Consider the following 230686-nt stretch of genomic DNA (forward strand, 5'->3'; position numbering starts at 1 on the left):
GCTGAAAGCATATAAGCGCGAAACCCGCCACAAGATGAGATCTCTTTAAAGGGCCGTGGGAGATGACCACGTCGATAGGCCGTAGGTGGAAGTGCAGCGATGCATGCAGCCGAGCGGTACTAATTGCCCGTAAGCTTGCGCGACCGCCCTCTCGGCGGTTCCTTAAAACTACAAACTTCGTTGGCTCTTTTTTGACGACCGCAAGGTCCGTCCCATAATATGTCATATCATGAACATTCAAGATATTTAAGATCTAGGTGGCCATGGCGACGGGGCCCACCCCTTTCCATTCCGAACAGGGAAGTTAAGCCCGTTTGCGCCGATGGTACTGCCACACCAGGTGGGAGAGTAGGTCGCCGCCTTCTTTGAAGCCCCTCACATTTGTGAGGGGCTTTTTTTGTTTTTACTTGGGATTGTTAACATTAAACACATCAACAACAATAAAAAAACTCCCCTAAGCAAAAGCCTAGAGGAGTCACGTAAGTTTAGTTGAGATTTACGTGCTTTTTTATACTCTGGGTAAATCTCCCTCGCCTTTTAAGGGCAAATCCGATTTTCCCATTAGATATGTATCCACATAATGTGCGGCTTCCCTTCCTTCAGAAATGGCCCAAACAATAAGTGATTGTCCTCTTCTTTGGTCGCCGGCCACAAAAACTCCGGGAACATTGGTTTTATAATCGGCTGCAGAAGCCTTAATGTTGGTTCTTGGGTCCATTTCAAGATGTAGTTGATCAGCAACCGTGGTCTCCGAACCCGTAAAGCCCAGAGCCAATAGGACCAAATCACAATCCCATTCTTTCTCTGTACCTTCTACTTCTTTGAGCATAGGGCGTTGGCCAGGTTGCTTGACCCATTCAACTTCTACAGTTACCAAGCTTGTTAAATTGCCTTTGTCGTCGGTATTGAATTTTTTTGTGGAAATGCTGAATACACGGTCGGCACCTTCTTTATGTGAAGAACTGGTGCGCAATCGCATGGGCCAAAATGGCCATGGTTGTCCTTCGGGACGGTCCGGTGTTCCTTTCGGCATTATTTCAAAATTGGTAACGGATGTAGCTCCCTGCCTGATAGAAGTACCGATACAATCGGAGCCCGTATCTCCACCACCAATAACGATTACTTTTTTACCTTTTGCCGAAATTTCTTCTCCTTCAAATGGAATTCCATCTACTTTTCTGTTGTTCTGGGGTAAAAAGTCCATGGCTTGAACTACTCCTTTGGCATCTGCACCAGGAACGGGAAGAGTACGCCTAACCGTTGCTCCTCCACAAAGTACAATGGAATCAAATTCTTTTTGAAGTTCCGTTGCAGTAATATCCACTCCAACATGAACCCCATTTTTAAATTCAATGCCCTCTTGTTCCATTACCTCAAGTCTTCTGTCGATGACGTTTTTCTCCATCTTAAAATCTGGGATGCCATATCGTAAAAGGCCCCCAGGTTTTTCATCTCTTTCGAAAACAGTAACGGCATGGCCTGCACGATTCAATTGTTGAGCGGCAGCTAAACCTGCTGGTCCAGAGCCTATCACGGCCACTTTTTTACCGGTTCGGGTCAATGGTGCTTCAGGCTTTACCCATCCGTTCTTAAAGGCTGTTTCTACGATGTTTTTTTCGATGTTTTCAATGGAAACGGCTGGCTCGTTGATTCCCAGTACGCATGCTTCTTCGCATGGTGCGGGGCATAATCTTCCTGTAAATTCTGGAAAATTATTGGTTGAATGAAGTATCTCGGCAGCCTTTTCCCACTTTCCTTTGTAAACTGCATCGTTAAAATCGGGAATTAAATTGCCCAAAGGACATCCGCTATGGCAAAATGGAATTCCACAATCCATACAACGGGCTCCTTGGTTCTTTAATTCACTTTCCTTTAAAGGTTTTGTAAACTCCTTATAGTTTTTGATACGTTCTTTGACAGGGGCGTATGCTTCGTCCTTTCTGTCATATTCCAAAAATCCTGTAATCTTTCCCATGTCTCAAATTATAAGGTTTGCATTTTTTCTTCTTCTAATCTAATAAGTGCTTGACGGTATTCTTCTGGGAATACCTTAATGAACTTAGGAAGACATTTTTCCCAATTTTCAAGAATACTTTGCGCCAAAGGACTTAAGGTGGCATTGTAATGGTTCTCTATCAAATCTTTCAATTCTTTGATGTCTTTGTCCTCATCAACAGGAAGAAGATTTAAGTGGTCCCCGTTACAGTTTTGTCTGAATGTATTGTCTTTGTCATAAACAAAGGCGATACCACCGCTCATACCAGCACCGAAATTTCTTCCAACGGAGCCAAGGATAACGGCAACGCCACCGGTCATATATTCACATCCGTGGTCGCCAATTCCTTCAACGACTGCTTTGGCCCCTGAGTTTCTTACGCAGAACCGCTCTCCTGCTTTACCGTTGATGTAGGCTTCACCCGAAGTGGCACCATATAAGGTAACATTTCCTGTGATAATGTTATCCTCTGGTTTTATGGTTGACTTAAATGGCACTTTGATGACCAATTTGGCACCTGACAAACCTTTTCCAAGATAATCGTTGGTGTTTCCGTTGACCACCATGGTAAGTCCTTTAGTGGCGAAAGCACCAAAACTTTGCCCAGCGGAACCTGTAAAGTTCAATCTCAAGGTGTTTTCAGGTAAGCCGTCCGCTCCATAAATTTTTGAAATCTCATTACTAATAATGGCTCCCACAGCTCTATCTGTATTGTAGATAGGGAAATCCAAAGTGGTTTTTTCCTTTCTAAATAGGGCAGGGTGGGCTTTGCCTATGATCTCAAATTCTATGGACTTGTCTATTTCGTGATATTGTTTTTCCGTATTGTGGAACTTGGTTCCTTCAGGTACATCAACTTGGTAAAGAATTGGTGTCAAGTCGATACCTGCTGCTTTGTAATGTTCAATGGCCTTTTTTCTGTCCAATTTCTGAACCTGACCCACCATTTCGTTCAATGTTCTAAAACCAAGTTTGGCCATAATTTCACGAAGCTCTTGGGCCACAAAATACATGTAATTGACTACGTGCTCAGGTTTTCCTTCAAACTTTTTGCGAAGTTCAGGGTTCTGCGTGGCAATGCCCACGGGGCATGTGTTCAAATGGCAAACACGCATCATTACACAGCCAGAAGCTACAAGCGGAGCCGTGGCAAATCCGAATTCCTCTGCTCCCAAAAGGCATGCGATTGCAACATCGCGACCAGTTTTTAACTGTCCGTCACATTCCAAGGTTACCCTGTTGCGTAGGTCGTTCAACACCAAAGTTTGTTGGGCTTCGGCAATTCCAAGTTCCCAAGGAAGTCCTGCATGTTTCAAAGAGGTTAAAGGTGATGCCCCAGTTCCTCCATCGAATCCTGAGATTAAAATAACATCTGCCTTGGCTTTTGCGACACCGGCCGCCACGGTTCCCACACCAACTTCGGAAACTAATTTTACATTGATCCTTGCCTCTCTGTTGGCAGATTTTAAGTCGTAGATCAACTGTGATAAATCCTCAATGGAGTAAATATCGTGGTGGGGAGGTGGAGAAATCAACCCAACATAAGGGGTCGAGTTCCTTGTTTTGGCAATGGCGGGGTTTACTTTTGGACCTGGCAACTGACCACCTTCACCTGGTTTTGCCCCCTGAGCCATTTTAATCTGTATTTCTTGTGCACTGGTTAGGTAGTTGGATGTTACCCCAAATCTACCTGAGGCCACCTGCTTTATGGCACTATTTTTCCAGTCACCGGTCTGACTTTTATAGAAACGAGCCGAATCCTCTCCTCCTTCACCTGAATTACTCTTGCCTCCAATTCGGTTCATGGCAATCGCAAGATTTTCGTGGGCTTCCTTGCTGATACTTCCGTAGGACATGGCCCCAGTTTTAAACCTTTTTACAATTTCTGTCCAAGGCTCAACTTCCTCAATGGGAATAGGGTCGTAGTTCGAGAATTCGAACAGTCCGCGGATGGTCATTAGGTGTTTGGATTGCTCATTGACCAGTTTGGAATACTCTTTATAAGTATCCGGCTCGTTATTGCGTACCGATTTTTGAAGCATGGCGACACTTAATGGATTGAACATGTGCTTCTCGCCATTTCTTCTCCATCGATACTCTCCACCGACCTCAATATCGAGATTGGCTGCTATTTCCTGTGATAGGAACGCCTTTTTGTGGCGTTTGGTTACTTCTTTCTCTATTTCGTACAACCCGATTCCCTGAATACGGGTCGGGGTGTTTGGGAAATATTTGTCCACAACCGTGGTATTTATTCCGATACATTCGAAAAGTTGTGATCCCCGGTATGAGTTAAGTGTGGATATCCCTATTTTGTTCATTACCTTGAGTATCCCCTTACCGATGGCCTTGTTGTAATTTTTGACTGCTTCTTCGAAAGTATAATCGGTAATGTTGTTCTCTTCGATTTGCTCCCCAATGATTTCGTTTACCAAATAGGGGTTGATGGCACTTGCACCGAAACCGAACAACAAAGCAAAATGATGCACTTCACGTGGTTCGGCAGATTCGATGATGATGCTTAATTTGGAGCGTTTGCCCAATTTTCTTAAGCCGCTGTTTACATAGGAGCATGCCAAGAGCGCGGGTATCGGAGCCATTTCGGCACTCACCATTCTATCCGATAAGATGATGATGTTTGCATCATCATCAATGGCATCGGATGCTTGTTGTAAGATGGAGTCCAAAGCTTCTTCCAGTCCGTTGTGACCTTTGTTGATTTCATATAACATTGAAATGGATACCACCTTATAATCCGGACTGGCATCGTAATTTTTGATTTTGTCCAAATCCTCTTTGGAAATAACAGGGTTTTGGATTTTTAGCTTACGGCAGTGCAATTCCGAAAAATCAAAAATGTTATGGTCGCTTCCAAGTGTGAGACTAATATCTGTAATCAATTCTTCCCGAATGCCATCCAAAGGTGGGTTGGTTACCTGGGCAAAAAGTTGCTTAAAGTAATTGTAGATCAATTGCGGACGTTCGGAAAGCACGGCAATGGGGGTATCCGAGCCCATGGAACCAATGGGTTCCTTACCATTTTCCGCCATAGGCATTATAATGGTGTTGATGTCTTCTTGGGTATATCCAAAGGCTGTTCTTCGGGTTTGCAAAGGGAATTCGCCAAAGAAAACAGGACAATCATTATATGGTATTTCTTTTAGGTGTACCAAGTTGTCCTTTAACCATTTTTTGTATGGATGCTTTTTGGCAATATGTTCTTTTATTTCTTCATCATTTACAATTCTTCCCTCTTCCATGTTTACCAAGAACATTTTTCCGGGCTCCAGCCTGCCATGGAATTCAATATCTTCAGGCTGTAAATCAACGACCCCCGTCTCAGAGGACATGATTACATATCCTTGTTTGGTAACTGAATATCTTGATGGACGTAGTCCGTTCCTGTCGAGTACTGCACCTATATAATTTCCGTCCGTAAAGGGTATGGATGCCGGTCCGTCCCATGGTTCCATGAGGCAGGAGTTGTATTCGTAAAATGCCCTTTTTGCTTCGGACATATCTGGGTTTTTTTCCCAGGCTTCGGGAACCAGCATCATCATTACTTCGGGCAAGGAGCGACCTGTCATCAGCAATAGCTCGACCACCATATCCATACTGGCGGAGTCGGACTTGGCTGGCAATACAATGGGAAGTATCTTTTTAATGTCTTCACCAAACCAGTCACTTTCCATCAATTCTTCGCGTGAGCGCATGCGGGAAACATTTCCTCGTAAAGTGTTGATCTCTCCATTGTGGCACATGTACCTAAAAGGTTGGGCCAAATCCCACATTGGGAATGTGTTGGTGGAGAATCTTTGGTGTACCAATGCCAAGCGGGTAACAACGCGTGGATCTAAAAGATCTTCGTAATACCTGCTTATATCCTTTGGCACCAAAAGTCCTTTAAATATGATGATTTTAGTGGATAGGCTGGGCAGGTAGAAAAAATCCCTTTCCGATAGTTTGCTTTCAATTACAGTGTGCTCTGTAATTTTACGGGCAATAAAAAGTTTAAGGTTGAACTGAAAATCGTCCAAGTCTTTCCCTTTGGCTACAAAAACCTGCATTACATAGGGTTCGGTTTCGGCAGCAATCCGCCCTGGAACGGAACGGTTAACGGGTACATCTCTCCAACCTAATAATTGGAGCCCTTGCTTTGCTATATTTTCTTCAAGAACCTTTATGCAAAAATCACGCTGGTTTTGCTTTTGAGGTAGAAATACATTTCCTACGGCATATTCTCCTGCTTCTGGTAGATCAAAAGTGCAGGTGTCCACGAAAAAATCATGGGGTATATCAATCAAAATTCCTGCTCCGTCCCCAGTTTTCCCATCGGCACTCACGGCACCTCTGTGTTCCAATTTATCTAGAATTTCGAGGGCTTTGTGTATTATGTCGTTGGACTTAATTCCTTTTAGGCTACAGATGAAACCTGCACCACAGTTATCATGCTCAAATTCTGGTAAGTATAAACCTTGTTTCTCCAATCTCATCATTAACGTATTTCCTCAAAAATATCAAAATTGATATATAAATTATAAGGTTTTTGTTGATTATCAGATAAATAATCAACGTAATGTTTCGAAGGTTAAAAAAAACTCAATTTAAAAATATATGGAATGTTAAATTATCATTATCTCAAATTGAATAAATAAAGCATGTCTTCCCCTTTACAGAGAAGAGTGCTTTGTGTAATTGAAGTGTGTTCAAGGGTGATTGCTCCTTAAAAATAGGGAGTGTTAAATATAAAAAGCACTTTAAGGAATAAGACCCCCTAATCTTGAGAGGGGCACTGCTTTAATCGCTAAGAATGCTTCTTGAGATAACGATTTTCTGAATTTCGGAAGTGCCTTCATAAATCTGGGTGATTTTGGCATCCCGCATTAAGCGTTCTACGTGATAATCTTTTACGTATCCGTTTCCGCCATGAATCTGCACGGCCTCAACAGTGGTTTCCATTGCAACTTCGGAAGCATATAGTTTGGCCATGGCGCCGGAAAGGGTGTAATCATTTCCTGCATCCTTATCGCATGCGGCTTGATAGACCAAATGGCGTGCTGCTTGTATTTTAGTGTGCATATCGGCCAATTTAAATGCAATGGCCTGGTGATTCGAAATCTCTGTGCCAAAGGCTTTTCTTTGTTTGGAATATTGCAGTGCCAGTTCGTATGCCCCAGCTGCAATGCCCAGGGCCTGTGCTGCAATGCCTATTCTTCCGCCTGCCAAGGTCTTCATGGCAAACTTAAACCCAAAGCCATCTTCGCCTATACGGTTTTCTTTTGGCACTTTTACATCGTTGAACATTAAGGAGTGTGTATCGCTCCCTCGAATACCCAGTTTATTTTCTTTGGGGCCTATGTCAAAACCTTCCATGCCTTTCTCTACAATCAAGACATTTATGCCACGATGACCCTTTTCTCTGTCCGTTTGTGCAATTACCAAGTAAACCTCGGCCTGGTTCCCATTGGTGATCCAGTTTTTAGTTCCATTTAATAGGTAATGGTCGCCTTTGTCTATGGCTGTTGTTTTTTGGGAAGTTGCATCACTTCCTGCTTCAGGCTCGGAGAGGCAAAAGGCACCGATAATTTCTCCCGAGGCCAATGGGGTCAGGTATTTTTCTTTTTGTTCCTCTGTTCCGTAGGTTTCCAGTCCCCAACAAACCAAAGAATTGTTTACTGACACCATCACCGAAGCGGAGGCATCAATTTTCGATAACTCTTCCATGGCCAATACGTAAGATAGGGTGTCAAGGCCGCTTCCACCATATTTTTCACTGACCATCATTCCTAAAAAACCTAGTTCCCCCATTTTTTTAACAAGGTCACTAGGAAATTTTTGGCTTTCGTCACGCTCAATTACTCCGGGTAAAAGCTCATTTTGGGCAAAATCTTTTGCCGCTTGTTGTATCATTAATTGTTCTTCGGAAAGTGTGAAATCCATAAAAATGAATAATATTTAAAAACTACCTACAAATATAGCTTTACAATATTAATATTATACAAATAAGTGTAAATAAATGAGAATGTATGAATTTTTAAATATTTTTTTGAAAACCGGTATTCCTCTTTCACATTTTTTTATACCAATAAGATTATGCGGAAATATTCATTTTGAATATCTTTAGCCGCACAGATAACTACTCATAAAATATTATTCCTTAATTAAACCAAACTTAACATGGAGACCCTTTTAGTTGTCATTTTTGTAATTGGATATTTGGCAATTACCCTAGAACATAATTTAAAAATAGATAAACTTATTCCGGCCTTGGCCATGATGGCCATTTTGTGGGCCTTGATGGCTTTTGGAATAGATGGCTTTACCACATGGTTCGATTCTGGCAATCATGCATTGTTGGAAAACTTCGGGGCTTTTGGGCACGAGGAAAAGATGGAACTCATGGAGGAGACCCTTTTGCACCATTTAGGTAAAACTGCAGAGATTTTGGTTTTTCTTCTTGGAGCGATGACCATCGTTGAGATTATAGACTATTTTGATGGATTTGCCACCATAAAGTCATTTGTAAAAACAAGGAGCAAAAAGAAGATTCTTTGGATTTTCTCATTTTTGGCCTTTATACTATCCGCGATCATTGATAACCTTACGGCCACTATTGTACTTATTTCCATCCTTCAAAAAATTGTGAAGGACAGAGAAGTAAGGTTGTGGTACGCAGGTTTGATCATTGTTGCGGCAAACGCTGGGGGAGCTTGGTCACCGATTGGAGATGTTACCACCACAATGTTGTGGATCGGCGATAAGGTGTCCACAGCCATGCTCATAGAGCACTTATTGATACCGTCTTTGGTTTGTATGCTTGTGCCTTCTTTTATTGCATCCTATCTCCCGGCTTTCAAAGGAGAAATTGATGTGGATGAAGAAGATGGTGGAACAAACTCAAAATATGGGCCCAGAATGCTTTATTTGGGCTTGGCGGCCATTGTTTTTGTGCCGATTTTTAAAACGGTAACCCATTTGCCACCTTATGTAGGGATGATGTTGTCCTTGGCAGTAGTGGCTACTTTTGCTGAAATTTACAGTAACAAGAAAATCGCTATATCGTCCATAAACCAAGAAAGCGATGAGCATTCACATCACAGTCCGGTGCATAGTGCCCTTACCAAGATAGAATTGCCCAGTATTTTGTTCTTCTTGGGTATTTTAATGGCCGTGGCGGCTTTGGAATCTCTCGGCCTCTTGTTCAACTTTGCCGAAGGATTGAAGCAAGGAATGCCATTGATAGGAACAGAAATGGCTGGTACACAAGTTTCCGACCTGGTTGTTGTACTATTGGGTATTGGTTCTGCAATTATAGATAATGTGCCCTTGGTGGCCGCTAGTTTGGGAATGTTCTCCGAGCCAATGGATGACCAATTGTGGCATTTTATCGCCTATTCGGCAGGAACGGGTGGAAGTATGCTCATAATTGGTTCGGCAGCAGGTGTTGTAGCCATGGGTATGGAGAAAATCGACTTCTTCTGGTATCTTAAAAAGATATCATGGTTGGCCTTTTTAGGGTTCATTGCCGGAGCAATTTGCTTTATGGTGATGCGATATTTGTTCTAAAAAATACTTTAGTTCAAAAATCTCCGTTATAATTGCAACTTAAAATTGGGGATTTTATATGAATATTTTTCAAGAAGTAACGGAAGGTGCTGAGGCAACAGCTTCTATTTCCGAGGAAAAGACCTTATCCGTAATAGACCTTATTGTAAATGGAGGGGCAGGGAGCGTTATAATCATTGTGGTGCTCTTTGTGCTCCTTTTTGTAGCCATGTACATTTATTTTGAGCGCATTTTTGCCATCAAGGCGGCGTCCAAGATAGATAAGAACTTCATGAACCAGATTCGTGATCATATAAGCAATGGCAAACTGGAGGCAGCAAAATTGTTGTGTGCCCAAACGGATTCTCCCGTAGCGCGACTTATCGAAAAAGGGGTGGCCAGAATAGGCAAGCCTTTGGACGATATTAACACTTCCATTGAAAACGCAGGTACACTTGAGGTGTACAAGCTCGAGAAGAATGTAAGTGTTTTGGCCACTGTTGCCGGCGCTGCACCAATGATCGGTTTCTTGGGAACCGTAATTGGTATGATTTTGGCATTCCACGAAATGGCAAGTAGTGGAGGGCAGGCAGAAATGGGTTCATTGGCATCTGGTATCTATACGGCAATGACCACTACGGTTGCCGGTTTGGTGGTTGGTATTATCGCGTACATTGGTTACAACCACTTGGTGAACAGGACCGATAAGGTAGTGCATCAAATGGAAGCCAATGCGGTAGAGTTTTTGGATCTTTTGAACGAACCTATATAAACCTTTGGCTATGAAACTGAAGGGAAGAAACAAAATAAGCCCGGAATTCAGCATGTCATCAATGACGGACATTGTGTTCTTGTTGTTGGTGTTTTTCATGTTGACGTCCAATGCACCGAACGCGTTGGATTTGCTTTTGCCAAAGGCAAAGGGTAAATCGACGAACACACAGAATGTTTCGGTTACCATTGACAAGGATCTGAAATATTTTGTGAACAACGAGCAGATCAACAAGGAATACATTGAAATTGAATTAAAAAAGGCACTTGAAGGTCAAGAAAAGCCGACAATCATCCTCAGAGCAGAAGAAAACGTGGCCATTAAAGAAGCGGTCAACGTAATGGACATTGCCAACAGGAACAGTTACAAGGTTATCTTGGCAGTGCGGCCAAAATAATGTCCTTTTTAGATACGAGACACAAGAAAAAATCCTTCACGCTTACAACACTTTTGTTAAGCGCACTGCTCCTATTGCTTTTTTATATTGGATTGACCTATCTGGACCCACCTATTGAAAATGGTATCGCTGTCAATTTCGGAACCATGGATTATGGTAGTGGAGAGGTACAGCCTACGGAGCGAGTAAGATCGGAACCAAGAGAGGTTCAAAACCAGCCAGAGCCCGAAGAACAGGTAGAGCCCGCCCAACCCGAAGAAACTGTGGTTGAGGAAGCCCCTGTTGAAGAGGTATTGACAAGTAATGACGAGGAAACCATTAAACTGCGACAACAGGAAGAAGCCAAACGTAAAGCGGAGGAGGAAGCAGAAAAAGCCAAAGCTGAAGCTGAGCGGATTGCCCGTGAAAAACGGGAGGCCGAAGAGCGTAAAAGACAAGAGCAGGAAGCTAAGAAAAAGAGCGTAGATGCCCTAATCGGTGGTATCGGAAAATCGGACGGAACCACCACAGGCAGCGAAGGTGATGATGATCGTGCCGGTGACAAAGGCCAGCCCGATGGCGACCCATACGCTAACTCTTATTATGGTGCGCCCGGCAGTGGCGGCGGAACGGGAGGTTATGGACTTAGTGGTAGGTCGTTGGCCAACCAAGGAAAGGTACAACAGGAGTGCAATGAAGAAGGCCGCGTTGTGGTAAGGATAACTGTTGACAGATCAGGTAAGGTAATCAAGGCTGAACCCGGTGTAAAGGGCACTACCAACAATGCTCAATGTCTGTTGGAACCAGCCAGGAAAACAGCACTTCTCCATAGGTGGAACCCGGATTCCAATGCGCCTGCTCAGCAAATCGGTTTTGTGGTCGTCAACTTTAAATTGGGGCAGTAGTGACCTATAAAGAAACGTTGGACTGGATGTTCGGACAGCTTCCGATGTACCAGCAAAAAGGTGCCGTGGCATTGAATGCCAAGTTGGACAACATCATCCACTTTTCCAATGTATTGGGCAATCCAGAGAAAAAATTCAAAAGTATCCACGTTGCCGGAACCAACGGAAAAGGTTCCAGTAGCCATATGTTGGCTTCCATTCTTCAGGAGGCTGGCTATAAGGTTGGGCTCTATACTTCACCACACCTAAAGGATTTTAGGGAGCGCATCAAAATAAATGGTAAGGTTGTCAGTAAGAAATTTGTAACGGATTTTATTGAGGAGAACAGACCCTTTTTTGAGTACCATGAGCTTTCTTTTTTTGAAATGACCGTTGGTATGGCTTTTAGCTATTTCGAGGAAGAAAAAGTGGATATAGCCATAATCGAAGTAGGATTGGGAGGACGTTTGGATTCTACCAACATCATAACGCCCGAAGTGTCGCTAATCACTAATATTGGAATGGACCACACCCAGTTTTTGGGAGATACTTTGGAAAAAATTGCCTTGGAAAAGGCGGGAATCATTAAACCAAAGGTTCCTGTGGTGATTAGCGAGACGCAACCAGAGACAAAAATGATTTTTGACCTGATCGCTCATCAGCGAAGATCCAACATTGTCTTTGCGGATGCAGCATCGTCCGTGGAATACAAAACGGATTTGTTGGGTGAATATCAGCAGAAAAATATCAACGGAGTGGTGGCATGTATTGGTCAGTTAAAGAATTTTGAAGTTCCCGAAAGAGCTATTTGCAACGGACTCACAAAAGTTGTGGAAAATACAGGACTTCTCGGTAGATGGCAAGTGTTGCAAAACAATCCTTTAGTGGTATGCGACACGGCACATAATAAGGAAGGTCTTCAGTTGGTTTTGGAGCAAGTTAAAAAACAATCGTATGATCAACTCCATATCGTCCTTGGATTTGTTAAAGATAAAGATGTAAAGTCCGTTTTGCCGTTATTCCCCAAAGATGCCAAGTATTACTTTGTAAGGCCAAGTATTCCAAGGGGCATGGATGCTGTTCAGCTAGAGGAACTTGCTCAAGAAGAAGGGCTTAAGGGGAAGGTGTGCAAGTCTGTAAAAAAAGGATTGAACAAAGCGTTGAAAAATGCAACAAGCGACGATATGATCTATGTCGGTGGCAGTACTTTTGTTGTTGCTGAAGTTGTGTAATTTTTTTCATTTTTTTGTTTTATAAATCAAAAACAGTCTTATATTTGCACTCCCATTACGGAAAATAATGGGCGCTTAGCTCAGTTGGTTCAGAGCACCTCGTTTACACCGAGGGGGTCGGGGGTTCGAATCCCTCAGCGCCCACTTTTAGAGTTTAAATAAAAACAAAACCTTGCATATCTTATTGATTTGCAAGGTTTTGATGTTTTATGGCCTTCATTTGAATTGGTTTGATTTAGTATGTTTTGGTTTGCAATTCGGTTAGTAAAATTTTTTCAACAAAGTGTTAACCGAATAAGATTGTAAATAACTATATTACAGACACTTAGTATTTGACTTTCGTAGGTGATTTTCGTTCAATTTAATACAAAACCTATGAGAACCCGGTCTACATTTTCAATCAGTTTTTGGATAAGCACTTCAAGGAGGAGCGATGGTACCGCAAAGATTTATGCCCGTATCACCGTTGATTCACAACGAGTTAACATGAGCCTCAAATATACCATTCCTGCCGAAAGTTGGGACCGAAAGGGATCGAGGGTTCTGGGGCGCACAGCGGAAGCGCAGGAAATCAACGCCTATTTAATGGAGGTTGAAACCGAACTTTTCCAATGTTATCGTGAATTAAGGTCCAAAGGAACCCACATTACACCGCAAATGGTCAAGGCGAAATATTTTGGGGAGGATGAGAACCAAATGACGTTAACGGCCCTATTTGAATACCATAACCTCCATGGCGCACATAATCTGGGTAAAGCGACCCTGAGCCATTATAAAACCACCCAGAAGTATTTATTGGGCTATCTGAAGAAGCACTATAAATGTAATGATTACAGATTGTCACAGCTCAACCATCAGTTTGTTGTGGGTTTCGAGACCTACTTGCGAAAGCTACACCCTATCCACCATCATGGTAGACTTTCTAACAACGGGGCAATGAAACATATCCAGCGTTTGAGAAAGATGGTAAGAATGGCCGTTCACAATGAATGGATAGAAAAATATCCCTTTCAAAAATTTAAGATTAGGATGGAAAAAAAAGAAAGGGATTTTTTGGTCTTGGAAGAATTACGAAAAATTCAGGATTTCCAAACCAAGATTGAACGGTTACGAATTGTAAAAGACTTATTTGTTTTTAGTTGCTACACGGGCATTGCCTATTGTGATATAATGAACCTTAATGAGGACAATCTAGTATTGGGTATCGATGGAAAGCATTGGATAAGTACAAAAAGACAAAAGACCAAGAACAGCTTCAAGTTGCCTTTAATGGGACCGGCATTGTCGATTGTTAAGAGATATCACTATCATCCGAAAAGGCGTACAAATAAATTATTTCCCAGAATTTCCAATCAAAAATTAAATAGCTATCTGAAGGAGATTGCGGATTCATGCCATATCAATAAACACATAACTTTCCATATGGCGAGACACACCTTTGCCACCACCATTACATTAAGCAATGGAGTACCTATCGAGACGGTTTCCAAAATATTAGGACATTCAGAATTGGCCACGACCCAAATTTATGCGCGGGTCTTGGATAAAAAAATCAGTGAGGATATGAGTGGTTTGGAATCAATTCTGGAATCTAATTTCTCAGATTCAATTGATGATAACGAGAAGTTTGGTAACTCTGTCTTTTAACCTTGAGAATTCATTGCAATGATTAGGGTGCCGAAACTATCGAAGATTTTTAGTCCCAATCTTACCCAGACTTTTGCGCTTGGTTCCTATCGGGTTTTTGTAGTGTTCGGGAAGATAAGCGTTGAGCAAAAAACTGATAGGGCGCAATCTACAACCTGCTTTGGCAAAAGTTTTCTATTTAGCGTCGCCTTGGCGACACTAAGTTGAAAAGCAAGAGGATAGCGCGCTAAAGCGGCGCTATTGATTCATTTTCCTTCGGAAAAGCCCTGTTTGTAAGGGTTTTTGGAAATGTTTGAATTCAGAGATTACGGTTTTTATTGTTGCAAAAACGTTGAAAGTACATGTAATTACTGAACAAAATTGTAACAATTGAGCCCTTTAAAACATGTATTATGGACGATTTTAGAGCAGTACGAATAAAGAAAAGGACACTATTAAGATTCAAGGTCTTTTCAAGAAAAGTGGGCAAGAGTTATTCCCATACCTTGGATATGGTAATGGACTTTTTTGAGTGGCACGGTTTTATGCCATCTGAAAGATTTGAAAAGAGCATAGGTCAAGAGATCATTAAAAACAGGAAACGGACAGATGCGGTCATTGCCATAATCAGGGACATTGAAAAGAACCAAACCTTGCCCACCATTGGTATGATGCAGGCCCTGTTCAATCAGGAATTGGACAATGATGAAGATGGGGATGATTTTCTTGAGGACATGATCGAAAAGAATCCACCAAAGCCAGACCCAGTGTTCGAGGGTGAAGTAACTGTTCCGAAAATCAAGTATGATCGGTTGGAGGAAAAGGCGGCCTCGCTCCAATCGGATTTAAATAGTATACTTGATAATGTCAAGGTGGTCAAGAGCAGTTTTGGGAAAAGCTATCTGAAGCTTGAAATAACGGAAGGGCGGTTGGAACGATATAGACGTGAAGCAAACAGACCATTGGATTACCTCAAATGATGAGGAGACTATATCGTTAATAGATAAAATTGCCTCGCTCAGTAAGGTTAGTTTGGCAAGATTTGGGGCTTGCAGCACTCCACTTCGTTGCGTTCGCCCTTATATCGATTTCTATTTCATACCAAGGTTTTGAGAGCATTTTGTTTAAAACGAACATAGATTCCACTGAAAAACGTCTTCACGGATTCTATATAGTTTCCTATCTTTGAATCAGATGCGAAAATACCGAAACATAAAGGCACTTTTCTTTCTGGGGATACTCAGTATGCTTTTGATGCACAAAGTAGTACCACACTGGCATCATCAACATGTAGAGGAGCATCGTCATGATGTGGCACATAACCATCACGACCATCATTCCGATGAAACGGAAAAAGAAAATCCAACAAAAGGATTCCTGGATTGGTTTTTTGAAATGCATGCCCATACCAATACCACGACCGATATATTGGTATTGAAGCAAAGAACAGTCGAAAAAGTTTCCGTAGAAAAATTAATAGCAAAAACGCGATTTCCTAAGCTGGTCATTTATACTTTTTATAAATCAGATACCATAGTTAAGAAATGGTATCATCCACCAGACAAGCTTCGAAAAGCGTATTTATTCAATTATTCACTCCGGGGACCCCCTTCATTAGGTTAATCAAGAAGGCAAACTGATTCCACTAGTAATTGGATCAGTTTGTTTGTTTCTCAATTTTTGATAAACCTAAACAAAATCATTATGAAATTTAAATTCGTATGCGCTCTTTGCGTATACCTGTTTTTTGGTAAAGTGTTTTCACAATCCACTGAGATGGAGAAAGTACTAAGCCAAATAGAACAGAACAATAAAGAGTTGAAGGCCTACCAGTCATATATCAATGGGCAGCAACTGTTAAATGAAAGTGGCAACAATTTACCGAATCCAGAAGTTCTTGGGTATTATTTACCGTTTGGTGAACACCAATCGGACGATTATTCAGAATTTGAAGTATCACAATCCTTTGAGTTTCCCACAGTGTATTTGGCACGCAATAAATGGAACAAGCTTCAAGAGGATCAATTGGAAGCGATGTATACCAAAAAGCGTCAAGAAATATTGTTGAATGCGAAGAAGGGTTTGATCAATCTGAACATGCTTCGAAAAAGGCTGGAGATTGAAGAGGTCCGGAAAACCCAAAGTTTGGAGGTCTTCCAACAAATCCAGGAAATGTACAATAAGGAACAGGTTGGAATTTTGGATCTCAACAAGGCTAAAGTAGCTTGGATACAGGAACAGTTTGTTGTGGAACAGATACAAGCAGATATACAAAACCAACTGACCGAATTGCAAACGCTAAATGGTGGCCAATCCATTGAAATGAATGATTTGCAGTTGGACAGTCCTGTCCAATTACAAAGCATTGAGACAATTTGGAGTGAAAAACTGGCCAATGACCCAAGATTGACTGAACTTCAAGCTAATGAAGCTTCTGCTTTCCAGAACGTCAAACTGGAAAAGAACAAAGTCCTTCCTAATATCTCATTGGGATATAACTACCAAGGTGTGAATGGCAATGATTATTCTGGGGTATTTGGCGGTTTGTCCATTCCCTTATGGAACAGTAAAAACAAAGTCAAGGCGGCGAAGGCCGACTTTGAGTATCAGCAAACCAATTCAGAAGTAACAAGGGCATTGATGTATTCACAATTTCAACAAGAATACAACCAGTACCTTTTGTTGTTCAACAAATACACCGAATATCAAGAAACCCTATCCAACCTAGATAGCGAAGCACTTTTATTTAAAGCCTATAGTCTGGGGGAATATTCCTTTTTGGAATATTATATGGAAGTTCAGTTTTATCGGGATGCAACCGATAGGATGTTGGAAATGGAAAAACAATTACAGCAATTACAAGCACAATTATTAATACATCAATTGTAACACCTTAAAAAACAAAAAGATGAAAACAGTATCAAAAATTTTAATGGCATCAATGGTAATCATTGCAATAGGAATTACAGGATGTCGCGACACCAAAAAAGAAGAACCCAAAGACGACCATGGACATACCCATGGGGAAGGTGCAGACCATAAGCACGAACAGGAAGAAGTTAAACAAGAGGAATTTACCATGGATAAGGACTCCGTAAAAACTGAAGAGGGCACCCATACCCACGAGGACGGAGAAACACACCACGATCACTAAAAAACAATTCAATGAAAAAGTATTTAATAATTGTGCTTGCCTTAATGGCAACAGCTTGTAAACAAAATAACGAAGAAGATCATGCCCATAACCCAGATGGCAGCCATGTAGGGGATGAAACGCCTCGTTTGGATTATACCATTTGGACAGATGACACCGAACTGTTTGTAGAGTTCCCAGCATTGATTGTTGGACAACCGAGCAAGTTCGCCGCACATTTTACTGTATTGGACAAACATCAGCCAGTACGGGAAGGTTCGGTTACGGTAAGTCTGGTCAAAGGAGAAAAAGGAATACGGTCAACTGCGGACGCTCCCTCGTCACCAGGTATATTTTCTCCACTGCTTCAGCCCACAGGATCTGGGGAACATCAATTGATTTTTGATCTTACCACCCCGCAATACACTGATAAAATCGTAATCGAGGATATTATGGTCTATGCCAGTTTGGACGAAGCCAAAGAAGCTTTGGGTGAAGCGGGAGAGGATGGATCCATTTCATTTTTGAAAGAACAGGCTTGGAAAACAGCTTTCCAAACTGAACCTGTAACAAAAGGTGAAATATATGATGTTATCAAAACCTCTGGGGTTTGGCAGCCAGCCCAAGGGGCATTAAAAACAATGGTGGCAACGGCCAATGGAACCATCAACTTCTCAACTTTAAACCTTACCGAGGGTATGGAGGTAACAAGAGGACAATTGCTATTAAACGTGAGCAGCCAAGGCTTGGCATCCAATAATTTAAGTGCCGAGGTGGCCAAAGCAAAGGCTAATTATGATCAGGCAGCATCGGAATACAACAGAAAAAAGGAACTCTACGAGAGTAAAATAATTCCAAAGGCTGCATTTGAAAAAGTGGAAAGTAATTATGCCATAGCAAAGGCAGAATATCAATCCATTGCTTCGGGAGTTTCGGGAGACAGCAAACAGATTCGAGCACCTTTTAATGGTTTTATAAGATCTGTAAATGTGGCCAATGGTGATTATGTAGAGCAGGGAGCTGTATTGATCAGTGTGGCAACAGAGGATTCAAAAGTATTGAAATCTCAGATTGCACCCACCTATGGTTTGACCATGGAAAATATCAAAGGTTTATGGTATCAAACGGAAACTGGTGATTGGAAAAACATTTCAGATTCAGATGGTGAAATCCTATCCATTTCAAAAGATGTGGAAATGGAGAGTCCATTGATTTCAGTATTTGCCAGAGTGAACGACATTATTGCAGTTCCAGACGGTAGTTTAACCCAAGTACAGATTGCAATGGGTGATGGTAAACAAACCACACTTGTTCCCGAATCGGCCTTACTGGAAGATTACGGTAACTATTCGGTTATGGTGCAACTTTCGGGAGAAAGCTTTGAACGGAGATCAATTACCATAGGTAAACGCAATGGTGAAAATGTAGAGGTCTTAAAAGGTTTGGAAGCTGGTGATGTTGTGGTAACCACAGGTGCGTATCAGGTAAAAATGGCTTCCATGTCAGGAACAACCCCTGCACATGGCCATGAACACTAAAAAGCAAAAATTATGTTGACTAAAATATTAAATAGTTCCCTACATAATCGTTTGCTGATTTTGTTGGGAGCCGTAGTGTTGAGTGTATTGGGAGTGTACTATGCAAAAACAATGAATGTTGATGTATTCCCAGACCTCACAGCACCTACGGTAACCATTCTTACCGAAGCCCATGGAATGGAATCGGAAGAAGTGGAAAAACTGGTAACCTATCAATTGGAAACCGCCCTGAACGGTTCGCCCAATGTAAGACGTATTCGCTCGTCATCGGCAGCGGGTATTTCCATTGTCTGGGTTGAATTTGAATGGGGAACGGATATATACAGGGCACGGCAAATTGTAAGTGAACGTATCCCGATGGTGCGTGAAAATCTGCCTGAAGGTATCGGTGCACCAACCATGGCCCCCATTTCATCCATTATGGGAGAGATTATGCTATTGGGAGTAACATCTGATAGTTTGTCGCCCATGGAATTACGTACCCTATCCGATTGGACGATTCGTCCACGCATCAAAGCAATAGGCGGTATCGCCAATGTGGTGGTTATTGGTGGTGAGTACAAACAATACCAAGTATTTGCCAATCCCGAAAAGCTGAAGCACTACAACGTGAGCTTGTCAGAACTGGTAGAGCACGTTAAGGAAGCCAATGTAAATGCTCCTGGTGGTATTGTGAATCAGTACGGCAATCAATACATCATCAAAGGTAGTGGTAGGGCCTATGCATTGGAAGATTTACAGGAAGCTGTTGTAAAACAGATCAACGGTCAGACCATCAAAATCAAAGATGTCGCCACCGTACAGATCGGGGCATCGGACAAGATTGGAGATGGTTCATTGAATGGGAAGGAATCAGTGATTTTGACCATTTCTAAACAACCCGATGTCAATACGTTAAAATTGACCGAACAATTGGATGAGGCTATTGCAGATTTGCAGAAAACCCTACCAAAAGGCGTGGAAATCAGAAGTCAGATTTTCAGACAATCCGATTTTATTGAGGCTTCCATAAGCAATCTAAATTCGACCTTATTGGAAGGTGCATTTTTCGTGGTTATTGTATTGTTCATTTTTTTGATGAACTGGCGTACCACGGTAATTTCGTTGTTGGCCATTCCTATTTCATTATTGGTATCAATCATCATCTTAAAACTAATGGGATATACCATAAACACCATGAGTTTAGGCGGTATGGCCATTGCCATTGGTGCTTTGGTGGATGATGCGATTATAGATGTGGAAAATGTGTATAAACGTTTGCGTGAAAACAGCCGTTTACCAAAAGAAGTACAGCAATCGGTAATTACTGTGGTACGGGATGCTTCTGTGGAAATTCGTAGTTCCATCATCATAGCGACCTTAATCATTATTGTTTCGTTCGTGCCTCTGTTCTTTTTGAGTGGAATGGAAGGTAGATTATTACAACCGCTCGGGATTGCTTTTGTAACATCCGTATTAACGTCTTTGATTGTTGCGGTTACAGTAACCCCGGTATTATGTTCGTATTTGCTGAACAACGAAAAGCTGTTGAACAAGCAAGCCGAGGGCACAAAAGTGGAACAATGGCTTCAAAAACGTTATGCAAACACACTCGACAAGGTGATCAAGTTCCCAAAGACGGTGATAGGTGTAACTGTGATTGCTTTTGTTTTGAGTTTGGGATTGGCAACCCAATTGGGAAGGAGTTTTTTACCCGAGTTCAATGAAGGTTCATTGGTGATCAGTGCGGTTGGTCCTCCCGGGATGTCTCTGGAAGAAAGTAACAAGGCAGGGAAACAAATAGAAAACTTGTTGTTGGAAATGCCCGAAGTTGAAGTGGTGACCCGCAGAACTGGCCGAGCGGAACTGGACGAACACGCACAAGGGGTCAATGCTGCCGAAATTGATGTGCCATTTATATTGGATGGTAAAACCAAAGAAACGTTTTTCGAGGAAGTCCGTACCAAATTGAGTGTGGTGCCCGGGGTTAACATTACCCTTGGGCAGCCTATTGCACACCGTATAGACCATATGCTATCGGGAACGCGTGCCAATATTGCGATCAAAATTTTTGGCTCTGACTTACAACGTTTGTTTGAATTGGGAAAACAGGTGGAGCAAAACATCAAATCCATTGATGGATTGGCAGACGTGGCGGTTGACCAGCAAATAGAAGTTCCCCAAATTCGGATCAAACCCAAACGCCAAATATTGGCAGCATACGGAATGACAGTTGGCAATTTGATGGAACAAGTGGACATTGCGTTTGCTGGTGAGGAAGTAGGCGAAATCTATGAGGGCCAACAATATTTCGATTTGGTGGTACGCTACGAAAAACCCTTTCGTGATAATATTGAGAACTTCAAAAATACCTTGGTAAGCCTTCCTAATGGAGGACAGACCGTGTTGGGTGAATTGGCGACCATAGGATCTGTAAGCAGCCCAAATACTATCAGTCGAGAAGATGTCCAGCGTAAGATTGTGATTGCCGCCAATGTACAGGGCAGAGATCTTCGAAGTGCTGTAAACGAGATTGAAGACATGGTCAACAGTACCATTAACTTTCCTGAAGGGTATCGTGTACAATATGGCGGACAGTTTGAAAGTGAATCCAAAGCATCTCAATTGTTATTGGTCACTGCATTTTTGGCCATTGGTATCATTTTCCTGTTGCTGTATTATGAGTTCAAAAATGTAAAATTGGCCTTTGTGGTGCTCATCAATTTGCCTCTGGCATTGATTGGTGGTATTTTAATCGTGTATTTCACATCTGGAATCGTAAGTATTGCAGCAACCATTGGATTTATAAGCTTGTTCGGTATTGCAACCCGAAATGGTATTCTTTTGGTATCTCGATACGAAGATTTGCGACAAGAAGGGAAAACAGGAATAGATCTGATTAAAACCGGGGCATTGGATAGGTTAAACCCTATTCTGATGACGGCCTTTACCACAGGGTTGGCATTGATTCCTTTGGCCTTGAAAGGAGGCCAGCCAGGCAGTGAAATACAAAGCCCGATGGCCGTGGTCATTTTGGGAGGTTTGCTATCTGCGACCCTTTTGAACCTAATTGTAATTCCTTGTGTTTATGAATTGGTGATTAGCAAAAATAAATAAAAAGGAAATTGGGCTACTTCATATTGGAGCAGCCCACTTAATTTTTAAAAGGAAAATGACACGCTAAAAGCCGGTTTAATATTTTATGGTTAATTTTATAGTCTACGAAGGTAGAGTATTATAAATTATCTGTAATTCGGTTAGTAACAAAAACATAGGCAAGGAAAAACGTAATAAACATAAGGGTTGGCGAATTAGGTTCGAATCCCTCAGCGCCCACCAAAAAAAAAGCCTCCGAGAAATCGGAGGCTTTTTTTGTTTTAAACGGTAATGGGTTCCCCAATATCCGGAAGCATCAATTTCTTTCCTTTTTTCTCGAAATATGCAACTGCCTTGGTTTTATCAATTTTAATAGGAGGGAAGGTGTCGTAATGACATCCTATTATTTGGTTGCACTCAATAAAATCGCTGGCAATGGTTGCCTCTTCGTAACCCATGGTAAAATTGTCTCCAATTGGTAAAATTGCAATATCCAATTTTGGGCAGGTTTTAGGAATCAGTTCCATATCCTTGGTCAAGGCAGTGTCCCCGGCAATGTATATGCATTTCGAATCGTCCCAGAGCACAAATCCCCCTGGATTGCCTCCATTGCTTCCATCGGGCAGCATGCTGGAGTGGATGGCATTCACATATTTGGCGGTGCCAAAGTCAAATTTGAACTTACCACCATGGTTCATGCCATGTCCGTTGATGCCTTTGTTGGCAAACCAACTAACCACCTCAAAATTGGATATCAACAATGCTTTAGGATTGTTCTTGGCTATGGCTTCCACATCCAGAACATGGTCTTGGTGCCCGTGGGTCACAAAAATATAATCGACCTTAAGGTCATTAATATTGATATCGGAGGCCATTTCATTTCCAGTAATAAAAGGGTCGAATAAAATATTCTTCCCGTTCATCTCAACTAAAAAGGTCGCATGCCCTAAATAGGTAATTTTCATAGTGTATATTTTATTTGATGTGTAAAGTTGAAGGCTTTTGGCCTATTTTATAAAGTTAACAAGAACACTGGTCAATTTCAATTCGAAATGGAAATCTTGAAGATCCTTTTGCATAATTTTTTGAATCAATAAAATACGATTGAAGAAAAAGAACTTAAATTTGCAGTATGATTGCCACGATTTGTAGAAAAGCCCATTTTAATGCAGCTCACAGGCTCCATAATCCCAAATGGAGCAAGGAAAAGAACATTGAGGTGTTTGGTAAATGCAACAGCCCTAGTTTTCATGGTCATAACTTTGATCTTGAGGTAAGAATAAAGGGCGAGGTTGATCCTGATACTGGTTTTGTAATGGATCTTGCGGAATTGGGTGCATTGATCAAAGATGAGGTGGAGGACAGGTTTGATCATAAGAACCTGAACGAAGATTGTCCGGAGTTTGAAAATTTACTGCCCACAACGGAGTATTTCGTAAAAGTTATATATGATATTCTAAAACCAAAACTTAAAAAGGGGCAAATGTTGCATATTACCTTGCACGAAACATCAAAGAACTCGGCAGAGTATGGAGATTGGGATTAATTTCCGATATTGCAGCCCGTTTTGTAATGGGATATTAGCTCAGTTGGTTTAGAGCGTTGCCTTGACAGGGCAGAGGTCACTGGTTCGAATCCAGTATATCCCACAATTTTTCTTCTTATAAAAGATCCAGAACTCTTTCCAATGCCATTCCGCGTGAACCTTTAATGAGTAAAGCTCCTTTTTTTAAAGGTTTTTTTGAAAGATGCACTTTTAAATCTTCAAAAGACTTGAACTTATTCAGTGTAGTGTTAGTGTCATGGAAATTTTCCCCGACCAGATAGGCATCGTCAAAACCCAATTCTTTTGCAAGTTCGGCAATAGCTTGATGCTCTTCAGAAGCGGTATTGCCAAGCTCAAACATATCACCAAGAATAAGGGTTTTGCGGTCGGCATTCATCAAACTGAAATTTTCCAAGGCAGCTTTCATGCTGGTGGGGTTGGCATTGTACGCATCAAGTACAATATCAAAACCGTTTTTGGAAAGTATCTGTGATCTATTGTTCTGTGGTTGATACCTTTCAATGGCCGATTTAATGTCTTCCAAAGGAACATTAAAATATTTGCCCATTAGGATCGCCGCACAACAATTGGGAAAGTTGTATTTGCCCACCAATTGTGTATGTATTTGTGTTCCTTCTACCTCTAATGAGACATAAGGGTGAACCCCGGAAAATTTGATGTTGTAATATTGATGGTCGCTCGTGCTAAAGCCCATCTTTTTGGTGTAAGTACTTAATTTTTCTTTCTGAACGTCATCATCTGCATTTAAAAAGATGTATTTATCGTTGGCCTTAAGATAATCGTAAAGCTCACTTTTGCCTTGGATCACTCCTTCAATGCTTCCAAAACCTTCCAAATGGGCTTTGCCAAAGTTGGTAATGTATCCAAAATCGGGTTGGGCAATGCCGCAGAGTGATTCAATTTCTTTCTTGTGATTGGCACCCATTTCCACAATCGCCATTTCGGTATCTTCTTCAATGGATAAGAGGGTCAATGGAACTCCAATATGATTGTTGAGGTTGCCCTTGGTGGCAATAGTCTTGTATTTTTTCGAGATTACCGCACTAATGAGTTCCTTGGTCGTGGTTTTCCCGTTACTTCCCGTTAGCGATATTATTTTTGCTTTGGAATAGTTCCTGTGATAGGTAGACAACTGTTGCAGGGTAGCCAAAACATCGTCAACTAGAAGCAGTCTGTCCGAAGTTTTAAATTCTTCCTGATCAATAATGGCATAGGCTGTACCCTTGTCCAAAGCTTCTTGTGCAAAGGCATTTCCATTAAAATTTGGCCCTTTTAAGGCAAAGAACAGACAGTTTTCGGTGATTTTCCGGGTGTCCGTACATATGGTGGGGTGCTCTAAAAATAGAGCATGCAACTCTTTTATTGTCATAAATCGAAGATAAAAAAAAGCCCCGACCTTTTGGCCGGGGTTTTTTAAAATACTCAAGAAGTTTTTTATCTCGCTTTTTTATGGCGTACCGTTTTTTTGGTTCTGGATTTGGACCCAACTCGGGACATGGCACATCTAAAGCCAATATCGTCTGTTGCCATATATTGTGGCAAGTATCTACGCTGGGCAGGATCTAACCAATAAGCTCGATCTCTCCATGATCCGCCTTTGTATACACGGACCTCGTTGTTGATCAATGAGGTTCTAAAGTTTGACTCATCATATTGGCGGACCAATTCACCTTCTTCGTTTCGTTCTACCGAATGTTTGGGCGCATCATACATTTTTTGGTTGTCCTCTTCATCGCTAAAACGGCTAAAGAATCTGGAGGATCCTGGGTCACCATCTCTAAAACCACGGTTGTCACTTTTGTCAAAATTGGTTCTTAGATAAGTTTCCTCTTCTGTAACAGGAACTTCTTTGATTTCTCCTGGAAGATTGATGGCCACGATTTTACCATTGGGCAAAGTATCATAAACTATTTCATCTCTCAATATTTCGACTTTTCCATCTTCGCCAATAGCTTTTTTCATGAAAACGTTTCCGCGGTAGTAATTGAAATCGCTTATTTCATCATCAACAATGGGACGGTACACATCGGCCACCCATTCGTTTACGTTTCCGGCCATGTCGTAAAGTCCAAAATCGTTGGGCTTATAGGATTTGACTTCTCCGGTAATATCGGCACCATCGTCGGACCATCCGGCAATACCGCCGTAATCACCTTTACCTTGCTTAAAGTTGGCCAATTGATCTCCTCGACCTACTCGTTGTCCGTTACGGGTGTAATCACCTTCCCATGGATATTTTTTTCTACCTCGGTAGTTGTTGTATTCTCTGGTTCCAACAAGAGCTTGGGCAGCATATTCCCATTCGGTTTCGGTGGGTAGCCTGTAGGCTGGCATTATTATGCCGCTACTTCTTTTGGCAAATGCATTGATGGAGTCTTTCTTTTGTTTTCCTTGCAGGGAATCTATTTCACCACCATAAACAGATTCTGGATTGTTTAAATAAGCCTCGGTACTAAAAGTGCCCTCAATTTCGCCGTTTAGAACTTTGTATTTGGAATCTTCGGCCAAATACCCTTCTCTTTCCAGCATTACTTCGTTGACCCTATCTGTTCTCCATTCGGCATATTGGGTAGCTTGTACCCAATTAACACCCACAACGGGATATTCTGCATAGGCAGGGTGTCTTAGATAGTTGTTGGTCATTGTTTCGTTAAAGCCCAATCGGTTTCTCCAAACCAAGGTATCTGGTAGTGCGCCTTTGTATATATTGGCGTAATTGGGGTTGTCCGGAGGATAAACTTCTTTGAGGTAATCCAAGTACTCCAAGTACATTACGTTGGTCACTTCGGTTTCATCCATATAGAAGGATTGCACGTGTTGTTGGGTCGGGGTGTTGTTCCAATCGTGCATTATATCGTCTTGGACCTTACCTTTGGTAAACGTTCCACCCTCTACAAATACGGTTCCTGGAGGAGTTTCTTGCTCCTTAAAATCCGAATTGTATTGAAATCCCCCTTCTTTGGCATTAATTTTCCAACCGGTGGCTCTGGAGACGTTCTTGGATGAAGAGGAGTTTTTGCAACTGGAAAAACCTCCCATCACTACGGCGCAAGAAAGTACAACTTTAATTAAGTGTTTTTTCATAATTTGGGCTTGAGTACTTTAAAACTCAGGGCTATACACCCTCAGTAACTTCGACTTGTTTTGATTTTTAAAATCCTTCAATGGCATTAAAACGGTGTTTTTGCCATTATATTTTGTGCTCATCAAATATTTCTAGCAATGTGATAATTGGTACATGCTACACTTCTGTAACGGAGAAGGGGGTAAATTAGTATAAGATGATTGGCTTTTAACGGTTTGGGTAAGATGTTCGACCTTAATTTTACCATTTAACCAAAATAGTAGTGTTTTGGACGATTAACTCTAAAAAATATGTGTTCCTATATAAGAATTTAGGCAAAAGACCGTTTAATTTGTATTGCTTCCAAAACTTTTTATTGGAACCAAGACTACACTAAATGCTAAAATTTTAGAATGAAAAAGTTATTGATAGTGGTTGCCTTCCTGTTCATGGCAGCACAACTTAGCGCTCAGCAAGAAAGGGCGATCACAACGGCTGTACCATTTTTGACGATTGCTGCCGATGCACGGGCTTCCGGTATGGGAGATATGGGCGTTGCCACTTCTTTTGACGTGTATTCCCAACAATGGAACGCTGCAAAATATGCCTTTGCCACTCAAAAAATGGGTATTGGAGTTAGCTATACCCCGTATTTGGAAAGCATTGTAAACGATGTATCCTTATTAAATGCCAACTTTTATAACAAATTAAATGATAGGAGTGCTTTCGCCTTTAGTATCCGTTACTTTGGTCTGGGAGAGATTGAATTGAGGCAAACATTTGATCAGCAGGCCACTTTGGTGAAGCCCAACGAATTTGCCTTGGATGGTTCTTATTCCTTAAAATTGAGCCAAACCTTTTCCATGGCCGTGGCAGGTAGATTTATCAGTTCCAATCTCAGGTTTCAAGATGGTATACAAGATTCTCAGGCGGCCAATGCCTTTGCAGTAGATGTATCGGGTTTTTACCGATCTCCGGAAATAGCTTATAGTAATTTTGATGGACGTTGGAGAGCTGGGTTTAATATTTCCAATTTGGGGGGTTCCATACAATATGATGAAGGCGGACAGGAAAACTTTTTGCCTACCAACCTAAAGTTCGGTGGTGGATTTGATTTTATCTTCGACCAAGACAATGTGCTGGCCATCAATACAGAGTTCAATAAACTTTTGGTGCCCACACCAAGAGATTTTGATGGAGATGGGGATATTGATTCGGATGATAACAATGAATACCAGCAAATAGGATTTTTCAAGGGAGTCTTTGAATCTTTCGGTGATGCGCCGGATGGATTCGGGGAAGAACTTAAAGAAGTAACCTGGGCACTTGGTGCAGAATATAGGTTCAGAGAAGCTTTTATGTTGCGGAGCGGTTATTTTAATGAAAGTGAAGAAAAAGGTTCCCGTAAGTTCTTTACGCTCGGAGCTGGCTTCATGTTTAAATCAGCGCAAATAGATCTTTCCTATTTGTTCTCAACCTCACAGGTTAGAAACCCACTGGAAAACACCTTGCGATTCTCGCTCACTTTTAACTTGGGAGAAGAATTTTACAATGATTAAGAAAGCATAAAATAAATAGGAAAAAACCTGTCCCTTGGGCAGGTTTTTTTATTTTTGAATACACCCAAGTTTAGATGGAAAAAAAGAAAATTGGTTTTGAACTGCTCATTTATGAGAATGAAAACGAGTTGTCACAAAACGACCAAAAATTGTTACAAGACGCTGCCAAGGCCAGGGAGAATGCGTATGCGCCCTATTCTAAGTTTAAAGTGGGTGCGGCGGTATTGTTGGAAAACGGGGAAGTGGTCATTGGCAACAACCAAGAAAATGCATCGTACCCTTCGGGCCTTTGTGCCGAACGTGTGGCCATTTTCCATGCAGGTGCCAAATATCCTGGGGTGGCCGTTAAATCCATTGCCATTAGTGCTTCGTCCTCTAAACATAAGGTAGGGGTTCCAGCAGCTCCTTGTGGCAATTGCAGACAGTCCATTATAGAATACGAACAAAAGCAAAACACTCCAATTACGTTGTTGCTCAGGTCGGAAAAAGGCCCGATTTACAAATGTAGTTCCGTGGCCGATATTTTGCCTTTGGCATTCAATAACTCATTTTTGGGCGATTCTTAATTCAATTCTTTTTCCAAAACAGATATATATGTATTTTTGCTCTTCCCTACTACAAGGGAAAATTCATTTAATACTACTATAGATGAAAAAAATTACCAAAGAAGTTTATCTTAAATGGTACGAGGACATGTTTTTCTGGAGAAAGTTCGAGGATAAACTTGCCGCCGTATATATTCAGCAAAAAGTTAGAGGGTTTCTGCACCTGTACAATGGTCAAGAAGCAGTTCTAGCAGGTGCATTGCATGCAATGGATTTGGAAAAGGATCGTATGATCACCGCTTACCGAAACCATGTTCAGCCAATAGGTATGGGCGTGGATCCAAAAAAGGTGATGGCTGAACTTTATGGAAAAGTAACGGGAACCTCCAAAGGTATGGGCGGTTCCATGCATATTTTCTCCAAAGAGCACCGCTTTTATGGTGGACACGGTATCGTTGGAGGGCAAATTCCTTTGGGAGCCGGTTTGGCATTTGCGGATAAATATTTTAAAAGGGATTCCGTAACCCTTTGTTATATGGGTGATGGTGCCGTAAGGCAAGGATCCCTTCACGAAGCCTTCAACTTGGCCATGCTGTGGCAATTGCCCGTAGTTTTTATTTGTGAGAACAACGGTTATGCCATGGGAACATCCGTAGCCCGTACATCGCACTCCACCGATATCTGGAAGTTGGGACTCGGTTATGAAATGCCATGTGGTCCCGTAGATGGAATGGATCCTGCGATTGTTGCCAAAGAGATGGACAAGGCCATTGAGCGAGCAAGAACAGGAGGCGGACCTACTTTCTTGGAAATGAAGACATATAGGTATCGTGGACATTCCATGTCGGATGCCCAACATTACAGAACAAAAGAAGAAGTAGAAGAGTATAAAAAGATAGATCCGATTACTCAGGTAAAAGATGTTATCCTAGAGAAAGGATATGCATCTGAAGACGACCTTAAGAAAATCGACAAAAAGGTGAAGGACTTGGTAAAAGAGTGCGAGAAATTTGCTGAAGAATCAGATTTCCCACCAATAGAACAAATGTACGACACCGTTTACGAGCAAGAAGACTATCCATTTTTACAACATAAATTATAATTAGATGGCAGAAGTAATCAACATGCCTAGATTGAGCGATACCATGGAAGAAGGAACCGTGGCAAAATGGCTCAAGAACGTAGGGGACAAAGTCGAAGAAGGAGATATATTGGCTGAAATCGAAACGGACAAAGCCACCATGGAATTTGAATCTTTTCATGAAGGGACTTTGCTCCATATCGGAATACAGGAAGGTGAAGGGGCCCCGGTTGATTCACTTTTGGCCATAATAGGAGAGGAAGGAGAAGATATTTCAGGTCTATTGAACGGTTCTGGCAGTTCGTCCGAGGCGGCGGCGAAAGAAGATGCTTCTGAACCCAAAGCCGAAGCCGAAGAAAGTTCAGCTCCGGCGAGTGCGCCAGCCGATATTCCTGAAGGAGTGGAAATCGTGACCATGCCGCGATTGAGCGATACCATGGAAGAAGGAACCGTGGCCAGCTGGTTAAAAAGTGTTGGCGATGAAGTAGAAGAAGGAGATATATTGGCTGAGATCGAGACCGATAAAGCTACGATGGAATTTGAATCGTTCTACTCCGGAACCCTGTTGCATATCGGTATTCAAGAAGGCGAAGGCGCCCCGGTTGATTCCCTATTGGCCATTATTGGCCCAGAAGGAACCGATGTTGATGCTGTGTTGAAAGCACAGGCGGGAGGTGGTTCTTCCAAGAGTGCTTCAAAACCTGAAGCAACCAAAGAAGAAGCCCCAAAAGCTGAAGAGACTTCCAAAAAAGAAGAAACAGCAACGGCTACCCAAGATGGACAGCGCATTTTCGCTTCACCATTGGCTAAAAAGATTGCCGAAGAAAAAGGCATCAACTTGGCAGATGTAAAAGGAACAGGCGATAATGGAAGAATTGTAAAAAAAGACATAGAGAACTTTACGCCAGCTGCAAAATCAGCTCCTTCAGCGGATAAAACAGAGGCAACTCCTGCAGTAGCACCTGTTGCTTTGCCTGTTGGCGAAGAAAGCATAGAGGAGGTTAAAAACTCTACCATGCGTAAGGTGATTGCCAAGCGTTTGGGAGAATCCAAATTCTCCGCACCGCACTATTACCTTACTATAGAGGTAGATATGGACAATGCAAAGGCTTCACGTGCACAAATCAACAATTTGCCCGATACCAAGGTATCTTTTAACGATATGGTATTGAAGGCCTGTGCCATGGCGCTTAAAAAGCATCCGCAGGTCAATACATCTTGGAACGGTGATTCCATGTTGTACAAACATCATGTTCACATGGGTGTGGCAGTAGCTGTAGATGAAGGTCTTGTGGTTCCCGTAATCAAATTTGCCGACCAATTGAGTTTGACCCAACTTGGAACCGCGGTTAAAGATTTGGCAGGAAGAGCTAGAAACAAGAAAATAAAGCCAGATGAAATGGAAGGGAGCACCTTTACCGTATCCAACTTGGGAATGTTCGGTATCTTGGAATTCACTTCCATCATCAATCAGCCTAATTCAGCAATTTTGTCCGTTGGAGCTATTGTAGATAAACCAGTAGTGAAAAATGGCGAGATTGTACCAGGTAGCACCATGAAGATTACTTTGGCTTGCGATCACAGAACAGTTGATGGCGCCACTGGAGCTCAATTCCTTCAAACATTGAGGGCATACTTGGAAAACCCGGTTACCATGTTGGCATAGTTTTAAAATGTAACCCCTGAGTGCAATCGAAGGGGACATTCAATGAACTCGTCTTGAGTTGTCAAATTCAAGCGAAAATTAAAGATTTTGTGCCCAGATGAAGGTTTTTTTGAGCCTCATAGCAGAGCTACGAGGTAAAAAAAAAGACGAAATATGGGTGCAAAAGACCAATTTGCAGCGAATATTGGAAACTCAAGACGAGTTCAATAACATAAATCAAAAAGCATCCTTTTCGGGATGCTTTTTTTATCTTTAAAAAATTCAAAAATCAAAAAAATGAAAATACTGTCCTATACTTTGGTCATGCTTTTAGCAATGAATTGCGGATCTACGCAGCTAACTCAAAATGCAACGGCTGAAACTACTGAATCATCAAAGCACACAACTTCAAACAATACATTTACCGATGCTGAACGAATAGGGGAGATGATGGATTATTTGGCTTCCAACGATCTTAAAGGACGAGAAGCAGGGAGTGAAGGTATTGAAATGGCAGCAAAATATATCGAGAACTATTTCAAGTCCTACGGACTCAAACCCTATTTTGAAACCTATCGCGATACCCTATCAAACTTTAAAAAAGCATCTTATAATATTGTAGGAGTGGTTGAGGGCAGTAACCCTGATTTAAAAGATGAGTTCATCCTGATCGGTGCGCATTACGACCATATTGGTGCCATAGCACCCGAAAATGGGGACTATATTGCAAACGGGGCCAACGACAATGCTTCGGGAACTTCTACGGTTTTGGAATTGGCTCGTTACTTCGGAACCCATAAAACCAACGAACGTAGTCTGATTTTTGCTTTGTTCAGCGCCGAAGAGAAAGGGTTGTTGGGATCCAAACATTTGGCCAAAAAATTAAAGGAGCAGGATTTGAATCTTTATACCATGCTCAATTTTGAAATGACCGGAGTTCCTTTGAAGGGAAAAGATTATTTCATGTACATAACGGGGTATGATATGTCCAATTTAGCTGAGGTCAGCAATACGTATGCAGAGGAGAATTTAGTGGGTTTTTTACCCACGGCAAAAGAGTATAACCTTTATCAACGGTCGGACAATTATCCATTCCACGAAGAGTTCGGTGTGCCCTCCCATACGTTTTGCACTTTTGATTTTACCAACTTTAACCACTATCATAAAGTAGGTGATGAGCCCGACCTTATGGATTTCGGTCACATGGCTACTTTGGTGAACAAAACCATTCCAGTAATTGAAAGTATTGCCAATGCACCGAACCAAGAAATCAAATTAAATGAGTAGAATATCACTTCGAACCCCTTGAACAAGGGTGAGAAATCCAGAATATATACGGATTCCCACTTACGCGGGAATGACAATCAATACAATACATTATGGCAAACATTATAATTACAGGAACAAGTAGGGGAATAGGATTTGAACTGGTCAAGCTTTTTGCCAGGGAAGGGCATCAGGTTTTGGCTTTGTCTAGAAATGACAAGCCTGTGAAAAATCTCAATCTGCCCAATGTACACTCCTTTCCGTTCGACTTGGGCAACTCAACGGACTTTCAAAAACTGAATGAATTTTTGGAGCAATGGCATGTGGTGGATGTGCTCATCAACAATGCTGGACGATTGCTGAACAAACCTTTTTCCGAAACTACATCGGAAGAGTTTGAAAATGTTTACAAAGTAAATGTGTTCGGTGTAGCCGAAATTACCAAGGCCGTACTGCCAATGATGGGTAAGGAAGGACATGTGGTAACCGTAAGTTCCATGGGTGGAGTGCAAGGCAGCATGAAGTTTCCCGGACTTTCCGCTTATAGTTCCAGTAAAGGAGCCGTTATTACCCTTACCGAACTCTTGGCCGAAGAATATAAGGAAACTGGCCCAAGTTTTAATGTGTTGGCCTTGGGTGCGGTACAGACCGAAATGTTGGAAGAGGCATTTCCTGGCTACAAAGCTCCTGTAACCGCCTTGGAAATGGCCACATATATCAAAGATTTTGCCTTGACCGGACAAAAACTCTATAATGGAAAGTTGTTGCAGGTTAGTAATAGTACGCCTTAGTTTAGTCCGTGGCAAAAGATATTAATTGAGGGGTTCTTTATATAGCTTTCGTCCCCACGACTGAATGTCCCGTTCAGGTATTTCTGGGTTTTCCATCAAATCATAAAACTCATCCTTTATCAATTTGATAGCGTTTGGGTCAATTGTTCTTACTCTAGTTTCATAGTTCCATTCGGTTCCGCTTTTAGTGAAATTGAGTGAGCCCAAATATGCAATTTTATCATCTATGAGATAAATTTTTCCGTGAATAAAGGTGCTGTGGGACAAATTTGCTTCGGTAGATATAAAAACCTTGAATGGGAATAACTTGGAGTACCAATATGAGTAAATGCGTTTTGTTTTTATCTCTCCTTTGTATATTAACACGGCCACAGACAAAGCTATGATAGGGATAAGAATCAATATTGCTCTTAAATCATTTAAAAAATAGATAAGGCCTATAAAGAGGAGTATAAACCCTAAGTTTATTAATGACAGTATTTTGGTTATTTGTTTCCATTTTCTTATTGATTCGACAGCGGTTTGGTCAATTTCCCTATGCTGTAGAACCAGTTTGTGAATATTTTTTTCATAATTGCCATGGAAATCTTCAATTATATCTGACGTAATCAGTTCAACTTCCATACCTGAACGATGCAGTTCAATGAGTTTCTTTATTAAGCCTGGAGATAAATATGGAGAAACAATTTTAATTGATTTTTTGGCTTTGTGGATATCGCTCAATAATTTTTTCCCAGCGCCCGTACCTATGTAAATATCACATTTTGCGTTATTGTAAAACATCAAAACCTCATTTTTCTGATTTTTTTCCAATCTTCCCTATCGTCCTTGGCCAATATTTTTTGGTTGACCAAATTGCCTTTTTTCAGCAGCTCTTTTCTTTTTAAATACATCCAAAATATTTTTGCAAATTTTCCGGTTGGCGGTTTTTGCTTTTTAATGTTATCGCAAAACTCTTTTTGTTTTTGGGTCATGGGAGATATTGATCCAGAGTGGAGTGCATTCATCCAGGCACCATATTCAGATAATATGCCATATTCCTCTTTATTGAATACTGGTTTCATAAACGAACATTCTAACTTTTGATTTCTGAATTTTTTATGGTCGTTCAAGGAACTCATTGCTTATCGACTATGACTTATGGTAAATACTAAGATGTTAAATTTGATTGATAGATGAGTGTCCCAATTGACGAATGCCTATTTTCGTTTGACGAATGATGGAAACTACCCTTCAAAAATACCTTCCAGAGCTTGCCGTAGCCCCCTGTTTTGAGCTCATCAAAACCCATGGGGTGCATTTGAAGATTGTAAGCCACAGGGTCACTCGGCATGGCGATTATCGTAGGTTGCCCAACGGATTGCACCAGATTACGGTCAATGCCTCGCTCAATAAATACAGATTCCTGATTACACTTGTTCACGAAATTGCGCATTTGGTGGCCTTTGAAACATACGGGCGTCGAATAAAACCACATGGTCTGGAATGGAAACGTACCTTTCAGCACTTAATGGTTCCCTTTATTAGACCAGAAGTATTTCCTTCGCAATTGCTGCCCATTATTGCAAACCATTTTAAAAACCCAAAGGCAAGTAGTAGCACCGATGCCAGATTGTCTATAGCGCTAAAGGCTTTTGATGTGGAAGAAAGGCAGCACAGTTACGTGTACGAATTGCCCAAAGGCAGCGTTTTTAGGTTGTACAACGGTAGACTGTTCAAAAAAGGAAATAAAAAAGTAAAACGGTACGAATGTGTGGAGTTGTCCACCGGGAGATTATATTTGTTCCAACCCAACGCAGAGGTAGAATTGGTAAAATAGTTGGTCATCTTGAGCGCAGTCGAGAGGTGGCAAGTTGACTTAACCATCATTAGTAAAAAAACAGAATAGATTCCTGCGTTCGCAGGAATGACAGAAAATAAAAAAATGAACAAGAATTATTATGCAGTTTTAATGGCAGGGGGCGTTGGTTCCCGATTTTGGCCAGTGAGTACATCGTCGAACCCCAAACAGTTTCACGATATGTTGGGGACGGGAAAAACCTTGATTCAAAAAACATTTGATCGTTTAAACAAATTTATCCCCACCGAAAACATTTTGATCTTGACCAATGAACGTTACAATGATTTGGTTTTGGAGCAATTACCAAAGGTAAAGCAGAACCAAGTTGTTTTGGAACCTGCCATGCGCAACACGGCACCCTGTATTTTGTATGCCTCCTTAAAGATTCAAAAAATGAACCCCAATGCGGTAATGATCGTGGCACCCAGTGATCACTGGATAGAAGATGAAACCGCTTTTGAAAAGGATGTAATAAGCTGCTTTAATAAATGTGAAAAGGAAAATGCGCTTTGTACCTTGGGCATAAAGCCCACATTTCCAAACACTGGTTTTGGTTATATAGAATTTGAAAAAGGGAGTGACGAGAACCTTAAAAAGGTGTCTCAGTTCAGGGAAAAACCAGATTACGAGACCGCAAAGAAATTTTTGGCACAAGGCAACTTTCTTTGGAACGCGGGTATTTTTATGTGGAGCGTGGAAACCATTGTTGAAGCTTTCAAAAAATATCAGCCAAGTCAATATGAATTGTTTGGCAAAGGTATTTCCAGTTATAATACCGAAGATGAAAGAGCTTTTATCCAAGAAAATTATGCCAAGGCAGAAAACATATCCATTGATTATGCTATCTTGGAACAATCCAAATCCATCTACACCTTGCCCGCAACTTTTGATTGGAACGATTTAGGTACTTGGGGAGCACTGTACGATAAATTGGACAAGGACGGAGAGGAAAACGCCGTGGTCAATGCCAAAGTGCTCTTGGAAAATGCCAAAGGCAATATGATTCGTTCACCAAAAGGAAAAATTGTAGTGGTGGATGGTCTGGAAGATTATATTATTGTGGATAAAGAAGAGGTGCTTTTGATTTATCCCAAGAACAAACAACAGGATATTAAAAAAGTATTGAACCAAGTAAAAGATAAATTTGGGGACCAGTTTGCATAATAGATGAGTGAAGATCAAAATAAAGATAAGGAAACATCTCCACCTCAGGACAGCGGAGATGAAGTAAAAAAGGACTTTAAGGGACTTTTGGGCAGTATGCGGAAGTTTCTTTCGGATTTGTTGGAAATTCGTTCCAATACCGATCCAGCCGCTACCAAAGAATCCATTATTGCCGATATTCCTTTCAAGGGGCACACCTCTTGGATTTTGATATGTTCCATCTTTATTGCTTCCGTTGGATTAAATGCCAACTCAACCGCTGTGGTGATCGGAGCCATGTTAATTTCCCCGTTAATGGGCCCTATTTTGGGAATGGGGATGTCCTTGGCCATAAATGATATTGATACGTTGCGACGATCGCTCAAAAATTTTGCCGTGATGGTGGTTTTAAGTGTCATCACTGCTTTTTTGTTCTTCTATCTTTTTCCGCTTCGTGATGAATCGTCCGAACTTTTGGCACGGACCAAGCCGGATATCCGGGATGTGCTGATTGCATTTTTTGGTGGGCTTGCCCTTGTGATCGCACGGGCCAAAAAAGGCACCATTGCCAGTGTTATATTTGGTGTGGCCATTGCAACAGCTTTGATGCCACCTCTTTGTACGGTAGGTTTTGGTCTGGCCATTGGTAAACCCTGGTATGCGGCTGGGGCGATGTACTTATTTACCATCAATACCATTTTTATTGGTCTGGCCACTTTTTTGGTCATCAAGTTTTTGCGGTTTCCCATGGTGCGCTACGCCAACTCGCAGCGCAGAAGACTAATTGCCCGATTGGCTTCCATTACAGGAATTTTGGTGATGATACCTGCAGGATTTACCTTTTATAAGGTATTCCAAGAATCACTTTTTATGAAACAGGCACAAAGTTTTTTACAAGATACCGTGGAAGTGTACCAGTTTAATGGTGCCGGAAGATATGTGGATAACCTTACCAAATTGGAATATGTGGATGATGGAACCTCAATGATAGAAGTTGTGTTTATGGGCGATGAATCGGTTCCTGAAAATGTGGTGAATACATGGCGAACCCAAAAAAATGAATATAACCGACTTAAAAATGCCGAGCTACATATAATTCAGGGAGGGCAAGATGATTCAGAGGAAAAGTTCAACTACGTAAGTGAGTTGTACGAGAAGAACAAGGCAGAATTGCTGAACAAGGATGAGCAAATCCGAATGCTCGAAGAAGAATTGACCACTTTAACTAAAAATATAGGAAAACAGGTGCCTTTCCAAGAGATTAGTGCAGAGGCCAAAGCTAATTACGAAAATATTGAAGCACTTGGTTTTTCCTATCAGGTACGTACTGATTTTAAAAAAATGGACACAGTTCCGGTTTTTGAGGTGGATTGGAAAAATGGGATAAGTTCCGAACAAAAAGGGAAGGATACCAAAAAAATGCTCGCATGGTTAAAATTGAGGCTTCAGGACACAACCCTTGTAATTAAGGAAGTGGAGTAGTTTTTATTTTAGAAGTTGGATGTCGGATGTCGGATGTCGGATGTCGGATGCTCGAAGCACGAAGGCAGTTGGCAGTAACTCAAGAATTTCGTAACTCCTAACTCGGGTCTTGGTTCTCTTCTCTTTGTTCTATTTTCCTTTTGACACAAATTTCCCGAATCATTACGAATTTTTCTGTTCTTGAACTTGATGCTTGATTTTGAACTTGTTGGAAGTCGGAAGTCGGTGGGCAGTTTGCAGTATGCAGTCAGTAATAACTCCTGTCTTTGATTTTGGAATTTGGGGCTTGGTTTTTGGAATTTAACCCTTGAATTTGAACTTGTCGAAAGTCAGTATGCACATTCCTTATTGAATTATCATCACAAATTCCAATGACCCAATAACTGAATAACCCAATAACTGAATAACCCAATAACTGAATAACCCAATAACTGAATAACCTAAGAACTGAATAACCTAAGAACAAAGCATCAATTCCGTTCTTCAATATACATTTGTCGAACCTTTTTAAAGAGCTCCGAAGAGTAGACAAAATCAGTTACGGCTTCATTGTCGGTTTTAAAGATTTCCCTGTTTGTGCCTTCCCATTCTTTATGCCCGTTTTTTAAGAAGATTATTTTTTCCCCGATTTCCATCACAGAGTTCATATCGTGGGTGTTGATTACCGTAGTAATGTCGTATTCCTGAGTAATCTCATGGATAAGGTTATCAATCAAAATAGCTGTTTTTGGATCAAGTCCGGAGTTGGGTTCGTCGCAGAACAAATATTTGGGATTCATTACAATGGCCCGTGCAATGGCCACTCTTTTTTGCATTCCCCCAGAAATTTCTGCGGGTAGCCTTTTGTGGGCATCTACCAAGTTAACACGCTTTAGAACAAAGTCTACCCTATCCTGTTTTTCGGATAGTGATTGGTTGGTGAACATATCCAAGGGGAACATCACATTGCCTTCCACTGTCATAGAATCAAAAAGGGCACTTCCTTGGAAAACCATGCCCATTTCTTGCCTTAGATTCCTTTTTTCTTTTGCCGAAAGTTCGGAATAGCATTGACCATTGTAATAAATGTTACCTTCATCAGGCTCAAAAAGTCCCAACAGACATTTAAGAAATACTGTTTTTCCCGAACCACTCTGTCCAATGATTAGGTTGGTCTTGCCTTTATCAAAACGTGTGGAAATTCCTTTTAGAACATGGTTGTCCCCAAAAGATTTATGTATGTTCTCTACTTCGATCATTAGCCTAATAACAATTGTGTTAAAATGTAATTCACAATAATAATAACAACACTCGTCCAAACAAAGGATGTGGTGCTGGCCTTTCCTACATCCAAAGCGCCGCCGGTCATGTAAAAACCATGGAAAGAGGGAACAGTGGCAATCACAAAGGCAAAAACTACCGATTTTATTAGCGCATAGGTTACATGGTACGAATCAAAATCCATTTGTAGTCCCTGAATAAAATCGCCACTCGGAGCAAAACCTCCAAATACAGCTGCTACCCATCCTCCCAAAATACCAACGAACATTGAAATTGCAACCGCAAAGGGATACAACATGGTGGCCACAATCTTAGGAAAAACCAGATAGTTCAAAGAGTTTATTCCCATTACTTCGAGGGCATCAATTTGTTCGGTCACCCTCATGGTGCCTATACTCGATGTTATGTATGAGCCTACTTTCCCTGCCATTATAATGGAGGTAAAGGTAGGTGCAAACTCTAATATAACGGATTGCCTTGCTGCAAATCCAATAAGACTTTTCGGTAAAAGAGGATTGGTTAGGTTCAGGGCAGTTTGTATGGTAACAACTCCACCTATAAAAAATGAGATGAATATAATGATGCCCATGGCGCCATAGATAAGCTCATCAATTTCCTTGAAGATCAAGGTTTTCATAATGCGCCACTTGGTAGGTTTTTTAAATACTTCCCAAATCATGATGAAGTATTTCCCGATCGCTTCTAGGTATTTCATGCGTTTTTTTGGACTTGAGTTGATAAAAATAAGAATATTGTGCAGCATTTAACCTTCATTTAAATTTTTAAACGACAGAAATCAATAGTTTTGCTGTTATTTGATTAAATCCATACCATGAAAAAGACCAACCTTATAGTTTCCATCTTAGCATTGTGCATCATCAGTATTTCATACGGACAACGAAGAAAAAAGAACGATGCTGAAGTACAGCCCAAACCCATTGCCCAAACACCAAAATTGGTCGTAGGTATTGTAGTGGATCAAATGCGGTACGATTACCTTACCCGTTTTTGGAACCAATATGGAGAAGGAGGGTTTAAAAGATTGGTGAACGAGGGTTTTAATTGTAAAAACAACCATTTTAACTATGCTCCAACAAGTACTGGGCCCGGTCATGCATCGGTTTATACCGGTACAACACCTTCCATGCATGGTATTATTGGCAATGATTGGTTCGATAAGGAGTCTGGGCAAGACGTGTATTGTGCAGGGGATGATAGTTACACATCCGTAGGAACTACCTCCGATGCAGGGCAAATGTCCCCCCACAGGATGCTTACAACCACCATTACCGATCAGTTGCGCTTGCACACTCAAAAAAGAGGAAAGGTAATTGGCGTGGCACTAAAAGATAGAGGCGCTATTTTACCTGCGGGTCACGCAGCCAATGCAGCCTATTGGTTTGAAGGTGGGGCAACGGGAAACTGGATTACCAGTTCCTACTACATGGAAACCTTACCGCAATGGGTGACCGATTTCAACAATTCAGACGCGGTTGAAGCCTATAAAAAACCTTGGAACACCCTAAAACCCATTGAAACTTATGTGGAAAGTGGTTTGGATGCCAATAATTATGAAGGTTTGCAAAAAGGGGAGACAAGTAACACCTTCCCGCACGATATACCCAACTTGTGGGATGCCAACGGTCAGTTTGGTTTGTTGCGTGCTACGCCGTACGGAAACAGCATCACTGCAGATTTTGCCTTGGCTGCTTTGGAAGGCGAGGATTTAGGGGCCGATACCATTACGGACTTCTTGGCCATTAGTTTTTCCAGTACCGATTATGTGGGGCATTTTTATGGAGTTAATTCCAAAGAGGTGGAAGATACCTACATAAGACTGGATCAAGATTTGGCCCGTATTTTTTCAACTTTGGATGAAAAAGTAGGTAAAGATGAGTATACCGTTTTCTTGACTGCCGACCACGCAGCCATTAATGTGCCTTCATACTTGATGGATTCCAAGATTCCAGCAGGTTATTTGGATATGAAGGGTACGCAAACAAAGTTTGCCGAATTTCTTCAGTATAAATATGGGACAACGGATGTGGTGCGAGACCTTTCCAATTACCAATTGTTTTTGGACCATAAGATTTTGACCAATTTAGACATAGACCTTGATGATGCCCAAGAGGATATTGCCAAAGAACTATTGTCCTACGAAGGGATAGGTCAAGTGTACACGGCCCATCAAATGTGGGCAAACGAATACACGGAAGGCATACCTTACATTTTGCAGAACGGTTATAACCAAAAGCGTTCGGGCGATGTGCTTATTGTGCCAAATGTGGGGTACATTTCGTACAGCAGAACAGGTTCCACTCATGGTTCAGCTCAAATATATGACACTCATGTGCCTTTGTTGCTTTACGGAAAGGGTATTAAACAGGGTAGTACCGTAAACCGTACCGAAATACCCGATATTGCCCCGACTCTTGCAGCTCTGTTGGGTATTGCATTCCCAAGTGGAACTACGGGACAGCCGATTGGGGAGGTGTTGGAGTAAAGGAATATCTAGCTATAAGTTTCCAACTCTGACCAAAAAGTGCTGTAAAAATTATGTGATTGCATCAATTTTTGGTGAGTGCCAAAGTTTGAAATAGTTAGGTTTTCGATAATATAGATTTTATCGGCAATTTTTGGCAAAGAATGGATTCTGTGTGATATAAGGATGATAGTCAGTTTGGGTTTCAGTTGTTTCAATAGTGCTAGGACAAATTTTTCGGTTGTTCTGTCCATTGCGGATGTAGGTTCATCCAAGATTAAAAGTTGAGGTTTATGATACAGGGCCCTCATCAAACCGATGATTTGTTTTTGTCCACCGGACAAGTTAATCCCTTCTTCTCCTAAGATTGTGGAATAGCCTTGGGGAAGTTCATTTATGAAATCGATGAACCCATAATCCTCACAAAATCTTTTTATGTTTTCGAACTTATCTTTCTTTCCCAAAAGGATGTTATCCAGTACATTGCCAGAAAAAATTGTGATTTCTTGTGGAACAACACCTATCACGTTTCGCCAATCGGTAGTGGAAACATTCCGCAAATCTAACCGATGGTTGATGATGACCGCTCCACTTTCATTGAGATAGAATTTCTGAAGTATCTGCGCCAAGGTACTTTTTCCACAACCACTTTCACCTACAATGGCCACACATTCATTTTTGTGAACTGAAAGATTGATATCCTTTAGCAATTTGCTACGGCCAGGAAAACGAAAGGATAGATTTTTAATATCCAACTTTTCAAATGAATCCAGTTTAATTTCTCCCTTGTTTTCTTTTTTCATCGAAGCATACTCGTACATTCTGTTAAATGCAACTTTGGCCTCGTTGATAGGTATTGTGATTAATGCCAAACTTGCTACTGCGGGAAGAAGGTTTCCTGAAATTCCCAATATTGCCATCAATTCACCTAACTTTAAATTATCATGAAAAACTTGGATTGATGTATAAGTAAGGACTCCAATCAGAAAGAGAATACTAAAGATTCCTGATAACATTGATAGACGGATATTGATTTTTCCTAAATGAAAAGTTTTGTCTTGGTAGTTTCCATAAATAATTTTATTGATTTTCTGGAAGAATCTTTGCCTATTATTGTTTTTAATGGCAGAGATTCCTTGCATTGAGGCAATATAGTTACTCTCGCTAAGTGCATAACCTTGCATTACATTTTTTTGGGCTTGGATGATGTGTTTGTTGAATCCATACACCAATAAAAAATAAAAGGGTAGGCTGGATAACGCTATAAATCCTGTTTCCCACGAATAATAAAAAAGAAAAACAGTAGACACCAAAGCTGTTAAAGCATTGATGATTACATTTCCCACGATTATTTTAATAACTCTTTGAACACGTTCGGTGTCGTTTAATCTGCTGACCAGTCCACCTATCTTCCTAGTGTCAAAAAACAATTTTGGGAGATTAAGTAGGGCAGAATAAAAATGGTTGACAATTCTATTGTTGAAATCCTTTGTTTGTTTTATCAAAAAATAATCGCGCAAAGAAGTGAAGGCAATTTTAATGAGTAATAAGAGCGCAACCAAAACAATACCTGTTACTAATTTGTTGAAATCTTTGGATGGTAATATTTCGTCAATTAGTTTTTGGGAAAAAATAGCCATGGCCATTCCCAAAACAGCTATTCCTATCCCAAGTAACACACTAAATTTGATGAGTCTAACATCTTTTTTTAAAAGATTAATAAACCATTTCTTTTTCGCACTACGCTGATCAACTTTTGTCTCAAATTTTATAGTAGGAGCAAGAGTAAGACATGTTTTGGATTTCCAAATTTTTTCTAATTCTTCGGATGTGTAGGTTACAATGCCCCTAGCTGGATCGCCAATTATAAATTTATTTTTATAGTATCCATAGCATATTATGTAATGTTGCAACCTTTTTTCAATAGTGGTATGCAATATTACAGGTTCTGGATGTTCCATTAAGGCTTTTAAATCAGCTTCATTCCCTTCTGCCGAAAACCCTAACTGATTGGCAGCTTGGTAAAGACCGAGTAAAGTAGTGCCCTGCCTTGTGGTTCCACTTAATCTTCGAAGTTTTTCTAAGTCTCCATTCCCACCATAATAATTGATCAGAGATGATAAACAGGCAACTCCGCAATCGCTTTGGTCGTGTTGTAGAACAAATGTTTTCTTAGCTTTCTTTTGACTGAAAGATCGGGATTTGTTGCCCATAGGATGTGCTAGTTGATTATTTTGAGAAGTCCTTGAACGGTTAACTGCCCTTTTTGCGTTTTTAAAAGTTTCTGTTCTTTGTCGTAGATTAAATTAAAGGGAATGGAAGAGGGTTGGAATATTTTTGTGAAACGTTTCGCCTCATCTTGGACAAATATTACACTGGCCTTTTTATCTAGAGCATAAACTTTTGAAAAATTGATGATCTGTTCCATAGGTTCGGTAGATATGAATACCAGTTGGACGTTTTTAATCAAATGATGGTCATCGGCTATGCTTTTAGCTTCGTGTTGGCAGAAATCACATTCCGAATTAAAGTACAGGAATACTGTGGATGTCCCCGATTTTAAATTCTTTTTAGTGAAACTTGTGCCGTTAACTGTTTTGAAATTAAAGTCTGGAATGGTGCTTATACTTTTTTCGAACTTCTGTTTTTGAAGAATTTTGTCTACGACTTTATTGCCTATAAAAATGAAAAGGGCCAATAGAATGGAGAAGACAAGTGTTTTTAATCTCTTCCTGCGCATATTTTAGCTATTGTTTAAAGTGAAGAACATAATACCAATAACCCAAATGGATAATCCAACACCATAACTGCTCGCCACTATTTTAAGACCTGTATTTTGCTTTTTAGGTGTTTTTAGGGCTTTATCCAAAAGATAGGCTAAGACAATCCAATAGGCAATTTCAAAAACATTGATGGTTTGCAGCGGATAAATCCACCAAACATCCAATCCTTTATAACCCACAATGTTCAACGCGGAAAAAGGATAAAAATACTGTAAGTCTTCGAGCGTGTAGTCCTGCTGAAAAAAATAAAACCAAAGTGTTTTGACTACTGCTGGCAATAAAAAAATAAACTCTCCAATTAATACAACACGAAATAGTTTGCTATACTTTACTGTTTTGTCAAACAGAAAGCACCCTGCGTCCAAAATAGCAGCTATGATGGAAATTTTGATCAACAAAACCACGGGAATCAAGATACTCCAAGTGAACTCCCATTTTTTTTGAAAATTGATGATTTCCTCTACTTGCTCAATGGTGTAATGGTTGGATAAGGATTCAATCAAAAGATTATCTCCATTTAATAGAGTTTTGGAGATTAAACCAAGACTAAGTGATAGTATTACTAAAAACAAAAAATATAGAATACTCCTTATTGTCATAATTTATAAATCTATTTGTGGTTAAGCCGTGTTAACCTTAAATAATTATTTCTGCCAAAGATTTGCCAGCCAACAATTATGGCTATTGGAGAAATAAGAGCTAGATATGCAAATGGATTTATCTTATCTAAAATCATTAAAGAATTCCCTGTTATAAAGCATCCGAATATTAGTATAAATAAACCATTATGGATTTGACTAGAGATAATAAAGGAGTGACCTTCATTAACATTTTGATTTTCTCTATGTGAAATTTCCACGGTGTTGGAATAGCACCAATCAACCTTGATTTTCAGTTTAGAGCCTTCTTCGATTTCAAATTTTTTGATCTTTTCATCTGGTTCGAAATAATCTATAAATTCATTATTTATATATATTTTTAAAGCTCTGAAAATGATCATGTAATCTCTCTTTCTTTTTAATATTATGGTAGGCATGTTTTGTATTTTTCAATTGAATAACGGATTTCTGTAGAGAAACCCGTTATTACAGTTTTTACTTGTTAACAACCAGCTAAATCTGCAGCATAAGCTGCGGCACTAATTGCCAATGCAATTCCACCGCCAACGCCGGTCCACCATGCGGATACTCCAATAATAAGAGCTGCTCCACCTAATCCTTCAGATAAACCATTACATTGTACATCGCCACCAAGAACATTTTCCATTTCGTTTAAATTCATTGTTCTCATAATACATAAGTTTTAGTTATTGCCGTTTAGGATAAATTTTGAAACGGAGCCTAAAAAAAGAGTGAGAATTGTTAATGTGATGAAGAGAATAATGTTTTTCATCGTTCTGAGCAAATGATTTTAATAACCAATATTGAGCATATCCTTTACCTTATTAATATTGTGCCTGTTTTTACCATAATCCAATAGTGTTGTAAAGAGAATAGGCTTACTGGTAATCTCAATTAAACTTCTGCGGGGTTCAACTTCTGAAATTTTAATTGTCAAAATTTCTCCCCATGATTTAAAGGATGTTCTAATCCTATATTTCAGTTTTAATTGAGAATTAGATCTTAAAGTTTTTTTCCAACCTTTTGGCTTAAGGTTGTTATCTAACTTTTGAAACAATTCATCTGGGTTTGAGTCAACCCAAAATTTAGACTTTTCATTAAGAGTTGATTTCATGTTTTCTATTGATTTTGGTTATTTATATTTTAACCTTTCATGGCTTTAAAGCTATGAAAGGTTAATGATCACTTTGTCTTATTTAGAAATAACATTCCAAGTTGAGACATAAGCAAAAGAATAATAGGCGGTAGCTGTTTGTAATTTTCTTCTATTAAAGCTTGTATTAATAGTACTATGCATAATAAACTTGTACAACTGAAAACAATCTTCTGAAATTTCATTTTACAGCACAGTCATTAACAGTCCTTAGAAGTATAATATGCTCCAGCTACTGCCAGTGCAGCCATCCCCCAACCAATTGGGCCTGCAGCAAAAAATACAGCAGAATATAAACTCAAAGCTGCAACAAGGTGTTCTCCTCCTGGTTCGCACCCGTCTCCGCTAATTTGTTCCATCTCGTTTAAATTCATTGTTCTCATAATACATAAGTTTTAGTTATTGCCATTCAGGTTAAGTTTGGGCATTAGAATAAGAAATTGCGAACAGCATTAACAATTTCCTTTACTGATATAAACCATAGTTCATTTCTCCTTCTCTGATAGCTTTAAATATTTGTTTCTTCCAAAAGTGATGTAATAAGTAGGGTATAAACCGATAATGAAAGGGAATAAACCAAAAAATGTATACTCAGTAATTACTGCAATAAGAGTTGAAATTAAGACCGAACTTAAAATCAAAATAAAGGCTCCATTGGATAAAAAACTGGTTAAGTAAACCTTCTCGGCTTTTGCGTCAACTTGAAGCTTATTTGATGAACAGAACTGGAATTTGGCCCAAATTGTATCCCCTTCATTCGCTGGTATTTCAACTTCCTTTTGATATTCTTCCAATACGCCTACTTCGTTCTGATTAACGTATATTTTTATTGTGCCGTTTCTTAAATTAAGAGTTGGCTTTCGTACGATTTTTATAGTCTTCATGCTTGAGTTTAAAAAAGGGGGACAATTTGAATTGCCCCCTTTATTTTCTTTGTTTAGTCCATACAAGAAGCTGTTGAGAGCGCCATTGACGTTGCTGCTAAAGCTAACATTCCCCAACCAATTGGGTTTGATACCGCAGCCACAGCAGCCACAGCAAATATTAAGCTGCTACCGCTAACAGCAAAACTAGCTTCTTCCCCAGCACCACTACATTTACCTCCGTTAATTTGCTCCATTTCATTTAAATTCATTGTTCTCATAATACATAAGTTTTAGTTATTGCCGTTCAGGTTAAGTTTGGGTATAAGAAATTGCGAACAGCATTAACAATTTCCTTTACTGATATAAACCGTAGCTTATTTCTCTCAAGAAAAGAATTTTATTAATAAAAAGTGTGTATGAATTGACGAATGCCCGTTTTCAATTGACGGATGAAGAATTACAAGTGGTTTTATAGGATTTTGGACCAAACTCCCTTCCAACGATAGCTCCTGATAAATTTTCCCTCTTGTTTGGAAACATACCGAGGTTGTCTTTGGAAGAATGCTTTGAGGTAACCAAGAACGGCTTGGAAATACAAACCAGGGCTTTTGGCCTGCCACGCCATTTTTAAAGCGGCTATTTTGGTGAGAACAATCCCGTAACGCATTTTGTACATGGCCACGCCTTTGGTTTGATAATTCTTGGAACTGTAACCATGTCCGGTAGGGCGTAGGTGCTTTACCTTTAGTTCGGGTAGGGTCAAGGTGTCAAAGTCGTGGTATTTTGCCAAAAGGGTATCCACGGTGTCCCAGCCTACACCCGGGCGTAATCCGCCAATTTTGTTGAAACAGGCTTTGTGATATAATTTTATAGGGCCTCGAATATGGTTTTTGTCCGCAATGTTTTCATACATCCAATCATCCGCTTTTTTGATGTATAAAAGCCCTGAGCACATACCCAGTTTCCAATTAGCCTGAAAGTGATTGACTATAAGCTCAAAGTAATTGTTTGGCAGGATGATATCGGCATCAAACTTTCCGATGAGGTCGTATTCCAAGGTATGTTCCAAACCAAAATTAAAGGTGTCAATCACTTTTTTCCCGGGAACATGCTTATCGGTTGAGTTGCGTTGCAAAACTTTGATCCAGTTGTGTTTTTGCGCATAGCTTTGGGCAATTTTAAAAGTATCGTCCGAAGAATTGTCGTCCACCACAATAATTTCATTGGGCAAATAGGTTTGAGCCACAAAAGAATCCAGGCAATCCTTTAAAAAAGTAGCCTCATTGTGCGCGGGAATAACGATACTGATTCGCATTTGCTAAAATTCCAAAAAACAAATCACAAATCCCAAATTAGTTTTTATGTTATTGGGTTATTCTGTTATTAGGTTTGATACTTGAGTTTGAGCTTACACTTGGGTTTGATGCCCGATGCTCGATGTCAGAAGTCGGAAATCCGTTTCTGGTTTCAAGTTTCTGGTAGCTGGATGATTCAGTTATTGTGGTATTGATTCTTGGCTCTTTGCCCTTGATTCTCTTCTCTCTTTTGACACGAATTACGCCAATTGCTCGAATCTCTTGTTAAATGTCGTTTTGATTTGTCATGTTGAGCCCTTAGGTTACGCTCAGGATAAACTATAGTCGAAACGTCAGAAGTCAGTTGGCAGTGGCGGTGTGCAGTACTCAATAACCCAATAACTTGGAATTCCTAACTCATGCCTCATAACTCTAAACTTGAGTCTTGGCTCTTGTTTCTCTTCTCTTTGTTTTTGCACTTGAGCTTGAACTTGCACTGCACTTGGGTTTGATGCCCGATGTCAGAAGTCGGGAGTAACTAAATAACTCAGTAACCCAATAACTTAGTTAGATGCACTTGAGTTTGAATTTGGTTCTTGCACTTAAACTTGTCGGAAGTCAGATGTCCGAAGCAGGATGCACGAAGTTTTGTGTCTTGATTCTTTGCTCTTGAACTTGACACTTGAGCTTGAACTTTATTTACCTTTTGCCCCTTTACCCTTCATCTTTCTATCGCACACGTTCAGCATAAACAATATAATACCGGTTTGTAAAATACCGGAGTATGGGCCGCACCCCAATTTTTTTGGTCGGGTTCGTCCATTTGGCGGAGTCTTTTATGGTCCAACCCGCTTTTTCCAAAAGCCAATCAAATTGCCAATCTTCAAATTCGTGATAATGACGGTCCCAAGGATCGGTCTTGCTTCGGTATGCCGGTGAAAACCATAATCGCATGGGAATGCTCGCTACCAACTTTTCGGCTTTTATCGCTTTCAGGACATTAAAAGGAGCCACCAAATGCTCAAATATTTCAAAAGCGGTCACCACATCAGTATCCGATTGCGCAACGTTTTGAAAATCTACATCCAAATCTTCACCCGAGGTGTTTTCTACATTATATCCATTGGATTTCATTATTTCAGCGAAGGGATTCTCTACCCCAAGATCCAAAATGGATTCAGAAGTATCGATGTGCTTTTGCAGAAACGCCAAGGTGTGCTTGTAGCGTTTGTTGGGAAAGTTGTTTTCGTACATGCGCTAAAATTCCAAAAAACAAACCACATATCCCAAATTAGTTTTTATGTTATTGGGTTATTTTCAGTTATTAGGTTTGATACTTGAGTTTGATACCCGATGCTCGATGTCAGAAGTAAGAAATCCGTTTCTGGTTTCAAGTTTCTGGTTGCTGGATGATTCAGTTATTGTGGTATTGATTCTTGGCTCTTTGCCCTTGATTCTCTTCTCTCTTTTGACACGAATTACGCCAATTGCTCGAATCTCTTGTTAAATGTCGTTTTGATTTGTCATGTTGAGCCCTTCGGCTCAGGATAAACTAAAATCGAAACGTCAGAAGTCAGTTGGCGGTGTGCAGTACTCAATAACCCAATAACTTGGAATTCCTAACTCATGACTCATAACTCTGAACTTGAGTCTTGGCTCTTGCTTCTCTTCTCTCTTTTGACACGAATTACACCAATTGCTCGAATCTCTTGTTAAATGTCGTTTTAATTTGTCATGTTGAGCCCTTCGGCTCAGGATAAACTATAGTCGAAACGGCGGAAGTCAGTTGGCAGTGGAGGTGTGCAGTACTCAATAACCCAATAACTTGGAATTCCTAACTCATGACTCATAACTCTGAACTTGAGTCTTGGCTCTTGTTTCTCTTCTCTTTGTTTTTGCACTTGAACTTGATACTTGAGTTTGAACTTGTTTTTCCAAACATTTCAACATCTGTAAACAATGGCATTGATGTTCATTCCAGCACCGACACTGGCAAAAATCACAACATCTCCCTTTTTTACTTCATGTTCGGGTAGTTTGCCTTTAAGTACCATGTCGTATAGGGTAGGGACGGTGGCCACGGAACTATTGCCCAAATCCTGAATGCTCATGGGCATCACATTTTCGGGAACCGTTTTCCCATAGATTTTATAAAATCTTTTGATGATGGCCTGATCCATTTTTTCATTGGCTTGATGAATGAAGACTTTTTTAACATCATCTATGTTCACTCCACTTTCATCCAAACATGAAGCCATGGCCTTGGGTACGTTGATGCAAGCAAACTCATATATTTTACGTCCTTGCATTTTTATGTACCGGGTATCCTTGCATGCTTCGGAGCTGTTGGATTTATCAAAGTATAGATAATAGGCCTCTTCGTTAGCATAGGTTGCCGAGGCATGGGACAATATTTCACCGTTTGACGAATTGGCCTCTAAAATGGCGGCTCCAGCGCCATCGGAAAAAATCATACTATCACGGTCGTGTTGATCCACTACTCTGGAAAGGGTTTCCCCGCCAATGACCAAACATTTTTTGGCCATACCACTTTTGATGAATGCATTTGCTTGAATCATACCCTCAATCCATCCCGGGCAACCAAAAATAAGGTCGTATGCCACACATTTTGGATTTTTGATACGCAACAAATGCTTCACGCGGGTTGCCAGACTGGGTAAAGTGTCCCCTTGGATTTTTCCAGGAGTGAGGTCTCCAAAATTGTGGGCAAATATGATGTAATCCAGTTCCTCTTTATTAATCCCAGCATTGCCAATGGCTTCTTCTGCCGCCAAAAAACCGATATCCGAAGTTTTTAGATCGGGCTTGGCATACCTTCGGTTGGCGATGCCAGTTATGGCCTTAAATTTTTCAATGATAACGTTGTTCTGTTGTTCAAATGGCGATCCATCAGTCTCCATAAACTTATGATGCAAAAAATCTTCGTTTTTGGTTACTATGGATGGAATATAGCTTCCGGTACCTGTAATGCCAATTTTCATCTTATCTGGAGGTTTTAATCATAACAAGTTAAGATATATAGTCAACAATGCTATGCATGCATAATAAATAGTACAATGTTCAAAAGATACCTTATATATTGCAGGATATGAAAAAAGCCTTGGTCTTCTTTTGGAACCAAGGCTTTTTTCTAATGTTTATAATGGTTTTCAGGCTTCTATGTAATCTTCTACAGGTGCACAAGTGCACATCAAATTACGATCCCCAAATGCTTCATCAGTTCTTCTAATGCTGGGCCAAAACTTGTTTTCGGCCACATAAGGCAATGGAAAGGCGGCTTTTTCCCTACTGTACGGATGGCTCCAGGAATCACTTGTTAACATCCCCAAGGTATGCGGAGCATTTTTTAAAACATTGTCCGTCTCGTCGGCAGAAGCTTCATCAATCTCCGTTCTGATGGATAGCAAGGCATCACAAAAACGGTCCAATTCTGCACGACTTTCACTTTCGGTGGGCTCAATCATCATGGTGCCGGCAACGGGGAAAGAAACGGTCGGTGCGTGGAATCCGTAATCAATAAGACGTTTGGCAATATCGGTCACTTCAATTCCATTGGCTTTAAAAGGTCTGCAGTCAATGATCATTTCATGGGCCGCACGTCCTCGCTCGCCGGTATAGAGTACATCAAACTTATCTTTTAAGCGACCTTTAATATAATTGGCATTAAGGATTGCCGCTTCGGTGGCTTTGGTAAGTCCTCCAGTCCCTAACATTTTAATGTATCCGTAAGAAATCAAGCAAACCAACGAACTTCCCCATGGTGCAGCGGAAATAGCGGTTATTGCGTTTTCACCCCCCGTTTCAATGATGGGGTTTGTGGGCAAGAACGGTTTTAAATGCTCGGCAACACAAATGGGTCCTACTCCAGGGCCACCACCACCATGAGGGATGGCAAAGGTCTTGTGCAGGTTAAGATGACAAACATCCGCTCCGATCGTTGCAGGATTGGTCAATCCTACTTGGGCATTCATGTTGGCACCATCCATATACACTTGTCCGCCGTTATCGTGGATAAGTTTTGTGATTTGTTTTATGGATGACTCAAAAACACCGTGGGTGGAAGGGTAGGTGACCATCAATGCAGCAAGGTGCTCCGCATGTTTCTCTGCCTTTTCCTCCAAATCAATCATGTCGATATTACCTTTTTCATCGGTTTTGGTCACTACCACTTTCATGCCGGCCATTACTGCCGAAGCAGGGTTGGTTCCGTGTGCCGAAGCAGGAATTAGACAAATGTTCCGGTGTTCTTCTCCTCTGGATTCATGGTAGGCACGGATGACCATCAAACCAGCGTATTCTCCCTGGGCACCCGAGTTGGGCTGAAGGGAAGTGGCCGAAAACCCGGTAATTACATTTAATTGTTCTTCAAGCGATTTTAGCACCTCTTGGTAGCCTAGCGCTTGGTTTACGGGTACAAAAGGGTGTATGTTACCCCATTCTGGCCAGCTTAAAGGCAGCATTTCCGAAGCAGCGTTCAGTTTCATAGTGCAACTTCCCAAAGAGATCATGGAGTGGTTCAATGCCAAATCCTTCCGTTCCAATTTTTTGATATATCGCATCAACTCCGTTTCAGAATGGTAGGAGTTGAATACTTCGTGCTCCATAAACGGAGCTTGCCTTTGCAAATGGGCAGGAATGATCTCTTCCAATTCAATGTTTGCCGAGGTTTTTTCCTTTAGTTCTTGAGATTCCAAGAAACAAGATACCAATACATTTACATCCGTATCGGAAACAGCTTCGTTCAAAGAAATGGAAACCGTTGCATCATCAATATAATAAAGGTTGATGCTTTTGCTCTCTGCTATTTCCCTAAGTCGCTCTGTGTTTTTAACTTTTACTTGAATGGTATCAAAATAAGCGGTGTTCAATTGCTCAAACCCATAATTTTCCAAGGTACTGGCCAATTTTTTGGTTTGATGGTGAACTTTTCCGGCAATATATTTTAAGCCTTCCGGACCGTGATAAACCGCATACATTCCGGCCATAACTGCCAAAAGTACTTGTGCGGTACATATATTGGATGTTGCTTTGTCCCTTTTTATGTGTTGTTCCCTAGTTTGAAGTGCCATTCGTAGGGCTGGGTTGCCATCGGTATCTTTAGTGATTCCGATAATTCTTCCGGGAATATTTCTTTTATAAGCTTCTTTGGTGGCAAAAAAAGCGGCATGTGGGCCGCCATAACCTAATGGAATCCCAAAACGTTGGGTGGTTCCCACTACGGCATCCACGCCCCATTCACCAGGAGGGGTAAGCATTACCAAACTCAAAATATCGGCTGCAACTGCCACCTTTATTTCGTTTGCCTTGGCTTTTTTCACAAAGGAGGCATAATCGTTTACTTGACCATGTTTCCCCGGGTATTGCAGCAAGGCACCATAGTATTCATCTGAAAAATCAAAACCTTCATGATTTCCCACAACCAATTCTATGCCTAAGGGTATGGCTCGTGTTTCCAATAAGTTCAAGGTTTGTGGCAGTATTTCTTCAGAAACGAAAAACTTTACGGCACCATCCTTTTTTTGTTGTCGACTGCGAAGCTCGAACAACATGCTCATGGCTTCAGCGGCAGCGGTACTTTCATCTAAAAGTGATGCATTGGCGATTTCCATACCAGTAAGGTCGGCAACCATCGTCTGGAAATTCAAAAGTGCTTCTAACCTACCTTGGGCAATCTCGGCTTGGTAGGGTGTATAGGCCGTGTACCATCCTGGATTTTCCAAAATGTTTCTTTTGATGACCGATGGCGTTAGGGATTCATGGTATCCTAATCCGATGTAGGTTTTGAAAACCTTGTTCTTCTTGGCCAGTTCGTTTAGGTGGCTCAGGAACTCGTGCTCGCTGATACCCTTCGGAAGATCCAATGGTTTCTTTAATTTGATGTCATCGGGAATGGTCTCATAAATGAGCTGTTCCATACTTTCCACCCCAATGGTCTCGAGCATGTGGGGTAAGTCTCTCTCTGTGATGCCAATGTGTCTGGCGGCAAAAACCTCTGTGTTCATGTTCAATCCAATAAAGTGCACAAAATTAGGGATTAATTCGATGAAAATGGTCAATTTTGAAGGTCTCTGAACCAAAGTTGTTAACCACAAGTTAACCCTTGGTTAAAGCTATTGGATTTTACCCTATGCAAAGCCTGAAAACTATTTTCGATTTTTACTTGGATGCCAGTATTCATGTGGCCATTGCGGTTATTTCCATGGCGGGGGTCACCTTTCATTTGTTGGGCAGCTCTTCGGATATCAATTTATTGGGCTTTATCTTTTTTAGTGTAATCGTTTGTTACAATTTTATCAAGTATGGTGTTGAGGCATATAAGTATCTCATAGTATCGAATGCTTATCACAAAATCATTCAAATATTCAGCTTTGTTTCGTTTGCTTTCGCCATTTATTTTTTGCTACAATTGGATGAGGAAATATGGGTGGCGACCGTTGTTTTGGGCGTGTTGTCCGCTCTGTATGCAGTTCCTTTGTTGCCACGCGCCAAGAACTTAAGGAATTTGGCTGGTCTTAAAATTTATATTGTGGCTTTTGTTTGGGCCGGATTTACGGTTTTGTTGCCCGTGCTGGATGCAAAAATGACCTTGGATTGGGATTTTGCCGTAACATTTATCCAACGTATGTTGTTGGTGTTGGTGTTGATTCTTCCTTTTGAAATCAGGGATATGCAATGGGATGATAGGGGACTCCGAACTTTGCCACAGGTCTTGGGTGTGAAAAACACTACTAGATTGGGAGTGGGATTGATTTTGATTTTTTTCTTGATGACTTTTCTAAAGGATTCAATACATCAAAATGAAATCGTGTTGCGGCTCATTTTGTCCGCAGCACTTATTTTTGTGCTGATTTCAAAGAAGCGAATGCAATCCAAATATTTTGTGATGTTTTGGGTGGAGGCTATCCCGATTTTTTGGTTTTGTTTATTCTGGTGGACGGAGAATTATTTTTAGAGTTTCTCTTCCAATTCCCTCTTCATTTTCTTTTTGTCGTCTTCTGAGAGCATGGTCAGTCCGGCTCGGTCGCACAACGAGGTCAACTCACCATTCTTTTTGGAATAGCTGCGACAAACCTTGCAATAAAGAAGGTGAAAGCGAAGTTTTATAATGTCCCACAAACTCGCTTCCTTATATTGGGATTTGTCACATATGCACGATGCTTCTTTGCACGAAATCTTCATACCTAAAACCAAATTTCGTTTAAACAACCCATAAGCGATGTCCTTGCCCTATGGATTATTACCCACAAGTTGGACGGATTTATGTCAAGTTCATTACAAATATCTTCGGTACTCATGCCTTGTATGGTTTTCAATTTAAATACCAAAGCCTGTTTTTGGGGTAATTTTTTGATACAGTCCTGAATTGCCGAACCGAGTTCCTCATTTTCGATCAAGTGATCTCCGTCTTTACTGAAAGGGTCTGCTACTTGCTCCTCCAACCAATCTCCTTCTACTTCCGAATCTGAGTTATAATTTATGCGTACCTCTGCTTTTCCCTTTTTCGAATTTATTTTTCGGTAATGGTCGATTACTTTTCGCTTAAGAATGGATACCAACCAAGTACGCTCGGCAGCATCACCTTTGAAGTTTTTGGCCGAGTTGAGACCTGCAAAAAAGGTTTCCTGTACCAAATCCTTGGCAATTTCAGCATCGCTCACGCGCGAGACCGCATAGTTGAAAAGGTAGTCTGCGTACAGGTCGACCCAATTGTCCGGTTGAAGTTTGTGTTTGGCCATTTTCGTATCGAATTACCAAATGTAATGGTTTTTGGACACCTAATCCATGTTTGGCTGGAATTAGACGTATAAAAGTAATCAGTCTAACAGCCAAGTAAAGGTTTTACAAAAGTTTTTGATTTGTCGTTCCAAAAAGTACCTTGAAAAAACGGTCAAGTTTAGCTCTTCTGGCGCTTCGGATTACAGTTTGGCCACGATTTCCTTGATGTCGTTGGAGTTTAAAGGTTTGATCAAATAATCGGATATTTCCTCAATTCTGTCCGCCTTTTTGATATCCTTGGGATCCATCGAAGAGGACACCATATATACTTTGATACTTTTTTTCAATTTAGGAAGTAGTTCGATAAACTCTTCCATAAATTGGAACCCATCCAATACGGGCATGTTAATATCCAAAAAGATGATGTCCGGTAATTCATCAACGTCATTCTGGTGTACTACAATATATTCCAGTGCTTCTGCACCATCGGAAAAGGTACGGGTAGAACGCACTGCTGGAATGTTTTTAAGTGTTACTCCGATTGTAAATTGATAGATGTCATCATCATCGACCACAAAGACATTAACTGGTTTCATAATCATCAACAGTTATAAATTTATAAAAAAAGAAGTGCCTTTGCCTTCTTCGCTCTTGGCCCAAATTTTTCCGCCCATGGCATCAACCTGGGCCTTTGTTATAAATAACCCAACACCTTTTGCGTCATCGTTTCTATGAAAAACTTTGCTGAACCCAAAGAGTTTGTGCCCGTTCTTTTTAAGATTGATTCCCAAACCATTGTCCTTAAATTCCAGCTGTACCGTTCCATCGTTTATCCTTGATTTCACAAAAATTTCGGGAGCCCTGTCTTTCGCCTTGTATTTTAAGGAATTGCTGATCAGATTAATGAAAATACTTTCCAAATAGATTTTGTTGTACATCACGGTGGGAGCTTCGGAAAAATCAGAGGTAATGACCGCATTGGTCTTTAAAATCTCGGCCGCGAGCATCTCTTTTGTTCTTTCCAATGTTTTGTCGAAATGGCTTTTTTCTAAAGATTGTTGAGCACTTTTTTTAATGAGCAAGGATTCCACAAGGGTGTCCAAAGTCCATGTAAGATGTTTTGTAACTGACTCAATTTTACCGATGATCATCTCCTTGGTTTTGGAATTTTTTTCCGTTTTGTAAATATCCAATAAAGCATTGAGATTGCTTACCGGAGATCTCAGATTGTGTGATGTGATTTGGTTGAACTCTTCCAATTGGCGATTTTGGGCCTTCAGTCGCTTGGCCGATTCCTTTAAACTTTTGTTGGTCTCCATAATTCGATGCGCTGCCTGTTTTTGAACCGTAATATCCCTGACGGCAATCGATACCAGAAGGCCTTCGGAGGTTTCCAGTGGACTTAGGGTAACTTGGACGGGTATTTGGAAACCTGATTTGTTTTGTACAAAAAAATCAAGGTCCGCAGGAAGCCCGGTATGTTTTGGGGCTTTAAAAAATGTCTCAGCATAATATTCCATGGTGTCCCAAAGTCGTTTTGGGACAAGAATGGTCACATGTTCGTCAATAAGTTCCGATGATTTATAGCCAAACATTTTCTCTGCCTGCTTATTGATCAATTGGATGATACCTTTTCGATCAACAATGACCATGGTGTCCGGTGCGGAATCCAATAAACCTCTAAACTTGATTTCGGACATTCGGTGTTCGGTAATATCCTGTGTGGTTCCGATCATTTTTACCACATCGCCATGTTGATTCATGATGAGTTCCCCGATCAACTCAACTGTATGGACACTGCCGTCTTTGTGAATTATGCGATGCATAAATTTTCGAAACCGTTTCTCGTCGATAAACTCTTGGGCATTCTCACGAAAAGTTTTTCGGTCATCGGGATGTATTGCTTCGACAACGCGTTCAAAATGGATGGGAGTGCCCACTTCCAGACCAAATATGCGATATAGGTTGTCCGACCAAATAATATTGTCGGCCAAAATATCCCATTCCCAATAGCCAATTTGGGATAATTGTTCTGCAAGATTGAGTTGTTGGATTTTTTTGGTAAGCTCAACTTTTGTCTGTTTCCTTTCGGTAATGTCTTGGAGGAAACCGAATAATTTTACACAAACCCCATTTTCCATTTTTGGATTCCCCACATTACGAACACACTTAATGTTGCCTTTGGCTGTAACAACCTCCATGTCCAAATCATAAGGTTTACCCTTTGAGATGGCATTTTGCATGGCATCACGGGCCATATCCCTGTAGTATCCTTCATTAAAAAAGGAAGCAAGGTTATCCATAGATGGCGCAAAATCATCAGGAACTTCGGTGATTTCGCGGGTAACATCGCTCCAATAAATTTCGTTGGAGGCTACGTTAAGTTCATAGATGCCTATTTTGGCAAGTTTGATGGTTTCCGTAAACAAACTATCTGATCCAAGATCCTTAATGTCCCAATTTTTCATATACTTCGGGGTTGGTTGTAACAAAGTAAGCCTTGATTATTTATGGGAGCTCTCAAGCTTTATGGGGTCAGGTAATGAAAGATAGTAAATTTCCATCACTTTTCTTGTTGCGGTTCCAAATTGGTATAAAAAATCCTTGTTATTTAGTAACCAGTCCTGCCCGCTTCAACAAGGCGTCAATATTAGGTTCTGCTCCCCTAAAACGCTTATATAGTTCCATCGGGTTTTCCGTGCCGCCTTTAGATAGGACATGCTCTTTGAATTTGTCGGCAACCATTCTACTGAAAATCCCATTTTCCTTAAAAAAGGCAAAGGCATCTGCATCCAATACCTCGGCCCATTTATAACTATAGTAGCCAGAAGAATATCCACCTTGGAAAATGTGGGCGAAAGATGTACTCATACAGGTTTCTGGTGTTTCTGGGAATAAGTCGGTGCTTTCAAAGGCTTGCGTTTCATAAGCTTTTACATCTTTAATGCTTGATGGGTCCTTACTATGCCAAGCCATATCCAACAGTCCAAAGCTCAACTGACGAACCGTTGCCATACCCTCTTGAAACGTGGCGGACTCCTTTATTTTTTCTATCAACTCCATCGGAATCAATTCGCCTGTTTCGTAATGATGCGCAAAAAGTTCCAAGGCTTCTTTTTCGTAGCACCAATTTTCCATTACTTGGCTAGGTAGTTCCACAAAGTCCCAGTACACGGAAGTTCCGGATAGGCTAGGGTAGGTGGTATTGGCCAACATGCCGTGCAAGGCATGCCCAAATTCATGAAAAAGTGTGGTCACTTCGTTGAAGGTGAGCAAGGATGGTTTGGAACTTGTAGGTTTGGTGAAATTACAGACATTGGAAATATGCGGCCTACTATTTTTTCCGCCCAAGGTATATTGTGGTTTGTAAGAGGTCATCCAAGCACCGCCACGTTTTCCGGGTCTGGGGTGGAAGTCGGCATAAAACAAGGAAATGAAATTGTCGTTTTCGTAAACCTCAAAAGTTTTTACCTCTTCGTGGTATTTGTCCACATTGTCCACTTCTTTAAACGTAAGCCCGAAAAGTATTTCCGCAACTTGGAACACCCCGTTGATTACATTTTCCAGCTTAAAGTAGGGTTTCAGCTTTTCATCATCCAAATTGAACAGTTTTTGCTTCAATTTTTCGGAATAATAAGCACTGTCCCATTTTTCCAGACGGTCAATGTTGTCCAGCTCCTTGGCGAAAGCTTCCAGTTCGGCAAATTCCCTTTCGGCGGCTGGTTTGGATTTCTCCAAAAGTTCGTTCAAAAAATCCATCACTTTTTCTGGGGTCTCGGCCATACGTTCTTCTAGCACAAAATGTGCATGAGTTTTATAGCCTAATAAATTTGCCCTTTCGTGGCGAAGATTTGCAATGCGCTTTACGTTTTCTTGGTTGTCCAGTTCATCGTTATGGAAACCTTTGCTGCCAAAGGCCATGGACAGTTCCTTGCGCAACTCCCTGTTCTTGGCGTATTTCATAAACGGGATGTAGCTGGGGTAGTCCAAGGTAATCAACCAGCCCTGCTTACCTTTGGATTCAGCTAGTTGGACTGCTGCTTCTTTGGTGCCTTCGGGAAGCCCCTCCACATCTTTTTCATCCGTCAGCAACATTTCATATTTATTGGTCTCGGCCAACACATTCTCGCCAAATGTGAGTTTTAATTTGGAGAGTTCTGTATCTATTTCGCGAAGGCGTTTTTTGTTCTCTTCCTTAAGATTGGCACCATTTCTACTAAAATTCTTATATTTTTTTTCAAGAAGGGTCTGCTGTTCTTTTGTCAAATCCAACGAATCTCGTTGTTCATAAACAGTTTTGATACGCTCAAAAAGCCCTTGGTTCAAAGTGATGTCATTGCTGAACTCCGACAATAGAGGGGACACTTCTTGGGCTATTTTCTGGATTTCTTCGTTGGTTTCCGCAGAATTCAAATTGAAAAAGATACTGGAAATACGGTCCAATTGCTGACCCGAAAAATCCAAGGCTTCCAAGGTATTTTCAAAAGTGGGCGGCTCTGGATTATTCACAATAGTGTCGATTTCCTTTTTGGTATCCTCGATGGCCTGAAGAAAAGCGGGTTTAAAATGTTCGTTTTTTATTTTTGAAAAAGGAGCCTTGTCAAAAGCTTCCAATAATGGATTGTTCATATGTGTTACTTCTGTTCTTTGTTTTTAAAATGGGTTACTGCCCAATCACTCACTAAATAGGCAAAACCGATAATGGAGGAAAATGCAGCCATGGTTAAGGCGGCATAGCTTTTTTCTTTGGCGCCACTGGTCATTTTGTTCATGGCGGCGATGGCCTTTTCGGAATACTCGTTTAAATCCACAAAGCCATTTCCGTTGAGATCGTATTTGCTGGCATAATCCGAAATGAATTGCCAACGTATTTCAACATAGATTAAAAGAGCTGCATATAGGGAGAAGACCAAAAGGCCACTCTTCCAAAGACCTTTTAGGTAAGGGTTGCTTACTTTCTTTAGTGTAAAACCAAAAAAGGCAATAGCGCAAATCCCCAACAATATGCCAATTTGATTATAGTTCATAATCAACCAAGGTTTGCTACTGGAATGTTTTCTTTACCTCTTCGGCACCTTTGATTACTTTTTCCTTAAGTCCCTCTTTATAGGAAATAATGTTGTCCATAATATCACTATTGGAGCTTCCGATAATCTGTGCCGCAAGAATTCCGGCATTTTTTGCTCCGTTTAAAGCTACGGTGGCCACGGGAACCCCACCGGGCATTTGTAAAATGGACAGGACGGAATCCCAACCATCAATGGAATTGCTACTTTTTACGGGAACTCCGATAACAGGAAGGGGCGATAACGATGCTACCATTCCCGGTAAATGTGCTGCTCCACCGGCCCCGGCAATAATTACGGAATAGCCATTGGTGTGGGCACTTTTACTAAAGCTGAAGAGTTTTTCTGGGGTCCTGTGGGCGGACACAATGTCCACGTCCACATCAACGCCCAATTCTTTCAATATATCAATGGCGTCTTGCATAACGGGAAGGTCACTTGTGCTTCCCATAATTACGGCTACTTTTTTCATAAAATTCCAATCTTTAAATTCCAATAACTAAACTTGAACGTGTCACTTGATCTTTGAAATTTGATTATTGCTGTTTGTTCGTTACCACTTTAATGGTTTCCTTCACTTTTTGGGCTACTTCCCGAGCTCTGGCCATATTCTCGTCCACAATGGTTACATGACCCATTTTACGAAACGGACGGGTTTGTTTTTTACCATAAATGTGCGGTGTAACCCCATCCATCCCCAATATTTCTTCGATGTTCTCGTAAACCACATCACCTGTATGGTCTTCGGCCCCTACCAAATTGACCATAATTCCGGCCACTTTGCTGTCCGTTTTTCCGAGTGGCAGGCCTAAAATGGCACGGATATGTTGCTCAAACTGGTTGGTGTATGCTGCTTCAATACTGTAATGTCCGCTATTGTGTGGTCTTGGGGCGGATTCGTTCACCAGAATTTGGTCATCCTTGGTCTGAAACATTTCCACGGCCAACAATCCCACGTGCTTTATATGCTCCGAAACTCTTAAGGCAACTTCTTGAGCCTTTTTGGCCACGGCAGCATCAATTCTTGCAGGGCAGATAACGTATTCCACTTGATTGGCCTCGGGATGAAATTCCATTTCCACCACGGGATAGGTTTTTACCTCGCCCTTGGCGTTCCGTGCTACCACAACGGCCAATTCATTTTTAAAATCGATCATTTTTTCGGCAATGCATTCCACATTGGGCAGGTCCTTAAGATCCTCCATCTTGCGGACCACCTTTACACCCTGTCCGTCGTACCCAAATTGGGCACTTTTCCAAACAAATGGAAGGGAAAGCCCTCCGTTGCTAATGCTGTCTTCAATTTCAGAGGTATAGGCAAACCGTGTAAAAGGAGCTGTTGGAATACCGTGGTCGGTATAAAACAATTTCTGGACCGCTTTATTTTGAATGGTCCTCAAGGTTTTTGTTGGTGGATAGACTTTGATTCCCTCGTGTTCCAACTTTTCAAGGGCGTCCACATTTACGTTTTCAATCTCTATGGTGAGGACATCCACATCCTTCCCAAAATTGTAGACGGTATTAAAATCCATCAAACTACCTTGAACAAAATCGTTGCAGGCTATTTTGCAAGGAGCTTCGGCCGAAGCATCCATCACCTTGGTTTGTATGTCCCATTTTCGGGTTTCGTAGAGCATCATTTTGCCCAATTGTCCACCACCTAAAATCCCTAATTTAAAGTCGGAAGAGAAAAATTGCATTGATTTGTAAATTGAATGTCAGCAAAAATACATGAAATCCACGAGGCTATAAAAGATGTGAGGGCTTAGCAGCTTTAAAAATATTATCTTTGCCAACCTGACCATAACTTGAGAACATTGATTAAGCTCCACGATAAGTTTTTTAAGCCCTATATAAAAGAAGAGGAAATCCTTGCGGCCATAGCTAAAATGGCCAAGGAAATTGCTGCCGATTACAAGGATGAAACACCCTTGTTCGTAGGGGTGCTCAATGGGGCCTTTATGTTTGTAGCAGATTTTCTTAAAGCTTACCAGCATCCCTGCGAGGTTTCTTTTGTAAGGTTGAGTTCTTATCAGGGTTTAACATCAACAGGAATTGTAGAGACCCTTTTGGATGTTCCTGATGAAATTGAAGGAAAGAGCGTTATTATTTTGGAAGATGTTGTGGATACAGGCCGAACCTTGAAAGAGTTGGTCCATCTATTCTCCAATACCAATGTGAAAGAGTTTAAAATCGGCACACTATTTTATAAGTCGGATGTGTACAATGGTGAATATGCCATAGATTATGTGGGTCTGGAGATCCCCGACCATTTTATTGTGGGGTATGGGCTGGATTATAACGAGTTGGGCCGAAATCTAAGAGAAGTTTACCAATTAAATCAAACAGATATGATTAACCTAGTGCTTTTTGGAAAGCCAGGAGCAGGAAAAGGTACCCAAGCAGGGTTCCTAAAGGAAAAGTATAATTTGAAACATATTTCTACTGGAGATGTGTTCCGTTACAACATTAAAAACGGAACCGAGCTTGGCAAGTTGGCCAAGTCTTACATTGATAAAGGTGATTTGGTGCCAGATGAAGTAACCATAGATATGCTAAAAGACGAAGTGGAGAAAAGTCCAGAGGCGGCAGGTTTTATTTTTGATGGATTTCCGCGAACCGCTGCTCAGGCAGAAGCATTGGACAATTTCTTGGAATCCAAGGACATGAAAATAAATGCAACCATCGCCCTTGAAGCAGAGGATGATGTTTTGGTAGCCCGCTTGTTGGAGCGCGGCAAAAGTAGCGGCCGTTCCGATGATCAAGACGAGAGCAAGATCCGTAACCGTTTTGACGAATACAACGAGAAAACGGCTCCCTTAAAAGCATATTACGAAAAGCAGGGGAAATTCCACTCTGTAAACGGAATAGGAGAGATTGATGAGATTACCGAGCGTTTGAGCAAAGTGATCGACTCCTTGTAATTGATTCCCAACAAAGACTTTATATATTAAAATATGACCGAAGGAAATTTTGTCGATTATGTAAAGGTGCACATTTCTTCTGGAAACGGAGGTAAAGGTTCTGCGCATTTACGTCGCGAAAAGTATGTGGCCAAAGGTGGTCCCGATGGTGGTGATGGTGGTCGCGGAGGTCATGTTATAGTCAAAGGGAACAAAAACTTGTGGACGCTGGTCCATTTCAAGTTTAAAAAGCATTTTAAAGCAGGCCACGGCGAGCACGGAAGCAAAAGCCGCAGCACCGGGGCCGATGGCGAGGATGTGTATTTGGAAGTGCCTTTGGGCACCGTGGTAAGGGATACCGAAACCAATGAGATACTTTTTGAGATCACTGAGGACGGCGAAGAAAAAATTGTACTCGAAGGCGGTATGGGCGGTTTGGGGAACTGGCATTTTAAAAGTGCCACCAATCAAACCCCAAGGTATGCCCAGCCCGGCATTAAGGGGCAAGAAGGACATCTTACCCTGGAATTAAAAGTTTTGGCCGATGTCGGTCTTGTAGGCTTTCCCAATGCGGGAAAATCCACCCTACTCTCCGTAATGACTTCGGCAAAGCCTAAAATTGCCAATTACGAGTTTACTACCTTAAAACCCAACTTGGGCATTGTGGAATATCGAGACTTTCAAAGTTTTGTAATGGCCGATATTCCAGGGATTATTGAAGGTGCTGCCGAAGGCAAGGGATTGGGACACTATTTTTTGCGCCATATTGAACGCAATGCCACATTGTTGTTTTTGATTCCAGCGGATAGTAAGGACATCAGTCAGGAGTACAACATACTTTTGGATGAGCTTAGAAGGTACAATCCGGAATTGTTGGACAAGGAAAGATTGGTGGCCATTTCCAAATGCGATATGCTGGACCAGGAACTTATTGATGAAATGGATGAGGACATGAAAGAGGATTTTAAGGATGTTCCGTATATGTTCATATCATCGGTAAGTGGATTGGGAATACAACAGCTTAAGGATAGACTTTGGAAGTTGTTGAACGAATAACACTCTGCTATATGCCATCTAATCAATATATTGATTAAATTTAGGAGAACCCAAAAGTCTCATCATGCGGTATTTGCTTTCCATAATATTGGTTTCGGCACTAATGTCTTGTAGTTCCGTTAAGGTGAATTATGACTACGATAAGGAGGTAGATTTTTCAAATTACTCCACATACAATTATTATTCTGACATGGAATCTGGGCTGAGCCAATTGGATGAAAAACGGCTACTTCGTGCTATGGATTCAACCTTAAAAACAAGGGGTTACCGATTGGCCGAGGAACCGGAACTCTTCATCAACATTATGGGCTATGAATACAGGGGCGCCTCAAATAATAACGTAGGCGTAGGAATTGGTGGCGGTGGCAGAAATGTAGGTGGGGGTATATCCGTAGGATTGCCCTTGGGCGGTTCCAACATGCAGCGCAGCATTCAGTTTGATTTGGTGGACGCGCAAAGGGATGCCCTTGTTTGGCAGGCTGTGGCCGAGAGCGGATTCCGGGAAAATGCTTCTCCCAGTGTTAGGGAAGACAAACTTAGGAACCTGGTAAAAAAGGTATTTTCCAAATTTCCCCCAAAGGTGAAATAGCCTTTAAAACCAGTTTGTTACGGGTTTTTTAGCCAAAATTTAATGATTTTACCGTTCGGTCGGGCAAAATTACCACTTGTCATAAATCACTTCATCAGGCAAGAGAGGTCCTGTATTTTAGCTTCAGAAATAAATTCTAAAACACAAAAGTTATGATAGCACTAGCCAAATTGATTATTTCACTTTTAGTAAGTATTATTTTATAATCTGTCCGAACAGTCACAAAATTCATTAATATGAGAAAGCTGAACACAACACAAAAAGTTGTTTTTGCCATGGGGATCCTTAGCTTACTAATAGGGGTTTTCGGAAGATTCAATGCGTGGGAATACATGGAATACTTTCCATTTTTCTATTCGGGCATAACCATGATGTGGATTGCATTTCTACCTCAGAAAAAGGCGTGTTGCAACCCTTTTAAAAGAAAATCGGTACAAAAACCCTAGTATAGCCAATACTGTATTGGTTTAATGTAAATTTGGGCAAATCTGGCCCAATGGAATGGAATTAAGTTCTCGTAAAAGAAATATAGCATTTTGGACCCTTCAATTATTGGGGTGGGGTTTTATTAACTCCATAGCAGCGTTGATTCCCCAGAATATTAGTATAGAGATGACCATTTTTTCGGTGGTCGTCGGAATTTTTATAGGTATTTTCTCCACTTCGATGCTGCGCTGGTACCTTAAAAGAAATGTACATTTTGATTCTTTCGGAGGCAAAGAAGTCATTAAAATTATTGTGTCCACCTTGGTGGCTTCTACAATTTTTGGGCTTTTAAATGTATTTTTCGGATATATCTACATAAAATTTGGTCCAGAACTGACAGAGACGGAATTGCACATGTTCGAAGGCTATGACAAAATCATGGTGCAAGTACTTAATTCGGTCTTTTTGGTCGGGGCTTGGGCAATTACCTATTTGGTCATCAAACTGCTTTTAAAACTAAATCAGAACAGGATAGAGCGGTTGGAGTTGAACACTAGCTTGAAACAAGCTCAGTTAAACACCTTAAAAGGACAAATCAACCCACACTTTATGTTCAATAGCCTCAACAATATACGTGGTTTAATGCTGGAAGATGTGGAAAAATCTAGGGAAATGCTCACCAAGCTCTCCGAGATTATTCGATACTCCCTTACTAAGAACAACATTAACGATATCCCCGTTCGTGAAGAATTGGAGGTAGTGGATAACTATATCGACCTGTCTAAAATACAGTTCGAGGATCGTTTGGAGTTTGTAAAACAGGTAGAGGAGAATACATTGGACCTTAGGATTCCGCCCATGATCATTCAATTACTGATAGAAAATGCAGTCAAGCACGGTATTTCCAACCTTAAAAATGGAGGCCGGATTCTGTTGGCCATCTTCAAGAAGAACAACGATTTGTTTATTGAGGTGCGGAATACGGGAAAACTGAATATTTCGAAGGATTCCACCAAACTGGGATTGAAAAACATCGAACAGCGCTTAAAGTTGTTGTATGCCGATAGTGCGTCCTTTAAATTGGAAGAAGTATCGGATGAAGTAGTGGCACAAATCATAATTCCCTTGGCATGAAGATCAGAGCGGTAATAGTTGAAGACTCCAGATTGGCTCGTAATGAGCTCAAGGAACTCATTAAATTACACGATGATTTAGAGTTGGTGGGAGAAGCAAGCAACGTAGATGAAGGTGCGGAACTTATCGATTCCGAATCCCCGGATTTATTGTTCCTCGACATCAATATGCCCGAGAAGGATGGTTTTGACCTTTTGGAGATGCTGGACGACGTTCCAATTACCGTTTTTACCACGGCCTACGACGAGTATGCCATAAAATCCTTTGAATACAATGCCTTGGATTATTTGCTAAAGCCCGTTAGCAATAAACGCTTTGATATGGCTCTGGAAAAGGTTCGCGCCAAGATGGCGTCCAAACAGGAAAACACATCCACGGATAAAAAACTGACGGAGAACAGTCAAATTTTTATAAAGGATGGCGAATCTTGTTGGTTGATGAAGATAGGCGATATTTCCTTGTTCGAAATTGTGGGCAATTACACCCGTGTATTCTTTGATGACAAGAAACCCATGTTGTACAAGTCACTTAACCAAGTAGAGGAAAAATTGCCGGAAGATTCTTTTTTTAGGGCGAACCGTCAGCAAATTGTCAATACCAACTATATAGAAAATGTGGTACCATGGTTCAATGGTAAACTAAAGCTTACCCTAAAAAACGGAGAAGAAGTGGAGGTGTCCCGCAGACAATCCTACATTTTTAAAGATCGTATGAGTTTATAATAAGAAAATGGTTTAAAAAGTATTGGAACTTGGGTCTTGTCAGGTTGAGCGCAGTCGAAACCTATTGATTATCAGGGTTCAAAGGATTATCGACTGCGCTCGAATTGACAGAAAGATGTCTTTTTGTTTTAAGCCCTTAAAAGTTCCTTATACCTATCCTTGTATCCATATAGAACAGCAATGTTCAATATCAGTAGGGCAAGAGCGGGGGGGAGGCCATCTGGCGAGAGCGTGATGTGGAACAAAACAGCGTTTACGGCAACGCTCATCAAAATTAACGCCATGAGGGCGCCATACTTGTTAAAGATCAGGGCAAGCCCGGTCAATACCTCGACCACGGCCACTAATTTTAGGGTGTAAGTGGATGACAGGGCACCAAAATAGTTCATGACCGCTTCGGGCATTTCGCCACCCGCAGGTAGAAAGTTTAAAAACTTGTTTAGTCCGAACACTAGGACAAAAAGCCCCAAAAGTATGCGGACCACCAAAAAAACTTTTGAATTCATAGAGTTGAATTTTTATTGGTTACTCAATAAAAGTATTCAAAAAATGAATATCTGATAGTTTTTATAGGGTTTAATTTGTTATAAATCAGTTTTTTAAAGAGATTTTAGCAGTCCTCCATCAATAGGAATATTGGTTCCGGTAATGAAAGCGGCTTGTTCCGAAGCCAAAAATGCCACTAAATAACCATACTCCTTAGGGTCGCCTATCCGTTTTACAGGAACCTGTTCTTCCATGTTGGCACGCACCTCATCTGGGGAAATTCCTAATTTTTCAGCTTTTTTGGCGTTCAATTGGGCAATTCGGTCCGTGTCGAAATAACCAGTTAAGGTACTGTTTACCGTAATACCATCTTTGGCCACATCGTAAGCCAGACTTTTTGCCCATGTAACCACAGCAGCTCGAATGGTATTGGATAATGCCAAATAATTTAACGGCTCTTTGACAGAAATGGAGGCAATGTTGATGATCCTGCCCCATTGGTTTTTTTGCATGTACTTTAAGGCCAGTTCTGTGGTAAAAACAACCGATTTAAATAAAAGATCAAAAGCTTTCTGATAATCCTCAACATTCTTTTCCAATGCCCCACCACCTTCGGGACCTTGGGTGTTGTTCACCAAGATATCGATGGTGTTGTGTTCAAAAAAAGTGGAAATAGTGGATTTGTACGTTTCAAAATCGGAAAAATCGACCACTAAATATTGGTGTTTTTGTCCTTGACTTGTATCCATTTCTTCCACAATGGCCTGCATACGTTCTTCGCTACGGGCCATTAGGGTCACACTGGCCCCGCTTTCGGCCAATTGCCGGGCGATGGCTTCTCCAATGCCTTTGCTGCTTCCGCCCACAAGGGCATTTTTTCCTTTGAGTGAAATGTTCATGCTTATCTATATTCTTCCCGAACGGGGCTAAAAATATCCATTAATTTGCAGGGTGTCAATGCTTTTCCGCTATGCGGGGCGTTGGATGGAATAATCACTACATCGCCCGGTCCATACGTGTTTTTTTCGCCATTCAAGGTAAACTCAAAAGCGCCTTCTACTACGTGCATGATCTGTTCATGATCGTGTTGGTGTTCGGGTACTTCTGCATCTTTTTCCACATCCCAAAATACCCAGCTCATGCGTTCGCCGTGCACCAATTTTCCGTGGTAGCCGGGCATTATTTCCTTAGGTTTGATCTCTGATAGGTTCATTGTGCTATTTTATGGAAAAATAGCAATAACTTAAATAAAATTATAGCCGAAAGGATAATTTGTTCATCCGGTTAATTCCATTCCAAAATAGTGAATTCACATCTCCTATTTTGCTCGTGGTCTTGCTCACTGCAATCATTTTCTGTTTTACATTCAACCAGAGGTTCGGATTCTCCATATCCCTTGGCGACCACTCTATTTTTATCTATACCGTTTTCAATTAAAAAATCTTTTACCGAGTTGGCTCGTTTTTGTGATAGCCCCAGATTGTAACTCTCATTTCCCCTATTATCAGTATGTGTTCCGACTTCAATTTTTATGTTTGGGTATTTTTTCATGGTCCTCACAACTATTCCCAATCTATTTCTTACATCTTTTCTTAAGTACCAAAGGTTGTAATCAAAATGTATTTGTTGGGTTTTTATAAAAATCCTGTCATTTTTCTGCATAAGGGCATCGTCTTCGTTTACGAGCCTTGCTATTTTGTCTTCCTCTGTTTCTTTTGAGGGGCTTTTCTCTTTTTGTGGAATGTTTAATGTCAATTGCAAGGAGCCATCCAAGGTTTTATCACGCTCTTTGGTGCTTTGTATGTTTTTTGAGTTATTCTGATATCCATCTTTGTTGCCAAATAGGGTATAGTTTGATGCACAATCAATTTTAAAATTGAACATAGCTTTTTCATCCGTTTGGATTTCTTTCAAAACATTTCCTTGGCTGTCAATTAATTTGATGGTCCCGTTTGCAATGGGTTGTTTGGTCAATTTATCGGTAAGTGTCCCGGCAATGAATTGTTGGCATTCTTCAATTACAAGCGGTTTGGTCTCGGTGAAGGAATAGATATCATCACTGCCCTTGCCAGATGGTCGATTGGATGAGAAATATCCTTTTTTTGGCGTGTGGAACGAAATGGCAAAATCATCATATCCACTATTTACTGGCAACCCTACGTTATCAGGTTTTTCATGGCTTCCAGATTTGTATTTGGAAATAAAAATATCCAGAAGACCAAATCCTGGATGGCCATTTGAGGCAAAGTAAAGATTGTTTTGTGCATCCAAAAAGGGGAACTGTTCCTTCTTGTCCGTATTGATGGATGATCCGAGATTCGCTGGATTGCTGTAAGATCCATCGGAAATGATATCCACGCTATACAGATCAAATGAACCGTAACCGCCAGGACGGTCGGAGGAAAAGTAAAGTTTGGTCTCATCATGGCTCAATGCTGGATGCTCGGTGGAATGGTCGTCACTATTGAAAGGCAATTCCGTAATATTCGACCATTCTTTGCCAGACCACTCTGCTTTGTACAATTTTAGATTGGAAATCTTCTTGTCGTCCGTTCTTTTCCTTCCTTTAATAAAATTATTTCGGGTAAAATAAATTGTTTTTCGGTCTTTGGTCATGGCAAAAGTCCCCTCGTGCATTTTGGTGTTTACCTTACCGGGAAGGCTTTTGCTAAAACTATCATTTTGGTTGATTTTATCCATGGGGTGGGTATAAATATCCAGATAGTTTTGATTGTTCCATCGATATACTTTTTTTAATGATGCGTTCTTTTTTTTGGCCGCGGTATAAATCAAGTTGGAATCGATTTGCATGGCGGCGAATTCCGAAGCGGCTGTATTCAATGGGAGGTTTTGAATGGTAAATCTATCTCCAATAGCTTCAATATTGTTAAGGTATAGACTGTTTTGCCTCATATTGTTGATTGATACCGAATCTCCCAAACGCTGATAATATTCTTGCAATGCTTTTTCAGCTTCTTGATACTTGCCTATGGCCTTTAAAGATTGGTTAAGCTTGAAATAATAGGAAGCATCAACATTTTTGCCCGACCTTGAGGTTAAGGTCTTGTACCATCTTGCAGCGGAATGCATGTTGTAGGTTCGGTAATAGGCATCTGCCAGGTTTTGTAAAACTTGTTGGCTTTGATTGGTTGATAATAATTGCTCATAAAGTGGTATTGCATCACTATAAAAAGCTCTTTCGAAATAGGTGTTGGCGCGTTCCAGTTCTTGTTGTGCAAAAACGGATTGTAAGCTTGTTAGGATGATAATCAAGAGTATTTTTTTCATGGTCTTAATAGAATCTGGGTGATTTATCATATCCTTTTTTAAGTCCTAGCAGGTCGAGGTCGAAAAGGGCAAAGATTTCGTGTGACCCGGAACTGAAGCTTCCCAAGTTGGAGAGGGTATAGTCGTAAGCGTAGCCAATTCTAATGGCAGGCATTACCGAAACATTGAACATGGCGCTCACGGCATCGCCCCATCTGTAGGAAAGCCCTGTTTCAAACTTATTGTTGAACAACAGATTGATGGAGGTGTCCAAAGAAATGGGCGAACCTTCCACCATTTTGGTCATCACTGAAGGTTTTATCTTCAAGTCCGGGTTTATGGTGTACACATAGCCCGAAGTGAAAAACAGATGTATTTCTTCAGAACCTATTCTTTTTACCCCATCTTGGTTATCAATATGTTTGGATGTGAGTAGGTTTGGAGCTGAAATGCCCGCATAAAAGTTGGGCCTGTTGTAGAAAACGCCTACCCCGACATTGGGGAAAACACTGTTTATGTTTTCATTAAAAGCATCGTCATCTTGATATTCTGGTAGTTTAAGATCATTGAAATTGGTTTCGAAAGTGGTTATGCCCCCTTTTAGCCCCAGCGCCAAATTACTGTGATTGTCCAGTTGTAAGGTGTAAGCAAAATCAGCATTTATATTGTTTTCCGAAAGTACGCCATCCCCAATGTCATCCTTAATAATAGATATTCCCGTTTCCACTTTATTGCTCAAGGTAGCATGGGCAAAAAAGGTCAATGTTTCTGGGGCGCCCTCAACATTTTGCCATTGCGACCTATATAGGGCCCCAAAGTTTATAAGGCCTTTTTCATTGGTGGTGTATGCTGGATTAATGATGCTCAAGTTGTACATATATTGGGTGTACTGGGGGTCTTGTTGCGATTTTGCGCCCAATGAACACAACAAAAACAACAAAAGGGCTTGTATTCTTTTCATGGATTTACTTGCTTATCGGTTTAGGTATAATCTTCCTTGTTTTGGGTCGTATCCTTCTCGGTTGAAGTTTATAATATAGAAGTAGACCCCGTTGGGAACGGTTTTTCCGCCCGGCCCTGTACCGTCCCAGGCAGGCTTGGATACATTGCCCTTAAATAGCGAGTTTCCATATCTGTTAAAGATTTCCAAGGTGAAACCGGGGAAGATAATTTCAATATTGGGAATGTAGTAAGTATCGTTTCTGCCATCGTTGTTGGGAGAAAATGCGTCTGGAATAAAAAAGCCATACTTTTCTGGGTCACAATTGTTCAGGTCGACCGTTACGGGAACCCGATTTGTGTTGATACATCCAGTTTCAATATCGTAACTCTGGGCGTAGTAAACAGTATCGTCCTCCAAAAGTTCGTAACTGGGCAGTGCTATGCCTCCTTCGGCAACATTGAACCATTCCACTTCGGCCTCGATGGCATTTTCAAGATTTTTCAGTTCTGCCACGGTCGGGTTGTCCAGCGCACAGACCAAGAGTTCATCGGAAATTAAATCGGGCAATGGCGGTTGAACCACTATTGGTGTAATTTCCAATCTGGTGTCGCTTTCACAAAATCCATCCAATTGTCCGGCAGCAAAGTAGGATTGTCCATCAACAAGAATTTCGTCAGGAGACAAAGGGGTTCCTCCTGAATCGGTATCGTACCAAACAATACTTTCACCATTTGGTGTGGCTATTTCCAAATCTGCCAAGGTGAAGTTTTCCGATGCACAAAGAATTGGAACTGTTTCGTTTGCAGTTGGGGTATCTGCCATTAACAGTGATACGTGTACCCTAGTTCTCTCCTCACTGGCGCAATTGTTGTTTTCATCGGAGCTAATGATGTAGTAATCTTCTCCATTTTCTAAAGGTGTGGTAATCGGTAAAGCTTCTTGACTATCAACGGTTGGGTAAAATGCGATGGAACCCGTAGTGCTGACATTGATGTCTTCCAATGTTGGAACACCTTCATTAAGGCAAAAGGATTGTTGCTCGTCTGCTTCTACTACAATAGGTTCCCCACCAATGGAAAATCCTTCCTGTAGCTCAAATTCAAATTGTAGTCTACAGGGTGTTGAATCATCTTGGGTGCTTTTCAATACTACGATGTAATCTCCATCAGGAAGATTGGCAATGTCGATACCATAAACAGCGACACCTCCACCAAAGTTGATGGTATTGTCCGTTAAGATTGACTGGGTGTTTTGTTCAATTACTTCGTAATCTATGGTGTAACTCCCGTTGGGAAGTGTTGGGGCATTCACAAGTACATCAATGGATGTTGCATCACAGTTATTGTCCACCGCAATATCCAAATCGATTTCTTCGGGAATAGGCAGTATCTGTACTCCTGTGTTGATGGTACAACCAATCTCATAGCTGTCCTCTACCGTGATTTCCACGGTATATGGACCAGAAAGGTTTAAGTGTTCCGAAGGAATTTCAAATGTGGCGGAACCATCAGAAAACGCAACATTCTGTTCCGATAAGTTCTCAATAGAATTATCGGGAAGGGTTAATGAGTAATTTATGTTGTGCACTTCGTTGGAAGGATTGGCCATTGGGTCCAAAATGTTCTCCAAATGGATGTCCATTGCATTATCTGGACATACATTTTCGCTAGAAGCAATTGGGTTGGATACCAGAAATTCGGTTTGCGGGATATTAATATCGCTACATACTATCTGTTCCGGTAAAGTGCCAATAACACCAATAATGTTCAGTTGTATAGTTTCATTAATCGGCACTAGTGAAGAAGACACGTTGAATGTACCTGTTCCATTCTCCAGGGATATATTGGTGAAGTCGCTTTGTGTGCCTTCAGAACTGTCCACGCTATATTCAATTTCATATTGTCCTGGAGGTAACAATGATGGATTATAATTCAAGGTAACTTCATAGTCCGTTTCCGAACAATAGTTTTGGGAGTCCATGGAACCACTAAGTGTTGGAAGTATTATGATAAAAACCTCGGTAAAGTGTTCTGGACAAACAGGGTGCGAGGGTTGTACCGTGTAAGTAAAGCTGTAACTCCCATATCCGTGGTTGGCATTGATTTCCTCCACATTTACAAAGTGGTCGGTAAAATCATCAATTTGGTCGGTGCCGACTTCCGTCCAAATACCATTTGCATCTTCATTGCTAAGTAAATCGTTTAAATCCAGATTGGTATACCCTGATAGGTCATCAGTAGTGCATACAACCAGATTTATAGGTTCTCCGGAGTTGGGGGCTTCGTGCACTTCCAAATTTACGGTGGATTGCATACCTGGGCACGCATCCACAGCAGGAACTGTGTATGTAAAAACGTATTCACCGGGTCCCGCAGCTTGTGCATCAAAAAGATTGCCGAATAAAAAGCCTGTTTCGGTATTGGGGTCTTCCGCCCAAATACCATTAAAATCGGGAATTACCTCATCTACATCGCTGCCAAGAAATGAAAAGAGATTAACTGCAGGGTTGTCGCTGCATGCATTGGCACTGCCATCAATATTGTCTTCCCCTGCATAACCGCCCAAGTAAAGGGTGATAGTGGCAGACTCATTACAATCCTCATTGGTATACGTAAATTGATGTTCACCGGAATAATTAATTTTCCAAAGATTAACGATTCCCGTGTTTGTATCCAAAGCTCCAGCATTGGCAGAATTTGGAGTGGACCAAGTGCCGCCAGGATCGGGCGTACCGTTAAGGTTTGCGAATAAATCAAAAGTTTTATTATTGATGTCGTCGTACTTGTTGCAAACCGTAAGCATGTTATCCTCTCCAGCGCATTGGGAATATATGGCCCCTGCAAAGGCCAAGAAAAGAACAATGGTTGCCCCAAAAGCACGATAACCCAAACGGGTAAGGTCGTTTTTTGTCATTTTAAGTAGGTCAAAAGAGTTGGTTGTCAATCTGGGATAGGATTGAAAAACAACGTTGTCAAATAAAAATTAAAAACCTGTTGTGGGGTTACAACACGATTATCGTTTGAGGTTAGAAGATGCTAAACTAATAAAAAAATACGCAAGATTGGTTTGTTTGTATCCGTTGTACATTTCTCCGTACAAATTGTTTAGAAAATAGGGTTTATGGAGTTCGGTTGGCGGTACATTTAAATTGATCAGGGATTATAAGCATCTTTGTTTGTAATGGTATCCGCTTTGGCTATTTTTGCCCCATAATTAAAATCAATGCGGGTACATTTTATTGGTTTGGGCGAAGTCAATATGTTCAATTTGGCCTATGTTCTACATAAAAAAGGAGAAGCTGTAACGGGCAGCGATGAGGCGATAGAAGAATCACTTAGGCCCAAGTTGAAGGAGCAAGGACTGTTACCAACGGATATGGGGTGGTTTCCCAGTAAAATCCAAGCACAATTGGACGCCGTTGTACTGGGATCAAATGCAAAAAAAAATAATCCAGAGTTAGAAAAGGCCCAAGAATTGGGTCTAAAAATTTATTCCTATGCCGAGTTTCTGTACGAGCTGACCAAATACAAGACGCGAGTGGTCATTGCTGGAAGTCAGAGAAAAACCGGTGTAGCCTCAATGATCTTACATGTATTGGAGTATAATAATGTTGAAGTGGACTACGCATTGTCGGCCACAAATGAGATTCGTCTAACCGAGGAAAACGACTTTATTGTGATCGAGGGGGGTGATACTCCGTCGTCTGCAATGGATAATGCTCCCCAGTTTCACTTGTACCGACCCAATATTGCTTTGTTAAGTGATATTGAATGGGATGGTAAAGGGCCTTATGGAGATTTTGAAAACTACACCGAACAGTACCGCATTTTTGTGGATAGTATTGTCAAGGGCGGAAGCATTACTTATAATGATGAGGATGTCGTGGTTAAAAAACTCGTAGAAGCATCGGAAAACCCGATCAGAAAACTGCCGTATGTAACCCCGGATTATCAAGAAGAGAATGGGGAAGTCCTTCTGGATACGCCCGACGGTGAACTGCCATTGGAAACCTCAAGTGCAACAAAGTTGAGCAATTTGGCAGGGGCCAAGTGGATATGCCAACAAATGGGTGTTGACGAAGTGGAGTTCTACGAAGCGATAGCTACTTATCAATAATCCTTAAACCCCAAATTGCCTCAAGTGATGGTCCAAATGTTTGTATTGCATCTGGCCCCATTGCCCAGTGGTCAATTTTCCGCAAAAAGGATGGGGAGGCAGTTCGGTTTCGTCCCGAAGGGCATAAAATTCATCAATGAGCATTTTTAAATTGTCTTTTTCCGCAGCAAAATTACGATCGTCGGTAACCTTGTACTCTTTGGAAGTGGGCAAGCCCTGTCTCCACGGCTTGTCGTTGTAGAGCGATTCCTTAAAAAACGAAAACAAAAAACGCATGAGGACATTGGGCTTTTGAAGGGTAAGCTTGCCCAACGGCACTTTCAGGGGCTCACAGCAGTGTGCCAACATCTGCGCCACGCTCATTTTGCCCCATAAACCTTCGGAGGAATCTGAAAGTTTGTCGACCCGTGCCAAGATTTCGGTATGTGCCTCGGTATTGAAAAGGGATTTCATGATGAAGGATTTATATTGAAATTTACATAAAATTATTCTCCTATCTTTAGGCCATGCAAGAAAAACTAGCTTCCTTTTCCATTAAAAATTGGGCAGACGATGACAAGCCAAGGGAAAAACTGGTGCAAAAAGGCAGTTTTGTACTGTCTGATGCCGAGCTAATTGCCATTTTGATCGGTTCAGGTAACAGGAACGAAAGTGCCGTGGAGCTTTCCAAAAGGATTTTGGCCTCCGTGGACCATAATTTGAACGAATTGGGCAAGCTCTCGGTAAACCAATTGATGCGATTCAAAGGGATTGGAGAGGCCAAAGCCGTGAGCATTGCAGCTGCATTGGAAGTGGGTAGGAGAAGACGCTTGGAGAATACTTCCAAAATAATTAAAATACAGAGCAGTCATGACGCTTATGAACTGCTTTACCCTTTAATTGGAGAGCTTCCGCACGAGGAGTTTTGGATCGTGTATTTAAACAACTCCAATAAGGTTGTGCACAAAGCCCAGTTGAGCAAAGGGGGCATCACGGGAACCCTGGTGGATGTTAGATTGGTTTTGAGACAGGCATTGGAACTTGGAGCTGTGGGAATTATTCTCGCCCACAACCATCCATCAGGAACTTTGGAGCCAAGCACGGCCGACAAGCAGATAACCAAAAAACTAAAGACGGCCTCCGAAGCTTTGGATATAAAAATATTGGACCATTTGATTTTGGCCCGAAATCAATATGTAAGTTTTGCGGACAAAGGAATTCTATAGCCCATTTTGCCTATGTTATTGATTTTTACCCATAAGGTAACCAACCGATTAACGTATACCGCCAAGCAAATTTTTGAAAAAATCTTGGGGGTGGAGATGGGATTTACCACAAAGGTCGAGGACTTTATAAAGCATAATGGGCCCAAGATGACTTATTCCAAACAGCCCTTGCAGAACGAGTTTTTTGTGAGGAGCAACGATCTTTTGTTCGAACAGGGCATCAACGATTTGGAGATAAAGGTTTCGGATTGGGATGGTATTCCCTGTTTTTTTTCTTCGGGAGAGAAGAGTACCATTCCCTTTGATATTTTTTCGGCCAGTTTTTTTCTTTTGAGCAGGTATGAGGAATATTTGCCCCATGTTAAGGATAGTGTGGGCCGGTTTCCAGTGAAGGAAAGCATAGCTTATCAAAATAACTTTTTGGAACTACCTGTGGTTGATCTCTGGGCCTACAAACTATTGGAGGCTTTAAAAGAACGTTTCCCGGATTTGGAGACCAAGGAAAAGAGTTACGGCTTCACTTCCATTATTAACGTCACCACATCGCACGCCTATGCCATGCGCGGAATTTCACGTACTCTCGGTGGCTTTTTGTTGGATTTGGGGAATTTTAGGTTCAGGGATGTTTGGGAGCGATTCTCTGTTCTGTTGAGGCTAAAAAAAGACCCTTACGATAATTTCTTTGAGTTGGTGGACATCCATAAAAAGTTCCCGATAAAGACCATGTTCTTTTTTCAGTTCGCCAAGCATTCGGCCCACGATAAAAATGTATCCACCAACAACAATAAGTTTCGTTATTTGATCAAGTCCGTGGCAGATTATAGCATTGTTTCGCTGAGCACATCATTTGTATCCACATCGGACAAAAATGTACTTCGAGAAGAAAAAAAGCAATTGGGAAACCTGATCAACAGGCCCATAAGTTATGCCAGGCTTAGATATAACAAAGTGAATGTTCCAGCTACCTACAGGAACTTGGTAGAGACCGAGTTCACGGATGATTTTTCTATGGGATACACGCACGAAATCGGGTTTAGGGCAGGTACCTGTACGCCTTTTTATTTTTATGATATCAACACTGAGGTAAGGCAGCCGATAAAAATACATCCCTTTGCCATGCACGACTATGCCCTGGTCAAGTATAAAAGCAAAGAAGAGGTTTTTGAGAAAATGGATAAAGTGTACCGATTGGTGAAACAAGTTAGGGGTGACTTTGTTCTGGTTTTTTCCAACGAACTCTTGGGGGGCAAGCAACAATTGGATTGGATGGAGCTCTATCAATCTATTTTAAAACGCTATTATGTTTGATTACGAAGTAACCGATATCTTTTTTGATTTGGACCACACCCTTTGGGACTTTGAGAAAAACTCGGCCCTTACGTTTGCCAAAATATTGGCGGATAATAAAGTGAAGGTGGATTTAGATGGTTTTTTGGAGGTCTATGCGCCTATCAATATGCAAATGTGGGCATTGTACCGAGAGAACGGAATTAGTCAGTCCGAACTGCGTTACCAGCGCTTAAAGCGAACTTTTGATGCGCTCCGCGTGCATGTTTCCGATGAGGTAATCAATGTGTTGGCCAACGATTATATCGCGCACCTATCATCTTTTACCCATTTGTTGCCCAATACTGTGGAGACCTTGGAGTATCTCTTTCCAAGATACAAACTGCACATTATAACAAACGGATTTCAAGAAGTGCAATCAAAAAAACTGAAAGGGAGCGGGATCGACCATTATTTTCAGAAAATCATTGATTCCGAAATGGCGGGGGTCAAGAAACCTAATCGCTATATTTTTGAGCTTGCATTGGATATGGCACAGGTAGATCCACAAAATTCATTGATGGTCGGGGATAACCTCGAAGCGGATATATTGGGAGCAAAAGCCATGGGAATGCAGGTACTCCATTACAATTTCCATAAGGATTCCGACCATGGTGAATGTACAATGATTGACGACCTGATTGAAATAAAAAACATTTTATAGAGTTATATAAAAAGTGGTGTGCCCCATTTTTTTGACACTCGAAAATGTTTTTGGCGATGAAAAGATTATGCTATTCGATCTTCTTGGCAATTGGCTTCATATTTTTTGTTGTTTCGTGTACCGAAGAACAAGATTTTGATCAGATTGATGATTTAACGGTAACCCCAACGTTGGCCTCGGGTCTTTTTTATTTGGAATCAGATGAAGAGACCATAAACTCAGCAGGAGCACTAAGCTCTTTTTATTTTCAAGAGATCAATTTTGAGGCATTCAATGAGCAGTACGTTGCCGAGCGTCTTTTAGAGGGAGTCATTACCTACGAGATGGACAATACCACCAGCAAGGAATTACAGATAATCATTGAATTTTTGGATGAAGCAGGACAATCATTGGATACGGAACCCCTTACCATTGAAGCAAACTCATCGAAAACTTGGAATATTCCATATGGCCCAGAGGGCAAACCGATAGAAATTCTTGCGAACACATCCAGCCTTCGAATATCAGCCAATAATTTGAGTGACGGCACCAGTGTTTCGTCGGCCGAAGACCCTAAAATTATTTTACGCTCTGGAGCGCAATTTGTATTTCAACTACAATGAGAATAGCCCCAAAACTTATATTGATTGCCTTATTTTGCAGTACCACTGTTTTTACCCAAAACAAGGAGTTGTTGTACGATTTTTATGAAATCCCACAATCTTTGATGGTAAATCCAGGGGTCAAGACTTCTCAAAAATGGCATGCCGGCATTCCGGTGATTTCTGGACTATCTGTACAAGGTGCAACCAGTGGTGTTACCGTGAACGATCTCTTTGCCAACGACGGTGTTGATTTTACCACAAAAGTCCAAGAGCGGTTGTTGGATATAATGTCGGACAAAGACGATTTCAGTACCACAAGCCAGATAGAGGGAATTACCGTGGGTTTTAGAGGTAAAAACAGGCCGGATGACTACTATTCCTTTGGAATGTACGGTGAAATGGACATCATCTCGTATTGGCCCAAGGATTTGGCTATTTTGGCATTTGAAGGTAATGGAGGCAACAACATTGGGCGGAGTTTTGATCTAGGTGATTTAAATCTTCGTGGTGAGATGATCAATGTGTTTCATTTTGGAATCAACAGGAAGGTGAGCGAGTCACTTACCTTGGGGGCAAGGGCCAAAATCTATTCCAGTATTTTTCAGTTTCAATCCATAAAAAATTCAGGTTCTTTTGTAACAAGGCAAGGTCAGAATAATGTATACGAGAGTACAATAAATGCCAATATGCATCTCCAAACGGCAGGCATAAGGGAGTTTTACGATATTATTGAAGAAGATACGGGCACCACACAAAAGGATTTGGCAAGTGTTTTCACGGAGCGGGTATTGTTGGGCGGAAACCTTGGACTTGGTTTTGATTTTGGCTTTAGCTATAACCTCAGCCCGCAGACCACAATAACAGGAAGTGTTTTGGATATGGGGTTTATCAATAACTCAAAGGATGTATGGAACTACACCTTTAGCGGAAGTACAACTACCGACGGGATTTCTGTTTTTCTTCCGGAGGACATCAACAATGTGAACAACGATTTATGGCAGGAACTCATAGATGAGATTGATGCGGCACTGCCCCATGGCGAAAACCAATCCAGTTATATTTCATTAAGGCCGATCAAGGTTTATGGTTCTGTTAGATACGATTTTGGTGAAGGAGGGGGAAGACCCTTGTTCGAAAATTGCGGATGTGCCGTTAACGGGGGAGGTGGGAACAATCGCGATTATTACAGGAACAGTGTGGGTGGTCAATTGTTTATGATGAAAAGACCCCGGGGCGTACAGGTCGCATTGACCGGTTTTTACCAAAGAAGGTTTGGAAGGATCGCTTCCTTAAAAGCCACGTATACCGTTGATAAATATTCTTTTACAAATATTGGATTGGGTGCAAATCTTCAATTGGGGCCTGTTAATTTTTATGTTTTGGCAGACAACCTTTTAAGCTATAGCAATGTGGCCGATAGCCATTACGCCTCTTTACAGTTCGGATTTAATATCATATCTTGGAACAGTAATTGATTACTTTTACTATATGAAATATAAAGTATTGTACATATTGCTTTTGACAATGGGATTGAGCGGTGCCGTAAACGCACAATTGAACAACTATAAATATATTATTGTTCCAAAAAAGTTTGATGCTTTCAAGTCTGTAAACGAGTATCAGACCAGCACTTTGGTAAAATATTTTTTTGAACAAAACGGTTTTAATGTTGTTTATGATGATGCCTTGCCTGTAGATTTGGCAGGCAATAGATGTTTGGGACTTACAGCCGACTTGGTTGATGATTCCTCGCTTTTTTCCACAAAAGTGACCATTACCCTCAAGGATTGTAACAATGTTGAAGTATTTAGGTCCGTTGAAGGGAAAACTAAGATTAAGGAATATGATGAAGCCTATAAGGATGCCATTCAGAAAGCATTTGTTTCTTATGCCGGTATGGATTATGCGTATGAGCCCAAAAAAGAGGAAGTTAATAGGGAAGCACCAGTAACCGTTAGTTTTAAGGATGATGTAAAATCGGTTGAAGAAGCGTCCAAAGAGCACGTTGTCGAACAAAAGGCCACTATGGAAGAACAGGTTTATAAAAGTGTAACGCCAAAACCTTCAACAATTATAAGGGAGTCCGATACGGATAAAATGACCACGGTTCCCACAAACCTTTTATATGCCCAACCTACCGAAAATGGATACCAATTGGTGGACAGTACGCCGAAAGTTGTACTAAGGTTGGAAGCTACTTCGATGGAAAATGTTTTTATGACCGATTTCCAGGGTAATAATGCAGTGGTCTTTCAAAAAGACGGCAAATGGCTGTTGGAGTATTCCGAGAACGGTAAAAAAGTACAGAAAGAGCTGAATATCAAGTTCTAAAAATCATACTTGTTTTTCCATCTTTTTTTTAAAAAGTCCCTCATGGAATTTTCCCTTGGGTTGTTCCCTGGTCTGTAAAATGTAGTTCCGGTAATTTCATCGGGAAGAAATTCAAAATCCACAAAATTATTTTCGTGGTTATGGGCATAGTCATATCCTTTTCCATACCCCAAATCCTTCATCAATTTGGTAGGGGCATTCCTGAGTGGGATGGGGACGGAAAGGTCCCCGGTTTGACGTACTTTTTGTTGGGCTTCGTTAATGGCCATGTAACTGGCATTACTTTTTGGTGAACTTGCCAAATAAGTGGCACATTGACTCAAAATTATCCTAGCTTCAGGATACCCGATAGTGGTAACGGACTGGAAAGTGGTGTTGGCCAATACAAGGGCCGTGGGGTTCGCATTTCCAATATCTTCGGATGCCAAGATGATCATTCGCCTTGCAATAAATTTTACATCTTCACCGCCCTCGATCATACGGGCCAACCAATATACAGCGGCATTGGGGTCGCTTCCCCGAATACTTTTTATAAAGGCCGAAATAATATCATAATGCTGTTCCCCGGTTTTGTCGTACAGCACCGTGTTTTTCTGAACCTTGTTGAGCACTAGATCGTTGGTGATGGTAATTTTGTCGTTACCCTCCGAATTGATCAGCAACTCGAAAATGTTGAGTAATTTTCGTCCATCTCCCCCCGATAGGCGTAACAATGCTTCCGTTTCCTTCAGCTCAATTTGTTTTTTGGAAAGATGGGCATCCGTTTTAATGGCCCGTTCCAACAGTGCAATAAGGTCATCCTTTCCAAATGGGTTCAGCGTGTATACTTGACATCTTGATAAAAGTGCAGGTATCACTTCAAAACTGGGATTCTCCGTTGTTGCCCCAATAAGTGTCACCCAACCTTTTTCCACCGCACCGAGCAATGAATCCTGTTGAGATTTACTAAAACGATGAATCTCATCAATAAAAAGAATAGGGTTTTTGGAAGTGAACAATCCCCCACTTTGCTTTGCTTTGTCAATCACCTCTCGAACATCCTTTACACCACTGCTAATGGCACTCAAAGTGTAAAAGGGCCGTTGGCTTTCAGATGCAATAATGTTGGCCAAGGTTGTTTTTCCCGTTCCGGGGGGACCCCAGAATATCAAGGAGGGGATAACACCGTTTTTGATTTGGGTGGTCAAAGCGCCTTGTTTTCCCACCAAATGTTGTTGACTGATGTAATCCTCTAAAGTTTTAGGCCGTATTCGTTCTGCCAAAGGTTCGTTCATGGAGTAAAAATAAAATAAATTTGATGGTCCATTGTTCTTAATTTGGAAAGGATTTTTGTTGGCAACCTGACAATTTGTATACATTTAAGGTTGTGGCGGGATGTTTGATTTTGTGGGTATATGGGTTCAGATACATTTAAATTTTCAAACGCAGTAGTATTGGCGCCATTGGTGGCCGTACTTTCTATTTGGATTGTTTTTTGGGTCGAGGTGCAGTTTGGCGTCAACCTAAACGATTATGGAGTTTACCCAAGAAGGTTATCCGGATTAAAGGGAGTGCTCTTTAGCCCATTTATCCACGGTTCCATAACGCACTTATACAACAATACCATCCCATTGGCCGTGTTAACGGCTTTTCTGTTCTATTTTTACCAAAGTGCGGCGCTTCGGATATTATTGTTCGGAACATTGGCGTCCGGATTGCTTACTTGGGCAATTGCACGACCATCGTACCACATTGGTGCGAGTGGTGTAATTTATTTGTTGGCGAGCTTTATTTTTTTTAAGGGAATTTTTGCCAAACATTATCGGTTGGTAGCATTGTCATTGATTGTGGTTTTTATTTACGGGAGCATGATTTGGTATATTTTTCCTGTAAAGGATGGTATATCATGGGAAGGGCACCTTGCTGGATTTGCTACGGGGCTTGCGCTTGCGCTGGTCACCAAGGTTCGGATTCCCGAGGTTCGTAAGTACGACTGGGAACGGGAAGATTATAAGGAAGAGGACGATCCTTTCCTAAAACATTTTGATGAAGATGGTAATTTTATCGAGACCACTACGGAAGAATCCGAACAGAAAATCGAAATCAAATATCACTATAAAAAGTCCAGTGATGATTAACCTCTCCGTTGCCGAACCACCTCATAAAGAAAAACACCACAGGCCACGGAAACGTTTAATGAACCAATTTTTCCCATTAGTGGCAATTTTGCTTGGTGATCAATAATATTTAGGGTAGAAGGGGAGATGCCTTTTTCTTCAGATCCCATGATGATGGCAGTAGGCCGGTTAAAGTCCACTCCGTAAATCTCATCATCGGCTTTTTCGGTAGCTCCGGTAACCACAATACCTGAAGATTGCAGGTAGAAAATGGCATCTTTTAGATGATCTACTTTGGCAATGGGCACATTAAAGGCTGCTCCCGCCGAGGTTTTAACCGTATCGTCGGTAATTGGTGCAGCTCCGTTTTTTGGAATTATGATTCCGTGCACTCCGCTACATTCCGCAGTTCGGATAATGGCACCAAAATTACGAACATCTGAAACTCCGTCGAGCATCAAAAACAAGGGAAGTTGTTTTTTGGATAGCACTTGTTCCACCAACTCTTCAAATTGATGAAACTGTACTGGGGATATTTGCGCTACTACACCTTGATGATTGTTTCGGGTAAGGCGGTTCAGTTTTTCAACTGGAACATAGGATAGGCTAAGGCCATTTTTACGAACAGAGGATTCCAGTTCTTTGTAAAGTTCGCCTTTGAGACCCTTTTGAATAAATATCTTGTTGATGGGCTGTCCGGCGTTGATGGCTTCCATAACGGCCCGTATCCCATAGATTTGACTGCTCATTTTTATTGCAATTTAAATGCAAAGATGCAATAAAGTAGCCTATCCATTTCCAATGGGGCCATTATTTTTTAAGATGTTTTGAAACAAGATTTATAAGTCCAAAGCAATAATCCCAGGGTGATCCTTAGCATAATGGTATGATCTCCAGAAAAAACCATCTCCAGAAAACTTCCAAACCACTTCTCCTTCGGTCGTAACCTCCCAAATACCATAGTCGCCTTCTGTAATAAGGGTGTTTCCATTGGGCAAACGGACAGCTCCGGAAACTTTTGGGGAATACAGTTCAGTATCTGTGAAACTCCAAAGGATTTCAGGGCTGGTAAGGGTGGGAATGGATTCTTGGGTTAGTGCATTCGGTAAGCCCAATTCGTATACTGTGGATTGGCCAAGGTCACCTCCGTTGGTAAAAATGAGCATTTTTCCGGGCTCAAATAAATTTGGGTAATGGTTGCTTACAAACATTCTTTCGGAATCATCGTCACCATAGGCAGTTGGGTTGCCAAAGCGATACACTAGGTCTCCGCCTCTTCCAAAATTTCCGCCCGAGTGGGATGCCGTCACTTCGGTTGTGGTGCTGTGGTCGAGAATCCATACTTCGCTGTAAAAATTAACGCTCAAAAATATTAGGTCGTTGATGGCATCGTAACCAAGACCGTTAATGTGCATAATATTGCCGTTTTCAGCATTTACATAATTTAGGTCAATCAACTGTGGGTTTGCAGCAACCTCCCCAAAATTTAATTTGGTATCATCAAAATCTTGGATTAAATGGTCTTTGGCATGCCATTCCCAAACAATCTCATCCGTGGTAGGATTAATTTCCAGAATGGATTCCGGGTAAAGGTCGGTATTGTGGTTGGAGCCATTGGCCAAGGCTTCTTCCTGGGTCATTTTTTCCCATGCAATGCCCAACACGTTGCCGTTGGGCAATAATTCTACATCGTGGTGCAAACGGTGGTTGCTATTGGAATAGGTAAAGTCCCACAGCGCATTGCCTTCTTTGTCGATTATCTGGATTTTCCCTCCAAAGCCACCAAACAATATATCGGGTCCTTCAGCTTGTAATGCGGCTAATAGCGTTCCATCTTCAAGCAGCACAACATCGTTTCCAATTTTACGGTCTCCCAATGGCCATTCGTACACCAAACCACCATTTTTGTCCATTAAATAAACACGGTTGCTCATGGCGTCGTTTACCAGGATGTAATGGTCTTCTGCCAAAGCTTTGTTAAAGTAGGTTACCGTGCCCAAATCACCTTCCACAACCTCTTCGTTGTTTTCTTGTGGAGTTTCTTCTGTTGGGGTTTCTCCTTGTTCCGGGGTTTCTTCTCCTGACTCATCGGGAGTGATGGAGTCGTCGTTGTTGGAACAGGATAAAAGGAGTGTGCAACAAATTACTGCCAGAGATGTTTTGATTGATGATTTTAACATGTGCAGGTTAAATAATTAAGGAAAAAGAATATGTTATCTCTCATTCAAGTAGTTGAAGACTTTAATTAAATCCGATTCCTCCTTAACATCTAAATTATTGTCCTTAATGTAGTTTTTCACCTCTGATTTTAATGGCTCTTTGAACAGTTTGGCAACTTTGTTGGTTTTTAAGGGGATCTCGTCTATTCTGTTCACACCTTTTTCTTGGTAGTAGTATTCAATAAAGTGTGTAAACCTGTTTGGAACAGCCTTAACAAAGGAGTTTTGTGCTTTTTGTCCCTCGGTAAACTTCACATTTACCCTTTTGTAGAGGTCGTAGGTTTTGCCATCTAAAACTGTGGTTAGATAGCCGTTCAGGGTATTTCCTTTTTTGTCGATAAAGGTGGCAAAGCCCATAGGTTTACCCTTTACCATCACTTTTATGGATTTATCTTTGGTAAGTGCAGCTATCTTTTCTTCTGATAAATTGGTTTTTTTTATTTCAATCTCTTCGTTGTAAGCGTTGTATCTATAATAGTAGGTGCCCATGCCTTCATCACCATAAAAAAGAGGGGTTTGCACAAATGTATCGTTCGTATACGGGGAACCTGCAAAATCGTCAATTCCTGTTTGTTTTGATAAGCGATCATATTGATCATCCATATCGCCAATGACAGTAGAGACCAGGGCACTGGATGCAGCGTTGTATGAACTGCCCGATGCTACTTGACCGGCATACTGAGCTGACATTAGATTGACCGTTAGAAATAGTAGTAATGGTGTGATGAATTTTTTCATGTAATTGAATGTTAATGTATTGTGTTTGTTTTTGTGATTAAAAAGATAAGAAATTACGTAGGATAATTCTAATTAAGAACAAAAAAAACCTGGATTAATAAATCCAGGCTTTTTTGTGTTTGAATACTAGATGGACTATAAGTTGTTCAAACAGTAGTTCAACAATTCAATATCGGCAGTAGGACTTGGACCTAGATCCAAAATCACATTACCGTTCGCAGAGGTAACTTGAAAGGTTATTTCAGAATCCCAATCTCCAGATACAAATTCAATGGAGATAACCTCAGTTCCATCAGGAACATTGAAAGACTCAGAAGCTGCAGCTCCATCCTCTATTAGATAGTTGGTAGCCTCACCGTCAATGGTTATCAAGACAGAAGCACCGTTCCATCCATCTCCATAGGAATCTTGCATGTCTATCGTCCATTCCCCTGGAGTTGGAGGAGTTGGAGGGCATACAACCGTTGCATTGTATTGGAACGGAGATGCAAAGAAAGATCCTGTAGAGGTATCTGTGTTCTGACCGTTTGAGAACGTCCTACCGTCTACCAAATTGGCTGCAAAACGGATGGAGAACACATCGCCTCCATCTACGTTTGCCTCGGATAGAGAAAGAGCGCTTAACATTTCTGGAAGAGTGATGCTATAGGAGTATCTTGGAAATCCATATTCTCCAATAGTGAACTCAGAACTGGAAACGGTCCCAACTTGAACCTCGGCAGCACTAAAATCTGTTCCTCCTTCTTCAATTGTGTTGTCTTTAAAGGAAACGTATACATCAAGGCTTTCCACCAGTGCACCGTCTTCTTCGTCCTGCATTTCTAATTCGACAGCAAAGTAGGAGTCAGATTGACCAATAGGCAGTTCGTCCGATTCCACATTCACTGTTCTTAGCACAATACCACTTGTGGTATTGGCAAATACTTCGTCAATCACAGCGTCACCATCATCACACGAATTGAATGTGAATCCTACTAGCGCTAGAGCTGCGGCTAAAAGTGATTTATTTATAAATTTCATGATTTTCAATTTTTTTTATGTTATTGAGCTTCTGGGAATGCTGGTGATGCCGGATTTGTATCCCAGAAAACCTGTCCTGTCATATCCGTTTTTTGTGTCAAATTCGGATTTGTGATAACCTCGGTTTGAGGGTAAAGGAAGGTTCTTGGGAAAGGACCTGGATTAGCTTCCCAGTTTGGGGCCAAGTTCGTTGGATATCCTGTTTTTCTATAATAGTTGTAGGCTTCGGCCGAACCACCATACAGAGTAACAAAATATTGATCGGCAAAGATGTTCATTTGATCATCTCCAGTAGCTGCCAAGAAATCGGCAATAATACCATCTATCCAAGTTGTTACGTCTGTTCCTGAAGGCTCAAAACTTAAATCGGCAGTTGGATCCAAAGCAGCAAAAGGTCTTACTTTTGCCATGGATTTGTTCAATGCCGACCTAAACAATTCCGCAACTACAGCATCGGATTCCCCTTTGGCCATGGCGTTATCGGCTTTCCAGAAATCTACATAGGATGAAAGGATGATGGGCTGAATACCGGCTCCGCCACCACCTTTGCCCAAACCTACTGTTGGATCATAGCTGGGATCATCTTCATCTACAGCAAAATCACTGTCGTCAAATTTACCGGCAGCTGGGTAAACACCGATTGCAGTTCTTGTGAAACCGTCTGGTGGTGTACCTTCGTTGTTACCGTGTTGTCTACCCCAGTAACCATTGGGCAAGCTACAGTATGCCCACTCACTTTCTTGATAGTGAATTGGAGGTACGGCCAAGGAGCACGCCAAGGTTTCCTCGTTGGGGTCAACCCCTGGAGCTCCTGGAGTTTCGGCAACTTGACGATAGAAATAGTAACGCAATCTCGGGTCGTCCACATTTTGCATATACTGCATCAACCAAAGGGCGCGGTAATTGTCGGCACCACTTGGCGTGTAATCGTCAGCGTAGTTAGGATGACGGGTATCTGGTTGCAATTCACGGCTTCCGTATTGGAATTGAAAATCTTCCTCAACATCATCAATGTAGTTGTTTTCAGCAATTACAGCATCAAAAGCAGCAGTGTTTCCTGTGGTAACATAAGCCTTTAGTCTTAACGAGTTTACTGCTTTGATCCACAAGGAAGAATCACCACCATAGTAGAAGTCTGTAGCTCCCACTGTTCCAGGATTTTTGGCGAACAAACTTTCAGCTTCGTCCAACAACGCCAATGCACTGGCATAAACTGCTGCTCCATCGTCCAATGCAGGAGCTGGGAACTGGTCTGGGTCTCCAGCTTCTGAGTAAACGGCTGAACCAATATAATCGGTTATTAACATAAGCATGTGGGCCTGAATTGTTTTGCCCACTGCAATATGGAAGGAATAATCCACATCGCTGGTTGCGTCGATTTCTTCTAATCGCTGAACATTGGAAAAGATACCCAAATCATAATCTGTTGAATATACTTCATCATCTCCCCAACCGCTACTGTAGGTTCTCTCCCAGACATCGTCCAGAGTAGAGCCCGGGTAGTTGTTAAAGTAGTTTCTTCCGCTCATGTACTCAATCCTGGTTAATTCACCTCCCAAGATGCTGAAATCAAAAATGTTGCCAGCGTAGGCAAGCTGAATCGAATTCAGAAGCAATGCTGGGTCTGCCTGGTCGGCAGCAAGATCGTTAGGACTCACTCGGAGGTCCAGATCGGTTGTCTCACAAGAATTTAATAATCCTGCTAGTAGAAAGACAACGGTTATATATTTACCTATATTTTTCATAATATTTTAGCTATTTTTTATTTAAAACGATGCTTTGACGCTTAAACCGTATTTTCTAGCACTAGGTCCGTTGATGAAATCGAATCCTTGGGCGTTACCGATTCCCGCACCTTGAACGTTTGGATCAAAGTTGGCACTATCTGGCGTGTTGTAGGCATCATACCAAAGGTTGAATCCTTGGGCGGTAATGGTCAAAGTTCCAAATGGGGTCTTGTCCAAAAACTTTTTTGGGAATGAATAACCTAAAGAAACTTCTTGCAATCTGATTACGGAAGCATCATAAACTTTCAATTCGGCAGGACCGAACAAAACGTTATCGAAGTAGTAAGATGCGTTGTTTGTCTGTTTGTTGTTTACTTCACCTGTACTTTGCAATACACCTGGCAATATGTAGGTGTTCTCTCTGTTCAAAGTTTCGGTAATCAAACCACGACCTAGAAGGGTAGCGATTGTATTTGACATGATGTCACCCCCTTTGGTATGGCTCAATTGGAAACCGAAGTTCCAATTTTTGAAGGACATGGTATTGATGATGTTCATGATGTAATCTGGGTTTGGATCCCCAATTACAGGAACATTTCCATCCAAATCTTGTTCTACAATTACATAATCACCAGCATCGTTCACTAATAGGTTGCCGTCTGCATCTCTACCGACAGCTGTTCCTACCATGGCCCCGAGAGGTTTACCTTTAATTGCTGCGTTACCACCTACAAATAGGGTAGAGCTACCTGCGTAAATAATAATGTCCTGCTCTTGTTCTGTTACTACAGGCTTGTACGTAGAGAAGTTTGCTCTAGTGTTCCAGTTGAACCCATCGGGAGAATCACTTCTGAACCAGTCCACAGAGGCATCTATTTCAATACCATCACCTTCGATTTTACCAACGTTGCTCTGCGTAAAGGTAAACCCTGTAGATGGTGATAATGGTTCACGCACAATCAAGTCGGTAGTTGTACGGTCAAAGTATGTGAAATCCAAAGAAACTCGGCTATTGAAGAATCTAGACTCAAAACCTAATTCGAATTCAGACAGTAGCTCAGGCTTCAAGTCTGGATTTGCTTTAAAACTTGCAACTTGGTTTGTGGTAATCTCACCACCTTCACCAAATACTTGTGTGTTTTGCTCAACAATACCTACAGTGGGGTAAGCCGTTGGAAAAGTAGCGGAAGAACCGATACCTGCTCTCAACTTTAAGAAGTTAAGACCTCCTTGGGACTGCAATTCTGGGAATGCGGCCGTTGGCAAGAAAGAAATACTTCCACTGGGGTATGTTTTACTGTTGTTATCCGTAATCAGGTTAGATACCCAGTCTGTTCTGGTGGAACCTGTTAAGAACAACATGTTGTCATAATCCAAAGTTACCTGACCTAATACACCGGCGATGTTTCTTCTTTCGGTATACTGGATAGGTAATTGGTTGGAATAGTTAAAGTGACGTACCACTCCATAAACCAACTGTCCCGTACTTTGAACCCCTTGTTGGTCAAACGTGGTAGATCTTGTTGTTGCACCAGCGGTGAAAGTCATACCCAATTTTTCAGAAAGGTCATAATTACCATTAAGTGCCAAGTAGTGGTCCCAGATGGTATTGTTGTTATCGTATGTGTTCAAGAAACCGAAAATGGCATTGTTGAATGTAACACCACCTTTATTCGAATATTGAGTGTTTCTTTCAGTATAGAAGTCCATACCTGCCCTGTAGGTTAGGTCCAAGTTGTCGGAAAGTGCGTAGTTGGCAGAAGCATTCCAGAAGAACCTGTTGGTCAACTGAGAGTTTTGCGCATTTTTCACAATCCATCTTGGATTCATGATATCGTTACCATTTCTATAGTACACACTGGAATTATCAATAGGATTCTCGAAAGGCAATCCCATTAAGTCAACGTTTCTTGGTGTAAAGAATACAGCACCAAACGTAGAGAAACCTAAACTACCATTACCTCTACTCGCCGCAATTGGAGGAGTGCGGTAGTCAGTTCTGGAATAGTTCATGGCAGCACTAATGGTGAATTTATTGGTAAGTTGTGTTCTACCACCAACAGAGATATTAAAACGCTGTAAATCGTTACCAGGAACAAAACTTTCATCGTTCAAGTAACCAAGGTTAACGTTGAATGATGTAGAGCCATCTTGAGTGCCACCGTTAATGTTGACGGACGTATTGCTTACACCGCCCGGTCTAAAGAAGTTTTCAACACTATCGTAAGGTCTCCAGTCATATCGTGCATTTTGGAGTTCTGGGAAGGCATCCCTTGTGGCTTGAATAGCAGTTGTCGAATAAGGGTGTGGAAGCGTACCGTTGTCGTCGATAGCAGGTTGGTTCCCCCATCCTGCAACACCACCTCTTTCGAATTTAGGTCCCCAGTTACTGTAGAACCATCCAAAAGATTGGTCAAAACCACCACCATACTCATCCTGATAATCTGGCAAGGAAGCCATGGCATTGACAAAATAAGATTGGTTTACCGTAATCTCTGTTTTTTTGGCACCACCTTCACCAGAACCAGCTTTAGTGGTAATCAGTATTACACCGTTCTTACCTTGTGTACCATATAGAGTGGCAGCGGCCAAACCTTTAAGTACTTCTACACTGGCAATGTTGTTCGGGTCCAAATCCAAAAATCTGGAAGAACCTGTGTTTCCATCCAGGAAGTTACCCTGAGCGTTAGTGTCGCTACTAAAAGGAACGCCGTCCACTACAAAAAGCGCCTGGTTACTTCCGCTAAAGGAGCTTAAACCCCTAATTACAACGTTGGTACCGGAACCAGACATACCACCCGCGGCGGTAATGTTTACACCAGAAGCTTTACCGGAAAGTACCCTGGCAACATCGCCATCGGCACGTTGTTCCAAGTCTTCTTCACCAACAGAAGAAACCGCATAACCCAAGGCCTTCTTTTCACGTTTAATACCTTGTGCGGTAACAACTACCTCTTCAAGGGCTTGGGTGTCTTCCACCATTTGAACATTGATTACGCTGCTAGCGCCGACAACTTTTGTCGAGGGTCTTTGCCCAATGTAAGTGAAAAGCAATGTTTGCCCCTCGCTCGCGCTGATGGCGTAATTTCCATCAAAATCAGTTTGGGTACCTGTTGTGGTCCCTTCAACGACAATGTTGACCCCAGGCAGCGGGAGCCCATCGGCATCCGTAACTGTACCTGTAATCGTCTTGTCTTGCGCATAGGATATATGCACAACAAACGCCAATAATAGCGTTAACAATCCATTAAGTTTTGTTCTCATTGTTAAATTATTTGAATTAGCTAATCGCTAAAATCATAATTTCATGTTAATAATCCAAACTAATTTTATAAAATCTTTAAGAGAGGATCATTAAATGAGATAACTTCAAAATCATTAGAGTTCATTGATAACTCTGTAATTTGATGGGGGTGTAATTGCTCTTAATGTAAATATTCGTTTTAAGACCCCATTTATATGAAAGGTTTAGTTCGTGAAAGTCATTTTTTTTTGGAAAGTTTTAATGGAATCGGTGTGGTGGTTGGTGGATTGTTGGTTGTGTTAAGAAGATGTGAATTTTTACTTTTGGCCCTTACACGTTAATGTCCATTGTAGGTTTTTAACATTAAACTTTAGTTGTAGGTGCCGGCTCAGGTAATTTTGAGGGAAAAAAAGCGTACCTGCCGGCAGGTCGAGAACCTTTTTGGATAAAAATTCTTTTTCTCGATACAAATTTCACTAATGCTCCCTTGTAGTTCGCTCAAAATGACAAATTTCATCAAAATACACAACGGGTACCTTAATATATAGTCTTTTAATATACAGTGCTTCTGTTTTCCCTTTTTTGTCCTTTTTGGTGTGTTGCGCTGTGTTGGTTTTGAATTTTTTTACTTCCGGTTGAAATTTAATTACTGGGGATTTGAATTATTGGGAATAATTACTACATTTGCAGCCCTCAAAATGAGGGTTATTTAGTTTTTAAAAGAAATTTAATGCCAACAATTTCACAATTAGTACGAAAAGGAAGGGCCACAATTACCAAGAAGAGTAAATCGGCTGCTTTGGATTCGTGTCCTCAAAGAAGAGGGGTTTGTACACGTGTTTATACCACTACACCTAAAAAACCAAACTCTGCAATGCGTAAAGTTGCAAGGGTAAGGTTGACCAACGGTAAAGAGGTGAACGCATATATCCCCGGTGAAGGTCACAACCTCCAAGAGCACTCGATAGTATTGGTAAGAGGCGGGAGAGTAAAGGATTTGCCTGGTGTGCGATATCACATCGTTCGTGGAGCATTGGATACCGCAGGTGTTGCGGGAAGAACGCAACGACGATCTAAGTATGGTGCAAAGCGTCCTAAAAATTAATCATTTTTAAGAAGAAGCGATGAGAAAAAAACAGGCAAAAAAGAGACCGTTATTGCCGGATCCAAAATTTAACGATCAACTTGTTACACGTTTCGTGAACATGATGATGTGGGACGGTAAAAAATCAGTTGCATTCAAGATTTTTTATGATGCAATTGAAATTGTTGACGAAAAGAACACTGACGAAGAAAAAACAGGATTGGAGCTATGGAAGGACGCCCTTTCAAATGTTATGCCGCACGTAGAAGTTCGCAGTAGAAGGGTGGGTGGTGCAACATTCCAGATTCCTATGCAGATTCGTCCAGATAGAAAAATTTCCACTGCCATGAAATGGTTGATCAGCTTTTCAAGAAAGCGTAACGAGAAATCAATGGCACAGAAACTGGCTGCTGAGATTTTAGCGGCTGCCAAAGAAGAAGGTGCTGCAGTGAAGAAAAGAGTAGATACACATAAAATGGCCGAGGCCAATAAAGCATTCTCGCACTTTAGATTCTAATCAATACAATGGGAAGAGATTTAAAATATACAAGGAATATAGGTATTGCAGCTCACATTGATGCTGGAAAGACAACTACTACAGAACGTATTCTTTTCTATACAGGTGTGAGTCATAAAATTGGTGAAGTGCACGATGGTGCCGCAACCATGGACTGGATGGAGCAAGAGCAAGAGCGTGGTATTACCATTACCTCTGCAGCTACCACTTGTACATGGAAGTTTCCAATGGAGAATGCACAACCGTTACCTGACACAAAAGATTACCACTTTAATATTATTGACACTCCCGGGCACGTGGACTTTACCGTTGAGGTAAACCGTTCACTTCGTGTGTTGGACGGATTGGTGTTCTTGTTCAGTGCCGTTGATGGTGTTGAGCCACAGTCCGAGACCAACTGGAGATTGGCCGATAACTATAAAGTGCCAAGGATCGGTTTCGTTAACAAAATGGATCGTCAAGGCTCCAACTTCTTGAACGTGTGTAAGCAGGTTCGTGAGATGTTGGGTTCCAATGCGGTGCCAATTGTACTGCCAATTGGTGACGAAGCAGACTTTAGAGGTATTGTTGACTTGGCCAAGAACAGAGCTGTTGTATGGCACGAGGATAACTTTGGTTCTACCTTTGATGTTGTTGACATTCCTGAAGAAATGAAGGCTGAAGTTAAGGAGTACAGAGCTGCCTTGATCGAAGCTGTTGCAGAATATGATGAAGAGTTGATGGAAAAATTCTTCGAAGACGAAGATTCCATCACTGAAGATGAGGTGCACGCCGCTTTGCGTGCTGCTGTTATGGACAGAGCTATTATTCCAATGATTTGTGGTTCTTCCTTTAAAAATAAAGGAGTTCAATTTTTGTTGGATGCAGTTTGCCGTTACCTGCCATCACCTTTGGATAAAGATGATATTGTAGGTATCAATCCAGATACTGAGAAAGAAGAAAGAAGAAAACCCGACCCAAAAGAGCCATTTGCAGCTCTTGCCTTCAAGATTGCAACCGATCCTTTCGTAGGTCGTTTGGCATTCTTTAGAGCATATTCCGGTCGTTTGGACGCAGGTTCTTATATTTTGAACAACCGTTCAGGTAATAAAGAGCGTATTTCTCGTATCTACCAAATGCACTCCAATAAGCAAAATGCAATCGACTTCATCGAAGCAGGAGATATTGGTGCGGCAGTAGGTTTTAAAGATATTAAGACTGGGGATACCCTTTCTGATGAAAAACATCCAATTGTTCTGGAAAGTATGCAGTTCCCAGAGCCGGTAATCGGTATCGCGGTAGAGCCAAAAACTAAAGCTGATGTTGATAAATTGGGTATGGCTTTGGCTAAATTGGCCGAAGAGGATCCAACCTTCCAGGTAAAAACAGACGAAGCATCCGGTCAAACCATTATTTCTGGTATGGGCGAGCTTCACTTGGATATTATTTGTGATCGTTTAAAGCGTGAGTTTAAGGTAGATGTTAACCAGGGTCAACCTCAGGTAGAGTACAAAGAAGCTATTACCGGAACGGCCGATCATAGGGAAACATACAAAAAGCAGACCGGTGGTCGTGGTAAATTTGCGGATATCGTATTTACTATGGAGCCAGCTGAAGAAGGTAAATCCGGACTGGAGTTTGTTAACGTGATCAAAGGTGGTAATATTCCCAAGGAATTTATCCCATCCGTTGAGAAAGGATTCAAAGAGGCTATGAAAAATGGTCCTTTGGCAGGATTCGAAATGGATTCCATGAAAATTACCCTTAAAGATGGTTCTTTCCACCCTGTGGATTCCGATCAACTTTCTTTCGAACTTGCTGCAAAATTGGGTTACAAGGTAGCGGCTAAAAAAGCGAAAGCGGTAATTATGGAGCCAATTATGAAGTTGGAGGTACTTACTCCAGAAGAAAACATGGGTGACATTGTTGGTGACTTGAACCGTAGAAGGGGGCAAGTAAACAGTATGTCGGATAGAGCAGGTGCCAAGGTTATCAAGGCTGAAGTGCCACTATCGGAAATGTTTGGTTATGTTACTTCCTTGAGGACATTGTCTTCAGGTAGGGCAACATCCACAATGGAATTTTCACACTATGCAGATACGCCTTCCAATATCGCGGAAGAAGTAATCAAAGCAGCTAAAGGAGTAACCGCTTAATTTTTCAGCAAGATGAGTCAAAAAATTAGAATAAAATTGAAATCTTACGATCACAATTTGGTGGACAAATCTGCTGAGAAGATCGTTAAGACAGTAAAAACAACAGGTGCTGTGGTGACTGGACCAATTCCATTGCCAACACGCAAAAAGATATTTACGGTTTTGCGTTCACCCCACGTGAACAAAAAATCGAGAGAGCAGTTCCAATTGAGCTCTTACAAGAGATTATTGGATATTTACAGCTCTTCATCAAAAACCATCGATGCCCTTATGAAGCTTGAGCTTCCAAGTGGTGTGGAGGTTGAGATTAAAGTTTGATGAGGACTTGACTTTCTGGTTTACAGAAAGTTTTAGCCGAACAAACACTGAGCGAAGCCGAAGTGTCTCAATGAAGAGGTGCTGAAACAAGTTTAGCATAAACATGTCCTGAACGACGGTTCGGGAAAAACGGAGAAAGAAAAAAATCTGGGTCAGAACAGAATATTTTCTTGACCCAATTTTTTTGCCAAGAAATTGGCAAGAGTTATAAAAAGTAAATAATTGTTAATTAATTAAATATGTCTGGGTTAATAGGTAAGAAAATCGGTATGACCAGCATTTTCGACGAGAATGGAAAGAACGTTCCATGTACCGTATTGGAAGCTGGGCCATGCGTGGTTACCCAAGTCAGAACCGAAGAGGTAGACGGGTACAGAGCCCTTCAACTAGGTTTCGATGACAAGGCAGAAAAACGTGCTAATAAGGCCGAAACAGGTCACTACAAAAAAGCAGGTACTTCTCCTAAAAAGAAAGTCGTTGAGTTCCAAGGGTTTGAAGGTGAATACAAATTGGGGGACACCGTAGGTGTTGATCTATTTGTAGAAGGAGAATTTGTTGATGTAGTAGGCACATCAAAAGGAAAAGGATTCCAAGGTGTTGTAAAACGTCATGGTTTCGGTGGAGTTGGACAAGCGACCCACGGCCAGCATAACAGATTGAGAGCTCCTGGTTCCATCGGTGCTGCATCTTACCCTTCCAAAGTTGTGAAAGGTATGCGAATGGCCGGTAGAATGGGCGGTGACAGAGTTACCGTGCAAAACTTAAAAGTATTGAAAGTGGTTCCTGAGAAAAATCTTTTGGTAGTTAAAGGATGTGTTCCAGGTCATAAAAATGCTTACGTAACAATTCAAAGGTGGAAATGATGAAGGTAGCAGTTTTAGATATCAAGGGAAAAGAGACAGGTAGGAAAGTAGAGCTTTCCGACGATGTTTTCGCTATAGAGCCTAATGAACACGCTATTTATTTGGATGTAAAGCAGTACTTGGCCCATCAGAGACAAGGAACACACAAAGCTAAAGAAAGAGCGGAAATCGCTGGTAGTACCAGAAAGATCAAAAAGCAAAAAGGTACAGGTACCGCAAGGGCCGGTAGCATTAAATCACCAATATTTAGAGGTGGTGGTAGAATCTTTGGTCCAAGACCAAAGGATTATACCCAAAAGTTGAACAAGAACATGAAGCGATTGGCCAGAAAATCGGCCTTGAGCATAAAGTCCAAGGAGCAATCAATAGTGGTTGTGGAAGACTTCAGTTTTGAAGCTCCAAAAACCAAGGACTTCGTTAATTTCTTGTCTTCCTTGGGGATAGAAAATAAAAAGTCCCTTATTGTGTTGGGCGATTCAAATAATAACGTATATTTGTCGTCGCGTAATTTGGAGCGTTCCGAAGTTGTAACAGGCTCAGAATTAAATACTTACAAAATTGTTAACGCAACAAGTTTAGTATTGACGGAAAGTGCTTTGGAAAGAATTGAATCGAACCTAAAGAAATAAAAGTATCATGAGTGTGTTGATAAAACCGATCATTACGGAAAAAATGACCGCTGATAGCGAGCTTTTCAATCGCTATGGATTCTTTGTAAATCCAACCGCTAACAAGTTGGAAATCAAAGAAGCGGTAGAGGCTACTTATGGTGTTTCTGTTGAAAAGGTGAGAACCATGAACTATGGCCCATCGCGTAAGAGTCGTTATACAAAAACCGGAATTCAGCACGGTAAGACGAATGCAATCAAAAAAGCAATCGTTGATGTGGCTGAAGGTGATATTATTGATTTTTACAGTAATCTATAAAGACGAGAAATGTCAGTTAGAAAATTAAAACCGATAACCCCTGGTCAGCGTTTTAGAGTAGTAAACGGATTTGACGCGATTACTACTGATAAGCCGGAGAAAAGCTTGCTTGCTCCGATCAAAAAGACGGGTGGTAGGAACAGTCAAGGAAAGATGACCATGCGCCATAAAGGTGGTGGCCATAAAAGAAGATATCGAATCATCGATTTCAAAAGGGATAAACAAGGAGTAGAGGCAACTGTTGTTTCTATTCAGTATGATCCCAATAGAACTGCATTTATCGCCTTGGTAGAATACAAGGATGGTGAAAAAAGATATGTAGTTGCCCAAAACGGACTGCAGGTAGGTCAGACAATCAAGTCTGGAACTGGATCTGCTCCAGAAATTGGAAATGCACTCCCATTGGGTGAAATTCCATTGGGTACTGTTGTGTCTTGTATAGAATTGAGACCGGGTCAAGGTGCTATTATGGCGCGTAGTGCCGGAACTTTTGCCCAGTTGATGGCGAAAGACGGTAAGTTCGTGACCTTGAAATTGCCTTCTGGTGAAACAAGAATGGTTTTGGCTACATGTTTGGCCACTATCGGGGCGGTTTCCAACTCTGACCACCAATTGTTGGTATCCGGTAAAGCGGGTAGAAGCAGATGGTTGGGCAGAAGACCAAGAACTAGACCAGTAGCTATGAACCCTGTTGATCACCCAATGGGTGGTGGTGAAGGTAGAGCTTCAGGAGGTCATCCAAGATCTAGGAACGGTATTCCTGCAAAAGGATTTAGAACACGTTCTAGAACTAAGGACACCAATAGATATATCATAGAACGTAGAAAGAAATAAAAGAAAAGTAAATGGCACGTTCGTTAAAAAAAGGACCATACGTTCATTTTAGTCTGGAAAAGAAAGTCCAGGCCAATATAGAATCAGGTAAGAAATCAGTTATCAAAACATGGTCAAGAGCCTCAATGATAACGCCGGACTTTGTTGGGCAAACCATCGCGGTTCATAACGGTAGACAATTTGTTCCCGTATTTGTAACTGAAAATATGGTAGGTCACAAATTAGGGGAATTTTCACCTACAAGATCTTTTAGGGGTCATGCGGGAGCTAAAAACAAAGGTAAAAAGTAAGTAAGCTATGGGAGTTCGTAAAAGACAAATGGCCGAAAGGTTAAAAGAAGAGAAAAAGCAACTTGCTATTGCAAAGCTTAACAATTGCCCAACTTCTCCAAGAAAAATGCGTTTAGTCGCTGACTTGGTAAGAGGTAAGCAAATTGAGATGGCATTGGCTACCCTAAGGTTCAACCCAAAAGAAGCATCCAGAAAACTGGAAAAGCTTTTGCTCTCTGCAATCGCTAACTGGGAAGCTAAAAATGAGGGTGCAGATATCGAGGCGGCTGATCTTTACATCAAGGAAATCCGTGTAGATGGAGGAAGTATGTTGAAGAGATTGAGACCAGCTCCTCAAGGTAGAGCACATAGAATCAGAAAGCGTTCCAATCATGTTACTATGATTTTGGAGGCCAATAACAACGTTCAAAGCTAGAAGAATAATATGGGACAGAAGACCAATCCAATAGGAAATCGCTTAGGAATTATCAGAGGATGGGAATCCAACTGGTACGGAGGAAATGATTACGGCGATAAACTGGCTGAAGACGATAAAATCAGAAAGTACCTCTATGCGCGTTTGGCGAAAGCTAGCGTATCTAGAGTTATTATAGAGCGAACCTTGAAATTGATCACCATTACCATTACCACGTCAAGGCCTGGTATCATTATCGGTAAAGGTGGGCAAGAGGTGGACAAGCTTAAGGAGGAGCTTAAGAAAATTACCAACAAAGAGGTTCAGATCAATATTCACGAGATTAAGAGACCTGAGCTTGACGCAAATTTGGTAGCTGCAAGTGTCGCAAGACAGATTGAAAGCAGGATTTCATACAGAAGAGCCATCAAAATGGCCATTGCAGCAGCAATGCGTATGAATGCCGAAGGAATCAAGATTCAGATTTCCGGACGTTTGAACGGTGCTGAGATGGCACGTTCAGAATCTTATAAAGAGGGAAGAATTCCATTGTCTACTTTCCGTGCAGATGTGGACTATGCCTTGCACGAAGCTCACACTACCTATGGTAGATTGGGTATAAAGGTGTGGATCATGAAAGGAGAGGTTTACGGTAAAAGAGAGCTTTCCCCATTGGTAGGATTGAGCAAGAGTCAAGGAAAAGGCGGCAAGGATAACAAGAAATCCCGTCGTAGAAAGTAATAAGATAAAGTAAGGTAAAATGTTACAGCCAAAAAGAACAAAATTTCGTAAGGCCCAGAAAGGGCGTATGAAGGGGAACTCCCAGAGAGGACACCAGCTTTCCAATGGAATGTTCGGTATCAAGTCCATGGATTCGCACTTCATCACTTCCCGTCAAATAGAGGCTGCACGTATCGCTGCGACAAGATACATGAAAAGACAAGGTCAGTTGTGGATCAAAATATTCCCGGACAAGCCTATCACCAAAAAACCTCTTGAGGTTCGTATGGGTAAAGGTAAAGGTGCTCCAGAATATTGGGTAGCCGTGGTAAAACCTGGTAGAATCATGTTCGAGGTCGGTGGTGTACCCATGGATGTTGCTAAGGAAGCTTTAAGGCTAGCAGCGCAAAAACTACCGGTTAAAACCAAGTTTATTGTGGCTAGGGATTATTCCGCCTAATTTTTAATTGAGAAGAAAGATGAGACAATCAGAAATAAAAGAACTTTCAATTGAAGAGCTAAAGGAGCGATTGGCCGAGTTCAAAAAACAACACGCTGATCTTAAAATGGCGCACGCTGTTACTCCTTTGGAAAATCCTTTACAGATCAGAAAGACGAGAAGGACGGTAGCAAGACTTGCAACTGAATTAACTAAAAGGGAATTACAATAATCGGTTCTGCCTTATGGAAAACAGAAATTTAAGAAAAGAAAGAATAGGCGTTGTTACCAGCAACAAAATGGAGAAATCGATAGTGGTTTCTGAGGTAAAACGAGTGAAGCACCCCATGTACGGGAAATTCGTTCTGAAGACCAAGAAGTATGTTGCCCACGACGAGAAGAACGATTGCAACGAAGGTGATACCGTTAAAATAATGGAAACACGACCATTGAGCAAAACAAAGTGCTGGAGGTTGGTAGAAATCCTAGAAAGAGCTAAATAATTATGGTACAGCAAGAATCAAGATTAAGAGTTGCGGACAATACCGGTGCAAAAGAAGTTTTGGCCATCCGCGTACTAGGAGGAACAAAGAGAAGATACGCATCTTTGGGTGACAAAATTGTAGTTACCGTAAAAGAGGCTACTCCAAACGGTACTGTAAAGAAAGGTTCTGTTTCTACAGCGGTTGTTGTTAGGACCAAGAAAGAAGTAAGAAGACCAGATGGTTCTTACATCCGTTTCGACGACAACGCATGTGTGTTGTTGAACCCGACCGGGGAGATGAGGGGAACACGTGTATTTGGTCCTGTTGCCAGAGAGTTGAGGGACAGACAATTCATGAAGATTGTTTCATTGGCGCCTGAAGTGCTATAAAAGAAATATCAGAGAGATGAAGTTGAAAATAAAAACAGGGGACACGGTAAAAGTCATTGCGGGAGACCACAAAGGCAGCGAAGGTAAAGTGCTTAAAGTAGACCGTGAAAAGAACAAAGCTATTGTGGAAGGCGTCAACGAGGTGTCCAAACACGAAAAGCCAAGTGCGAACAACCCTCAAGGAGGCATAACAAAAAAGGAAGCTCCGATACATATTTCCAATCTTTCCTTAATCGATCCAAAGTCTGGCGAGACAACTCGTGTTGGATATGAAGTAAGGGACGGAAAGAAAGTAAGGTTTTCCAAAAAATCCAATGAAGTAATTTAGTCATGAGTTACATTCCAAGATTAAAGCAAGAATATAAGGAGCGCGTGATCAAAGCGCTAACGGAAGAATTTGGTTACAAAAACGTAATGCAAGTTCCTAAGTTGCGAAAAATAGTGGTTAGCCGTGGAGTCGGAGCCGCTGTTTCGGACAAAAAGCTGATTGATCATGCTGTTGACGAACTGACCAACATTACAGGTCAAAAAGCGGTCGCTACCCTTTCCAAGAAAGACGTTGCTACGTTCAAATTGAGAAAAGGAATGCCGATTGGTGCAAAAGTGACTCTTAGAGGAGAGCGCATGTACGAATTTTTGGATAGATTGATTACCAGTGCCCTTCCTAGGGTGCGTGATTTCTCTGGAGTAAAGGCTACAGGATTCGATGGTAGGGGAAACTACAATTTGGGAGTTACCGAACAAATCATCTTTCCAGAAATCAATATAGACAGAATCAACAGAATCAACGGAATGGACATCACGTTTGTTACTTCTGCTGAAACTGATAAAGAAGCAAAATCATTGTTAACCGAACTGGGAGTACCCTTTAAAAAGAACTAGTATGGCCAAGGAATCAATGAAAGCCCGTGAAAGAAAAAGGGCTAAAATGGTAGAAAAATACGCCGAGAAAAGAAAGGCTCTAAAAGAAGCGGGAGATTATGAGGCTTTGCAGAAGTTGCCAAAGAACGCTTCTCCTGTTCGCATGAGAAACCGTTGCAAGTTGACCGGTAGACCTCGCGGGTACATGAGAACTTTTGGAGTATCCAGGGTAATGTTCAGGGAAATGGCCAATAAGGGTTTGATTCCGGGAGTTAAAAAGGCAAGTTGGTAATTTAGATAAAGAAAAGAAATGCTTACAGATCCAATTTCAGATTATTTGACCAGATTGAGAAATGCCAGTAAGGCAGGTCATAGGGTTGTAGATATCCCCGGTTCCAATCTAAAAAGACAGATTACCAAAATATTGTTCGATCAAGGATATATTTTGAGCTATAAATTCGAGGAAGACAAAGTACAAGGGAACATCAAAATCGCCCTTAAGTACGATAAATTTACCAAGGAGCCTATCATTAAAAAATTGCAGCGGGTAAGTAAGCCCGGTCTGCGAAAGTATTCAAACTCTAACGATTTGCCTAGAGTACTGAATGGTTTGGGAATCGCTATCGTTTCTACTTCTCATGGGGTAATGACGAGTAAGCAGGCCCAGCAAGAGAACGTAGGTGGCGAGGTATTGTGCTACGTATATTAATTGAGAAAAGAGAAGAAAAATGTCAAGAATAGGTAACAGTCCAGTTAAAATTCCTGATGGAGTCACTATAGAAGTGAAAGATTCCGTTGTTACTGTAAAAGGTAAATTGGGAGAACTTACCCAAGAGTTTTCAGGGATTGACATTAAAGTCGAGGACGGAAGCGTTGTTTTGGAAAGACCTTCCGATGACAATAAACACAAATCAAAGCATGGGTTATACCGCGCTCTTATCAATAATATGGTAGAAGGTGTGACCAATGGATGGACAAAGGAATTGGAACTTGTAGGTGTTGGTTACAGGGCCAGCAACCAAGGACAAAAATTGGATTTGGCCCTAGGGTTCTCCCACAACATTGTTCTGGACATCGCTCCCGAAGTAAAAATCGAGACCATCTCCGAAAAAGGGAAGAACCCTATCGTAAAACTAACATCTCATGACAAACAATTGGTGGGTCAGGTAGCCGCTAAAATTAGAGGTTTCCGTAAGCCAGAGCCTTACAAAGGAAAAGGTGTGAAGTTTGTAGGTGAGCAATTAAGAAGAAAAGCAGGTAAATCAGCTTAATAATTAAGACTATGGGATTATCTAAGACTGAAAGAAAATTACGCATCCGAAGAAGAATACGAAAAGTATCCTTCGGAACTGAAGCAAGACCAAGGTTGTCTGTATTCAGAAGCAATAAAGAAATATATGCCCAGTTGATTGACGACGATAAAGGTGTAACTTTGGCGGCAGCTTCATCCAGAGATAAGGATGTGGACTCCAAAGGAAGCAAGTCCGAGGTAGCGACCAACGTGGGTAAGGCCATAGCCGAGAAAGCTCTTAAGCTTGGTGTTGAAGCCGTAGCTTTTGATAGGGGAGGAAACCTATATCACGGAAGAATAAAATCATTGGCTGAAGGAGCTAGGGAAGCAGGACTAAAATTCTAATAAACTATGTACCAGAAATACAAAAACGTAGAAATAGTAAAGCCAGGTGGACTGGAGTTGAAAGACCGATTGGTTGGAGTACAACGTGTTACCAAGGTAACAAAAGGGGGTAGAGCCTTTGGTTTTTCGGCCATAGTTGTTGTTGGTGATGAAAACGGAGTTGTTGGACATGGTTTGGGAAAATCCAAAGAGGTTGCCACAGCTATCGCCAAAGCTATCGAGGATGCCAAAAAGAACTTGGTTCGTATTCCATTGAACAAAGGAACACTTCCTCACGAGCAAAAAGGAAAATACGGTGGTGCACGTGTTTATATCAAGCCTGCATCGCACGGTACCGGGGTAATCGCCGGTGGAGCTGTAAGAGCCGTATTGGAAGCTGTTGGGGTACAGGATGTATTGTCTAAATCGCAAGGATCTTCCAACCCGCACAACGTGGTAAAAGCTACTTTTGATGCATTGTTGCAATTGAGAAGTGCTGACACCGTTGCAAAGCAAAGAGGAGTTTCTTTGGAAAAAGTCTTTAAAGGATAAATAGAGGATAACATGTCAAAGATTAAAGTTAAACAAGTAAAGAGCGGCATCAAAAAGCCACAGAACCAAAAAAGAACTTTGGAGGCTCTTGGATTGCATAAGATCGGACAGGTAGTTGAGCACGAAGCAACTCCTAGTATCCTTGGAATGGTAAATAAGGTAAAACACTTGGTTTCCACAGAGGAAGCTTAAAATATAAAGGCACATGGATTTGAATAATCTAAAACCAGCGGATGGCGCTGTGCACAAAGAAGGAAAACGTGTAGGACGAGGAGAAGGCTCCGGTAAAGGAGGTACTTCTACCCGTGGACACAAAGGAGCCAAGTCTAGATCTGGATATTCCAAAAAGATTGGTTTTGAAGGTGGTCAGATGCCATTGCAAAGACGTGTACCCAAGTTCGGTTTCACAAACATGAACAGAAAAGAGTACACAGGAATCAATTTGGGCAGACTTCAGGAATTGGTGGACAAGGGTGCCGTGAAAAAAGAGGTTACCTTGGAAACACTTATTGAAAACGGTTTGGCCCACAAAAACGATTTGGTAAAGATTTTGGGTGATGGCGAATTAAAGGCATCCCTTAAAGTATCGGTACATAAATTTACTGCTTCCGCAAAAGCTGCCATCGAGTCAGCAGGAGGTGAAGCAATAAGTTTATAAGACATATAGCATGAAGAAATTTATTGAGACCATATCAAATATCTGGAAGATTGACGAACTGAGACAGCGTATCATCCTTACATTGGGACTATTATTGGTTTACCGATTTGGAGCTCAAGTTGTTCTTCCTGGTATTGATACTGCCCAATTGGCGGAATTATCCTCGCAGACTGAAAACGGTATCTTGGGAATTCTTAATGCTTTTACGGGTGGTGCTTTTGCGAATGCTTCGGTATTCGCTTTGGGTATTATGCCCTATATCTCCGCCTCCATTGTGGTACAGTTGATGGGAATAGCCATTCCTTATCTTCAAAAACTACAAAAAGAAGGCGAAAGTGGTAGAAAAACCATCAACCAGATAACCCGTTGGTTAACCATTGGTATCTGTATTGTCCAAGCGCCCGCCTACTTGTACGGTCTTGGTGCCTTAGGTGTGCCAGATAGTGCTTTTGTTTTGGGTAAAGGTTTGGATTTTATCGTTCCAGCTGTTATTATATTGGTAACAGGATGTGTGTTTGCCATGTGGTTGGGTGAGAAAATCACCGACAAGGGAATCGGAAACGGTATCTCCCTGTTGATTATGGTGGGAATCATTGCAACTTTGCCACAGGCATTTGCGCAAGAATTTGTTTCAAGAACGACCAACAATACAGGAGGAATCATGTTCATGCTGATTGAGGTTATAGTTTGGTTCTTGGTAATCTTGGCCAGTGTTTACCTAACAATGGCAGTTAGACAAATTCCGGTTCAGTACGCAAGAAGAACAGCTTCTGGCGGATACGAAAAGAATGTTATGGGAGCACGTCAGTACATTCCGCTTAAGTTGAATGCATCTGGTGTAATGCCCATTATTTTTGCACAGGCAATTATGTTCGCACCAAGTTTGATTGGTAGAACATTTAACGATACCGCTGCAGGTCAGTGGATGGAAGTACAGTTCGCCGATATTTTTGGATTGGCCTACAACATCCTATTTGCAGTATTGATCATCATATTTACCTACTTCTACACAGCGATCACCGTGCCCACAAACAAAATGGCCGATGATTTAAAAAGAAGTGGAGGTTTCATCCCGGGCATACGTCCTGGAAAGGAAACCGGAAACTATTTGGACAAAATAATGTCCTTGATTACATTACCTGGTTCCATCTTTTTGGCACTGTTGGCCGTGTTGCCCGCAGTTGTTGTAAAATTGATGGACGTACAGGCCGGATGGGCATTGTTTTATGGGGGTACATCACTATTGATCATGGTTGGTGTAGCAATAGATACTGTACAGCAAGTAAATTCTTATTTGTTGAACAGACATTACGATGGCTTAATGAAAACCGGAAAAAACAGAAAAGTAGCATAATTTATGGCAAAGCAGCCAGCAATAGAACAAGACGGGACTATTATTGAAGCATTGTCCAATGCAATGTTCAGGGTAGAATTGGAAAATGGGCACGTGGTAACGGCGCACATTTCCGGGAAAATGCGCATGCACTACATTAAGCTGCTTCCTGGAGATAAAGTAAAGTTGGAGATGAGTCCATACGATTTAACAAAAGCAAGAATTACGTATAGATACTAGTTACATGAAAGTAAGAGCATCAATAAAGAAGAGAAGTGCCGACTGCAAGATTGTTCGCAGAAAGGGCAGATTGTATGTAATCAACAAAAAGAATCCTAGATTTAAACAAAGACAAGGGTAATTATGGCAAGAATTGCAGGGGTAGATATACCTAAACAAAAGCGTGGCGTTATTTCGCTTACCTACATCTTCGGTATAGGTAAAAGTAGGGCGCAAGAAATTTTGGCAGCAGCCCAAGTAAGTGAAGATACCAAGGTTTCCGATTGGACCGATGATGAAATCGGTAAAATTAGGGAGGCAGTGGGAGCTTACACCATTGAAGGAGAGCTTCGCTCAGAAACCTCAATGAACATCAAGCGTTTGATGGACATTGGTTGTTACCGTGGAATTCGCCACAGATCTGGATTGCCATTGAGAGGTCAACGTACCAAAAACAACTCTAGGACCAGAAAAGGAAAAAGAAAAACAGTTGCCAACAAGAAAAAAGCAACTAAATAATAAGTAGGTAGTATGGCAAAGGCAAGTACTAAAACAGCTAAAAAGCGCAAAGTAGTCGTAGATGCTACCGGAGAGGCGCACGTGGTTGCATCTTTCAACAACATCATTATTTCCCTTACCAATAAGAAAGGTGATGTTATTTCATGGTCTTCCGCTGGAAAAATGGGATTCCGAGGCTCTAAAAAGAACACTCCCTACGCAGCTCAGATTGCAGCAGAGGATTGCGCCAAAGTTGCCCACGAAGCAGGACTGAGAAAAGTAAAGGTGTACGTAAAAGGACCTGGTAACGGTAGGGAATCCGCTATCCGTTCCATCCACAACTCAGGAATCGAAGTAACAGAGATCGTAGATGTTACTCCACTTCCGCACAACGGTTGTAGACCACCGAAAAGAAGAAGAGTTTAATTATCAATTATATTGTTTAACGGCCCCCTAAAAAGGGTCTTCACCCGAAGGTGCAGTTAGATTATCGAAGGATAAGCCTTAATTCATAATCGCACTTTCAAACTAAAAGAAGATGGCAAGATATACAGGACCAAAAACAAAGATCGCTAGAAAGTTTGGAGAAGCGATTTTCGGAGACGATAAGTCATTCGAAAAGAAAAATTACCCTCCAGGACAACACGGTAACAACAGACGCCGTGGTAAAAAGTCTGAATATGCAATCCAGTTGATGGAGAAGCAAAAAGCAAAATACACTTACGGTATTTTGGAGAAACAATTCCGTAATCTTTTTGGTGAAGCCAAAAGAAAAGAGGGTGTAACCGGTGAGATTTTGCTTCAGTTGTGTGAATCCCGATTGGACAATGTGGTTTATAGAATGGGTATCTCCCCATCAAGAAGAGGGGCCCGCCAATTGGTATCGCACCGTCATATTACCGTAAATGGAGAGGTAGTAAACATTCCATCCTATTCACTAAAAGCAGGCGATGTTGTTGGTGTTAGGGAAAAATCCAAATCCGTACAATCCATTGTAGACTCGTTGGCTAACAATAGCGGCGTTTACGAATGGATTACATGGAACTCTGAAAAGAAAGAAGGTACATTTGTTGCCGTCCCAGAAAGACTTCAGATCCCTGAGAACATCAAGGAGCAGCTGATCGTCGAATTATACTCTAAATAAGAATTCAACATTAATCCAATTATGGCATTACTTAATTTTCAGAAGCCCGATAAAGTTATAATGATCGATTCAACAGATTTCGAAGGGAAATTTGAATTTCGCCCTTTGGAACCTGGTTATGGATTAACAGTTGGGAATGCGCTGAGAAGGGTTTTACTTTCCTCTTTGGAAGGTTTCGCCATCACTTCTGTGCGCATAGATGGAGTTGAACATGAATTTTCTGTTATACCAGGCGTTGTTGAAGACGTTACGGAAATTATTCTGAACCTAAAACAAGTTAGGTTCAAAAGACAGATTGATGATGTTGAGAGCGAGACAGTATCAATTTCCGTGAGCGGAAAGGAGCAAATGACCGCTGGTGATTTCCAGAAATTTATTTCGGGATATCAAGTGTTGAACCCAGATTTGGTAATCTGCAACATGGATCCCAAAGTGAGCATCAACATGGAGATTGTTATCGAAAAAGGTCGTGGTTATGTTCCTGCAGAAGAAAACAAAAAATCCAATGCTCCCTTGGGCAGCATTGCGGTTGATTCTGTTTACACTCCTGTAAAGAACGTAAAATACAGCATCGAAAACTATAGGGTAGAGCAAAAGACCGATTATGAAAAATTGGTTTTTGAAATCATCACAGATGGTTCCATCCACCCAAAAGATGCCTTGACCGAAGCTGCTAAGGTTTTGATTCACCACTTTATGTTGTTCTCCGATGAGCGCATCACCCTTGAGGCTGATGAAATTGCCCAGACCGAGACCTACGATGAGGAATCATTGCACATGCGTCAGTTGTTGAAAACCAAATTGGTAGACATGGACTTGTCCGTAAGGGCATTGAACTGTCTTAAAGCTGCCGAAGTGGATACTTTGGGAGATTTGGTTTCCTTCAACAAAAACGATTTGATGAAATTCAGAAACTTCGGTAAAAAATCATTGACCGAATTGGAAGAATTGGTCATCAACAAAGGCCTGCAATTTGGTATGGACCTTTCCAAATACAAATTAGATAAAGATTAATAATCATATTTTGCTCTCCTGATTGTTTGGGATTTGGTAGCAAGATGATAACTTAGAACAATGAGACACGGAAAGAAGTTTAATCACTTAGGTAGAACAGCTGCCCATAGAAAGGCCATGTTGGCCAATATGGGAAGTTCCCTAATAGAGCATAAAAGAATCAACACCACGGTTGCAAAAGCCAAGGCGTTGAAACAGTTTATCGAGCCTTTGATTACAAAAGCAAAGATTGAGAACAACAAGACTACCGAGAAAGGTACGCACAACAGAAGGGTTGTTTTTAGTAACTTGCGCAGTAAAGAGGCCGTAACAGAATTGTTCAGCACAGTTGCCGAAAAAGTAGGTGACAGACCGGGAGGTTACACAAGAATCATTAAATTGGGTAACCGATTGGGAGATAACGCAGACATGGCGATGATCGAGTTGGTAGATTTCAACGAGCTATACAACGCAGGTAAGCCTAAGAAGAAATCGACCCGAAGAAGTAGAAGAGGTGGCGGTGGTGCCAAGAAGGCTGAGACACCAGCTCCAGCAGCTGAAACCAAAACTGACGATTCTGAAGAATAAGAAGAATGATATTAACTATTATATTTTAGGAAAAAGGATAAGTGAAAACTTATCCTTTTTTTATGTTTTTTTATCTTAACTGAAACTAGAGCACAAAATGAAGTATCACACAAAGAAAAAAGCGTTGATTTTGTTAGCGGACGGAACCATTTTTTATGGCAAGGCCGTTGGGGGAAGAGAAGGTACCGCAGTAGGAGAGGTATGTTTCAATACCGGAATGACTGGCTATCAGGAAATTTTCACTGATCCATCTTACTACGGTCAATTGATGGTGACCACCAATGCACACATTGGTAACTATGGTGCCCACGAAGATGAAGTGGAATCCGATTCTGTAAAGATTGCAGGTCTTATCTGTAAAAATTTCAGTTATGAATATTCAAGGCCAGATGCCAAAATGAGTCTTTTGGAATTCTTGGACAAGAACAACCTATTGGCCATTTCCGATGTGGATACCCGTGCTTTGGTAAGCTACATACGAGACAATGGAGCCATGAATGCATTGATTTCCACAAAAGTGGACGACATTGATGAATTGAAAGAAGAGTTAAGCAAAGTACCAAGCATGGAAGGCTTGGAACTTTCATCCAAAGTATCCACAAAAGAGCCCTATTTCTACGGAGATGAAAATTCTGAATTCAAGATTTCTGCTTTGGATATCGGAATCAAAAAGAACATCTTGAGAAACTTGGCAAAAAGAGGAGCGTACATCAAAGTATTCCCATACAATGCTTCTTATAATGAAATGAAGGAATGGAATCCCGATGGCTTTTTTATATCCAATGGACCTGGAGATCCAGAACCTTTAACCGATGCCGTGGCAGCCACCAAAGAAATAATTGCCTCCGACAAGCCCTTGTTCGGGATTTGCTTGGGACATCAAGTATTGGCTTTGGCCAATGGCGTTTCCACCTATAAAATGCACAACGGGCACAGAGGGATTAATCACCCCATCCTTAACTTGGTTACTGGGAAAGGTGAAATCACTTCCCAAAACCACGGATTTGCGGTGAATAGGGAAGAGACGGAAGCAAATGCAGAGTTGGAGATCACCCACACCCATTTGAACGATCAAACGGTGGCTGGAATCAAAATGAAGAACAAGGATGTATTCTCGGTACAATATCACCCAGAGGCAAGTCCAGGTCCACACGATGCAGATTATCTGTTCGACCAATTCTTCGATTTGATCAAGGCCAGTAAAAACTAAAACGATATAGTTTTGTTTTTAAGCTTTTAAGTGCGTTTTGTGAGTAATATCATGGAGCTAAAAACGCTACCTTTTGTATCTTTAGCCAATAATCACAACTAAAAACATTGAATTAAAATGAGCATCATTATCAACATTCATGCAAGACAGATATTGGATTCCAGAGGAAATCCAACAGTAGAAGTAGATGTAGTAACGGAAAATGGAATTTTGGGGAGGGCAGCAGTACCTTCCGGAGCCTCTACTGGAGAGCATGAAGCCGTTGAGTTACGCGATGGTGGCGATTCCTTTATGGGCAAAGGAGTTGGTAAAGCCGTGAACAACGTTAATACCATTATTGCAGAGGAATTGATCGGAACTTCTGTTTTTGAGCAGAATTACATCGATCAAGCCATGATCGAATTGGATGGTACCCCAAACAAATCAAAATTGGGAGCCAACGCCATATTGGGAGTCTCCTTGGCAGCAGCAAAAGCAGCGGCCAACGAGTTGGGCATGCCTTTATACCGTTACGTAGGTGGTGTAAGTGCCAACACCCTTCCAGTTCCCATGATGAACATAATCAATGGAGGTTCGCACTCCGATGCGCCCATTGCATTCCAAGAGTTTATGGTAATGCCAGTTAAAGCAAAAAACTTTAGCCACGCGATGCAAATGGGAACGGAGATTTTCCATAACCTTAAAAAAGTATTGCACGACCGTGGTTTGAGTACCGCTGTAGGCGATGAGGGTGGATTTGCACCAACTTTGGAAGGTGGTACCGAAGATGCTTTGGATACCATTGCAAAAGCCGTTGAAAAAGCAGGTTACAAATTGGGCGACGATATAATGATTGCATTGGATTGTGCCGCCGCTGAGTTTTATGTTGACGGTGCTTACGATTATACAAAATTTGAAGGTAGTAAGGGTGTAGTTAGAACTTCCGAGGAGCAAGCACAGTATCTTGCCGACCTTTGTGATAAATATCCAATCATTTCCATTGAGGATGGAATGGACGAAAACGATTGGGACGGTTGGAAAGTGTTGACCGAAAAAATCGGAGACAAAGTTCAATTGGTTGGGGATGACTTGTTCGTAACAAACGTTGAGCGTTTGTTACGTGGCATTGAAAACGGTATCGCCAATTCTATTTTGATCAAAGTAAACCAAATCGGAACATTAACAGAGACCATAGCAGCTGTAAACATGGCAAAAAATGCTGGTTATACATCTGTAATGTCTCACAGGTCAGGTGAAACCGAGGACAATACCATCGCCGATTTGGCAGTGGCATTGAACACAGGTCAAATCAAAACAGGTTCCGCTTCAAGAAGTGACCGTATGGCCAAGTACAACCAATTATTGAGAATTGAAGAAGAGTTGGGCGATATTGCTTACTACCCTCAAGAAAAAGCTTTTAAGGTAAAATAAGCATAATAATAATTTTTTGCATACAAAAAGCCTTTCTCAAATGGGAAAGGCTTTTTTTTGTTTCAATAACAAAGTTTGGTTAAATTAAGGGTTCAACTAAACACCCATTCAAATTCTCCCATATGAATAACTTTCTTTTTGTTGCCGCCGAAAATGATGCTTTGGAAAATTGTAAAGCGGGCGGTATGGGCGACGTGGTTCGGGATGTGCCCAGGCAAATTTCGGATCGGGGAGACAAGGTGCATGTTGTTGTCCCGGCTTATTCAAGACTGCATCATGGAGGATTGCCCAGAACTACCTTAAACTTCACGCTACGAGACTTAAGCTACACAGCAGAATTATACGAGGTGAAACCTAAAAAAGAGTTTCCAAATATTTTCCATTATGTACTGCATCATCCAGAAATTGAGGCCGGGGATATTGCACACATATACCATAACGATCCAGAGGAACCTTTCTATACCGATGCCATTAAGTATTTTATATTTTGTACAGCAGTGGCAGAAGCTATAAAACAGGGAGCGTTTGGGGACGTGGATTTGGTACACCTGCATGATTGGCACTCTAGCCTATTGTTGTTTCTGCGCGAATATCATCCGGATTATACCAACCTTAAGGATATTAGGATAGTCTATAGCATCCATAACCTGGCCATTCAGGGCATACGTCCATTTGACAATAATTATTCCTCCGTAAAAAATTGGTTCCCCAACGTACCCTTGGATTATCAAAAGTTGATGGATTACAGGTATCAGGATTGTATCAACCTTATGGCCGTGGGGATTCGCTTTGCAGATGCCGTACATACCGTATCACCATCCTATAAAGAAGATGTATTGCTGCCCAGTTCCCCGCCCGAATTCATTGGAGGGGAGGGTTTGGAAAAAGATTTGCAGAAAGCAGATGAGGAAGGGCGCTTGTTTGGTATTTTGAACGGGTGCAATTACAAAAACATCAACAAAGAAAAGAAAGGTAATATTTACCGAAATACGGTCAAGGCATTGTTCGGGTGGCTACAGCAAGAGGATAAAAAATACAAAGCCGATTTTTTGGCACATACAGGAGAGAAAATCATGGATTTTGTGGAGCTGCGACCAAAATTCATTGCATCCAGTGTTGCTCGATTAACCGAGCAAAAGTTTTATTTTTTTATGCGTTCGCCCGAAGCCTTTGTAGAAATATTGAAGAAGTTGGAAAAGGTCGATGGAATTTTTATGCTATTGGGAACCGGAGCACCGGAGTATGAGGAGCTTTTTAGAAAGTTGAGCTACGAGCACAAGAACTTTGTTTTTACCAATGGCCAGTCGGAAAAGCTGATCGACTCCATGTATCTGGAGTCCGACCTATATTTTATGCCCAGTCTTTTTGAACCCTGTGGTATTAGTCAAATGTTGGCCATGCGAAACGGCAATCCTTGTTTGGTCCATCACACGGGAGGGTTAAAGGATACGGTGGAGCACATGAAAACTGGTTTTGCCTTTGATGGGGACAGTTACGACGAGAAAATAAAAAACATGTTGGAAGCTTTGGATATAGCTCTGGATGTGTTTGAAAATGATAAACCAACCTGGAAAAAAATACAGGCCGCGGCAAGAAAAAAGCGTTTCACCTGGGAGAAATCCGTTGATCAATATTACAAACTACTTTACAAGTTGGATTAAGTAAATTTTCTATAACATTTTCGCGTTAATATCAACACAAATAGCAGCTGGAAATTGTTAATGGTTGCGCTTTTTCGTATTTTCCGCTTTCTATTTTTACTAATCTATTAAAAAATAAAATGTCGGATAAAGCTATACTCGAATATGGGGGAAAAAGGTATGAATTCCCCGTTATCAAAGGTACTGAAGATGAATTGGCCATAGATATTAAAACCTTGAGGGCCTCAACAGGAATGGTGACTATAGATCCCGGTTACAAAAATACCGGATCGTGTGAAAGTGCCATCACCTTCCTAAACGGCGAGCAGGGAATCTTGAGGTATCGAGGATATTCAATTGAAGATTTAGCCGAGAAAGCCGACTTTTTGGAAGTAGCCTACCTTTTGATTTTTGGTGAACTGCCAAACAAGGAACAGCTGGAAAAATTCCATAGCGATATTAAAGAAGAGTCGCAGGTGGATGAAGAAATGAAAAAGATTTTGGACGGGTTTCCAAAATCGGCACACCCAATGGGCGTGTTATCTTCGTTGACCAGTGCATTGGTGGCCTTCAACCCATCTTGTGTAGACGTGTCATCCGAATCGGCCATGTACAACTCCATTGTCCGTATATTGGCAAAGTTCCCGGTATTGGTGGCTTGGACCATGCGCAAGAAAAAAGGGCTTCCTTTGGATTATGGCGATGATAGCCTCGGTTATGTCGAGAACATTCATAAAATGATGTTTAAAAGGCCAAACCAAGAGTATAAGAGAGATAGGATTGCCATTGATGCCTTGGACAAATTATTGATTTTGCACGCAGATCACGAACAAAACTGTTCTACATCCACTGTACGTATTGTTGGTTCCTCACATGCAGGACTTTTTGCTTCACTTTCCGCGGGTATTTCCGCGCTTTGGGGACCACTGCACGGAGGTGCCAATCAGGCTGTTTTGGAAATGTTGGAGGCGATTGAAGCCGATGGAGGTGATACCAAAAAATATATGGCCAAGGCCAAGGATAAGAATGATCCATTCAGATTAATGGGCTTTGGACACCGTGTTTACAAAAACTTTGATCCAAGAGCCAAGATCATTAAAAAATCAGCTGACGAAGTATTGGGCAACCTAGGTATTGAAGACCCTATTTTGGACATTGCCAAAGGATTGGAAAAAGAAGCCTTGGAAGACAGCTACTTTGTAGATAGAAAACTATACCCCAATGTGGATTTTTACTCAGGAATTATTTACCGCGCTTTGGGCATACCCACAGAAATGTTTACCGTAATGTTCGCTCTTGGCAGATTGCCAGGATGGATTGCGCAATGGAGAGAAATGAGACTTAGAAAAGAACCCATTGGAAGACCAAGACAAGTTTATATAGGAGAAAACCTCAGAAGCTTTGTTCCGTTGGAAAAAAGATAAGATTTGGGACGAAAAGAATAAAAGGGGCGAATATCGCCCCTTTTTTTGTGGGGGAACTATAGTATGGTTACGCTATTTTGATTTAAATCCTTGTCTTTGTCATAGCATATTCGCATAACGCCTCTAAAGTAATGTTTCTGTATATCAGAGGTATTGTCATTTTCCATGGAACTTTTCGCCTTTTGAAATGTTTGATGAATAAAATCATGTGCATCCACAGTACTTAAATTCTTCAAAGTCGACTCTAAAGATTTACGATATTTGTTAATGGATTGGTCTACCTTCATAATATTCCAATCTACATCTTGATCGGTATCCCGATTTATAGATAGGTAACCTCCAGGAAAATCACTCTCCGTGATACAATCATCATATTTTACAGCGTAAACAGATTCCATCTGTTCTTTGGAATTAAAGTTAAAATCTTCCATTTTTTGAAACGCATTCATCCCGCTCAATGTAATGAACACTGAAGCTAGCAGAACTGATGTAAATAACAATTTTTTCATATGTAAGAAAAATCTTATTTCAAATGTAATAATTAATAAAAACAAAAACCTGATAAAAGTCAGTTTCTTGAATTTTATTTTCATTTTAATCATTTGATATACAAATCATTGATTAAAAATTATATTCCTTCGTTTCCATAATGTAAAACCTTAAATAAAGTAGGTAATTTTATCATTTAACAAGGAGGAAATTGAAGTAAAACACTAGATTTGCCATCGTATTCCAAGGATTATCCTTATCACTTTCTACGGCCGGTTTTTTGGCCATAAATGAATCGTGTATGATAGAATTGAACATTGTTGATGAGACCAGTAAACTAAGAGCCGTTATTTTGGGAACGGCCCAAAGTAGCGGACCTATACCTACTATAGATGAGGCATACGATCCTAAATCCATAGAGCATATTAAGGCCGGAACCTATCCCAAAGAAGCGGATATGGTTAAAGAAATGGAAGGCTTTGCCCGAGTTTTCGATAAATATGGGGTGGATGTTTATAGACCGGAAGTACTTAAGGATTGCAACCAGATATTCGCAAGAGATATTGCCTTTGTTATAGAGGATAAACTGTTTCATGCCAATATTTTGCCCGATAGGGAGCGTGAATTTGTGGCCATTCATAATGTATTGGATAAAATAGATTCCAAAAAGATAATTCGTCCACCAGAAGAAGTACATATAGAAGGGGGTGATGTAATGCCCTGGAACGACCATATTTTTATCGGGACCTATTCAGGCGCAGATTACGCAAGTTATATTACAGCACGGACCAATAGGGAAGCAGTAGAATTTATTCGGGATATGTTTCCCCATAAAACCATAAAATCCTTTGAACTCAGAAAATCCAATACCGACCCCAAGGAGAATGCACTGCATTTGGATTGTTGTTTTCAACCTGTGGGGAAGGATAAGGCTATATTGCACAAGAATGGATTTCTAGTGGAAGAAGAATACCAATATCTGGTGGATTTTTTTGGGCCGGATAATATCTTTGAAATCAATAAGGAAGAAATGTACCAAATGTTCAGCAATGTTTTTTCCATATCACCTGAGGTGGTAGTTTCGGAAAAGAGTTTTACCCGACTTAACAATTGGCTTCGAGACCAAGGATTCACCGTTGAAGAGATTCCCTATGCAGAAATCGCCAAGCAAGAAGGCCTATTGCGTTGTAGCACCATGCCTTTAATAAGAGTATAATTTTTAAACCCTACATCCTGCTGCCACAGGTATAACCAAAACAGTTAAAGCATTGAGAAAGCAGATTACAAACACCATTCTTATGGTGCGTCCCGTAAACTTTAGGATGAACGAGCAAACCGCTGTCAACAATTATTTTCAGGAAAATCCACATCTTAAAAATGTTGAAATCAATAAAAAAGCGCAGCAAGAGTTCGACCAGTTTGTAAAGATTCTTCGGGAACATGGTGTTAACGTGATTACCATAAACGATGATATGGAGCGTGACACACCAGATTCCATTTTTCCGAACAACTGGGTTTCCTTTCACGAGAACGGGATTGTTTGCGTGTACCCCATGTTTGCCGAAAACCGTAAAAAAGAACGCAGAGAAGATGTTTTTGAGTTGTTGGAGGAAAACGGTTTTGCCATCAGCAATATTATGGATTATACAGCCGCTGAGGATGAGGGGGTGTTTTTGGAAGGAACAGGCAGTGTTTTATTGGATAGGGTCAATCAAAAAGCGTATTGTGCCCTTTCCGAACGCGCCCATGAAGATCTTTTTATTGAATTTTGCGAAGATTTTGATTGCTTCCCTGTTATTTTCCATGCTAACCAAACCGTTGAAGGTGAACGATTGCCTATTTATCATACCAACGTAATGATGGCCATGGCGGAGACATTTGTGGTAATCTGTCTCGATTCCATCGATGATAAAAAGGAACGAAAAAATGTGGTCAACCATATTAAAATGGATGGCAAGGAAGTCATTAACATTTCCGAGGAACAAATGTGTCATTTTGCAGGTAACATGCTTCAGGTAATCGGGGCTAACGATCAGCGTTATATGGTGATGAGCACTCAGGCCTACAACAGTCTGACCGATGAACAGATCAAAGCTATTGAAAAACATAGCCCAATCATTCATAGTCCTTTGGATACTATTGAGACTTGCGGAGGCGGTAGTGCCCGTTGTATGATGGCGGAAGTATTCTTGCCAAAGGCTTAAATTATTTCCTTGAGGTGACTTTGGGGTGTTGTCAGATTATATATTTGCACGAATTTTCCGGAAGTGGCCTATTTGTCATTTCGAACCGACATAAAGGAGTGTGATAAATCTAGAAACAGTGGAGGTTTCTCAATCGTTTCACTCATTTAAAATGACACATAAGAGCAACAAAAAAGCCACCTAAAGGTGGCTTTTTTAATTTCTTAACCAATGGTGAAGATTAGATTTTGGCAAAAAGTTTTTCCATTCTATCCTGTTCTTCTTCCGCCAATAAAGGATCTACCAAAATTCTGCCGCTGTGCTCATCGGTGATGATTTTTTTGCGGCTTGCAATCTCTACTTGAACCTGTGGTGGAATAGTAAAGAAGGAACCACCGGAAGCTCCACGTTCTACGGGAACCACAGCTAAACCATTTTTTACGTTTTGGCGTATTCTTTTGTAGGCCTTTATCAAACGCTCTTCAATTTTGTCTTGGTACTCTTCAGATTTTTTCAGAAGAGCCTTTTCTTCTTTCTCAGTTTCTGCAAGAATAGCGTCCAATTCACCTTTCTTGTGCTTTAGGTGACCCTCTCGCTCGGATAATTTTTCCTTGGTTGTGGAAATCACCTCTTTTTTCTGCTCAATTTGAGCTTTGAACTCTTTAATGTTCTTTTCGGCCAATTGAATCTCCAGCTCTTGGAATTCCACTTCCTTGCTCAACGAATTGAACTCGCGGCTATTCCTTACATTTTTCTGTTGTTCGCTGTATTTTTTAATAAGCGCTTTTGACTCATCGATGAGATTCTTTTTGGCAGCAATCTCAAAGTTGATGGTCTCAACATCCGTTTTCAATTTGTCCATTCGGGTTTTAAGACCAAGGACTTCGTCTTCCAAGTCCTCTACTTCCAAAGGCAGTTCGCCTCTAACATTGCGGATTTCATCCACTCTGGAATCAATAAGCTGTAGGTCGTACAGTGCTCTCAACTTTTCTTCCACAGTGCTTTCTTTCTTGTTCGCCATATATTTATAAATACTTGATGGGATTCGTTATACTCTCCGATAAAGAGACTGCAAAATTAGGAATTTTTTTCGTAAGATAATCAACCAATAAATCTTTTGTAAACTGCTCAGTTTCAAAGTGCCCAATATCGGCAATTACCAGTTGGTCTTCGGCTTGGTAAAATTCGTGGTATTTAATGTCGGCGGTCACAAAAATATTGGCCCCGGATTTCTTGGCGGCACCTATTGCAAAGGCCCCGCTACCGCCTAGAACTGCAACCTTTTTTACCTTGTTTCCCAGTAGTTTGGAATGCCTTACAACAGAAGCATTCATTCTATCTTTTACTAAAAGTAAAAACTCTTTTTCATCCATTTCGGCATCGAGAGTGCCTATCATTCCCATTCCCAAATCTTGATTGCTGTTTTCCAGGGTAAGCACTTCGTAGGCCACTTCTTCGTAGGGGTGAGCATCAAAAAGTGCTTTGAGAATGCTTTTTTCCTTTTCAAAAGTATAAATTACGTTGATTTGCGTCTCTTTTTCAAAATGTACTTCGCCAACTTTTCCAACAGCGGGGTTGGCGCCGTTTCCTGCCTTAAAACTTCCAGTGCCTTCCAAACTATAGCTGCAATTGCTGTACTTCCCAATTTCACCGGCACCAGCAGCAAATAGAGCCATTTTTATAGTATCAGCATCTGCCGAGGGAGCATAAGTGGTCAATTTTTTGATGCTTTTTGTTCTTGGAATCAGGATTTCCGGATTTTTTAGTCCCAAAACTTCGCATATTTTGGCATTGACGCCCATTTTGCTGTTGTCCAAGGCCGTATGCATGCTGTATATCGCAATATTGTGGGCAATGGCTTTGATTACAACACGCTCCACGTAGTTACTTCCAGTTAGCCGTTTTAGCCCTTTGAAAATTATAGGGTGAAAGCTCACAATGAGATTACATTTTTTCTCAATGGCCTCGTCCACCACGTTTTCCAGCGTGTCCAGGGTCACAAGAACACCTTTGACTTCCATGTTTGGGTTTCCAACCAATAAACCTACGTTGTCAAACTCCTCGGCATGGGCCAATGGAGCCAATTCTTCAAGCACTTTTGCTATGTCGTTAACGGTCATTTTAAAAATGTTAAGTGGGCTAAAGATAAAATATTATATTTTCGTTCAATGCTTCAGTTGCTTCGGAAAATAGCGTTCCCGATTTCTTTGGTCTACGCCTTGGTGGTTTATGTGCGAAACTTTTTGTTTGATGCGGGTATTTTTTCATCCAAATCGTACAAAACACCCACCATTTGTGTGGGCAACCTGAGTGTTGGGGGAACCGGGAAAACCCCGATGACAGAATATTTGCTAAGGATATTGACCCACCGAAAGACTGCTGTTTTGAGCCGTGGATATAAGCGGAAATCAAAAGGGTTCTATTTGGCTGGCACTGAAAGTACTGTTTTGGAATTGGGGGATGAACCCTATCAGATCCATCGAAAATTTCCCCAAGTTGCTGTTGCTGTTGATACCGATAGGCGTAATGGTATTGAAAAACTGGAAAGTGAGTTTGATCCTGAAGTTATTGTTTTGGATGATGCTTTTCAACATAGAAAGGTGAAACCCACTTTTTCGATTTTGCTTACCACGTATCATAATTTATATGTGGATGACTGGTATTTGCCCACAGGAAGCCTTCGTGATGCAAAAAAGGAGGCCAAACGTGCGGATTTGATTATTGTTACCAAATGCCCGGACACACTACAAGATGTGGAAAAGAAAAAGGTAATTGATAAGCTCAAGCCTAAACCACATCAAAATGTATTGTTCACGATGTTAAAGTACAATGATTTTGTAACTGATGGGGGAAAGCAAAAAATCCAATTATCAGAATTAAAGGGGAAACCGTTGGCTTTGGTAACCGGTATTGCATCGCCGGAACCTTTGGTGAGATTTTTAAAGTCTGTTGGAATGGTGTTTGAACATTTTGAATTTGGGGACCATCACCACTTTACAGACAGGGAGGTTGAACAATTTAAAGGGTACCAAATGGTGCTGACCACCGAAAAAGACTTTGTGCGTTTGGAAGGAAGGTTACGAAATCTGTACTTTTTGGAAATATCCCACAGTTTTTCCCGCGAAGATGAAGCGGTTTTGAAAAGCTCGCTACAGGCATTATTTTAAACCGAACCTTCCATTTTGCTCCTAAAGATGTTTTCTCCAATTTTTTGATAGAAAACCTCTGGCTTAAATGGTTTGGTGATTACATCGTTACAGCCAGCCTCATAGAAACTTTCCAGGCTGTCATCCAAAGAAATGGCGGTCAATGCAATAATCGGGATGTTTTTGTCAAACTTTCGTATTTGCCGCGTGGCTTCCTCGCCGCTTATGCCCGGCATGTGGATATCCATTAAAATGGCGTCGTAGGTATTTTTTTTGGCCAGGTCAATGGCCTCGTTGCCATTATTGGCAATATCGCAACTAATCTCTTTTTTGGTGAGCATTTTTTTGGTAATCACCTGGTTGATCTTATTGTCTTCCACAACCAATACGTGCAACCCTTTGAACTGGAATTCTTCGGGATTGAGCTCAAAAGAGATTTCTTCCCCTTCTTTGGATTCGTAATCTAGATCCATTTCAAAATAGAAGGAGCTTCCATGGCCTAACTCACTTTCAAGGTGAATGGTGCTTCCAAACAATCCCAAAAGACTTTTAACAATGGTGAGCCCAAGTCCTGTGCCACCATATTCCCTGTTGATTTGTATGGAACCTTGTTCAAAGCTTTCAAAAATATTTTTTTGTTGCTCTTCCGAAATTCCGATTCCATTGTCCCTTACTTCAAAATACAACTTTACCTGGTCTTCATCTTTTTTCAACATTTTGGCCAAGACCTCTACTTTGCCATTTTTGGTAAACTTAAGAGCGTTGCCAACAAGGTTCATAAAAATTTGGGATAGCTTTATGGGGTCTCCCAACAATTTTTTGGGGATGGTGGGGTCGTAATCCAGGATCAGTTTTGTTTTTTTCTCGTGAGCATTTTGTTGGAGCGAATCCACAACATCATCCAGCACTTTGTGCAACTTGAATTCTATGTTGAGGGGTTCCAGTTTTTCTGCATCAATTTTATTGATCTGAAGAATATCGTTGATAAAATTTAGCAGGTATTCCCCCGAGAATTTTAATGACTTTAAATGTTCTTTTTGATGCTCAGAGGGGTTCTCTTCCAATAATAGATGGGTGAGTCCCGTAACGGCATACAAGGGTGTCCTTAGCTCGTGGGTTACTGTTGATAGGAAATTTGTTTTGGCCCGCATAGCAGATACCGCTGCATCCCTTGCCAACTCCAGTTCCTTGTTTTTGGTGTAAAGGAGATCGTTTGTTTTAAGCTTGATTTGATTGTTCCTGAACAATGAAACTGCCAAAAGGGAGATAATTGTTAAAAAGGCAGATGTTAATATGGCGGTTATTTCCGAACGGTTTTTGGATTCACTGAGCTCCTCATTTTTAGCTTGGAGCTTGTTGAGTTCGTTCATTTGGTGGTCGAACCGAATCTTGTCCGCAGCATCGGCATCCAACTTGGCCTTTTCCACATTGAATATGGAATCTTTTATTTGGGCCAAACCTTTGGCATATACGAGGGATTCATCGTAATTGCCGCTAGCTTCGTAAATGCCGGACAATTGTTCGTAGGCAATTTTTATCTCTTTGGAAAAGCCATGCTTTTCCGCTAGTTCCAGAGCAGCTTTGGAGTGGATGATCCCGTCTTCAAGGTCATCCAGGGTCACGCTTATTCTTGCTAATTGTAAGTTGGCCCTTGTGGCCAAATAGGCACGCTCTTTATCATCGGAGTTAACGATTAGGGCATGCAGGTTTTTTACAGCGTCATCGTACTTTTCAATATTGGTGTAGATACTGGCCTCAAGTAAAAGTATATTGTTGGTAAGATTTCTGTTATTGCTAAGTTTTCTGGATTCTTCCAGTTGTTTCAATGCCTGAAAATTATTGCCTTCATCAAACCGCAGTGCGGCATCTAAATACAAGTGGAATGCTTCGCCATAGGAGTATGAGGTATCCCTTAAAAGAATACTGGCCCTGTCCCAGTAAAAAATAGCTGTTTCCCTGTCTCCTTCCTCTAAGAACAGTCGTGCATATTGATGATAGGTGTCCAGTAAAAGTTTGGAATCCTCATTCCTCTCAGCAATATTGGCAGCCTCGTTCAAAGTTTCTAAAGCTTTGTCCACTTTGTTTTCGTGGCGATATTGCATAAACTCATTAAAAATGGTCTTAACATCGGAGGTGGAATTGCCATCACTTTGGGCAAAAGTAAACTGGATGCATAACACTATGCACACTAGAAGCAGCGATTTTTCGCCTATCTTTTTGTTTACAAGGTTGAAGATCAAACGTATTTTTTCTTTATGAGCAAATCTATTAAATCAATAATTCTGGAGCAATATCCAGTTTCGTTGTCATACCATCCAATGATTTTTATCATTTTACCAATCACAGAGGTCATCAAAGAATCAAACGTACAAGAGTAACAACTATTGTTTATGTCGATGGAAACAATAGGGTCTTCGGTATAATTGAGTATGCCTTTTAGGGTACTTTCCGCTTGCTCCCTAAAGGTAGCATTTATTTCCTCAATAGAAGTTTCTTGGAGCACATTGAATGTAATGTCCGTAAGTGAGCCGTTGGGAACGGGAACGCGTATACCACATCCGCCTATCACATCGGATAATTCAGGAAAAATACTTGTTAATGCTTTTGCGGCCCCTGTTGTTGTGGGAATTATGGATTGTCCGGCCGCTCTAGACCTGCGAAGGTCGCGGTGGGGGGCATCGTGCAAGCTCTGGTCCGATGTATAGGAGTGGACAGTTGTGATGTATGCCTGTTCTATACCGCACAATTCATTGATCACCTTGATCATTGGGGCGGCATTGTTGGTGGTGCAGGAGGCATTGGAAATTATTTGATCATCGTTGTTGATGATATTCTCATTAACCCCTAAAACCACCATTTTAATGGATTCATCCAACGGGGGAACGGAAAGAATGACTTTTTTGGCCCCATTTTTTATATGGAATTCCAATTCTTCCTTTGTTTTAAACTTTCCAGTGGATTCTACGACAATATCGACCTTATGAGATTTCCAGTCTATTTCCTTGGGATGATTGTGATTGAGAACGGGTATTTCCCTGTCATCAATAAGAATCAGATTGTCTTTGTGCGATACTTCGGTATTCAATACCCCATGAATGCTGTCATATTTTAATAGATGGGCCAAGGTTTCTGCATTGGCCAAATCGTTTATGGCCACTACTTTGATGTTGGGATGGTTAAGTAAAAGCCTAAAAAGGGTTCTACCGATACGGCCAAAACCATTAATGCCAATGGAGATGTTTTTCATGATAATGGGGAAGGGAGCTAGTGTATGTGTTTGTGTGCTTTATACGATGAACGGACCAAGGCTCCACTTTCCACATGTCTAAAGCCCATTTCCAACCCTATTTCCTCATATTTTTTAAACTGTTCGGGCAAAATAAATTGCTTTACGGGCAAGTGTTTTTTGGAGGGTTGAAGGTACTGGCCAATGGTAACCACATCAACGTCGGCCTTTCTAAGGTCTTCCATAGTGGCGATAACTTCGCTTTCCTCTTCGCCAAGACCGAGCATAATGCCGGATTTGGTTCTTTTTGCTCCGTTCTTCTTTAAATAGTCCAGTACTTCGAGGCTTCTATCATATTTAGCCTGAATCCTGACTTCTCTTGTCAGCCTTTTTACGGTTTCCATGTTATGGGAAATCACTTCCGGGGCTACCTCGATTATCCTGTCCAAATGGTTGGATATTCCTTGGAAATCAGGGATAAGGGTTTCCATGGTGGTTTCTGGGTTCATCCGTCTAACGGCTTTAACGGTCTCTGCCCAAATAATGGACCCCATGTCCTTAAGGTCATCGCGGTCCACAGAAGTGAGCACAGCATGCTTAATGTTCATTATTTTTATGGAACGGGCCACTTTTTCGGGTTCTGCCCAGTCCACTGTTTCCGGTCGGCCGGTTTTTACGCCGCAAAATCCACAGGAGCGGGTACAAATGTTGCCCAAGATCATAAATGTTGCGGTGCCCTCTCCCCAGCACTCACCCATGTTCGGGCAGCTTCCGGAGGTACAAATAGTATGTAGGTCGTATTTATCTACAAGCCCTCTGAGCTGGGTGTATTTTTTGCCCGTAGGGAGCTTAACCCTTAGCCATTTAGGTTTTCCTTTGGGTGGAAGAACGTTTTCTGCAACGCTTGTGCTCATACATAATAAATTTGATGTACAAAGATACGAAACTGGGAAGGAAACTTTGTGCCCTGGAGCAGGTCACTTTTTTTTGATAATCTCTGCCAAAAGTTTTTTGGCCCGGAGCAATTTTACCTTCACATTGTTCACGGGTTCGTTGAGTTCTTTGGCAATATCGGCATAGCTCATTTCCTGAAAATAGCGTAGGTTGATGACCTTTTGGTAATGTGGTTTTAATTTTTTGATGTCCTGTAAGAGATGGGCAAGGTTTTGCTCCGTGATCAAACGGTCCTCGACCGTGGGGGTTTCGTCCAATACTTTTTTAACCTCGTCCCCCCGGGAATCCATTTCGTTCATGAGGCTCCGCTTGCGTTTTCGGAGGAGGTCCACATGAAGGTTTTTGGAAATGGTGATGAGCCACGTCTTAAACTCATATGTTTTATCGTAGGTGTCGATTTTATCAAAGGCCCTGGAAAATGTCCTTATGGTTATGTCCTCTGCGTCATTTTCATTTTTGGTGCGAAGTATCTGAAAACCGTAAACATCGTTCCAAAAAGTGTCCAAGAGTGTACTAAAGGCAATTTGGTTTCCTTCTTTTGCCTTTTGTATAATCTCCTCAATGGAATCGTCGGTTTTTTCCAAAAAAATGAATCTTGCCTAAAAATTAAGAATTATTGGGTGTCGGTAACAGTATCTCTTTTACAATCTTGCTCCTCTGGGAGTTTGCCACAAAATCCGCATGCTTCTCCGTCCTTGTTCAAAAAAGGGCTTTGGCTGGCACATGTTCCGGCGAACTCACCGTTCTTTTTCCCCCAGATTTTAATTGCAATACCTGCAAAGGCAAGGGCCAATAACCCGATGGTAACTAATGCTAACTTCATGTTTTGACTTTTGCACAAAGGTACAAAATACCTTACTAAAGGGCGGAAGGTTTAAGGTTTCTTTAAAGTTGAGCCTTAATATTTGATGTTGGCCACGATATTGTCGACCGATGGGGTGTTGTTACCACCTTTTGGTTCAATGGTAATGTAACTTACCGCATTATCGGCATAAGGAAGCGCAAGAAGTTTATCTTTTTCATCAAAATTCTTGATTACGCCCAAGTTTACCAATTCGCCGTTGACTTCGGCCCACATTTGGAAGCATTTGTCCTCTGGAAGCTCCGGGACATTGCTCACATTGATGTAGGAAAGTTTTTTGACTGGGTTGATGTAAGCGATTGCCTTAAGTTCTTTAGCTTCACGTTCCCCTTTTACTTGGTATTTTTTTGTGGCAGGGTTATTTAGCACAATAAATTGGTTTCTCATATCTGCCAATTGGTCTTTCATGTTGTTTTCCAAATACTTGATTTGGTTGGTGACCATGGTATTTTTTTCTTGAAGCGTTTTGTTTTCGTTCCAAAAGAATAGGGAGGAACCGGCAAAAATCATAATGGCGATACTGGCCGCTACGGCATAGCGCATGTACCTTTTGCTTACCATTGTCTCCTTTTTTGCGCTGGCCAATATGATTTCTTTAAGACCTTCCGGGGTCTTTTTGGCGTACAAATTGGCAAAGGTCTCCAGGTTTTTTTGGAGCATATCGTAAGTTTTCCTTACTTCGGGATACATGGCGATATATCTTTCGGCCTTTTGGGATTCTTCTTTAGTGGTATCTCCCAAAAGGTATTTTTCCAAGATATCGGATTCTAAAAATATTTTAACTTTCTCTTTCATGGTAATAGATTTAATAAAAGGAGCAAAGCCATGGTTGTACCGTAAATTTTTCCAAGTTCCCTTAGCCCGATTTTTAATCGGGACTTTATGGTTCCCAAGGGAATGTCCAATTCATCACTTGCCTCCTGCTGCGTCATTCCCTCAAAAAACAGGGCTTCAAGAACAATCCTATACTTATCTTCAATCTTGTCCAAGTTTTCTTGGATGTCCAGATGTTCCGGGTTAATAGCCTTCACTCCAACATTATATACGTCTGAAACGTCGATTTGGATTTCCTTGTCCGATTTATTATTGACGCTACGCAATTTATCTATGGCTGTATTTCGCACAATTCGAAATAGCCAGGTAAAAAGCTTGGCTTTTGAGGCATCGTAACTATCAGCTTTTTTCCAGATTTTGATAAAACTTTCCTGGAGCACATCTTGGGCCAAATCTTCATCTTTTACCACTTTAAAAGCAACACCGAAAAGTGTATCGCCATAATTTTCGTAGAGTAGGGAAATAGCCTTATCGTCTTTTTCCGCAAGGAGTGAAACAATATGTCTCTCGATCAATGTGCTCATTAATGATGCTTTTGGTAAAATTTTTTAAGGGACCAAAATCTAAAATAGGATTTATCTCGTATATAAAACAAAGCTAAGACAGAAAAAGCATTTTGTCTTTGTTCATTTTGAATAGAAATAAAGGGGTGTCATAACCCTGATAACATTCATAAATTTGGTTAGTTTGGTTTGGTATAACCCTCGTTATTGACTTCAATGCGGGGGTTATTTTATTATGTTCACCTCTGGCTGAATTTTTATTTTGAAGGTTTTCTGTACTTCATCTTGAATTTTTTTGGCCAATTGAAGTATTTCCTTGCCTGTTGCTTTGCCGTGATTCACCAAGACCAAGGCTTGTTTATCGTGTACGGCTGCATCACCAAACCGTTTTCCCTTAAACCCGCACTGCTCAATGAGCCAACCGGCTGGAATTTTATATTGATTCTCGTCCATCTCATAAAAAGGTGCATTGGGGTTCTTTTTAATGAATTTATCAATTGCTTTTTTGGAAATAATAGGATTCTTAAAAAAACTACCGCTGTTTCCAATTTCCTTGGGGTCGGGCAGTTTGCTCTTTCGAATGGCGATCACGGCATCGGAAATATCTTGTATGGTCGGATGCACAATTCCTTTGTTCTTCAGTTCGTTCTCAATGGAGCCATACCCCGTGTGCAGCACATGATCTTTCTTGGTAAGTCTTAAAACCACCGAAGTAATAATGAATTTATCCTTTGCTTTGTTTTTAAAGATGGAATCCCGGTAACCAAACTTACATGCTTCCTTGTCAAAACCTTCCAGTTCCCCAGTTTTCACATCCATGGCGGCACAGCTCACAAAAACATCTTTGAGTTCCACACCATAGGCACCAATGTTTTGGATGGGCGCAGTACCCACGTTCCCTGGGATCAACGAAAGGTTTTCGAGTCCACCATAATCCAGTTTCAGGCTCCACATTACCAATTCATGCCAATTTTCACCGGCCATTACCTTCACCTCCACACTGTTTTCGTCTTCCTCGACAATGGTAATGCCCTTGAGGTTAATGTGCATCACAAGGGCATCAATATCCTTGGTGAGCAACATATTGCTTCCGCCACTTATAATAAACTTTTTTGGGTACGCTTTCAGCTCCAATGCTTTCTGGAGTTGAACCAGTCCGGTAATTTTAACAAAAAACCGTGCTTTTACATCAATACCAAAGGTATTGTAATTTTTTAAGGATATGTTTTCCTGTATGTTCACTGGTTGTTGTACTCTGTTAAGGCTTTGCCCAAAATTTGGACAGCCCTTACAAGTTGCTCTTTTTCGAGCACATAGGCAATTCTAATCTGATTTTTTCCCAAACCTGGTGTGGCATAAAAGCCTGCTGCGGGAGCCACCATCACGGTTTTTCCATCAACTTCAAAACTTTCCAACAACCATTGAGCAAAGTGATCGGCATCATCAATAGGAAGTTCTGCCACACAGTAAAAAGCACCTTGCGGAGTGGCCACTTTTACACCTTCCAACTTGTTGAGTTCGGTAATCAATAGATTTCTTCTCGAAACATATTCCTCGATTACATCATCAAAATATTCTTGTGGGGTTTCCAATGCCGCTTCACTTGCAATTTGGGCAAAAGTTGGTGGAGAAAGTCTTGCTTGGGCAAATTTCATTGCAGTTGCTATTACTTTGGTGTTTTTGGATATCAAACAACCAATCCGTGCCCCGCACATACTGTAACGCTTGGAAACGGAGTCTACCACAATGGCGTGTTCTTCCAGCCCATCAACCTGAAGAATGGAGTAATGTTCCCTTCCGTCGTAGGTGAATTCGCGGTACACTTCATCTGCCACCAAAAAAAGGTTGTGTTTTATTACTAATTCCGCCAATTGATGGATTTCTTCTTTGCTATAAAGATATCCAGTAGGATTCCCAGGGTTGCAAATAAGGATGGCCTTTGTTTTTGGGGTGATAAGCTCTTCAAACTTGGAAATGGGAGGGAGGGCAAAATTATTTTCTATAGACGATGCAATAGGTTTTACTTTAACCCCTGCAGCGGTGGCAAAACCGTTATAGTTGGCATAAAATGGCTCAGGTATAATGATTTCGTCATCGTTATCCATAATGGATCCCATGGTAAACGATAATGCTTCCGACCCTCCTGTGGTTACAATAATATCTTCCGCATCAACAAAAATATCGCGTTTTGCATAGTACGCGGCAATTTTTTGACGGTATTCTTCCGAACCCTGCGTCATACTGTACTCAAGAACTTCGATATTGTGGTTCCTCACGGCATCCAAAGCCACTTTTGGTGTTTTAATATCAGGCTGTCCAATGTTGAGGTGGATTACATGGGTTCCTCGTTTTTTGGCAGTCTCTGCGTAGGGTACCAATTTACGGATGGGCGATGCGGGCATTTGTGTCCCTTTCTTCGAGATACTAGGCATGTGCTAAAGTTTTCGCAAAAATGAGAAAACCAACTATCGAAAACAACAACTTTAAGGAATAATTACTTGCTTATTAAAATGTTAAATTAAGATGAGGTTTGAAGGCAAATATGTATATTTAATAAGTATGACTAGTTGAAATTAAGCATGTTGAGGAAGAAAGCCATCTTTTTTACACTTCTTTTATTTGTGCCCTTGTTTATTTGGGCGCAAGGATATCGATTGCCCGAAGGTGAAAAATTTCAAAAGATAAAGTTTGAGCTCATCAACAACCTTATTATAATTCCAGTAGAGGTAAATGGTACAGAGCTCACCTTTATTTTGGATTCTGGGGTGAGTAAGCCCATACTTTTTAATCTTTCCGAGTCAGATTCCATACCGATAAACAATGTTTCCGAAGTCACCATTCGTGGTCTTGGTGGAGGAGAACCGATGAAGGCCCTAAGTTCCAAAAACAATGCGTTTAAACTTGGTGAGGCTAGAAATTACTCCCAAGACCTTTATGTGGTTTTGGATCGGGGGATCAATTTTTCAACATCCCTTGGGATTCCCGTGCATGGAATTATGGGGTACGATCTTTTCAGGGACTTTATTGTTGAAGTAAAATATAATTCCAAAAAGATAAAACTGCACAATCCAGAATTGTACCAATATAAGGATAGAAGAAAAACACAGACCCTACCGCTTACCGTAGAAAAAAGAAAAGCTTATGTGGAAGGCACGGTGCTAATGAAGGATACCGCAAATGTACCGGTTAAATTATTGGTAGATACCGGAAGTAGTGATGCCCTGTGGCTGTTTCCGGCACCCGAAAAAGGACTGGAAATACCAGAGAAGAATTATGAGGACCACCTTGGAAGAGGACTGAGCGGTGATATTTTTGGAAAACGAAGTAAAATCAATGGGGTTCGGATAGGCGACTTTGAGCTTGAAGAAGCCAAAGTAGCATTTCCGTACCTTGAATCTTTTCAGGGATTGGAAAGTATGGGCGATCGTAATGGCAGTTTGGGGGGTGAAGTCCTCAAGCGTTTCAATATCGTTTTCGATTATGCCCGGGGCCTGGTTACTTTAAGGAAAAATGGAAACTTCAAAGACCCCTTCCAATATAATTTAGCAGGAATAGACTTGCAGCACAACGGTTTGCGTTATATAGCAGAAAGTATCGCCGATGTGAATGGAATTGTGAAAGAGGATGATGCGGATACTTTTGGGAATGTCCAAATTTTATTGGAAAACAAGACCCGTTTAAGTCTTGTTCCCGAAATAGTAGTATCAGGTATTCGTGCGGGAAGCCCCGCTGCAGAGGCAGGATTACGTGAGGGTGACGTGATTTTAGCGGTTAACGGAAAAAGAGTCCATAAGTACAAGCTTCAGGAAATCCTTAAAATGATCAACGAAAGAGAAGGAAAGCGGATAAAAGTATTGATCGAACGATACAACAGGGATTTGCTGTTCACCTTTGTCCTTAAAAAGATGTTTGACGACGACGACTAATTAAGAAACAAAAAGCCCCAAAACCAATTGGTTTTGGGGCTTTTAAAATATATTTTCTTTTTCCTTATTTCGCTCCAGGATTTTTAACGGTACCCTTAATTTTCAAAACTTTTGTGGGCGTATCCGCATTGGAGGTCACAGTAATGGCCTTTCTAATGGGGCCAACTCTATTGGTGTCATATTTCACTTCTATTTTACCAGTTTTCCCGGGCATAATAGGTTCTTCTGGCTTTTTTGGGATAGTACATCCACAGCTAGATCTAACGTTGCTGATTACCAAAGGGGCATCACCAGTGTTGGTAAATTCAAAAACACGAACACCATCGCTACCTCTTTCGATTTCTCCGTAATCAATGGTCTCGCTTTTAAATTCGATTTTAGCAGTCTCCTGAGCGTAAATCCCTAAGGATAAAAGCCCTACAAACAGCATGAGTACAGTTTTTTTCATCATTTTTGGTTTTTGGGTGAACTTCAAATGTAGATGTTTTGATACCTGCATCCAAAATTCTTTTGTTATAGAATAACGTTACTTATTTTTGTTTCGTATTTCTGGATTGGCTCTCATCCGAAGAATAGCGTAAAAATTAACATTTAGCTTTCCCTTCAAAAATCCAATCACAGTCCAATTGAACAAAAACTGTACCGAAAAATGGAGATTCCATCAAAATATGACCCAAAAAGGGTTGAAGAGCACTGGTATGCCTACTGGTCCGAGCATAAATATTTCAGCTCCAAACCGGATGAAAGGGAGCCGTATACCATAGTAATCCCGCCACCAAACGTGACTGGGGTACTTCATATGGGACATATGCTCAACAATACCATACAAGATGTTCTTATCCGAAGAGCCAGACTCTTGGGGAAAAATGCCTGTTGGGTACCGGGAATGGACCACGCCTCCATAGCCACTGAGGCCAAGGTGGTTGCCAAACTTAAAGCTGATGGTATTGACAAATCAAAATTGTCCCGCGATGAATTTCTAAAACATGCATGGGATTGGACCAACGAGTACGGAGGGGTAATCCTTCAACAATTAAAAAAATTGGGCTGCTCCTGCGATTGGGACCGTACCAAGTTCACAATGGATGACGATATGTCAGCCTCGGTAATCAAGGTTTTTGTTGATTTATATAATAAAGGCTTGATTTACAGGGGGTATCGAATGGTGAATTGGGATCCTGAAGCGAAGACCACGCTTTCTGATGAGGAGGTAATCTATGAAGAACGACAAGGTAACCTGTATTATTTATCCTATGCCATTGAAGGCTCGGACGAGAAAGTGACCATTGCCACCACCCGTCCAGAGACCATTTTGGGCGATACCGCAATCTGTATCAACCCAAACGATGAAAGATACCGTCATTTAAAGGGCAAAAAGGCCATTGTTCCTATTTGCGATAGGGTAATTCCTATTATTGAAGACGAATATGTGGACGTTGAATTTGGTACAGGATGCCTAAAAGTAACTCCTGCACACGACGAGAACGATAAAAATCTGGGAGATAAACACAATTTGGATGTAGTGGATATCTTCAATGAAGATGCAACCCTGAACTCATTTGGACTTCATTACGAAGGGAAAGACCGTTTTGTGGTGCGAAAAGAAATCGTCAAAGAACTGGATGAAAAGGGATATCTGGTAAAGACCGAGCAGCACACCAACAAAGTGGGTACATCTGAAAGGACTAAGGCCGTAATCGAGCCACGACTTTCGGACCAATGGTTCCTAAAAATGGAAAACATGGCCAAACCTGCTCTCGAAGGCGTTTTGAAGACCAAGGATGTAAAATTGTACCCTTCCAAGTTTGAAAACACCTACCGCCACTGGATGGAAAACATACGCGATTGGAACATATCCCGTCAATTGTGGTGGGGACAGCAAATCCCTGCGTATTATTATGGGGATGGCAAAGAGGATTTCGTGGTGGCCGAAACTCCGGGCGAAGCATTGGAATTGGCAAAAACCAAGAATCCAAAGATTCAAATGTCCGACTTACGCCAAGATCCCGATGTTTTGGATACCTGGTTCTCATCGTGGTTGTGGCCCATAAGTGTGTTTGGCGGTATTTTGGAGCCGGACAATGAAGAGGTGAATTACTATTACCCGACCAGTGACTTGGTTACGGGACCCGATATTTTGTTTTTCTGGGTAGCCCGTATGATCATGGCCGGATACGAATACCGAGGAGAACGGCCTTTTGAAAATGTGTACCTAACCGGATTGGTTCGTGACAAACAGCGCCGAAAAATGTCCAAATCGTTGGGAAACTCGCCAGATGCCTTAAAACTGATTGAAGATTTTGGTGCCGATGGTGTTCGTGTTGGACTTTTGTTGAGTTCCGCAGCGGGTAACGATCTATTGTTTGATGAGGCACTTTGCCAGCAAGGAGCCAACTTTGCTAATAAAATTTGGAACGCTTTCCGATTGGTAAAAGGATGGGAAGTGGCGGATATTCCGCAGCCCGAAGCCGCACAAAAGGGAATTGAATGGTACAAGGCCAAGTTCAATCAGACTTTAGTGGAAATTGAAGACCACTTTTCTAAATACCGCATTTCCGATGCCTTGATGGCCACGTACAAATTGGTCTGGGACGATTTCTGTTCTTGGTTGTTGGAGATTGTTAAACCTGAATATCAAAAGCCGATTGACCAGAAAACGTATAATGAGGTATTGGGTCTTTTTGAGGAAAACCTAAAATTGTTGCATCCGTTTATGCCCTTCTTAACGGAAGAAGTTTGGCAACATATCGCCGAGCGTACTCCAGAAGATGCGTTAATTGTAGCGCAATGGCCAAAAGCTAAAGAAGTGAATTCAGCCCTAATTGCCGAGTTCGAATTCGCTTCCGAGGTAATTTCTGGGATACGGACCATCAGAAAAGAGAAAAACATTCCGCAAAAAGATACTTTGGAGCTCTTTATGTTGAATGGTGAAAAAGTGGGCAATCAAATGGATGCCATCATCCTAAAATTGGGAAATCTGTCAAAAATGGAGGCAGTGGATACCAGTTTGGAGGGTGCTTTGACCTTTAGGGTAAAGAGTAACGAATATTTTATTCCAATTAGTGGAGCCATCGATGTGGAAGCAGAAATTGCCAAGATTACCGAAGAGCTAAATTACACCAAAGGGTTTTTAAAATCTGTGGAAAAGAAGTTGAGCAATGAGCGTTTTGTGAACAATGCCCCTGAAAAAGTGGTGGCCATGGAACGCAAAAAAGCGGCCGATGCCGAAGCCAAGATTGAAACCTTGGAAAAGAGTTTGGCTAGTTTAAAATAACCTTTGGTTATAAATGGGCTTGATTTTGAAAAAGGTCTAAAACGTAACAAAAGTTTAAATTTGTCAGGTTGAGCGCAGTCTAAATCCATTGATTATCAATATGTTTTAGGTTTTCGACTGCGTTCGAACTGACAGATAACAAGCTTTTAGAGTTCCTCTTTTCTCATTATTTTTCATACTTTGGAAAATATTAGAACCAACAATACAATTACCAATGAAAAACCTCAATAGAAGAAGTTTTATCCAAAAAACTTCATTGACCGCGGCAGCAATTTCCATAGCCCCAACGTATTTAAAAGCCAATTCAGAAAGACCGCTTTCATCAACGTACATGGGTGGATTTGTAGCCCCTAAATTGGAAAAAGTGCGCGCTGCATTTATCGGGGTAGGAGCCAGGGGAGGAACCCATGCCAAGTTTTTTGCTGCATTGGAAGGAACCGAAGTCGTCGCCATCTGTGATTTATACGAGGATTTAGTGAAAGAAAAGACCCAATGGGTAAAAGAGGCCGGCGGACCTGGCCGACATGAAAATATAGCCCAATACTGGGGCGAAGAGGACAAGTGGCGTACCATGCTCAAAGAGGTAAAGCCCAATGTGGTGTTCATTGCCACGAACTGGGTAAATCACGCACCTATGGCCATCGGTGCCATGGAAAACGGGGCACACGCCTTTGTTGAGGTGCCAATCGCTACCACCATCCAAGATATGTGGGATATTGTGGATGCCAGCGAACGAACCCAAAAGCATTGCATGATGCTGGAAAACGTAAATTACAGTCGTGATGAGCTGATGTTCCTCAATATGTGCAGGCAAGGTGTGGTTGGTGAAATTTTGCACGGCGAAGCAGCCTACATTCACGAACTGCGCTGGCAGATGGAAGAGCAGGAGCGGGGCACGGGTTCTTGGAGGACGCCCCACTATGCCAAACGGAACGGAAACTTGTACCCGACCCACGGTTTGGGCCCTGTTGCCCAGTATATGAGCTTGGCGAGACAAGAAGATACCTTTGGCAGTTTGGTTTCTTTCTCTACGCCCGCAAGAGGACGCGAGCTGTATGCAGAAAAAAATTATCCAGCCGATCATAAATGGAACAAACTCGATTTTAAAGGAGGAGATTTGAACACATCCATTATCAAAACCCACTTTGGAAAAACCATTATGGTGCAATGGGACGAGACCAGCCCAAGACCCTATTCCCGATTAAATCTGGTGCAGGGAACCAAAGGTGCGTTGGCAGGATTTCCAACCCGGGTGGCTCTTGAAGGCGGAGTGGAAGGACTCACGGAAGACCACCATTCTTGGGTACAAGGGGAACAATTGGAAAAATTATACGAAAAATACGATCATCCACTCTACAAACGATTGAACGAAGCTGCCAAGGGCAGTGGGCATGGAGGGATGGATGGTATTATGGTGTATCGAATCGTGGAATGCCTGCAAAAAGGACTTCCGTTGGACCAAAATGTATACGAAGGATGTTTGTGGAGCGCAGTTGCGCCATTAAGTGAACGCTCCGTAGCAAGTGGTGGTGCACCACAGCCTTTTCCCGACTTTACAAGAGGCAATTGGAAAGAAACAGCACCACTGGAAATAATAAGTTAAGCAGTAAAGATTAATGATCGAAATAAAAGTCCCGGCCCGAATCTGTTTTTACGGGGACCACCAAGATTATTTGGGACTGCCGGTAATAGCAGGAACCATTGACCGCTTCATCAATTTAAAGGCGATTCCGAATTCTGATAGGAAATACCTTTTGAAGTTGTTGGATTTAAAGGACGAATTGTCCATTTCTTTGGATGATGATTTGAAACAAGTACAAGCCGATGATTACTTCAGGTCGGTAATGGCAATTTTAAAAGAGCAAGGTTTCCAACTTGACCAAGGTTATGACATCGAAATTTCAGGAAACATTCCCGTGAATGCAGGGCTCTCCAGTTCTTCAGCCTTGGTGGTGGCCTGGATTCGTTTTTTGGTGGCAACACAGGGGAAATCGGAAGAAATCAGCGATTATCAAATAGGGAGATGGGCCTATGAGGCCGAAGTGCTGTTCTTTGACCAACCCGGAGGTTTAATGGATCAGTACACCATCGCTCAAAAAGGACTTATTTATATCGACACCCAAAGTGGGGAAAGCACACGTTTGAATGCTGATTTGGGCAAACTGTTGGTTGCTGAATCGGGCGTGCCCAAAAAGACCCTGGAAGTGCTCAAAAATGCCCGGGTGTACGCACAAAATGCGGTGGACGCCGTTAAAAAGGTGCATCCTGAATTTGTTTTGGAAGAATCATATTTGGGTGATTATGAAAAATACATCGACTTGGTGCCAGAGGAACTTCAGGGGTATTGGTATTCCACGATTTACAACTATCACATCACTTTGGAAGCAAAAAAGGAATTGTTAAAGCCGACCCCTAATATTCAGGTTCTGGGAGATTTAATGAACCGGCACCAAACCATTCTTCAAAATCAAATCAAGAATACACCATCGGAAATGATTGAGATGATGGATGCCGCCCGTGAGATGGGCGCATTGGGAACAAAAATAATCGGTTCTGGAGGTGGAGGATGTATGGTGGCCATGGTAACTGATGCTGTCGAGGAACAGGTAAAACAGGCGTTTTTGGACAAAGGCGCCAAAGCGGTGTATGCTGTAGAATTAACAAGTTAATGCAAATGGAGAATACGAGTTTGATCATTATGGTGGGAGGGGCGTCTTCCCGAATGAAGCGGAGTTTAAAAACTAAGGAGGGTCAAAAAGGAATCATGGACAATATCCCCCATAAAAGTTTGATTCCCGTAGGAAAAAATGGAAGGCCCTTCTTGTACTACTTGGTACAGAATGCCGTGGAAGCAGGTTACGCCAAACTGTATTTGATCACTAGTCCCGAGAACCAAGCATTCCAAAGTTTGATTGATAATGAAGGTCTTCCTGCTGGGTTGGAAGTGTTTTTGGCGATTCAAAATGTGCCCGAGGGTAGGGAAAAACCCTTGGGAACGGCCGATGCACTTCAGCAATGTTTAGATCAATATCCAGAGTTGAAACAGACCATTTTTACCGTTTGTAATGGGGATAACCTTTACTCTGTTGGCGCTTTGATGGATTTGAGGGCGAAGCGGACAGCACCACACGCCTTGATCAGTTACGGCAGCTCAGGTTTTGATTATACCGAGGAGCGTATTGCCAAATTTGCCGTAATGGACATTTCTTCTGATGGATTTTTGAAGGAAATCATCGAAAAACCAAATGTGGCGGATGTACCCAAATATAAAGATGCTTCAGGCGAACTTCGGGTAAGCATGAACATTTTTAGTTTTTCTGGAGCGGAAATATATCCTTATTTAAAAAAATGCCCCATTGATCCTGTTCGAGATGAAAAGGAATTGCCCAAAGCGGTTGCCGTTTTGGTAAGCGAAGAACCGCGGAGCGTACTTTGTATACCCCGCTCCGAGCACATTCCAGATTTAACGGATGCCAATGATATTCAATTATTTAAAAATTTAGAGTAACTTAAAGGCATGTAATCCCATCCTTGCATCGAGCAAAGTTTAATTTTTGGAAATGGAATCGTATGCAACGGCATTGTTATATGCTACACCATTTTTTATAGGCCTTGTGCTTATTGAAATACTTTATGGTCGATTTGTAAAAGACCAGAAACATAATCTTATGGATACCGTGAGCAGCCTTAGCTCGGGTTTGACCAATGTGGTGAAAGATTCTTTGGGACTTGTGATTATTCTGGTCAGTTATCCCTTTTTATTGGAACATTTGGCTTTGGTGGAAATCAAAGCGACCTGGTTGGTTTGGGTGGTGGCTTTTATTGCGTTGGATTTTGCAGGTTATTGGAACCATAGGTTGAGCCATCACATTAACTTTTTTTGGAACCAGCATGTAATTCATCATAGCAGTGAAGAGTTTAATTTGGCCTGTGCGCTTCGTCAACCTATTTCCAATTTGTTGGGGTATTATGCACTTTTATTGATTCCTGCTGCCCTCTTGGGTGTTCCCGACCAAGTGATTGCTATTTTGGCTCCTATCCATCTTTTTGCCCAATTTTGGTACCACACTCAGCATATTGGGAAGTTGGGTTTTTTGGAATATGTAATTGTTACTCCCTCGCAACACCGGGTGCACCATGCTATCAATAAAGAGTATATTGATAAAAACCTCGGACAGATTTTTTGTGTTTGGGACAGAATGTTCGGGACTTTTCAAGAGGAATTGGTTGAGGTGCCACCACAATATGGCGTGCTGAAACCTGCGAATACGTGGAATCCGATCATTATCAATTTTCAACATTTGTGGCGATTGATCCTGGATGCGTGGCGAACCAAAAACTTTTGGGATAAGTTACGAATCTGGTTTATGCCGACAGGATGGCGTCCATCTGATGTTAAGGAAAAATATCCTGTCACCATCATTGAGAATGTATATAATTTTAAAAAGTATAAACCTCAAGCGTCCTCCTACCTTAAAGGATATTCACTTTTTCAACTGGCCATTACCACTATTTTAATGCTTTTTATGTTCCACAACTATTCGGATATTGGTTTTGATGGTCTCTTGTTGTTCGGTGCTTTTATTTTTGTGGGTATTTATGGCTACACCACCTTAATGGATGGTAAAAATTATGCTGTTTGGATCGAAGTGATCAGAGGAGTAGGGGGATTGGTGTTGATTTACCTGACTAAGGACTGGTTCGGAATCAATGCGTACTTTTCCATGGGAAGCTATCTTGTAGCTTTTTATTTTTTGATCACCATTTTTGGAGGCATCTACTTTACCTACTTTGAGAAGTCGTTTATTGCTACGGATTTGGCTTCTTAGAGTGTTTTTAGCTCTTTCTCCACCAATTCCACATATTTTTCCATGGCCTCCTCCACACTAATTCTTTTGGCTTGGAACAATGCGTTTGCCTTAAAAGCGTTGATCAATGGGGTTCTACTGCCAGGATTGTCAAAGTTTTTGTTTGCTATTTTGAAATAGGCATAGAGTTTTAGTAGAAGGTCCGCGGGCAACGGATCGGTATAGTCGTTAACAAAGTTAACGGCATCGTTAAATCTTTTGTGTAGGTCTTCGTTAATCATCTAACGGTCTTATGGAGGCAATACAGGTGCGTGCCCCGACTACTTTTTGGTTCAATTTAACGGTAATGTCACAGTCCAGTGGCAATAAAAGGTCTACACGGGAGCCAAATTTGATGAAACCGGCATCGTCCCCTTGTGTTACTTGTTCGCCTTCTTCGGCATAGTTTACAATTCTACGTGCCATGGCACCGGCGATCTGCCTGTATCCTATTTCACCAAACTTTGGTGTGTGGAGTATTATGGTGGTACGTTCGTTTTCGGTACTGGACTTTGGGTGCCAGGCCACCAAATATTTTCCGGGGTGGTATTTGGAATAGGTCACCGTGCCACTGGCTGGGTACCGAGTCACATGCACATTGGTGGGCGACATAAATATGGATACCTGTTTTCTTTTTTCTTTAAAGTATTCGGGCTCATCAACTTCTTCGATAACAACGACCTTACCATCAACGGGGGCCAAGATTTCATCAAAATTGGGAGTGACCAGTCTCTTTGGGTTTCTAAAAAACTGCAGAATTGCAATCAAAAAAAACAATGCGGCTATTTGAACGGCAAAACGAATCCATTCCACATCAATATAATACTGTGCGACCAATACGGCAGCTACCACTAGAAAAAAAGTGGTGATAATAATTTTTTGCCCCTCTTTATGAAACATAGGAGAATATAGTTAAAATCAAATAAGCAAAAGGCGCAGCGAACACCAAGCTATCCAGTCGGTCCCAAATTCCGCCATGCCCGGGTAAAATAGCTCCGCTATCCTTTACTCCGGCCATTCGCTTGAATTTTGACTCCAATAAATCGCCCAAACTCCCTGCGACCACTATTAAACAGGCCATTGCCATCCACTCTGTTACAGAAAGCCTTGTTTCGTACCAGGATAAAAAGTAAGCGGCCACCAGTGCAAAAATAAGACCTCCTGCAGAACCTTCAATAGTTTTTTTGGGTGAAACTGCTGGAAATAATTTTGAACGGCCCAAAGTTCTTCCGACCAAATAGGCAAATGTGTCGTTTACCCATATTAAAATAAAGATCCCCATAATCAAAAATTGGGCAAACTCATCATGTTTATATGGTATCATGGTCAAAAAAATACATCCGCCCCCGATGTAAAAAAGGCCGATGATGAATTTTTGAAGGCTATTGAATTTTCTCGGTTTTTTCGAAAACAGGAACATTAAGAGCGCTAGGTCCACTGCTATGGTGCAAAGCATCAACATGTTTACTGCTGTGCTATCGTTGGTCAGGTAGATGAAAACCCACCAAAGTGCCAAATAGGCTGCAAACATATAATACCCCTTAATGCGGACTATACGCTTGTATTCATAAAGGCAGGCCAATCCAAATGCCATAAAAAGAAAGTCGAAAGCGTCCGAACTTAAAAATACCGCGCCTAGCAGAAGTACCACATAAATCACCCCTGTTATGGAGCGTCTTAAAATTTCTTTCATGTATTTAGAAATCTTCTAGGAGTAAAAGATATACATTTTTTGAGGCACTTCCGTAGGAAAGGAAGTCATCTTTGTTTTCCTCGGTAGCTTGAAAGTGCTTTAATGTGGTAATGTTATTGGGGATATTATTTTGATAACGTTCTTTAATTATTTTGAGTGCTTCGCTTATGGAATCCACCAATTGACTGGTAGTGGCGAACACCACCAAATTGGAAGGGAGTTCATTTAATTTTTTTTCCTTGATTTGATTGGAGCATACCAAAATGGAACCGTTGTGTGCCACAAGGTGTTCACAGGTGGTGAAAAAAATCTCGCTTTCGTTACGGTTGTTCGTAAAATCTATATTTTCTGAAGCAAAACGGGTTTCCAATCTTGGATCCATGCAATAGAAAAGATGGTTTTGCCAATCGTTCTCGGAAACAATGTTTTTGAGAGCTTCGGATATTTCTGCAAAGTCTTCACAGTAAATAAACTTTCCGCCATTTTTTTTAAAGTAGATGGTGAATTTCTCATCTACGGGAATTTTTAAATCGGGCATGTGGTCGCCACGGGTCTCCGCAGTTTCCTTGGAAACCTTTTTTCCTCCTCCGAAAAGTTTTTTAAAAACTCCCATTTATGGCATTGTGTTCTTTGCTACTGAATCAATATAATTCTTTTGATTAAACTTTATATATCAACGGTTTATTCTGCAGGTTCAAGTTTTTCTTCCTCTTTTTCAAAAGGTCTCCTACCAAATATTTTTTCCAGATCGTCTTTAAAAATAACTTCTTTGTCCAAAAGTCTTTCAGCAAGTTCGGTGAGCTTGTCCTTGTTGTCTGCCAACAATTTGATGGCCCTTTGATATTGCTCTTCGATCATTTTGGAAATTTCCTGATCAATCTTTTGAGCAGTCTGCTCACTATATGGTTTGGTAAATCCATATTCGTTCTGTCCAGATGAGTCATAATAGGTAATATTCCCCAATTGATCGTTTAGCCCATAAATAGTGACCATGGCGCGGGCTTGTTTGGTTACTTTTTCCAAATCGCTCAACGCACCTGTGGATATTTTATCGAACATTACCTTTTCTGCTGCCCTACCACCCATAGTGGCGCACATTTCGTCCAACATTTGCTCTGGACGTACAATTAAACGTTCTTCGGGTAAATACCATGCGGCTCCCAAGGATTGTCCGCGGGGAACAATGGTAACTTTCACCAACGGTGCAGCGTGTTCCAACATCCAGCTTACCGTTGCGTGTCCAGCTTCGTGGTATGCAATGGTTTTCTTTTCTTCAGGTGTAATGATTTTGTTTTTCTTTTCCAGACCTCCAACAATTCTATCCACAGCATCCAAGAAATCTTGTTTGGTCACTGCTTTTTTCTCTTTACGGGCTGCGATAAGGGCAGCTTCGTTGCAAACGTTGGCAATATCGGCTCCCGAGAAACCAGGGGTTTGTTTGGCTAAAAAGTCCAAATCCAAAGTTTCAGCGGTCTTAATGGGGCGAAGGTGTACTTCAAAAATTTCTTTTCTTTCGTTCAGGTCGGGCAGGTCAACATAAATTTGACGGTCAAAACGTCCTGCACGCATCAATGCCTTGTCCAGTACATCGGCACGGTTGGTGGCGGCAAGCACGATTACGTTGGTGTTGGTGCCAAAACCATCCATTTCGGTCAATAACTGGTTCAGGGTGTTTTCGCGCTCATCGTTGGAACCTGTAAAGTTGTTTTTTCCCCTTGCACGTCCAATGGCATCAATCTCATCAATAAAAATAATGGCTGGAGATTTGTCCTTTGCTTGTTTGAACAAATCGCGCACTCTTGATGCCCCAACGCCTACGAACATTTCAACAAAATCGGAACCTGATAGCGAGAAGAAAGGTACTTTGGCTTCACCTGCCACGGCTTTTGCCAATAATGTTTTACCGGTTCCGGGTGGACCTACCAATAAGGCACCCTTTGGTATTTTACCACCTAATGAAGTGTATTTGTCAGGATTTTTAAGGAATTCTACAATTTCCTGTACTTCTTCTTTGGCTCCTTCGAGACCTGCCACATCTTTAAAAGAGGTGCGGGTGTCTGTTTTTTCATCAAACAATTTGGCCTTGGATTTTCCAATGTTGAAAATTTGTCCGCCTGCGCCTCCACCTGCGCCTCCGGACATTCTGCGCATCAGGTAGATCCAAATACCGATAATAAGGGCAAATGGAAGCAGGGTCAAGAATATTTCGCCAATTACGTTGGATTCCGTATCAAACTCAACAATGGTGTCGAGATTGTTCTCTTTTTTGATTTCCGTGATTTCGTTTTGGAAGATCTGCAGATCTCCATAATCCAACACATATTGGGGTACCAATCCTGTTGAAGGGAACAAGGGCTTTTCGGCCACGCCTTTATGTACATCTTTGTTAAGTGCTTCCTCGGTAAGGAATACCTTGGCTTGACGTGTATTTGTAATGATGACGATTTTGGAAATATCACCATTGCGCAAAAATTCCTGTAATTCGGAGGTTGTGGTTTTTTCTGTGCTTGATAAACTGCTTCCACCAAAAAATTGGAAGCCAATGATCAAGGCGATTACCACACCATATATCCACCACGAGCTAAAACGTGGTTTTTTCGGAGTGTTATTGTTCGGGTTGTTTTCTTTTGCCATTTTTTCTTAAGAATTGTAACTGCTTTCCACCATAGTGACCTTGGCATCTCCCCAAAGTCCCTCAATGTCATAAAATTCCCTAATGTGTTTTTGAAATACATGTACCACAACGTTAACATAGTCCATCAGCACCCATTCCGCGTTTTCAGAGCCTTCAACATGCCATGGCTTGTCGTGTATGGCCTTGCTAACCTTTTTTTGGATGGATGAAACAATTGCGTTTACATGTGTGTTGGAAGTACCGTTACAGATGATAAAGTAGTCGCAAACTGTATTTTCGATTTCCCTAAGGTCCAGTAGATTTATATCAACTCCTTTAACGTCTTCTATTCCTTCTAGGATCAAGGCAATCAATTCATCTGCGCTAGCTTTCGTTTTCTGCATTCAAAAAGTTTAGTTTTTACAAAGTTATGTTTTTTTTGTTTTCTTAGCCCTAGTTTTTAACAAATCATAAAGGCTTATTACATTGGGAAAACAATTTCAAATACTCAAACTTAATGCCACGGACTCCACGAATTCATATTTAAAGGATTTGTTACGTTCGGAAAATCCTATGGATTACACTGTGGTTGTTGCGGAAAAGCAACTTAAGGGAAGGGGGCAAATGGGAACTTTTTGGCAATCTGACGGAGGTAAAAACCTCACTTTTAGCGTGTTAAAAAACTTTTATACGTTTAACGTGCAACACCAATTTGTTTTGAACATTGCAATTTCCTTGGCCGTTTGCGATACCCTGAACGAACTTTTTGTACCCAATGTTAAAGTAAAGTGGCCCAACGACATTATGTCAGGTTCCATAAAAATCTGCGGTATTTTGATCGAAAATGTCTTAAAAGGTGATAAGGTAGCCCATTCCATTATCGGAATTGGCCTGAATGTGAACCAAACGGATTTTTTGGGGTTGGAGAAAGCATCATCTTTAAAATCAATAATGGGACAAACTTTTGACCTAGACGAGCTGCTTCATAAAATTTTGCAACGTATCAGGTCTTATCTTCAGGGGATAGAAACAAAAACGGTCAATCAACTTTTGCCGGCCTACGAGAAATTACTTTTCAAAAAGGATAAACCATCAACTTTTACCAATGCAGATAATGAAATGTTTATGGGGTATATCCGCAGGGTGTCCCCTTCGGGCAAATTGGTGCTCGAATTGGAGGATAGGGTATTTAAAGAATTTGATTTGAAAGAGGTAAGCCTGCTTTACTGACCTATTTTGTCCAGATTGTTGGACAGGGTTCCCATAAAATTAGTAATCGGCGCCTTGATCATCATGGCCATCATGGCATTGAACTCCCCTTCAAAATTTAATGCCACCTCGCTTTCATTTTCTCCTAAAGACTCAATGTCCGCAGTTAATGTAAAAGGTAGTTTGTCGCTTGCCGCGCCCAGCACAACTTTGTCGTGTGGGTTTTGTTCCTTTAGCCTTAGTACAATCTCCGGCATGCCTTTTAACGCGAATTTGAATGTGTTTTCGTCCAACACTTCAAATTTGTCAATATTGTCGGGCATTAGCGTTTCAAAGTTTTTGATGTCCGTCAAGAACTCAAATACTTCTTTGTCGCTTTTCGCTACTTTCTTTTTTGAGGCTTCAATATGCATGGTAAAATATTATTTCCATTCTTGTGGATTGGATTTCCACTCCAATAATGTTTGTAGTTGTGTTTCTTGAATATAATTGGTGTCGGAGGCTTGCTCTATGAGGTTTTCGTAATCCGATAGGGTATGAAGTTCCACGCCTTCCTTTTCAAAATTTTCTGTGGATACCGGAAAACCGTAGGTAAAAATGGCAATCATTCCCTTAATATCCGCCTTTTGTTCCTTGAGGGCTTGTACGGCATTAAGACTACTGTTTCCAGTGCTTATCAAATCTTCGATGACCACAACGCTTTGGCCGGGTTCAAAATATCCTTCGATTTGATTTTGCCTACCGTGCTCTTTGGGTTTTGGCCTTACATAAACAAAAGGAAGTCCCAAAGCTTCTGCGACCAAAATACCGATCCCGATGGCTCCTGTGGCCACACCGGCTATAACATCGGGCTTGCCGTAGAGGGTCTCGACCTGTTTTGCTATTTCTTCCCTTACAAAATTCCGCACCTGGGGGTAAGAGAGCATAATCCTATTATCGCAATAAATAGGCGATTTCCAACCAGAAGCCCATGTAAAAGGATTTTCAGGTTCCAACTTAATTGCATTAATTTGTAATAACAGCTCAGCTGTTTTTTTTGCGATTTGTTTATCTAAAACCATTGCGCAAATGTATGAAGTTTTTGTTAATGAGGCCCCACTGATTTTAACAAACGAGCGCCCCCAGGATTCCAATGGTAATTTGTTCTCGTTGGATGGTGATTCTATTGTTGAGGCGATTCGACTTTTGTCCAAAAAGAAGTTGAAAAAGGCGTATCTGTACCACCCTGATGACAAAAAAATCCTGAAGCTTTTTATGCACAAGATTCCGGTAGTGGTTGCTGGTGGTGGATTTGTGATTAATAAAAAGGGCAAGGTTCTCTTTATTTACAGGAACGGAAAGTGGGATTTGCCCAAGGGAAAAGTGGACAAGGGAGAATCCATAGAAAATGCCGCGATCAGGGAGGTTGAGGAGGAAACCGGTGTTAAAAATCTAGTGATCGAAAGATTTCTTCATACAACGTTCCACATATTTAAAAGAAATGGGGAATACCGATTGAAACAGACGCATTGGTTTATTATGTCGACCGATTACACCGGAAAATTGGTGGCCGAAAAATCCGAAGGCATCAAAAAGGTGAAGTGGAAAGGCCCTAAAAAAACCAAAAAAGCATTAAAGAACTCTTATCATAACATAAAGGTATTGTTCGATGATTGGCCTTTTAATTAGATAACAAGCCTGCAGCTTCGCTGTTTTTCGCTATCCTGAATATAGGGTAGGTGAGGTAGGCTTCTTCAAAATGTTCGGAACGTTCAAAAATCCAATTCAATTGCGCGTACCAATTGTTGGAAAAATTAAGGTCTTTTTCTTTTTTCATTTCAAACTCCCGAAGCAGCAAAGAGTCTTTTTGCAACATTTTCAGGGCTACGTCTTCAAAAACATAAGGGGAGAACCCTTCTTTGCGTTGCAAAACGGTATCAAAGAAGTTCCAGTTAAAGAATGAGTCGGCCCCTTGTGGTTCCAGTGTCTCCAAAAGATACCTGATTCCTGATTGACGGGTGGGTATCAATAAATCTCCTTCCCTAAAATGAACTTTTTTAATGATTTTTTCCACCTGGGTGTCGTAATGCAAATAATGACCTTCGTAAGGTGCGTTTCTGGTGTTGAAATCCACTATTTTGTATACTTCTACGGAAAGGGTGGTATCTTTTGCTATGGATGAATATTGAATTTTGTTGGCATCCAACCGCTCTATGACCCTTTTCCAGCTCTTTTTCACAATATAGGCTTCTGGAACTTTAACTGTGTCCATTGGATAAAAGTAATCTTGGTACACCGTTTTTTTGGTTAACGGCTTATCTCGGTTGTACTTTAATCTTGGAAGTCCGGTTACTTCGCTAGTGATTTGCTCAGCTTCAAACCCTTTAAAATTGAGGGTGCTGGTCTTTGTGGTGTCCACTTGCCAGTTAAAATAATATTCGGCAAGATCCAGGTTTTCTTCCAAAGTTTCTTTTCGGAGGGATCTTATGTTCTCGTGTTCCACTTCTACTACATCAATCAGACTCTGCATTAGGGCATAAGTACCTTCAACACGTTGTTTGTATGGTTTTAGCATGTGGGTCTCGACCATTAATCCTAAGGTGCTCCATAGTGTGGTATATCCTGTAGAGTACCGGGGGTGGTCCATAAATTGGGTAAATCCCATTTCGGGAGGTACATTGAACACATTTACATAAGGGGTAATGTCCCATTCCTTTTCCGCTAAAGAATTTTCAAGACCGGGCATTAAAGTATTGTGAAGGTATTTGCCCATTTCACCGCCCAATTTATTATGTTGGGTAAAAAGGTGTGTCAAGGTGTATTGGTAATCTGCCCCATTGCTTACATGGTTATCTATAAAAACATCGGGTTTTACCCTATGGAATATTTGGGCAAAGGTCTTGGCGTTTTGGGTGTCCATTTTGATGAAATCCCGATTGAGGTCGTAATTACGGGCATTTCCCCGAAACCCATATTCCAAGGGCCCATTTTGATTGGCCCTGGTGGTGGAGTTGCGATTGAGCGAGCCACCTACATTATAGATGGGAATGGTGACCAATACCGTATTTTTGGGTGTAGGCAGTTTGCCGGTGGCCAAGTCCCTGTAAAGCATCATGGTGGCATCTATGCCATCGCTTTCGCCCGGGTGTATTCCATTGTTTATTAGGATGATGGATTTTTCCTTGCGGATATTTTCGTAATTAAAATCTCCATCTGGATTAAATGTTACTGTGTGCAGTGGGTAACCGCTGTCCGTTTTGCCTATGGTGTGAATGTTTATCTCGGGAAATTCACGGGCAAGGGCAATGTAATAGTCAATGGTTTGTTTATAAGTGGCCGTTTCTTTTCCATCAGATGATTCAAAATGAGTAGGATACGAGGATTTCTCATCCTGCGTTTTGGATTCGCAGGAAATCAAAAGAAAAAGAGCCGTTAAAAAAAATATATGCTTCAAAATATTACGGGAACTTTGATTCGCACAAAAACCTGTGTTTGGCAGCTCCAAAAATACATAATATTATAATTTAAGAAGCCACATTGATACAGCCAAGGTCTTCTGGCTCTATTTTAAAAATGGGTTTGTTCTTAAAGTTTAGGATATGTGGACATTTGTCTTTGAAACTGTTCCATTTTTTGTGATCTGCTGGATCTATGGAAGATGTGATCATGTTGATTACGACATGATCATCAATATTTAGATCGATCAATTCATCAAGAAACCCCCAGCCATCCATAATGGGCATATTGATGTCGAGAAAAATGACATCTGGAATATTTTCTCCTTTCTCTTGTCTTTCCTTTATGGCCTCATAGGCTTCGTGCCCGTTTTGAAATATTTGAACATCATCACAATGAGTAACCGACCGCAACATTTTTTTAATACCAAATACGGTAATGGGATCATCGTCCACAATAAAAATACAACTAACTTTCTTCATTAAAATAAACATTGAACGTAGTGCCCTTGTCAACTTCACTTTGCACTGTTATACTTCCGCCCATGGCCTCAATTTGGTTCCTTACAAGGTATAGGCCAAAGCCTTTGGCATCTTTTCTGTTGTGGAATGTTTTGTACATTCCAAAAATTTTGTCGCCGTATTTGTCTAAATTTATTCCCAATCCGTTGTCGGAAACACTCAAGATTATCCCTTCGTTGGACTTTACGGCATTTATGGTAATCAAAGGTTCTCTATTGGGGCTTTTATATTTGATTGCGTTGGATACAAGGTTCAATATAATGCTGTCCAAATAGGCGGGTACACAGTTCACCTCAATGTTCTCCGATATATTGTTTATGACTTGGGACTTGTTTTCCTCCAAAAGGGCTGAAAGATTTTCCAGTACCTTTAGAACATTGTTTTTTAGATTGAGCGGTGTTTTTGTTTCCGATGTTTTGGTATTGATGTCCACCACTTGGTTCAAGTTTTCCAAGGTTTCCAACAAGTTGTCCGATGCCTGAGAAAGCATTTTTAAAATACGTTTACGTTCTTCAGGATCCTTTTCCGAGTTTAAAAAGCCCAGAAGCATGGAGAAATTAGCGGAGTGCGACCTCAAATTATGGGAAACAATATGTGCAAAACTGATAAGCTTTTGGTTTTGCATAGAGGTGATATTTATTAAATTCCGCAACTGTTCCTCTTTCTTTTTTATGTTGGTAATGTCCAAACTCATTCCAATGAGTCCGCAAACCTTACCATCTAGGTCAAAATAAGGAATTTTGGATGTAAGAAAGTAAATGGTTTTTCCGTGTACCGTGCTTGTGGTCTCTTTTCCTATTATTGGAGTTAAGTGCTTCATCACCTGAAGATCTTCTTCCCTAAAAATTTTGGCCGTTTCTTCGCTGTATAGGTCAAAATCGGTTTTGCCAATAACTTGTTCTGGTTTTTTATTGAGAAACTTGCACTCCCCCTTGTTTACCAAAACTTTTCTGGATTCCAAATCTTTTACATATACATTCAATGGAAGGCTATCTACCAATGTGGAGAGCAATTGTTGGTGTTCCTTTACTGTGGTCTCGGCCGTTACCTGATCATGTATGTCCTTTATGGTGCCAAAAACCTTAACTGTTTTTCCGTTTTCTATAATTGGTTTTCCTGTTATACGGACCCATCTTTCTTCACCATGGAATGTAACAATCATTAACTTGACATCATAAGATTGATGCCTTAGGACAATTTTATGGAAAAGCATGGATGCTTTATTCTGGCTATACCCTGGCTTATAAAAGTTTATGGCCTCTATTACGGTTGGCTCGAAGCACTCAGGAACTTGGTGGATTCGTTTTGTTTCCTTGCACCAAGTAAGTTTCTCTTCTTCAATTTCATACTCCCACCAACCGGTTTTGGATACTTCTACCTTTGTTTCCAGAATATTGTTCAACCAATCTATCTGTTGTTCTTTTTCAACTTCGGAGGTAATATCGTCAGTTTGGACAATGGTCCCTATCACATTCTCCTTTTCATCGAACCATGGGACAAAATAGCTTTTCAAATGGCGGGTGCCCTTGCTGTTTTTTATTTTATGTTTAATGGAAAAGGGGGTGTGCTCCTTGAGCTTTTTCTCAAGGTCCAAAATCTCTGGATATAATGGAAAAATTTTTGTTTGGTGGTTCTTGTCTTGTAAGGATTGACCAAAAATTTCGAGCCACGAACAGGAGGCATCCTGTACGATGCCTTTCTTGCAAAGTAGAGCGGTTGCCTTTGGCAACTGTTTTAGTAAATAAAATTGGTCAACTCTTTCAACTGCTTTCAAAACTCGGGGGATGTTTAAAGACGTTCTACCGCTAAGAAATTTCTGACCAAATGTATAATTATTGAATTGTCAGATAGATTTATTGTTGTGAAAGCATGGATAAATGTTGTATTCGATGGGTTAGTTATGGTTTGAAAATTTCACAAAAGAAAGAATTTACCTACAGGCAATTATTGAAAAAGGAAATGATTTTTATTTTTTGACCACAACTGTGTCAGGTACTAAGCCAGTATGGTCGCCGCCATTTCTAATAACATCGCGAACTATGGAAGAACTGATATAAGATTTGCCAGAAGATGTCAATAAAAAAACCGTTTCGATTTCCGACAGTTTACGGTTGGTGTGGGCAATGGCTTTTTCAAACTCAAAATCTGCTGGATTGCGCAATCCTCTCAATATAAAATTGGCCTCTATTTTTTTGCAAAAATCTACCGTCATTCCCTTGTAAGTGGTCACTTTAATTTTTGGTTCGTCTTTAAATGCCTCTTCAATAAATTTAACACGTTCTTCCAGCGAAAACATATATGTTTTATCCGCATTGATCCCAATGGCAATCACCAATTCATCGAACAGGGTGACTCCTCTTTTTATAATGTCGTAATGTCCTAAAGTAAGTGGGTCAAAAGAACCGGGAAACAATGCGCGTCTCATGTTGTGGAATAAAGTTTTTTAAAAATACGGTTTCTATCGCAAAGCTTCAACAATAGCGCTATCAAAAAGTGCCTCCAGGGAAATTCCTGCAGTATTGGCCTGCTGTGGCAGAAGGCTTTCCTCGGTAAGTCCCGGGGTTGTGTTTATTTCAAGCAGATGTGGTACATCACCAATAAAAATAAACTCACTACGGGTGTAGCCTTTCAATCCTAGAGTTTTGTATATAAACTCTGCCATGTGCCTTACCTTGGATTCTTGCTTTTCAGATATTCTTGCCGGCGTTATCTCTTGTGATTTCCCCATATATTTGGCCTCAAAATCAAAAAAATCGTTCTCCGAGATGATTTCGGTCGCAGGGAGTACAGTTACTTTATTCTGATAGGTAATCACACCGACCGATACTTCGGTGCCGTCCAAAAAAGATTCGATAATGATTTGGGTATCTTCCTTAAAAGCATCATCAATGGCATTTGCCAAATCCTCTTTTTTGTGCACTTTGGATACACCGTAGCTGCTGCCCGCCCTGTTGGCCTTTACAAAACACGGAAGCCCTACCTGTTTTACAATGGCATCCTCGTCCACCGATTGCCCTTTGTTCAAATAATAAGAAGTGGCACAAGGCACGCCATAAGGTTTAAGGGTGCTCAACAAATCCCGTTTGTTAAAAGTGAGTGCTGCTTCGTAATGGTTACAGGCGGTTTGTGGAATGCCCAAAAGTTCAAAGTAAGCTTGCATTAGGCCATCTTCACCGGGGGTTCCATGGATTGCGTTGAAAACACAATCAAAATTAATCTTGTCCCTGTTGACCTTGATACTAAAATCAGATTTATCGACCAGCGTCTCATTATCGGATGCATCCAAATAAAACCATTTCTCTTTGGTGATCACGATTCGGTACGCATTGTACTTTTTTTTATCCAGATATTTGTACACCACATTTCCACTTTTAATGGAAATATGGTACTCACTGGAATAGCCGCCCATAATTATTGCAATGTTCTTTTTCATTGACTTGTAAAATATCGCAAAGCCAAAATAAAGAAAAAAGGGTTGGCTTTCCTATATTTGTTCCGTTAAGGTGAACTACATGAAGAATTTTTTCAACTTTTTAAAAAGCAAGACTTTTTTGATCCAGCTTGGATTGGCTGCAGGGGCCGTTCTGGTTTTGGTGTTTCTTACTTTGCAGTGGCTAAAGAGCACTACAAACCACGGTGAATTTGTAGAAGTGCCCGATTTTTCCAAAATGTCGGTTATGGAGATGCGAAAAGCAGTCGAGGAAGCAGGACTCAGATACCAAGTGTTGGATTCTTCCAACTTTAACCCGGAGTATCCTAGATTTTCCATTTTGGATCAAAATCCGCCCGCAGGAAATAAGGTAAAGTCAAACCGAAAAATATATTTTACGGTAAACCCTTCTGGATATAAAAAGGTGACCGTACCGGATATTATCCAAGTTACCCAACGCAATGCCGCTTCCATGCTCAGGGCCGTAGGTTTGGATGTGGAGCGCGTTACCTATATTGATGAGTTGGGCAAGGACATGGTGTACAACATGAAATACAAAGGGAAATACATAAAACCGGGAGATAAACTACCCAAAACCTCCAAATTGGAGCTGATTTGCGGAAATGGTACCATACCAGGTAGTGCTAGGGTACAGGCAGATTCTCAATAAACATGAACACTCCGGACAATCAAGATGAACTGTCTCAAGATGAGCTCTATGAGCATCATGGCTTTGTGGCCTCCAAAGGTCAGGAGCCTCTGCGTGTAGATAAATTCTTAATGAACTTTATTGAGAACGCTACGCGGAACAAGATCCAGCAAGCTGCCAAAAAAGGGCATATTTGGGTGAACGGTTCCATTGTAAAGCAAAATTATAAGGTTAAGGCAGGCGATGAGGTAAAAGTGATGTTCGAGCATCCACCTTATGAATTTTTACTGACGCCCGAGAACATTCCATTGGATATTGTTTATGAGGATGATGTGCTTTTGGTGGTGAACAAACCCGCAGGTATGGTAGTGCACCCGGGCCATGGCAATTACTCGGGCACCTTGATCAATGCACTGGTCTATCATTTTGAAAACTTGCCGAATAACAGTTCGGACAGACCCGGATTGGTCCACCGTATTGATAAAGACACTTCGGGATTACTCGTTATTGCCAAAACAGAATCCTCAATGACCCATTTGGCCCAACAGTTTTTTGATAAGACCAGCGAACGCGAATACGTGGCCCTGGTTTGGGGCAATGTGGAAGAAGACGAAGGTACTGTTGAAGGGCACATTGCCCGAAACCCTAAAAACCGCCTGCAAATGATGGTTTTTCCAGAAGGTGATGAAGGTAAAGATGCCGTAACCCATTACAAAGTATTGGAACGTTTTGGCTACGTTACTCTGATTTCCTGCAAGCTGGAGACAGGTAGAACGCATCAAATTAGGGTGCACATGAAATATATTGGGCATACCCTGTTCAACGACGAACGTTACGGGGGTGACAAAATTTTAAAGGGAACTACCTTTACCAAATATAAACAATTTGTGGAAAATACCTTTAAGGTGCTTCCCAGACAGGCCCTGCACGCCAAAACACTTGGCTTTGAACATCCTGTAACGGGCGAGTTTATGCGCTTTGATTCCGAACTGCCCGAGGACATGGTGAACGGTATTGAAAAGTGGCGTGGCTACTCCAAGCACCACGAATCATAGTTTTCTTCAATCTTTAAATTGAAAACACCATTGGAATACCCTTCCTAATAAGTAAAAACCTCTTTATTTTTACTAAAAATTAAAACCAGATGAAAATTGTGATATCTCCGGCCAAGTCGCTCGATTATGAAACGGCTTTGCCCACATCAAAATATAGCCAGCCCCAATTTTTGGAGCAAGCGGAAAAACTGAATTCCGTCTTAAAAAAGAAAAAGCCCAAGGCTTTGTCAGAACTGATGTCCATTTCCGATAAGCTAGCGGATTTAAACTGGGAGCGCAACCAAAAATTTGAACTTCCTTTTACCGCTGACAATGCGAGACCTGCTGTGTATGCTTTTAATGGCGATGTGTATCAAGGCTTGGATGCTTATACCATCCCAGAAGATAAACTGGACCGTTTGCAGGATACGTTGCGAATTTTGTCCGGTTTGTATGGTGTTTTAAAGCCATTGGATTTGATGCAGCCCTACCGATTGGAAATGGGAACGCAACTGAAAGTGGGTCGTAAAAAGAACCTGTACGAGTTTTGGAAAGATCAGATTACGAAATCCTTGAACAACGAACTAGAGGAGGACGAATTGTTCGTGAATTTAGCGAGCAACGAATACTTTGGTGCCGTGGACGATAAGAACCTTAAGGTTCCCGTGATTGCACCGGTTTTTAAAGATTGGAAAAACGATAAACTGAAAGTCATTAGTTTTTTCGCCAAAAAAGCGCGTGGTTCCATGGTTCGTTATATCTTGGACACAGGGGCCGAAACGCTGGACGATATCAAGAATTTTGACTACGATGGCTATCTTTATAGCGAGGAACATACGGTAAAGAAAAACGAACCCGTGTTCATCCGATAAAAAACTTTGGTAAAATCCGAAGTAATCTTTAAGTTATGGTCGATTAAAGGCGTGTTGTTACGATAGAAGTGCACATGCCTTAAATTGTGATACACTTAAATTTAACCCAGAGGTTACACTTTATTCACGACCTTTGGGTGTTTGTCTATTTTTAACACTAACATAAACCAAATTCATGCAGCAGACTAAACGGTTAGAAGAGTTTAAAAAATCGGTAACCAATAAGTTCAATATTTATAACAGCCTTTTTCTAAGCTTGCCCTATAAGAATGTAGAAAATGTGGGGATTCTTATCCCTCTTTTGCTCGATCAGTGCGAGAAAGGGCTAAAGGCAGGAAAAGAACCCCAAGAGATTCTGGAGGTCTTTTTCTCCAATTTTGTGGATATTCAGGACGAACGGGAACGATTGGATTTTATGTTCAGAATTGTGCAATATGTGGAGCGCCAAGTGGTGTTGTACGATAGTGTGGAAGATTCCGCATTTCCCAAACTTCAGGAGTACAGTAGTTCGTTGACCATCAAGGATTATTTTGAGTTGGTAAACCGTACCAAAAATTGGGACAAGGTTTCCAAAAAACTTTCCACCTTTAGTGCACGCATTGTTTTAACGGCCCACCCTACACAGTTCTACACCCCAGCTGTTTTGGATATTATTGCAGAGCTACGCTCGTTGATTGATGAAGATAGAATCCATGATATTGATGTGACCCTGCAACAATTGGGTTTGACTTCTTTGATCAATGCCAAAAAACCTACGCCCTTGGATGAGGCAAAAAATATCATCTACATTCTTCGTAACACCTATTATGATGCCGTTGGAGAGCTCTATCAATATGTAAAAAGCAACATTAAGGATGAAAAGTTTGAGAACTACAACCTTATGAAGCTTGGATTTTGGCCAGGTGGTGACCGAGATGGAAATCCATTTGTAACGGCCGATATCACCAAACAAGTGGCAGACGAACTCAGGCTCACCTTGATGAAATGCTACTACAACGAATTGAAGGACCTTCGCAAGAAATTGACCTTTAAAGGCATGCAAGGTCACCTTAATGAGTTGAGCGGTAAAATGTACCAAGCCATGTTCGATCCCAATGCACCAATTTCCTACGAAGGCATTATTGAACATTTAGGTGCGGTGAGAGAAGAGTTGATCGAACATTATCATGGCTTATATTTGGATGAGTTGGATCAGTTTATAGATAAGGTCCACATCTTTAAAACACATTTTGCAACCTTGGACATCCGTCAAGATCACAGTAAACATAAATTGGTGGTGGAAACCGTACTTAAAAAGCAAGGAGCCATCAAGGAAAGTTTGGATGAACTCAAGGAAAAGGAGTTAATGGATTTATTGCTCCAAGGCGATTACAAACTTGATCCGAAGGATTTTGATGATGACATCGTAAAAGATACCATCGTCAACATTCAAAATTTAAAAGCAATTCAGGACAAAAACGGTGAAGACGGATGTAACCGCTACATCATCAGTAATTCGGAAGATATTTTTTCCGTGTTGTTCGTATTTGGATTGTTCAGATGGTGCGGTTGGGACGAGAAGGAAATCACTTTTGATATTGTTCCATTGTTCGAGACCATGAACGGTATGGATGCTTCCGAAGAAGTGATGCAAACCCTGTTCGATATACCACAATATAGACAGCACTTGGAGCGAAGAAGAGATATTCATACCATAATGCTCGGCTTTTCCGATGGCACCAAAGATGGAGGGTATTTAAAAGCCAACTGGTCCATTTTAAAGACAAAAGAAACCCTGAGCAAGGTCTGCAAGAAAAACGGAATCAGTGCCATTTTCTTTGATGGTAGGGGAGGACCACCGGCAAGGGGTGGAGGTAAGACCCATAGGTTCTACGCGGCCCAGACCAAGGATGTGGCCAATCACGAGATACAGCTTACCATTCAAGGGCAGACCATTACCAGTACCTACGGGACTAAGGAGCAGTTTATTCACAATTCCGAACAGTTGCTTACCGCGGGGCTCAGCAATAACCTTTTTGGCAAGGAACACACGATTTCTGCAGCGCAACGTAAACTTATTGAAGAACTTTCCGAACTAAGTTTTACAAAGTATGATGCGTTGAAGCAGCACGAGAAATTCATTCCTTATTTGGAAAACAGGAGTACCCTAAAATATTACACCAAGGCGAATATTGGTAGTAGACCGGGTAAACGTGGCAACAAAAAGCAACTCACTTTGTCCGATCTTAGAGCCATTTCCTTTGTAGGTTCTTGGAGCCAGTTAAAACAGAATGTTCCAGGTTACTTCGGTTTGGGTTCTGCCATTATGCAGTTAAAGGAAGAGGGGCGATTGAACGAGGTGAAAAAACTCTACAAAGAAGTTCCATTCTTTAAGGCATTAATGCTGAACAGTATGATGTCCTTGGCCAAATCCAACTTTGATTTGACCAGTTATATGAAGGATGACCCTGAGTTTGGTGATTTCTGGAACATTTTGCACGATGAATTCCAGTTGTCCAAAAAAATGTTATTGCAGATTTCTGGACTTAAGATTTTGATGGAGGATGAAGCCGTTTCGAGGGAATCGGTAAAAATCAGGGAAAAAATTGTATTGCCATTGTTGGTGATTCAGCAAAATGCCCTGTACCATATCACCCAAAATTCAGAATACAAAGAACTGTATGAGAAAATCGTGACCCGTTCCCTCTACGGAAACATCAATGCAAGTAGGAACTCGGCTTAGTTCCTGATTTCTTCTCAAATCTAATAGTGGCAATCAGTATGGTGCAAAATTTAAAAGCATCATACTGATTGTTTATTTTTACCCAAACACGGAATATTTTCAATTTTGAGTTCGCAACTTTTTAAACACATCCATCCCTACGAACCTTTTTTGTTGGACAAGGCTACCAAATTGATTGTGGGCACTTTGCCGCCACCTCGTTTTACCACGGGAGAGCTAAAGCCACAAGACGTGGATTTCTGTTATGGCAGTTGCAACGGACAACTTTGGCCTATTTTGGATAAAATCTTTGATTTGGGATTAAAGTACGAGACCACAAATAAAGCTGTTGAGCAACGCAAGCGTTTTCTGATTGAAAATAAAATTGGGGTCTGCGATATTGTGGAAAGTGCCGAACGGGAAAAAATTGATGCCTCCGATTTGGGTATGCAAAATGTGGTTCTTCGGGATTTGGTAGGTTATTTGCAAGCACATCCCAACATCCAAACCATTTTATTCATGGGCGGAAACAGCAAAAATGGTCCTGAATATTTCTTTCGCAAACAATTGAAGGAATATGGTCTAAAATTAAAAGTTGTCTCCAATGAAGTGCCCCGAATCCATCATTTGGAATTGCCCTTTGATTTAAGTTCAATGGCAGTTCGGGCAGAGTCGAGAACGGTCAAAACCGTTTCTTTGACCGCTCCTTCGGGAGCTGCCAATCGTGCTGTTGGAAGTTTACAGGCTTACAAAGATTTAAAAAACAAAAACCCTGATTTCAATACCCTTGATTTTAGGGTGATGCAGTATCGGGAGTTTTTTTAATTCATTTCAGAAGAAAGAATCCCATAAAACGCCTTAATACCATAGGCCAACTGACCAATTTTGATATTCTCGTTTGGGCTATGTTGGTTGTTATCAGGGTTCACAACAGGCACAATAAAGGCAGGAATTTTCAATTCGTTGATAAAAGGGGAAATCGGTACTGTACCGCCCATAGTTCGTATCTGAATCACTTCTTTACCAAAACTTTGATTCAAGGTGTTCACAATAAATTTACCGTAAGGATTGTCCAAATCGGTTCGGAAGGCATCTGTAACGCTACCTTCTTCCACGGTTACAATTTTATCAAACTGCATACGCTCTTCATTGGAAGGAATATGATCCAATACTTTGTATCCCTGCTTGGTGATATGGTCCTTTACCAAGTTTTTAAGACGGTTTCCATCACTCTCTACCACCAACCTCAAATCCAGTTCAGCGGTAGCACTTTCGGGAACAATGGTCCGTGCTTTGTCACCAACCCAGCCCGAGCCCAATCCACGAATGTTCAAGGATGGGTATTGTAAAGCCTCTTGATAATAACCGCCCACTTTTTCGGCAGTTTTAAACTGAAGCTTCTCCGCAATCGCCTCGTCACTATCAGGAACACTTTTTAGTATGGAATCGGTTTTTCCGTCAATGGAAATACCATCGTAATAGCCGGGAATGGTCACCCTACCTTCGGTATCTTTCATGGTGGCCAGCAACTGTGCCAACTGAAACCCGGGGTTTGGTGCATAATTGCCGTAATGTCCACTGTGTTGAGGTTTTATGGGGCCATAGGTGGTAAGCGTCAAGGTGGTGATGCCTCGACACCCGTAAACCACCGTTGGGTTTTCCGAAGCATGAACAGGTCCGTCCACGATCATCAAAAAATCGGATTCCAATAGTTCGCGGTACTGCTTAACGGCAGCAGGCAAGGGTTTGCTGCTCTTCTCCTCTTCACTGTCCAAAATCACTTTTATGTTAAAAGGAATTTCTTTGCCATCCTTCTTTAATAAATCCACGGCGTTCAAAAGCATCACAATGGGCGATTTATCATCAGAAGTTGACCGTCCGAACAAACGCCAATCATAATTAATGTCATCCCCCAGTTCATCAAAAGAAACCGTTTCAAAACCATCATCACTGGGCTTTTTTAAAACCACTTGATAGGGATTGGGCTGGTCCCACTTGGATGGGTCTACGGATTGCCCATCAAAATGCATGTAAATGAGTATGGTGGGTTTTTCTCCACTCACTGGCGTGGCTGCAAAAAACAGGGGAAGCCCTTCTGTGTCCAAAACGGCAGTATTAAAGCCTCTATCACCAAATTTACGCTTCAACCACATGATGTTGCGATCTATATCAGTGGCATCCAAAGCGTCGTTGGGAATGGCAATAAATTCCCGAATTTCGTTAATGGCATCGGCCACTTGCGATTTTACGGCAACATCATCCTGCGCGAAAAGGGAAAAAGTAAGGGATAGGCAAACTAGGGATAGTGTTTTTTTCATGAGACAGGTCAGCGTTGATTTTAAAAGCTGAAATTTAACGAATTTGCTTCACAAAGTCACTAATACCATCCACTCCATTTGCTGTTACATGTTTGATGAAAGCCGAACCAATGATAGCTCCTTTGGTTTTTTTAGTCGCTTGCTCAAAAGTTTCGGCATTGCTAATGCCAAACCCAACAATTTGAGGGTTTTTCAACTGCATATTGGCAATACGCTCAAAATAGGCTGATTGTTCCGCTCCAAAACCTTGTTTGGCACCGGTGGTGCTCGCAGAACTTACCATATAAATAAAACCTTCGGAGGCATCATCAATAGCTTTGATACGTTCGTCGCTCGTTTGCGGGGTGATTAAAAAGACGTTAATCAGTCCATGTTTTTTGAAAATGGCTTTGTATTCCTCTTGATATTCATCCAAGGGCAGATCGGGCAGAATGAGTCCATCAATACCAATTTCTTCACATTTAGCGCAGAATTCCTCCACGCCATATTGAAGCACGGGGTTGAAATAACCCATTAGGATCAAAGGAATGTTGACCGATTTGCGGATATCTTCCAGTTGTTCAAAGAGTAATACCGTGTTCATTCCATTTTTAAGGGCCGCCGTGGAACTCTCCTGAATCGTGGGGCCATCGGCCAAAGGATCACTGAAAGGGAGTCCTATTTCGATGAGGTCCACCCCGTTTTTTTCCAAATCTTCGATGATTTTTACAGTGTCGTTCAAATTGGGATAACCTGCCGAAAAGTATATGGAGAGGATTTTTTTGTCCTCTTGTAGTTTTTGTTTGATCCTGTTCATTTCTAGTTTGTTTTTGTCATCCCGCACCTTGATGCGGGGGTCCATTTTCAATTCTTTTTTGGATTCCTGCTTCCACAGGAATGACATTCGTTTTTTGTTCGGTTTGTCATCCCGTACCTGATGCGGGATCTATTTTATTATGGATTTCTGCTTTCCCTTCGACTACGCTCAGGGTTCCGCAGGAATGACATTAAATTATAATTTAAAATAATCAATATAGTTCTGTAAATCTTTGTCCCCACGTCCGGATAGGTTCACTACCACCACATCATCTGGATTGAATTTCCTTTCCTCAAAAATGGCCAGGGCATGGGAAGTTTCTATTGCCGGTATGATACCCTCTAGTTTACAAAGCTCCAAACCGGCCTTCATGGCATCATCATCGGTAATGGAAATAAACTCCCCTCGACCTGAAGCATATAAATGCGCATGCATTGGCCCTACACCCGGGTAATCCAGTCCTGCTGATATGGAGTAGGGTTCGGTAATCTGTCCATCCTGTGTCTGCATCAACAGGGTCTTGCTACCGTGAATGATGCCCACTTTTCCTAAAGCAGAGGTGGCTGCACTTTCGCCAGAGTGAATGCCTTTTCCCGCAGCTTCCACTGCAATAATGCCCACTTCGGGAACATCCAAATAATGATAGTATGCTCCTGCAGCATTACTTCCGCCGCCCACACAGGCCACAACATAATCTGGGTTTTCACGGCCTTCTTTTTCTTGAAGCTGATTTTTGATTTCCTCAGAGATTACGGATTGAAAACGGGCCACCATATCCGGGTAGGGGTGGGGGCCAACAACAGAACCAATAATGTAATGTGTGTCCACTGGATTGTTGATCCAGTCTCGAATTGCCTCGTTTGTGGCATCTTTCAATGTTTTACTGCCCGATTTGGCAGGTCTTACCTCTGCACCCAGCATTTTCATGCGAGCTACGTTTGGGGCTTGGCGTGCAATGTCAATTTCGCCCATGTACACGATGCACTCAATTCCCATTAACGCACAAACGGTTGCTGTGGCCACTCCGTGCTGACCTGCTCCTGTTTCTGCAATGATTCGGTTCTTGCCCAATTTTTTGGCCATCAAAATTTGTCCGATGGTATTATTGACCTTATGAGCACCGGTATGGCATAAATCTTCCCGTTTGAGATAGATTTTTGTATTGTATTTTTCTGATAAACGATTGGCGAAATAAAGCGGGGTGGGCCTGCCTACATAATCCTTCAACAATTGATGGAATTCTTCTTTGAACGAAGGTTCTTCCATAATACTGAGATAGTTCTGCCGAAGCTCTTCGCAATTGGGATACAGCATTTCGGGGATAAATGCACCGCCGAACTCACCATAATACCCGCGTTCATCTGCATGATAGCTCTTCATAGATTTCTTTTTTTAGTTGTGACCGCTCTTGAGCGATTCAATAAATATTTTTAAGTCTTCAATATTTTTTAATCCAGGTGCTGTTTCAAATTTACTGTTCACATCTATGGCAAAACAGTTTTTGGAAGCAGGACTGTTTAAAAATTCTTTTAATTTCTCTTCGGAATCCAATCCAATGCCGCCACTTAAAAAGTAGGGCTTGTTGGATGGATACTTTTTCAAAACATCCCAATCAAAAGTATAGCCGTTGCCACCTGGCAATTTTCCTTTCGTGTCAAAAAGAAAATAATCACAGACTTCTTCATAATCTTTCAGGACATCAAAATCAAAATCATCTTTGATGGAGAATACTTTGATGATTTCTAGCGTTGTCAGGTCGAGCGTAGTCGAGACCTCTTTTTGGTTAAAATTTCCCTGATTTCTCGACTGCGCTCGAAATGACAGAAAGCCTTCCTTTAATGCTTTGCAATACTCAGCACTTTCCTTTCCGTGGAGTTGAACCGCGTTTAATTGATATTGCTCGACTTTTTCCAAAACTTCTTCCAAAGGTGCATCCACAAAAACACCCACTTTTTTGATAGAACTGGACAATTTGGGCATATCTCCCAAAAAATATCTGGAAGAAGGCTCCCAAAAAATAAACCCTAGATAATCCGGTTGCAATTGGGCAACTTCGGTAGGGTTATGGTTCATACCGCAGATTTTTAGTTTCATAGTTTGTGGTCGTTGTCATTCCGAAATGAGCTTTGCGATTGAGGAATCTCAAAATGGATTTCTCACTTTGATTTCGACTGCGCTCAATCTGACAGTTCGAAATGACGTTATGCGATTATCTTATTAATAAACTCTTTTGCACTTTCACCAGGTTCGTCCGTCTTCATAAAATTTTCCCCGATCAAAAATCCTTGATAGTCAAATTCCTTTAAATCGCGAATAGCTTCCACGGAACTAATGCCGCTTTCGGATACCTTCACAAAATCATCGGGTATTTTTTTGGACAGCGATTTGCTGATCTCCAAATCAACCTCAAAAGATTTAAGATTACGATTGTTCACCCCTAGCATATCCAAACTGGGCATTAGGGATTTTTCGAGTTCTTCTTCATTATGAACCTCCAACAACACATCCAATCCAAGTCCTTTGGCCAATTCGGACAAGGTTTTTATTTCTTCTTTGGATAAAATAGCAGCAATCAACAAAATTACATCAGCACCATAGGCTTTGGCCTCCACGATTTGATATTCATCTATGATGAACTCCTTTCGCAAAATGGGAATATTGGTGGAAGCCCTTGCGAGCACCAAATCGTCCAAAGAGCCTCCAAAATATTTACCATCGGTAAGGACGGACATGCCACAGGCACCTGCATCGGTATAGCCTTTGGCCACATCCTGCACGCTTAAACTTTGGTTGATAACCGACTTGGATGGCGAACGGCGTTTGTGCTCCGCGATGATGCCCGAATTGCTTTTTCGCAATACCTCTGCCAAGGAGACGGAGGTGCGCTCCATCATCACCGAGGCTTCCAATTGGGGCAGGGTGATAAGCGATTTTTTTAAATCGACTTCTTTACGTTTATCGGCAACGATTTTATCTAGTATATTCATGTTGTTTTTGTCAGTCCACACTTGTTTTCGGAATCTATTTTTTATTTCTGTTGGATTCCTGCTTCCGCAGGAATGACATTTGCTTTTGTTCGATTTGTCATCCCGCACCTGATGCGGGATCTATTTCTTGTTTGCATTGGATTCTTGCTTTCGCAGGAATGACAATTAGTTTGTTTCTACTTTTCACTTAATTCCTTTAATTTTTTCAAAGCTTGTAATCCTTTACCGCCAAACAACGACTCTTTTGCTTTTTCAAAACCTTCCTTGGGGGTGATGCCTTCTACTGTGGCTATGGCGACACCTGCGTTGGCACAGACGACATTGTTTTGCGCATCGGTCCCTTTTCCTTGTAAAATATTCATAAATATTTGGGCTGATGCTGCTACGTCTTCGCCGCCAACGATTTCTTGCTGTAAAACTTTTTCTACGCCAAAGTCGGCAGGCCGTAATATAGTTTCGGTAGTATTGGAAATGGTTTTGGTGTCACCCGTCAACGAAATCTCGTCATAGCCGTCCAAAGCATTTAAAATAGTGAATTTCTTATCGGTATTCTGATACAGATAGCCATACATTCTGGCCAATTCCAAATTGAAAACCCCCACCATTTGGTTCTTCGGAAACGCTGGATTTACCATGGGCCCCAACATATTGAAAAATGTTTTCACCGCCAACTCCCTTCGGATGGGAGCCACATTTTTCATAGCGGGGTGGAAGAGTGGGGCGTGCAATACACAAATACCAGCTTCCTCGATGGTTTTCTTTAGAAAATCAGCCTTATTACTGAATTTAATGCCCAAAAACTCCATTACGTTGCTACTACCACATTTGGAGGAAACCCCGTAATTTCCGTGTTTGGTCACATGAATTCCAGCTCCGGCAGTCACAAAAGAGGCCAAAGTAGAAATATTGAAGGTATCCTTGCCGTCACCGCCCGTTCCGCACAGGTCGATTGGGTCGTATTCAGCAAGGTCAACGGCTAAGCAAAGCTCCAAAAGGGCATCGCGAAAGCCTTCAAGTTCTTCAATGGTCACGCTCCGCATCATGTACACGGTGAGGAAAGCCGCAATTTGTGAGGTGTTGTATTCTCCTTTGGCAATGTTTACCAAAACCTGCTTGGCTTCTTCCTTGGAGAGAATTTCGTGATTGATGAGTTTATTTAATGTCTCTTTCATTGTTCTTCTTTGTAATTCCGTACTTGATACGGGATCTTATTCAATTAGGGTTATTGGGGTTCCTGCCTTTCCATCGACTGCGCTCAGGATGACAGCAGGAATGACATATCCCTAGCTTTCCAACCAATTTTTTAGCATTTGTTTTCCTTCGGGTGTTAAAACCGATTCTGGATGAAACTGTACAGCGGTCACCTTGTATTCTTTGTGTCGAAGGGACATAATTTGTCCGTTCTCGTCCACCGCAGTAGTCTCCAATACCTCCGGCAAATCAGTATCGACTACCCAAGAGTGGTACCTTCCCACTTGAAGCGTTTTTGGCATGTCCTTGTAAATAGGGTCGTCTTTAGTGACGGTTATGGTAGTATCCACTCCGTGATAAACTTGGTCCAAGTTCACCAATGTGCCTCCGAACACTTCGCCTATGGCTTGCAGCCCCAAGCAAACTCCAAAAATACGTTTGGTGGGGGCGTAGGTTTTTATAATTTCCTTTAAAAGCCCTGCTTCATCTGGAATTCCGGGTCCAGGAGACAAAACCACATAGTCAAACGGTTTTACTTCGTCCAAAGTAAGTTGGTCGTTTCGTTTTACGGTAACCTCGCAATCCAAATCCTCCAGATAGTGCACCAAGTTGTAGGTGAAGCTATCGTAATTGTCTATCATTAAAATCTTTCTTCCCATGCTTAGATTGTTTCGGCAATTTCCAGCGCTTTGGTCAATGCGCCCAATTTATTGTAGGTTTCTTGGAGTTCATCGTCCGGGTTGGAGGCAGCTACCAAACCTGCCCCAGCTTGGTAATACAGTTCGTGATCCTTGCTCAAAAAGGTTCGGATCATAATGGCGTGGTTAAAATTGCCTTCAAAATCCATAAACCCGATGGCCCCACCGTAGTACGACCTGCTGGTTTTCTCGTATTTTTCAATGAGCTGCATGGCCATATGTTTTGGCGCTCCACTCAATGTTCCTGCCGGGAAGGTGTCGGCGACTACCTTCATGGTGGTGCTGTCCTTTTTCTTTTGCCCTGTTACTTTGGACACCAAATGGATGACGTGGGAGAAATACTGTACTTCGCGATAAGTTTCCACTTTTACGGTATTTCCGTTGCGGCTGAGGTCGTTTCGAGCCAAATCCACCAACATTACGTGTTCGCTGTTTTCTTTTTCGTCCTCTGCCAATTTTTTTGCCAGTTCGGCGTCTTTTTCATCGTTTCCGGTACGTTTGTAGGTTCCGGCAATGGGATGTATCTCGGCTTTGCCTTCTTTTACGATAAGCTGCGCTTCCGGAGAACTACCGAATATTTTAAAGTCACCGTAATCAAAATAGAATAGATATGGGGATGGATTTATGGAACGCAGTGCTCTATAAACATTGAATTCATCTCCCTTGAATTTTTGTTTGAATCTTCTGGAAAGTACCAACTGGAAAACATCACCTCGCTGACAATGCTTTTTGGCCAACTCCACTTGTTCCTTGTAATCTTCATCTTTAAGGTTGGATTCTGGTGTTCCTTCCTTGTTGAAATTGTATGATGAAAAGGTGCGTACATTAAAAAGCTGCTCCATTTCATCCACATTGCTTTCTGAGTTGTAACAATGCGCGAACAAATAAGCTTCATTCTTAAAATGATTGATGGCAATGATGTTCTGGTACACCGCATAATAAATATCAGGGATATTGGCAGAATCATCCTTTTTGGATATTGCTACATCCTCAAAATAGCGGACGGCATCGTAGGCCATATACCCGAACAGTCCGTTGTAAATAAATTTAAAACCGTTTTGCGATGTTTTAAATTGCTTGCTAAAGTTGTGGATTACTTCTGTTACATCGGTGTCAGGTGTAATTTTGGTAACTTCTTTTGTGCCATCGGGAAACTCTTGGGAAATAATTTCGTTAGCTACTTTAATGGAGGCAATGGGATTGCAGCAGATGTACGAAAAACTGTTGTCGTTGGCATGGTAGTCGCTACTTTCCAAAAGGATGCTGTTGGGGAACTTGTCCCTGATTTTTAGGTAAACGCTCACGGGCGTAATGGTGTCCGCGAGAATTTTTTTGTAGTGTGTTGTTAATGAATAAGTCATTTCGTTTCTATTTCCACGCAGGTGGAAATCTTTTTTTGGTTAATCAAAGAAATAGGTTAAATCCTTCCAATCTGGATTGAAATCGTTTATCAGGTTTATTTTCCAGCTCCTATTCCATTTTTTTAATTGTTTCTCTCTTCGAATGGCTGGCATTGGGAAATTAAATTTTTCATAATAGACTAATGTTTTAAGATTATATCTACTGGCAAATTTGCTGCCCACGCCATGTTTGTGCCTGTACATTCTCTTTTTCAAATCGTTTGTATAGCCTATATAAATGGTTCCCATTTTCTTGTTTGATATGATATAGACATAAAAACTCATTTTTCAACATTTAGGATTTCCGCCTTCGCGGAAATTATAACTAAAGCCGTAAAAAAGAAAAAGGCTTGTCGCGATGACAAGCCTCTTATATGATAATAATGGGGACTTAGCTCACGACATTCGACGTAAGTTTGTCCACCACCAGATATTTACTGTTCCGTTAATCATTGGTTCAAATATAGGGAGGAATTTTTAACGGGACAACAATGTTTTGTTTAAGAACTCACATAAACTTTTTCAATTGGCTAAAAAATTGCCCTTTTGCACCCACTTTTTGTCTTTTTATCCTTCCGTAGCTTTGCTATGCAACTCGAAAAAGCCTTCAACTGGGCACAAATTGACTAATTTTCGCTTCAATCCTAAAAGTTTAAATGAGTTCTAAAATAAAAAATCCCGTCCAAGAATTTCTCGGACGGGATTTTCACACACTAAAATTGGAGTCGATTACATCTGTAGATCAACTACCAAATCAAATTCATCATAGATCAATTTGTCCTTGGCGGTACCAATAATCCCAGATCCGTATTTTACATCGTACTTGGTTCTGTCCACTTTCAATGTAGCAGTTGCTTTGTCCCCATAAACGGAAACATCGAAAGTTATGGGCTCGGTAGTACCTTTAATGGTAAGGTCTCCTTTTACCTCGTATGAATTTTTCCCTGTTGATTTCACTTTAGTGAAAACCAATGAGGCGGTCGGGTGATCGGCAGTACCGAAAAAGTCGTCGGACTTAAGGTGTCCATCCAATTTGTCTTTGTACTCACCTTCCAAATCTTGGGTGTTGATACTGGACATGTCCACTACAAAGTTACCACCAACCAATTTTTCACCGTCAAATTCCAGGGCACCAGATTCAAGGCTGATGGTTCCATTGTGGGAGCCACCTACTTTATAACCTTTCCAGGTTACGGTGCTTTCAGAAGTTTTTACTTCTTTGGTTTCTTTTTCGATTGGGTTGGCAATGGCAGAGGCACTAAATAGGGTGACCAATGTTAAACTTAAAATTGTCTTTTTCATGATTGTGTTAAATTTCTGTTTTAATTGTTAAGGGTTAAAATTTATATAAGCGTAAATAATTCTTCTTTGGATTTTCTCACTTTGGGCAAATGTTGTGTTTCATCTTCTGCGGAACGATAACCCACGGCCAAAACAACTGCTGCGTTGAGTTTTTTATCCTCTAGCCCTAAAATCTCATTGTATTTGTCAGATTCAAAACCTTCCATGGGGCAGGTGTCTATTTTTAACTCTGCCGCGGCCTGCATCAAGTTGCCGAAAGCAATATATGCCTGTCTAGCGGTCCAATTGCTTTTAGTCTCTGTTGGAAGATCTATCAATTTGGATTTCATAAAGTCGGAATATCCTTTTAATCCTTCCTCGGGGATATTTCTGGTTTCACTCACATTGGCCAAATAGTCGTCGACCAATTCCTCCCCGAACTCAGTGGCATTAGCAAATACGATAACGTGAGATGCATCTGTAATCTGTGATTGATTCCACGAAGCAGGCTTCAATTGTTCCTTCACTTTTTTGTCAGATACCACAACAACATGGTAGGGTTGCAATCCATAGGAGGAAGCGCTCAATCGTGTAGCTTCCAAAAGGGTTTCCAGATCTTCGTCCGATACCTTTTTTGTGGCATCGAATTTTTTGGTGGCATAACGCCATGTTCTATGTTCTAAAATGTTGCTCATTATGTCTAAAATTTATCTAATAGTTGATTTAATTGTTCCAAATCTTCTTTGTTGAGGTTTTTTACAATATCATTTTCTGCTTCCGAGACGGCCTTGTCCATTTTAGATAGTGCCTCCAACCCCGATGCTGTTATGGTAATCTCAACTTTTCGTCTGTTTGAAGGGCACACCGATCGGTTCACAAACCCCTTGGTGATCAATTTATCTACCAAACGAGTGGTGTTGCTCATTTTGGTTACCATACGCTCGTTTAAAGTGGACAGGTTGGCTGGTTTGCCCTTCTGCCCCCTCAATATTCTAAGAACATTAAATTGTTGCATGGAAATCTCGAAGGGCTTCAATGCAGAGGCAAAGGCTTCATTACTCTTGTTATGAACCAATGTCATGTGGATAATGGTCTTGGTTTCCAAGGACAATTTTTGGGTTGTCTTAATAATTTCTTCCACATTCATGTATAAACAATATTTGTATATACAAATGTATGTTGATTTTTGGCGATGAACCAAATATTATACCGATAAATTTTTGTTAAAGAATAAAAAAATGCATTTACAGTGTGTATTTTTAAATATGTAAAATTCACATAATGAATAGGTTATTTGCTTTTGGGTTGATGGTTTTTATTTTTTTTGGATGTGCCGAAAAGAAAAAGAAAGATACAGAAGTGGCAGAAAAAGTTGATACAGTAACTGTTGCGCAAGAAGATATTGCCACCGCAGGCGTTAAGTTCCCTGTTTATGACTTTGAAGGGCTTGAGCCTTTGTTGCACAAGAAAGATGATAAAACCTACATAATTAATTTTTGGGCCACATGGTGTAAGCCCTGTATTAAAGAAATGCCCTATTTTGAAAGGGTGCATGCTGAGCAAAAGAACAATAATGTAAAAGTGATATTGGTAAATTTGGATATGCCCAATATGTGGAAGACCCGTTTGGAACCTTATGTGGAAAATAAAGGAATCCAATCTGAAGTAGTGATATTGGATGACCCAAAACAAAATGATTGGATACCCAAGGTGTCCGAAGAGTGGGGCGGAGGTATTCCTGCTACCTTAATATATAATAAGGACAAACGAACTTTTTACGAACGTGGTTTCACGTACGAAGAGCTGAACGAAGAGTTGAATACATTCATAAACTAATCGACTATGAAAAAAACAAAGATTTTAGGATGGTCGGCATTGGCGTTGATTTTTGTAGCAGCCTTTGCCATGGGATTCAAGGCCGCGACCGAGCATAATTTGGACAATGGTTATGAAGTTGGGGATATGGCTGCCGATTTCTCCTTGAAAAACGTGGACGGAACCATGGTGTCCTTGTCAGATTTCGATAAGGCCAAAGGCTTTTTGGTGATCTTTACCTGTAATACCTGCCCGTATGCACAAGCTTACGAGGACAGGATAATCGCACTGGATGCCAAGTACAACCCCCAAGGGGTGCCCGTGATTGCCATCAATCCGAACAACCCAAGTGCCAAACCCGGCGATAGTTTTGCCAAAATGAAAGAGCGCGCAGGCGAAAAAGGCTTCACTTTTCCGTATTTGTTCGATGAAGGGCAAAAAGTATATCCCCAATACGGAGCAACTCGAACCCCACACGTTTTTTTGTTGGAAAAAACAGACTCAGGAAATATGGTAAAATATATTGGAGCCATTGATGATAATTACCAAGATGCCTTGCAAGTAGATGAAAAATTTGTTGAAAATGCAATAGACGCCATGTTGGCTGGTAATGAAATCAATCCTACAACAACAAAAGCCATTGGATGCGGTATAAGATAAGCCACGATAAAAATAAAACAACCAGAAATCCGGAGTAATGCTTCGGATTTTTATTTTTGTACCAATTTAAATTGAAAAAAATGTCAGATCTATCACAAGAAGAATGGGCGGAGCAACTGGAAAATGATGACAACGCCTTTATTTTGGATGTACGTACCCCCGAAGAAGTGGAAGAAGGATACATTCCCGGAGCAACGAACATCGATATTTATTTGGGCCAAGAATTTTTGGACGAGGTGGAAAAACTGGACAAGTCCAAAAACTTTTATGTCTACTGCCGATCAGGAAACCGTAGCGGACAAGCCTGCGCCATAATGAACAGTATCGGGATCGAGAATGCATATAATTTGGAAGGTGGCTTTATGGAGTGGGAAGGCGAAGTAGCAGAGTAAGCCTCCATTTATCCCAAATCAATGCGTGAAGACCTACTTTATTTTATTTGGAAACACAACAAGCTTCCAACAAAACAGCTGTGTACCGGTAACGGCGAAGCCATCGCAATCAAGGCAACGGGGACTCAAAACAGGTTTGCAGGCCCCGATTTTTTCAATGCCAAGGTCGAAATCGGCGGACAGCTCTGGGCCGGTAATGTGGAGATGCACCTTAAATCTTCGGATTGGTATGTGCATCACCATGAAACGGATGAAAACTACAACAATGTCATTCTCCATGTAGTTTGGGAGGATGACATTGCTGTTTTTAGGAAAGATGGCTCCCAAATTCCCACCTTGGAAGTGCAACACTATGTTTCCGGTCAGCTTTTGAACGGCTATCAAAGTTTGATGGATAATTCACGGACAAGTTTTATTAATTGTGAAAAGGATTTAAAGGAGATAGATTCCTTTGTGGTGGAAAACTGGTTGCACAGATTGTACATTGAACGGCTGGAGTACAAGTCCAAATTGATACTGAAATTATTGGAAGCGTCCAAGAATGATTGGGAGGCCGTCCTTTTTATGTTGCTGGCCAAGAATTTTGGTTCCAAGGTAAACGGAACCTACTTTTTGGAGCAGGCAAAACAATTGGATTTTTCCATAGTAAGGAAAACAACCAATGAACCTTTGCAATTGGAAGCTTTGCTTTTTGGTCATTTTGGTCTTTTAAATGTTGACGATTGTTCGGATGCATACTTTCTCCAGCTCAAAAACGAATACAAATATTTGGTTCGCAAATTCGGTTTGGTGGAGAATGAATCAAAACCAGAGTTTTTTGGCTTGCGGCCATTGAATTTTCCCACTATTAGGGTTTCGCAATTGGCAAACCTGTATGCTAGCGGCCACAATATCTTTTCAACATTGATGGATTTGAACAAATTGGAAGATATTTATCAGGCCTTTGATGTTTTTACCGGACCGTATTGGGAAAACCACTACACCTTTGGTAAGATGTCCAAAAAGCGTGTAAAGAAATTGTCCCAAAAGTTTGTGGACCTTATTATTATCAATACCATTTTGCCGCTTAAATTTTGCTATGCAAAGCATGTAGGCAGGGATTGGAACGAAGAATTGATTGCATTGGTATCGCAATTGGACAAGGAAGACAATTCCATCATTAAAAACTTTGATAAAATAGGCCCAAAAACACAAAATGCTTTGGAAAGTCAAGCAAAGTTGGAGCTCTATACTAATTACTGCTCCAAAAATAAATGCATGCAATGCGCCATTGGCACACAATTATTGAATAGAAATACATAATTTTAACCATGTCTTTGTTCTACAATACCCTTTACTACTTTCAAAAAAGAGGCTTTGAGGTCTGTCGGCGCATAGCGGAACGGCTTGGTATTCGTGCCCGGGTGGTACGTACCAGTTTTATCTATTTAACCTTTGTCACCTTGGGTTTTGGGTTTGCGCTGTACCTTTTTATTGCTTTCTGGCTTCGGATTAAGGACCTGATCTATACAAAAAGAACTTCTGTATTTGACCTCTGATCATGATTAGATTGATGCGCTCCAAAATAGTATTGGCACTTTCCTTAATGGTTGTGGTGCTTTTGTTTGGGGTGTTCGGTTATAAAATGCTGTCCGATTTTACTTGGATAGAGGCCATTTACATGACCATTATTACGGTAACTACCGTAGGCTTTTCGGAGGTGAGGCCGTTGGATGCCAATGCAAAGATTTTTACCGTATTTTTAATCGTCACCAGTATTTTTATATTCGGTTTTGCCATTTCTGTGGTTTCGGAATATATCTTGGGAAGAAATTCGCTGGAACTACTAAAAAAGAGAAAAGTGAAGAAACAAGTAGATAGTCTTTCAAACCATGTTGTGGTTTGCGGTTTTGGTAGAAACGGCATGCAGGCCGCCGAAAAATTGATTGCCTACAAAAAGCCTTTTGTTGTTATTGAAAAAGATAAGGAGATTATTGAAAGGCACGAAGATGATGTGTTGTTTGTGGAGGGCGATGCCAATGAGGACGAGGTGTTGCTGCAAGCCGGGATCGATCGTGCACAATACTTGATCACCGCCGTGCCCGACGATGCTGCCAACCTTTTTATAGTACTGTCCGCTAGGCAGCTCAACAAGAATCTGTTCATAATAAGTAGGGCGTCTCAGGTCACTTCTATAAAAAAATTGGAATTTGCTGGGGCGAACAAAGTAATTATGCCCGATAAAATTGGTGGGGACCACATGGCTTCTTTAGTGGTAATGCCCGACTTGATTACATTTTTAGATCAACTTTCCATTGAAGGGGAACATACTACAAATTTAGAAGAGGTTGAAATCGAGGATTTCACCAGTCAAATGGACTGTAGTTCACTTAGGGATTTGGATTTGCGAAGAAAAACGGGCTGCACAATTATAGGTTACATAGACCCGAACGGAAAATATATCATCAATCCAGAGGCAGATATGGCATTACAGCCAAAAAGTAAGGTGATTGTTTTGGGAAGACCGGAGCAAATACGGAAATTAAATCAAATGTTTCAGATAGGTTAGTTAAAAAAACATAAAATTTGATAGCGTTGAATTTTTTTTAGATATTGCTGCCTTTACCGTACCAAAAACTAACTAATTTCAATATATGAAGTATTTTATTACTCTATTGGCATTTTTTGCACTAACCACAGGTTTTTCACAAGAATTGACCGTAGTGGGCAAAACTTATAACGTCTCCGACAACATAAATAATGGGGTCATAGAACTTGAAGTTGATGGTGGGGTTGAACCCTATACCTATAAATGGAGCAACCAGAGTACGCCGCTCACATCAAAAAGAGCGCAAGGGCTGGTGGAAGGAATACCATATAGTGTAGTTGTAACAGATGCTGCAGGCAATTCCGTTACAAAGGAGTTTGAAATTGAGACAGAATCGATCACTGAAGTTTTCAACGGAACCATGACCCCGGCAGTAAGCGCTTTGGGGTCTGTTTTGTTTTGGGACCCCTTTGCCGCCATTGGAATATACGATCCTGTGGCCTACGCCGATGTAAAACTGATCGGTATCCCGGATTGGAGCAATGAAACCCAGGACAAATTTGTATTGAAGGAATGGCTCAAAGATGAAAAGGCAAGTGTTGCCAAAGGCGAAGATATTGCCATTATTGCCAGTGACAAACGAGGTGAGATAACCATACAATCCAACGCCAAAGGAAAACTCTTGCAAAAGGTGAAACAGGGAGGAGTAATCTACAACTCCCAGAACCCGGAGCATGTTATTGAGCAGGGAGCGCATTATTTTGCTGAAATCGAGTATGACGAACCCATCCCAATGTTGCATCCCAATGGCGACCCAATTATCAAAGGGATTCCTTTTATTGTAATCTGGTTGGTGTTCGGGGCATTGTTCTTTACCCTCCGAATGGGATTCATCAACATCCGTGGCTTTAAGCATTCCATTGACCTGGCCAAAGGAAAATATGACGACCCTGATGCACCGGGACAAGTAACCCACTTTCAGGCGTTGGCTACTGCAGTTTCTGGTACCGTAGGCCTTGGAAACATTGCCGGTGTTGCTGTTGCCGTTTCGTTAGGGGGCGCAGGAGCAACTTTTTGGATGATTATCTGTGGTTTGTTGGGGATGTCCTCCAAATTTGTGGAGTGTACCCTTGGCGTAAAATATCGCGATATACTTCCTGACGGGCGTGTTTTCGGTGGCCCTATGAACTACCTGCGATATGGTCTTGAAAAAAGAAACCTGAAAGGATTTGGCAAAGTATTGGCAGGAGTGTTTGCACTACTTGCTGTAGGAGCCTCCTTTGGAGGTGGAAATATGTTCCAGGCCAACCAGTCCTTCGAACAATTGGCAGGTCAGTTTCCTGTTTTGGCAGGCAACGGATTTTGGTTTGGTGTTGTTACCGCTATTTTAGTCGGTGTGGTCATCATTGGAGGAATTAGCAGTATTGCTAGGGTAACAGGTAAGATAGTGCCAATTATGGCCTCTGTTTACATTGTAGCGGCCTTGGCAGTAATTATAATGAACATACAAAATATTGGCCCTGCATTTTCAGCCATTTTTGAAGGGGCATTAAATCCTTCGGCCTTAAAAGGCGGTATAATAGGTGTTTTGGTGGTTGGATTCCAGCGGGCAGCTTTCTCCAATGAGGCCGGTGTGGGTTCCGCAGCGATTGCCCATAGTGCCGCCAAGACCAATCATCCACCATCAGAAGGCTTTGTTGCTTTGTTGGAGCCGTTTATCGACACCGTAGTGGTTTGTACCCTTACGGCCTTGGTATTGATCTTTACCGGAATGCACGAGGTGGAAGGAATGGCCGGTGCGCAGCTGACCTCCGATGCGTTTGGTAGCCAAATATCTTGGTTCCCCTATGTGTTGGCCTTGGCAGTGTTCCTTTTTGCATTTTCTACCATGATTTCTTGGTCCTATTATGGAATGAGAGCATGGACATATCTTTTTGGGAAGAGCAAGCGTGCCGAAATGATCTATAAAATGCTGTTCTTGGTATTTGTGGTTGTGGGGGCTTCCGTAAGCTTGGGGGCCGTGCTGGACTTTTCCGACATGATGATATTGGCCATGTCCTTCCCGAACATTATTGGACTCTACATCATGTCCGGTGAAGTGCGTAAAGATCTGGATGGCTATTTACAGAAATTAAAAGTCGGTCAACTCTTTAAAAAGGCTAAAAGTTAAGTTTTAACTTAAACATATTATGAGAAAACAATCCCACTTCAGATTCAATAAACAAGAACGGAGTGGGATTTTCTTTTTATTGTTGATAACGACTGTGCTTCAAGGTGGATATTACTATGTAAAAGCAAATCCATCTCAACGGGAAAGCAATTTTGCTCTCGATACAGAAGAGCAAAGCAAGATGGATAGTCTTAAAAACCATCAGCTTGAAGCATCCGTAAAAATTTTTCCCTTCAACCCCAATTATATTACAGATTATAAAGGGTATACACTGGGGTTATCCACTTCGCAATTGGACAGATTGTTTGCTTTTCGTGAAGAGGGCAAGTTCGTGAATTCGGCCAAGGAGTTTCAAACCGTTACCCAGGTATCGGATTCATTGTTGAATCAAATTTCATCCTATTTTAAGTTTCCGGATTGGGTTACAAAACATCAATCCATCAAAAAGGCCCCATCAAAACAAACAACAGCAGTAAGGCTCCAAGATTTGAATGCTGCAACGACGGAAGATTTAGAATCAATTTATGGTATTGGGGAAACACTATCGGAAAGAATCATAAAATTTCGGGACAGGTTAGGAGGGTTCTTGGTAAACGAACAGTTGTACGATGTTTATGGTTTAAAACCTGAGGTTGCGGACAAAGCTTTGCTTAGGTTCCAAGTGTTGGAGGTGCCTTCGATACAAAAAATCAATATTAATAAAGCTAGTGCAGCGGAGCTATCGCAATTGGTTTATATCAGTAGGTCATTGGCTTTTGATATTGTTGCATATCGAGATAAGAATGGTGCTTATCAATCATTTCAAGAATTGAGTAAAGTCAATAAATTTCCTACGGGAAAACTAGATAGAATAGCCTTATATTTGTCCTTATAAATAAGGTGGTATGATCGATATGTACTTCACGGAAGAGCATAATTTGTTCCGGGAGAGTTTAAAAGATTTTTTGCAAAAAGAAGTTGTTCCCCACATTGAAGAATGGGAGGACACTGGAAAGATTGATAGGGCTATTTGGAACAAGTTTGGGGAGATGGGCTTTTTTGGGCTTATGACCTCCGAGGCTTATTCGGGTTTGGACCTAGACCTGTTTTATACCACTATTTTTCTGGAAGAACTACAAAAGATCAATTCGGGTGGTTTTGCCGCTGCCATGTGGGCGCATCAATACTTGGCCATGACCTATTTGAACAAACTGGCAGACCATGAGCAAAAGAAAGCTTATCTAGAGCCTAGTGTGCTCGGTGAAAAAATTGGTTGTTTGGGGGTTTCGGAACCTTTTGGGGGGAGCGATGTTGCGGCCATGCGCACCACGGCAGAAAAAAAAGATGGCGTCTACATAGTGAACGGTTCCAAGACTTTTATTACCAACGGGGTTTACGGCGATTACATTATTCTTGCTGCCAAAACAGACAAGAATGCTGGTCATAAGGGTATCAGTATGTTTGTTGTGGACAGGAATGCGAAGGGTGTTACCGCCAGCAAGCTCAACAAGTTGGGGTGGCGTGCTTCGGATACCGCAGAACTGGCCTTTGATAATGTAGAGGTTCCTGCCTCCAATTTGTTGGGCAAGGAGAACGAAGGCTTTGGTTATATTATGGAGGCCTTTTCCTTGGAACGTTTGGTAATGGGCATCAATGCGCATGCACGGGCCGAGTTTGCCTTGGATTATGCATTGCAATATATGTCCGAGCGCGAAGCGTTTGGCAAAACCATAGACCAGTTTCAGGCTTTGCGGCATAGGCTGGTGGACCTGTATTCGGATATGTTGGTGTGCAAACAATTCAATTATGCCACAGTGGCACAAATGGAAAAAGGTGCGTATGTTGTTAAAGAAGCCACTATTTCCAAATTAAAGTCCACCAAAATGGCCGATGAGGTGATTTACAACTGTCTTCAATTTTTGGGCGGCTACGGTTATATTGAAGATTACCCTATGGCACGTTTGAGCCGAGATAGTAGGTTGGGTCCCATTGGTGGTGGTACTTCAGAAATTCTAAAGGAGATTTTGGCTAAAATCATTGTGGATAAAAAGGAATACAAAAAGACAATTGTGTAGATTGCCTTTAAAAAAGCAAAATATTTCTTTACCCATTGAATATCATTTGTATATTTGCAGACCAAAATTTTAAAGAAAGGAGGTTGTAGTCCATGTTAATTATACCAGTAAAAGAAGGAGAAAACATCGATAGAGCTTTAAAGCGTTTTAAGCGAAAGTTCGACAGAACAGGTACCATGCGTCAGTTAAGATCAAGACAACAGTTTACCAAACCATCTGTAGAGCGTAGAGCGCAAATTCAAAAAGCACAGTACATTCAAGGCCTTAGAGACCAAGAAGAAGTATAGGGCTATCGCGTTTGCAAAATATATCAATCCCGTTCCAATATTGGAGCGGGATTTTTCGTTTTAGCTATAGGCCAATCGTAATTGCTACCTTTGATATATGTCCGTATCAGCATTTATATCCTATTTAAGGTTGGAGAAAAACTACTCCGAGCATACCATAAAAGCGTATGAAAAGGATATTGATACCTTCTCCAGCTTCTGCAGGGAGCATCATGGGGAGTCCAATCTGGAAAACATCTCTTATCCATTGATTCGAAATTGGATTGTCCACTTGTCCGACCAGGGGATTTCAAACAGAACCATCAACAGAAAAATATCTTCACTGCAGGCCTACTATAAATTTTTATTGAAGGTGGGAGATATTGTCATTTCCCCATTGGTGAAACATAGGGCGCTTAAAACCAGCAAAAAAGTAGAAGTTCCATTTTCTGAAACGGAGATGGAAACTATTTTATCCAAAATTCCTTTTGATGAAGATTTTGAAGGGGAGCGCGATAAACTCATTATAGAACTTTTGTACACCACCGGCATGCGAAGGGCCGAATTGGTAAATTTAAAGGTGACGGATGTAAACTTGTCCGGCCATACATTAAAAGTTTTGGGCAAACGGAACAAAGAGCGTATTCTTCCCTTGTTGCCATCCACCGTGGATCAGATAAAAAACTATTTGACCAAGCGCTCCAAACTTGAAAATGCATCGGATTCCACACATTTACTATTAACAAAAGAAGGTCTTAAAATTTATGAAACACTTGTTTATCGTACCATAAATAAGTATTTTAGTTTGGTGTCCCCCAAGGTGAAAAAGAGTCCGCATATACTCAGACACACCTTTGCAACACACTTGCTCAATAAGGGGGCGGATTTAAATTCCGTAAAGGAATTATTGGGTCATTCCAGTTTGGCATCTACGCAAGTGTACACGCACAACAGTATTGCCGAGCTAAAAAAAGTACACCAAAAGGCCCATCCAAGAAACAAGAAATAAAATTCTTGTATTGTTTAACTTCACTGTCCTGGACAGTACTAAAAACTTCGTCTTATGAAAGTAAACGCACAATCGGTAAATTTTACAGCTGATGGAAAACTCCTCGACTTTGTCCAAAAACGAATGGACAAGATGGAATTGTTCTATGACAAGGTCATTGAATCGGATGTATATTTAAAAGTTGAAAACACAAGTGCTAAAGAAAATAAGATCGTGGAAATCATGGTGTTTGTCCCTCGGGACAAATTCATGGTAAAAAAACAATGTAAGTCGTTTGAAGAGGCTGTGGATTCGGCCTGTAGTTCCTTGGAAAGGCAGTTAGTGAAAAAGAAGGAAAAACTGAGGGCGAAGGCGTGATGAAAATTTTTCAAAATTTATTTTGAATTAAAATATAAATATATACATTTGCAGTCCGTTAGAAATAGCGGGCTTTTTTAGTGAGTAAAAAGCGGTGAAATGCCGATATAGCTCAGCTGGCTAGAGCAGCTGATTTGTAATCAGCAGGTCGTGGGTTCGAGTCCCTCTATCGGCTCGTAAGTTACTGAAAATTAAGGCGGGGGGATACTCAAGCGGCCAACGAGGACAGACTGTAAATCTGTTGGTTTTTACCTTCGCAGGTTCGAATCCTGCTCCCCCCACAAAAGTTGTTCGTCGGAACAACCGGGAAAGAAGGTTTTTTGAAATAATGGAATCTTTGGATGAAAATCCATAAAAATGCGGGAGTAGCTCAGTTGGTAGAGCGTCAGCCTTCCAAGCTGAATGTCGCCGGTTCGAACCCGGTCTCCCGCTCTAAACTTGAAACTTTGATTTCAAGACGAAGGTTGAAGTTTTGACGAGCTAGACTTGTAACTTTAAACTCTAAACCTGATAACCCATAGGCCGGTGTAGCTCAGGGGTAGAGCGTTTCCTTGGTAAGGAAGAGGTCACGGGTTCAAATCCCGTCATTGGCTCAAAACGATTTGTACACTAATATAAACTAAGATTAAAATTATTTAAAATGGCAAAGGAAACTTTTGATCGTTCCAAACCGCACTTAAATATTGGTACCATTGGACACGTGGATCACGGTAAAACTACATTGACCGCTGCTATTACCACTGTATTGGCCAACGCAGGTTTGTCTGAAACAAGAAGCTTTGATTCTATTGACAACGCTCCTGAAGAAAAAGAAAGAGGTATTACAATCAACACTTCACACGTTGAGTACCAAACAGAAAACCGTCACTACGCACACGTTGACTGTCCTGGTCACGCGGATTACGTAAAGAACATGGTTACTGGTGCTGCTCAGATGGACGGTGCTATCTTGGTTGTGGCCGCTACGGATGGTCCAATGCCACAAACTCGTGAGCACATCCTATTGGGACGTCAGGTTGGTATTCCACGTATCGTTGTTTTCTTGAACAAAGTTGACATGGTGGATGATGAAGAGCTTTTGGAACTTGTTGAAATGGAAGTTAGAGAATTGCTTTCTTTCTACGAGTACGATGGTGACAATGGTCCTGTTATCGCTGGTTCTGCACTTGGTGCTTTGAACGGTGAGCAAAAGTGGGTTGACACAGTTATGGAGTTGATGAAAGCTGTTGATGAGTGGATCGAGGAGCCTGAGCGTGAAGTTGACAAAGACTTCCTTATGCCGATTGAAGATGTATTTACCATTACAGGTAGGGGAACCGTTGCTACTGGTCGTATCGAAACTGGTGTTGCCAATACAGGTGACCCTGTTGATATCATCGGTATGGGTGCTGAGAAATTGACTTCCACTATTACAGGGGTTGAAATGTTCCGTAAGATTTTGGATAGAGGTGAAGCTGGTGATAACGTAGGACTTCTTTTGAGAGGTATCGAGAAATCTGATATCAAAAGAGGTATGGTTATCTGTAAGCCAGGTTCAGTTAAGCCACACGCTAAATTTAAAGCTGAGGTTTATATCCTTAAAAAAGAAGAAGGTGGTCGTCACACACCATTCCACAACAACTACCGTCCTCAGTTCTACTTGAGAACTACCGACGTTACTGGTAACATTAACTTGCCTGACGGTGTTGAGATGGTAATGCCAGGTGATAACTTGACAATTACTGTGGATTTGATCCAGCCTGTAGCTTGTAGCGTAGGTCTACGTTTCGCTATCCGTGAGGGTGGTAGAACAGTAGGTGCCGGTCAGGTTACTGAGATTCTAGATTAAGATTCATTTTATAATAAAATTGCACTCAAGGGTGTTCCGATTTTCTCGGGATACCTTTCAGTGTAATTATAAACGGGTGTAGCTCAGTTGGTAGAGCACTGGTCTCCAAAACCAGGTGTCGGGAGTTCGAGTCTCTCCTCCCGTGCAAAAAGAAAAGACGTTAGCGTGACGGGATGAATATCTCTCTGAAGCCTGTGTTGAGCGCAGTCGAAGCATGCAAGAATAATACATAAAAAATCATGGTCACTTACATAAAGGAATCATTAGAAGAACTTAAGAACAATGTTACGTGGTTGGAAAAAGGAAAAGCTTCCAATCTAATGGTTATTGTAGCTGTTTTCTCCATCTTGTTTGCTTTGGCAACATGGGGGGTGGATTCCTTGTTCAGTAGCTTGATTACGTTGTATTTTGATAAGTTAATAGGATAAAGATCGGTCGATATGTCTGAGGTACTTGAAAAGAAATGGTATGTGGTTAGAGCGGTCAGTGGTCAAGAAAACAAGATCAAAGGCTATATAGAAAGTGAGGTAGAGCGCGCAGGTTTTGGCGATTACCTTGAAGAAGTTCTAGTGCCTACCGAAAAAGTTGTTCAGATCAGAAACGGAAAGAAAATAAATAAAGAACGTGTGTACTTTCCGGGATATATCATGATAAAGGCCAATCTTGGAGGGGAAATGGTTCACATCATTCGTTCAATTACCAATGTAATCGGTTTCTTGGGCGAAGTTAAGGGTGGAGACCCAATTCCTTTAAGAAAATCTGAAGTAAACCGTATGTTGGGGAAAGTGGACGAGTTGGCTGTTAATACAGACAATGTTGCGATTCCATTTGTGTTGGGAGAAACGGTTAAGGTTATTGATGGACCTTTCAACGGATTTAATGGAACTGTTGAAAAAATCAATGAAGAAAAGCGTAAGCTGGAAGTAATGGTAAAGATTTTCGGAAGAAAAACACCATTGGAACTAAGCTATATGCAAGTAGAAAAAGTATAACAAGAGCTGTTACATATATAAAGCTGTGTTGCTTCCAATTGACACACTTTAAATTTAATTAGAAACAATGGCAAAAGAAGTAGATAAGGTAGTTAAATTACAAGTTAGGGGAGGTGCTGCGAACCCATCGCCACCGGTTGGACCCGCCTTAGGTGCTGCTGGTGTTAACATCATGGAGTTCTGTAAGCAGTTTAATGCTCGTACACAGGACAAACCAGGCAAGGTATTGCCGGTCGTTATCACCGTTTACAAGGATAAATCTTTCGATTTTGTTGTAAAAACACCACCTGCGGCAGTTCAATTGATGGAAGCAGCTAAGATTAAAAAAGGATCTGGCGAACCTAACAGGGTTAAAAACGGTTCAGTAACCTGGGATCAAGTAAAAGCAATCGCCGAAGATAAAATGGTGGATTTAAATGCTTTTACCGTAGAATCTGCAATGAGTATGGTTGCGGGTACTGCAAGATCTATGGGCTTGAAAATAGCCGGACAGAGACCTTTTTAAAATCTTAAAGCAATTAAGAAATGGCAAGATTGACTAAAAAGCAAAAAGAAGCCCAATCCAAAATAGATAAGAACAAACTCTATTCTTTGGAAGAGGCATCAGCTTTAGTAAAAGAAATAACCAATGTAAAATTTGACGCTTCCATTGATTTGGCAGTTCGTTTGGGTGTAGATCCAAGAAAAGCAAATCAAATGGTGCGAGGCGTTGTTACCCTTCCTCACGGAACTGGTAAAGACGTAAAAGTTTTGGCATTGGTGACTCCAGACAAAGAAGCAGAAGCTAAAGAAGCTGGCGCTGACTTTGTAGGGTTGGACGAATATTTGGAAAAAATTAAAGGCGGTTGGACCGATGTTGATGTAATCATCACCATGCCAAGCGTTATGGGTAAATTGGGACCATTAGGTAGAATTTTGGGACCTAGAGGTTTAATGCCCAATCCTAAAACTGGAACCGTAACAATGGATGTTGCCAAAGCAGTATCCGATGTTAAGGCCGGTAAAATTGACTTTAAAGTGGACAAAACAGGTATTGTACACGCTGCAATCGGAAAAGCTTCTTTCTCTGCGGACAAAATCGCAGGAAACGCTAGGGAGTTGATTGACACCTTGGTGAAAATGAAGCCATCTGCTGCAAAAGGTGTGTACATGAGAAGTATTTACTTGTCAAGTACCATGAGTCCTAGTATTCAATTAGATCCAAAAGCAGTTCAATAACTGGTAGTTCAATTTTTTTAACTATGACAAGAGAAGAAAAAGCAACAGTAATAAAAGACTTGACTGCACAGTTGACTGATAATCCCAACATTTACTTGGCGGATATATCAGGGTTGAATGCCGTGGACACCTCCAATTTAAGAAGAGCGTGTTTTAAGGCGAACATTAAGCTTGCGGTCGTAAAGAACACCTTGCTTGCAAAAGCAATGGAAGCTTCTGATAAGGAATTTGGTGAACTTCCCGATGTATTGAAAGGTAATACATCATTGATGTTGTCCGAAACAGGGAACGCACCTGCGAAACTTATCAAGAACTTTAGAAAAAAATCAGAAAAGCCCGTATTAAAAGGTGCCTTTATCGAAGAGGCCATTTACATTGGGGATAACTATCTTGATGCACTTGTTAACATCAAGTCCAAAGAGGAAGTTATCGGGGATATCATCGGATTGTTACAATCACCGGCCAAAAACGTTATTTCTGGACTTAAGTCCGGAGGCGGTAAATTGGCAGGTATCCTTAAAACCCTTTCTGAGAAAGAATAATTCGCGCACAATAAACTAAGTATATTTTTAAACATTTTTATTAAACGATAGAAAAATGGCAGATTTAAAAGATTTTGCAGAACAGTTGGTAAACCTTACAGTAAAAGAGGTAAATGAATTGGCCGACATTTTAAAAGAAGAATATGGTATTGAGCCTGCTGCTGCTGCAGTAGCCGTTGCCGGTGGTGCTGCCGCTGGTGGAGGCGAAGGTGAAGCTGCTGAGGAAAAATCAGAATTTGATGTAATCCTTACAGCTGCCGGTGGTTCTAAATTGGCAGTCGTAAAATTGGTTAAGGAATTGACCGGTCTTGGACTAAAAGACGCTAAAGAAATCGTAGACAGCGCACCAAAAGCTGTTAAAGAAGGTGTTGCCAAAGATGAGGCAGAAGGTATCAAAAAATCATTGGAAGAAGCAGGAGCAGAAGTTGAGCTTAAATAATCGCTTTTCCCATAAGAACTTGGTTAAGGTCTTTCCATTTTTTGGTTAGACCTTAGCCTATTTATATAAGGAGTGTATAAAGCCGTACACGAACCCCCACATAGTATTCACGATCAAAATTTGTCCATAGATGTTCACAAACACTATTGAAAGAGTTAATTTCGCATCCGCTAAGAACATACCGGAATATCCGGATTTCTTGGACATTCAGATAAAATCGTTCCAAGACTTTTTCCAGCTTGAAACTAAATCTGACGAAAGAGGAAACGAAGGTCTCTACAACACCTTCATGGAGAATTTTCCAATCACAGATACCAGAAACCAGTTTGTACTTGAGTTTTTGGATTACTTCATTGATCCACCAAGATATTCCATCCAAGAATGTATAGAGCGTGGACTTACCTATAGCGTACCCTTAAAGGCACGTTTAAAATTATACTGTACCGATCCAGAACACGAGGATTTCGAAACTATCGTACAGGATGTGTATTTGGGAACTATCCCCTATATGACTCCTAGTGGAACCTTTGTGATCAACGGAGCAGAACGCGTTGTAGTATCCCAGTTGCACAGATCTCCAGGGGTTTTCTTTGGACAGTCTTTCCACGCAAATGGAACAAAATTGTATTCGGCCAGGGTAATTCCTTTCAAAGGATCTTGGATTGAATTCGCCACCGACATCAACTCGGTGATGTATGCCTACATTGATAGGAAGAAAAAATTACCGGTAACCACTTTGTTCCGTGCCATTGGCTTTGAAAGGGACAAGGATATTTTGGAAATCTTCGACCTTTCGGAAGAAGTAAAAGTTTCCAAGACCGGACTTAAAAAAGTATTGGGCCGTAAATTGGCCGCCAGGGTGTTGAACACATGGCATGAGGATTTCGTGGACGAGGATACGGGAGAAGTGGTTTCCATCGAACGAAACGAAATTGTACTTGATCGTGATACCGTTTTGGAAAAAGAGCATATCGATGAAATCATTGATGCCGATGTGAAGACCATTTTGCTTCACAAGGAGAACAATGCACAATCCGATTACGCCATCATCCACAACACGTTGCAAAAAGATCCTACCAACTCCGAAAAAGAAGCGGTAGAGCACATTTACAGACAATTGCGTAATGCCGAGCCGCCAGATGAGGAAACAGCTCGTGGGATTATCGACAAATTGTTCTTCTCAGACCAACGTTACAACCTAGGTGAGGTAGGGCGTTACAGAATGAACAAGAAATTGGGCTTGGATATCGGAATGGACAAACAAGTGTTGACCAAAGAAGATATCATCACCATTATCAAGTATTTGATTGAGTTGATTAACTCCAAAGCAGAGATTGATGATATCGATCACTTGTCCAACCGTCGTGTAAGAACCGTAGGTGAGCAATTGTCCTCACAATTTGGTGTAGGTTTGGCGCGTATGGCACGTACCATCCGTGAGCGTATGAACGTTCGTGACAACGAGGTGTTTACCCCGATAGATTTGATCAACGCGAAGACATTGTCCTCCGTGATCAACTCCTTCTTCGGAACCAACCAGTTGTCCCAGTTCATGGACCAGACCAACCCGTTGGCAGAGATTACACACAAAAGAAGATTGTCCGCATTGGGGCCAGGTGGTCTTTCCCGTGAAAGAGCAGGTTTCGAGGTGCGTGACGTTCACTATACACACTACGGAAGATTGTGTCCAATCGAGACACCTGAAGGACCGAACATTGGTTTGATTTCTTCCTTGTCCGTATTTGCGAAGGTGAACAATATGGGCTTCTTGGAAACTCCTTACCGTAAAGTAGAGAATGGTAAAGTGGACACTAAAAACCACATGTACCTAAGTGCAGAGGAAGAAGAAGGAATGAAGATTGCCCAGGCCAACATTCCATTGGCAGAAGATGGTACTATTGAAAGAGAAAAGGTAATTGCCCGTGAAGAAGGTGATTTCCCGGTTGTGGATCCAACAGAGGTGAAGTACACAGATGTTGCACCGAACCAAATTGCATCCATTTCCGCATCCTTGATTCCTTTCTTGGAGCACGATGATGCGAACCGTGCCTTGATGGGATCGAACATGATGCGTCAAGCAGTTCCGTTGTTGAGACCGGATTCTCCAATTGTAGGTACAGGTCTGGAAAGACAAGTAGCTACAGATTCTCGAGTATTGATCAATGCCGAGGGAGATGGAGTTGTGGAATATGTGGATTCACAGAAAATCACCATAAAATATACAAGGACCGAAGAAGAGCGCTTGGTAAGCTTTGACGATGATTCGAAGACCTACCAATTGGTGAAGTTTAGAAAAACAAACCAAGGGACCAGCATCAACTTGAAGCCCATCGTAAGAAAAGGCGACAAAGTGAAAAAAGGTCAAGTGCTTTGCGAAGGTTACGCTACCGAAAAAGGTGAATTGGCCTTGGGTAGAAACATGAAGGTCGCCTTTATGCCTTGGAAAGGATACAACTTTGAGGATGCGATCGTGATCTCTGAAAAAGTTGTTCGTGAAGATATCTTTACCTCCATCCACGTTGATGAGTATTCTTTGGAAGTAAGGGATACCAAATTGGGTGCAGAGGAATTGACCAACGATATTCCAAACGTATCCGAAGAAGCTACCAAGGATTTGGACGAGTACGGTATGATCCGCATCGGTGCCGAAGTGAAACCAGGGGATATTTTGATCGGTAAGATTACTCCAAAAGGAGAATCAGACCCAACTCCTGAAGAAAAACTGTTGCGTGCCATCTTTGGTGACAAAGCAGGTGACGTTAAGGATGCTTCATTGAAAGCTTCACCATCGTTGAGAGGTGTGGTTATCGACAAGAAATTGTTCTCGCGTTCCATTAAGGACAAGAGAAAACGTTCCGAAGATAAAGAAGCCATCGCCAGATTGGAGATGGACTACGAAGTGAAGTTCCAACAACTGAAAGACGAATTGATCGAGAAATTGTTCAGTTTGATCAGCGGAAAAACATCACAAGGCGTAATCAACGATTTGGGTGAAGAAGTACTTCCAAAAGGAAAGAAATACACCATCAAAATGTTGAATGCCGTAGACGATTTCGCTCACTTGGTCGGTGGAAGCTGGACAACAGACGACGCTACCAATGCTTTGGTTGCCGACTTGTTGCACAACTATAAAATCAAATTGAACGATATTCAAGGTAACCTAAGAAGGGACAAGTTTACCATCTCAGTAGGGGATGAGCTTCCTGCAGGTATCATGAAGTTGGCCAAAGTCTACATTGCCAAAAAGCGTAAGCTTAAAGTAGGTGATAAGATGGCTGGTCGTCACGGTAACAAAGGTATTGTTGCACGTATCGTTCGTCAAGAGGATATGCCATTCTTGGAAGATGGAACCCCAGTGGACATTGTATTGAACCCACTTGGTGTACCATCAAGGATGAACATTGGTCAGATTTATGAAACCGTATTGGGCTGGGCCGGACAAAAATTGGGTCAAAAATATGCGACCCCGATTTTCGATGGAGCCTCATTGGATGAGATCAACAAACTTACCGATGAAGCAGGCGTGCCAAGATTTGGGCATACCTACCTTTATGACGGTGGAACAGGTCAGCGTTTCGATCAACGAGCAACCGTTGGGGTTATCTACATGTTGAAACTAGGTCACATGGTAGATGATAAGATGCACGCAAGATCTATTGGACCATACTCATTGATCACGCAGCAACCATTGGGTGGTAAGGCACAGTTTGGTGGTCAGCGTTTTGGAGAGATGGAAGTTTGGGCATTGGAAGCTTACGGCGCATCATCTACCCTAAGAGAAATATTGACCGTTAAGTCGGATGATGTTATCGGAAGGGCCAAGACCTATGAGACCATCGTTAAAGGTGAGACCATGCCAGAACCTGGGTTGCCAGAATCTTTCAACGTATTGATGCACGAACTTAAAGGTTTGGGCTTGGATATTAGATTGGAAGAATAGAATACTATATACATTAATTATATCATCACCATATTGTTATGGCTAGAATAAAAGATAATAACGCACAAAAAAGGTTCAACAAAATTTCCATAGGATTGGCCTCTCCGGAGTCTATCTTGGCCGAGTCCCGTGGCGAGGTGTTGAAGCCGGAAACCATAAACTATAGAACGCACAAACCAGAGCGTGATGGATTGTTCTGCGAGCGTATTTTTGGTCCTGTAAAGGATTACGAATGTGCCTGTGGTAAATACAAGAGAATCCGTTACCGTGGAATTGTTTGTGATCGTTGTGGTGTTGAAGTGACGGAGAAAAAAGTACGTAGAGACCGCGTAGGACACATCAACCTTGTGGTTCCTGTGGCACACATCTGGTACTTCCGTTCGCTGCCGAACAAAATAGGATACCTTTTGGGATTGCCTTCCAAAAAGTTGGACATGATCATATACTACGAAAGGTATGTGGTTATTCAACCAGGTATTGCCAAAGGTCCAGAAGGTGAGGAAATCAATAAAATGGATTTCTTGACCGAGGAAGAATACTTGAACATTTTGGAATCCATTCCTACCGAGAACCAATACTTGGAAGATAGCGATCCAAACAAGTTCATCGCCAAAATGGGTGCCGAATGTTTGATCGAGATATTGTCCAGAATCGATTTGGAACAATTGTCTTACGAACTACGTCACAAGGCAAACACAGAGACTTCAAAACAGCGTAAGACCGAAGCCTTGAAGCGTCTTCAGGTAGTTGAGGCTTTACGTGAGTCACAAAACAACAGGGAAAACAACCCGGAGTGGATGATCATGAAGGTAATTCCTGTAATTCCACCTGAGTTGCGTCCGTTGGTGCCATTGGATGGTGGTCGTTTTGCCACTTCCGATTTGAACGACTTGTACCGAAGGGTGATTATCCGTAACAACCGTTTGAAGCGTTTGATGGAAATCAAAGCACCAGAGGTGATTTTGAGGAACGAAAAACGTATGCTTCAAGAAGCGGTGGATTCCCTTTTCGATAACACAAGAAAAGCATCTGCAGTAAAAACAGAATCCAACAGACCATTGAAATCCCTTTCCGATTCATTGAAAGGTAAGCAAGGTCGTTTCCGTCAAAACCTTTTGGGTAAACGTGTGGATTACTCCGCTCGTTCCGTAATTGTTGTTGGGCCGGAACTGAAATTGTACGAATGTGGTCTTCCAAAAGATATGGCGGCCGAGCTTTATAAGCCATTCATCATCCGTAAGTTGATTGAAAGAGGCATTGTAAAGACCGTTAAATCTGCCAAAAAGATTATAGACAAGAAAGAACCCGTAGTTTGGGACATTCTTGAAAACGTCCTAAAAGGACACCCAGTACTATTGAACCGGGCCCCCACATTGCACAGATTGGGTATCCAAGCGTTCCAGCCTAAACTTATTGAAGGTAAGGCGATTCGTTTGCACCCATTGGCATGTACCGCATTTAACGCGGATTTTGATGGGGACCAGATGGCCGTTCACTTGCCATTGGGACCAGAGGCCATTTTGGAAGCACAATTATTGATGTTGGCTTCACAAAACATCCTTAACCCTGCTAATGGTTCTCCGATTACCGTACCATCTCAGGATATGGTTTTGGGATTGTACTACATGACCAAGGAGAAAAAATCTACCCCCGAGGAACCTGTTTTAGGTGAAGGATTGACCTTCTATTCTTCTGAAGAGGTAGAGATTGCCTTTAACGAGAAAAAAGTTTCGCTTAATGCCGGAATCAAGGTAAGAGCCAAAGACTTTAACGAAGAGGGCGAGTTGGTATATCAAATTATTGAAACCACGGTAGGTCGTGTATTGTTCAACACGGAAGTGCCAGAACAAGCAGGATTCATCAACCAAGTATTGAACAAGAAAGCCCTAAGAAATATTATTGGGGACATTCTTGCCGTGACCGATGTACCTACAACCGCTGAGTTCTTGGACAAGATCAAGGCCATGGGATACGATTTCGCCTTTAAAGGTGGTCTATCCTTTAGTTTGGGAGATATCATCATTCCAGCAGAAAAGCAGGATATGATCGGCGAGGCAAACGAGCAGGTCGATGGTATTATGATGAACTACAACATGGGTCTTATTACCAACAACGAGCGATATAACCAGGTTATTGATGTTTGGACATCTACCAATGCCATGTTGACCGAATTGGCCATGAAGCGAATTCGTGAAGACAAACAAGGATTCAACTCCGTATACATGATGTTGGATTCAGGTGCAAGGGGTTCCAAAGAGCAGATTCGTCAGTTGACCGGTATGCGTGGATTGATGGCCAAGCCTAAAAAATCTACCGCAGGTGGTGGTGAGATTATCGAAAACCCGATTCTTTCTAACTTTAAGGAAGGATTGTCGATTTTGGAATACTTTATCTCTACCCACGGTGCGCGTAAAGGTCTTGCGGATACTGCTTTGAAAACGGCGGATGCAGGTTACTTGACCAGACGTTTGGTTGATGTGTCGCAAGATGTTATCGTGAACAGCGAGGATTGTGAAACCCTGAGAGGTATCGAGGTGGAACCATTGAAGAAAAACGAGGAGATTGTTGAAACCCTTGGTGAAAGGATTTTAGGTAGGGTATCGTTGCACGATGTGTACAACCCATTGACTGAAGAGCTTGTGCTGAGAGCAGGCCAAGAAATCAATGAAGCAGATGTAAGAAGGGTAGAAGCCGCTCCAATCGAGAAAATAGAAGTAAGGTCTCCATTGACCTGTGAGGCTCCACAAGGAATCTGCGCCAAATGTTACGGTAGAAACCTAGCGACCAACAAAATGGTACAGCGAGGAGAAGCCGTAGGTGTTGTTGCTGCACAGTCCATCGGTGAGCCCGGTACACAGCTAACGTTGCGTACCTTCCACGTGGGTGGTATTGCAGGTAACATTTCCGAGGACAACAAGTTGGAATCCAAGTTTGACGGTATCGCCGAAATCGAAGATCTAAGGCTTGTTGAAGGAGAAAACAGTGAAGGTGGAAAAACCAACATTGTAATTTCCAGGACCTCAGAAGTTAAAATTATTGATCCAAAAACTGGAATTACCCTAAGTACAAATAACATTCCTTATGGTTCTCAATTGTTCATCAAAAACGGTGAAAAGATTGCCAAAGGAACCGTGATTTGTGAATGGGATCCATATAACGGTGTGATTGTTTCCGAGTTCTCCGGACAGATTGCCTACGAGAACATTGAGCAAGGGGTTACTTACCAAGTTGAAATCGATGAACAGACCGGTTTCCAAGAGAAAGTAATTTCTGAAACTAGAAACAAGAAACTTATCCCAACCTTGTTGATCAAGGATAGCAAAGGCGAAACATTGCGTTCTTACAACTTGCCAGTTGGTTCCCACCTTATGATTGATGATGGCGAGAAGGTGAAAGAAGGTAAGATTTTGGTGAAAATCCCACGTAAATCTGCCAAGGCAGGGGATATTACCGGTGGTCTTCCAAGGGTAACCGAGCTTTTCGAAGCACGTAACCCATCCAACCCAGCAGTTGTTTCTGAGATTGATGGTGTGGTATCCTTCGGTAAGATCAAGCGTGGTAACCGTGAGATTATCATCGAGTCCAAGACAGGAGATATCAAAAAGTACTTGGTTAAGTTGTCCAACCAGATTTTGGTTCAGGAAAATGACTACGTGCGTGCAGGTATGCCATTGTCCGATGGTTCCATTACACCAGAAGACATCTTGGCCATCAAAGGACCATCAGCAGTACAGCAATACTTGGTAAACGAAGTACAAGAAGTTTACCGTTTACAAGGTGTGAAAATTAACGATAAGCACTTTGAAGTTGTTGTAAGACAAATGATGCGTAAAGTGAAGATTCAAGATCCAGGAGATACCATCTTCCTAGAGAATCAATTGGTGCACAAAGACGACTTTATCAACGAAAATGATGAAATTTTCGGTAAAAAAGTTGTTGAGGATGCTGGTGATTCTGAAAGATTGAAACCAGGACAGATTTTGACAGTACGTGAGCTAAGGGACGAGAACTCAATTCTTAGAAGAGAGGACAAAACCTTGGTAACCGCAAGAGATGCTGTCGCAGCAACTGCTACGCCAATCTTGCAGGGTATCACTAGAGCATCGTTGCAGACCAAGTCCTTTATCTCGGCTGCATCGTTCCAAGAAACCACCAAAGTATTGAACGAAGCTGCGGTAAGCGGTAAAGTGGATACCTTGGAAGGATTGAAGGAAAATGTAATTGTAGGACATAAAATTCCAGCCGGTACCGGTATGAGGGATTATGACAGCATCATTGTAGGTTCCAAAGAGGAGTACGATGAAATCATGGCCCGCAAAGAGGAATTCAAATTCTAAATAAAAACAAACCCTGGCCTTTAGGCCGGGGTTTTCTTTTTAATACAAGTAACATGGCTGAAGAAAAGAAAAAGCAGAAGCAGATCAATATAGAGTTGGATGAGAAAACGGCGGAGGGAACCTATTCCAATCTGGCCATCATCAACCACTCCGTATCCGAGTTTGTCGTGGACTTCATTAGTTTGATGCCGGGTGCACCCAAGGCAAAAGTGAAGAGTAGAATCATTTTAACGCCTCAGCATGCCAAGAAGCTGTTAAAGGCACTGAATGATAATGTGAATAGATTTGAGCAGGCGCACGGTACAATCCAGGATTACGAACAACCTGCGATTCCATTAAATTTCGGCCCTACTGGCGAAGCATAAAACTACCTTTGCAAAATTGATGTGTCAGTTCGAGCTGTCATCCTGAGCAGTCGAAGGGGTAGTCGAGAACGTTAAAGGACACCACTTTATCTACAATCTCGACAGTGCCTGATATTGATATAAAAATTTTCTTGTTCAGGTCTTTAACTTTTTTACGTCAACCAGCCTTTCTCGATTCCCTTTTTTGAAAAGAAAACGAGGTAGATGCCTATTATTGTAATGATAGCGGGCATGGCGTATGTGGAAGGTCCAAAAGCTTCAACGGCATTGGAAATAAACAGCCAATGGATAAATTGTGCCACAGCTGCAATGAGTGAAATAACAAAAAGTGGACGAGCCCATTTTTTTCGGAGCAACAGACCAATTGATGCCAAGGCTCCGGAAAAAACAGCAATGGCAAATGCGGCGGTCGCCCATGCAGGGATTCCTTCAAAAACTTCCCGTTGCGCTTGATCCATACTTTCCAAAAGTGTCATTTGGTTAAAAGCTTGGTTAAGATAGTTGCCAACGCCCATCAAATTCCATAGAAGAGCAATAACACTCACCACCCAGAACCAAGTAGGTGGTTTTACTGAAGTCGTCATAATATTTTTATTTAATTGGTTATGCTATCCAATGTACAAAAAAATGGCACATTAAACTTGCAAAGTTCTAATATTCAGAATTCTGTAGGGTTTGTAATGGTGGATTTTCACTCAAACTCCGAAGTGTAGTGCAGTTTTACCGAAGGGTATTTTTGTTGGGTCATTTGAAGTGAAAACGGAGAATCAGCCAAAAATACAAGCTGTCCTTTTTTATCCGTGGCCAGGAACTTTTGCTTTACCCGTTTAAACTCTTGAAACTCCTCGTTTTTTTCATCTTCAGGCTCCACCCAGCAAGCTTTGTGCACAGGAAAGTTTTCGTAGGTACATTTAGCACCGTACTCGTGCTCCAATCTATACTGGATTACTTCATACTGCAATGCTCCCACGGTACCAATCACCTTTCTTCCGTTCATTTCCAAGGTAAAAAGCTGTGCTACCCCTTCGTCCATAAGCTGATCAATGCCCTTGTACAATTGTTTGGCTTTCATGGGGTCGGCATTGTTGATGTACCTAAAGTGCTCCGGTGAAAAGCTTGGAATGCCTTTGTAGTGCAGTTCTTCACCACTGGTCAAAGTATCCCCAATTTTGAAGTTTCCAGTATCGTGAAGCCCTACAATATCACCCGGATAGGAGATGTCCACAATTTCCTTTTTTTCTGCAAAAAAAGCATTTGGGCTGGAGAATTTCAGTTTTTTGCCTTGTCGCACGTGCAAATAGGGAGTGTTTCTTTCAAAGGTACCCGACACAATTTTAACAAAGGCCAAACGATCTCGGTGTTTGGGATCCATATTGGCATGGATTTTAAAAACAAAACCGGAAAAATCCTTTTCATTGGCCTTTACCAGACGCTCCTCAGCTTTTTTTGGTCTAGGGGATGGAGCAATGTTCACAAAACAGTCCAACAATTCCCGCACCCCAAAATTGTTTAGTGCAGAACCAAAAAACACAGGTTGCAACTCACTTTTTAAGTAGGCTTCTTTATCAAAATCTGGGTAAACACCAGCTACAAGTTCCAAATTATCGCGCAGTTCTTCGGCGGTATCTGTACCGATTATTTTTTCAAGTTCTGGATTGTCCAGATTGTCAAAGGCAATGGTTTCTTCGATGTTCTTTTTGCTGTTGCCGCTAAAAAGGTTGATGTTTTTTTCGTAGATGTTGTAAATGCCTTTAAAATCGTATCCCATTCCTATTGGAAAACTCAGTGGGGTTACTGTTAAGCCTAATTTTTGCTCCACTTCGTCCAAAAGGTCAAACGCATCCTTGCCTTCACGGTCCAATTTGTTGATAAATACAATCATGGGGATGTTGCGCATACGGCAAACCTCCACCAACTTTTCGGTCTGTTCCTCCACACCCTTGGCAACGTCGATTACCACAATCACGCTATCAACTGCGGTTAGGGTTCGGAAAGTGTCCTCGGCAAAATCCTTGTGTCCGGGAGTATCCAGAATGTTGATTTTTTTGTCTTTGTAAATAAAGGCCAAAACGGAAGTAGCTACGGAAATCCCCCTTTGGCGCTCAATCTCCATAAAGTCGCTGGTTGCCGATTTTTTGATTTTATTGCTTTTTACCGCGCCAGCTTCTTGGATTGCACCACCGAACAATAGTAATTTTTCGGTCAAGGTTGTTTTTCCGGCATCGGGGTGGGAGATAATGCCAAAAGTTCTTCGTTTCGCTATTTCCTTTTCAAATTCCATCAACAAAAATTTCGGCAAAAATACAGGATTTATATGTTTTGCCACTCATTTTTAGTGTGATTCGGGATTGTTAATATAATTGGAAAAAAAATAAAGGATTTAAACGAGCCAAAACCAAAAAGAAAGGTAATTTTCGTCGGTTTTAAATAAATCCTCCATAATAGGGATTATCCATTTGTAAAAACACATGGAAGAGGTAACTAATGATGAGGAAATCACCTTTTATCGATAAAAATAGGAGGTAAATGTTAAATGGGTTAATTATGTGACCTGATTGTATCGAAGTGTGTCGAAAGGACCGGAGATATTAAAACCAATAAGAAAACCCCAATTTTCTTACAATTACGAGAACCACTTGTTGCCATGGTGATTAGTTGACCAAAACTTAATCATTTATGGAAAAAATTACTTTCTTGAATTTCAAGAAGAGCGCACTACTATTGTTACTTCTATTTTTGGGATTGCCTATATATTCTACCATTGTCCCGGCAATTAGTCCAATGATGCGTATGGCTGACTCCTTTTTAATGAGCGGAAATACCGACTCTGATGGTGATGGCGTACCTGATAGTGTTGATATCGACAGTGATAACGATGGTATATTGGACGTTGTGGAAGATGCAAACTTGGATGGCGATAACAATCCCGCTACCAACCCGACCGATTCCGATGGTGATGGTATCCCGAATTATCTGGACTTGGATTCCGATGGTGACGGATTGTTGGACAATTACGAAGCGCAAAACTTTGCAGACTTTCAGTTACCTTCCGGTGTGGATTCCGATGGGAATGGGTTGGATGATATTTATGAGGATTCCCCAGGTGCAGGAAATGGCCTGACGCCTATAGATACAGACAGTGATGATGTGCCGGATTATCTGGATATGGATTCGGACAATGATGGTATACTCGATCAGAACGAATCCAGTGTGGTAAGTACAGATTTTGATTGCAGTACAGTTCCTAAATTAGATTTTGGAATGGAACCAACCTTGGAGTCGGGCGATGCGCTTTCCGAAGGTGCTGTTTATCGCTATCAGAACGTAACTGAAGATTTAGATGCATTGGTCACCATAGAAAAAGTGGTGAATGGTGAAATTTTATATTTTGACCAGAATGAGACCGACGCAGAATTTTTTAAACCAGAAATTTATTTCACCACAACATCGGAGGAAAGAAGACCTTACGTAGATTTTAGGATTTCCTTTGTGGACCAGGGCACAGATATACCTGTTGTTTTAGAAGAACTAAGCGCAAACTTTATTGATGTTGATGGAAATGATGAATATCAAGAATATAATCGATTCAATACACCGGCAAGCTACACCCTCGATGCCGATAATGAAATAACGGTTCAGAACACCACGGGAGGATTTTTAGTGAATGGAGGTACCCGGGAATATGATGGTATTTCAAATGAGCACCCCTCCGTAAATGTTGCTGTTGAGTTCTTAAACATTGACTCTTTTGTCTTCCGTTTTGGAATTCAGGCCGATGTGGATGACAATTTTAAAACGAACGTGGCTAGACAGGCCGGTATACAATTTACATGTTTAGATAATTTTAATGACCCACAAACGGTCAATTTTAGCGAAGATATTGATAGTGATGATGATGGGTACCCCGATAGACTGGATATTGATAGTGATGACGATGGTATACCGGACAACGTAGAGGCGCAACCAACTTTCGAGTACATTCCTCCATCCGGAGACGACCTTAATGGAAATGGTCTTGACGATGCCTACGAAAGTGGTGATACAATGGGGCTTTCATTAGAAGATACTGATGCTGACGGAACTCCGGATTATTTGGATGACGACAGTGATAATGACTGGGTGCCGGATAATAATGAAGGGAACGACTTCAATTTTGATGGAATACCCGATTGGACCTATACAGGTGTAGATTCGGATGGTGATGGACTTGACGACGGCTATGAAGGCAGTGATGTAAATGACGGCTTTGATGTGAACGATGAAATTGAAAATCCTGCAACTGATCTACCAGATAGAGATGGTACTGAGGATGTTAACTATCGAGATATTGATGATGACGGTGATGGAATAGATACTCCGGACGAAGATGCCAATGGTGATGGCGACCCCACCAATGATGATACCGATGAAGACGGCACGCCAGACTATTTGGATAATGATACAGATACAGATGGTGATGGAGTTACCGATGAGGATGAAGAGGAAGATGGAACCGACCCAACCGACCCTTGCGATTTTATTGAAGAGCATATCACTCAGCCACAAACTGGAGATTATTTAACTGCTGATTGCGATGGAGATGGGGTCACCAACGAAGATGAAAAAGAAGATGGTACTGATCCATTTGATCCCTGCGACTATAACCCAGAAAGTATAACCTTACCACAAACAGGTGACTACCTTGAGGCAGATTGCGATGGTGACGGTGTTACCAATGGTGATGAAAAAGAGGACGGAACGGACCCTCAGGACCCATGTGATTTTGTGCTCGACAGTCAAACAGTTGACCCAGATTCAACTTGGAACAGTTCTGATTGTGACGGGGACGGTGTTACGAACGAAGATGAAAAAGAAGATGGCACGGATCCATTAGATCCCTGCGATTATAACCCAGAAAGTGTGACCTTGCCACAATCTGCAGATTGGGAAGCTTTGGACTGTGATGGTGATGGTAATCCAAATGAAACGGACCCAGATCCATTAACGGCCAATGCTAACGATGACTTTGGTTCAACACCGGCACTTACCGAGGTTGCAATTAATATTTTAGAGAACGATGATTATCTCCCTAACAACGATCCTATCAACGTAGGGGTGACAAATTTGTCAAGAATTGGAGGAGATGCAAGTGGTACGGTCACTTTTGATGATGAGACCGGCTTTGTAAACTATACTCCTGTAGCGTCCGAATCCAATTCAACGGTTACCATAATTTATCAAGTATGTAATATTTTGCCCGACCCAAGTGTTTGCGCTTCAGCAACCATTTATATTGAGGTTGGTGCAAATGTATTGGATGCAGCGGATGATAACTACACAGCAAGTGTAGGGGAAGATGGCGTGATTGCGGATAGCAACGTACTGTCCAATGATACGTATAACGGTGAACCTGTAACCTTGGCCGATGTAATATTGACCTCCACACCAACCGACGAACTTATCATCAACGAAGATGGAAGTGTAGGCGTTGTGCCCGGGACCGAAGCAGGTACCTATACCATCAACTATACTATCTGTGATGCTACTGACCCAGCTAATTGCGATTCGGCTACGGTTACCGTTGAAGTAATGCAAGGAACAGGGAATGTTATCGATGCAGTTGATGATAACTACACAGCAAGTGTGGGAGAAGATGGTGTGATTGCAGATGGCAACGTACTGTCCAATGATACGTATAATGGTGAGCCTGTAACTTTTACCGATGTTATATTGACCTCTACACCGACTAACGAACTTACCATCAACGAAGATGGAAGCGTAAGTGTGGCTCCAGGGACCGAAGCAGGCACATACACGATCAATTATACCATCTGTGATGTTTTGGATGTAAACAATTGTGATTCCGCTACGGTTACTGTTGAAGTAATGCAAGGAACAGGGAATGTTATCGATGCAGTGGATAATAACTACACAGCAAGTGTGGGAGAAGATGGTGTGATTGCAGATAGCAACGTTCTGTCCAACGACACCTATAATGGAGAAGCAGCAACCCTTGCTGATGTTATATTGACCTCCACACCCACCGACCAACTCATCATCAACGAAGATGGAAGCGTAAGTGTGGCTCCAGGAACCGAAGCAGGCACATACACGATCAATTATACCATTTGTGATGTTTTGGATGTGAACAATTGTGATTCTGCTACGGTTACCGTTGAAGTAATGCAAGGTGGGGATAATGTTATAGATGCCATTGATGATACATATAATGCAGGTGCTGGAGGTGGATTGATTGCCAATAGCGATGTACTGTTCAACGATACTTTGAACGGTGAGGCAGTATCCATGATCGATGTAATATTAACTTCTGCCCCAACAAATGGACTTACTGTAAACGAAGATGGGAGTGTATCCGTTGCACCAGGAACACAACCCGGTACTTACACCATTGAATATACGATATGTGAAACGGCCAACCCAAACAATTGTGACACGGCCACGGTTACGGTGGTAGTTGAAGCTATCGAAGTAAACCAAATGTTGACACCGAACGGGGATTTAAAAAATGACTTTCTCTTCATTCGAGGTGTCGAGTATATCAAATCGAGCTCCATCAGAATATTTAATCGTTGGGGAACCCTTGTATTTGAAGGCAACAACTACGATAATGTAAACAATGTTTTCGATGGACGTGTTAGAGGTAAATCAGCTTTGAGCGTAAACGATTACCTTCCGGCAGGGGTGTATTTTTATATTTTTAATTACGAAACCGTGCAGGGAAGCTTCACAGACTCCGAATACATTTATATAAGCAGATAAGATATTGATAGAATGGTAAAAAAACATTTTTTAACTACGTTATTGTTTATTGGAATTGTATCCACGGGTGCAATGGCACAACAGGATGCCCAGTATACACAATACATGTATAATACCTTGAGTGTCAACCCTGCTTACGCTGGGTCCAGGGGGCAGCTTAGTTTTGCCGGACTGTACCGATCACAATGGGTAGGTTTGGACGGCGCTCCGGAAACCTTCACTTTAAACTTGCATTCACCTATACGCAACAGTAGGTTGGGATACGGTATTTCCATTGTTAACGACAATATTGGTGACGGTGTGGTACAGGAAACATATTTGGATGCCGTTGTATCCTACACTATTGATGTTTCCATGGACGCCAAGTTATCTTTTGGATTGAAAGCAGGTGGGAATATGTTGAGTTTGGACTTCAACAGACTTCGGAATTTTGACCAAGAAGTAGTCAACCAAAATAATATAGACAATAGGTTCACTCCTAACTTTGGACTTGGAATCTATTATCACTCAGATAAGTTTTATGCAGGAGTTTCCGCTCCAAATGTTCTGGAATCAGAATATTTTGACAATGATAACTCGGACGATGGAGTAAACTTTCTCTCCGCAGAGCGTATGAATATTTATTTGATCACTGGATATGTTTTTGATTTGGGCGCAGACCTTCAATTTAAACCAGCGTTGCTTACAAAAGCGGTAGGAGGGGCACCTTTGCAGGTAGACCTTTCCGCAAGCTTCCTGTTTGCCAATAAATTCAGTTTTGGTGCAGCTTACCGTTGGGATGCCGCAGTGAGCGGCTTGGTCGGTTTTCAAGTAACGGATCAGATTATGTTGGGATTGGCATATGATCGCGAAACAACGGAATTGGGAGGAACACAGTTCAATGACGGATCTTTTGAAGTATTCCTAAGATTGGAATTGTTAAAATCTTTCCAAAGAACCATATCACCTAGATTCTTTTAATAATGTTTAGAATGCTGAAAAGAATACTCACATTATTTATCATCGTTTGTGGATGTCTGGTCAACGTAAATGCGCAACAGGACAGTATTCCCGATAAGCAGACTGCCAGGGTTATGGAAAAGGCCGATGAACGCTACAGGCAATACTCCTTTAGCCCGGCCATAGATATTTACAAAAAAGTATTGGACAAGGGATATAGCTCCCCAGATTTGTTGAAAAGGTTAGGGAACGCATACTATTTCAACGCTAAGTACAATGAAGCAGCAGATACCTATAAAAAGTTGGAAGAAACCTATCCAGATGAGATGTCAGTCGAAGATGTTTTCCGATATGCACAAAGCTTAAAGTCGGTAGGGAACTATGATAAGGCTGCCCAAGTTATGCAGAGTTTTAAGGAAATGACCTCTTCCATGGTAGATTTTGATGAAGATTACATGGCCAAAATTGAGGAGAACTCTGGCAGGTATACCATAAAGTCATTCCCGTACAACAGCAAGTATTCAGATTTTGCAGCGGCCTATTACGAAAAAGGCCTCATTTTCGCTTCCGATCGCGATACGGGCAATTTTGCGAGGTACAGGCACACATGGAACGCTAGGGATTTTTTAGACCTTTACAAAGTAAATGCCGATAGTGTTTCCAACAATAGGGCAGTAAAACTGGAGGGCGATGTAAACACTCGATTGCATGAATCCACATCGGTGGTCACTAAAGATGGTACCACCATGTACTTTACCCGAAACAATTTCTTCGATGGAAGAAAGAAGAAGGATGAAGAAGGAATCATACGCTTAAAAATCTTTAGTGCAGAATATATTGATGGAAAGTGGACCAATATTGTGGAACTTCCGTTCAATAGTGATTCTTATTCCGTGGCCCACCCAATGTTGAGCCCAGATGGCAAGAAACTCTACTTCGTTTCCGATATGCCCGGGAGTTTAGGGGAGTCGGATATTTTTGTAACAGAGATTATAGGTGATGGTACCTATGGTCCAATCCAAAACTTAGGGGACAATATCAATACCTTGGCCAGGGAAACATTCCCGTACATAACCCAAGAAGGAGTACTATATTTTTCGTCCGATGGACACCAAGGACTGGGCGGATTGGATATTTTTGCCACTAAAATCGCGTATAACGATTATACCCAGCCAGTGGTTAACGTAGGAAAACCAGTCAATACCCCAAAGGATGACTTTTCCTTTATCTACAATACCGAGGACAAAACAGGATATTTTGCTTCAAACAGGGATGGCGGCATGGGAGATGATGATATTTACGAATTTGTGGAAAATGAGCCACTTACATTGGATTGCATACAAGAAGTAACAGGAACCGTTAGGGATCGCATTTCTAATGAGGTTCTTGCCGGAGCAACCGTGAAGATCATTGATGAGGAAAATAATGAGATTTCTTCTACTATTACTGATTCTGATGGTAATTACATACTCCAATTGGATTGTTCCAAAGGTAATTTTGTGAGAGCATCAAGGGATGGTTATGTACCTGCGGAAGAATATTTGCCAATATCCGATGGAAAACCTCGAATTGTGGATTTTTATTTGGAACGCGATTTGGTCACCGGAGGTTTTGGCGACGACCTGGCAAAATTACTACAGTTGAGCACCATATACTTTGATTTGAACAAGTATAATATCCGACCCGATGCTGAAATTGAGATTCAAAAAGTAATTGTGGCCATGGAGAAATACCCAAGTCTAAAAATTAAGGTGAATTCACATACCGATAGCCGGGGTGTTGACGCCTATAACCTTTGGTTATCACAAAAAAGAGCAGAATCCACTGTTGATTATATGATTTCCAAAGGAATTTCCCCTACCAGATTAGAAGGAGAAGGATTTGGCGAAACCCGATTGGTAAATGACTGTGTAAATGGCTCAAAATGCTCCGAAGAGGAACATCAACTCAATAGAAGGTCGGAGTTCATCATTTTTGAATAAAGACTTTGTGCCAAAAGGATATTTGAGCGGCCCCCATATGGGGCCGTTTTTTATGGATTCTACCTCAATTCATTGTTACTATTTTATTGGATAGTTCATTTTTCATAGTAAAGCCAAACACTTTCCAGTTTCAGTAAACTTGTAAGATTCAACCTACTAGATTCACTGTTCTATTTAAATCTTATCGACGAACAGCCTTTAAAAAAGTGTGAAAAAATATTGGGGTAACCTCAAAATTTACAGACTATACAGTTCTATTCCATCTGTTCACAACAATTATTTTCAGCCCGTAAAAGTGGGGGTAAATTTGTATCAGGTTGAAAATTCGGTAAGTAGAACTACATAAGAACGAGTAGACCAAAAATACAAAATCAACAAAACAACAAACACAATCCTCAACTAATAGTAACCTCATGAAAAAGAGCATTCTAGCCCTATTTTTTCTTTTTTTTACAGGAATTGCCTTTTCTCAAACCACAGTAACCCTTCAGGATCAATGCAATTGTGAGGTCCTTAAGGGTACGGATGTTTCCAGTTCTGGTGCAATAACACCAGTTGGTGCAGATTTGGGAGATATTTATGTAAATACCAATACAGGAACCATATACTTCTGGGATGGTGATTCATGGGAGTTGACATTTATCGATACTAATACGGTAAATAGTAGAATGGAAGTGGTCGGAACAGACTTGGTGTTAATAGACTCGGACAATAATATCGTTTCAATTCCTCTTACGGATGTTGCAGCGGGAGGAGCCATTGGTCCGCAAGGCCCACAAGGCTCGATAGGAGAACAAGGCCCCGTCGGTGACAAAGGAGAAACAGGCGATAAGGGAGAGACCGGTGACAAGGGCCCCCAGGGCGACCCCGGCATACAGGGGCCGCAAGGCCCAATGGGAGAGCAAGGCCCTGTCGGCGATAAAGGAGAAACAGGCGATAAGGGAGAGACCGGTGACAAGGGTCCCCAAGGCAATCCCGGCATACAGGGGCCGCAAGGCCCAATGGGAGAGCAAGGCCCTGTCGGCGATAAAGGAGAAACAGGTGATAAGGGAGAGACCGGTGATAAAGGCCCGCAGGGCGACCCCGGCATCCAGGGACCTCAAGGCCCAATGGGAGAACAAGGCCCCGTCGGCGATAAAGGAGAGACAGGTGATAAGGGAGAGACCGGGGACAAGGGCCCACAGGGCGACCCCGGTATCCAAGGTCCACAAGGTCTTCAGGGAGATAAGGGAGAAACAGGTGACAAAGGCCCCCAGGGCGATCCCGGCATACAGGGACCTCAAGGCCCAATGGGAGAACAAGGCCCCGTCGGTGACAAAGGAGAGACAGGCGACAAGGGCCCCCAGGGCGACCCCGGCATACAGGGTCCGCAAGGCCCTGTCGGCGATAAAGGAGAAACAGGCGATAAGGGAGAGACCGGTGACAAAGGCCCACAGGGCGACCCCGGCATCCAAGGTCCGCAAGGTGACCCCGGTATCCAAGGTCCACAAGGTCTTCAGGGAGATAAGGGAGAGACCGGTGACAAGGGTCCACAGGGTGATCCCGGCGTTCAAGGTCCGCAAGGTCCGGTCGGAGAACAAGGTCCCCAAGGAATACAAGGAGAACAGGGTCCGGTAGGATTGCAAGGTCCAACTGGTGAACAAGGTCCACAAGGCCCAATAGGAGAGCAAGGCCCTATAGGTGAACAAGGTCCTGATGGACTTGCTAATTTAGTTGTTACAACTGCAGAACCCGCAGGGCTTAACTGTACAGCTGGAGGAGTAAAAGTCGAAACTGGAATTGACGACAATAATAATGGAACATTAGATGTTAGTGAAGTTGATTACACAGAATATGTGTGTAATGGCGACCCTTCAACAGATGATCAAAAAGCATCAGAAGTGGACTCAGATACTCCGGTAGATGTAGACGGTGATGGAAACACGGAAGCTACGGTAGAGGACGTAATTCAGGATATAGCGCCAATTACATCCAAAGCAGCAAGAATATTTTACCCGCCATCTATTGCTATTGATGCTTCAACCAATGGCACTTTTAGTCTTGATCTTTATCAAGAATATATCAACCAGTATGGTTCGCCTACAGTCGGAAGTACGGGCGCACCTGCCGCAATTCCAACTTATAATCGTACCGATTTGTATTACTACGTAACCTATGCAGACCCTACGGTGTTCGACACTGGAAGTATGACAATCGATGCAAATGGTAATTTGAATTATACCGTTCAGGCACAACCTGCCGACTACAATGCATTGATCAACGTGGTTTTTGTAGTAAAATAATAAGGATTAAAGACGGATAGAATTTGAAATCAAACACCTCATATAAGTCTTTACTCATTGGACTGTTCATTTTCTTTTTGGGAATGGGCCTTGCAAATGCACAATTCTTGCTACAAGCACCCGATACTGGTGATGAATATAACTATCAATGGTTTGAAGCATCGGATACCGGAACTGTTTTGGGAACCAATTCATTTTATGAAGCTACTCAACCCGGTGTCTATTTTGCCACTTATGATGGTACACTCTGCGGGTCCAATGCGACGGGTTATTTTATATTGACCGACTGCGAAGCACCCAACAATGAGGTGGTCTTGGATATTTCGGCTAGTGTTCCTTCGGGAGCTACCGTAAGCTGGAGTCCAGCGCTAAGTGGGGATCAAACCAGACCTACCGTTACAAGTATCCAAACTGTAATGAGGTATGTGGCCACTATTACAAAAATTGGTAATAGTACAGAACTACCACGTTTTACGGTGGTATGCATGAGTCAAGCAGCAAACTTGATGAATGACATGATTGCTGTCAATGAAGACGAATCGGTTGCCATACCCATATTTGACAATGATTCCGATGTACCAACCGAAGGTACTTTGACGGTTACTGACCCATCAAACGGAATAGTGAACATTGATGATAATGGAACCACCAATGACCCGACCGATGATGTCTTGACCTATACACCGAACCCTGATTATAACGGAAATGATGGTTTTGGCTACACCATCTGCAATTCTTTCGGGAATTGTAGTACTGCAACGGTTACTGTGGATGTGCTTCCCATTGTGGATGCCAACGACGATTCGGTATCTACCGATATTGGTATGGAAGCGGTTGTTTCTTGGCGAGCCAATGATAACGATATACCTACTACGGGTTCTATCACAGCTACAGACCCATCCAATGGAACCGTTGTTTTAAATGATAATGGTACGGCTGTTGACCCCTCTGATGATGATATTACCTACGTGCCAAATTCTGGATTTACAGGAACAGATTCTTTCGAATATACAGTATGTGATGCTAATGGAAATTGTAGTACTGCAACGATTACGGTAATCGTTAATCCTTCAGGAATTGATTTGGATAGTGACAATGATGGTATTGTGGACAGTTTTGAGGATTTGAACTCAGATAACGATGGTGACCCATCAACCAACCCTACGGACACCGATAGCGATGGTATACCCGATTATTTGGATATAGATAGTGATAATGATGGTATTCCTGATAATATTGAAGCGCAATCTGTCTTGGGTTACATTGCCCCAAGTTTAGCGGATGAAAACGGTAACGGTTTGGACGATGCGTATGAAAATGATGGAAATGTGGGATTGATTCCTCTTGATTCCGATAATGATGGTATTCCAGATTATGTGGACGAGGATAGCGACAACGACAATGTCCCCGATGCCATTGAAGGGCACGACCATGACCATGATGGTATTGCAGATGTGGAGTTAATCGGTTCCGATAAGGATAACGACGGTTTGGACGATGGTTATGAAGGGGAAACAGTAATCGACATTGATGTAAACGATGAAATGGATGACCCAAGTACAACCTTACCAGATAACGATTCCGACGGTATCCCGGATTTTAGGGATTCCGATGATGACGATGACGGCATCGAAACCATAGATGAAGATTTGGATATGGATGGAAACTATGCCAACGATGATTCCAACGAAAATGGTATTCCAAATTACCTAGATCAAGACTTGGGTGAGTTGACCGATACAGAAGAAGAACCCGACCCAATCAATGTAATTACACCAAATGGTGATACGGTACATGATGTGTTTACCATAAAATATATAGAAAACTACCCGAACAACACCGTGCGAATTTACAATAGATGGGGGGTAATGGTTTTCCAGACCAAGTCCTATAATACCAGCGGTAATGTCTTTGATGGTACTTCCCAAGGAAGGGTTACCGTGGACAAGGATAACAAATTACCAGTTGGCACCTATTTCTACGTAATAGATTATGAGGATCAAAATGGAAACATGAAACAAATTTCAGGTTATCTATACATAAACAGATAAAGAATGGTTACTGTGGAGAAAAAGATGTTTAAAGGAAAAATGCAATGGTTGTTTGCGCTGTTTCTACTTGGTGTGGCGAGCATGCATGCACAACAAGATGCACAGTACACCCAATATATGTACAACACGGTAAGTGTTAACCCGGCCTACGCAGGTTCACGGGGTCACTTGAGCATTGCAGGCCTGTACCGTAACCAATGGTTGGGGCTCGATGGGGCACCAGAGACCCAAACCTTGAATGTTCACACACCAGTTGGTTATCGTGGTGTTGGTTTGGGATTATCTATTGTAAACGATAAGATCGGGCCTACTTCCGAGACCTATTTTGATGTGGATTTCTCCTATACCCTACAAACTTCAGATGAAGGTAAATTGAGTTTTGGTCTTAAGGGAAGTGCCCACATGTTGGACATACGCTATTCCGAACTCGATGAGTTTGAGGTGGACCCACAACTACAATCACAACAAGACATTCAGAATAAATTTTCCCCGAACATTGGGGCTGGTGTATACTACCATACCGATAAATTTTATGCCGGTATTTCGGCTCCAAGAATGTTGGAGACCACCCATTTTGACTCATCCTCGGCTTCTACGGCCAAGGAACAGATGAACCTTTACCTAATTACTGGATATGTTTGGGATCTAAACCCATCTTTAAAGTTTAAGCCCACACTTTTGACCAAAACGGTACAAGGGGCACCATTACAAGTGGATCTCTCCGCCAACTTTATGTTGAACGAAAAATTTATTGGTGGGGTGGCCTACCGCTGGGATGCCGCGTTTAGTGGACTTATGGGCTTCATGTTGTCCGATCAATTTATGATCGGTCTCGCCTATGACCGTGAGATATCGGAACTTGGAGCGGCCACCTTTAACGATGGTTCCTTTGAAATCATTTTAAGGTATGATTTTATCAGAAATATCGGAAACATGAAATCCCCACGTTTCTTTTAGGAAGAATTTAAATACCTATTCCCGTTATTTTATCGCAAAGGTCATATTTTTACCAAATGAGAGAGGAAAATGTGATACTTGTAAATGAAAAGGACGAACCCATAGGTTTAATGCCCAAAATGGAAGCCCATGAAAAGGCATTGCTGCACCGGGCATTCTCGGTTTTTGTGATGAATGCCAAGGGAGAGACCATGCTCCAGCAAAGGGCCAAGGATAAATACCATTCCCCATTGTTGTGGACCAATACATGCTGTAGCCATCAACGGGAAGGAGAAAGCAATATTGATGCCGGCAAGCGCAGGCTCATGGAAGAAATGGGCTTTACCACCGAACTCAAGGAACTTTTCAATTTTGTGTACAAGGCCCCTTTTGACAATGGCCTTACCGAACACGAGTTCGACCATGTGATGGTGGGGTATTTTGAAAACGAGCCCAATATCAACCCAGATGAAGTTGCCGATTGGAAATGGATGCATCCCGAAGACATAAAAAGGGATATGGCAGAAAACCCCGAAGAGTACACTGCATGGTTCAAAATTATTTTTGAACGTTTCTACGACCATCTTATGCAAAACACCCAGGCACAATGAAAGTAAAAGCAAGTAGAAAGGCCAGTTTCAATGCCGCGCATAGATTGTACAGACCAGATTGGGATAACGAAAAAAACAATGCTGTTTTTGGAAAATGCAACAACCCAAAATTTCACGGACATAATTACGACCTTATAGTCAGTGTTACAGGGGAAATTGATCAGGAAACCGGCTTTGTTATGGATTTAAAAGTCCTCAAGGAATTGATCAAGGAACATGTGGAGGAAGCTCTGGACCATAAAAACCTGAACCTGGATGTTCCAGAATTCGAGAATTTAAACCCTACGGCCGAAAACATAGCGGTAGTAATATGGAACAAGTTGAGGCCCCATATAAGTAAAGATAAGGAGTTGGAGGTTGTACTCTATGAGACCCCTCGAAATTTTGTAACCTATACAGGATAAGATGAGCCTATATCCATTAAAATTTAAACCGATACTTAAGGAAAGACTTTGGGGAGGCACCAAATTAAAAGATGTTTTAAACAAACCCATTGAAAGCGATATTACTGGCGAAAGTTGGGAACTCTCCGGAGTCCATGGCGATATTTCCGAAGTATCCAATGGGGACTTGGCGGGAACTTCGCTTCAACATTTGATGAATGAACAAGGAGAAGCACTTTTGGGAAAGGGTGTTGTGGAACGTTTTGGGAACGAATTTCCCATACTCATCAAATTTATTGATGCCAAGCAAGACCTTTCCATACAATTGCACCCCAACGACGAGTTGGCCAAAGAACGACACAATTCCTTTGGAAAAACGGAGATGTGGTACATTATGGATGCCGACCCTGGCGCTAAACTGATTGTGGGTTTCAACAAAGATGTAGAAAAACAAGAGTACATTAAAAGTATTGAAGAGGGCACTTTAACCGATTTGATGAACTATGAAGAAGTAGGGGAAGGGGATACCTTCTTTATCAATACGGGAAAAATCCATGCCATTGGGGCTGGTGTGCTTTTAGCAGAGATTCAGCAAACTTCCGATATTACCTATAGAGTTTTCGATTTCAACAGAAAGGATAAGGATGGAAACCTAAGGGAATTACACACTTGCTTGGCCGTTGATGCCATCGACTATGAAAAAAAGGATGATTTTAAGATAGATTATCCGAAACTGCCAGATGCTGTCAACCCTATGGTGGATTGCCCATACTTTAAAACAAATTTTATGGAGTTGGCCCAACCTTTAAAGCAAAATGTAACGGATAGGGATTCTTTTACAATTTATATGTGCGTTGGTGGAGAAGCAACCATTAACAACGATTGGGGAAGCGCGTCCATTAAAAAAGGGGAAACTGTTCTTGTTGCTGCATCAAGTAATTATGTAGATATTGATACCCAAGGAGCTAAACTTTTAGAAGTTACCATTTAATACTATCTTTAAACAAAACTGCTGCATTATGCCAAGTATTCGTGATTTAAAAAAAGATGTCAATTATGTCTTGGGAGACATTATTGAAGCTGTCTACATTTGGGAAGCCGGTTCAGGTAACAAAGAATCTGAAGAAGGGACCGTAATTATAGACGAAGCCATTGAGGTGTACGACAACCTCATGGATAAAATCAATCAAAAAAAGATAGAGAACACTAAAGCCCACTTTAAGTCCATACGGACCGAATTGGAGGAAAAGGCCACTAAATTGGTCGAACAGCTCAATAGCCTTGAAGCCTAATTCTTTTTATCCAAGAATTCTTTGAATTCCTTTCCGTATTTGGATGCAGCCACCTCAGGGGTCAATCCTTTGTAGATGGAGTCCAAGTACTTTGGATTTGCCTCGCTGGCCTCTGTCATCATAATATAGGGAGTGGCATAAGAATCTCCATTGTTGAGGCCAAAATTTAGGGCATATCGGTATCTGCTGATCGTGTTTTGGTTCATTAATCGATGAATGGAGTCCAAAGCAACGGAATCTTCCTGTAACTCGGGTGTAGAGGCTTGCTGTGCCAGTGTTAGTTCTTTGATGTTGAATTTGGAAGCCATTTCGTAAAACTCCAAGAGCTTTTCATGGGATTTAGATCCCGAAATTTCGACATTGGTATCAAAAGTGTTCCAAGCGGTATTGATAACAATATTGCCAGCCTCTCCAAAAAAGGTAATTCTATCGTTGATGTCGTTATTGTCCTCCTTTTTTAGATAGAGATAAAATATTTGTGGCTCATCCACCTCGGTCGAAAAACTAAATGCCCCGTCTCCATTTATTTCCAAAGAATCCAAAACAGCTAAGGTGGAATCCTTAAATTGTTGCAAATAGAGGGTTCCTTTTTTGAGTCCTTTAATGTTTCCACTAACGGTCATGGTGTTTTCCGTAGGCTGTTCACAGGACAGTACGGTCAATCCAACAAGCAATACAAACAAAATCCGCTTCATCATATAATTTTAGCTCGGCAAATATGCATAATCTTCTGAAAATATTTAAACATTTGAGGCGACTTCCATCAACAAAGCGCATAAATAGGCTCCTGCCGTACCCACAACATAGCCAAAAACAGCCAAAAGAATGCCCACAGAGGTCAAGGAAGGGTGGAACTCAGCGGCAACAACGGGAGCAGAAGCAGCTCCTCCTACATTGGCCTGACTGCCCACGGCCAAGAAAAAGAAAGGCGCTTTTATAATTTTTGCCATCAAAATAAGCAGTCCGGCATGGATGGTGATCCAAATTAGTCCAATGGCAATAAGCCCCGGGTTGTCCAACACTTTGCCCAAATCCATTTTCATTCCGATGGTCGCCACTAAAATATAAATGAACATGCCGCCGATTTTACTGGCCCCGGCACCTTCATAATTTTTGGCCTTGGTAAACGAGAGACCGATTCCGATAGCGGTGGCAAAAACAACCATCCAAAGAAATTCGGACCCAAGGGAGGACAATATTTTTTGCGGATTTCGGATGACCTCAAAATTATCCTGTAAAAAACCGGCAAAATGATGTCCGGTTAAATGGGCTACACCCACTCCCACAAATGCAAAGAACAACAACATAATGAAATCCTTGAGTGTGGTGACCCTTGCAATTTTTTCAGTGTGGGTAGATACTTTTACCTTGAGCGCTTCTATGGACGAGGTGTCGGCCTTGAGCCAACGGTCAATTTTGTCCGTTTTGCCCACTCCCAAAAGGATGATGGCCAACCATAGGTTGGCGACTACAATGTCTATAAGCACCATGCCCCCATAACTTTCTTGATTGTATTTGAACACTTCGAGCATGGCGGCTTGGTTGGCACCTCCCCCGATCCAGCTTCCTGCGATGGTGGCAAGTCCCCTCCAAACAGCATCTGGTCCAACACCACCGACTGTTTCGGGAGAAAATATGGAAACAATCAATATGGCGATTGGCCCGCCGATTACTATGCCCACGGTTCCGGTCAAAAACATAATCAATGCTTTGGAACCTAGATTCATAATGGCTTTTAGGTCAATACTTAATGTCATCAAAATTAAAGCTGCGGGCAGAAGATAGCGACTGGCCACATAATAAGTGTTGGACGATGACTCGTCTATAATGCCCACACTGGCCAAAATAGCAGGCAAGAGGTAGCACATGAGTACCGTAGGGATCACACGATAAAATTTGCCCCAAAACCCTGTTTTAATGGATGAGGTGTAGAAAACAAAACCTAAACAGAGGCAAAGCAGCCCAAATATAACGGTGTCTTGGGTAAAAGGTAGTTGGTCCATAGAATTTGTAAGCTAATTGCCCAAATATAGGAAAATCGTTGGGGTGGTGGTTTAGCTACTTAAGGTTTTGAAATGTTACTGATCCCATCCTTCTTATTCTGATGGCATATAAAGTAAAACCGATGAACAAAACACTATTGGGATTTAATGTTTACTAGATGTTTAACCAATACGTAAACTTTAAATTAATGGAACGGCTTCGAGGCATAAAGGAATTGACAAAATAATTGTCGTTGTACACCAAAAATAGGTCGGACAGGGGAGCAAAGCGCCACTGTAAACGCGAATTGAACCCTAAATTGTCCAGTTGGTTGCTATATTGGATCAGTGTGGACCAAAAAACAGACTTGTTGAAGGTTATATCTATTTTGGGGCTCACCAACCAAAGGTCCTCGCTCTCGTAGGGTTGCGGTAGTTTAATGCTGTTATAGTTTAGACCCAAGGAAAACAGCATTGTTGGTTGGAGTCTAAGGCTCATGTCTCCTTCCAAAACAAACCGCGTACCGTTATAAAAGTCTCCATACCCTGGTTGTACCGAATACGAAAATACCCGTCTCCTGTCGCTTTGAAACCCCATTTCATAGCTGGTATAATAAAATCCTACATTGGCAGGTAGTTCGGTGCCCCCGTCCGTACCTGTTGGATCAAAAGTCTCGGTAAGGTATGTATAACGATTGAATAGCCTGACAGCAAATTCTTCTTGTGATTTAAATTTGGCTTGCCAACTGGAAAAAATCGCATAATCTGTGTTCATATAATCTAGGGTAGGTCTCCAAATTACATTGGGGCTGAACCGGAACCCATGAAAATTTAGTTTTCCTTTTTGTGGCCAAAAATTGAATTCTACAAAAGGTCTTGCAGCCACAATATCTTGCCTGCGTACATACCCCAAATCTGAACGGAAGTCGTTGCCCACAAAATTTCCACGAACCCCAAAGTTTAGGAACCTGGAGTTATATCGTAGATCTAGACCTCCCGAAGCATCGCGGCCCCCTATATCGTGGGCAAAGGATTTATGGTAGAAAAACTTGCCTGTCCAAGTATTGTTTACCGATGCCAGATTATAGTCCATCCCAACCACTCGGTTGTACCTGTCGGTTTGCTCAAGAAAATCGTAATCCCCAAAACTTTGACGGTTTACAAAAATGAAACTAAGGTTGGAACGGGAAAACATTTTTTTCTGAAGTGCAAAAACCGTATTGTTGTTGCTGGGGATTTCGTTTTCCTTATCTTCTTCGGTTTGAAGGTTTAACAGACCAAGCCGCCAATTTTTATTTAACTTTCCACTTAGTCTTATCCCGCCCACGATGCCATTTTCTATGGTTTCATCGTCTGCGTTTTGTGCAATCCCTATTCTTCGAGAGAAAAAGGGGTTGGCATCCCTTTCGTTTCCAAAAGAACCAAAAAGGTCGCTGTTGTCTATAAAGAACTGGCGTTTTTCGGGCAGCGAAACCTCAAAACGGGAAACGTTGGTAATCAAATTGTCTACTTCTACATTCGAAAAATCCGGGTTTAGGGTAACGTCCAAGTTCATGCCGTTGCCTATGGAAATTTTTGCATCCCCACCAAAATCAAATTTGCTCAGATCTTCATTGTTTTCATAGTCCTTTCCGAAAATGCCGTTTACATAAGGAATAAGGGCCATAGGAGTTCTGGATTTTCCTAAAGGCTTTTCAAATACCATATCGCCCATAAACGCCAAGCTGTACACAAGCTGATTTTGGGGTATCTTCATCCAAGTACTGGTTTCGTTGGTCTGCATGTCAAACCTATAGCTGTTAAAACGCCACTTTGTTTCTCCTTGCTTAAACTTGAAAGACGTTAAAGGTATTGCGATTTCGCAGATATAGTATCCATCATATACTTTTGCCTCTCCTTGCCACTTTACGTCCCATGATGTGGTAAAACCGCTTGGGCCGGACCCACCATTGGAGATTAAAGCTTCTCTCCGAACACCATAGGGGTTCATACCAAAAAGAAAAGCATTGGTCCCATCATTAAAGGTATCGAACATTAAACTGATATTGTCATTGCCGCCTGCTCTGTAATCCCTTTTTAAAGACGGAATCACGTAGTTGTCCCCTTCAGTGTCCAATCTAATGCCAACATAGAGTGTAGTGCTGTTGTATACCATCTTAATATCGGTCTGTTGTCCTGCCAGCGTGGTGTCCGAAGGAAAATATTGATGAAAATTGTTGGCACTTTCTGAAGTTTCCCAGACACTTTCATCCAAGATACCATCTACTTTAATGATATCGTTTATGAATTTAACTGTAAAGGTTTTAGGGTTGGATTGGGAAAACAGGGTAATAGGAAGCAAGATTGTAGCGAGTACAAAAAGTTTTCTTAACATTGGTTTAGTTTAGTTGGTTTAACAAAATTACAGGATAGGTAGTTAAAAAAACCCTAAAATTTTGAATTAGATTGCTCTTTGGTGAAACATTCTGAAAATTAGCCGTGATTTGTTTTATAATCACCACCTTCTATTCTAAAAGACGTTAAAAAATGAAAAAAACCTTATTGCTATTGCTTTTATTTCCCTTTATAGTTTTTGGTAATACTATCTGGGGGAAAACTGGACACCGGGTCACTGGACAAATTGCACAAGAATATATAACAGGAAAGGCCAAAAGAGCTTTGAACGACTTGTTGGATGGTCATAGCTTGGCTTTTGTCTCCACGTTTGGGGATGATATAAAAGCGGACAGGGCCTATTCAAAATATTCGGCATGGCATTATGTCAACTACCCATTGGGGACGAGGTATAAGGATTCGGAAAAAAGTGAATATGGTGATATTGTTATGGCAATTGAGGAATGTATGGCTAAGGTAAAGGATAAGAAAAATGCGAGGGAAGATCGTATTTTCCATTTAAAAATGTTGGTTCACCTTATTGGGGACTTGCACCAGCCCATGCACGCGAGTAGGGCGGAGGACAAAGGAGGTAACGACATTCAAGTACAGTGGTTTGGCGAAGGAAGCAATTTACACCGGATATGGGACAAAAACCTTATCGAATCTTATGGGATGACCTATACAGAACTGGCATCTGAACTAGGTGATGTGAACCGCAAGGAACGTAAAAAAATCCAAGAGGGAACCATTTATGATTGGGTCGATGAATCCCACGAAATTTGCGCAGCACTATACGAATCTGTTGAAGTGGGCGATAAATTGGGATACCGTTACTCCTACGAATACAACCATCTATTGTTCCAACAGCTCCAAAAAGGAGGATTGCGGCTGGCCAAGGTCTTGAACGATGTATTCAAGTAAAAGGTTTAGGACTGCAATACCGTTTTCAATTGATTTCTATATTCCGAAGGGTTTTGCCCGGTAAACGCCTTAAAGGACTTATTAAAGTGCGAGAAGTTGTTGAAACCACTATCATAACACACCTGGGTAATGCTCATGGGCTGTTCCGCCAACAGTTTGGAGGCGTGCACCAATCTATACTCGTTAACAAATTGGGTAAACGTTTTGTGGGTGATTTTTTTAAAATATCTGCAAAAAGAAGGTACGGTCATACTCACTATATCGGCAATTTGCTCCAAGCTAATGTCTTCTTTAAAGTTTGCCTTTACATAATTGAACACAATATTGATACGGTCGTTGTCCTTTACCTCGGTCTCAATGGAAAATCCTTCAGCGTTCAAAACATTCATTTCGGTAGAGGTGGCCAAAATGTTCAATATATTAAGGATGGACAGTAATCTTTGGAAATCTGTCTGGTATTCCAAGATTTCCATTTTTTCACCAACCTTCATTTTGGTCTTTCCAGAAAAGGCGATGCCCCCTTTGGCAACCTCGAACAATTTTTGAATATTTTTCATCTCTGGAATATTGAAAAAATCACTTCCCAGAAAATCCACCTTCATCTGTACCAAAGTCTCACTCTTGTTGCCGGTAAGCTTATCGGTAAAGCCACAATGCGGCAAGTTGGAGCCAATAAGGATAAGGTCCCCGTTCCTATAATAAGATACATGACTGCCTATTTGTCTTTTGCCAGACCCACCGTTCACATAAACCAACTCCAATTCTGGGTGATAATGCCAACCATTGTTCTTGTTCTCATTGTTTGCATTGAATTTTTGAAACGCGAACGAGTGACCAAAACTTGGGGCTATTGCTTCAAATGCAGGTTTTTGAATCATTTAGCGCAATTTTTTTCTTTTAATACCATAAAGGTAAAAAACTAATTTGCATGCAAATATCTACAATGTTAACTTAAAGTTATGCTATTTTATCATTAATACTATGTTAAAACATTTACCATGTTAATATAGCATATAAACTGGAAAAGATGGTGGTATTTCTGTGCGCCAATGCAACATACATTTGTACTGTAATCTTAAAAAAACGAAGTGTTATGAACGTAGTAAAGAATTTAACAGTAGTAGCAGTCCTTTTGATATCCTCTTTGGGAATGGCTAACGGAAACACAACCGATTTTGGTAAAAAAGTAGTAGCCAAGTACGAGGTTGAAAAGAATTTGGTAAAAGTAAACCTTGACCCGGTATTTGTAAAGAAAGGTCAAAAAATTATGATGAACCTTTTGAACATTTCTAAAGGTAAGGTGCTTTTAAAAGTATACGATAGCGAAGACAGACTTGTTTTTGATGAAGCTATCGACGGTGACATTGTTGTTGAAAAAGCATTCAACTTTGAAAAAGCCTTTAAAGATGAATATACCATAGTTGTAGTGGACAAATTTGGAACCTACAAGAAAACTATGGAGGTAAGATAGTTTGTTTAGTTAATTTTTATGTGCATTGGGGGCGAGAGCCCCCTTTTTTATACCCATTTTTTAAGTTTTTCTCTTTTGTTCAGTGGGAGTGCTTCATTTTTTAAGGCCAGCTCCAAAACATCCTGGTCTTTTGCTTTGGAAAAAATCAACGTATAGAATTCCTGAACGGTCAAAGGGTTTTTGGACGCTTCTGCCAGTTGCATGGAATCACTAACACGTACTGTGCCCGGTTGCAAAACGCGAACATAGGTTCCGGGAAAACCATGGTCTATAAATTGTTTCAGTATATTTTGGTCTTCAAATCGAATACCCAGTTTATAGCAAGGCTCCCTTGGTTGTGTTATCTGGACCAGCGCAGAACCTAGTTTATAAATGCTGCCTATTCGTATTTGAGATTCATCCAAGTTGTCAATGGTCAAATTTTCTCCGAACATGCCCCAATCCCATTCCAAATGGGGATATTTTGCTTTCCAATAGGGATAGTTGCCCGCAGAAAACAAATAACAGGCTTTATAAATACCACCATGGTACTTTCGGTCTGCAACGGTATCGCCATGCACATCTTCCGTATCCAAAAAGAGCGGCTCTTTAACTGGGAATTTGTAAATACCCGTTGTGGTCTCTTTACCGTTCCAAATAATTTTTGTGGGTTTGCCGAGGTTTGTAGAGATAACTTTCATAATGGCAAGTTATAAAAAACCACCGCTTGTGGCGGTGGTTCTTCATTTAAATTTGATGTAAAAAGGTTTAATCAAAAAGAATTCCGCACATGCATGCATCGGGGTTTCCATAGAAACTGTCATTCCCGTGAAAACGGGAATCTACTAAACTCTTTAATCCTCTTTTTCCAATTTCTTGGTCATGTTAAAACCTACCATAAGTCCAACACCGGCCAATAAGAAGATAGTGCCCGGGTAAGCTACTTCATCATCAACCCCTAAACTGTATACCAAAATAGAGGCTACAAAAATGGCTGCTCCAATACCGATAAGTAGTAGAGAAAGGTTAAGGATGATGATTTTCCAGAAAGGTGCTGCACCTTCCCGTTTTCCCCGGACAAAAATGCTGGCATCCGCTCCTTTTTCTATTAAAGCCAATCGCTCTTTGTTTCTTGTTGAAAAATAGAGGTAGGCAATCGCAAAGATGACTCCAAAAATTATTGGTAAAATGATTACTTCTGATCCCATAACTGTTCGTTTTAATAATTATTCGTATTTTTTTGTTCATAACCTATGACGACAGTTTTCTAACATAGGTTACATAATTTAAAAATATTATTTTTTGTGTAACCTAAACTGCACTTTTGGCGTCCAATGAGCAATGCTGACCAACAAGGAAAAGGAACTGATTTCGGAAATATGCAAGGGAAATACCCGGGCGTTCTCCGATTTTGTGGACAGTTATAAGGATTTGGTCTTTACTTTGTCCTTAAGAATGTTGGGCAACAGGGAGGAGGCAGAAGAGGTTGCGCAAGATGTATTTATTAAGGTATATAAGTCCCTGCCCAGCTTTAAAGGGGATTCCAAAGTTTCAACGTGGGTCTATAGAATCGCCTACAACAGCTGTTTGGACAGGATAAAAAAAATAAAAAGGAAGAGGGTTCATACCGATTTGGACCATATCGAGCAAGTTGCCCATTCGGAAATGGATACTGCTCTGGACAAAATGGTCAGACAGGAAAGAAGCGAAATAATTGATCAATGTCTATCACAATTATCGGCGGAAGATGCAGGAATCCTTACCTTGTTTTATTTTGAGGAAAAGAATTTGCAGGAAATAGGGCAGACAACCAATCTTTCCGTGAATACATTGAAGGTTAGGTTGTTCAGGGCAAGAAAAAAATTGGCCGGGATTATGGAAAAAAATATGAACAAAGAAATATTGGAGAGCAATGGATAAGAACGAGGCCAAAAAATTGGAAACTTTTGTGGACAAGATCATGGAAGATGCTCCATTGGAAACCCCTTCCTTGGATTTTACCCAAAATGTGCTGCAAAAATTAGAAGCTGAAACGAACAACGAGGTTTTTCAATACAAGCCCATATTGTCGGGCAGGGTTTTGTCGCTTGTATTTGCTGCCTTTGTTGCCATGTTGGTTTTAGTAGGGATGCGGTTTGGCCTTGATGATGGCCAAGGGTGGTTCAAGAACCTTCAGATGGAAGCATGGTTTAAAAATAGTTGGGGGTGGATGGAAAATTACACCTCTTCCAAAGTAATGGTGTATGGTTTTCTATTTTTGGGCCTTATGTTTTTTGCCCAAGTAACTTGGTTAAAAAAGTACTTGAACCGAACTGCCTTTTAGATATTGACGTAGTAATACGCCCAATACATCAAAAAGAATTGAAGAGGAATTCGAAGAATCAAAATCCATTTGGGAATACCTGCTGATGCTTTTTCACTGGAAAGCATATAAAAATGTACGGACAGAAACGCTGCCAGCATCAAAATTATTCCAAATACGCTTAGTTTTCGGGTAGCTTCAAAGCATATTCCAATGCCCAACAGGATTTCAGCAATGCCACTTATATATACCAAAAGTTTATGGTTGGGCAGGTACAGCGGCATAATGCGCATGTACATTTTTGGTTTTATAAAATGCATTAAACCTGCAACCGTATACATTCCGGACATTAGGTAAAGGTGCCAAGGAGTTTCCATAAGGCTAAAAATAAGAAAGGCAGACCATAATGGACTGCCTTTACCTAAAATTTATTTTGAATGATCTTACTTGATCATATCATAGCTCCTCGCAATAAAATTGGTAAGCTCTTCGCCTTTTAGCAAACCTTTGGACAGGCGGGCCAAATCCAAGGATTGGTTGATCAACCTTTCCCGTTTCTTTGCGGTCTTGGTGTTCAAGATCTCGCTGACCAATTCGTGATTGGTGTTTACGATAAGGTTGTACATATCCGGCATATTGCCCATACCGAACATACCACCGCCACCGGTTTGTTGCATTTCCTTCATACGGCGCATAAATTCGGGCTCGGTAATTATGAACGGAGAAGCACTGCTCTCCATGGCCTCCATCTGGATAGTGTATCCTTTATCGGAAATCACTTTTTCCAAATCAGCCTTTAGGCTGTCTTTTTCTTCTTCGGATAGTTTTGAAATGGCCGTATCCTCTTTTTTGATGAGGTTGTCCACATGGTCGGCATCCACTCGAACAAACGATAGGTTTTCTTTAGAGGTTTCCAATTTTTGCATCAAGTGCGGTACAATGGGGGAATCCAATAAGAGTACTTCATACCCTTTTTTCTTAGCGGCTTCAATGTAGCTGTGTTGTGCCTCTTTGTCCGAAGCATACAACACCACCAATTTGTCATCCTTATCGGTCTGGTTGTCCTTGATTTTGGCTTCCAGTTCTTCGAACGTGTAGAAGTCTCCATCAACCGATGGGTAAAGTGCGAATTTGTCCGCCTTGTCAAAGAATTTATCTTCGGAAAGCATTCCGTATTCTATCACCACTTTAATGTCGTTCCACTTCTGTTCAAAATCCTCGCGGTTGTTTTTAAAGAGCGAAGTCAATTTGTCGGCCACTTTTCTGGTGATGTAGGAAGAAATTTTCTTCACTGCACCATCAGCTTGCAGATAGGACCTGGATACATTCAAAGGAATGTCGGGTGAATCAATAACCCCTTTCAACATCGTCAAGAATTCGGGAACAATGCCTTCCACATTATCGGTAACGAACACTTGGTTCTGGTACAACTGGATTTTATCCTTTTGTATACTAAGGTCGTTGGTCAACTTTGGGAAATATAGGATGCCCGTTAAGTTGAACGGATAATCCACGTTCAAGTGGATGTGGAACAAGGGTTCCTCAAACTGCATTGGATAAAGCTCACGATAGAAGCTTTTGTATTCCTCTTCGGTTAAATCCGTTGGCTGCTTGGTCCACGCTGGGTTTGGATTGTTGATGATGTCATCCACTTCTTGTGTAGGAGCAGGATCATCTTCCTTGGCACCTTCTGGTTTGGGAAGGGTTTCTGTTTTGGTTCCGAATTTAATCGGAATGGGCATGAACTTGTTGTACTTGGTCAAAAGTTCACGGATTCTCGCATCTTCCAAAAATTCAGTGGAATCCTCGGCTATGTGCAGGATAATTTCCGTTCCCCTTTCCGTTTTGTCGCTCGGTTCTATGGAAAATTCGGGAGAACCGTCGCAGGTCCAATGTACCGCTGGTTCTTCTTTGTGACTTTTTGTGATGATCTCTACTTTTTCCGCTACCATAAAGGCAGAGTAGAAACCAAGGCCAAAATGCCCGATTATACCAGCATCTTTACCAGCATCCTTGTATTTGTCCAAAAATTCCTCGGCACCCGAAAAAGCTACTTCGTTGATGTACTTTTTTACTTCCTCCTCGGTCATACCAATACCTTGGTCTATAATATGGATGCGTTTGTTGTCCCTGTCCACCTTAACCTCGATCATGGGATTGCCGTATTCCACTTTCGCTTCCCCAATGGAAGTAAGGTGCTTTAGTTTCAAGGTTGCATCCGTAGCATTGGAAATAAGCTCCCTCAAGAAAATCTCGTGGTCACTATACAGAAATTTTTTAATCAAGGGAAAAATGTTCTCTACTGAAACATTGATTTTACCTGTAGCCATCGTTTTGTTTTTTTATTCTTCTTTACCCCCTTTTCCAGTCAAAAAAAATACCAGAACGTTAAATATGACAAACTGACATTTAACTATCATAATGTCAACAGCTGAATTTTAACATAACTTTGTTTATTTTTGTTTAAAAAAGATTAAACAAAATATGTATATTTACAGTGTTATAGGATGAAATTGCTATGAACTAGTAACACTATAACAAGTTTGTTTATTTATTGGTTAGGTTGTGAAAATGCACTTTCGCTCGAAAGTGCATTTTCTTTAAAAGTTTGATTGTGCCACCTCGCCACCCTTTAATCTCTCATAAAAAAATACCAAAATGGCAAATACTAGTAAATCCAAGATTACCGAAGATAAAATTATAGGCCTGTTTATGGAGTCTGTATTGGAACATGAAAAGGTGCCAAGCTCGGTATTTAAATTTTGTAAGGAGCATAAAATAAAAGAAGAGGAGTTTTATGGATTATTTGGTTCGTTTGAATCGCTGCAGCAATCCATTTGGAACAAATTCTTCGACAACAGTTATGGGGTAATGCAAAAGAACAAGCAATACGCCTCCATGACCAACGAGGAAAAGATGCTGACTTTCTTCTTCACATTTTTCGAAAATCTTACTTTGAACAGGAGCTATGTGTTGTTCATTATGAATGAGCACAAATATTCTCTGGAGGGTCTGACCCAATTGAAAGGATTGCGAAAAAGTTTCAAGGATTTCGCCTCTACTTTAATAGAAGAGCGAAATGAGGAGAAAAACATGAAAATCTTCAAATATAATGCACCTTTGTTTTCAGAAGGAGCTTGGTTGCAGTTCCTCTTCATCCTAAAATTTTGGATGGAAGATGGTTCTCCAGGTTTTGAGAAAACCGATATCGCCATTGAAAAATCCGTGACCACTATTTTTCAAATTTTTGAAAGCACACCCTTGGAAAAAATTGTGGACTTCGGAAAATTCCTTTACAAAGAGAAATTCGCATAAGGCCAATGAAAAGTTTGGATACCATCCCCACAGGAAAAATAGAGCGAGCTGGAAAGCTTGTAAAAACTGGGGTTAAAATAGGAGGGAACTACGTAAAATACTACGGTAAAAAACTGGTGGACCCGGAGACTTCAAAAGATACCTTGAATCAAGACAATGCCGAGGATATTTACGATGGGCTCAAAAGTTTAAAAGGTAGTGCCCTTAAAGTGGCTCAGATGCTCAGTATGGAGAAGAACCTTTTGCCACGGGCCTACGTGGAAAAGTTTTCCCTTTCCCAATTTTCAGTACCCCCTTTGTCCGCACCTTTGGTGCGCAAGACCTTCAAAAAATATTTGGGCAAATATCCAGAGGACATTTTTGACGAATTTGAAAAGGATTCCGTGAACGCTGCCAGTATTGGTCAGGTGCACCGTGCGGAAAAGGATGGCAAAAAGTTGGCCGTTAAGATTCAATACCCAGGAGTGGCTGAGAGTATTAGCAGTGATTTGGCCCTGGTAAAGCCCGTGGCCATTAAAATGTTCAATTTAAAAGGCAAGGATTCCGAAAAATACTTTAAGGAAGTAGAGCATAAACTGGTCGAAGAGACCAACTATATTTTGGAACTGGAGCAAAGCCATGAAATAACGACTGAATGTTCCGTGATACCGAACATGCAGTTTCCAAAATATTACCGCGAATTATCAAGCGAGCGTATTTTGACCATGGATTGGATGGAGGGAATCCATTTGGGGGAATTTACCCAAACCGATTTCGATGCTGAAGTCGGCAATACGTTGGGTCAGGCACTCTGGGATTTCTACATGTTTCAGATTCATAAATTAAGGCGTGTGCATGCCGACCCGCATCCAGGTAATTTTTTGGTCAGTTCCGAAGGTAAGTTGATTGCGATTGATTTTGGATGTATCAAACAAATACCGGACGATTTTTATGTGCCCTATTTTGAATTGGCCAAAGAAGAGAATATCAATAACGATAAAATCTTCATGGAAAAACTGTACGAATTGGAAATCCTGACACCCACCGATTCCGAAGAAGAACTGCAATTTTTTACGGCCCTGTTCAAGGAAATGCTTACGATTTTCACTTCACCCTTTCACAAGGAAACATTTGACTTTGGCGATAAAGTTTTTTGGGCCAAGATTGCGAATCTCAGCGAGCGCTACTCCAAAGATGAACAAATTCGAAAAATGAACGGAAATCGCGGTTCTAAACACTTTTTGTATATAAACCGCACGTTTTTTGGCCTTTATAACTTATTGCACGATTTAAGAGCCAAGGTCGAGGTCAACCATTTTGAAAAGTATATGGACTAATTTTCTTAATAAATATCCAGTTCTTGGGATATATTTTTTACTTTTCCATTAATTAGCCTAGGACTTTTTAAAGATTCAATATTAAGCACTTTATAATGTATAACTCAAGAATATCAGGATTGGGATTTTACGTCCCTGAAAATGTGGTCACTAACGACGATTTGTCCAAAGTGATGGACACCAATGACGAATGGATACAGGAGCGTACCGGGATTAAAGAAAGGCGCCATGTTGTAAAGGGTACAGATACCACCACATCCATGGGGGTAAAAGCGGCCAAAAAAGCAATTGAACGTGCGGGTATTGATAAAGATGATATTGATTTTATCGTTTTTGCCACATTAAGCCCCGATTATTATTTTCCTGGCCCCGGGGTTTTGGTACAACGCGATTTGGAACTAAAAAGAACGGTAGGGGCACTCGATGTCCGAAACCAATGTTCTGGTTTTGTCTACGGAATCTCCGTCGCTGATCAATACATAAAAAGTGGCATGTACAAAAATGTGCTTGTTATCGGTTCCGAACTTCATTCCCATGGTTTGGACATGACAACAAGGGGTAGGGGCGTATCCGTAATTTTTGGGGATGGTGCGGGAGCTGCCGTACTAACCCGAGAAGAAGATACTTCAAAAGGAATTCTTTCCACCCATTTACATTCCGAAGGGCAACATGCCGAAGAACTTTCATTGATTGCGCCCGGAATGGGCAAAAGATGGGTGAACGACATTATTGAGGATAATGACCCTGAGGATACATCCTATTTTCCTCATATGAACGGCCAGTTTGTATTTAAAAATGCAGTGGTCCGTTTTAGTGAAGTGATTATGGAGGGTTTACAAAAAAACAATCTGACCCCTCAAGATATTGATATGTTGATTCCGCATCAAGCCAACTTGCGGATTTCACAATTCATCCAAAAGAAATTTGGGTTGAAGGATGACCAAGTGTACAACAACATCATGAAATACGGAAATACCACGGCAGCATCCATTCCGATTGCTTTGACAGAGGCCTGGGAAGCAGGGAAAATCAAAGAAGGGGATTTGGTAGTGCTAGCCGCCTTTGGTAGTGGCTTTACTTGGGGCAGCGTGATCATTCGGTGGTAGCCAATATCGTCACAATAAAAAAATAAGTATAAAGCCCATTGTGCATTTTGAACATAAAACTTAGTTCTAGGCGTCGGTTCGAGTGATTTTGAGAAACGAAAAATCGTATCGAGAACTTTTTTTAGATAAAAATTCTTTTTCTCGATACAAATTTCACTCATGCTGTCGTGAAATCCACTCGAAATGACGAATTTTATCAAAAATGCACAACGGGAAGTATAAAATAAAACCCCGATCCTTTAGGATCGGGGTTTTTATTGATGCTCTCACAAGATAACCAACCAACACTCGAATATGAAGCATCAATATATTTTAAAGGATTCCACCGCCACCTTGCTTGGTGTTGTCATCCCTTCTTTTGCGTTGCTTGGCGCGGTTTTTTCCACTTCCAAATCGGTAGGATAGGCCAACGTACACATTATTGCTTTCCCAGTTAAAGGCACCTTCTTGCGCATAAGGGTAATCACCTTCAAAGGCAAAGCGCATGGTGTTAAAAATATCGTTGTAGTTTAAGCTAAGGGTTCCCTTGCCCTCGGCAAAGCTGTAGCGTGCGCCCAAATTCACAAAATACATGGGTTGGGCATCAAACTGTATGCTTTTGTTTCGTCCGCGGTAAAAGCCAAAGGCTTGTAGCGTCAATTTTTTGGTCACGGTGAAGCTATTGTTCATTCTAAGGTTCCAGGCCGTGTTATCGACCTCCACTCTTTCTTCAACAATATCGTCCTCGCTTGGGTTGGGGTCCGTGGAGTTCAACGTTTCCGTAATACCTCTTTGCGTCTGCGAGAAAAGGTCAAAACTGCCGTTAATGTTCCACCATTTAATGGGCTTGTAGTTAGTGGATAACTCTACCCCGTAGGCGGAGGTTTTATCAAAGTTGTCAAAAGTGAGGATGGTCTTGTTCAAATCCAGGCGGTCTATATAAATCGCCCTATTGATTTCGTCGGAAATGCTTCTGTAAAAAACACCGCCCGTAACACTGCCATTTTTGATTCTTTTGGTGTAATTGGCTTCATAAGAGCTTGTAAACTGGGGAACCAAATTTGGGTTACCAAAGGAAGATATCAAAGGGGTGGCAAACTCTCGGATTGGGTTTACTTGTTGCAGCCCCGGTCTATCCACACGTCTGCTATAACTAATTTGTATCTGATCTTTTTCGTTGGGTTTGTAGGTAACGAAAGCGGATGGATATATTTCGGTATACTTGTCGGTGAAGGAACGTACCGCATTGGTATCCGCTTTTACCTGCACATCCTCTACCCGAACACCCATTTGGTAGGACCATTTCTCATAGGACTGTCCAAAAGTGGCGTAGGCGGAATAAATATCCATGTCATATACAAATTTGGTGGATGGCGTTGGTACCAAGTTTCCTTCGGAATTAAAAGTTTGGCCAGTGGACGAATAATCCACCTTGGTCTCAAAATTTCTGGATTGCAATCCCACTTCCAACTTGGAAATACTGTCCAAAGGATTTACATAATCCAAATTGGCCGTTGTTTGAGTACGTTCGGTATCCACAAAATCCATATAATCCGGGTAGGTAGATGCTCCAGTGGAGCTAAAATCGGCATCTTGTTCGCTTTCAAACTGGTTGTGGTCCACTTCCAGCTCTATGTTATGCCCTTCCTTGTTAAAGTCCAGTTTATAGTCAAAATTGTACTGTTCGCTACGGTTGTTGGAATCGTCAAAGAACAATTGGGTCACATTTCTGGATGGATTGTTGAAATACGAGACTTGGGTTTTGCCATCTCCTTCTCCTTCATAAATGTTTTGATTGGTAAAGAAGGATATGGTGTTTTTGTCATTCAGATAGAAATCGACCCCCACTTTATAGAGGTGGGATTTGTTGTTGTTGAAGAAATCAAATTTTTGGCGGGAGTTTTCCCCGATGCGTAGAATGCTTCCGTCGTTGACCCATTTACCGATATTGTTTCCGTAATTTCCATAAAAGTTGAATTTTCCATTGCGGTAGTTTAAATCAATGGAGCTATTGAATTTGGCCTCGATACCTTTGGTAAGGCCCATATTCACGTTTCCGTTGAAGCCAATGTTTGCATTCTTGTGCAAAACAATATTGATGATGCCGCTCATCCCTTCGGGATTGTACTTGGCAGACGGGTTGGTGATCAGTTCTATGGATTTTATGGATGTGGACGGAATTTGCTTGAGCAATTGTGCAACGGGCACGTTGGACAATTTTCCATCGACCATGACCCGTACATTGGAATTTCCACGTAAGGTAATATCGCCTGTTTGGGAATCCACATTAACGGATGGAATGTTGTTCATAATGTCCGATGCCGAAGCGCCTGCGGTCGTAAGGTCTTTCCCTACATTGATTACCTTTCTGTCCACACGTTGTTCTATGGTGGTTCGTTCGGCCACTACCTCAACGCCTTCCAGTTCCTTGGTCTCTTCCTCCAAGGTTAGGGTTCCCAAGTTCAGGTTCCGTTTCCCTTTGGCTATAACCAGTTTTTGGGAGTAGGTCTTGTAGCCAATAAACTGTACTTCAAAAAGAAAGGTGCCATCGGGCAGCTTTTCAATTTCGAAGTTTCCATCTTCGGTAGTAATGCCGCCAGTTATGGTCGTTGACCCATCTTCGGATTTGATGACGACCGCCGCGTATGCAACAGGTTGTTTGCTGGTGTTGTCCACGACCGTTCCGTTAACGGAGCCTAAAGCCGTATCGGGGTCGTTTGCTAAAGAAATTGAAGGAAATACAGTGCACAAGAATAGTGCAAAAAGAATGCTCACATGTCTCATGAGTTGTTCGTTTTTTGATTGATGATTCGATTGATTGATGTTACCTTTAAGACGCCCGATACTGGAGAATGTTACAGAGGAAAATTATTTTAACATTCCTTAACATAAAATATGATGGCTTTGCCCATTTTTGTAAGGTATTCTGGATTGGAGGGGCAATTGCGGCAAGTCTATAAAA

The 230686-nt window shown here is 41.4% G+C and carries 222 protein-coding genes, 7 tRNA genes and 2 rRNA genes; 137 read left to right on the forward strand and 94 right to left on the reverse strand.

Features of this window, described 5'->3' with window-relative positions:
• Both AC13CS_RS03250 and rrf read left to right on the forward strand, forming a co-directional pair.
• Nucleotides 1-144: ribosomal RNA gene (locus tag AC13CS_RS03250) — 23S ribosomal RNA — on the forward strand; the annotation flags it as partial.
• Between the two features lie 109 nt (nucleotides 145-253).
• A 5S ribosomal RNA gene (gene rrf / locus AC13CS_RS03255) occupies nucleotides 254-365 on the forward strand.
• A 143-nt stretch (nucleotides 366-508) separates the two neighbouring features.
• Here rrf and AC13CS_RS03260 read toward each other — a convergent pair.
• The 3 genes from AC13CS_RS03260 to AC13CS_RS03270 form a co-directional block, all read right to left on the reverse strand.
• On the reverse strand, nucleotides 509-1975 hold the full coding sequence (locus AC13CS_RS03260; protein ID WP_293168903.1) for a glutamate synthase subunit beta: 1467 nt from the start codon (nucleotides 1973-1975) through the stop codon (nucleotides 509-511).
• An 8-nt stretch (nucleotides 1976-1983) separates the two neighbouring features.
• Entirely contained in the window at nucleotides 1984-6489 is a 4506-nt protein-coding gene (gltB, locus tag AC13CS_RS03265) for a glutamate synthase large subunit (RefSeq protein WP_293168901.1), read from the reverse strand.
• 304 nt (nucleotides 6490-6793) lie between these two features.
• Complete coding sequence (locus AC13CS_RS03270) at nucleotides 6794-7936, reverse strand: acyl-CoA dehydrogenase (protein WP_293168899.1); 1143 nt, start codon at nucleotides 7934-7936, stop codon at nucleotides 6794-6796.
• A gap of 237 nt (nucleotides 7937-8173) precedes the next feature.
• Here AC13CS_RS03270 and nhaD point away from each other — a divergent pair, with 237 nt between their 5' ends.
• The 13 genes from nhaD to AC13CS_RS03335 all read left to right on the forward strand — a co-directional run bounded on the left by nhaD (nucleotide 8174) and on the right by AC13CS_RS03335 (nucleotide 22198).
• Entirely contained in the window at nucleotides 8174-9562 is a 1389-nt protein-coding gene (gene nhaD / locus AC13CS_RS03275) for a sodium:proton antiporter NhaD (RefSeq protein WP_293168897.1), read from the forward strand.
• 58 nt (nucleotides 9563-9620) lie between these two features.
• Complete coding sequence (locus tag AC13CS_RS03280) at nucleotides 9621-10313, forward strand: MotA/TolQ/ExbB proton channel family protein (protein WP_014032088.1); 693 nt, start codon at nucleotides 9621-9623, stop codon at nucleotides 10311-10313.
• 10 nt (nucleotides 10314-10323) lie between these two features.
• Nucleotides 10324-10710 carry an ExbD/TolR family protein gene (locus AC13CS_RS03285; RefSeq protein WP_014032087.1) on the forward strand — a complete coding sequence of 129 codons (387 nt, stop codon included), beginning with the start codon at nucleotides 10324-10326 and terminating at the stop codon, nucleotides 10708-10710.
• Nucleotides 10710-11594 carry an energy transducer TonB gene (locus AC13CS_RS03290; protein ID WP_293168894.1) on the forward strand — a complete coding sequence of 295 codons (885 nt, stop codon included), beginning with the start codon at nucleotides 10710-10712 and terminating at the stop codon, nucleotides 11592-11594. Before AC13CS_RS03285 ends, AC13CS_RS03290 begins: the two co-directional genes overlap by 1 nt.
• Entirely contained in the window at nucleotides 11594-12805 is a 1212-nt protein-coding gene (locus AC13CS_RS03295; protein ID WP_482888399.1) for a bifunctional folylpolyglutamate synthase/dihydrofolate synthase, read from the forward strand. The genes AC13CS_RS03290 and AC13CS_RS03295 overlap by 1 nt, the downstream gene beginning before the upstream one ends.
• A 69-nt stretch (nucleotides 12806-12874) precedes the next feature.
• Nucleotides 12875-12949 (forward strand) — tRNA-Val (locus AC13CS_RS03300).
• A gap of 231 nt (nucleotides 12950-13180) precedes the next feature.
• A complete protein-coding gene (locus AC13CS_RS03305) occupies nucleotides 13181-14452 on the forward strand; it encodes a site-specific integrase (protein ID WP_482888400.1) in 1272 nt (423 codons plus the stop codon).
• A gap of 392 nt (nucleotides 14453-14844) precedes the next feature.
• A complete protein-coding gene (locus AC13CS_RS03310; RefSeq protein ID WP_163627542.1) occupies nucleotides 14845-15411 on the forward strand; it encodes a BfmA/BtgA family mobilization protein in 567 nt (188 codons plus the stop codon).
• A gap of 214 nt (nucleotides 15412-15625) precedes the next feature.
• Nucleotides 15626-16054, forward strand: coding sequence for a sulfite exporter TauE/SafE family protein (locus AC13CS_RS03315; RefSeq protein ID WP_293168890.1), 429 nt, complete (start codon nucleotides 15626-15628; stop codon nucleotides 16052-16054).
• Between the two features lie 81 nt (nucleotides 16055-16135).
• Nucleotides 16136-17320, forward strand: coding sequence for a TolC family protein (locus AC13CS_RS03320; protein WP_163627546.1), 1185 nt, complete (start codon nucleotides 16136-16138; stop codon nucleotides 17318-17320).
• Between the two features lie 19 nt (nucleotides 17321-17339).
• A complete protein-coding gene (locus tag AC13CS_RS03325; RefSeq protein ID WP_163627548.1) occupies nucleotides 17340-17585 on the forward strand; it encodes a hypothetical protein in 246 nt (81 codons plus the stop codon).
• An 11-nt stretch (nucleotides 17586-17596) separates the two neighbouring features.
• The gene (locus AC13CS_RS03330; protein WP_293168888.1) at nucleotides 17597-19102 is read left to right on the forward strand and encodes an efflux RND transporter periplasmic adaptor subunit; all 1506 of its coding nucleotides are present in this window, start codon (nucleotides 17597-17599) and stop codon (nucleotides 19100-19102) included.
• A 12-nt stretch (nucleotides 19103-19114) separates the two neighbouring features.
• Nucleotides 19115-22198, forward strand: coding sequence for an efflux RND transporter permease subunit (locus AC13CS_RS03335; RefSeq protein ID WP_293168886.1), 3084 nt, complete (start codon nucleotides 19115-19117; stop codon nucleotides 22196-22198).
• A gap of 260 nt (nucleotides 22199-22458) precedes the next feature.
• On the opposite strand, the gene AC13CS_RS03340 is transcribed toward AC13CS_RS03335, so the two are convergent.
• Nucleotides 22459-23142 (reverse strand): metal-dependent hydrolase, encoded by a 684-nt coding sequence (locus AC13CS_RS03340; protein WP_293168884.1) that lies wholly within the window; start codon nucleotides 23140-23142, stop codon nucleotides 22459-22461.
• A 167-nt stretch (nucleotides 23143-23309) separates the two neighbouring features.
• Here AC13CS_RS03340 and AC13CS_RS03345 point away from each other — a divergent pair, with 167 nt between their 5' ends.
• Both AC13CS_RS03345 and AC13CS_RS03350 read left to right on the forward strand, forming a co-directional pair.
• Nucleotides 23310-23723: a 6-carboxytetrahydropterin synthase gene (locus AC13CS_RS03345; RefSeq protein ID WP_293168882.1), complete on the forward strand. Its 414-nt coding sequence runs from the start codon at nucleotides 23310-23312 to the stop codon at nucleotides 23721-23723.
• A 28-nt stretch (nucleotides 23724-23751) separates the two neighbouring features.
• Nucleotides 23752-23826, forward strand: a tRNA-Val gene (locus AC13CS_RS03350).
• A 12-nt stretch (nucleotides 23827-23838) separates the two neighbouring features.
• On the opposite strand, the gene AC13CS_RS03355 is transcribed toward AC13CS_RS03350, so the two are convergent.
• Entirely contained in the window at nucleotides 23839-25113 is a 1275-nt protein-coding gene (locus AC13CS_RS03355) for a UDP-N-acetylmuramoyl-tripeptide--D-alanyl-D-alanine ligase (protein ID WP_293168880.1), read from the reverse strand.
• 65 nt (nucleotides 25114-25178) lie between these two features.
• Nucleotides 25179-26828, reverse strand: a complete 1650-nt coding sequence (gene gldJ, locus AC13CS_RS03360) for a gliding motility lipoprotein GldJ (protein WP_293168878.1) — start codon at nucleotides 26826-26828, stop codon at nucleotides 25179-25181.
• Between the two features lie 393 nt (nucleotides 26829-27221).
• Between gldJ and porV the strand changes: the two genes are divergently transcribed.
• The 6 genes from porV to AC13CS_RS03390 all read left to right on the forward strand — a co-directional run bounded on the left by porV (nucleotide 27222) and on the right by AC13CS_RS03390 (nucleotide 33695).
• Complete coding sequence (porV, locus tag AC13CS_RS03365; RefSeq protein ID WP_163626194.1) at nucleotides 27222-28367, forward strand: type IX secretion system outer membrane channel protein PorV; 1146 nt, start codon at nucleotides 27222-27224, stop codon at nucleotides 28365-28367.
• A gap of 74 nt (nucleotides 28368-28441) precedes the next feature.
• On the forward strand, nucleotides 28442-28933 hold the full coding sequence (gene cdd, locus AC13CS_RS03370; RefSeq protein ID WP_293168875.1) for a cytidine deaminase: 492 nt from the start codon (nucleotides 28442-28444) through the stop codon (nucleotides 28931-28933).
• Nucleotides 28934-29015: 82 nt separating this feature from the next.
• Nucleotides 29016-30014, forward strand: a complete 999-nt coding sequence (pdhA, locus tag AC13CS_RS03375) for a pyruvate dehydrogenase (acetyl-transferring) E1 component subunit alpha (RefSeq protein WP_293168873.1) — start codon at nucleotides 29016-29018, stop codon at nucleotides 30012-30014.
• A 4-nt stretch (nucleotides 30015-30018) separates the two neighbouring features.
• Nucleotides 30019-31659 carry a pyruvate dehydrogenase complex dihydrolipoamide acetyltransferase gene (locus AC13CS_RS03380; protein ID WP_293168871.1) on the forward strand — a complete coding sequence of 547 codons (1641 nt, stop codon included), beginning with the start codon at nucleotides 30019-30021 and terminating at the stop codon, nucleotides 31657-31659.
• A gap of 276 nt (nucleotides 31660-31935) precedes the next feature.
• Nucleotides 31936-32925 (forward strand): M28 family metallopeptidase, encoded by a 990-nt coding sequence (locus tag AC13CS_RS03385; RefSeq protein ID WP_293168869.1) that lies wholly within the window; start codon nucleotides 31936-31938, stop codon nucleotides 32923-32925.
• Nucleotides 32926-33017: 92 nt separating this feature from the next.
• Nucleotides 33018-33695 (forward strand): SDR family oxidoreductase, encoded by a 678-nt coding sequence (locus AC13CS_RS03390; RefSeq protein ID WP_293168867.1) that lies wholly within the window; start codon nucleotides 33018-33020, stop codon nucleotides 33693-33695.
• A 21-nt stretch (nucleotides 33696-33716) separates the two neighbouring features.
• Here the strand turns inward: AC13CS_RS03390 and AC13CS_RS03395 are convergent, their stop codons facing one another.
• Together AC13CS_RS03395 and maoP are read right to left on the reverse strand one after the other, a co-directional pair.
• The gene (locus AC13CS_RS03395; protein ID WP_293168865.1) at nucleotides 33717-34478 is read right to left on the reverse strand and encodes a phospholipase D family protein; all 762 of its coding nucleotides are present in this window, start codon (nucleotides 34476-34478) and stop codon (nucleotides 33717-33719) included.
• Nucleotides 34478-34759: a DUF413 domain-containing protein gene (gene maoP / locus AC13CS_RS03400; RefSeq protein WP_293168863.1), complete on the reverse strand. Its 282-nt coding sequence runs from the start codon at nucleotides 34757-34759 to the stop codon at nucleotides 34478-34480. Before maoP ends, AC13CS_RS03395 begins: the two co-directional genes overlap by 1 nt.
• Before the next feature lie 155 nt (nucleotides 34760-34914).
• On the opposite strand from maoP, the gene AC13CS_RS03405 reads away from it, so the two are divergent.
• From AC13CS_RS03405 to AC13CS_RS03415, 3 genes are all read left to right on the forward strand, one after another.
• Nucleotides 34915-35514 (forward strand): SprT-like domain-containing protein, encoded by a 600-nt coding sequence (locus AC13CS_RS03405; RefSeq protein ID WP_293168919.1) that lies wholly within the window; start codon nucleotides 34915-34917, stop codon nucleotides 35512-35514.
• Between the two features lie 105 nt (nucleotides 35515-35619).
• The gene (locus AC13CS_RS03410) at nucleotides 35620-36699 is read left to right on the forward strand and encodes a mannose-1-phosphate guanylyltransferase (RefSeq protein ID WP_293168861.1); all 1080 of its coding nucleotides are present in this window, start codon (nucleotides 35620-35622) and stop codon (nucleotides 36697-36699) included.
• 3 nt (nucleotides 36700-36702) lie between these two features.
• Nucleotides 36703-38160: a DUF389 domain-containing protein gene (locus AC13CS_RS03415; protein ID WP_293168859.1), complete on the forward strand. Its 1458-nt coding sequence runs from the start codon at nucleotides 36703-36705 to the stop codon at nucleotides 38158-38160.
• Nucleotides 38161-38630: 470 nt separating this feature from the next.
• Here the strand turns inward: AC13CS_RS03415 and AC13CS_RS03420 are convergent, their stop codons facing one another.
• Both AC13CS_RS03420 and AC13CS_RS03425 read right to left on the reverse strand, forming a co-directional pair.
• Entirely contained in the window at nucleotides 38631-39398 is a 768-nt protein-coding gene (locus AC13CS_RS03420) for an ATP-binding cassette domain-containing protein (RefSeq protein WP_293168857.1), read from the reverse strand.
• Complete coding sequence (locus tag AC13CS_RS03425) at nucleotides 39398-40135, reverse strand: MlaE family ABC transporter permease (protein WP_163626185.1); 738 nt, start codon at nucleotides 40133-40135, stop codon at nucleotides 39398-39400. The genes AC13CS_RS03420 and AC13CS_RS03425 overlap by 1 nt, the downstream gene beginning before the upstream one ends.
• A 117-nt stretch (nucleotides 40136-40252) precedes the next feature.
• Between AC13CS_RS03425 and pafA the strand changes: the two genes are divergently transcribed.
• Nucleotides 40253-41923 (forward strand): alkaline phosphatase PafA, encoded by a 1671-nt coding sequence (pafA, locus tag AC13CS_RS03430; RefSeq protein ID WP_293168854.1) that lies wholly within the window; start codon nucleotides 40253-40255, stop codon nucleotides 41921-41923.
• A gap of 8 nt (nucleotides 41924-41931) precedes the next feature.
• On the opposite strand, the gene AC13CS_RS03435 is transcribed toward pafA, so the two are convergent.
• The 13 genes from AC13CS_RS03435 to gcvP form a co-directional block, all read right to left on the reverse strand.
• A complete protein-coding gene (locus tag AC13CS_RS03435) occupies nucleotides 41932-44115 on the reverse strand; it encodes a peptidase domain-containing ABC transporter (protein ID WP_293168852.1) in 2184 nt (727 codons plus the stop codon).
• Nucleotides 44116-44123: 8 nt separating this feature from the next.
• A complete protein-coding gene (locus AC13CS_RS03440; RefSeq protein WP_482888401.1) occupies nucleotides 44124-44642 on the reverse strand; it encodes a peroxiredoxin family protein in 519 nt (172 codons plus the stop codon).
• 3 nt (nucleotides 44643-44645) lie between these two features.
• Entirely contained in the window at nucleotides 44646-45188 is a 543-nt protein-coding gene (locus AC13CS_RS03445; protein ID WP_482888402.1) for a hypothetical protein, read from the reverse strand.
• A gap of 107 nt (nucleotides 45189-45295) precedes the next feature.
• Entirely contained in the window at nucleotides 45296-45721 is a 426-nt protein-coding gene (locus tag AC13CS_RS03450; RefSeq protein WP_293168846.1) for a hypothetical protein, read from the reverse strand.
• A gap of 65 nt (nucleotides 45722-45786) precedes the next feature.
• Nucleotides 45787-45975: a hypothetical protein gene (locus tag AC13CS_RS03455; protein ID WP_293168844.1), complete on the reverse strand. Its 189-nt coding sequence runs from the start codon at nucleotides 45973-45975 to the stop codon at nucleotides 45787-45789.
• A gap of 120 nt (nucleotides 45976-46095) precedes the next feature.
• A complete protein-coding gene (locus AC13CS_RS03460) occupies nucleotides 46096-46419 on the reverse strand; it encodes a hypothetical protein (RefSeq protein WP_482888403.1) in 324 nt (107 codons plus the stop codon).
• Between the two features lie 239 nt (nucleotides 46420-46658).
• Nucleotides 46659-46841: a hypothetical protein gene (locus AC13CS_RS03465; protein ID WP_482888404.1), complete on the reverse strand. Its 183-nt coding sequence runs from the start codon at nucleotides 46839-46841 to the stop codon at nucleotides 46659-46661.
• 102 nt (nucleotides 46842-46943) lie between these two features.
• Nucleotides 46944-47342: a hypothetical protein gene (locus AC13CS_RS03470; protein ID WP_482888405.1), complete on the reverse strand. Its 399-nt coding sequence runs from the start codon at nucleotides 47340-47342 to the stop codon at nucleotides 46944-46946.
• A gap of 53 nt (nucleotides 47343-47395) precedes the next feature.
• Nucleotides 47396-47602: a hypothetical protein gene (locus AC13CS_RS03475; protein WP_482888406.1), complete on the reverse strand. Its 207-nt coding sequence runs from the start codon at nucleotides 47600-47602 to the stop codon at nucleotides 47396-47398.
• A gap of 191 nt (nucleotides 47603-47793) precedes the next feature.
• Nucleotides 47794-48639, reverse strand: coding sequence for a glycosyltransferase family 2 protein (locus tag AC13CS_RS03480; RefSeq protein WP_482888407.1), 846 nt, complete (start codon nucleotides 48637-48639; stop codon nucleotides 47794-47796).
• Nucleotides 48640-49348: 709 nt separating this feature from the next.
• A complete protein-coding gene (locus AC13CS_RS03485; RefSeq protein WP_293168840.1) occupies nucleotides 49349-49873 on the reverse strand; it encodes a class I SAM-dependent methyltransferase in 525 nt (174 codons plus the stop codon).
• 689 nt (nucleotides 49874-50562) lie between these two features.
• The gene (locus tag AC13CS_RS03490) at nucleotides 50563-51621 is read right to left on the reverse strand and encodes a 3-oxoacyl-ACP synthase III family protein (protein ID WP_482888409.1); all 1059 of its coding nucleotides are present in this window, start codon (nucleotides 51619-51621) and stop codon (nucleotides 50563-50565) included.
• A 168-nt stretch (nucleotides 51622-51789) separates the two neighbouring features.
• Nucleotides 51790-54642, reverse strand: coding sequence for an aminomethyl-transferring glycine dehydrogenase (gene gcvP, locus AC13CS_RS03495; protein ID WP_482888547.1), 2853 nt, complete (start codon nucleotides 54640-54642; stop codon nucleotides 51790-51792).
• Nucleotides 54643-54767: 125 nt separating this feature from the next.
• On the opposite strand from gcvP, the gene AC13CS_RS03500 reads away from it, so the two are divergent.
• Nucleotides 54768-55592 (forward strand): UbiA prenyltransferase family protein, encoded by an 825-nt coding sequence (locus AC13CS_RS03500; RefSeq protein ID WP_163626179.1) that lies wholly within the window; start codon nucleotides 54768-54770, stop codon nucleotides 55590-55592.
• On the opposite strand, the gene AC13CS_RS03505 is transcribed toward AC13CS_RS03500, so the two are convergent.
• From AC13CS_RS03505 to AC13CS_RS03540, 8 genes are all read right to left on the reverse strand, one after another.
• Nucleotides 55589-55819, reverse strand: coding sequence for a hypothetical protein (locus AC13CS_RS03505; RefSeq protein ID WP_163626178.1), 231 nt, complete (start codon nucleotides 55817-55819; stop codon nucleotides 55589-55591). The genes AC13CS_RS03500 and AC13CS_RS03505 overlap by 4 nt on opposite strands.
• Before the next feature lie 2 nt (nucleotides 55820-55821).
• Entirely contained in the window at nucleotides 55822-56376 is a 555-nt protein-coding gene (locus tag AC13CS_RS03510) for a sigma-70 family RNA polymerase sigma factor (RefSeq protein WP_482888410.1), read from the reverse strand.
• 180 nt (nucleotides 56377-56556) lie between these two features.
• Complete coding sequence (locus AC13CS_RS03515) at nucleotides 56557-56952, reverse strand: response regulator (protein ID WP_482888411.1); 396 nt, start codon at nucleotides 56950-56952, stop codon at nucleotides 56557-56559.
• A gap of 12 nt (nucleotides 56953-56964) precedes the next feature.
• Entirely contained in the window at nucleotides 56965-58824 is a 1860-nt protein-coding gene (locus AC13CS_RS03520; RefSeq protein WP_482888412.1) for a sensor histidine kinase, read from the reverse strand.
• Nucleotides 58825-58963: 139 nt separating this feature from the next.
• Complete coding sequence (locus AC13CS_RS03525; protein ID WP_482888413.1) at nucleotides 58964-60985, reverse strand: M3 family metallopeptidase; 2022 nt, start codon at nucleotides 60983-60985, stop codon at nucleotides 58964-58966.
• A gap of 5 nt (nucleotides 60986-60990) precedes the next feature.
• The gene (locus AC13CS_RS03530) at nucleotides 60991-61383 is read right to left on the reverse strand and encodes a hypothetical protein (RefSeq protein WP_293168824.1); all 393 of its coding nucleotides are present in this window, start codon (nucleotides 61381-61383) and stop codon (nucleotides 60991-60993) included.
• Nucleotides 61384-61399: 16 nt separating this feature from the next.
• On the reverse strand, nucleotides 61400-61894 hold the full coding sequence (purE, locus tag AC13CS_RS03535; RefSeq protein WP_293168822.1) for a 5-(carboxyamino)imidazole ribonucleotide mutase: 495 nt from the start codon (nucleotides 61892-61894) through the stop codon (nucleotides 61400-61402).
• A gap of 64 nt (nucleotides 61895-61958) precedes the next feature.
• Complete coding sequence (locus AC13CS_RS03540) at nucleotides 61959-63122, reverse strand: 5-(carboxyamino)imidazole ribonucleotide synthase (protein ID WP_293168820.1); 1164 nt, start codon at nucleotides 63120-63122, stop codon at nucleotides 61959-61961.
• A 117-nt stretch (nucleotides 63123-63239) separates the two neighbouring features.
• Between AC13CS_RS03540 and AC13CS_RS03545 the strand changes: the two genes are divergently transcribed.
• The 5 genes from AC13CS_RS03545 to AC13CS_RS03565 all read left to right on the forward strand — a co-directional run bounded on the left by AC13CS_RS03545 (nucleotide 63240) and on the right by AC13CS_RS03565 (nucleotide 68252).
• A complete protein-coding gene (locus tag AC13CS_RS03545) occupies nucleotides 63240-64346 on the forward strand; it encodes an adenylate kinase (RefSeq protein WP_293168915.1) in 1107 nt (368 codons plus the stop codon).
• 33 nt (nucleotides 64347-64379) lie between these two features.
• The gene (gene obgE, locus AC13CS_RS03550) at nucleotides 64380-65381 is read left to right on the forward strand and encodes a GTPase ObgE (RefSeq protein WP_293168818.1); all 1002 of its coding nucleotides are present in this window, start codon (nucleotides 64380-64382) and stop codon (nucleotides 65379-65381) included.
• Nucleotides 65382-65445: 64 nt separating this feature from the next.
• Nucleotides 65446-65970: a DUF4136 domain-containing protein gene (locus tag AC13CS_RS03555; protein ID WP_482888414.1), complete on the forward strand. Its 525-nt coding sequence runs from the start codon at nucleotides 65446-65448 to the stop codon at nucleotides 65968-65970.
• 501 nt (nucleotides 65971-66471) lie between these two features.
• A complete protein-coding gene (locus tag AC13CS_RS03560) occupies nucleotides 66472-67530 on the forward strand; it encodes a histidine kinase (protein WP_293168814.1) in 1059 nt (352 codons plus the stop codon).
• Nucleotides 67527-68252, forward strand: coding sequence for a LytR/AlgR family response regulator transcription factor (locus AC13CS_RS03565; protein ID WP_482888415.1), 726 nt, complete (start codon nucleotides 67527-67529; stop codon nucleotides 68250-68252). Before AC13CS_RS03560 ends, AC13CS_RS03565 begins: the two co-directional genes overlap by 4 nt.
• Before the next feature lie 128 nt (nucleotides 68253-68380).
• Here AC13CS_RS03565 and AC13CS_RS03570 read toward each other — a convergent pair whose 3' ends face one another.
• The 6 genes from AC13CS_RS03570 to AC13CS_RS03595 all read right to left on the reverse strand — a co-directional run bounded on the left by AC13CS_RS03570 (nucleotide 68381) and on the right by AC13CS_RS03595 (nucleotide 75861).
• Nucleotides 68381-68758: a DoxX family membrane protein gene (locus tag AC13CS_RS03570; RefSeq protein ID WP_163626165.1), complete on the reverse strand. Its 378-nt coding sequence runs from the start codon at nucleotides 68756-68758 to the stop codon at nucleotides 68381-68383.
• A gap of 93 nt (nucleotides 68759-68851) precedes the next feature.
• The gene (locus AC13CS_RS03575) at nucleotides 68852-69637 is read right to left on the reverse strand and encodes an SDR family oxidoreductase (protein ID WP_293168809.1); all 786 of its coding nucleotides are present in this window, start codon (nucleotides 69635-69637) and stop codon (nucleotides 68852-68854) included.
• A 2-nt stretch (nucleotides 69638-69639) separates the two neighbouring features.
• The gene (locus AC13CS_RS03580) at nucleotides 69640-69951 is read right to left on the reverse strand and encodes a cupin domain-containing protein (RefSeq protein WP_293168807.1); all 312 of its coding nucleotides are present in this window, start codon (nucleotides 69949-69951) and stop codon (nucleotides 69640-69642) included.
• Nucleotides 69952-70022: 71 nt separating this feature from the next.
• The gene (locus AC13CS_RS03585) at nucleotides 70023-72026 is read right to left on the reverse strand and encodes an OmpA family protein (protein ID WP_482888416.1); all 2004 of its coding nucleotides are present in this window, start codon (nucleotides 72024-72026) and stop codon (nucleotides 70023-70025) included.
• A 4-nt stretch (nucleotides 72027-72030) separates the two neighbouring features.
• A complete protein-coding gene (locus AC13CS_RS03590; RefSeq protein ID WP_482888417.1) occupies nucleotides 72031-72966 on the reverse strand; it encodes a PorP/SprF family type IX secretion system membrane protein in 936 nt (311 codons plus the stop codon).
• Nucleotides 72967-72978: 12 nt separating this feature from the next.
• Nucleotides 72979-75861 carry a T9SS type B sorting domain-containing protein gene (locus AC13CS_RS03595; protein WP_482888418.1) on the reverse strand — a complete coding sequence of 961 codons (2883 nt, stop codon included), beginning with the start codon at nucleotides 75859-75861 and terminating at the stop codon, nucleotides 72979-72981.
• 309 nt (nucleotides 75862-76170) lie between these two features.
• Between AC13CS_RS03595 and AC13CS_RS03600 the strand changes: the two genes are divergently transcribed.
• Entirely contained in the window at nucleotides 76171-77064 is an 894-nt protein-coding gene (locus tag AC13CS_RS03600; protein WP_482888419.1) for a Mur ligase domain-containing protein, read from the forward strand.
• Nucleotides 77065-77067: 3 nt separating this feature from the next.
• Here AC13CS_RS03600 and AC13CS_RS03605 read toward each other — a convergent pair whose 3' ends face one another.
• A complete protein-coding gene (locus AC13CS_RS03605; RefSeq protein ID WP_482888420.1) occupies nucleotides 77068-77517 on the reverse strand; it encodes a DUF1569 domain-containing protein in 450 nt (149 codons plus the stop codon).
• A 53-nt stretch (nucleotides 77518-77570) separates the two neighbouring features.
• Between AC13CS_RS03605 and radC the strand changes: the two genes are divergently transcribed.
• Genes radC through AC13CS_RS03635 form a run of 6 tightly spaced genes read left to right on the forward strand, consistent with a single transcriptional unit; the run spans nucleotide 77571 to nucleotide 83174 of the window.
• On the forward strand, nucleotides 77571-78269 hold the full coding sequence (gene radC, locus AC13CS_RS03610) for a RadC family protein (protein ID WP_293168795.1): 699 nt from the start codon (nucleotides 77571-77573) through the stop codon (nucleotides 78267-78269).
• Between the two features lie 12 nt (nucleotides 78270-78281).
• Nucleotides 78282-79577, forward strand: coding sequence for a polysaccharide deacetylase family protein (locus AC13CS_RS03615; protein WP_482888421.1), 1296 nt, complete (start codon nucleotides 78282-78284; stop codon nucleotides 79575-79577).
• Nucleotides 79570-80259: a YjjG family noncanonical pyrimidine nucleotidase gene (locus AC13CS_RS03620; protein ID WP_482888422.1), complete on the forward strand. Its 690-nt coding sequence runs from the start codon at nucleotides 79570-79572 to the stop codon at nucleotides 80257-80259. The genes AC13CS_RS03615 and AC13CS_RS03620 overlap by 8 nt, the downstream gene beginning before the upstream one ends.
• Before the next feature lie 56 nt (nucleotides 80260-80315).
• On the forward strand, nucleotides 80316-80861 hold the full coding sequence (locus tag AC13CS_RS03625) for a hypothetical protein (RefSeq protein WP_482888423.1): 546 nt from the start codon (nucleotides 80316-80318) through the stop codon (nucleotides 80859-80861).
• Nucleotides 80858-82318, forward strand: coding sequence for a DUF5723 family protein (locus tag AC13CS_RS03630; protein WP_482888424.1), 1461 nt, complete (start codon nucleotides 80858-80860; stop codon nucleotides 82316-82318). The genes AC13CS_RS03625 and AC13CS_RS03630 overlap by 4 nt, the downstream gene beginning before the upstream one ends.
• A gap of 13 nt (nucleotides 82319-82331) precedes the next feature.
• Nucleotides 82332-83174: a hypothetical protein gene (locus tag AC13CS_RS03635; protein ID WP_482888425.1), complete on the forward strand. Its 843-nt coding sequence runs from the start codon at nucleotides 82332-82334 to the stop codon at nucleotides 83172-83174.
• On the opposite strand, the gene AC13CS_RS03640 is transcribed toward AC13CS_RS03635, so the two are convergent.
• Complete coding sequence (locus AC13CS_RS03640; protein ID WP_482888426.1) at nucleotides 83171-84448, reverse strand: replication-associated recombination protein A; 1278 nt, start codon at nucleotides 84446-84448, stop codon at nucleotides 83171-83173. The two genes, AC13CS_RS03635 and AC13CS_RS03640, sit on opposite strands and share 4 nt — an antisense overlap.
• 120 nt (nucleotides 84449-84568) lie before the next feature.
• Between AC13CS_RS03640 and AC13CS_RS03645 the strand changes: the two genes are divergently transcribed.
• Nucleotides 84569-85291, forward strand: a complete 723-nt coding sequence (locus tag AC13CS_RS03645) for a rhomboid family intramembrane serine protease (RefSeq protein ID WP_482888427.1) — start codon at nucleotides 84569-84571, stop codon at nucleotides 85289-85291.
• Here the strand turns inward: AC13CS_RS03645 and rlmB are convergent.
• From rlmB to AC13CS_RS03675, 6 genes are all read right to left on the reverse strand, one after another.
• Nucleotides 85288-86019: a 23S rRNA (guanosine(2251)-2'-O)-methyltransferase RlmB gene (gene rlmB, locus AC13CS_RS03650; RefSeq protein ID WP_482888428.1), complete on the reverse strand. Its 732-nt coding sequence runs from the start codon at nucleotides 86017-86019 to the stop codon at nucleotides 85288-85290. The two genes, AC13CS_RS03645 and rlmB, sit on opposite strands and share 4 nt — an antisense overlap.
• Nucleotides 86020-86109: 90 nt before the next feature.
• On the reverse strand, nucleotides 86110-87450 hold the full coding sequence (locus AC13CS_RS03655) for an aryl-sulfate sulfotransferase (protein WP_482888429.1): 1341 nt from the start codon (nucleotides 87448-87450) through the stop codon (nucleotides 86110-86112).
• A 33-nt stretch (nucleotides 87451-87483) separates the two neighbouring features.
• Nucleotides 87484-88227 carry a hypothetical protein gene (locus AC13CS_RS03660; RefSeq protein ID WP_482888430.1) on the reverse strand — a complete coding sequence of 248 codons (744 nt, stop codon included), beginning with the start codon at nucleotides 88225-88227 and terminating at the stop codon, nucleotides 87484-87486.
• 135 nt (nucleotides 88228-88362) lie between these two features.
• Entirely contained in the window at nucleotides 88363-89247 is an 885-nt protein-coding gene (locus AC13CS_RS03665) for a hypothetical protein (RefSeq protein ID WP_482888431.1), read from the reverse strand.
• Between the two features lie 20 nt (nucleotides 89248-89267).
• Nucleotides 89268-90992 (reverse strand): SusD/RagB family nutrient-binding outer membrane lipoprotein, encoded by a 1725-nt coding sequence (locus tag AC13CS_RS03670; RefSeq protein WP_293168775.1) that lies wholly within the window; start codon nucleotides 90990-90992, stop codon nucleotides 89268-89270.
• 21 nt (nucleotides 90993-91013) lie between these two features.
• A complete protein-coding gene (locus tag AC13CS_RS03675; RefSeq protein ID WP_482888432.1) occupies nucleotides 91014-94238 on the reverse strand; it encodes a SusC/RagA family TonB-linked outer membrane protein in 3225 nt (1074 codons plus the stop codon).
• Nucleotides 94239-94948: 710 nt separating this feature from the next.
• Here AC13CS_RS03675 and rpsL point away from each other — a divergent pair.
• The 36 genes from rpsL (at nucleotide 94949) to AC13CS_RS03855 (ending at nucleotide 117758) form a co-directional block, all read left to right on the forward strand.
• The gene (gene rpsL, locus AC13CS_RS03680) at nucleotides 94949-95323 is read left to right on the forward strand and encodes a 30S ribosomal protein S12 (RefSeq protein WP_014032016.1); all 375 of its coding nucleotides are present in this window, start codon (nucleotides 94949-94951) and stop codon (nucleotides 95321-95323) included.
• 19 nt (nucleotides 95324-95342) lie between these two features.
• Nucleotides 95343-95819 (forward strand): 30S ribosomal protein S7, encoded by a 477-nt coding sequence (gene rpsG, locus AC13CS_RS03685; protein WP_014032015.1) that lies wholly within the window; start codon nucleotides 95343-95345, stop codon nucleotides 95817-95819.
• 8 nt (nucleotides 95820-95827) lie between these two features.
• Nucleotides 95828-97954 carry an elongation factor G gene (gene fusA, locus AC13CS_RS03690; protein WP_293168770.1) on the forward strand — a complete coding sequence of 709 codons (2127 nt, stop codon included), beginning with the start codon at nucleotides 95828-95830 and terminating at the stop codon, nucleotides 97952-97954.
• A 12-nt stretch (nucleotides 97955-97966) separates the two neighbouring features.
• Entirely contained in the window at nucleotides 97967-98272 is a 306-nt protein-coding gene (gene rpsJ, locus AC13CS_RS03695; RefSeq protein ID WP_014032013.1) for a 30S ribosomal protein S10, read from the forward strand.
• A gap of 239 nt (nucleotides 98273-98511) precedes the next feature.
• Complete coding sequence (gene rplC, locus AC13CS_RS03700) at nucleotides 98512-99135, forward strand: 50S ribosomal protein L3 (protein WP_293168769.1); 624 nt, start codon at nucleotides 98512-98514, stop codon at nucleotides 99133-99135.
• Entirely contained in the window at nucleotides 99135-99764 is a 630-nt protein-coding gene (gene rplD, locus AC13CS_RS03705) for a 50S ribosomal protein L4 (protein WP_326279165.1), read from the forward strand. Before rplC ends, rplD begins: the two co-directional genes overlap by 1 nt.
• Before the next feature lie 7 nt (nucleotides 99765-99771).
• Entirely contained in the window at nucleotides 99772-100062 is a 291-nt protein-coding gene (gene rplW, locus AC13CS_RS03710; protein WP_293168768.1) for a 50S ribosomal protein L23, read from the forward strand.
• 9 nt (nucleotides 100063-100071) lie between these two features.
• A complete protein-coding gene (gene rplB, locus AC13CS_RS03715; RefSeq protein WP_326279095.1) occupies nucleotides 100072-100896 on the forward strand; it encodes a 50S ribosomal protein L2 in 825 nt (274 codons plus the stop codon).
• An 11-nt stretch (nucleotides 100897-100907) separates the two neighbouring features.
• Nucleotides 100908-101186, forward strand: coding sequence for a 30S ribosomal protein S19 (rpsS, locus tag AC13CS_RS03720; protein WP_014032008.1), 279 nt, complete (start codon nucleotides 100908-100910; stop codon nucleotides 101184-101186).
• A gap of 7 nt (nucleotides 101187-101193) precedes the next feature.
• Complete coding sequence (gene rplV, locus AC13CS_RS03725; RefSeq protein WP_293168762.1) at nucleotides 101194-101601, forward strand: 50S ribosomal protein L22; 408 nt, start codon at nucleotides 101194-101196, stop codon at nucleotides 101599-101601.
• 9 nt (nucleotides 101602-101610) lie between these two features.
• Nucleotides 101611-102321 carry a 30S ribosomal protein S3 gene (rpsC, locus tag AC13CS_RS03730; RefSeq protein ID WP_293168760.1) on the forward strand — a complete coding sequence of 237 codons (711 nt, stop codon included), beginning with the start codon at nucleotides 101611-101613 and terminating at the stop codon, nucleotides 102319-102321.
• Between the two features lie 19 nt (nucleotides 102322-102340).
• The gene (gene rplP, locus AC13CS_RS03735) at nucleotides 102341-102760 is read left to right on the forward strand and encodes a 50S ribosomal protein L16 (protein WP_014032005.1); all 420 of its coding nucleotides are present in this window, start codon (nucleotides 102341-102343) and stop codon (nucleotides 102758-102760) included.
• A gap of 19 nt (nucleotides 102761-102779) precedes the next feature.
• A complete protein-coding gene (rpmC, locus tag AC13CS_RS03740) occupies nucleotides 102780-102971 on the forward strand; it encodes a 50S ribosomal protein L29 (RefSeq protein ID WP_014032004.1) in 192 nt (63 codons plus the stop codon).
• 13 nt (nucleotides 102972-102984) lie between these two features.
• Nucleotides 102985-103242 carry a 30S ribosomal protein S17 gene (rpsQ, locus tag AC13CS_RS03745; RefSeq protein WP_014032003.1) on the forward strand — a complete coding sequence of 86 codons (258 nt, stop codon included), beginning with the start codon at nucleotides 102985-102987 and terminating at the stop codon, nucleotides 103240-103242.
• Nucleotides 103243-103244: 2 nt separating this feature from the next.
• On the forward strand, nucleotides 103245-103613 hold the full coding sequence (gene rplN / locus AC13CS_RS03750; protein ID WP_482888433.1) for a 50S ribosomal protein L14: 369 nt from the start codon (nucleotides 103245-103247) through the stop codon (nucleotides 103611-103613).
• A 16-nt stretch (nucleotides 103614-103629) separates the two neighbouring features.
• On the forward strand, nucleotides 103630-103941 hold the full coding sequence (gene rplX, locus AC13CS_RS03755; RefSeq protein WP_326279094.1) for a 50S ribosomal protein L24: 312 nt from the start codon (nucleotides 103630-103632) through the stop codon (nucleotides 103939-103941).
• 2 nt (nucleotides 103942-103943) lie between these two features.
• Nucleotides 103944-104495, forward strand: coding sequence for a 50S ribosomal protein L5 (gene rplE, locus AC13CS_RS03760; protein WP_482888434.1), 552 nt, complete (start codon nucleotides 103944-103946; stop codon nucleotides 104493-104495).
• Nucleotide 104496: 1 nt separating this feature from the next.
• Nucleotides 104497-104766 (forward strand): 30S ribosomal protein S14, encoded by a 270-nt coding sequence (gene rpsN / locus AC13CS_RS03765; RefSeq protein ID WP_207096771.1) that lies wholly within the window; start codon nucleotides 104497-104499, stop codon nucleotides 104764-104766.
• An 18-nt stretch (nucleotides 104767-104784) separates the two neighbouring features.
• Nucleotides 104785-105183: a 30S ribosomal protein S8 gene (gene rpsH, locus AC13CS_RS03770; protein WP_163626140.1), complete on the forward strand. Its 399-nt coding sequence runs from the start codon at nucleotides 104785-104787 to the stop codon at nucleotides 105181-105183.
• Between the two features lie 19 nt (nucleotides 105184-105202).
• A complete protein-coding gene (gene rplF, locus AC13CS_RS03775; RefSeq protein ID WP_163626139.1) occupies nucleotides 105203-105745 on the forward strand; it encodes a 50S ribosomal protein L6 in 543 nt (180 codons plus the stop codon).
• 11 nt (nucleotides 105746-105756) lie between these two features.
• A complete protein-coding gene (gene rplR, locus AC13CS_RS03780) occupies nucleotides 105757-106110 on the forward strand; it encodes a 50S ribosomal protein L18 (RefSeq protein ID WP_119606788.1) in 354 nt (117 codons plus the stop codon).
• A gap of 6 nt (nucleotides 106111-106116) precedes the next feature.
• The gene (gene rpsE / locus AC13CS_RS03785) at nucleotides 106117-106641 is read left to right on the forward strand and encodes a 30S ribosomal protein S5 (protein ID WP_163626137.1); all 525 of its coding nucleotides are present in this window, start codon (nucleotides 106117-106119) and stop codon (nucleotides 106639-106641) included.
• 12 nt (nucleotides 106642-106653) lie between these two features.
• Nucleotides 106654-106833: a 50S ribosomal protein L30 gene (rpmD, locus tag AC13CS_RS03790; RefSeq protein ID WP_163626136.1), complete on the forward strand. Its 180-nt coding sequence runs from the start codon at nucleotides 106654-106656 to the stop codon at nucleotides 106831-106833.
• Between the two features lie 13 nt (nucleotides 106834-106846).
• Nucleotides 106847-107299 (forward strand): 50S ribosomal protein L15, encoded by a 453-nt coding sequence (gene rplO, locus AC13CS_RS03795; RefSeq protein ID WP_293168748.1) that lies wholly within the window; start codon nucleotides 106847-106849, stop codon nucleotides 107297-107299.
• Nucleotides 107300-107309: 10 nt separating this feature from the next.
• A complete protein-coding gene (secY, locus tag AC13CS_RS03800) occupies nucleotides 107310-108653 on the forward strand; it encodes a preprotein translocase subunit SecY (protein WP_293168746.1) in 1344 nt (447 codons plus the stop codon).
• A 3-nt stretch (nucleotides 108654-108656) separates the two neighbouring features.
• Nucleotides 108657-108872, forward strand: a complete 216-nt coding sequence (gene infA / locus AC13CS_RS03805) for a translation initiation factor IF-1 (RefSeq protein WP_014031991.1) — start codon at nucleotides 108657-108659, stop codon at nucleotides 108870-108872.
• Nucleotides 108873-108876: 4 nt separating this feature from the next.
• Nucleotides 108877-108993 carry a type B 50S ribosomal protein L36 gene (gene ykgO / locus AC13CS_RS03810; protein WP_010519235.1) on the forward strand — a complete coding sequence of 39 codons (117 nt, stop codon included), beginning with the start codon at nucleotides 108877-108879 and terminating at the stop codon, nucleotides 108991-108993.
• 2 nt (nucleotides 108994-108995) lie between these two features.
• On the forward strand, nucleotides 108996-109370 hold the full coding sequence (gene rpsM / locus AC13CS_RS03815; RefSeq protein WP_014031990.1) for a 30S ribosomal protein S13: 375 nt from the start codon (nucleotides 108996-108998) through the stop codon (nucleotides 109368-109370).
• Between the two features lie 12 nt (nucleotides 109371-109382).
• Nucleotides 109383-109775, forward strand: a complete 393-nt coding sequence (gene rpsK, locus AC13CS_RS03820) for a 30S ribosomal protein S11 (protein WP_127138702.1) — start codon at nucleotides 109383-109385, stop codon at nucleotides 109773-109775.
• A gap of 112 nt (nucleotides 109776-109887) precedes the next feature.
• On the forward strand, nucleotides 109888-110493 hold the full coding sequence (gene rpsD, locus AC13CS_RS03825) for a 30S ribosomal protein S4 (RefSeq protein ID WP_482888436.1): 606 nt from the start codon (nucleotides 109888-109890) through the stop codon (nucleotides 110491-110493).
• A gap of 21 nt (nucleotides 110494-110514) precedes the next feature.
• A complete protein-coding gene (locus AC13CS_RS03830) occupies nucleotides 110515-111507 on the forward strand; it encodes a DNA-directed RNA polymerase subunit alpha (protein ID WP_127023976.1) in 993 nt (330 codons plus the stop codon).
• A gap of 60 nt (nucleotides 111508-111567) precedes the next feature.
• Entirely contained in the window at nucleotides 111568-112074 is a 507-nt protein-coding gene (gene rplQ, locus AC13CS_RS03835) for a 50S ribosomal protein L17 (RefSeq protein WP_163626132.1), read from the forward strand.
• A gap of 97 nt (nucleotides 112075-112171) precedes the next feature.
• Nucleotides 112172-113284: a glutamine-hydrolyzing carbamoyl-phosphate synthase small subunit gene (carA, locus tag AC13CS_RS03840; RefSeq protein WP_482888438.1), complete on the forward strand. Its 1113-nt coding sequence runs from the start codon at nucleotides 112172-112174 to the stop codon at nucleotides 113282-113284.
• Nucleotides 113285-113401: 117 nt separating this feature from the next.
• Nucleotides 113402-114694, forward strand: coding sequence for a phosphopyruvate hydratase (gene eno, locus AC13CS_RS03845; RefSeq protein ID WP_482888439.1), 1293 nt, complete (start codon nucleotides 113402-113404; stop codon nucleotides 114692-114694).
• Between the two features lie 122 nt (nucleotides 114695-114816).
• Complete coding sequence (locus tag AC13CS_RS03850) at nucleotides 114817-116355, forward strand: glycogen synthase (protein ID WP_482888440.1); 1539 nt, start codon at nucleotides 114817-114819, stop codon at nucleotides 116353-116355.
• A 119-nt stretch (nucleotides 116356-116474) separates the two neighbouring features.
• Nucleotides 116475-117758: a citrate synthase gene (locus tag AC13CS_RS03855; RefSeq protein WP_482888441.1), complete on the forward strand. Its 1284-nt coding sequence runs from the start codon at nucleotides 116475-116477 to the stop codon at nucleotides 117756-117758.
• Nucleotides 117759-117814: 56 nt separating this feature from the next.
• Here the strand turns inward: AC13CS_RS03855 and AC13CS_RS03860 are convergent, their stop codons facing one another.
• Nucleotides 117815-118207, reverse strand: coding sequence for a hypothetical protein (locus AC13CS_RS03860; RefSeq protein WP_482888442.1), 393 nt, complete (start codon nucleotides 118205-118207; stop codon nucleotides 117815-117817).
• 341 nt (nucleotides 118208-118548) lie between these two features.
• On the opposite strand from AC13CS_RS03860, the gene AC13CS_RS03865 reads away from it, so the two are divergent.
• Nucleotides 118549-119463 carry a dimethylarginine dimethylaminohydrolase family protein gene (locus AC13CS_RS03865; protein WP_482888443.1) on the forward strand — a complete coding sequence of 305 codons (915 nt, stop codon included), beginning with the start codon at nucleotides 118549-118551 and terminating at the stop codon, nucleotides 119461-119463.
• Nucleotides 119464-119545: 82 nt separating this feature from the next.
• A complete protein-coding gene (gene ctlX, locus AC13CS_RS03870; protein WP_482888549.1) occupies nucleotides 119546-120451 on the forward strand; it encodes a citrulline utilization hydrolase CtlX in 906 nt (301 codons plus the stop codon).
• A gap of 220 nt (nucleotides 120452-120671) precedes the next feature.
• On the opposite strand, the gene AC13CS_RS03875 is transcribed toward ctlX, so the two are convergent.
• Together AC13CS_RS03875 and AC13CS_RS03880 are read right to left on the reverse strand one after the other, a co-directional pair.
• Nucleotides 120672-121451 carry a zinc ribbon domain-containing protein gene (locus AC13CS_RS03875; protein WP_293168727.1) on the reverse strand — a complete coding sequence of 260 codons (780 nt, stop codon included), beginning with the start codon at nucleotides 121449-121451 and terminating at the stop codon, nucleotides 120672-120674.
• Nucleotides 121452-121455: 4 nt separating this feature from the next.
• Nucleotides 121456-122550, reverse strand: coding sequence for a Nif3-like dinuclear metal center hexameric protein (locus AC13CS_RS03880; RefSeq protein ID WP_482888444.1), 1095 nt, complete (start codon nucleotides 122548-122550; stop codon nucleotides 121456-121458).
• A 48-nt stretch (nucleotides 122551-122598) separates the two neighbouring features.
• Here AC13CS_RS03880 and lpxK point away from each other — a divergent pair, with 48 nt between their 5' ends.
• Complete coding sequence (lpxK, locus tag AC13CS_RS03885) at nucleotides 122599-123597, forward strand: tetraacyldisaccharide 4'-kinase (RefSeq protein WP_482888445.1); 999 nt, start codon at nucleotides 122599-122601, stop codon at nucleotides 123595-123597.
• Here lpxK and AC13CS_RS03890 read toward each other — a convergent pair.
• From AC13CS_RS03890 to AC13CS_RS03930, 9 genes are all read right to left on the reverse strand, one after another.
• Complete coding sequence (locus AC13CS_RS03890) at nucleotides 123594-125774, reverse strand: response regulator (protein WP_482888550.1); 2181 nt, start codon at nucleotides 125772-125774, stop codon at nucleotides 123594-123596. The genes lpxK and AC13CS_RS03890 overlap by 4 nt on opposite strands.
• A 38-nt stretch (nucleotides 125775-125812) precedes the next feature.
• Nucleotides 125813-126823, reverse strand: coding sequence for a type I glyceraldehyde-3-phosphate dehydrogenase (gene gap / locus AC13CS_RS03895; RefSeq protein WP_163625120.1), 1011 nt, complete (start codon nucleotides 126821-126823; stop codon nucleotides 125813-125815).
• 17 nt (nucleotides 126824-126840) lie between these two features.
• On the reverse strand, nucleotides 126841-127716 hold the full coding sequence (gene lipA, locus AC13CS_RS03900) for a lipoyl synthase (protein WP_482888446.1): 876 nt from the start codon (nucleotides 127714-127716) through the stop codon (nucleotides 126841-126843).
• A 63-nt stretch (nucleotides 127717-127779) separates the two neighbouring features.
• On the reverse strand, nucleotides 127780-128340 hold the full coding sequence (locus AC13CS_RS03905) for an RNA polymerase sigma factor (RefSeq protein WP_293168715.1): 561 nt from the start codon (nucleotides 128338-128340) through the stop codon (nucleotides 127780-127782).
• A 29-nt stretch (nucleotides 128341-128369) separates the two neighbouring features.
• Nucleotides 128370-128579 (reverse strand): membrane or secreted protein, encoded by a 210-nt coding sequence (locus AC13CS_RS03910; RefSeq protein WP_293168713.1) that lies wholly within the window; start codon nucleotides 128577-128579, stop codon nucleotides 128370-128372.
• A 75-nt stretch (nucleotides 128580-128654) separates the two neighbouring features.
• A complete protein-coding gene (locus AC13CS_RS03915) occupies nucleotides 128655-129413 on the reverse strand; it encodes an anti-sigma factor domain-containing protein (RefSeq protein ID WP_482888448.1) in 759 nt (252 codons plus the stop codon).
• The gene (locus AC13CS_RS03920) at nucleotides 129410-129976 is read right to left on the reverse strand and encodes an RNA polymerase sigma factor (RefSeq protein ID WP_482888449.1); all 567 of its coding nucleotides are present in this window, start codon (nucleotides 129974-129976) and stop codon (nucleotides 129410-129412) included. Before AC13CS_RS03920 ends, AC13CS_RS03915 begins: the two co-directional genes overlap by 4 nt.
• Before the next feature lie 204 nt (nucleotides 129977-130180).
• Complete coding sequence (gene murB, locus AC13CS_RS03925) at nucleotides 130181-131197, reverse strand: UDP-N-acetylmuramate dehydrogenase (protein ID WP_482888450.1); 1017 nt, start codon at nucleotides 131195-131197, stop codon at nucleotides 130181-130183.
• Nucleotides 131194-132387: a pyridoxal phosphate-dependent aminotransferase gene (locus AC13CS_RS03930; protein ID WP_482888451.1), complete on the reverse strand. Its 1194-nt coding sequence runs from the start codon at nucleotides 132385-132387 to the stop codon at nucleotides 131194-131196. Before AC13CS_RS03930 ends, murB begins: the two co-directional genes overlap by 4 nt.
• 147 nt (nucleotides 132388-132534) lie before the next feature.
• On the opposite strand from AC13CS_RS03930, the gene AC13CS_RS03935 reads away from it, so the two are divergent.
• The gene (locus AC13CS_RS03935; RefSeq protein WP_482888452.1) at nucleotides 132535-133881 is read left to right on the forward strand and encodes an aspartyl protease family protein; all 1347 of its coding nucleotides are present in this window, start codon (nucleotides 132535-132537) and stop codon (nucleotides 133879-133881) included.
• A gap of 64 nt (nucleotides 133882-133945) precedes the next feature.
• Here the strand turns inward: AC13CS_RS03935 and AC13CS_RS03940 are convergent, their stop codons facing one another.
• On the reverse strand, nucleotides 133946-134332 hold the full coding sequence (locus AC13CS_RS03940) for a DUF1573 domain-containing protein (RefSeq protein WP_482888453.1): 387 nt from the start codon (nucleotides 134330-134332) through the stop codon (nucleotides 133946-133948).
• A gap of 198 nt (nucleotides 134333-134530) precedes the next feature.
• Here AC13CS_RS03940 and AC13CS_RS03945 point away from each other — a divergent pair, with 198 nt between their 5' ends.
• The 5 genes from AC13CS_RS03945 to AC13CS_RS03965 all read left to right on the forward strand — a co-directional run bounded on the left by AC13CS_RS03945 (nucleotide 134531) and on the right by AC13CS_RS03965 (nucleotide 141984).
• On the forward strand, nucleotides 134531-137155 hold the full coding sequence (locus AC13CS_RS03945) for a valine--tRNA ligase (protein WP_482888454.1): 2625 nt from the start codon (nucleotides 134531-134533) through the stop codon (nucleotides 137153-137155).
• A gap of 214 nt (nucleotides 137156-137369) precedes the next feature.
• Nucleotides 137370-138758: a Gfo/Idh/MocA family oxidoreductase gene (locus AC13CS_RS03950; RefSeq protein WP_293168699.1), complete on the forward strand. Its 1389-nt coding sequence runs from the start codon at nucleotides 137370-137372 to the stop codon at nucleotides 138756-138758.
• Between the two features lie 13 nt (nucleotides 138759-138771).
• A complete protein-coding gene (locus AC13CS_RS03955; RefSeq protein WP_163625109.1) occupies nucleotides 138772-139824 on the forward strand; it encodes a GHMP family kinase ATP-binding protein in 1053 nt (350 codons plus the stop codon).
• A gap of 5 nt (nucleotides 139825-139829) precedes the next feature.
• A complete protein-coding gene (locus tag AC13CS_RS03960) occupies nucleotides 139830-140663 on the forward strand; it encodes a sugar phosphate nucleotidyltransferase (RefSeq protein WP_482888455.1) in 834 nt (277 codons plus the stop codon).
• 52 nt (nucleotides 140664-140715) lie between these two features.
• Complete coding sequence (locus AC13CS_RS03965; RefSeq protein ID WP_482888456.1) at nucleotides 140716-141984, forward strand: sterol desaturase family protein; 1269 nt, start codon at nucleotides 140716-140718, stop codon at nucleotides 141982-141984.
• On the opposite strand, the gene AC13CS_RS03970 is transcribed toward AC13CS_RS03965, so the two are convergent.
• From AC13CS_RS03970 to rsfS, 6 genes are all read right to left on the reverse strand, one after another.
• Nucleotides 141981-142244 carry an acyl-CoA-binding protein gene (locus tag AC13CS_RS03970; RefSeq protein ID WP_482888458.1) on the reverse strand — a complete coding sequence of 88 codons (264 nt, stop codon included), beginning with the start codon at nucleotides 142242-142244 and terminating at the stop codon, nucleotides 141981-141983. The genes AC13CS_RS03965 and AC13CS_RS03970 overlap by 4 nt on opposite strands.
• Nucleotides 142237-142902: a phosphatidylserine decarboxylase family protein gene (locus AC13CS_RS03975; protein ID WP_482888459.1), complete on the reverse strand. Its 666-nt coding sequence runs from the start codon at nucleotides 142900-142902 to the stop codon at nucleotides 142237-142239. Before AC13CS_RS03975 ends, AC13CS_RS03970 begins: the two co-directional genes overlap by 8 nt.
• A complete protein-coding gene (locus AC13CS_RS03980) occupies nucleotides 142892-143695 on the reverse strand; it encodes a phosphatidate cytidylyltransferase (RefSeq protein ID WP_482888460.1) in 804 nt (267 codons plus the stop codon). The genes AC13CS_RS03975 and AC13CS_RS03980 overlap by 11 nt, the downstream gene beginning before the upstream one ends.
• 4 nt (nucleotides 143696-143699) lie before the next feature.
• On the reverse strand, nucleotides 143700-144308 hold the full coding sequence (locus AC13CS_RS03985; protein WP_482888461.1) for an LUD domain-containing protein: 609 nt from the start codon (nucleotides 144306-144308) through the stop codon (nucleotides 143700-143702).
• Nucleotides 144309-144376: 68 nt separating this feature from the next.
• Nucleotides 144377-146329: an ATP-dependent zinc metalloprotease FtsH gene (gene ftsH / locus AC13CS_RS03990; protein WP_293168686.1), complete on the reverse strand. Its 1953-nt coding sequence runs from the start codon at nucleotides 146327-146329 to the stop codon at nucleotides 144377-144379.
• A gap of 6 nt (nucleotides 146330-146335) precedes the next feature.
• Nucleotides 146336-146713: a ribosome silencing factor gene (rsfS, locus tag AC13CS_RS03995; RefSeq protein ID WP_100817468.1), complete on the reverse strand. Its 378-nt coding sequence runs from the start codon at nucleotides 146711-146713 to the stop codon at nucleotides 146336-146338.
• Nucleotides 146714-146882: 169 nt separating this feature from the next.
• Between rsfS and AC13CS_RS04000 the strand changes: the two genes are divergently transcribed.
• Nucleotides 146883-147539 carry a biotin--[acetyl-CoA-carboxylase] ligase gene (locus tag AC13CS_RS04000; protein ID WP_482888462.1) on the forward strand — a complete coding sequence of 219 codons (657 nt, stop codon included), beginning with the start codon at nucleotides 146883-146885 and terminating at the stop codon, nucleotides 147537-147539.
• Here AC13CS_RS04000 and AC13CS_RS04005 read toward each other — a convergent pair.
• Both AC13CS_RS04005 and pyrE read right to left on the reverse strand, forming a co-directional pair.
• Nucleotides 147533-147931 carry an SRPBCC family protein gene (locus AC13CS_RS04005; protein WP_293168680.1) on the reverse strand — a complete coding sequence of 133 codons (399 nt, stop codon included), beginning with the start codon at nucleotides 147929-147931 and terminating at the stop codon, nucleotides 147533-147535. The two genes, AC13CS_RS04000 and AC13CS_RS04005, sit on opposite strands and share 7 nt — an antisense overlap.
• 9 nt (nucleotides 147932-147940) lie before the next feature.
• Nucleotides 147941-148579: an orotate phosphoribosyltransferase gene (gene pyrE / locus AC13CS_RS04010; RefSeq protein ID WP_293168678.1), complete on the reverse strand. Its 639-nt coding sequence runs from the start codon at nucleotides 148577-148579 to the stop codon at nucleotides 147941-147943.
• Between the two features lie 7 nt (nucleotides 148580-148586).
• Here pyrE and AC13CS_RS04015 point away from each other — a divergent pair, with 7 nt between their 5' ends.
• Nucleotides 148587-149186, forward strand: a complete 600-nt coding sequence (locus AC13CS_RS04015; protein ID WP_482876294.1) for an NUDIX hydrolase — start codon at nucleotides 148587-148589, stop codon at nucleotides 149184-149186.
• Here AC13CS_RS04015 and AC13CS_RS04020 read toward each other — a convergent pair.
• The 5 genes from AC13CS_RS04020 to AC13CS_RS04040 all read right to left on the reverse strand — a co-directional run bounded on the left by AC13CS_RS04020 (nucleotide 149179) and on the right by AC13CS_RS04040 (nucleotide 154907).
• On the reverse strand, nucleotides 149179-150951 hold the full coding sequence (locus AC13CS_RS04020) for a M14 family metallopeptidase (protein WP_482888463.1): 1773 nt from the start codon (nucleotides 150949-150951) through the stop codon (nucleotides 149179-149181). The two genes, AC13CS_RS04015 and AC13CS_RS04020, sit on opposite strands and share 8 nt — an antisense overlap.
• Nucleotides 150952-151021: 70 nt before the next feature.
• Nucleotides 151022-151435 (reverse strand): response regulator, encoded by a 414-nt coding sequence (locus tag AC13CS_RS04025; RefSeq protein WP_482888464.1) that lies wholly within the window; start codon nucleotides 151433-151435, stop codon nucleotides 151022-151024.
• Nucleotides 151422-153248 (reverse strand): PAS domain-containing protein, encoded by a 1827-nt coding sequence (locus tag AC13CS_RS04030; protein WP_482888465.1) that lies wholly within the window; start codon nucleotides 153246-153248, stop codon nucleotides 151422-151424. Before AC13CS_RS04030 ends, AC13CS_RS04025 begins: the two co-directional genes overlap by 14 nt.
• 192 nt (nucleotides 153249-153440) lie before the next feature.
• Entirely contained in the window at nucleotides 153441-153899 is a 459-nt protein-coding gene (gene coaD, locus AC13CS_RS04035; RefSeq protein ID WP_326278821.1) for a pantetheine-phosphate adenylyltransferase, read from the reverse strand.
• Between the two features lie 33 nt (nucleotides 153900-153932).
• Complete coding sequence (locus AC13CS_RS04040) at nucleotides 153933-154907, reverse strand: D-alanine--D-alanine ligase (protein WP_482888466.1); 975 nt, start codon at nucleotides 154905-154907, stop codon at nucleotides 153933-153935.
• A gap of 79 nt (nucleotides 154908-154986) precedes the next feature.
• Between AC13CS_RS04040 and AC13CS_RS04045 the strand changes: the two genes are divergently transcribed.
• The 5 genes from AC13CS_RS04045 (at nucleotide 154987) to AC13CS_RS04065 (ending at nucleotide 160985) form a co-directional block, all read left to right on the forward strand.
• Nucleotides 154987-155574 (forward strand): PASTA domain-containing protein, encoded by a 588-nt coding sequence (locus AC13CS_RS04045; RefSeq protein ID WP_482888467.1) that lies wholly within the window; start codon nucleotides 154987-154989, stop codon nucleotides 155572-155574.
• Nucleotides 155575-155576: 2 nt separating this feature from the next.
• On the forward strand, nucleotides 155577-156608 hold the full coding sequence (locus AC13CS_RS04050; protein WP_482888468.1) for an RluA family pseudouridine synthase: 1032 nt from the start codon (nucleotides 155577-155579) through the stop codon (nucleotides 156606-156608).
• 89 nt (nucleotides 156609-156697) lie between these two features.
• On the forward strand, nucleotides 156698-157459 hold the full coding sequence (yaaA, locus tag AC13CS_RS04055; RefSeq protein ID WP_482888469.1) for a peroxide stress protein YaaA: 762 nt from the start codon (nucleotides 156698-156700) through the stop codon (nucleotides 157457-157459).
• A gap of 175 nt (nucleotides 157460-157634) precedes the next feature.
• Nucleotides 157635-160181 carry a phosphoenolpyruvate carboxylase gene (locus AC13CS_RS04060; protein ID WP_482888470.1) on the forward strand — a complete coding sequence of 849 codons (2547 nt, stop codon included), beginning with the start codon at nucleotides 157635-157637 and terminating at the stop codon, nucleotides 160179-160181.
• 105 nt (nucleotides 160182-160286) lie between these two features.
• The gene (locus tag AC13CS_RS04065) at nucleotides 160287-160985 is read left to right on the forward strand and encodes a uracil-DNA glycosylase family protein (protein WP_482888471.1); all 699 of its coding nucleotides are present in this window, start codon (nucleotides 160287-160289) and stop codon (nucleotides 160983-160985) included.
• On the opposite strand, the gene AC13CS_RS04070 is transcribed toward AC13CS_RS04065, so the two are convergent.
• From AC13CS_RS04070 to AC13CS_RS04125, 12 genes are all read right to left on the reverse strand, one after another.
• Complete coding sequence (locus tag AC13CS_RS04070; protein WP_482888472.1) at nucleotides 160982-162478, reverse strand: M20/M25/M40 family metallo-hydrolase; 1497 nt, start codon at nucleotides 162476-162478, stop codon at nucleotides 160982-160984. The genes AC13CS_RS04065 and AC13CS_RS04070 overlap by 4 nt on opposite strands.
• A gap of 34 nt (nucleotides 162479-162512) precedes the next feature.
• Nucleotides 162513-163274: a tryptophan synthase subunit alpha gene (gene trpA / locus AC13CS_RS04075; protein WP_482888551.1), complete on the reverse strand. Its 762-nt coding sequence runs from the start codon at nucleotides 163272-163274 to the stop codon at nucleotides 162513-162515.
• A 195-nt stretch (nucleotides 163275-163469) separates the two neighbouring features.
• Nucleotides 163470-164654, reverse strand: coding sequence for a tryptophan synthase subunit beta (trpB, locus tag AC13CS_RS04080; RefSeq protein ID WP_293168652.1), 1185 nt, complete (start codon nucleotides 164652-164654; stop codon nucleotides 163470-163472).
• Between the two features lie 12 nt (nucleotides 164655-164666).
• Complete coding sequence (locus AC13CS_RS04085; protein WP_293168650.1) at nucleotides 164667-165368, reverse strand: phosphoribosylanthranilate isomerase; 702 nt, start codon at nucleotides 165366-165368, stop codon at nucleotides 164667-164669.
• Between the two features lie 107 nt (nucleotides 165369-165475).
• On the reverse strand, nucleotides 165476-166261 hold the full coding sequence (trpC, locus tag AC13CS_RS04090) for an indole-3-glycerol phosphate synthase TrpC (protein ID WP_482888473.1): 786 nt from the start codon (nucleotides 166259-166261) through the stop codon (nucleotides 165476-165478).
• Nucleotides 166262-166437: 176 nt separating this feature from the next.
• Nucleotides 166438-167433, reverse strand: coding sequence for an anthranilate phosphoribosyltransferase (trpD, locus tag AC13CS_RS04095; RefSeq protein ID WP_482888474.1), 996 nt, complete (start codon nucleotides 167431-167433; stop codon nucleotides 166438-166440).
• 111 nt (nucleotides 167434-167544) lie between these two features.
• Nucleotides 167545-168111, reverse strand: a complete 567-nt coding sequence (locus AC13CS_RS04100; RefSeq protein WP_482888475.1) for an anthranilate synthase component II — start codon at nucleotides 168109-168111, stop codon at nucleotides 167545-167547.
• A gap of 2 nt (nucleotides 168112-168113) precedes the next feature.
• Nucleotides 168114-169511: an anthranilate synthase component I family protein gene (locus AC13CS_RS04105; protein WP_293168642.1), complete on the reverse strand. Its 1398-nt coding sequence runs from the start codon at nucleotides 169509-169511 to the stop codon at nucleotides 168114-168116.
• Nucleotides 169512-169550: 39 nt separating this feature from the next.
• Nucleotides 169551-169835 (reverse strand): GIY-YIG nuclease family protein, encoded by a 285-nt coding sequence (locus AC13CS_RS04110; RefSeq protein WP_014033461.1) that lies wholly within the window; start codon nucleotides 169833-169835, stop codon nucleotides 169551-169553.
• A gap of 444 nt (nucleotides 169836-170279) precedes the next feature.
• Complete coding sequence (locus tag AC13CS_RS04115; protein WP_293168639.1) at nucleotides 170280-170852, reverse strand: YceI family protein; 573 nt, start codon at nucleotides 170850-170852, stop codon at nucleotides 170280-170282.
• Nucleotides 170853-170893: 41 nt separating this feature from the next.
• The gene (locus AC13CS_RS04120) at nucleotides 170894-171526 is read right to left on the reverse strand and encodes an NAD(P)H-dependent oxidoreductase (RefSeq protein WP_482888476.1); all 633 of its coding nucleotides are present in this window, start codon (nucleotides 171524-171526) and stop codon (nucleotides 170894-170896) included.
• A 5-nt stretch (nucleotides 171527-171531) separates the two neighbouring features.
• The gene (locus AC13CS_RS04125) at nucleotides 171532-171978 is read right to left on the reverse strand and encodes a MarR family winged helix-turn-helix transcriptional regulator (RefSeq protein WP_482888477.1); all 447 of its coding nucleotides are present in this window, start codon (nucleotides 171976-171978) and stop codon (nucleotides 171532-171534) included.
• Nucleotides 171979-172112: 134 nt separating this feature from the next.
• Between AC13CS_RS04125 and AC13CS_RS04130 the strand changes: the two genes are divergently transcribed.
• The 27 genes from AC13CS_RS04130 to AC13CS_RS04260 all read left to right on the forward strand — a co-directional run bounded on the left by AC13CS_RS04130 (nucleotide 172113) and on the right by AC13CS_RS04260 (nucleotide 195742).
• On the forward strand, nucleotides 172113-172667 hold the full coding sequence (locus AC13CS_RS04130; protein ID WP_482888478.1) for a TlpA family protein disulfide reductase: 555 nt from the start codon (nucleotides 172113-172115) through the stop codon (nucleotides 172665-172667).
• A gap of 6 nt (nucleotides 172668-172673) precedes the next feature.
• Complete coding sequence (locus AC13CS_RS04135) at nucleotides 172674-173306, forward strand: thioredoxin family protein (protein ID WP_482888479.1); 633 nt, start codon at nucleotides 172674-172676, stop codon at nucleotides 173304-173306.
• 80 nt (nucleotides 173307-173386) lie between these two features.
• Nucleotides 173387-173698: a rhodanese-like domain-containing protein gene (locus AC13CS_RS04140; RefSeq protein WP_293168633.1), complete on the forward strand. Its 312-nt coding sequence runs from the start codon at nucleotides 173387-173389 to the stop codon at nucleotides 173696-173698.
• A gap of 21 nt (nucleotides 173699-173719) precedes the next feature.
• Nucleotides 173720-175000 (forward strand): DUF2851 family protein, encoded by a 1281-nt coding sequence (locus AC13CS_RS04145; RefSeq protein WP_482888481.1) that lies wholly within the window; start codon nucleotides 173720-173722, stop codon nucleotides 174998-175000.
• A gap of 8 nt (nucleotides 175001-175008) precedes the next feature.
• Nucleotides 175009-175236 (forward strand): PspC domain-containing protein, encoded by a 228-nt coding sequence (locus AC13CS_RS04150; RefSeq protein WP_014033469.1) that lies wholly within the window; start codon nucleotides 175009-175011, stop codon nucleotides 175234-175236.
• Nucleotides 175237-175238: 2 nt separating this feature from the next.
• A complete protein-coding gene (locus tag AC13CS_RS04155) occupies nucleotides 175239-176246 on the forward strand; it encodes a potassium channel protein (protein WP_293168631.1) in 1008 nt (335 codons plus the stop codon).
• Nucleotides 176247-176331: 85 nt separating this feature from the next.
• A complete protein-coding gene (locus AC13CS_RS04160) occupies nucleotides 176332-178395 on the forward strand; it encodes an amino acid carrier protein (protein WP_482888482.1) in 2064 nt (687 codons plus the stop codon).
• Nucleotides 178396-178414: 19 nt separating this feature from the next.
• Nucleotides 178415-179269, forward strand: coding sequence for a ComEA family DNA-binding protein (locus AC13CS_RS04165; RefSeq protein ID WP_482888483.1), 855 nt, complete (start codon nucleotides 178415-178417; stop codon nucleotides 179267-179269).
• A 10-nt stretch (nucleotides 179270-179279) separates the two neighbouring features.
• Complete coding sequence (locus AC13CS_RS04170; protein ID WP_482888485.1) at nucleotides 179280-180449, forward strand: acyl-CoA dehydrogenase family protein; 1170 nt, start codon at nucleotides 179280-179282, stop codon at nucleotides 180447-180449.
• A 92-nt stretch (nucleotides 180450-180541) separates the two neighbouring features.
• Nucleotides 180542-180736 carry a 30S ribosomal protein S21 gene (gene rpsU / locus AC13CS_RS04175; protein WP_090299076.1) on the forward strand — a complete coding sequence of 65 codons (195 nt, stop codon included), beginning with the start codon at nucleotides 180542-180544 and terminating at the stop codon, nucleotides 180734-180736.
• Nucleotides 180737-180833: 97 nt separating this feature from the next.
• A complete protein-coding gene (locus AC13CS_RS04180; RefSeq protein ID WP_482888486.1) occupies nucleotides 180834-181724 on the forward strand; it encodes a tyrosine-type recombinase/integrase in 891 nt (296 codons plus the stop codon).
• Between the two features lie 54 nt (nucleotides 181725-181778).
• Nucleotides 181779-182081, forward strand: coding sequence for a ribosome hibernation-promoting factor, HPF/YfiA family (hpf, locus tag AC13CS_RS04185; RefSeq protein ID WP_293168620.1), 303 nt, complete (start codon nucleotides 181779-181781; stop codon nucleotides 182079-182081).
• Between the two features lie 101 nt (nucleotides 182082-182182).
• Nucleotides 182183-182256, forward strand: a tRNA-Thr gene (locus tag AC13CS_RS04190).
• Nucleotides 182257-182279: 23 nt separating this feature from the next.
• A tRNA-Tyr gene (locus tag AC13CS_RS04195) sits at nucleotides 182280-182362 on the forward strand.
• 78 nt (nucleotides 182363-182440) lie between these two features.
• Nucleotides 182441-182513 (forward strand) — tRNA-Gly (locus tag AC13CS_RS04200).
• An 89-nt stretch (nucleotides 182514-182602) separates the two neighbouring features.
• A tRNA-Thr gene (locus AC13CS_RS04205) sits at nucleotides 182603-182674 on the forward strand.
• Between the two features lie 47 nt (nucleotides 182675-182721).
• Entirely contained in the window at nucleotides 182722-183909 is a 1188-nt protein-coding gene (gene tuf, locus AC13CS_RS04210) for an elongation factor Tu (protein WP_163626893.1), read from the forward strand.
• Between the two features lie 72 nt (nucleotides 183910-183981).
• Nucleotides 183982-184054: transfer RNA gene (locus AC13CS_RS04215), tRNA-Trp, on the forward strand.
• A gap of 94 nt (nucleotides 184055-184148) precedes the next feature.
• Entirely contained in the window at nucleotides 184149-184337 is a 189-nt protein-coding gene (gene secE, locus AC13CS_RS04220) for a preprotein translocase subunit SecE (protein WP_293168616.1), read from the forward strand.
• A 12-nt stretch (nucleotides 184338-184349) separates the two neighbouring features.
• Nucleotides 184350-184901 carry a transcription termination/antitermination protein NusG gene (gene nusG / locus AC13CS_RS04225; RefSeq protein ID WP_014033479.1) on the forward strand — a complete coding sequence of 184 codons (552 nt, stop codon included), beginning with the start codon at nucleotides 184350-184352 and terminating at the stop codon, nucleotides 184899-184901.
• Nucleotides 184902-184968: 67 nt separating this feature from the next.
• A complete protein-coding gene (rplK, locus tag AC13CS_RS04230; RefSeq protein WP_293168614.1) occupies nucleotides 184969-185406 on the forward strand; it encodes a 50S ribosomal protein L11 in 438 nt (145 codons plus the stop codon).
• Between the two features lie 20 nt (nucleotides 185407-185426).
• The gene (gene rplA / locus AC13CS_RS04235) at nucleotides 185427-186119 is read left to right on the forward strand and encodes a 50S ribosomal protein L1 (RefSeq protein WP_293168612.1); all 693 of its coding nucleotides are present in this window, start codon (nucleotides 185427-185429) and stop codon (nucleotides 186117-186119) included.
• 23 nt (nucleotides 186120-186142) lie between these two features.
• Nucleotides 186143-186661, forward strand: a complete 519-nt coding sequence (gene rplJ / locus AC13CS_RS04240; RefSeq protein WP_293168610.1) for a 50S ribosomal protein L10 — start codon at nucleotides 186143-186145, stop codon at nucleotides 186659-186661.
• Between the two features lie 55 nt (nucleotides 186662-186716).
• Complete coding sequence (gene rplL / locus AC13CS_RS04245; RefSeq protein ID WP_014033483.1) at nucleotides 186717-187100, forward strand: 50S ribosomal protein L7/L12; 384 nt, start codon at nucleotides 186717-186719, stop codon at nucleotides 187098-187100.
• Nucleotides 187101-187230: 130 nt separating this feature from the next.
• Entirely contained in the window at nucleotides 187231-191040 is a 3810-nt protein-coding gene (gene rpoB, locus AC13CS_RS04250; protein WP_326278849.1) for a DNA-directed RNA polymerase subunit beta, read from the forward strand.
• Between the two features lie 38 nt (nucleotides 191041-191078).
• On the forward strand, nucleotides 191079-195377 hold the full coding sequence (gene rpoC, locus AC13CS_RS04255; RefSeq protein WP_482888487.1) for a DNA-directed RNA polymerase subunit beta': 4299 nt from the start codon (nucleotides 191079-191081) through the stop codon (nucleotides 195375-195377).
• A 53-nt stretch (nucleotides 195378-195430) separates the two neighbouring features.
• Nucleotides 195431-195742 carry a DUF3467 domain-containing protein gene (locus tag AC13CS_RS04260; protein ID WP_127138524.1) on the forward strand — a complete coding sequence of 104 codons (312 nt, stop codon included), beginning with the start codon at nucleotides 195431-195433 and terminating at the stop codon, nucleotides 195740-195742.
• A gap of 152 nt (nucleotides 195743-195894) precedes the next feature.
• On the opposite strand, the gene AC13CS_RS04265 is transcribed toward AC13CS_RS04260, so the two are convergent.
• Entirely contained in the window at nucleotides 195895-196326 is a 432-nt protein-coding gene (locus AC13CS_RS04265) for a hypothetical protein (protein WP_482888488.1), read from the reverse strand.
• A 107-nt stretch (nucleotides 196327-196433) separates the two neighbouring features.
• On the reverse strand, nucleotides 196434-198023 hold the full coding sequence (locus AC13CS_RS04270; RefSeq protein ID WP_482888489.1) for a peptide chain release factor 3: 1590 nt from the start codon (nucleotides 198021-198023) through the stop codon (nucleotides 196434-196436).
• A 395-nt stretch (nucleotides 198024-198418) separates the two neighbouring features.
• On the opposite strand from AC13CS_RS04270, the gene AC13CS_RS04275 reads away from it, so the two are divergent.
• From AC13CS_RS04275 to AC13CS_RS04320, 10 genes are all read left to right on the forward strand, one after another.
• Complete coding sequence (locus AC13CS_RS04275) at nucleotides 198419-202501, forward strand: T9SS type B sorting domain-containing protein (protein ID WP_482888490.1); 4083 nt, start codon at nucleotides 198419-198421, stop codon at nucleotides 202499-202501.
• A 12-nt stretch (nucleotides 202502-202513) separates the two neighbouring features.
• Nucleotides 202514-203461 (forward strand): PorP/SprF family type IX secretion system membrane protein, encoded by a 948-nt coding sequence (locus AC13CS_RS04280; protein ID WP_293168594.1) that lies wholly within the window; start codon nucleotides 202514-202516, stop codon nucleotides 203459-203461.
• Nucleotides 203462-203472: 11 nt separating this feature from the next.
• Nucleotides 203473-205422 (forward strand): OmpA family protein, encoded by a 1950-nt coding sequence (locus tag AC13CS_RS04285; protein ID WP_482888491.1) that lies wholly within the window; start codon nucleotides 203473-203475, stop codon nucleotides 205420-205422.
• Between the two features lie 413 nt (nucleotides 205423-205835).
• Nucleotides 205836-207704 carry a DUF7151 family protein gene (locus tag AC13CS_RS04290; RefSeq protein WP_482888492.1) on the forward strand — a complete coding sequence of 623 codons (1869 nt, stop codon included), beginning with the start codon at nucleotides 205836-205838 and terminating at the stop codon, nucleotides 207702-207704.
• Between the two features lie 23 nt (nucleotides 207705-207727).
• Nucleotides 207728-209755 carry a T9SS type B sorting domain-containing protein gene (locus AC13CS_RS04295; RefSeq protein ID WP_482888493.1) on the forward strand — a complete coding sequence of 676 codons (2028 nt, stop codon included), beginning with the start codon at nucleotides 207728-207730 and terminating at the stop codon, nucleotides 209753-209755.
• Nucleotides 209756-209794: 39 nt separating this feature from the next.
• The gene (locus tag AC13CS_RS04300) at nucleotides 209795-210712 is read left to right on the forward strand and encodes a PorP/SprF family type IX secretion system membrane protein (protein WP_482888552.1); all 918 of its coding nucleotides are present in this window, start codon (nucleotides 209795-209797) and stop codon (nucleotides 210710-210712) included.
• 56 nt (nucleotides 210713-210768) lie between these two features.
• Nucleotides 210769-211302 (forward strand): isopentenyl-diphosphate Delta-isomerase, encoded by a 534-nt coding sequence (gene idi / locus AC13CS_RS04305; protein ID WP_293169298.1) that lies wholly within the window; start codon nucleotides 210769-210771, stop codon nucleotides 211300-211302.
• Nucleotides 211299-211706 carry a 6-carboxytetrahydropterin synthase gene (locus tag AC13CS_RS04310; RefSeq protein ID WP_293169296.1) on the forward strand — a complete coding sequence of 136 codons (408 nt, stop codon included), beginning with the start codon at nucleotides 211299-211301 and terminating at the stop codon, nucleotides 211704-211706. The genes idi and AC13CS_RS04310 overlap by 4 nt, the downstream gene beginning before the upstream one ends.
• 1 nt (nucleotide 211707) lies before the next feature.
• Nucleotides 211708-212676 (forward strand): type I phosphomannose isomerase catalytic subunit, encoded by a 969-nt coding sequence (locus AC13CS_RS04315; protein WP_482888494.1) that lies wholly within the window; start codon nucleotides 211708-211710, stop codon nucleotides 212674-212676.
• 28 nt (nucleotides 212677-212704) lie between these two features.
• Nucleotides 212705-212977 (forward strand): hypothetical protein, encoded by a 273-nt coding sequence (locus tag AC13CS_RS04320; protein WP_482888495.1) that lies wholly within the window; start codon nucleotides 212705-212707, stop codon nucleotides 212975-212977.
• Here the strand turns inward: AC13CS_RS04320 and AC13CS_RS04325 are convergent.
• The 3 genes from AC13CS_RS04325 to AC13CS_RS04335 all read right to left on the reverse strand — a co-directional run bounded on the left by AC13CS_RS04325 (nucleotide 212974) and on the right by AC13CS_RS04335 (nucleotide 217333).
• Entirely contained in the window at nucleotides 212974-213672 is a 699-nt protein-coding gene (locus AC13CS_RS04325) for a DUF4369 domain-containing protein (RefSeq protein WP_482888496.1), read from the reverse strand. The genes AC13CS_RS04320 and AC13CS_RS04325 overlap by 4 nt on opposite strands.
• Nucleotides 213673-213717: 45 nt before the next feature.
• Entirely contained in the window at nucleotides 213718-214980 is a 1263-nt protein-coding gene (locus AC13CS_RS04330) for a DUF819 family protein (RefSeq protein WP_293169288.1), read from the reverse strand.
• A 154-nt stretch (nucleotides 214981-215134) separates the two neighbouring features.
• Nucleotides 215135-217333: a DUF5916 domain-containing protein gene (locus AC13CS_RS04335; RefSeq protein ID WP_482888497.1), complete on the reverse strand. Its 2199-nt coding sequence runs from the start codon at nucleotides 217331-217333 to the stop codon at nucleotides 215135-215137.
• A gap of 152 nt (nucleotides 217334-217485) precedes the next feature.
• Between AC13CS_RS04335 and AC13CS_RS04340 the strand changes: the two genes are divergently transcribed.
• The gene (locus tag AC13CS_RS04340; protein WP_482888498.1) at nucleotides 217486-218256 is read left to right on the forward strand and encodes a S1/P1 nuclease; all 771 of its coding nucleotides are present in this window, start codon (nucleotides 217486-217488) and stop codon (nucleotides 218254-218256) included.
• Nucleotides 218257-218261: 5 nt separating this feature from the next.
• Here the strand turns inward: AC13CS_RS04340 and AC13CS_RS04345 are convergent, their stop codons facing one another.
• Entirely contained in the window at nucleotides 218262-219134 is an 873-nt protein-coding gene (locus AC13CS_RS04345) for an AraC family transcriptional regulator (RefSeq protein WP_014033504.1), read from the reverse strand.
• Nucleotides 219135-219349: 215 nt separating this feature from the next.
• Here AC13CS_RS04345 and AC13CS_RS04350 point away from each other — a divergent pair, with 215 nt between their 5' ends.
• Nucleotides 219350-219727, forward strand: coding sequence for a hypothetical protein (locus AC13CS_RS04350; protein WP_482888499.1), 378 nt, complete (start codon nucleotides 219350-219352; stop codon nucleotides 219725-219727).
• Nucleotides 219728-219774: 47 nt separating this feature from the next.
• Here the strand turns inward: AC13CS_RS04350 and AC13CS_RS04355 are convergent, their stop codons facing one another.
• On the reverse strand, nucleotides 219775-220407 hold the full coding sequence (locus AC13CS_RS04355) for an MOSC domain-containing protein (protein ID WP_482888500.1): 633 nt from the start codon (nucleotides 220405-220407) through the stop codon (nucleotides 219775-219777).
• A 153-nt stretch (nucleotides 220408-220560) separates the two neighbouring features.
• Nucleotides 220561-220914: a DUF6249 domain-containing protein gene (locus AC13CS_RS04360; RefSeq protein ID WP_014033507.1), complete on the reverse strand. Its 354-nt coding sequence runs from the start codon at nucleotides 220912-220914 to the stop codon at nucleotides 220561-220563.
• A 133-nt stretch (nucleotides 220915-221047) separates the two neighbouring features.
• On the opposite strand from AC13CS_RS04360, the gene AC13CS_RS04365 reads away from it, so the two are divergent.
• Both AC13CS_RS04365 and AC13CS_RS04370 read left to right on the forward strand, forming a co-directional pair.
• Nucleotides 221048-221626, forward strand: coding sequence for an RNA polymerase sigma factor (locus AC13CS_RS04365; protein WP_482888501.1), 579 nt, complete (start codon nucleotides 221048-221050; stop codon nucleotides 221624-221626).
• Nucleotides 221619-222029, forward strand: coding sequence for a hypothetical protein (locus tag AC13CS_RS04370; RefSeq protein ID WP_482888502.1), 411 nt, complete (start codon nucleotides 221619-221621; stop codon nucleotides 222027-222029). Before AC13CS_RS04365 ends, AC13CS_RS04370 begins: the two co-directional genes overlap by 8 nt.
• On the opposite strand, the gene AC13CS_RS04375 is transcribed toward AC13CS_RS04370, so the two are convergent.
• Together AC13CS_RS04375 and htpG are read right to left on the reverse strand one after the other, a co-directional pair.
• Entirely contained in the window at nucleotides 222026-222385 is a 360-nt protein-coding gene (locus AC13CS_RS04375; protein WP_293169273.1) for a DoxX family protein, read from the reverse strand. The two genes, AC13CS_RS04370 and AC13CS_RS04375, sit on opposite strands and share 4 nt — an antisense overlap.
• A 66-nt stretch (nucleotides 222386-222451) precedes the next feature.
• The gene (gene htpG, locus AC13CS_RS04380) at nucleotides 222452-224338 is read right to left on the reverse strand and encodes a molecular chaperone HtpG (protein WP_482888503.1); all 1887 of its coding nucleotides are present in this window, start codon (nucleotides 224336-224338) and stop codon (nucleotides 222452-222454) included.
• Between the two features lie 328 nt (nucleotides 224339-224666).
• On the opposite strand from htpG, the gene AC13CS_RS04385 reads away from it, so the two are divergent.
• From AC13CS_RS04385 to AC13CS_RS04395, 3 genes are all read left to right on the forward strand, one after another.
• On the forward strand, nucleotides 224667-225323 hold the full coding sequence (locus AC13CS_RS04385; RefSeq protein ID WP_482888504.1) for a TetR family transcriptional regulator C-terminal domain-containing protein: 657 nt from the start codon (nucleotides 224667-224669) through the stop codon (nucleotides 225321-225323).
• Between the two features lie 5 nt (nucleotides 225324-225328).
• A complete protein-coding gene (locus AC13CS_RS04390) occupies nucleotides 225329-226639 on the forward strand; it encodes an ABC1 kinase family protein (RefSeq protein ID WP_482888505.1) in 1311 nt (436 codons plus the stop codon).
• 95 nt (nucleotides 226640-226734) lie between these two features.
• Entirely contained in the window at nucleotides 226735-227745 is a 1011-nt protein-coding gene (locus tag AC13CS_RS04395; RefSeq protein ID WP_482888506.1) for a 3-oxoacyl-ACP synthase III family protein, read from the forward strand.
• A 312-nt stretch (nucleotides 227746-228057) separates the two neighbouring features.
• Here the strand turns inward: AC13CS_RS04395 and AC13CS_RS04400 are convergent, their stop codons facing one another.
• The gene (locus AC13CS_RS04400; protein WP_482888507.1) at nucleotides 228058-230508 is read right to left on the reverse strand and encodes a TonB-dependent receptor; all 2451 of its coding nucleotides are present in this window, start codon (nucleotides 230506-230508) and stop codon (nucleotides 228058-228060) included.
• Between the last annotated feature and the right edge of the window lie 178 nt (nucleotides 230509-230686).

This window comes from Flagellimonas sp. B-3 (assembly GCF_056857835.1).

Coding starts and splice junctions, on each gene's coding strand:
- AC13CS_RS03260 (WP_293168903.1), bottom strand. CDS start 1,975: ATGGGAAAGATTACAGGATTTTTGGAATATGACAGAAAGGACGAAGCA.
- gltB (WP_293168901.1), bottom strand. CDS start 6,489: ATGAGATTGGAGAAACAAGGTTTATACTTACCAGAATTTGAGCATGAT.
- AC13CS_RS03270 (WP_293168899.1), bottom strand. CDS start 7,936: ATGGATTTCACACTTTCCGAAGAACAATTAATGATACAACAAGCGGCA.
- nhaD (WP_293168897.1), top strand. CDS start 8,174: ATGGAGACCCTTTTAGTTGTCATTTTTGTAATTGGATATTTGGCAATT.
- AC13CS_RS03280 (WP_014032088.1), top strand. CDS start 9,621: ATGAATATTTTTCAAGAAGTAACGGAAGGTGCTGAGGCAACAGCTTCT.
- AC13CS_RS03285 (WP_014032087.1), top strand. CDS start 10,324: ATGAAACTGAAGGGAAGAAACAAAATAAGCCCGGAATTCAGCATGTCA.
- AC13CS_RS03290 (WP_293168894.1), top strand. CDS start 10,710: ATGTCCTTTTTAGATACGAGACACAAGAAAAAATCCTTCACGCTTACA.
- AC13CS_RS03305 (WP_482888400.1), top strand. CDS start 13,181: ATGAGAACCCGGTCTACATTTTCAATCAGTTTTTGGATAAGCACTTCA.
- AC13CS_RS03310 (WP_163627542.1), top strand. CDS start 14,845: ATGGACGATTTTAGAGCAGTACGAATAAAGAAAAGGACACTATTAAGA.
- AC13CS_RS03315 (WP_293168890.1), top strand. CDS start 15,626: ATGCGAAAATACCGAAACATAAAGGCACTTTTCTTTCTGGGGATACTC.
- AC13CS_RS03320 (WP_163627546.1), top strand. CDS start 16,136: ATGAAATTTAAATTCGTATGCGCTCTTTGCGTATACCTGTTTTTTGGT.
- AC13CS_RS03325 (WP_163627548.1), top strand. CDS start 17,340: ATGAAAACAGTATCAAAAATTTTAATGGCATCAATGGTAATCATTGCA.
- AC13CS_RS03330 (WP_293168888.1), top strand. CDS start 17,597: ATGAAAAAGTATTTAATAATTGTGCTTGCCTTAATGGCAACAGCTTGT.
- AC13CS_RS03335 (WP_293168886.1), top strand. CDS start 19,115: ATGTTGACTAAAATATTAAATAGTTCCCTACATAATCGTTTGCTGATT.
- AC13CS_RS03340 (WP_293168884.1), bottom strand. CDS start 23,142: ATGAAAATTACCTATTTAGGGCATGCGACCTTTTTAGTTGAGATGAAC.
- AC13CS_RS03345 (WP_293168882.1), top strand. CDS start 23,310: ATGATTGCCACGATTTGTAGAAAAGCCCATTTTAATGCAGCTCACAGG.
- AC13CS_RS03355 (WP_293168880.1), bottom strand. CDS start 25,113: ATGACAATAAAAGAGTTGCATGCTCTATTTTTAGAGCACCCCACCATA.
- gldJ (WP_293168878.1), bottom strand. CDS start 26,828: ATGAAAAAACACTTAATTAAAGTTGTACTTTCTTGCGCCGTAGTGATG.
- porV (WP_163626194.1), top strand. CDS start 27,222: ATGAAAAAGTTATTGATAGTGGTTGCCTTCCTGTTCATGGCAGCACAA.
- cdd (WP_293168875.1), top strand. CDS start 28,442: ATGGAAAAAAAGAAAATTGGTTTTGAACTGCTCATTTATGAGAATGAA.
- pdhA (WP_293168873.1), top strand. CDS start 29,016: ATGAAAAAAATTACCAAAGAAGTTTATCTTAAATGGTACGAGGACATG.
- AC13CS_RS03380 (WP_293168871.1), top strand. CDS start 30,019: ATGGCAGAAGTAATCAACATGCCTAGATTGAGCGATACCATGGAAGAA.
- AC13CS_RS03385 (WP_293168869.1), top strand. CDS start 31,936: ATGAAAATACTGTCCTATACTTTGGTCATGCTTTTAGCAATGAATTGC.
- AC13CS_RS03390 (WP_293168867.1), top strand. CDS start 33,018: ATGGCAAACATTATAATTACAGGAACAAGTAGGGGAATAGGATTTGAA.
- AC13CS_RS03395 (WP_293168865.1), bottom strand. CDS start 34,478: ATGTTTTACAATAACGCAAAATGTGATATTTACATAGGTACGGGCGCT.
- maoP (WP_293168863.1), bottom strand. CDS start 34,759: ATGAAACCAGTATTCAATAAAGAGGAATATGGCATATTATCTGAATAT.
- AC13CS_RS03405 (WP_293168919.1), top strand. CDS start 34,915: ATGGAAACTACCCTTCAAAAATACCTTCCAGAGCTTGCCGTAGCCCCC.
- AC13CS_RS03410 (WP_293168861.1), top strand. CDS start 35,620: ATGAACAAGAATTATTATGCAGTTTTAATGGCAGGGGGCGTTGGTTCC.
- AC13CS_RS03415 (WP_293168859.1), top strand. CDS start 36,703: ATGAGTGAAGATCAAAATAAAGATAAGGAAACATCTCCACCTCAGGAC.
- AC13CS_RS03420 (WP_293168857.1), bottom strand. CDS start 39,398: ATGATCGAAGTAGAGAACATACATAAATCTTTTGGGGACAACCATGTT.
- AC13CS_RS03425 (WP_163626185.1), bottom strand. CDS start 40,135: ATGAAATACCTAGAAGCGATCGGGAAATACTTCATCATGATTTGGGAA.
- pafA (WP_293168854.1), top strand. CDS start 40,253: ATGAAAAAGACCAACCTTATAGTTTCCATCTTAGCATTGTGCATCATC.
- AC13CS_RS03435 (WP_293168852.1), bottom strand. CDS start 44,115: ATGGGCAACAAATCCCGATCTTTCAGTCAAAAGAAAGCTAAGAAAACA.
- AC13CS_RS03440 (WP_482888401.1), bottom strand. CDS start 44,642: ATGCGCAGGAAGAGATTAAAAACACTTGTCTTCTCCATTCTATTGGCC.
- AC13CS_RS03450 (WP_293168846.1), bottom strand. CDS start 45,721: ATGCCTACCATAATATTAAAAAGAAAGAGAGATTACATGATCATTTTC.
- AC13CS_RS03455 (WP_293168844.1), bottom strand. CDS start 45,975: ATGAGAACAATGAATTTAAACGAAATGGAAAATGTTCTTGGTGGCGAT.
- AC13CS_RS03460 (WP_482888403.1), bottom strand. CDS start 46,419: ATGAAATCAACTCTTAATGAAAAGTCTAAATTTTGGGTTGACTCAAAC.
- AC13CS_RS03465 (WP_482888404.1), bottom strand. CDS start 46,841: ATGAGAACAATGAATTTAAACGAGATGGAACAAATTAGCGGAGACGGG.
- AC13CS_RS03470 (WP_482888405.1), bottom strand. CDS start 47,342: ATGAAGACTATAAAAATCGTACGAAAGCCAACTCTTAATTTAAGAAAC.
- AC13CS_RS03475 (WP_482888406.1), bottom strand. CDS start 47,602: ATGAGAACAATGAATTTAAATGAAATGGAGCAAATTAACGGAGGTAAA.
- AC13CS_RS03480 (WP_482888407.1), bottom strand. CDS start 48,639: ATGCGAATCAGTATCGTTATTCCCGCGCACAATGAGGCTACTTTTTTA.
- AC13CS_RS03485 (WP_293168840.1), bottom strand. CDS start 49,873: ATGTACGAAAACAACTTTCCCAACAAACGCTACAAGCACACCTTGGCG.
- AC13CS_RS03490 (WP_482888409.1), bottom strand. CDS start 51,621: ATGAAAATTGGCATTACAGGTACCGGAAGCTATATTCCATCCATAGTA.
- gcvP (WP_482888547.1), bottom strand. CDS start 54,642: ATGAACACAGAGGTTTTTGCCGCCAGACACATTGGCATCACAGAGAGA.
- AC13CS_RS03500 (WP_163626179.1), top strand. CDS start 54,768: ATGCAAAGCCTGAAAACTATTTTCGATTTTTACTTGGATGCCAGTATT.
- AC13CS_RS03505 (WP_163626178.1), bottom strand. CDS start 55,819: ATGAAGATTTCGTGCAAAGAAGCATCGTGCATATGTGACAAATCCCAA.
- AC13CS_RS03510 (WP_482888410.1), bottom strand. CDS start 56,376: ATGGCCAAACACAAACTTCAACCGGACAATTGGGTCGACCTGTACGCA.
- AC13CS_RS03515 (WP_482888411.1), bottom strand. CDS start 56,952: ATGAAACCAGTTAATGTCTTTGTGGTCGATGATGATGACATCTATCAA.
- AC13CS_RS03520 (WP_482888412.1), bottom strand. CDS start 58,824: ATGAAAAATTGGGACATTAAGGATCTTGGATCAGATAGTTTGTTTACG.
- AC13CS_RS03525 (WP_482888413.1), bottom strand. CDS start 60,985: ATGAACAATCCATTATTGGAAGCTTTTGACAAGGCTCCTTTTTCAAAA.
- AC13CS_RS03530 (WP_293168824.1), bottom strand. CDS start 61,383: ATGAACTATAATCAAATTGGCATATTGTTGGGGATTTGCGCTATTGCC.
- purE (WP_293168822.1), bottom strand. CDS start 61,894: ATGAAAAAAGTAGCCGTAATTATGGGAAGCACAAGTGACCTTCCCGTT.
- AC13CS_RS03540 (WP_293168820.1), bottom strand. CDS start 63,122: ATGCAATTTTTCTCTTCCGACTTTAAATTAGGGATTTTAGGTGGTGGA.
- obgE (WP_293168818.1), top strand. CDS start 64,380: ATGACCGAAGGAAATTTTGTCGATTATGTAAAGGTGCACATTTCTTCT.
- AC13CS_RS03555 (WP_482888414.1), top strand. CDS start 65,446: ATGCGGTATTTGCTTTCCATAATATTGGTTTCGGCACTAATGTCTTGT.
- AC13CS_RS03560 (WP_293168814.1), top strand. CDS start 66,472: ATGGAATTAAGTTCTCGTAAAAGAAATATAGCATTTTGGACCCTTCAA.
- AC13CS_RS03565 (WP_482888415.1), top strand. CDS start 67,527: ATGAAGATCAGAGCGGTAATAGTTGAAGACTCCAGATTGGCTCGTAAT.
- AC13CS_RS03570 (WP_163626165.1), bottom strand. CDS start 68,758: ATGAATTCAAAAGTTTTTTTGGTGGTCCGCATACTTTTGGGGCTTTTT.
- AC13CS_RS03575 (WP_293168809.1), bottom strand. CDS start 69,637: ATGAACATTTCACTCAAAGGAAAAAATGCCCTTGTGGGCGGAAGCAGC.
- AC13CS_RS03580 (WP_293168807.1), bottom strand. CDS start 69,951: ATGAACCTATCAGAGATCAAACCTAAGGAAATAATGCCCGGCTACCAC.
- AC13CS_RS03585 (WP_482888416.1), bottom strand. CDS start 72,026: ATGAAAAAAATACTCTTGATTATCATCCTAACAAGCTTACAATCCGTT.
- AC13CS_RS03590 (WP_482888417.1), bottom strand. CDS start 72,966: ATGAAAAGAATACAAGCCCTTTTGTTGTTTTTGTTGTGTTCATTGGGC.
- AC13CS_RS03595 (WP_482888418.1), bottom strand. CDS start 75,861: ATGACAAAAAACGACCTTACCCGTTTGGGTTATCGTGCTTTTGGGGCA.
- AC13CS_RS03600 (WP_482888419.1), top strand. CDS start 76,171: ATGCGGGTACATTTTATTGGTTTGGGCGAAGTCAATATGTTCAATTTG.
- AC13CS_RS03605 (WP_482888420.1), bottom strand. CDS start 77,517: ATGAAATCCCTTTTCAATACCGAGGCACATACCGAAATCTTGGCACGG.
- radC (WP_293168795.1), top strand. CDS start 77,571: ATGCAAGAAAAACTAGCTTCCTTTTCCATTAAAAATTGGGCAGACGAT.
- AC13CS_RS03615 (WP_482888421.1), top strand. CDS start 78,282: ATGTTATTGATTTTTACCCATAAGGTAACCAACCGATTAACGTATACC.
- AC13CS_RS03620 (WP_482888422.1), top strand. CDS start 79,570: ATGTTTGATTACGAAGTAACCGATATCTTTTTTGATTTGGACCACACC.
- AC13CS_RS03625 (WP_482888423.1), top strand. CDS start 80,316: ATGAAAAGATTATGCTATTCGATCTTCTTGGCAATTGGCTTCATATTT.
- AC13CS_RS03630 (WP_482888424.1), top strand. CDS start 80,858: ATGAGAATAGCCCCAAAACTTATATTGATTGCCTTATTTTGCAGTACC.
- AC13CS_RS03635 (WP_482888425.1), top strand. CDS start 82,332: ATGAAATATAAAGTATTGTACATATTGCTTTTGACAATGGGATTGAGC.
- AC13CS_RS03640 (WP_482888426.1), bottom strand. CDS start 84,448: ATGAACGAACCTTTGGCAGAACGAATACGGCCTAAAACTTTAGAGGAT.
- AC13CS_RS03645 (WP_482888427.1), top strand. CDS start 84,569: ATGGGTTCAGATACATTTAAATTTTCAAACGCAGTAGTATTGGCGCCA.
- rlmB (WP_482888428.1), bottom strand. CDS start 86,019: ATGAGCAGTCAAATCTATGGGATACGGGCCGTTATGGAAGCCATCAAC.
- AC13CS_RS03655 (WP_482888429.1), bottom strand. CDS start 87,450: ATGTTAAAATCATCAATCAAAACATCTCTGGCAGTAATTTGTTGCACA.
- AC13CS_RS03660 (WP_482888430.1), bottom strand. CDS start 88,227: ATGAAAAAATTCATCACACCATTACTACTATTTCTAACGGTCAATCTA.
- AC13CS_RS03665 (WP_482888431.1), bottom strand. CDS start 89,247: ATGAAATTTATAAATAAATCACTTTTAGCCGCAGCTCTAGCGCTAGTA.
- AC13CS_RS03670 (WP_293168775.1), bottom strand. CDS start 90,992: ATGAAAAATATAGGTAAATATATAACCGTTGTCTTTCTACTAGCAGGA.
- AC13CS_RS03675 (WP_482888432.1), bottom strand. CDS start 94,238: ATGAGAACAAAACTTAATGGATTGTTAACGCTATTATTGGCGTTTGTT.
- rpsL (WP_014032016.1), top strand. CDS start 94,949: ATGCCAACAATTTCACAATTAGTACGAAAAGGAAGGGCCACAATTACC.
- rpsG (WP_014032015.1), top strand. CDS start 95,343: ATGAGAAAAAAACAGGCAAAAAAGAGACCGTTATTGCCGGATCCAAAA.
- fusA (WP_293168770.1), top strand. CDS start 95,828: ATGGGAAGAGATTTAAAATATACAAGGAATATAGGTATTGCAGCTCAC.
- rpsJ (WP_014032013.1), top strand. CDS start 97,967: ATGAGTCAAAAAATTAGAATAAAATTGAAATCTTACGATCACAATTTG.
- rplC (WP_293168769.1), top strand. CDS start 98,512: ATGTCTGGGTTAATAGGTAAGAAAATCGGTATGACCAGCATTTTCGAC.
- rplD (WP_326279165.1), top strand. CDS start 99,135: ATGAAGGTAGCAGTTTTAGATATCAAGGGAAAAGAGACAGGTAGGAAA.
- rplW (WP_293168768.1), top strand. CDS start 99,772: ATGAGTGTGTTGATAAAACCGATCATTACGGAAAAAATGACCGCTGAT.
- rplB (WP_326279095.1), top strand. CDS start 100,072: ATGTCAGTTAGAAAATTAAAACCGATAACCCCTGGTCAGCGTTTTAGA.
- rpsS (WP_014032008.1), top strand. CDS start 100,908: ATGGCACGTTCGTTAAAAAAAGGACCATACGTTCATTTTAGTCTGGAA.
- rplV (WP_293168762.1), top strand. CDS start 101,194: ATGGGAGTTCGTAAAAGACAAATGGCCGAAAGGTTAAAAGAAGAGAAA.
- rpsC (WP_293168760.1), top strand. CDS start 101,611: ATGGGACAGAAGACCAATCCAATAGGAAATCGCTTAGGAATTATCAGA.
- rplP (WP_014032005.1), top strand. CDS start 102,341: ATGTTACAGCCAAAAAGAACAAAATTTCGTAAGGCCCAGAAAGGGCGT.
- rpmC (WP_014032004.1), top strand. CDS start 102,780: ATGAGACAATCAGAAATAAAAGAACTTTCAATTGAAGAGCTAAAGGAG.
- rpsQ (WP_014032003.1), top strand. CDS start 102,985: ATGGAAAACAGAAATTTAAGAAAAGAAAGAATAGGCGTTGTTACCAGC.
- rplN (WP_482888433.1), top strand. CDS start 103,245: ATGGTACAGCAAGAATCAAGATTAAGAGTTGCGGACAATACCGGTGCA.
- rplX (WP_326279094.1), top strand. CDS start 103,630: ATGAAGTTGAAAATAAAAACAGGGGACACGGTAAAAGTCATTGCGGGA.
- rplE (WP_482888434.1), top strand. CDS start 103,944: ATGAGTTACATTCCAAGATTAAAGCAAGAATATAAGGAGCGCGTGATC.
- rpsN (WP_207096771.1), top strand. CDS start 104,497: ATGGCCAAGGAATCAATGAAAGCCCGTGAAAGAAAAAGGGCTAAAATG.
- rpsH (WP_163626140.1), top strand. CDS start 104,785: ATGCTTACAGATCCAATTTCAGATTATTTGACCAGATTGAGAAATGCC.
- rplF (WP_163626139.1), top strand. CDS start 105,203: ATGTCAAGAATAGGTAACAGTCCAGTTAAAATTCCTGATGGAGTCACT.
- rplR (WP_119606788.1), top strand. CDS start 105,757: ATGGGATTATCTAAGACTGAAAGAAAATTACGCATCCGAAGAAGAATA.
- rpsE (WP_163626137.1), top strand. CDS start 106,117: ATGTACCAGAAATACAAAAACGTAGAAATAGTAAAGCCAGGTGGACTG.
- rpmD (WP_163626136.1), top strand. CDS start 106,654: ATGTCAAAGATTAAAGTTAAACAAGTAAAGAGCGGCATCAAAAAGCCA.
- rplO (WP_293168748.1), top strand. CDS start 106,847: ATGGATTTGAATAATCTAAAACCAGCGGATGGCGCTGTGCACAAAGAA.
- secY (WP_293168746.1), top strand. CDS start 107,310: ATGAAGAAATTTATTGAGACCATATCAAATATCTGGAAGATTGACGAA.
- infA (WP_014031991.1), top strand. CDS start 108,657: ATGGCAAAGCAGCCAGCAATAGAACAAGACGGGACTATTATTGAAGCA.
- ykgO (WP_010519235.1), top strand. CDS start 108,877: ATGAAAGTAAGAGCATCAATAAAGAAGAGAAGTGCCGACTGCAAGATT.
- rpsM (WP_014031990.1), top strand. CDS start 108,996: ATGGCAAGAATTGCAGGGGTAGATATACCTAAACAAAAGCGTGGCGTT.
- rpsK (WP_127138702.1), top strand. CDS start 109,383: ATGGCAAAGGCAAGTACTAAAACAGCTAAAAAGCGCAAAGTAGTCGTA.
- rpsD (WP_482888436.1), top strand. CDS start 109,888: ATGGCAAGATATACAGGACCAAAAACAAAGATCGCTAGAAAGTTTGGA.
- AC13CS_RS03830 (WP_127023976.1), top strand. CDS start 110,515: ATGGCATTACTTAATTTTCAGAAGCCCGATAAAGTTATAATGATCGAT.
- rplQ (WP_163626132.1), top strand. CDS start 111,568: ATGAGACACGGAAAGAAGTTTAATCACTTAGGTAGAACAGCTGCCCAT.
- carA (WP_482888438.1), top strand. CDS start 112,172: ATGAAGTATCACACAAAGAAAAAAGCGTTGATTTTGTTAGCGGACGGA.
- eno (WP_482888439.1), top strand. CDS start 113,402: ATGAGCATCATTATCAACATTCATGCAAGACAGATATTGGATTCCAGA.
- AC13CS_RS03850 (WP_482888440.1), top strand. CDS start 114,817: ATGAATAACTTTCTTTTTGTTGCCGCCGAAAATGATGCTTTGGAAAAT.
- AC13CS_RS03855 (WP_482888441.1), top strand. CDS start 116,475: ATGTCGGATAAAGCTATACTCGAATATGGGGGAAAAAGGTATGAATTC.
- AC13CS_RS03860 (WP_482888442.1), bottom strand. CDS start 118,207: ATGAATGCGTTTCAAAAAATGGAAGATTTTAACTTTAATTCCAAAGAA.
- AC13CS_RS03865 (WP_482888443.1), top strand. CDS start 118,549: ATGATAGAATTGAACATTGTTGATGAGACCAGTAAACTAAGAGCCGTT.
- ctlX (WP_482888549.1), top strand. CDS start 119,546: ATGGTGCGTCCCGTAAACTTTAGGATGAACGAGCAAACCGCTGTCAAC.
- AC13CS_RS03875 (WP_293168727.1), bottom strand. CDS start 121,451: ATGGCGAACAAGAAAGAAAGCACTGTGGAAGAAAAGTTGAGAGCACTG.
- AC13CS_RS03880 (WP_482888444.1), bottom strand. CDS start 122,550: ATGACCGTTAACGACATAGCAAAAGTGCTTGAAGAATTGGCTCCATTG.
- lpxK (WP_482888445.1), top strand. CDS start 122,599: ATGCTTCAGTTGCTTCGGAAAATAGCGTTCCCGATTTCTTTGGTCTAC.
- gap (WP_163625120.1), bottom strand. CDS start 126,823: ATGAAAAACATCTCCATTGGCATTAATGGTTTTGGCCGTATCGGTAGA.
- lipA (WP_482888446.1), bottom strand. CDS start 127,716: ATGAGCACAAGCGTTGCAGAAAACGTTCTTCCACCCAAAGGAAAACCT.
- AC13CS_RS03910 (WP_293168713.1), bottom strand. CDS start 128,579: ATGAAGTTAGCATTAGTTACCATCGGGTTATTGGCCCTTGCCTTTGCA.
- AC13CS_RS03915 (WP_482888448.1), bottom strand. CDS start 129,413: ATGAAAGAGAAAGTTAAAATATTTTTAGAATCCGATATCTTGGAAAAA.
- AC13CS_RS03920 (WP_482888449.1), bottom strand. CDS start 129,976: ATGAGCACATTGATCGAGAGACATATTGTTTCACTCCTTGCGGAAAAA.
- AC13CS_RS03930 (WP_482888451.1), bottom strand. CDS start 132,387: ATGCCTAGTATCTCGAAGAAAGGGACACAAATGCCCGCATCGCCCATC.
- AC13CS_RS03935 (WP_482888452.1), top strand. CDS start 132,535: ATGTTGAGGAAGAAAGCCATCTTTTTTACACTTCTTTTATTTGTGCCC.
- AC13CS_RS03940 (WP_482888453.1), bottom strand. CDS start 134,332: ATGATGAAAAAAACTGTACTCATGCTGTTTGTAGGGCTTTTATCCTTA.
- AC13CS_RS03945 (WP_482888454.1), top strand. CDS start 134,531: ATGGAGATTCCATCAAAATATGACCCAAAAAGGGTTGAAGAGCACTGG.
- AC13CS_RS03950 (WP_293168699.1), top strand. CDS start 137,370: ATGAAAAACCTCAATAGAAGAAGTTTTATCCAAAAAACTTCATTGACC.
- AC13CS_RS03955 (WP_163625109.1), top strand. CDS start 138,772: ATGATCGAAATAAAAGTCCCGGCCCGAATCTGTTTTTACGGGGACCAC.
- AC13CS_RS03960 (WP_482888455.1), top strand. CDS start 139,830: ATGGAGAATACGAGTTTGATCATTATGGTGGGAGGGGCGTCTTCCCGA.
- AC13CS_RS03965 (WP_482888456.1), top strand. CDS start 140,716: ATGGAATCGTATGCAACGGCATTGTTATATGCTACACCATTTTTTATA.
- AC13CS_RS03970 (WP_482888458.1), bottom strand. CDS start 142,244: ATGATTAACGAAGACCTACACAAAAGATTTAACGATGCCGTTAACTTT.
- AC13CS_RS03975 (WP_482888459.1), bottom strand. CDS start 142,902: ATGTTTCATAAAGAGGGGCAAAAAATTATTATCACCACTTTTTTTCTA.
- AC13CS_RS03980 (WP_482888460.1), bottom strand. CDS start 143,695: ATGAAAGAAATTTTAAGACGCTCCATAACAGGGGTGATTTATGTGGTA.
- AC13CS_RS03985 (WP_482888461.1), bottom strand. CDS start 144,308: ATGGGAGTTTTTAAAAAACTTTTCGGAGGAGGAAAAAAGGTTTCCAAG.
- ftsH (WP_293168686.1), bottom strand. CDS start 146,329: ATGGCAAAAGAAAACAACCCGAACAATAACACTCCGAAAAAACCACGT.
- rsfS (WP_100817468.1), bottom strand. CDS start 146,713: ATGCAGAAAACGAAAGCTAGCGCAGATGAATTGATTGCCTTGATCCTA.
- AC13CS_RS04000 (WP_482888462.1), top strand. CDS start 146,883: ATGGATTACACTGTGGTTGTTGCGGAAAAGCAACTTAAGGGAAGGGGG.
- AC13CS_RS04005 (WP_293168680.1), bottom strand. CDS start 147,931: ATGCATATTGAAGCCTCAAAAAAGAAAGTAGCGAAAAGCGACAAAGAA.
- pyrE (WP_293168678.1), bottom strand. CDS start 148,579: ATGGTTTTAGATAAACAAATCGCAAAAAAAACAGCTGAGCTGTTATTA.
- AC13CS_RS04015 (WP_482876294.1), top strand. CDS start 148,587: ATGTATGAAGTTTTTGTTAATGAGGCCCCACTGATTTTAACAAACGAG.
- AC13CS_RS04025 (WP_482888464.1), bottom strand. CDS start 151,435: ATGAAGAAAGTTAGTTGTATTTTTATTGTGGACGATGATCCCATTACC.
- coaD (WP_326278821.1), bottom strand. CDS start 153,899: ATGAGACGCGCATTGTTTCCCGGTTCTTTTGACCCACTTACTTTAGGA.
- AC13CS_RS04040 (WP_482888466.1), bottom strand. CDS start 154,907: ATGAAAAAGAACATTGCAATAATTATGGGCGGCTATTCCAGTGAGTAC.
- AC13CS_RS04045 (WP_482888467.1), top strand. CDS start 154,987: ATGAAGAATTTTTTCAACTTTTTAAAAAGCAAGACTTTTTTGATCCAG.
- AC13CS_RS04050 (WP_482888468.1), top strand. CDS start 155,577: ATGAACACTCCGGACAATCAAGATGAACTGTCTCAAGATGAGCTCTAT.
- yaaA (WP_482888469.1), top strand. CDS start 156,698: ATGAAAATTGTGATATCTCCGGCCAAGTCGCTCGATTATGAAACGGCT.
- AC13CS_RS04060 (WP_482888470.1), top strand. CDS start 157,635: ATGCAGCAGACTAAACGGTTAGAAGAGTTTAAAAAATCGGTAACCAAT.
- AC13CS_RS04070 (WP_482888472.1), bottom strand. CDS start 162,478: ATGAAAAAAACACTATCCCTAGTTTGCCTATCCCTTACTTTTTCCCTT.
- trpA (WP_482888551.1), bottom strand. CDS start 163,274: ATGAACAGGATCAAACAAAAACTACAAGAGGACAAAAAAATCCTCTCC.
- trpB (WP_293168652.1), bottom strand. CDS start 164,654: ATGAAGAGCTATCATGCAGATGAACGCGGGTATTATGGTGAGTTCGGC.
- AC13CS_RS04085 (WP_293168650.1), bottom strand. CDS start 165,368: ATGAAACTAAAAATCTGCGGTATGAACCATAACCCTACCGAAGTTGCC.
- trpC (WP_482888473.1), bottom strand. CDS start 166,261: ATGAATATACTAGATAAAATCGTTGCCGATAAACGTAAAGAAGTCGAT.
- trpD (WP_482888474.1), bottom strand. CDS start 167,433: ATGAAAGAGACATTAAATAAACTCATCAATCACGAAATTCTCTCCAAG.
- AC13CS_RS04100 (WP_482888475.1), bottom strand. CDS start 168,111: ATGGGAAGAAAGATTTTAATGATAGACAATTACGATAGCTTCACCTAC.
- AC13CS_RS04105 (WP_293168642.1), bottom strand. CDS start 169,511: ATGACTTATTCATTAACAACACACTACAAAAAAATTCTCGCGGACACC.
- AC13CS_RS04110 (WP_014033461.1), bottom strand. CDS start 169,835: ATGAGTTTTTATGTCTATATCATATCAAACAAGAAAATGGGAACCATT.
- AC13CS_RS04115 (WP_293168639.1), bottom strand. CDS start 170,852: ATGAAAAAGACAATTTTAAGTTTAACATTGGTCACCCTATTTAGTGCC.
- AC13CS_RS04120 (WP_482888476.1), bottom strand. CDS start 171,526: ATGAGCAACATTTTAGAACATAGAACATGGCGTTATGCCACCAAAAAA.
- AC13CS_RS04125 (WP_482888477.1), bottom strand. CDS start 171,978: ATGAATGTGGAAGAAATTATTAAGACAACCCAAAAATTGTCCTTGGAA.
- AC13CS_RS04130 (WP_482888478.1), top strand. CDS start 172,113: ATGAATAGGTTATTTGCTTTTGGGTTGATGGTTTTTATTTTTTTTGGA.
- AC13CS_RS04135 (WP_482888479.1), top strand. CDS start 172,674: ATGAAAAAAACAAAGATTTTAGGATGGTCGGCATTGGCGTTGATTTTT.
- AC13CS_RS04140 (WP_293168633.1), top strand. CDS start 173,387: ATGTCAGATCTATCACAAGAAGAATGGGCGGAGCAACTGGAAAATGAT.
- AC13CS_RS04145 (WP_482888481.1), top strand. CDS start 173,720: ATGCGTGAAGACCTACTTTATTTTATTTGGAAACACAACAAGCTTCCA.
- AC13CS_RS04150 (WP_014033469.1), top strand. CDS start 175,009: ATGTCTTTGTTCTACAATACCCTTTACTACTTTCAAAAAAGAGGCTTT.
- AC13CS_RS04155 (WP_293168631.1), top strand. CDS start 175,239: ATGATTAGATTGATGCGCTCCAAAATAGTATTGGCACTTTCCTTAATG.
- AC13CS_RS04160 (WP_482888482.1), top strand. CDS start 176,332: ATGAAGTATTTTATTACTCTATTGGCATTTTTTGCACTAACCACAGGT.
- AC13CS_RS04165 (WP_482888483.1), top strand. CDS start 178,415: ATGAGAAAACAATCCCACTTCAGATTCAATAAACAAGAACGGAGTGGG.
- AC13CS_RS04170 (WP_482888485.1), top strand. CDS start 179,280: ATGATCGATATGTACTTCACGGAAGAGCATAATTTGTTCCGGGAGAGT.
- rpsU (WP_090299076.1), top strand. CDS start 180,542: ATGTTAATTATACCAGTAAAAGAAGGAGAAAACATCGATAGAGCTTTA.
- AC13CS_RS04180 (WP_482888486.1), top strand. CDS start 180,834: ATGTCCGTATCAGCATTTATATCCTATTTAAGGTTGGAGAAAAACTAC.
- hpf (WP_293168620.1), top strand. CDS start 181,779: ATGAAAGTAAACGCACAATCGGTAAATTTTACAGCTGATGGAAAACTC.
- tuf (WP_163626893.1), top strand. CDS start 182,722: ATGGCAAAGGAAACTTTTGATCGTTCCAAACCGCACTTAAATATTGGT.
- secE (WP_293168616.1), top strand. CDS start 184,149: ATGGTCACTTACATAAAGGAATCATTAGAAGAACTTAAGAACAATGTT.
- nusG (WP_014033479.1), top strand. CDS start 184,350: ATGTCTGAGGTACTTGAAAAGAAATGGTATGTGGTTAGAGCGGTCAGT.
- rplK (WP_293168614.1), top strand. CDS start 184,969: ATGGCAAAAGAAGTAGATAAGGTAGTTAAATTACAAGTTAGGGGAGGT.
- rplA (WP_293168612.1), top strand. CDS start 185,427: ATGGCAAGATTGACTAAAAAGCAAAAAGAAGCCCAATCCAAAATAGAT.
- rplJ (WP_293168610.1), top strand. CDS start 186,143: ATGACAAGAGAAGAAAAAGCAACAGTAATAAAAGACTTGACTGCACAG.
- rplL (WP_014033483.1), top strand. CDS start 186,717: ATGGCAGATTTAAAAGATTTTGCAGAACAGTTGGTAAACCTTACAGTA.
- rpoB (WP_326278849.1), top strand. CDS start 187,231: ATGTTCACAAACACTATTGAAAGAGTTAATTTCGCATCCGCTAAGAAC.
- rpoC (WP_482888487.1), top strand. CDS start 191,079: ATGGCTAGAATAAAAGATAATAACGCACAAAAAAGGTTCAACAAAATT.
- AC13CS_RS04260 (WP_127138524.1), top strand. CDS start 195,431: ATGGCTGAAGAAAAGAAAAAGCAGAAGCAGATCAATATAGAGTTGGAT.
- AC13CS_RS04265 (WP_482888488.1), bottom strand. CDS start 196,326: ATGACGACTTCAGTAAAACCACCTACTTGGTTCTGGGTGGTGAGTGTT.
- AC13CS_RS04270 (WP_482888489.1), bottom strand. CDS start 198,023: ATGGAATTTGAAAAGGAAATAGCGAAACGAAGAACTTTTGGCATTATC.
- AC13CS_RS04275 (WP_482888490.1), top strand. CDS start 198,419: ATGGAAAAAATTACTTTCTTGAATTTCAAGAAGAGCGCACTACTATTG.
- AC13CS_RS04280 (WP_293168594.1), top strand. CDS start 202,514: ATGGTAAAAAAACATTTTTTAACTACGTTATTGTTTATTGGAATTGTA.
- AC13CS_RS04285 (WP_482888491.1), top strand. CDS start 203,473: ATGCTGAAAAGAATACTCACATTATTTATCATCGTTTGTGGATGTCTG.
- AC13CS_RS04290 (WP_482888492.1), top strand. CDS start 205,836: ATGAAAAAGAGCATTCTAGCCCTATTTTTTCTTTTTTTTACAGGAATT.
- AC13CS_RS04300 (WP_482888552.1), top strand. CDS start 209,795: ATGCAATGGTTGTTTGCGCTGTTTCTACTTGGTGTGGCGAGCATGCAT.
- idi (WP_293169298.1), top strand. CDS start 210,769: ATGAGAGAGGAAAATGTGATACTTGTAAATGAAAAGGACGAACCCATA.
- AC13CS_RS04310 (WP_293169296.1), top strand. CDS start 211,299: ATGAAAGTAAAAGCAAGTAGAAAGGCCAGTTTCAATGCCGCGCATAGA.
- AC13CS_RS04315 (WP_482888494.1), top strand. CDS start 211,708: ATGAGCCTATATCCATTAAAATTTAAACCGATACTTAAGGAAAGACTT.
- AC13CS_RS04320 (WP_482888495.1), top strand. CDS start 212,705: ATGCCAAGTATTCGTGATTTAAAAAAAGATGTCAATTATGTCTTGGGA.
- AC13CS_RS04325 (WP_482888496.1), bottom strand. CDS start 213,672: ATGAAGCGGATTTTGTTTGTATTGCTTGTTGGATTGACCGTACTGTCC.
- AC13CS_RS04330 (WP_293169288.1), bottom strand. CDS start 214,980: ATGGACCAACTACCTTTTACCCAAGACACCGTTATATTTGGGCTGCTT.
- AC13CS_RS04335 (WP_482888497.1), bottom strand. CDS start 217,333: ATGTTAAGAAAACTTTTTGTACTCGCTACAATCTTGCTTCCTATTACC.
- AC13CS_RS04340 (WP_482888498.1), top strand. CDS start 217,486: ATGAAAAAAACCTTATTGCTATTGCTTTTATTTCCCTTTATAGTTTTT.
- AC13CS_RS04345 (WP_014033504.1), bottom strand. CDS start 219,134: ATGATTCAAAAACCTGCATTTGAAGCAATAGCCCCAAGTTTTGGTCAC.
- AC13CS_RS04350 (WP_482888499.1), top strand. CDS start 219,350: ATGAACGTAGTAAAGAATTTAACAGTAGTAGCAGTCCTTTTGATATCC.
- AC13CS_RS04355 (WP_482888500.1), bottom strand. CDS start 220,407: ATGAAAGTTATCTCTACAAACCTCGGCAAACCCACAAAAATTATTTGG.
- AC13CS_RS04360 (WP_014033507.1), bottom strand. CDS start 220,914: ATGGGATCAGAAGTAATCATTTTACCAATAATTTTTGGAGTCATCTTT.
- AC13CS_RS04365 (WP_482888501.1), top strand. CDS start 221,048: ATGCTGACCAACAAGGAAAAGGAACTGATTTCGGAAATATGCAAGGGA.
- AC13CS_RS04370 (WP_482888502.1), top strand. CDS start 221,619: ATGGATAAGAACGAGGCCAAAAAATTGGAAACTTTTGTGGACAAGATC.
- AC13CS_RS04375 (WP_293169273.1), bottom strand. CDS start 222,385: ATGGAAACTCCTTGGCACCTTTACCTAATGTCCGGAATGTATACGGTT.
- htpG (WP_482888503.1), bottom strand. CDS start 224,338: ATGGCTACAGGTAAAATCAATGTTTCAGTAGAGAACATTTTTCCCTTG.
- AC13CS_RS04385 (WP_482888504.1), top strand. CDS start 224,667: ATGGCAAATACTAGTAAATCCAAGATTACCGAAGATAAAATTATAGGC.
- AC13CS_RS04390 (WP_482888505.1), top strand. CDS start 225,329: ATGAAAAGTTTGGATACCATCCCCACAGGAAAAATAGAGCGAGCTGGA.
- AC13CS_RS04395 (WP_482888506.1), top strand. CDS start 226,735: ATGTATAACTCAAGAATATCAGGATTGGGATTTTACGTCCCTGAAAAT.
- AC13CS_RS04400 (WP_482888507.1), bottom strand. CDS start 230,508: ATGAGACATGTGAGCATTCTTTTTGCACTATTCTTGTGCACTGTATTT.